The organism is Corynebacterium diphtheriae (genome assembly GCF_001457455.1).
Classification (GTDB): domain Bacteria; phylum Actinomycetota; class Actinomycetes; order Mycobacteriales; family Mycobacteriaceae; genus Corynebacterium; species Corynebacterium diphtheriae.
Genome location: NZ_LN831026.1, coordinates 113,634 through 344,319, shown reverse-complemented (window position 1 = coordinate 344,319; position 230,686 = coordinate 113,634). Strand labels below are relative to the sequence as shown.

Sequence of the window (230,686 nt, the reverse complement as noted above, 5' to 3'; positions counted from 1 at the left end):
TAAGCGTTACTTTCTTGACATAGATGCCCTTGGCGGAAGAAGGCTTGATGCGATTGACCTCATCAAGGAGAGCGCCGTAGTTCTCAGCAAGCTTTTCAGCATCGAAGGATGCTTTACCAATAATTGCGTGCAAGTTGGAAGCCTTGTCAACGCGGAAAGAGATCTTACCGCCCTTAACCTCGGCAATAGCCTTAGCAACGTCGTTGGTAACAGTACCGGTCTTAGGGTTAGGCATAAGACCACGTGGGCCCAAGACGCGAGCAACGCGGCCAACTTTAGCCATCTGATCTGGGGTAGCGATAGCAACGTCAAACTCGATGGTACCAGCGGTGATCTGCTCAATAAGCTCGGTGGTGCCAACGATGTCTGCACCTGCAGCCTGTGCCTCAGTAGCCTTTTCGCCTTCTGCGAAAACAGCAACACGAACGGACTTACCGGTGCCGTTTGGCAAGGAGACGGTTCCGCGGACCAATTGGTCAGCCTTGCGTGGGTCAACGCCCAAGCGGATAGCAACATCAACGGTTGCGTCGCAGTTCTTGGAGGAAGTCTCCTTGACCAGCTCAGCAGCCTTCAGAGGCGTGTATAGACGACCCTTGTCAATTTTCTCAGCAGCAGCTTTATAAGCCTTTGATTTATTGCCCATAATTAATCCTTAAAAGTAGTGGATGTGTGGTGTGCGGGCCGGAGCCGGCCCTGCCACAGGGAGAGATTACTTAACCTCGATACCCATGGAACGTGCGGTACCAGCGATGATGCGTGCAGCGTTCTCAATGTCGTTAGCGTTGAGGTCTTCCATCTTGGTCTGTGCGATTTCCTTGACCTGATCCATGGTCACGGAGCCGACCTTTTGGGTGTGAGGAACACCGGAACCCTTCTGCAGGCCAGCAGCCTTCAGCAGCAGCTTAGCAGCAGGTGGGGTCTTCAACTTGAAGTCGAAGGAGCGGTCTTCGTACACAGTGATCTCAACTGGGACCACGTTGCCGCGCTGGTTCTCAGTCGCAGCGTTGTAAGCCTTGCAGAACTCCATGATGTTCACGCCGTGAGCACCAAGAGCTGGGCCGACTGGAGGAGCAGGGTTTGCCTGTCCAGCCTGAATCTGCAGCTTGATAAGGCCGGTGACCTTCTTCTTCGGAGCCATCGAATTACCTCTTCCTTGTTAACAGCCCTATAAGCGATGGAGCTTATGTGACTGTCCGGATGCCGAGCCCCTAAACGTAACTCGGCCACCGGGAAATGTATGAATACGCGTGAGAAAACACGCGAGCAACAACACTACAGGATGTTAGCTGATCTTCTCAACCTGATCGAAGGCCAATTCAACTGGGGTTTCGCGGCCAAAGATCGATACCAGTGCCTGAATCTTTGCGTTCTCGTGGTCAATGCCCGAAATGGTTGCGGAAACAGAGGCAAAAGCACCGGACAAAATGGTGACAGCCTCGCCAACCTCGAAGTCCACAGCGGTCTTTGGCTTGGTGGAATCGGTTGGCATAGCGACGACCTTCTCACCCTCAGCGTTAACAGCCTCAGACTCGGTAGCCTCCTGAGGCATGAGGAACTTAGCGACGTCACGGTGCTTCACTGGGGTGGCGTTGCCCTCGTTGCCAACGAAGCTGGTCACACCTGGGGTGTCGCGAACAACGGACCATGAGCGATCGTTGATGTCCATACGAACCAAAACGTAGCCCGGCAGCAGCTTGCGCTTAACCAGCTTGCGCTTTCCGTCGCGAAGCTCGATTGCCTGCTCGATAGGAACAACGACATCGAAGATGGAATCTTCAACCTCGAGGGTCTGGGCGCGCATATCAAGGTTGGTCTTTACCTTGTTCTCGTATCCCGAATAGCACTGAATGATGTACCAAGCACCTGGGAGCTTCTTGAGCTCACGGGTGTACTTGCGCAGACGCGCCTTGTACTCAGCGTCTTCATTCTTCTCGCCGCCGGTGAGATCTGCCTCTTGGGCAGTTTCCTCCACAACTTCGAGTTCACCGTCAGCGGTGAACTCTTCAGCCTCAGCGGAAATCGTGTTCTGTACGGCCTCATCAAAGGCTTCTGCAAAGCTGTTTTCTTCGCTCATCCGTCATTCTCCTCGTTTTTCCAGAAGTCTACCCAATAAATTATCCCGCCGATCCGAGGATCTGCGGGATATAAAACCTTTTTTAGTAGCTTACCTACTTAGTAAGCACCTTCTCAACTCCGAGGCCGGCAAGGAAGTCTACTCCTGCAACCAACGCTGTAACCAAGATTAGGAAAGCAAACACGATCAACGTGTAGCTCATCATCTGCTGCGCGGTGGGCCAAATAACCTTCTTCATCTCTGAAGCTACTTCAGGGACGAAAGAAACAACCTTGTTCCCGTTACGCTCATCATCGCCACCCGTTGGGGCGACTTTCTTCGCCTCGTAGGAAGCGGTGGACGTAGTGCTAACACCAGCAAGCTGGCGCTTACCCGTTGGGCGTGGCTGTTGATCGCTCACAGCTCTCCTTGATGTTGAAAATTGGTACGACGTAGAAACTATATCAGAATAGCGATTAAGCAAAAAGCGCTGAACACGTAAGTGCTCAGCGCTTTCATTTTGCAGGGGCGACAGGACTTGAACCTGCAACCTACGGTTTTGGAGACCGTTGCTCTACCAATTGAACTACGCCCCTAGGCGCCTCTTTCATTTCTGAAAGATAGTAGCGATGGAGAGAATTGAACTCTCGACACAACGATTATGAGTCGTTTGCTCTACCACTGAGCTACACCGCCCCACTCCTTTATCCGGTAAACCCCGGATAAAAGAACAGAGCCCCCTGACAGAATCGAACTGTCGACCTTTTCCTTACCATGGAAACGCTCTGCCGACTGAGCTAAGGGGGCACAGCCTCTTTAGATTGTGTCAGTTTTTCTGACCCGCTCCGTTGAAGCCTCCAAAAGATTAACCCGAATCATTGTTTAAACACAAATCCCCAGTTCAAAACATGTTTTTGAACGTTTTTATATGCATTAATCCGTGAACCCTAGAATCAAAGAAAAACCCCGCCACTTGAAAAGTGACGGGGTTTGCACTGTGCCAGGTAGAAGATTCGAACTTCTGTAGGCAATGCCGACGGATTTACAGTCCGCTCCCTTTGGCCGCTCGGGCAACCTGGCGTGCTTGATAAAATTTAGCACAGCACCCTAGCCAAACAGCAAATCAGCAGGTTATCCGACTCGTTTCACGGTATAGTGCGCGAGACTACGAAGGGCATCCGTGGTGGAATTCTGTGGCAAGAGAGCCAATTGGCGCTCGGCTTCTTCGAGATAGCGGTGGACGTCGGCAAGCGCGCGTTCGCGACCTGTGGAACGGGCAAGGAGGTCGAGGGTGTGCGCGACGGTGGCGTCGTCGGTAAGCGGGCCGGTGAGTATGGAGCGTAGTTCTTCTCCAACGGCGGTGTCTTCGCTCAGCGCATAGAGCACAGGGAGGGTGAACACGCCCTCGCGAAGATCGGTGCCAGGGGTCTTACCAGAATCGGTGGTATCGGAGAAGATGTCGATGATGTCGTCCACGATCTGGAAAACCATGCCGATGGCTCGGCCGTAGGCACGCAATGCCTCTACATGTTCGGCTGAGGCTCCCGCATGCATAGAGCCCAAGAATCCAGCGGAAGCAATCAATACGCCAGTCTTTTCATTGATCACGTTAAGGTAGTGCTCGATGGGATCACCATCGCGGGCACCGATGGTTTCACGCATCTGACCGGTGACCAGTTCTGCGAACGTCTCCGAGAAGTGCGCCACGGTTTCTACACCAAGGTCGGCCATGAGGCGTGCCACGTGCGCGAGGAGGATGTCTCCAGCCAAGATAGCGACAGAGTTGTTCCACCTGAAGTTGGCGCTATCAACGCCACGGCGTTTGTCGGCCTCATCCATCACGTCGTCGTGATACAACGTGGCGAGGTGGGTCATTTCCACCACCACCGCAGCTTTGATAACGTTCTCGCTCATTGGCTGCGAGCCATACTGCGATGCCAGCAGCGCAAACATCGGGCGGAATCGTTTCCCGCCTGCCTCCGCTAGGTGCATGACCTTTTCTACGAGAAAATCTTCTCCTTTGGAAAGTTCTTCCCGTAAGAGATCCTCGACGCGGATCATTCCGGCCGCAATCTCCTCATTGAGGTTTTGCTCGCCGAGATCAACTCGCGTACCGTTGCCCATTCCTCAACTACCTTTGTCTCGTGTTCAGCTAACCCCCTAACCGTAGTCGAAATACTCGTACTTCTACACATACATGCCACAATGGGGCGCGTGAGTAATTCCCCTTTTTCGGTTGATGTTCTGGTGGTCGGCGGTGGCCCAGCCGGCTCGGCGGCGGCTATCCATGCAGCTAAAGCAGGTTATTCGGTATTGCTTATCGACGCCCAGCCCTTCCCCCGCGACAAGACCTGCGGAGATGGCTTAACGCCTCGCGCAGTACATCAACTAGAGGCACTTGGGGTGGATGTGACCTCTCGTTATCGCTCCTTCGGCCTGAAACTGCATGGTTTTGGCGGTTCGGTCACCGTCCCATGGCCGGAATCACACTTTGGCCAAGTAAGCTCCGCGATGCCGCGCATGGAATTCGATGCCATGTTGTGGGAAATGGCAGCACAGCACGCAACGACGTGGACGGCTACTGCCTCTGAAGTAGAGATTGATTCCGCGATTCGCAGTGTCACCATGTCCGATGGGCGCGTCGTCAAGCCGCGAAGCGTCATCGTGGCCGATGGTGTCCGTTCCACGTTTGGAAAACTGCTGGGACGCACATGGCACCGCGGCGAGGTGTACGGTATCGCGGCGCGCTCCTATTGCACCACACCACGCAGCACTGAGCCATGGATGCATTCGCACCTCGAGCTTCGCGACGACTCCACCACCTTGCCCGGCTACGGATGGATCTTCCCGCTTGGCGACGGCACCGCCAATGTGGGTTGCGGCGCGCTGTCCACCGATAAGCGACCAGCGAAAATCAATACCAAGAAACTGTTGCGTCACTACGCCAGCCAGCAGACAGACTGGGAATTTGGCACCCCCCAACGGGTGGCTTCAGCATTGTTACCCATGGGCGGCGCAGTCAGCACCATCGCAGGACCTAACTGGATGCTCATCGGCGATGCTGCCGCTTGCGTGAACCCTCTCAACGGTGAAGGCATCGACTACGGCCTCGAAACCGCAGCCTTGGCCGTAGCTCACCTTGATAACCCCTTGGAGTGGCCACACATTTTGCGAGAAACCTATGGTGAGGCATTCCTCTTGGCACGCACCGCAGCACGCCTACTCACCTACCCCCAGTTCCTTCCGCTCACCGGACCTATCGCCTTGCGCACCCCATTGATGGCTTCTGCGGCACGACTCATGGGCAACTTGGTCACCGAGGAAGACAAAGACATCGTGGCCCGCGCATGGCGAGCAGCCGGTTGGGGTGTGACAAAAATCCGTGGCGGGTCCCCATTGTGGGACTAAGCTCGACGGCATGAACAAGCTAGTAGTGATAGGCCTCGGCCATGTGGGTTCATACGTACTGAGCTACGCCATGGCATCGGGGTTGTATGCAGAAATTGCCACAATCGACACAAAACCAGGAGTAGCGCTCGGCGAGGCTGTTGACCTAGCTCAAGCCACCGGCGTTCCGGGAACCACCAACACCTACTGCCACGAGGGCACCTACGCAGACTGCGCCGATGCCGACGTTATTATCTGCGCAGCCGGCGAATCGATCGTCCCAGACCCTAACGATCCGACCCGTATGCCAGACCGCTCTGAACTCGCACAGATCAGCGGCGCAGTTATCCGCGATGTAATGACAAATATCACCGCGAATGTCGGCGAGAATCCACCGGTACTCATTTTGATTACCAATCCGCTGGACGCAATGGTTCATATCGCAGCCACCGAGTTCGGTTACCCCAAGGTCTTTGGCACGGGCACCATGCTGGACTCCGCACGCCTACGCTACATCATCGGCACTGAGCTGGGCATTGATCCCAAGTCCGTTACCGGCTACATGATGGGCGAACACGGCTCTACCTCCGTACCGATCCTCTCCCAGGTCAACGTCCAAGGCCTGCGCTGGGAGGAGCTAGAAGCTTGGCACGGAAAGCCACTACCAACTGCCCCAGAGATGCAAGAAAAGGTCGTTCGCGCGGCTTACGACGTCCTCCTATCAAAGGGCTGGACCAATGCTGGCGTAGCTCGCTCGGCCAACGAGCTAGCCAAGTGCGTACTACTCAACGAGCGCGCTGTACACCCCATCTGTACCCCACTCCACGGCGAGTACGGCCTCGAGGATGTTTCGCTCTCCGTCCCCACCGAGATCACCCACGAAGGTGCTGGACGCAAAATGCTGCCCCAGCTCAACGAATGGGAGCTAGAGCAGCTGCATAAGTCCGCAGAATTTATCCGCGAGACTGTTAGGAAGGCTTAACAGCCGAGTGAAGAGCCACGATGCCGAGGCTGAGATTTTGCCAGCCGGCATCGTGCCAGCCGTTTTCATTGATGGCCGCGGCGAGTTCTTCTCGCTCCGGCCATGCGCGGATCGATTCCGCCAAATACTCATAAGCCTCTGGGTTGGTGCCTACAACCTTGGCGATTAATGGCAGTAGCTTAGTTAGATATTCCTTGTAGATGGTTTTAAAACCAGGCAGGTTCGGGGTGGAAAACTCCGCGATAGTAATACGACCACCAGGCTTGGTTACTCGCGCCATCTCGCGCAAAGCCATACGGAAATCATGAACGTTGCGCAAACCATAAGAAATGGTGACAGCGTCAAAGGAGTTGTCAGCAAAGGGCAGCTTCATGCCGTCGCCCACAACCTTGGGAACATTGCGATCCTTACCGGCTGCCAGCATGCCTTGGGAGAAATCGCACGCAACTACCCATGCACCAGATCGGGTGAGTTCCACGGTAGACACCGCTGTTCCTGCCGCAAGGTCGAGCACGCGTTCACCCGCTTTGAGCTGGAGACGCTCACGGGTCTTTTCCCGCCACTTTTTATCGCGCCCAAAACTCAACACCGTATTGGTGATGTCGTAGTTCTTGCCCACGCCGTCGAACATTTTTGCAACGTCGAGGGGCTTCTTATCCAATGATGCCTTTGCCACGGTTGTCCAGTGTAACAACATCACGATAATGGGCGAAGAGCTGGTTGCAGACAGTCTCCCACGTCACCACTGTCGACCGCGGATCAAAGTCATGCGCAAGCACATAATCAACGGCCTGTTCTATGCCTTCGGTAATAAATATCCCGTTGGCAGGTGTTATCAAATCAATCGGCCCACCAGAGCGCGGTGCCACAACCGGCACACCGCTGGCATGGGCTTCTTGGATGGTTTGACCGAAAGTCTCGTGATCCCCAGTGTGGACGAAGACGTCGAAACGCGCGTATTCGCAGGCCAGTGCCTCTCCCCGCAACTGACCTAAAAATCGAGCATTCGGCATCGCGCGCTCTAATTGCTCTCGCAGGATGCCATCGCCCACAATGACCACCTCAAGGTCGTCGCGGTGGTTAAGCGCTGCTAGGCGGTGCACCGACTTTTCAGGTGCGAGCCGGCCCACGTAGCCCACCACTTTTTTGGGGTTATTTTTTGGACGCGGATGAAAAAGCTCAGTGTCAACGCCTCTACCCCAGAGCTGTACGTTTTTGATTCCGTGGTTTTCCAGTTGCTCTTTCGCCGGTGTTGACGGCGCCAATGTCAAGGCCGCGCGGTTATGGAACGCCCTCATCCACGACCAATGCGCGTTTTTTAACCACGTAAGGTGATAATGCTGCTGGTAGGCAGCCACATCGGTTTGATAGACGGCCACACAAGGCACCGCCATTTTCTGAGCAATAAACGCCGCCCGCGCGGCAAAAGCATAGGGCGACGCTAAGTGAATCATGTCAGGATCAAACGCCCGAAGTCGCTTTTCGACGCCCACCGGCAGGCCGATAGGCAAGGTACGAATCACATTGACGCATATGCGCGGCGCAATGACCAATACCTCATGCCCATGTGCTTTGGCGTATTCCTCGATCCGCAGCACGGAGTTAGTCACCCCATTGATATTGGGAAGATAGGACTCCGTGACAATAGCGACTTTCACAGCCGGCCCACGATCCACCACAAACCAGCAAAGATGAGGCTTGCAACAACCCAAATACTCAATGCTGGGATGATCGCCAGCGTCCAAGCGCGACCCTCCACCTTGACCAAGTCAGGATTGTCCTTGCTGTAGTTCACCCACACGCGTTGTCCGCGTCCAAGACCGGTGGGATACATTAATCCACCCTTGGGAGAGTGATACATATTGTCCTCGTCTTGGTACTCAACCGTCGTGCGGAAAGTACCCACATCCAGCACTTTTGCAAGAACTCGACCTGAATTGCGCGCAATGTGATAGTCATTGATCGCAGGACCAATAACCATGCTGGCGCATCCCAAGACGGCTGCCGCATACAAAGCTAGGACAAGTTGATGGAGGCGGCGTTTCACAGCGTGAGAGCCTTATCAATATCGCGACGCGTCGAACGCGTAGTCACAGCCTCAATAATATTGAATCCGGCACTATCCGTCGTATCAATCAACGCCTCAATCAACTCCGGCAGTGTTTCCGCACGCAGGTAGTTCACCCCATAGGCCTGCGCAATTGCCTCAATGTGCACACCATGCGGAGTACCAAAGGCCTGTTCAAAACTGGGGCGGAACTCTGGAGCCCCAATCTCAAGTGTTTCAAAAATGCCGCAGCCATCATCGTTTGCCACCACGATAGTCAGATTCTCTGGACGTGCCCCCAACAAGCCACCAACATCATGCAAGAATGTCACATCACCCATCAGCGCCACCGTGCGATCAGCACGAATTGCCGTCGCGTCACGGTGCTGCACATCCAGCGCCACGCCGACCGCCTGCGACACGGTGCCGTCGATACCCGCAGCCCCACGAGCTGCGAAAATATCTACCCCGCCCAGTGGCATTCCCACCAAGGAGGCATCGCGAACCGGATTTGACGCACCCAAAAATAGTGTGTCGCCCACAGCCATCGTGTCTGCAACCGCAGCCGCAACATGCAGGCCAGTAAAACCATGCCCCTCCAGCACTTCCTTTACCCGATCCGCACACAGCGTCGATGCATCCTCACAGATCTGCAACCAACGCTTATCTAGCTCCCCCGTCACCTTCACGCGACTGCCTACCGCTTGGGGATTGCCAGTGATTGTATCGGTCTTAGTCAGCACCGTTACCGGAACATCGGCCAACAATGACAGCACCGCACGGTGCAGCGTAGGGTGCCCCACCACCACAATATGTTCGGGTTTAATTTCCTTGTGCGCAAAGATTTGAGCCGCCAGCGGATGTACCGGATGATACGGCGCCGGAGCCGATGGTTCTGCAATCGTAGGAACATCCTCCAATCCAGGAACTTCCCACGCCTCATCGCCAGCTACCACGAGAATTCTTTGATTTAGATTGAGTACAACTTCGCCATGATCAACCTCAATCACTTCACGAACGCACTCCACTGGATCACCTACTTCAGGCAACACATCCACAAGTGGCACATCCAATGCAACATTAATATGGATTACATTGCGCGCAAAGGAAATGGAGTTAAGGTCAGCAACATCAACCACATGATCCGTGTCCACCACATTAAAAATGCCACGCTGCTCAATCGTCTGATTTGCCCCCGTACCATGCAGGCGCTCAGGACGATCCGCCGACACCATAATCAACGGAGTATGAGAATACGCCGCCTCAACCATCGCAGGAGCACAGTTAGCCACAGCGGTACCAGAGGTAGTCACCACAGCAACGTGACGCTTGCTAGAACGTGCAAGTCCGAGAGCCAAAAACGCCGCCGAGCGTTCATCGATACGCGTGTGCACACGAATATCATCGCGAGCAATTAGTTCCAAAGACAGCGGAGAATTCCGCGACCCAGGACAAATAACAACGTCAGTGACGTGGCGGGCAAGGGTCGCTGCGACTGCGCGGGCAAGCTCAGGGGATGAAGTCATGCAGACATTCTAACGCGCCCCGAACCCGCTCCAGCCACCAATCCCGGCGCGGGCCAGTGACCTCGAATTCCGCCAAGCGCGCCGGATCAGGGGCCAGCATCTCCGCCGACATCTTACCGTCCACGATCGTACGTGGCTCGGTCACATCCTCGACGAAAAGTCGCTGCGTAGCAAGCCCCGCCGGATTGGAGTCGATAGCCGCGGCCACAGCTATACCGGCATTCATCCCCACGCCAGTGTCTAGGGCGCTCGCCACAGTAAGGTTCAAGCCGCGCTGCTGATAAAACTTGGCAATATCCACAATATTGCGCGGGCCACCTAGCGGGGCAGCCTTTACCACTGCAACATCCGCCGCATGGAGCCGCGCCACCTCGTAGGGATCACTGACCCTACGAATCGACTCATCCGCAGCGATCGGCACCGAAATTCGCCGCCGCAGCTCCGCCAACTCCGCAACGCTTGCACAGGGTTGCTCCATGTATTCCAGCTCCCCCAAGCGTTTCGACGCCGCCACGGCCTGATCTACCGTCCAACCGCGATTGGCGTCCACACGGATGCGCGCATCAGGCAGCACCTCCCGCACCATAGCAACGCGTGCGGCATCATCGCCTTCCGCGACTTTCACCTTGACCGTTGTGCACCCCGGGTAACGGGCAAGAATTTCAGGGACCTGATCTGGAGAAACCGCTGGAATAGTTGCATTGACCTCCACGGTATCGCGAATCATCGGAGGTGGCCCTTGAAACGCCATCTCCAAACCGCACCGCAGCCACTGCGCCGCTTCCTGCACACCGTATTCCACAAACGGCGAGAACTCCCCCCACCCCTTGGGGCCGTCGAAAAGCACCGCCTCGCGGACCATTATGCCGCGAAACTTCACCCGCATGGGGAGAGCAACCACATGAGCACGTTCGAGAATTTCGTCCATAGGGGCGACTATAGTCACCCTTATGAATCCAGAACTTTGGAAGCCAGTCGAAGGCTTTGACAACCTCACCGACATCACGTACCACCGCCACAGCGAAGAAGGCATCGTCCGCATCGCCTTCGACCGCCCCGAAGTACGCAACGCTTTTCGCCCGCACACCGTGGACGAGCTCTACCGCGCACTCGATCACGCCCGCCAAACCTCCGACGTAGGCACCGTGCTCCTTACCGGCAACGGCCCCTCACCCAAAGACGGCGGCTGGGCATTTTGCTCCGGCGGCGACCAACGCATCCGCGGACGTGCAGGCTACCAGTACGAAGGCGACCCCGCACAAGCCGGCCGCCTCCACATTCTCGAAGTACAACGCCTGATTCGCACCATGCCCAAGGTAGTCATCGCAGTAGTCAACGGTTGGGCCGCAGGCGGCGGACACTCCCTTCACGTCGTTTGCGACATGACCATCGCGTCTCGCGAACACGCCAAATTTAAGCAGACCGACGCCGATGTCGGATCCTTCGACGCTGGATATGGCTCCGCGTACCTCGCCAAAATGGTGGGCCAGAAATTCGCCCGCGAAATTTTCTTCCTAGGCCGCACCTACGATGCCGAAACTATGCAACGGATGGGTGCCGTCAACATCGTCGTTGACCATGCCGATCTCGAAGACGAAGCCATCCAGGTCGGACGCGAAATCAACGGCAAATCCCCTACCGCGCAACGCATGCTGAAATTTGCCTTCAACCTCACCGACGACGGACTCATGGGACAGCAAGTCTTCGCAGGCGAGGCCACCCGATTGGCCTACATGACCGACGAGGCCGTAGAAGGCCGCGACTCCTTCCTTGAAAAACGCGACCCCGATTGGTCACGCTTCCCTTATTACTTCTAAAATTTTCAGCATGATCCTCGAACCCCTCATCGTCCCCGCACATCCCAATGAGATCCTCGATGAGCTCGAGGCCGCGATAGCTGGCGAACGCTGCTACCTGCCGGTACCGCCCAACGACCAGCTGCTTAGCCGCACCCTGAAAGCCGGACAGCCCATCGACGACGACATCGCTCTCGTCGTAGCCACCTCCGGCTCCACAGGCACACCCAAAGGCGCACTTCTAACCGCCGCCAACCTTGTCTCATCCGCCGACGCTACCCACCAGTACCTCGGCGGAGAAGCACAGTGGCTACTCGCTATGCCTGGCTACCACATTGCCGGAATCCAGGTACTTATTCGATCACTAATTGCTGGGTACGACCCCCTTATTCTCGATGTCTCCCACGGGTTCAACATTTCCGAATTCGCACGCATCGCCAACACTTTGGACGACACAACCTACACATCGTTGACCCCCATGCAGTTGCTCAAAGCCATGGACACCCTCGAAGGTATTGAATCGTTACGACGTTTCGCCGCGATCCTTGTGGGCGGAGCACCCTTGCGTGCCGACGACCTCCGCGCCGCGAAAGAACTCGGGATCAACGTTGTAACAACCTACGGTTCCTCCGAAACTTCCGGTGGCTGCGTATATAACGGTCGCCCCATCCCCGGTGCCAAAGTTCGCGTTGTCGGCGAACGAATCCACCTCGGCGGACCAATGGTGGCGCGCGGATACCGCAACGGTGAAGAATTCGGAGACTGGTTCATCACCTCCGACACCGGCACAATCACTGACGGCGTGCTCACTGTTACTGGACGTGTGGATACGATCATCGACTCAGGTGGACTAAAAATCCATCCCGAAATTCTCGAACAGCAAATCCTGAGCGTCCGCGGTGTTTCAGGAGTATGCGTTGTGGGCGTACCAGATCGACGCTTGGGGCAAGCCATCGTAGCCGCATACGAAGGAAGCGCCCATCCCACCGAGATCATCACCGCTCTTGATGACCTGCCGCGCTGGCAATTGCCCAAAGACATCCGCCGTGTAGACCAGTTGCCACTCATTGGGCCTGGCAAAGTAAACCGCCAAGCAGTACTCAAGATGTTCGATACTTCAATTTCGCATCGCGGCGCTTAGTCCGCGCCTCCACCCGCTGAGCAAAACTCTGCCCAAACATCACCCCCTCTGCAGCTGTTGTCACTTCCGTGCCATCAGCCATGATCCAGTCCACCGCGATTCCATTCGCGGAGACACAATCCACGGCTTTGGACGTTTTGAGGTTGTGATGGTGCCGGCATAAGCATTGGGCGTTGTTGGGAGTGGTCCTTCCTCCTGCGTCATACTCCTCGATATGGTCTATATCGCAGTGCGAAGCAGGAACCATACAACCTGGGAACCGACAATGCCCATCGCGTGCTTGGATGTAATCACGCATAGTTGCTGGGAACGCGTAGGCGTTGGTCGATGCTTGCTCCGCTTTATCAATATCGTGGTATTTCTTTTCAAGCCCCACCGCAATGGAATCGGGCACGCGAGCACCACTAAGGGTATAAACCGCGTCACTCATCTTTGGCTGGAATAACTTAATGCGGACACCGCCACCCGTAGCCAAAATGACCAGCGCAGCTTCATCATCGCAGGAATGCACCCGCTTTGTCTCCGCGATACTTTCACGAATCACCTCAGCAGAAGCATCCGAAAGCACAATATCTAATCCAGTTTTGCCCGTGCCTGCGTCATAAAACATCGCACGCACTTCTTTTTCCTCTACTACGTGGGCCTGCTCCAGCTCTACAAGGAGCTGGCGGATCACATTGACAATCCTTCTCGGACCGGGCAAATGTTGCCGATCACGAGTAGGAGTCAACATCTTGACCAATACCGCATCAATATCTGGCCAGTGTTCCTTGCGTACCCCGCCTAATGCCTGAGCAATGGCCATCAGGCGCGGCATATCAAGATGCCACAACTGAAGAAACAGCTTATGCAGCCCTTTAAGCTCTAGCAGTGTAGAGATTGCGTCGATACGCCGGAGTACAAAGTGCTCCGTTTTATCAATGCGCGCACCCAACGCTGAGCAATAAGCAGTGACATCATCGTCTGGATGAGGTTGCACACGAAGCCATCTTTGATATTCGAACTGATTGAGCAATATTTCTTCACAAGCGAACTCGTCCCCAATATCGCAACAACGATAAAAAGCCATATTTCCCCCTTAAAATCACTATATACAGGCACCATAGCACCCGGCCCTAACATCTACCCCCACTTGCGGGTTCGAACAATTGTTCGTTACTATCCAACTATAAATTAACCACACAAGAAACGCAATGGAAGAATAGACAACATGTCTCAAGCAACCTTTGCCGATTGGAAAGAAGGCGCTCGCCCACACACTTGGGCAAACGCCTTCGCGCCCGTCATCGTGGGAACCGGTGCAGCCGGGGCCGGAATCGTATGGTGGAAAGCCTTACTCGCACTCATCGTGGCCTGGGCCCTCATCATCGGGGTCAACTACGCCAACGATTACTCCGACGGCATCCGCGGCACGGATGACGACCGCACCGGTCCCCTCCGCCTCACCGGATCCGGACTTGCCGAGCCGGCAGCAGTAAAACGCGCAGCATTTATCGCCTTCGGATTCGCCGGCATCGCAGGAATTGCCCTATCCCTCACCAGCGCATGGTGGCTCATAGCAATCGGCCTCCTATGCGTCGCGGGAGCATGGTTCTACACCGGCGGAAAAAATCCATACGGATACCGCGGACTTGGCGAGGTTGCCGTCTTCATTTTCTTCGGCCTAGTCGCAATCATGGGCACACAATTCACCCAGCTTGGGCACGTCACATACACAGGATTCGCCTGCTCGGTTGCGATCGGCGCAATGTCCGCAGGAGTAAACCTAGTAAACAACCTGCGCGATATCCCCACAGACAAAGAATCCGGCAAGATCACCCTTGCCGTCCGACTCGGCGATCCCACAACCCGCATTCTGTATTACGTGCTCATCACCTTGCCGTTTCTCGCTTCCATATCGTTTTTCTCTTGGGGATCGCTAGGTTTACTCGCACTCCCCCTAGCGGTCAAAGCTGCACAGCCCGTAAAAAATGGTGCCACAGGAAAGGATCTCATCCCCGTCCTTGGCACCACCGGAAAAGCCATGCTGGCATGGTCACTACTGACCACTATCGGTTTGATAATTCTCGCTTAACCCAATCCTTTTCCGCCTTGCGCTGCTCACTCCACAAAGCCACAGCCTGAGTGGCGCGAACCCGAACACCCTTAAAAAGGAAAACAGATAGCGGCATAGCAACGATCAGTGCTAACGTAGCCGAAATCAACAGTGGCACAGGCGCCTGAATAGCCACCGCCATTAATTGAATAACCGCGGTAAGCACAACAAAGAGAATAAACCGTGCAAGACCATAAACGACTACAGCCTTTCGTGCCTCAGACTTCACGGTAGGGTCTATGACAGGCTTTTTTATTTCATCCACCCACAAGACCCTACCGGAAAAGGAAACCATGGGCCGACTCATTATTCTCCTTGTTCTTATCGCAGCAATCGTACTGCTATGGAAAGCTTTCGGGCCCAAAACCTGGAAATCCCCCGAACCGCCACAAATCAAAGGGCCTGACGATGATGAGGATTTCCTGTGGAAGCTCGAGCTCGAACAATACAAGAAAAGAAAACGAGATAAAGAGCAAGAATAGCCGTTTTACTTAGCCTAACCTTGCCTATATAGTTCATGTATGCAATCCGTTAAGGCGGCCGCCCTTTTTAAGGTGCTCTCAGATCCAACGCGCCTCCAACTGCTTTACTTGGTAGCAGAAAATCCCGAACGACTCTGCTGTGTCGATCTCTCAGAGGCACTTGCCGTCTCGGCGCCCACGGTCACACACCACATGAAAAAACTCGCCGATGCCAACCTCGTCACCCGCCACAAACGTGGCAAATGGGCATATTACGAGATAGTCAACGACGAGTTCGCCCGCGTACACGAGCTCATCCGGACGCTCTAATTCAGGCCAGCATAAGAGTGCAGGCCTGACACCACAATATTAATAAAGAACAAGTTAAACACCATGGTTAACAATGCCACGATATTGATCCATGCGGCCTTGGTGTCACGCCACCCTGCGGTAGCACGAGCATGCAGATAAGCCGCATACAAAATCCAAGTAATAAACGCGACAGTCTCCTTAGGGTCCCAACCCCAGAAACGACCCCACGCACTCTCCGCCCAAATAGCACCAAGAACAATACCCAAACCAAAAACTGGCACAGTCACAATGGCCGTACGGTAAGCAATCGCATCCAACGTCTTAGCAGAAGGCAACGGCGACGTTAAAGCCGTAAGACGCTTGTTCTTGCTCATACGCAGCAGATACAACAAGGACGCCACCCCAGAAATCAAACCAATCGACGCGCCAATGGAAACCGTCGATACGTGAATCGGGAACCAGAAGGACTGCAAAGCAGGAACCACCGGAGCGGAATCCGCATACAGCTTAGTACCGCCGTAAAACAACAAGGCCAACACTGGGGTAAGCACCCACGGCCACATAACCCGAAGCTCATGGCGCTGCAAGAAACCAGCAGCCACAGCAACGGCAAACACGCTGATCACCAAGATGTACTCATAGAGGTTTCCGAAAGGGAATCGGCTCGCCGACAAACCACGCAACACCACGGAAGCAATGTGGACAAAAACACCAAGCCACGCAATCATCTGCGTCATACCAGCGAACTTATCCGCCGATGCCGTGGAGGGCTCTAGGCCTTCACGGCGCTGATCAATGATTCCCTTAACCTTCATGTAGTACACGATGGATAACACCAACGCGATGAAGTAAATAACGAAGCTCGATGCGAAAGCCATATCTGATAGCTGCGCAAGGTTCGAGTTGACGTTCATAGCACCTCTTATCTCCCTAGCTCCGGATCAGAATACTCTGGATCCGGCAATCCGAGAATTTCACGGTGAATTCTGTCATATTCCTCGCCCCAACCTGCACGGTCGGTACGCGCCAAACCACCCGTCTCAATTTGGGTAACCGATGGGCTTACCGGACGCAAACGCACCCAAATACGACGACGCTTAATCACCAAGGAACCTGCAAGCGAGCCCAAAGTAATAATCGAGAACAAAAGAGTCCATACCTGCGTGGGATCATGACTGATCTGATAATTCGCAAACTCCTCAGCACCCTCAAATGTCACAACGGTGCCATCATCAAGTGTGACCGACTCCCCCTTTGTGAGGTTAACCCGCTCCAAACGCTGCAACTGTCCCGAATGCACAAGTGAGGTATCCAACTTGAAGAGATTCTGCCCCTTACCGGAATCAAGGCCATTGTCACCACGGTAAATGTCGATAGCAACGGCCGGATCCGTCATCGCAGGGAACCGCGACGTTAATAATTCATGGTTCTCCCCCTCCCACGAAGCAGTCGGGGCAAAAAGACCCTGAATAGCAAGCTGGTGCTGGCGACGGTCATAAACCGAGTCATACATACCCGCCGGTGGATCAAAACGCACCACGCCATCAGACAAGAAGAAAGTCGGATCCGTTGGCTGCCACTGCACAGTCTGCGTACGCTTTTCACCATTAGGCCACTGAATGCTAAACGTCGGCGCATAACCATGCCCCTGCAAATACACGCGGTCGCCAGCAATACGCAGCGGATGATTCACACGCAGCGAATAGTCATCCCACGTAGAAACATCATCGAAAATTCGATCACCCTGCGCATACGACACATTCGAGCTAAACATCTTAGCTTGACCATTCGGCAAATAATCAGCCGTAAAATCATGCGCCACAAAACAAAACGGATTCAACCCAGTGCCATCGAAAACCGGCCCGGCGCGGAAAGAATCATAGTTAGCGGTAGCCGTGTTACAGAACTCGGTGCTCTTTTCATCGCCAGTAACAATAATGACTTGCCCCTCATAGGAGAACATCTTGCCCACCGCGATGGCAGCCAGCATTCCCACCAAGCCGAGGTGAAAAGTCAGGTTGAAAAACTCACGCAGATAGCCGCGCTCAGCGGAAAACGAAACAGCGCCAGCACGGTCCTGGTCCGCGGAGTATTCCGCCACGTGCCAGCCTTTGAAGTGGCTACGGATGTCGATTTCGTCGATAGGCTTATCGACGCTCCCCACCCCGTGCATTGGCAAGCGATCCAAGTTTTTAGGTGCTCGGACCGGCTGCGTCTTCATAGCTTTGTAGTGATCCCACGAACGCGGAATGATACAGCCAATAAGCGAAAGAAACAGCAACCCGAAGATAGCGTTGAACCACGTCGAGCTGAAAACGTCGAAAAGCTGAAGCTTGTCGTAGATCTCCGCAATCTTGCCGTTGTTTTGAATGTACTCAATAACTTTTGACTCATTGAGCGACCGCTGAGGCAACAAAGCCCCAGGGATAGCGGCAACCGCCAAAATGAATAACAGGGCAAGAGCCGTACGCATACTGGTCAGCCAATTCCAAGCCTTTTTTAAATAACGCACCATGATTCCTCTTAAATCAACGTGGCACCGTACTCGACGGTCCATTGACGTACCCAGTTAACAAAATGAGCCCACTGCCCAGACACCAACGCCAGCCCCACCAAAACCAACGCACAACCACCGATGATTTGAATAATGCGGGAATACTTACGCAGACCCATCATCACGCGAGCAGAACCCAACGCAACAATAAGGAAAGGAATGCCCAAACCCACGCAATAACCAATAATGAGCAGCACACCTCGCAACGCGGTCATACCCTCAGTACCTGCGGAAACAGAAATAATTGCGGCGAGCGTAGGCCCCAAACATGGAGTCCAGCCCAAAGCGAAAACTCCCCCCAGAAGCGGGGCACCCAGAATTGTCGACCACCGACGAGGAGAAAAACGGTGCTCTTCCTGCAACATCGGAACCGCACCCATGAACACAAGTCCCATGACGATAGTGACCACACCGCCGATACGCATCAAAGTGCCAGCATTTAATGTCAGAGCACTAATCGCACCAAAAACAGTGGCCGTGGCCAAAGTAAATACCACCGTGAACCCAAGGACGAACAATAAAGCCGCACCAACAACTCGCCATCGACGAGTGCGCACCCGAGGGCCAGTCTCACTGAGCTCGACTTCTGCGCCCACAACGCCTGCAAGATAGGACATGTAACCAGGAACAAGCGGGATGACGCAAGGACTCGCGAAGGAAACAAAACCTGCCAATGCAGCGGCCAAAATACCTAAAAGGAGAGGACCAGAGGAAGCGACATCTGCGACGCTTTCCCCTAGTCCACTAGCGAGAATATTCATGAGAGAGAATCAATAACCTTGATCAGATCCTGGGCAGTTACCTCACGGAGAAACACTGCCGCTGGGCGGTGCTGTTTATCCAAAACGATGGTAGTAGGAACAACAGAAGCGGGCACGCCACCCAGCTGAGCTGCGGTTTTAAACGGTGGATCGTAAATGCTGGGATAGGTGATGCCGTTATCTTTGACAAAGTCTTGGGCAATGTTCTTGCTGTAATCGCGCACATTGATACCCACAACAGTGCCCTTGTCTCCCAGATACTCGTGTACTTCTTGGAGATCATCCGACTCGCTACGGCACGGAGCACACCACTGCCCCCACGCATTGAGCACCACAATCTTGTCCTTGTAATCGGCCAAGGATACGGGATCGGAGGTAAGACCCTCGCCACGGATCTCGCTCACAGGGGCACGCTCGCCCTCATCGTAAAAGATTTCCGTCTTGCCACCAGGCGAATGGAACTGGAATGTTCCGCCCACAGCTACCGCATCCTGACCTGCTGAACCACACGCAGAAAGCAGCATGGCAGCAGCAAGCACGCACACGAGTTTTTTCATCTAAATCTCCTGCGCTGGTTCGGTGTAGATGTAGTCGACAACATCGCGGCCACGGAACACCAACGAGCTGACGCTGGCCAAATCACACTGGCGAACTGCTGGATTATGCGCCAAAAACTTGCCCTGAACGTGGCGCTGAACGCACACGATAGGAAGCTGGTGGCTCACGATGATCGCCTCGTGGCCTTCGGCCTCCTCGCGGATGTCCCAAATCGCATCCATCATGCGCTCAGCAATGTCCTCATAGTGCTCACCCCAGCTTGGCAGCAACGGATTGACCATGAGCGGCCAGCGAACTGGATTCCACAGTTGGGAGCGAAAACCCTTAACACGCAGGCCTTCGAATTGGTTACCCGCCTCCAACAGGCGATCGTCGATACGCACGTCGAGGCCCAGAGTTTCCGCGAATGGCTGCGCCGTTTCCTGGGCGCGCTCCAAAGGAGAGGAATACAACGCCACCACGTCATGCCCAGCAAACGACGCCGCCGTGCGCGCCGCCATGCTGCGGCCACGTGAGGACAAGTGATAATCAGGGATCCGGCCGTACAAAATACGCTCAGGATTATGAACCTCTCCGTGGCGGACGAGGTGAACAATAGTAGTTGTCATTTTGCCTTTCCTGCGGCTTGAGCTGCGGGGCGAAGCGCCTTTTCGATCTTGTCAAAATCATCGTCGGTCAACGCCGCAGAGACAAACCACGTCTCAAAAACACTAGGTGACGCATAAATTCCGTTATCCAACAGCGCATGGAAAAACGCAGGGAACCGGAACGTATCCGCAGCCTTCATATCATCAAAGTTGTGGCCCTCGCCCTCAGCGAAACGAACCGACAACATCGTGGCAGCACGCTGAATATGGTGCGCAACACCCTCACGATCCAAAGCCTCATGCAACAACCCAGCCAAGCGGTCCGCATTAGCACGCACCGTGTCATACACCTCAGGCGTAGCAAGCTCCAACGACTTCATACCAGCCGCCATCGCCACCGGATTGCCCGACAACGTACCCGCCTGGTACACAGGACCCTCAGGGGCAAGGTAGCGCATAATATCCGCGCGACCACCAAAAGCAGCAGCAGGAAGACCACCGGAAATCACCTTGCCAAACGTGGTGAGGTCACCTGCAACACCATCGACGCCATACCAGCCGTTATAAGAGGTACGGAAGCCCGTCATCACCTCATCCAAAATCAGCAGCGCACCATGCTCATGCGCTACCTCTTTGAGCTTGACATTGAAGTTATCCTGCGGTGCCACCGTGCCCATGTTTCCGGCGGCGGCCTCGGCAATCACACAAGCGATCTGATCAGGATGCGCCTCAAAAGCGGCACGGACTGCCTCAATATCGTTATAAGGAACCACGATGGTATCGGCAGCCGACGCGCCCGTCACACCAGGGGAATCCGGCAACGCGAACGTCGCAACGCCCGAACCCGCCGAAGCCAACAACGCATCCACATGGCCGTGGTAGCAGCCATCAAACTTGATGATCTTCGGGCGACCAGTAAAGCCACGAGCCAACCGCACCGCCGACATCGTAGCCTCAGTGCCAGAATTGACCATGCGCACTTCCTCCACAGAAGTACGATCCACAATCATCTCCGCGATCTTGACCTCGGCCTCCGTCGGAGCACCGAAAGACAAACCGTTGGTTGCGGCCTTCTGCACAGCCTCAACAATCTCTGGGTGCGCGTTACCCAACAACATTGGGCCCCACGAACAGACCAAATCGACGTACTCGTTGCCGTCTACGTCGTAAAGCTTGGACCCCTTCGCCGAATGAATGAAACGGGCGTGGCCGCCCACTGAGCCGAAAGCGCGCACAGGGGAATTCACACCACCGGGAGTGAACTGCTGAGCGCGCGCGAAAAGTTCCTGAGATCGTTGCGTAGAAGTCATGCCGACCATCCTATCCGACATGAAGATCACAACGCTTATCGACGCCGGCCACGTCTCAGTGATCTTCCAGTAGCTTTGCCACCTTAGTTGCAGAATCAATCACCGCAGGAACACCCACGCCATCGGCCCAAGCGCCAGTGGCATAAATACCCTCTGGCAGTGCGTCCTTAATCGCAGCCACAAGATCGCTATGCCCTGGCCCGTACACCGGCAAGCCACCGAACCAGCGCTGCACATATATCTCCGACAGCCCAGCCGCACGGCCATCAAAACCCGTAACAGTCTGAAGATCATCAAGTGCGGTATCCACCAGCAGGTCTTCGTCGGCACGCGCAATGGCATCATCACCAAAACGGCCAAACGACGCACGCACCAACGCGCCACCACGCTGCCCCAAATGCGGCCACTTCTTCGAAGAAAATGTAAACGCCTTCGCAGTAACCTCTGCATCCGTCGCAACCAAAATGCCCGAATTATCCGGCAGCCCCTCCGCGGAATCGAACTTCATACCCACCACCGCAGAGCTCGCCAACTTGATGTTTTTCAGCAACGCCGACGCCTCCGGTGCCACAGACTTCAACAACATCGCCGCCGTCGGAGCTGGAACCGCCACAATCACCTTGTCAAAGGTTCCCTCAGCACCCGTCAGCGTGAACCCATCCTTCCACTGAATGCCAGTAATAAAGGCATCAATGTGGATCTTCGCACCCGACTTCTCCGCCAGCGCCTCATACAGCTCCGCATAACCACCAGGGAAAGCCGCAAACACACTCGGCTTATAACCACGGGCCTTATTACGCTTCTCACGATCAGCCATAATCGACTGCACCGCAGCGGTAATTGTGACTGGCTTGCCTTCTTCTTTCAGACGATCCAACGCACGCGCCAACTGCGGAACCGTGTCCCGCAACGAAAGATCATCAGAAGTAGAGGAATACACGCCACCCTGCAACGCCGACACCACGTGATCCACGAGGTCGTCGCCAAAGCGCTCACGCAAAACCTCCCCCAGAGTCACCTCCTGGGGCCAGTCCATGGAATCAGATTCGGCGTCGATACGCGCGGCAGTCTCCGCGCTCACCAACTTTTCCAAACCCTTCGACGAGCCTGGAATCCCCATCACCGTATTCATCGGCATCGGATGCAACTCACCATTGACATACAACAACGACGGCAACCCCGAAGGCGACACAACCTCAAGACCTAACTCCTTAAAAAAGGCCGTCGTATCCTCACGAAACGCCAAATACGCCTCCGCACCCATATCCGTAGGGCCAGACTGAAACGCAACCGTATGCAGCTTGCCACCAATACGGTCAGTCGCCTCGAAAACCGAAACATCATGGTCACGAAGACCATACGCCGCAGTCAAACCCGCAAGCCCCGCACCAATGATTGCAATACGCACGTTGAAAGTCCTTCTCTAGAAAGTATGGATTATCTCGACAGCACGAGTAATCGCATCAGGATCAGTATTCGGCAAAACGCCATGTCCAAGATTAAAAATATGGCCAGTTGCATGACCCGCAGCAATCGCACGATCCGCCTCCGCACAAATACGAGCGATCTCACGACGCATAACATCCTCACCAGCAAACAAAATAGCCGGATCCAAATTACCCTGCAGCACCTTCGGCGACACCATCCGCTGCGCAGCCACATCAAGCGGCACCCGCCAATCGACGCCCACCACTTCGCTACCAGCCTCACTCATCGCCGTCAGCAACTCCCCAGTGCCCACACCAAAGTGAATACGAGGAACATCGCCAACCTGCGCAAGGATCTCCATAGAATAGGGCAGCACAAACTCACGATAATCCCGCTCAGACAAAAAGCCAGCCCACGAATCAAACAACTGCATAGCCTGCACACCGGCATCAATCTGAGTACGCAAAAACTGCACAATAGTAGGAACCAAACGCTGCATCAGTAGATGCCACGACTCAGGGTCTTGGTGCATCAGCGACTTAGTCTTCTCATGGTTCTTACTCGGGCCACCTTCAACCAAGTAGCTCGCCAACGTAAAGGGCGCACCAGCAAAACCAATCAGCGTTTGCGCGTCGTTCAGCTCCTCGCGAATGATGCCAATGCCTTCAGCAACCTCGTGGACATCGTGGTCCAGAATGGGCAGGTTCTCAATATCTTGGCGAGTAAGCAACGGATGATCCATGACCGGGCCACGGCCAGGGACGATCTCTACACGAACACCTGCAGCTTTAAGCGGCACCACAATGTCAGAGAACAAAATCGCAGCATCCACATCGTGGCGTCGCACCGGCTGCAACGTGATTTCCGCCAGCATGTCGGGGCGGAAGCAACTGTCCAACATGCTGACCCCCTCACGAATCTCACGGTACTCGGGCAAGGAACGTCCAGCCTGGCGCATGAACCAAACAGGGCGGCGGTGCGGAGTCACACCCGCCGCGGCGTCAAGAATAGGATTGGGCATGCTCACCATCATGCCCAACTTTTGGATGATATGAAAGCAAGGCGTACCTACTTGGATGCCTTAGTATCTAACCCATGGATCAAAAACGACCCCGCATGATGGCCCCCGACGTAGCCCGCGGCCTCGCCCTCCTTGGTATCGCAATGGCGAACATCCCCTCAGCATGGATGGGAGTAGGAATTTTCGGCCAAGTAAACTCCACGCTCGATAAAATCGCAGTACTATTCTCCGCTATGTTCGTCCATAACCGCGGACTACCTATGTTCTCCACGTTGCTCGGATTCGGCGTCGGTTTGATCACCATCAGCATGATCCGCAAACACTTCAGTTTGTCCCAAGCCCGCGGTGCGCTGATCAAACGCTACCTGTTTCTCACCATGTTCGGCGTGATCCACTGCCTCCTGCTCTTCTTTGGCGACATCATGACTTTCTACGGCCTTGCTGCCGTCATCATCGCCACCATGCTGCCCCTTAAAGACGCAACCATTCGACTGATCGCCTACATTTTGTTCGGTCTTACGGGTATCTTCGCAGCACTCCTGATGGCATTCCCCACCGCAGCACAAATCTTGACCAGCGATGCAGGCATGGCATCCGATACAGCCCTAGAGTATTACGGCACAAGCATAGCTGTACTTATTTCAAGCCTCGTCATGTTCCCGCTCCAAGCAATGCTCTATCTGCCTATCATGCTCATCGGCTACAGCTGGGCTAGGCGCGGCGTACTAGCAGACGTCCACCAACACCGCACCGAGCTTTACATTTGGTCCGGCATCGCAATCGCCATCATTATCGGAATCGGCATTCCATGGGGCCTTACCCAAGCCGATACCTTCACAATCCTCAACTTCTCGATCGGACAGCTCTCCGGCCCAGGGATTCTAGCAATCTGCGCGCTGAGCGTCGACAAGATCAAACCATCATGGCTCACCCCGTTTGCGGCCCTAGGTAAGCGTTCCATGAGTGGTTACCTCATGCAGTCGATCCTGTGCTACCCACTATTTTTGGGATTCACATTGGGGATTAAGGCATCGGCAGCTGGCATTCTTGTCTACGCCTTCGGTATCTGGTTGATCACACTGCTGCTGGCCTGCCTACTAGAAAAGAAAAACCTGCGAGGGCCATTCGAATGGCTCCACCGCAGGCTGTCATACGGACCAACGCTTCAGCTTACAAATTCCTCGTCCACGTAGAACGCACCTCAATCACGATGGTCGCACCCAACATAAACAAGCTTGCGATCATCGGGTGCAACACCCCAGAAATAGCGGCAACAATCGCCGCCACGTTATATACCCACGCAAAACCCAAGTTTGAGCGAATACGACGATTGAGTCGACGCGCAAAGGTGAACAAGCGTGGGATAGGCGCAACATCATTTTTGAGCATGATGACATTAGCAACAGGGTGCTCAATAGCTGCCGAGCTCTTCGACATCGCATCAATCAAAATGCCTACATTAGCCACGCGGAAACAATCATTAATGGAATCATCTCCCACCACCGCAATCGTGGCACCGTGGTTGCGCACAGAACGAACGGTCTGCGGCTTTTGACCAGGCTGAATGCCAGCCAACACGTGAGAAACACCCACGCTATCGCCGTATCGACGCGCCACCGGATAGGTATCACGGCTCAGCATCATCGTCTCGATGCCTTGAGCTTCCAGATCATCCACCGCGTCCACGGCATCATCTTTAACCGCATTAAACAAGGTGATAACACCACGATCCTTGTTCTTCCAGCGCACCACCAACGGAGAACTACCCGACTCCGCGGCAGCAGCAAGACGACCATCAAGTGCCGATAGGCTGCGAGGACGCCACAACACTGCTTCCACAGAGCGCGCCTCATCACCAACAGGAAGTTCCACAAAACCGCGGAAACTACCTTCCTCATCGATTTCCGAATGCGTCACGTCAATCCAGCCGGGGATCGAATCATCAGTCGAAGCATCGCGAGCCTCACGAGCCGCACGCACCAACGCCCGGGATACGGGGTGATCGCTTTCCATAGCCAACGCGCCTGCAACACGCAGCACCAAATCTGGATTTTCACCGCGGTCTGCCGTGACCTTTTCTACCGACATGCCTGCCTTAGACAACGCACCCACTCGGTTGAAAATTACTGTGTCGACAGTATCGATCACACGCAACGTCTCACCACTTTGGATCAACACACCCTGACGGGCGGCGTCTTCAATGCTCTTACGCATAGCCAGAGAAGCCGAGGTAGCCAGAGCCACCGGAGAAACACACCCCAATACCGCCAGCGCGGTAGCAAAAGCTTGGTTTAGGTTATTAGTAATCAGCGCCCACAACGCAAAATCCGTAGCCGCAATAACAAAAGAGACAGGCACCAACATCGACGCCGCCCTCGTTGCCACCGCATCCGCATGGTTTTGATGCACACTTGCCTGCGACACCCACCGCGTAATGCCCGCAAACCATGTGCGGTGACCAGTTTGAAGCACACGAATCTTCAGCGTATTAGAACCATTGACACAACCAGCATAAACATGGTCGTTGACCTTGGCCTTCAATCGGCCAATTCCCAAAGCAGTGCCATCGATCGTAGAAGCGCCACCAACAACATAGCCGTCGGCAGGGATCAACGCATAAGGAGCAATGAGGATATCATCACCCACGTTGAGCTTCTGGATCGCAACTTCTTCCTTACGAACCTCACCCGTCTTACGGTTCTTTCCCACCACCGTCACTGTTGACGACGGATTCGGGCGATAACGTTTCAAATCTTCCAAAAGATCCGAACGCGCACGACGCACCAAGATACGTCCCGCCAACAAGATCACGGTCATGCCGCATGCAACATCGAAAAACAGTGCACCCGAAACAAACTTCGTGGGGTCAATCGCAATCCACTTCGGCTGCGCACGGTACGTAGGATCGCCCACCGAAGAAAACAGCATCATTACGATAGACCAACCCCACGCCATCAAAATGGCAACGGAGGAGGCACTATCCAGAGCCGACATTCCCCTGCGCGCACCACCAATCGTGGCACGGTGAAACGGCCACGCACCATAGAGCACCACAGGAAGCGACAGCGCTGCCAGTGCCCACTGCCAATAATCAAACTGCAGTTCCCGCCAAAAGCTCACCGCTAAAACAGGAATCGTGCAGGCAATAGAAGTAAAAAGGCGAGCTTTAGTCATCAACGAACGCGCAGTGAACAACACCTCCGTGGTTTCCACCACCCGGGTTGTCTCATCACGCTTATGCAAAAACCCTTCGCGACGAGCAATTTCGAAGCGACGCGATTCTTCGTCGACACGCGAACCAAAGCGTCGAGCACGCGCGCGGCGATACCGCCCCTCCTCCACATCCGTCCACGCCAATCGACGACGCAGCGAAGAATCCGTCAACGTAGCCGTCACGCCATGCTGCTGAAAAGCATCCACAATGAGCGTCGGATCCAACGTGCGACTGGCGCTAATCCACGCCATCGCCGAAGGATAAACGATCTTGGCATCCACTCCTTCGATCTGCTCGATCGCTTCTTCCAACTCCGAAACCGAAGAGGCACTACCTAACCCCTCCAATTCAAAGGCGAAAGAAGTACGCCCCTCCTTCGACTGCACAGCGGCAAAAGTTTCGGTATCAAATCCCGCCTTTTGCGCAGCGGATTTGGCCTCTTGGATGGCGTCGTCAAGCGGCGAATCAGTCACGGACCACACCCCACTCCAGCGACTCCTTCTTCTGCGCAAAGATCAAACCAATGATCGCCGCCACGCCACAAGCAATGGACAAACAACCATCAGCCAAAAACCAGCCCTGCGGAATCGACAAAGAAGTGGGCACAATCGCAAACACCGTAATCACGCTAATGCCCAAATATATTGACACAAACGTCATCGTCTTGCGACACAGCTGCGCAAACCGCCCACCCTGGCGAAACGCAGCAACAAACCACGCAAACAACCCAAGGAACCCAAGCAAAAACAGCACCGACATAACAACGCCTATCGACGCCGCCATCTCCGGAACCGCCTGCCCATTCATCCGCTTTTCCAATTCCGCCATCAACTGACCACGGTTAAAAAATGCAATAACGCCACCAATAATCTGATGAACTGCGTTAATCGCCAGCGCCGTCCACCACGATGCGGCGGCCCAACGCACGGCCTCGGGTTGAGTTGTCACTCGACGCGCTCCCTTAAAGTTTTCGTGCTGCTTCTACAGCAAAGTATGTCAGGATTTGATCCGCACCGGCACGTTTAATAGAAATCAGAGACTCCATCATCACCCGATCCAGATCCAACCAGCCGTTCGCAGCAGCCGCATGCAACATCGCATACTCGCCAGAAACCTGGTAAGCCGCCACCGGAACCGACGACGTAGACGCTACCTCAGCAAGCACATCCAAGTACGGCATAGCAGGTTTGACCATAACAAAATCCGCGCCTTCCTCAATGTCCAGATCGACTTCGAGGATCGACTCACGGAGATTAGCAGGATCTTGCTGGTAGGCACGACGATCACCCTGCAAAGAGGAGCCCACTGCGTCACGGAAAGGACCATAAAACGCCGACGCATATTTAGCGGAATACGCCATGATCGCAACATCGTGGAACCCTGCGGCGTCGAGAGCCTCACGGATAGCTAAAATCTGGCCGTCCATCATGCCCGACGGGCTCACAATATGAGCACCCGCTTCAGCCTGAGCAACCGCCATCTTCTGATACAACTCAACCGTTGGATCGTTATCCACAATGGTGGCGCCAAAGCGATCCGTGGTCAAAATGCCACAGTGCCCATGATCGGTGAACTCGTCAAGGCAGGTATCCGCCGTGATGAGCACCTGATCACCGAACTCCTGACGAAGCGCACGCACACCGCGGTTCAAAATGCCCTCGGGATCCCACGCTTGTGAACCAGTGGCATCCTTATCGGAATCCAGTGGCACACCGAAAAGATCCACGCAGCGAATACCCACCGAGATCGCCTCACGGACAGCCTCTATAAGGGATTCCATGGTGTGCTGGCACACACCTGGCATCGACTCAATCTCCCGAGGCTTATCAATGCCATCGGCAATAAACATCGGCAAAATAAGATCAGCCGGACGCAGCGTGGTTTCCGCAACGAATTCACGCATCACCGGAGTCGAACGCAACCGACGAGGACGACGAATAAGATCTAGATTCATACAGCACCTTCCTTAGATTTGCGACGGGCCCGACGCTTCTTACGCGGCGGCGGCAACTCACCCGCAGCACGCAGTTTCTCCACATGCTCCGCGAGCGCATCCACAAGAGCCGCAACGTTAGCCACCTCGGGGATGACGTCGACACGCAGCCCTTGCTTCTCTGCCTCCGCGGCGGTCATCGGCCCAATACATGCAATGATCGTGCGCGCATGCGGCTTACCCGCAATACCCACCAAATTGCGCACCGTCGACGCAGAGGTAAAACACACCGCATCAAAATCGCCGGACTTAATCATGTCGCGGACTTCCGCACTCGGCGGCGCGGCACGCACCGTACGATACGCCACTACATCATCAACTTCCCAGCCAAGGTTGACCAAACCATCAACCAGCACATCAGTGGCAATATCAGCCCGCGGCAGCAACACCCGACCTACCGGGTCCAAGCCCTCCACATAATTAGGGAAAACCGACACCATACCCGCAGCATTATGCTCCTTACGTGGCGGAATTAGCTCAGGAGTAATGCCAAACTCACGAATCGCCGCCGCAGTCTTAGCCCCCACCGCAGCGATATGCACCCCCGCGAACGCGCGAGAATCCAAACCAAACGACACGATCTTCTCACGCACCGCCTTAACAGCATTCACGCTGGTAAACACCACCCACTGGTAGCGCCCCTCCACAATGCCCTTAATCGCACGCTCCAACTGCGCCGGATTACGCGGCGGCTCCACAGAAATAGTGGGAACCTCTTGGGCAATAGCACCATAAGCGGCGATTCGGCTGCTCATCGGACCAGCTTGATCCTTCGCACGGGGAACCAACACCCGCCAGCCAAACAACGCGCGGCTTTCCCACCAAGAAAATGTACTGCGATCCGATACACCCACTGTGACCACAAGGGTGCCATCGAGCTCCTGTTTGACCAGCGACTTCATAGTTTTAAGCGTCACGTCAAAGCTGCGCTGCAAACGCGTCGTGCCATTCATCGTCACCGTCACCGGAGTGCCCGCCGGAAGTTTGCGATCCTTCAGCTCCGTAGCGATAGTCAGCAAGTCGTCTTTACTCGCCTGCAAAATCAACGGCAGCGGGGCGGTTGCCAACTGATCCCAGTTAGTATCTTCACTCACCGTAGTCTTGGTATAAGAATCGCCCAACGTAATACCCGCGAAAGCAGGAACCGCAGCCGGCAACGACATACCTGGCACAATCTGGAAATCCGCGCCCACCTGAGTAACAGCCGTGATCTCATCGAGCGTGCGAGAATCCGCCAACGGATTTCCCTGCACCAAGCGAATCACATCACCTTCGTCTAGCAACGGCAACAGCACCGCCATCACCTCATCGACGCTCGCCGCAGCGGACACCTCAATGATTTCCGCGGCGGTGGGGGCCTCGGGACGCGGAGGCTTACGACGCTTCGCAGCCGCACACATGCGCTCATACTCAGCTTCAGCTGCATCAAGCTTGGCCTGCGGCACCTCAAGATGCTCAGCAATAACTGCACGGATACCTACGCCAACAGTGGAATCCACCACCGCATTGGCTGTGGAGCCCAGCACCTCGCGGGCTCGAACCGTCAAAAGATCTGGGTTGCCGGGACCGGCGCCGACGAAGATGACACGTCCTCGCGTTGAGTGCTCGGGCTTCATGATTAATCGCATTTCTAGGCGTGCTGCCGATAGAAGGAAACTAAAACCATAACCATAATTGAAGTTACAGAATTATCCCAAGATGGTCGCAGCACCATCAGCAATCAAAGCACGTGTAAGCTCCTCCGCCAACGCGACATTCTCCGCTACTGGCGCAGATAGTTCACGACGAACCACCTTCGAACCATCCAAAGCAATCACCGCTGCGGTCAACGTCAGCGTGCCGTCGTTAAGCGTTGCATGCGCAGCCACCGGAGCCGTGCATCCCGCCTCAAGGCGATTAAGAACTACACGCTCAGTAACAGCGCACACCTGTGCTTGCTCGTCGCAGATAGAATCAATCGCCTCGCGGGCATACGCATCATCTGCTCGGCACTCCACCGCCAACGCACCCTGAGCTGGTGCCGGCAAGAAGTCCTGCGGATCAAAAACCTGCGTAGCCTCATCCCCACGCCCCACACGGGTAAGACCGGCATATGCCAACACCACAGCGTCGAGCTCACCGCTGGTTACCTTGCCCATACGGGTATCAATATTGCCGCGCAATGGCACGCACTCAACATCAGGGCGCAACGCCTTGATCTGCGAAATACGACGCGGAGCACCCGTGCCAATCAACGCACCAGCAGGAAGATCAGCCAACGACAAGCCATCACGGGCGATCAAACAATCACGGAAATCGGCACGCTTGGGAACAACCAAATGAAACCGCGGATCCAACTCAGTAGGAAGATCCTTAAACGAATGCACTGCAATATCGCAGCCACCCGTGTGCAACTCCTCGCGCAGAGCCTGGGTAAACACGCCAACACCAATGCGCTCCACCGGAGCCATGTTCACGTCACCATGAGTAGTCACGATCACCAGCTCTGCCTCATAGGGGCGCAGGTCATCGCGAACATGGCCCGACTGCGTGGTAGCCAACAGGCTTCCACGGGTGCCGATCTTCAACGTCATCGCTTGTTAATCCTTTCCGGCAGTTCATCCACATTCACAGCAACAGGTGTTGCCTCGACCGCAAGCCCAAAAAGCTCTTGAATGGCCGTGTCGTAGGACACCGTGCCTGATTGCGCCGCCAATTCTTTGACTCGAACCGTCGGCTGATGCAGCAACTTATCCACCACACGGCGAACAGTGCGCTGTACCTCTGAGAAGTCGTCTTCGTCCATACTTGGCACTCGGGTAGACAACCGCGCTAATTCCGAATCGATCAGACTAGAAGCGTGGCGTCGCAACGCCGCAACCGCAGGCGCAACATCCCGAATCCGCTGGGCAGACGTGTAGGCCTCTAGCTCCTCGGCCACAATGCGCTGCGCTGCATGGTCCTTCGCTTCCCCAGAAGAAGCCACGTCACGAAGTTTTTCAATATTGACCAAGTGCACGCCAGGAACCTCGGCAACATCATCACTAATATCACGCGGCAGAGAAAGATCAATCATCATTAAATCGCCATGAGCTGCAGGAATGTTGGCAGCCTCGATGGTAAAGGTGTTCGCGCCCGTAGCCGACACCACCACGTCGACGTCGCACAGCACGTCCATGCGACGCTCAAACTCGATAGCAGAAGCTGCAACACCAGCCTCCACGGCATGATCCGCAAGGCGTTGGGCACGCTCGAACGTGCGGTTAGCCACCGTAATGTGCTCAATGCCAAGTCGACCCAAATGCGTAGCCGCCAACGACGCCATCGCACCAGCGCCCAGCACCAGCGCACGGCAGCCTGCAAAGTTCGTGGCAGACATCTGAGCCAACGCCTCATCGCAGGCAAACGACACCATTGAAGCACCGGCGTCATCAATATCCGTTTCCGTGTGCACGCGCTTGCCCGTATGCAACGACGCCTGCACCAAACCATGCAGCGCTGGGCCGACCGTGCCAGCCTCAGTCGCACTGTGGTAGGCGGTGCGCACCTGGCCGATAATCTGTTGCTCGCCAACCACCATGGAGTCTAAACCAGAGGTGACTTCCATCATGTGCTCGGCTGCCGCATCCGCATAGCGCACATAGAGATAACCGCGCAGCTCCTCCATGTCCACACCACTCATGTCGTGGAGGACCTCCACCACATCGTTGACGCCGGTATGGAAACTCGACGTCATGGCATAGACTTCAAGCCGGTTACAGGTCGATACGATCATCGCCTCGGCCAGCGATGGGCGTGCCACCAAGTCGGAAACGGTGTTTGTCCGCACCCCATCGTCCATGCTGAGCTTTTCTAGAAGTGCAACGGGTGCCGACCTATGCGACATACCCACCACTAGAACACTCACGCGCTCACCTTTCCGCTCGCTTACCCTCACCACAATATCAACCATAAGAATGATTGATCATTAAACACTCTGGCCTATAGTGACCAATTGCACAACAAAGCCTTGGCTAACTCCCGCTATTGAGCCAGCTCCGCAGCCAATTCCTCATTATCCACTTCCCAACAGGAAAATTCCTCATCGTCGATCACCACCACCGGCACCCGATCACCAAACTCCGAGGCCAACCCCGAATCCGAATCCACATCGACGATAACAAGCTCCGCACCAGCAGCAGCCACCACCGGACGTATCTGAGCTGCTACCCGCGCACAGGAACCGCACGTGCTACGCACCATCAACTCAACCTTGTGCATATCCACCTCTTCACAGTTATCACCACTACGATGGTGAGAAGAATACCCCCTAGAAAGGCGTGAACGGCACTGTGAGTCAGTCCATCCCAGAACCCCACTGGCATCAGACCCCCCAAGAATTCTTGGCCAGCTGGTCCACTTCCCGTGGCAACCTACGCCGGTTCTTCGAGGAACACGCCCTCCCGCCTATCGACGCCCGCACGCAGCGCGAAGCCGGCGAAGCCGCCGCAGAACTCGCCGCCAGCGAACTCTTTGGCATCAAACTCGACGAATACACCTCAGGGCTCGACTCTGTGTCCGGCTCCTTCGAAGCCGCCGGCGCCCAGCATGTCACAACAGCCAACCCCGAAATCCCCCAAGACATTGGGGCAGCCGCGTTCTTTGACATCGACAACACGTTGATTCAGGGGTCGTCGCTCGTTGTTTTTGCCATGGGATTGGCCAAGAAAAAGTACTTTAAGCTCAACGAAATACTGCCCGTTGCATGGAAGCAGATTAAATTTCGGGTCACCGGCAACGAAAATGCTCACGACGTCGCCGAAGGCCGCCAGCAAGCCCTCGAGTTCATTAAAGGCCGGCGTGTCGACGAGCTCGTAGCCCTGTGCGAGGAGATCGTCGATAACAATATGAGCGAAAAGCTCTGGCCTGGCACCAAACAACTGGCTGACCAGCACATTGCCGACGGCCAACAAGTATGGCTTGTCAGTGCCACCCCCGTGCAACTTGCCCAAGCCCTTGCCAAACGGCTTGGTTTTACCGGCGCGCTCGGCACCGTCGCCGAGGTCAAAGACGGCGTGTTTACCGGCCGCCTCGTCGGCGACATCCTGCACGGGCCCGGCAAACTCCACGCCGTGGCCGCGCTCGCAACCATCGAACGCCTTGATTTAAGCCGCTGCACCGCCTACTCAGACTCCATCAACGACGTCCCCATGTTGTCGATGGTAGGAACAGCTGTGGCTATTAACCCCGATCGCCCGCTAGCAAAAGTGGCCAAGCAACACGGCTGGGCAGTTCGCGACTACCGCAGCCTGCGCAAGGCCATTCGTACGTTTGGTATCCCCGCCCTCGTTACTGCCGCCTTTAGTTTTGGTGGCTGGAAGGCGTGGAGAAGGTAGGAGACTTCTTCAGCTCCGACTCAATCACCTTGATAAATTCCTCCGTGGGCTGGGCACCAGAAATATACTGCGTGCCCACCACAAATGCTGGAGTACCGCTCACGCCCAATCCGTGGGCATAATCAGCGGCCTTGGCCAACACATCGTCGTAGGTGGAATCTTGCGCCTCCCGTGAGAAGCGCTCCATGTCTTTCACACCCGCGTTGCGAGCAAACCTCTCAAAATCCTTCAAGGTGTTATTCGGGTGACCGCTCACGTTACGAGAAGCCTCAAATAGCGCCTTGCGGAACTCGTCAAACTTGCCCTGAGCAGCAGCGGCACGTCCCGCCTTCGCCGCAGCCAGCGCATGTTCACCATTGACGGGCAGATCATTCCACTCGATACGCACCAAACCCTTGGACACATACTCTTCCATCAGCATTGGCTCGGTCTGGTTAGACCAGCGGGCACAGAAGGGGCACTCGAAGTCAGAGAATTCCGTAATCACCAGTGGCGCATCGACCGCACCCACGGCAAAGGGATCTTTGGCGTTACGACGGTGCACATTGAGGATGTCATCAGCCGACTTGAGTTCTTTAGCAGGACCAAAAATTGTCGCATCGAAGGAACCGTCGGCAAGCGGCCTAGGACCATCGAGGCCCTTCGTGCCAGGTGTTGCATTCGCCGAACCCGCCTTACCGCTAAAACCAGGTGGCAAATCAGTCGCTGTTTTTTCGGCTTGAGTGCCTGCCGACTTATTGCCGAGCATATACACACCTCCCGCCACCACAATCAACACAACAATGGCGAGAATCGCAATAAGACTGCGACGCGCTGACTTCTGCATGAAGTACATCCTTTCCTAAACGCTCTTCGCAGAATACAAAACCGCCCAAGGAAATAACATTCCTTGGGCGGAAAAAGAGCCAAGAGGCTTACTTACCGAGTTTTCTACGCTGAACACGGGTGCGGCGCAGCAACTTGCGGTGCTTCTTCTTGGACATGCGCTTGCGGCGCTTCTTGATGACAGAACCCATAACGGTTTCCCTCGCTTCATAGATTGGTGTACGTACTTCCCTGTCAGAAGCCCCACGGTCTTTCGCGCGGCCGAAGTGCACATCCGCCCGCAGGTTGGGGCTCGATTCTGACACGAATGCTAACAAGCATACCGAGCGTCCCACTACTGACCAAAATCAACACCAAAAATGTTACGGACTCAACGCCTTAACCCACGTTGTAGTAGGAGGAATCGAGGTACTCATTCACAGCCTTTTCATGCACACGGAAGCTACGTCCTACGCGCACAGCAGGCAACTCACCGGAGTGAACCAAGCGGTACACGGTCATTTTAGAAACGCGCATGATCTCCGCAACCTCAGCAACTGTGAGGAATGAGCCATTATCTTCTCTAGCCATATTTACCTAACCCTTCAACAAGTCGCGCGCTGCAGGCTTCCCCTCCCGCAGAACGATCACGCACGTGCTCAAATCAGCTTAGCGTGAATCATGTGACAGGTGCGACCCAACGAGACACTCTGGATAAAGTTAATCAACTCTAATCACATACGTCCCGTCGATATCATCTAAAAACCACAGGCCACAGGGGTTTGCTGGAAAAACAACACAATGCAACCTTCAAGTAGAGGTTAAAGAAAGAGGGGTACATGCCCCCTAGCCCAAAGAACTGTTGCGTGTCGCCGCAGCAGTCGCCGCACGATAGACCGCAGCACGCAAACCGCTTTCCTCAAACTCCCGAATAGCAGCAATCGTAGTACCGCCAGGCGAGCTCACATTTGCACGCAATACTGCTGGCTCCTCACCCGTTTGCTCCAACATCGTGGCAGCGCCAGCAAAGGAAGAAACAGCCAAGTTTTTCGCCTTATCACGTGGTAGGCCAAGGAACACGCCGGCGTCGATAAGCGCCTCAACCATCAAAAAGAGATACGCAGGAGAAGAACCCGACAACGCCACCACCGCGTCCATGCTCGATTCCTCGATGACCTCCACGCTGCCCACAGCCTCCAACAGCTGCGTTAACGACGCCACCGTGTCCTCATCGGCATAACGCCCAGGAGCCACCACGGACATGCCCTTACCCACCAACATAGGAGTATTAGGCATCACACGGATAACAGGGGAACCTGCAGCAAGGCTCTCCTCGATCATGGCGTTGGTCACGCCAGCGGCCATCGACACGATAGTGGTGCTGGTGTTGTTATCTACAACGTCTGCGATTTCTTCCACAACGGGAATGACCTGCTGCGGCTTCACACACAAAAACACCATGTCTACGTCGTCAACAGCGGCAACATTTTCTAGGAAGGTCAATACGCCATAGCGTTCCTTGAGGTCCCGAGCACGCTCAGCGTTGCGATTAGTCACATGAATATCTTTTGGACTCATGCCACTTGCCACGAGGCCCGAAATCAATGCCTCGCCAATCTTGCCGCCACCAATTACTGCGATTGAAGTCATGGCGAACACTCTGCCACGAAGCCCTCACAGTGGGCAACCAGTTTAAGAAACCAACATGGGCACAAAAGTAACGGCCACGCCAGCGCAACCAGCCAACATCATGCTGCGGCGATCGCTTTCCGTACGCAGAACATGAGCAACTGTGATCATGGCAGCAATAACCGCCAACGCCAACAGGCCTACGACCTTGCGGGAGTAGTTATCCCACAGGTAGCCAAAGCCAAGGAAGATTCCCACACCAACGATGATGCCTACCAAAGCAAGACCTACAACACTAGCGACGGAAACCGGCTCGTCGTCTTCCCAGAATTCTTCCTCATCGTCGACTTCTTCCTCGACGACCTCTTCAGGTTCTTCTTCCAGCTCAGCAGCCGGAACTTCAGTCTGAACAGCAGGGAAGCTATCGGTGGTCAACCGCACCGGATCGTCCTCATCCACCACGCTCAGCACGATGGTTTCCTCGGTGCTTGGCGTATCGATGGGCTCATTGGAGTGCTTAGGCTCAGCTGGCTTCGCCTTCACCTTGGGGATATTGCCCGTCAGCTCAGCGACCGAAACACCGCCTTCCTCAAGGTTACGGCGACGACGACGTGGAGTTTCGGAGGTTGCTTCAGCTTTGCCGGAACGTGCCAGCAGCTCCGCAACGGTGAGTTGTTTCTCGCTCATGTCTCCTACTCATCTCCTTTTGAGGTTTCTTCTGGCACAATACCCTGTTCCGTGCGTCGAAGTATGACTCCCTCGCGCAAAGCCCACGGGCAAATCTCTAACTGCTCAATGTTAAGCGCACGCATCGCCGCCTCAGCGACCAACGCGCCGGAGCGGGGGCGCCCACCTTGTGACGCATTCACCGCCACAAGATGAACCGTGTTACTGCCAACGTCCAATACACCTAATCTCACGCCCTTTAGGTTAGACGGTATAGCCTAAACACGTGAAGTATCTCGGTTTTCCTGCGATGTCCCCCGCTGCCACATCTATTCGCCGCGGCGACGAGCTTCCCCCCGATTTCCCACGTCAATGGTATGAATTTACCAATCCGGAGGATCCCCTCCACCAGTTTTCTATTGATTTGACGTGGCTGGAGTCCTCCTACCGGTGTGCGTTTGGCACGTCGGCATGCCACGGCATTGATGCCGCACAGCCGACTGTGGGGTGCTGTGTGCATGGGGCGTTTCTTTCCGATGAGGAAGACCGCGATCAGCTTTATGCCGCCGTGGAAAAGATGCCGGCACACTATTGGGAGCTGCGCCCCGCGGGTGTCGACGCCTACCTTGCCGACCCAGACCCCACGCAGATTGAGCCGTGGCTGGTGTGGGATGAACTCGATGACGAGGAGGGAAAACCCGAACCGGCGCTGAAAACCACGCTTGTCGACGGCGCCTGTATCTTTGCCAACCGCAAAAACCCTGGGTGTGCGATCCACCAGTGGGCTCTCGACGCAGGCGAAGATCTCACCGTGGTTAAACCTGAGGTGTGTTGGCAACTGCCGCTTCGTCGCCTTGAGGCTTATGAGGATCGCGCCGATGGTGTGGAGATTCTTCGCACCACTATTACCGAATACGATCGTCGTGGCTGGGGAAATGGTGGCGAGGACTTTGATTGGTATTGCACCACCGACCCCCACTGCCATACCTCTGATAAGCCCATGTGGATCACCCACGAGGCGGAGCTGCGGGCGCTGATGGGCGATGCCTCCTACGAGGTGTTGGCGCAACACTGCGCGGCGCGCCAAAAAGCAGGTATCCCGCTAGCCCCGCACCCAGCTAGTCTTCGTACTTGTAGCCCAGACCGCGCACAGTAATCACGTGGCATGGCGCGGAGGGTTCTGGTTCGATCTTGGAGCGCAGGCGTTTAATGTGCACATCCAAGGTTTTGGTATCCCCTACGTAGTCGGCACCCCACACGCGATCGATGAGCTGGCCACGGGCGAGCACGCGCCCCGAGTTGCGCATGAGGTATTCCAACAGGTCGAATTCTTTTAGCGGCATGGAGATCTCTTCGCCGTCGACGGTCACGGTGTGGCGTTCTACATCCATGTGGATTCGGCCGCTGCCGAGGATCTCATCCGATTCTTCGATTGTCTCCCCGCCGCGACGCAGCACGGCACGGATTCGGGCAATGAGCTCCCGGGAAGAATATGGTTTGGTCACATAGTCGTCGGCACCGAGTTCTAGGCCTACCACCTTGTCGATCTCCGAGTCCCGTGCCGTCACCATGATCACGGGGACTGAGGATACTGCTCGCAGGCGCTTGCACACATCCGTACCCGACATACCAGGAAGCATGAGGTCAAGCAGCACAATATCGATGGCGTTGCGATCAAACTCCACCAAGGCGCTGGGGCCATCACCGGCGATTACTACATCAAAGCCTTCCTTGCGCAACAAGAACGCGAGGGGATCGGCTAGCGACTCTTCGTCTTCAACCAACAAGATAGAGGTCATCAGTTCTAATCCTTTCGGCGACCCGTGTCAGTTTCATGATAGATCGGAAGCTCGATCGTAAACGTGGAACCGGTTCCAGGACGCGACCACAGCGTGACATCGCCACCGTGATTAGCTGCCACATGCTTGACAATCGCAAGCCCTAATCCCGTACCACCTGTAGAACGCGACCGCGCTTTATCTACACGGAAGAAGCGCTCAAACACTCGTTTTTGATTCTCCATTGAAATGCCAATGCCATTATCGATCACTCGGATAAGAACACGGCCATCCCGCGAAATCTTGGTTGCCACCGAAATGGGCATTCCCTGTGGCGAATAATTAATAGCGTTGCTAATCAGGTTGGACACCGCCGTGACCAGCAGCGTCATATCCCCCATCACCATCGCATTGCATGGTTTGCCACGGTTGAGTTCAATGCCCGCATTATCGGCGGCCAACACATTGCGTGCCAGTGCCTCGTCGATCACACGATCCACACTCACCGGCTCTAGATCCGGCAACGCCTCAGCACCTTGCAGCTTGGATAACGAGATGAGCTCATTAATCATGTCGGCAAGACGGTGGGCCTCTTTGTACAGGCGATTACCAAAATATTTCACCTGCTCTTGATCATCAGAGGCCTCCGTGATGGCCTCCGCCAGCAACGCCATGCCACCCACAGGAGTTTTCAGCTCATGGGACACGTTAGCCACAAAGTCACGACGTGCCGCTTCCATACGCTGGTTTTCCGACTCATCCGTGCTGTAAATGACCACGTAGCGGTCGTCGACAAGCGTCAGTGGCTTAACCACCGCACGCACCGACGTAATGCGATTACGCCGCTCGTCGATCACCAGCTCAATCGCATGAGTCTCTTGGTCTTTATAAGCTTCTTGCGCAAGCTCCCAAATATCCGGATTAAGCGTGCGCTCATGCACAATCCCCATCTCGTGGGAACGTACATTAGACAATAAAACGGCCCCCGTAGCGTCGATCACCGCCATACCCGTGGGCGAGCCCTGCACCGTCAAATGCAGCATCTGGCTCACAGTGGTGACCTTATTATCCCCCTTTTTCGCCGTTCGATAACTACGGCCGCGCACCCATTTCAACGCAGGTAGGGCGAGGCCCGAAAGGACCACGCCCAACACAAATGCGATAACGACGTACACGTGCCTCGCTACTACTTAGCGCCCTGAGCAGCAACTGCGGCAGCACCGGCAGCAGCAGCTTCTGGGTCAAGGTAGGTGCCACCTGGGTTGAGCACCGTGCCAGCCTCGTCGAGCTCATAAACCAGTGGAATACCGGTAGGAATGTTGAGCTCAGCGATGTCTGCATCAGAGATGTTGTCTAGGTGCTTGACCAATGCACGCAGGGAGTTACCGTGTGCAGCGATCAAAACAGTCTCACCGTTCTGCACACGTGGCAGGATCTCTTCCTTGAAGTAAGGAACGAAACGCTCAACAACGTCCTTCAAGCACTCGGTGCGAGGAACCACGTCAAGGTTGGCATAACGAGGATCGTTTGCCTGGGAGAACTCGCTGGAATCCTCAAGCTCTGGTGGTGGGGTGCCATAAGAACGACGCCATGCCATGAACTGCTCGTCGCCGTACTTTTCCTTAGTCTCAGCCTTGTTCAGGCCCTGCAGCGCACCGTAGTGGCGCTCGTTGAGGCGCCAATCGCGAACAACTGGGATCCAATGGCGATCAGCAGCGTTCAGAGCAATGTTGGCGGTGCGGATAGCACGGCGCAGCAAAGAGGTGTAAACCACGCTTGGCAGGACCCCCTGAGCCTTGAGCAGTTCGCCGCCGCGCTTAGCCTCTGCCTCGCCCTTTTCGGTGAGGTTGACGTCCACCCAGCCGGTGAATTGGTTGGAAGCGTTCCATTCGCTTTGTCCGTGACGAAGAAGAATCAGTTTTCCAGTAGTCATACTTGTCAAGTTTGCCACGAATCGCAGCAACGCGAGCAAAATGTGGGATTATTTACACTTATGCCCGATCGGAACCCGCGGCGTAGCGGTCATGGCACTGCGCAACATCCAACATCGCCGCATCGCCATACACCGACTCCAACTTCTCCGCAGCCGCAGCCCACGTAAAGTTCGCCGCATGCTCCACCGCAGCCACACCCATCTGCTGACGCGTGGGGTCGTCGTCAAGCAATTGCTCCAGCGCATCCGCCCACATTATGGGATCGTGGCCGTCGACAAGCACGCCCGTCTCACCATCCACCACCGCAATAGGCAAGCCGCCAACACGCGCAGCCACCACCGGAGTACCACTAGCCTGCGCTTCCATCGCAACCAGCCCAAACGACTCGTTATACGAGGGCACCGCCACCACATCAGCCGCCTGATACACACTCACCAGCTCCTCCGGCGGACGCGGATCCAAAAACCGCACCCGATGCGCAATACCCAAACTGCGCGTCAACTCAATGTAATGCTCCACCGTGGCAGCAGCACCCGACGGCCCACCACACATAATCACACGCATATCGCGATCCGGATCCCGCTCCAACATCTCCGCCACTGCACGCAACAACACCTCAGGGCCCTTAAACTGTTGCAACCTTCCCACAAAAGCCACCACCTTGGTGTGCAACGGAATACCCAAGCACCGCCGCGACTGTTCCGTATTGCGCTGCGTACCAGGAGTAAAAAGTTCCACATTGGCACCCGGCGCGATCACAGCCACCGAATCGGGGTTGGCGTCATAGTGGCGCACAAGGTCGTTGGTTTCCTCGGGGGTGTTCACCACGAGGATGTCAGCGTTATCTACAAGCTGTTGCTCACAAATACGCCTAGCCTCTGATTCTTCGGTATCCCCTGCGCTGCGGTGCGCATTTTTTACCGCCGCAAGGGTGTGCGCGGTGTGTACGAGTGGGATGTTCCACAGGTCGCGCAGTAGCCAGCCGACTTGGCCGGAAAGCCAGTAGTGGGAATGGATGACGTCGTAACGCATGTGGTGACACTTGGCGAACTGCACCACGCCACCTGCGAAAGCTGCGAGCTGGGTGGGGAGTTCTTCTTTGCTCAGGCCCTCATAGGGGCCGGCCACAATGTTGATCACGCGCAGCCCCGACTCCACCTCTACAACGTCGCCTTGGCTGGGGCGAGTGGCACGGGTGTAAATGTCTACGTCTACGCCGCGACGTGCAAGTTCGCGGGCGATGGAAATGATGTAGACGTTCATTCCACCTGCGTCTCCGCTGCCTGGTTGCTGCAGGGGCGAGGTGTGCATAGAGATCATGGCAATGCGCATAGTCATCATTCTAGGCGCCGTTATTACCCAACCAAGCGAAACATGAGTATATGCTCGTATTTACGTTTATTTGCGAGGATCGAAGGGAACTCATGTCGGCATACGAGACAAAAAAGTGGCTTCACTATTACCCCGATTGGACGCCGCATAGCCTAGATTATGGTGACACGACGCTTCTCGACGTCTACTCGAACAACCTCGCCCTGAACAAGGACAAACCGGCCACCTACTTCTTTGGCCGTCAAACCTCCTATGGTGACCTCGACAAACAGGTACGCACCGCTGCCGCCGGCCTGCGCGCACTAGGCGTACGCAGCGGCGACCGCGTGGCCATTGCCCTTCCCAACTGCCCACAGCACATCGTGGCTTACTGGGCGGTACTCATGCTCGGAGCCACCGTGGTCGAGCACAACCCGCTCTACACCGCACACGAGCTGGAAGCCCCCTTCCAAGACCATGGCGCACGCGTGGCTATCGTGTGGGACAAAGCGGCCGATACGCTGGAGAAACTCCGCCGTAATACACCGCTAGAAACCATCGTGTCGGTCAACATGATGACCGCCATGCCCGCCGTGCAACAGGCACTACTGCGCCTACCTATTCCGATGATTCGGAAGAAGCGCGACGCACTGACCGCATCCGCACCCAACACCATCCCATGGGAAATCCTGGTGGGGTCCGCACTCGGTGGCAATGGCGACGACATCGTCCCCTGCCCCGAGGTGACCAAGAAATCCATCGCCCTGATCCTCTACACCTCCGGTACCACCGGTACACCAAAAGGTGCACAGCTGTCGCACGGCAACCTCTTTGCCAACATCATGCAAGGTAAGGCGTGGGTGAAAGGGATTGGCGACCAAGACGAACGCCTCCTCGCAGCGCTGCCTATGTTCCACGCCTATGGTGTAACCATCGTTCTCAACCTGGCGTTCTACGTAGGCGGCGAACTGGTACTTCTGCCAGCACCACAAATTCCGCTGATCATGAAGATCATGAAGAAGCACACCCCTACATGGGTACCTGGCGTTCCCACGCTCTATCAAAAGATTGTGGAAGCCGCAGAACGCGACGGAATCTCCATCTCCGGTGTGCGCAACTCATTTTCTGGTGCGTCGAGCCTGCCTGTGGAAACCGTCGCACGCTGGGAAGCACTCACCGGTGGTTTGCTCGTCGAAGGCTACGGTTTGACCGAAACCTCCCCCATCATTGTGGGCAATCCCATGACCACCGACCGCCGCCCAGGCTATGTTGGCGTACCGTTCCCCGACACCGAAATCCGCATTGCCCACCCAGACAACCTCGACGAGACAATGCCCGACGGGCAAGAAGGCGAAGTCCTGGTGCGTGGGCCACAGGTGTTCAGCGGTTACCTGAACAACCCCGAGGCGACGGCGAAGAGCTTCCACGGACAGTGGTATCGCACCGGCGACGTGGGAATTATGGAGGAAGACGGCTTTATCCGCCTGGTGGCCCGTATCAAGGAAGTCATCATCACCGGTGGGTTTAACGTCTACCCCGCCGAGGTGGAAGAGGTTTTGCGCAATCACCCAGATATTACGGACGCTACCGTCGTAGGCCTTCCGCGTGGCGACGGCTCCGAGTCCGTGGTTGCGGCCATCACGCTTGCCGCGGGTGCCGCCCTCGACCCCGAGGGTTTGAAGGCATATTGTCGGGAAAATCTCACCCGCTACAAAGTGCCACGCACCTTCTACCACTTCGAAGAATTGCCGAAAGACCAGCTGGGCAAGGTGCGCCGTAAAGATGTACAAGAAGCTCTAGCATCAAAGAAATAACGCTCTTCCGCTACAATATCGACATCAAAACTATTTTTACCCCTAAAACGAAAGGCCAGACATGGGTGCATTCGACGACAAAGCATGGTTGCAACACTATGGCGACTGGACACCAGCATCCCTCGACTACGGCGACACCACGCTGGTAGACATCTACGACAACAACCTTGCCGTTAACGCCGACAAGCCCGCGACCTACTTCTTCGGACGCACCCAAACCTATGCAGAGCTCGATGCCCAAGTACGCGCAGCCGCAGCAGGCCTTAAAGCCTTTGGTATCCGCCCAGGCGACCGCGTCGCCATCGTATTGCCCAACTGCCCGCAGCACATCGCCGCGTTCTACGCCATCCAGCTGCTCGGCGCCACCGTCGTAGAGCACAACCCGCTCTACACCGCACACGAGCTCGAAGGCCTCTTCCAAGATCACGGCGCACGCGTCGCCATCGCATGGGACAAAGCAGCCTCCACCCTAGAGAAACTGCGCGACACCACCTCGCTTGAGACGATCATCTCCGTCAACATGACAGAGGCCATGCCACGCATCCAACAACTAGCGCTGCGCATACCGATCCCACCCATCGCCGCAAAGCGCGAACAACTCACCGCGTTTGCCGACAACACCGTCCCATGGTCCACCCTGATCGGCAATGCTATCGGCGGCAACGGTAAACGCACCGAATTCCCCAAGGTCACCAGAGACGACATCGCCCTAATCCTGTACACCTCCGGCACCACCGGAACGCCGAAGGGCGCGCTGCTCTCCCACGGCAACTTGGTGTCCAACTGCTTCATGGGCAAGGCGTGGGTACCAGGACTGGGCGACCAACCCGAGCGTTTCCTCGCAGCCCTTCCCATGTTCCACGCCTACGGCATGACCATGGTCGGTACCCTCGGTGTCTTCGTTGGCGCAGAAATGGTCCTGCTACCAGCACCGCAGATCCCACTGATCATGAAGATCATGAAAAACCACACCCCCACGTGGCTGCCAGGTGTGCCCACCCTCTACGAAAAGATCGTGGCAGAAGCCACCGCCAAGGGCGTGGAAATCAAAGGCATCCGCAACTCCTTCTCCGGTGCCTCCACCCTGCCAGTACGCACCGTCGAAGACTGGGAAAACCTCACCGGCGGCCTGCTGGTGGAAGGCTACGGCCTGACCGAAACCTCCCCAGTTCTGTGCGGTAACCCCATGAATGGCAACCGCCGCCCCGGCTACATCGGCGTACCGTTCCCCGACACCGAAATCCGCATTGCCAACCCAGACAACCTCGACGAGACAATGCCCGACGGCGAAGCCGGCGAAGTTCTCGCCCGCGGACCACAGATTTTCCAAGGCTACCTCAACAAACCAGAAGCAACCGCAGCCACCTTCCACGGTGATTGGTTCCGCACCGGCGACATGGGTGTTATGGAAGAAGACGGTTTTATCCGCCTAGTAAGCCGCATCAAGGAAATCATCATCACCGGCGGATTTAACGTCTACCCCGCCGAGGTCGAAGAAGCCCTGATCGCCCACCCAGACGTTGACGACGCAGCCGTAGTCGGCCGCCCACGCAAAGACGGCTCCGAGGACGTGGTAGCCTGCATCGTGCTCAAAGACGGTGCAGCCTTGGACCCAGAAGGCCTCAAAACTCACTGCCGCAAGCTGCTCACCCGATACAAAGTGCCACGCACCTTCTACCACTTTGAAGCACTCAACAAAGACCAACTCGGTAAGGTCCGCCGCCGCGAAGTGCAGCAGACCCTCCTCGAACGCCTCGGAGAAAAGTAAGCGGCGAATCGGCCGAGATCTCGACGTACGACGCCTCGACATGCTTCTTGCTCAGTGCATCTTGGGCTAAATAGACACCCCAACCCATACCGGTTCGGGCTCAAGTAGCACCCCGAAGGCATCCATCACGCCGCCACGGACCTCGCGCGCAAGTGCGACGAGATCATCCGTGGTGGCGTTTCCTCTATTGGTCAGTGCCAGCGTGTGCTTAGTAGACAAGCTCACCCGCCCGCCAGGGCCTTGGTGGCCTTTGGCAAATCCGGCGCGGTCAATCAACCATGCAGCAGATAGTTTGACCATGCCCTCGCCCGCAGCAAAGCATGGCATCGACTCGTCGCCGACAACGCTACGCACGTGATCCCCGACCGATTCTGGGACGATGGGGTTGGTAAAGAAGGATCCGGCCGACCACGTGTCGTGATCCGCCTCGTTGTAGACCATGCCCTTGCCAGCACGCAGGCCAAGTACAGCCTCGCGCACCTGCACTGCAGGATGTGGTCCCTCATGGCCTAGCACCCGAGCAAGCTCCCCAAAGCGCAGCGGCGCAGACATGCCATCCGTATGCAGCTGTAGCGTAATGCCCAGTACCACGCCACGGCCGGTGAATTTGAGGTTGGAATAGCGATACGCCAGCTCTAAGTCGGCCGCAGGAACTTCCATAACCTCCCCTGTTGCACGTTCCAAGAGGGTTACGCTGACCAACACATCGGAGATCTCTGCACCATAGGCGCCCACGTTTTGTACAGGGGTAGCTCCCGCCGAGCCAGGAATTCCAGAAAGGCACTCAATGCCGCCGAGACCGGCATCAACGCACAGGCGTACGACGTCGTCCCATACGGCACCTGCTTCGGCTACTACGCGTCCGGTGTCGAGGTTCACAGAAATATCGTCACAGTCGAGAATCACAGCAACGAGAGGGATTTCGCCGTCAGCGATCACGAGGTTGGAGCCACCACCTACGATGAGTAGTGGGATCTGGTGGGCATCGAGAAGCCGAACAACCTCAACCACAGACTGCTGTGACCTGCAGCGAACCGCCGCCATGGGGGTTCCGCCGAGGTGGAGGGTGGTCAATTCGGCTAAGGTGACCGCCACAAAGGCGGCGTCGTCGATCGCCTCGATCTGGGGGCGGATTCCGTCGAAAATGTGGTTCAGTGATTTTTCCAGCACCTCATTAAAGGTAGTCTGTATGCATGACAACGCGAAGTGAAAACACCGTAACTATCAATCAGCCAGTGGAAAAGGTGCACGCAGCCTTGACCAATCCGGCATATTGGGACTTCATTGTGAAAAACCTCAGCCCAGAACCAGGCGAGGTACACGAGTTCACCGAAGCTAACGGTGGCGCTGTTGCAACCCTTTTCGAGGTGCTCCCTCAAGAGCTACTTCCTGAGGCTATCCGCGCCATGATCAGCCAGGCACTCAAGGTCAAGCGCGTAGTAACCGTCGGTGGCCTTAACGGCACCAGCGCACCACTGAGCTACACCGCAGACGTAAAGGGCACCCCTGTGGACTTCAAGGGTGAGATCTCTATGAACGGCTTGGGCAACACCACTACGCTGTCCTACGCCAACGAGATCACAGTCAACATCCCACTGATGGGTGCTGCTATCGAGCCTAAGGTCGGCCAGGCATTGGCTGATTTGTTCCAGAACGAGGGCGATCTGACCTCGAAGTGGATCTCCGAGAACCTCTAATTTCGCGGGGTTTCCATGGCTGATCATGCCCATAATTTGCGCGCCACTTTTGGGCATGATCGTCCCATTGGTGTGATTACTCGGGGGACCACTGGGTTTAATCGCCTCCGGCGTTGTGACCGCTGGATGGCTCACCATCCGCTGATCCAGCAGGCGCTGCGCCGCACCAACGCCCCTATCGCTCTTGACGTGGGATACGGGGCAAGTTTTACCACCACGGTCGAGTGGGCTCGTTGGTTGCGCACCATGCGTGACGACGTCCGCGTCACCGGCTTAGAAATAGACCCAGAACGGGTCCTGCCGCCGCGCGATGGTGTGACCTTTGAACTTGGGGGGTTTGAATTAGCGGATTACCAGCCCACCTTAGTGCGCGCTTTTAACGTGCTGCGCCAATATGATGTGGACCAAGTCGTGGATGCTTGGGAGATGGTGACCTCGCGCCTACAACCTGGCGGATTTTTTGTGGAAGGCACCTGTGATGAGTTGGGGCGGCGGTCAACGTGGGTGTTGTTGGATCATGCTGGCCCGCAGTCGCTGACGCTGTGCTGGGATCCATTTGATGTAGAGCGCCCCTCCGATATTGCGGAGCGGTTGCCTAAGATTTTGATCCACCGCAATGTTGCGGGCGAAAAAATTCATGATGTGTTGCTTCGTGCCGATGAAGCGTGGGATCGCTGCGCCCCGTGGGCGTCGTATGGCCCTCGCATTCGGTGGCGGGCGGCCCGCGCGATGCTTATGGATATGGGAATTCCGATGAGCATTATTCGCCGTCCGGTGCGCGATAATCAGCTCACGGTGCCGTGGTCGATCGTCGATCCAACTTCTTAGACAGCCAAACCTAATTTAAACAGTACGCCCGTTTTATTGCTTTTCACTTCGACGAATGTCACACCGTAAAGCAATCTAATTCACATATTTCCCCTTCTACCAGCGTTTTTTATTTATTAAGATCTGAAGGTGTCCGTGTGTATCGCGGGCAAAATTCTTTACTCCTATTTCGGGCAATTTTCATATGAGATAACTCACCCTTTCCCACTTATGTGGCCTAGCCCCCTACTTACTACAGTAGTGAGTGTTCGTGGCGAGCCAGTAACGATGGATCTGCCACCAAGTGAACCGCAGGTGGCCGATACCGAGGCCGCTGATGCAGATGACTCGATAAGGAAGGGCTCATATAATATGACCACCGCCCAACAAGAGAGCACCCACTCAGCATGGGAAGGTTTCGTCGAAGGACCTTGGAAAGAGGGAATCGACGTCCGTGATTTCATCCAACGCAACTACACCCCTTACGAGGACGACGCTAGCTTCCTCGCTGGCCCAACCGAAAAGACTCTTCGCGTCTGGGACCACCTCGAGAAGAACTACCTCTCCGTCGAGCGTAAGAAGCGTGTTTTTGATGTAGACACCCACACCCCAGCTGACATTGATGCTTTCCCAGCGGGTTACATTTCCGAAGACGACGACGTAATCGTTGGCCTGCAGACCGACGTCCCACTCAAGCGCGCCATGATGCCTTTCGGCGGCTGGCGTATGGTGGAAACCGCTATCAAGGAAGCCGGCAAAGAGCCAAACGAAGATGTCAAGAACATCTTCACCAAGTACCGCAAGACCCACAACGAGGCCGTGTTTGACATCTACACCCCTCGTATCCGTGCCGCACGTTCTTCCCACATCATCACCGGTCTTCCCGATGCTTATGGCCGTGGCCGCATCATCGGCGACTACCGTCGTGTAGCCCTCTACGGTGTGGACTACCTCATCGCCGAGAAGAAACAGGCTAAAGACTCCGTCGCAGCTGAGAACTTCTCCGAGCACTGGGCACGTTTCCGCGAGGAGCACTCCGAGCAGATCAAGGCCCTGCAGAAGCTCAAGACCATGGCTTCCTTCTACGGCTTCGACATCTCGGGCCCAGCCACCACGGCAAAAGAAGCAGTCCAGTGGACCTACTTCGCATACTTGGCTTCCGTGAAGTCACAGGACGGCGCTGCAATGTCCATCGGCCGTCTATCCGCATTCCTCGACATTTACTTCGAGCGCGATCTTGCCGCTGGCATCATCACCGAGGATGAGGCTCAGGAAATCATCGACGCCCTCGTGATCAAGCTGCGTATCGTCCGCTTCCTGCGCACCATCGACTACGATCAGATCTTCTCCGGTGACCCATACTGGGCAACCTGGTCCGACGCTGGCTTCTCTGACGACGGCCGCACCATGGTCACCAAGACCTCCTTCCGTCTGCTGCAGACTCTGCGTAACCTCGGCCCAGCACCAGAGCCAAACATCACCATTTTCTGGGATCCAGCACTTCCAGAAGGCTACAAAGACTTCTGCGCTGCAATCTCCATCGAAACCTCCTCGATTCAGTACGAATCCGACGAGCAGATCCGTAACCAGTGGGGCGACGACGCCGCAATTGCCTGCTGTGTGTCCCCCATGGCCGTGGGCAAGCAGATGCAGTTCTTCGGTGCACGTGTGAACTCCGCTAAGTCCCTGCTCTACGCCATCAACGGTGGCCGCGACGAGGTTTCCGGCAAGCAGATCACCGAGCCTGGCCTGTTCGAGCCCATCAAGGGCGACGGCCCACTGGACTTCGACGAGGTCTGGGAGAAGTACGAGCACATGCTCGACTGGGTTGTTGGCACCTACGTGGAAGCACTCAACATCATCCACTTCTGCCACGACCGCTACGCCTACGAGGCAGTCGAGATGGCACTGCACGACTCCGAGATCATCCGCACCATGGGCTGCGGCATCGCAGGTCTGGCTATCGTTGCAGACTCCCTCTCGGCTATCAAGTACGCCAAGGTCACCCCAGTGCGCGATGAGACTGGTCTGATTGTGGACTACAAGACGGAAGGCGACTTCCCTCGCTACGGTAACGACGACGACCGCGCCGACGACATCGCCGCAACCATCGTCCACACCGTGATGTCCAAGATCAAGGAAATCCCAATGTACCGCGACGCAATCCCAACGCAGTCGGTGCTCACGATTACCTCGAACGTTGTCTACGGCAAGGCAACCGGTGCATTCCCATCCGGCCACAAGGCAGGTACCCCATTTAGCCCAGGTGCTAACCCAGAAAACGGTGCAGACACCCATGGTATGGTGGCCTCGATGCTGTCCGTCGGTAAGCTGGATTACCAGGACGCCCTCGACGGCATTTCCCTGACCAACACCATCACCCCATCTGGTCTGGGCCGTACCTCGGACGAGCAGATTAAGAACTTGGTCGGCATCCTCGATGCTGGCTTCATCATGGACGAAGAGTAATCCACTTTTCCTCCCCATCTATTGATCATCACAGAATTCGGAGAACACAATGTCTTCTAAGACCTTTGAAGAGCGCATGACCGAGATGAAGGCAAAGCGCGACGAGAACAACGCCAACGCTGGCCTTTACCACGCAAACATCAACGTCCTCGACCAGAAGACCCTCGAGGATGCCATGGAGAACCCTGACAAGTACCCGAACCTCACCGTTCGTGTTTCCGGCTACGCCGTCAACTTTGTCAAGCTCACCCGTGAGCAGCAGCTGGACGTTCTTTCCCGTACGTTCCACCACTCTGCGTAAGATGTAACGCCACCACCTGCCTGTACACGGGCAGGTGGTATATTTTTGCCCTAATGAAGCGAAAGGAATCCCTCTGATATGGCTGATGGTATTAACTCCACAGTGACGGTTGAACGCTCTGACGGGCCGCGCCACCGCGGAACCGCAGCCGGCATCGGAGGCCTCGACCTCGATCTGGAAGACGTCACCCACAAAGAGCTCATCGAGGCCCGCCGCACTGGCGACGTCGGCCTTGTGCACTCCTGGGAGCTTGTCACCGCTGTTGATGGTCCTGGTACCCGCATGACCATGTTCATGTCCGGATGCCCACTACGATGCCTTTACTGCCACAACCCCGACACCATGGGGATGAAAGAAGGCACAGTAGAGCGCGTCGAATCGATCGTGAAAAAGATCAAACGCTATCGCAACGTGTTTAAGGCCTCCGGCGGCGGATTGACCATCTCCGGCGGTGAGCCACTGTTCCAAATCGCCTTTACGCGCCGCGTACTCAAAGAGGTACATGATGCCGGTATCCACACCACCATCGACACCTCAGGGTATCTCGGGGCACGGCTCACGGACGAGGACCTAGAAAACATCGACCTCGTGCTTCTCGACGTCAAATCCGGCGATGAGGAAACCTACCATCGTGTTTCCGGCGGCCGCGAGCTACAACCCACCATTGACTTTGGCAATCGCCTCAATGCGATTGGCAAACCTGTGTGGATCCGCTTCGTGCTGGTACCTGGTGTGTCTGATGCACCAGAAAACATCAACAACGTGGCAGACATCGTCGCCCAGTGGAAAGACAACGTCGAACGCGTTGAGGTGCTGCCTTTCCACAACATGGGTGCCGATAAGTGGCACGAACTCGGCTTGAATTACGAGCTCGAGGACACAAAACCACCAACACCGGAATCCGTGGAGTTTGCTAAGGAGACTTTCCGCTCCCGCGGTTTGACCGTCTACTAGCTACAATGGCCGACGTGACTACAACAAAAGGTTCTCGCGTCGGAAAAGTTTCACTCATCGTCGCCCTGATCGTCGTCATCCTGCTCGCCGTAGCAGAATTCGGCCTCAGGGCGATGATGTCTCAACAACTCAAGGAGTCGACATCGCCGGAGGCGTCGATAAGCTTCGGCGCCTCGCCGCTGCTCGTGGGCATCGCCACGAAGAACCTACCGAGCGTGACCATTGATACCCCAGAGATGGGCGAATCCCCACGCTCGCACATCACAATGAAAAATCTTGATATTCACAACAGCGACGCCCCTATCGCCGAGCAACTCCAGCTAGAAACCACGCTTAGCGACGCATACCTGCTGGCCGCCATGCAAAATGGCCTCGCAGAGAACACGGCCCCTAAACCCGCCGCGGGTGAGCTCGACCTTGGCTCGCTGCTGCAATCGATTGTGAAAGTGACTGCCGTGACCACTCAGCCCGCGGAAAAAACCGTCACCATCGAGTTCACCAACGGTGCCGCATCGCTACAGCTCAAGCCTGTAGTAGACAACGGCAGCCTTGGTTTCGAGGCCGTCAACGCTAACCTCCTCGGATTCGATCTCCCCCAGTCGGTATCCGATGCGCTTACCCAGCAGCTCAGCAAGCAAGCAGGCGATAGCCTCCACAACATGACGATCAGCAACGTTGATGTTATTGATGGTGGTATGAACCTCACGCTCAACGGCAACAACGTCAACCTCGCCGAGCTAGAAAACTAGCGCACCAACAGCCCCGCATTGGCCTCATCCCACACATAGGTGGGCAAGGCTAACTGCGGGGTTTCTTTTTTCACTACCACCGCGTCAAAACCAGCTGCTTGCGCGTGCTCGGCAGTACGCGCAATAACATCAGCGGCAAACAGATCCGTATCGAGGACCAACGCCAGCGATGCAGGATGCGGCACCGCCTCACGAGTAGTAACCAGCTCCGTAATCAACGCCGTGCTGGTGCCAGCGACAACCGCTGCGGGGTCAGGAACCACGAGCACCATGCCGGCACCGCATTGCACCGCTAGACGCGCCTCTGAGGCCTTGATCAGGCTGTGGTGCTGGCCGGTGGGATAGCCCGCCCACGACACCACAGGGCCTGGCACCTGACCAAGGGCAGTTAATAATGTTGGCGGAACGCATACGCCCTCACCGCCGACAGCGAGTTCACGCGCTTTATCCACGCTCGCCTCGGGGCCACTGACTATAGGAATCACAGCGCTCTACCAGCCGTAGTTGCCGTTGAGGATGTTTGTAATCTGTGGGCGCACATCAAACCAGTACAGGCCAATGATGACGATGCCGATCCACGATAAAAATGGGAAGCCGGAAAATAGTGCCAAGGCAGAACCGCCCAGCAATGCCGTCCAAACCCACTTGTTTTGCCGATCTGCGGCTTCAAAAGCATCTGCGCGCGTCGCCGCGACGAGTACTGCTCCTACTACCCCACAGACGGCAATAAGCCAATACACAATTGTCAAGATTCCGAAGCTGATCATCCTGCGCCTTATTTATAGTCCAAACAACAGATAGGACACAGTGTAAATGGCAAGGCCAGCTAATGCACCTACCACCGTGCCATTAAGGCGAATGTACTGCAGATCCTTGCCCACCATCAGCTCAATCTTGTCGCTGGCCTCGTCAGCGTCCCAGCGCTCGATTGTCTCACCAATAATCGACGTGATCTGGTCCGCGTAGTTCTCCGCCAAAAATTCTGCGGCACCAGTAATACGGCGATCCAATTCGGTGCGGATCTGCTCATCGTTATGAATCCGTTCGCCCCAAGCCATCGCATATTCTGCGATCTTGGTGCGAATAATCGACTCCGGATCCGCCACCGCAGCAAGAATCGCAGAAGACGTGGATGCCCAAATCGACGCGGCTGCGTTGCGCACCGGCGCTGAACCCATGATGTCATGTTTGATCTCTTCGACCTTTTGGATCATCACCGGATCTTCTTGCAGATCCACCGCGAATTTCTCAAGGAAACGCCGGATCGCATGACGCGCCTCATGGTTTTTATCGCGATCCACGGCAGCGGTCCACTGCACGAGCTCACGGTAGACACGCTCGCCTACGATGTCGTTAATAAAACGCGGTGCCCACGACGGTGCCCGCTCATCCAAAATTCGGATAATCAGCGCCTCACTCGTTGTGGCTTTCTTATGCATCCAGCCGGCCAGCTGATCCACAATCGGATCGGTGAGGCCTTCGTCGATAAGCTGCTGCAACGTTTTGCCCACATGCGGCCCCCACTCCGGCTGCGCCAACTTATCCAGCAAGGCCGCATTGATCACCGTCTCAGCGTCCTGCGGATCCAAAGCACGCACCACTTTGGCAACAAAGGTGCCAGCTTCTTGGGACACCCGCTTGGCGTTATCTGGCTGCACCAACCAATCGGCCAATACGGTAGGAACCTGGGCTTGGCGAACCTTCTGCGTAATCAACGTCGGATTAAGGAAGTTCTCGCTCACAAAAGAGCTGAGGCTCTCGCCTACCTGATCCTTTTTATTGCGAACCAACGCTGTGTGCGGAATCTTGAGCCCCAACGGGTACCGGAATAGCGCTGTGACAGCGAACCAGTCGGCAAGGCCACCGACCATGCCGGCCTCCGCAGCAGCACGCACAAACCCCACCCATACGGGTGTGGGATCGGTGTGCGCCGTGTACCACTGACAGCTTAAAAAGATCACTGCAGCGACTAATAACAACCCCGTGGCAAATGCCTTGTGGTTTCGCAGTGTTCGTCGGCGGTCTAGCTCTGCACTATGTGTACCCATGCCGACTATTATCCCACGCTAGATCAGCGCCAGCCCCATGGCGATGTAGCGGATACCAATTATTACCGCGATCACGGTAATAAGAACCCACGCAATTTTGTTCCAGTTACTCATATTTTTCTACCCTACAGATGCAAAATCGGCGGAGCCACCACTTGTGTGATGACTCCACCGATTACGCGGAGGTGCCTGACGTGATTAGTTCACGCGACCAGTTTCTGCACGGTACTGACGGTAAGCAGCGCGCCCCATGTGGATCAAGCCAAACCCACCGATCAGTAATACTGCTGCGATGACTCCGCCGATCAGAGCGTAGGTAGACCAAGCTTCCTGGCTTCCCACAGTGCTGGATGCCAAACCGAAGATCAAGGTACCCAAGCCTGCCAATGCGGCAAGAATTGCGCCCATACCTACCCACGTGCTCGTACGCTGGAGGGAGGAGTGCGGTGCCCACAGGCTCGATGGATCATAACCGTCGATGTAGTGCATACGACCCTCGAAGACCGGGTAGTTACCCGACTCTTGCGTCGCATCTAGGGAATGGGACATTGTGCTTGCCTTTCTATGTACCCGAGTAGAAGAACGTCTGTTTACTAGAGTATTACCTTACGGTAATCAGTGGTAATTAGTCGTCCTTGCCACGGAAGAACGCACGAGCACGTTCCTTGTTGATTGCAGCAACTGCGGACAGTGGGATACCTGCAGGGCAAACATCCGCGCACTCACCGTAGAGGGAGCAGTGCCCGAAGTTTGTCTCCAGCTCGTCGACCATCTTGCGTGCACGCTTGCCGCGCTCTTCCTTGCCCAAAGGCATCAGGGAGAGGTGGATCAGCTTTGCACCGGTGAACAAGTGAGCTGCGCCGTTAGGGCAAGCAGCCACACAAGCACCACAGCCGATGCAGGCTGCGTGGTCGAGAGCCAACTCGGCAGACTCGTGGTTCTGGTGCAGGGTGTCTGCATCAGGAGCGGTGCCGGCGTTGATGGAAACGAAGCCGCCCTTTTCCAAGACGCGGTCCAGTGCGGAGCGGTCTACCAAGAGGTCCTTGACCACTGGGTAAGCTGCGGAGCGCAGTGGCTCGATCTTCAGGGTCGATCCGTCTGGGACGTGGTCGAGGCGCTGCTGGCAAGAAGGCTTGTTCTTGTCCAGTCCATGTGGGCGACCGTTGACCAAAAGGCCACAGGTACCACAGATGCCTTCGCGGCAGTCGGAGGCGAATACGAAAGGCTCTTTGCCTTCCTCAATCAGGCCAGTGTTGACGTGGTCGAGAAGCTCGAGGACCGACATTTGAGGAACGGCGTCGTTGACGTCGATGGGCTCGAAGTGACCTTCGCTGTTTGGACCGGCCTGACGCCAGATTTCAAGATGGAGTTTCATTACTTGTAATTCCTTGTCATCAGCGGGATCGCTTCGAATGTGAGTGGTTCAGCGTGGCGAATGAACTCGCCCTCGACTGCACCTGGCTCCCATGCGGAAACGAAGCACCAGTTGTCGTCGTCACGCTCTGCCTCGCCCTCTTCGGAGAGGTGATCGTCACGGAAGTGGGCACCACAGGACTCATCGCGGTCAAGTGCGTCGACGCACATGAGCTCGCCCAAGTCGATGTAGTCAGCAACGCGGGATGCGTACTCAAGAACCTGGTTCATCTCATCGGCAGCGCCGGTGATACGCAGGTTTGCCCAGAATTCCTTGCGCAGAGCGCGGATCTTCTGAATACCGGTCTTGAGATCCTCAACGTTGCGGGCAACGCCACAAGAGAAGTAGAGGATCTCGCCCAGCTGGCGGTGGAAGAACTCAGGGCCGTGAGGATCATTGCCCTTGATGTTCATCAGCTTGTCAATGCGTGCTTTGGCGCGGTTAACAGCTTCCTGTGCCTCTGCAGAATCCTCAGCCAAACGTGGCTCACCGAGGTGGTTTGCCAAGTAGTTAGGGATGGTGAACGGCAGGGTGAACCAGCCGTCAACAGAAGCAGACAGGAGGGAGTTTGCACCCAGGCGGTTAGCACCGTGGTAGGTCCATGAGCACTCACCTGCTGCGAACAGGCCGTCAATGGAGGTCATCTCATTGAAGTCGGTCCACAGGCCACCCATAGTGAAGTGGCAGGTAGGAGCAATACGCATTGGTGCCTTGTATGGGTTCTCACCAGTGGCCTCTTCGTACATCTGGAAGAGGTTGGAGTAACGCTCACGGATGGTATCTTCACCGAGGCGGCCGATGGCATCGCGGAAGTCCAGGTAAGCGGAGTTGTGCAGAGGTCCAACGCCGAGGCCCTTGTTGATCTGCTGAGAGATTGCACGAGATGCAACGTCGCGAGGAACCAAGTTACCGAATGCTGGGTAACGACGCTCCAGGAAGTAGTCGCGCTCTTCCTCAGGGATGGTGTTCGGGTCGCGGTCGTCCTTTGGTTCCAGTGGCGACCAGATGCGGCCGTCGTTACGCAAAGACTCGGACATCAAGATGGTCTTGGACTGCCACTCGGAGTTCACAGGAAGACCGGTTGGGTGGAACTGAATGAACGATGGCGATGCGAGATATGCACCGTGATCGTATGCACGCATCATTGCGGATGCGTTGGAGTTCTTAGCCAAGGTGGACATGTGGAATACGTTGCCGTAGCCACCGGTTGCCAAGATCACTGCGTGGCCGGTGTGAGCGGTGAGCTCGCCGGTGATGAGGTTACGCATAACCACACCTTCACAGCGCTTCTTGCCGTCCTTCTCGGTGAGAACCAAGTCTGCTAGGTCATTGTGGGTGAAGATCTCCACGGTGCCCAAGCCGATCTGGCGCTGCAGAGCAGCAGCACCAGCCAGCTGCAGCTGCTGACCTGTTTGACCACGGGTGTAGTAGGTGCGGGAAACCTGCACGCCACCGAAGGAACGGGTTGCCAGGGTTCCGCCGTATTCGCGAGCGAATGGTGCACCGATGGCGTTCATGTGGTCGATCACGCGGACGGACTCGTATGCCAAGCGCCAGCAGTCGGACTCACGGCAGCGGTAGTCGCCGCCCTTAACGGTGTCTTTGACGTGGCGGTATGCACCGTCGTTGTCCACCTTCTTGCCGCGAGCAGCGTTGACGCCACCCTGTGCAGCGACGGAGTGTGCACGACGTGGTGCGTCGTGGTAGGTGAACACCTTGACGTCGTAGCCGAGCTCGCCGAGAGCAGCCGCAGCGCCGCCACCGGACAGGCCGGTGCCGACCACGAGGACGCGGAACTTACGACGGTTCAAAGGCGACACGAGGTTCATGTGGTTCTTTTGGTACTCCCACATGTCCTTGGTGGGAACGCCCTTAGGCTCATGAGACTCGAGGATGCTGCCGAGCTTCACACCATCAACGATGGATGCTGGTTGGGTGAAGTCGGTGCTAACAGTGGTGTCAGAGTTAATGCTCATTGTTATTTACCTTCTCCCCTAGCCGACCAAGCCAAGTGCGATGGACAGCGGAATAGCGATGTTGCCGATCATGACAATTGCTGGGACGAGGTATGCCAAGAACAGCATGACCGCACGCCAGCGCTTGCCAGTAATACCAAGGTCGCTGGTAGCAAGCCAGATACCATGCGACAGGTGCATGAACAAGGTCACCATGGCAATCACGTAGAAGATGGTGACTGGCCAACGGCTAAAGCCTGCGACCATGTTCGCATAGATAGCACCGTGCTCGAAGGCATCAGAAGCTGCAGGAGCAGCACCTACGGTGAGATCCAAGATGTGGAAGATGATGAACGCTAGCAGCACGATGCCGGTGACCAGCATGGTGCGGGTGGTGAAGGAGTTCATGCCACCCATCAGGTTGGTGCGACGGAACTTGCCGCGGGACTGATGGGAGCGCGCGGTCAGTGCGAATGCGCCGTAGATGTGGATCACGATGCAAGCAAGTAGGACCAAGCGGAAGATCCACAGGAATACACCGTGTGGAAGCAGCGGGTAGAGCAGGTTGCGCAGCCACTCGCCGTAGATGTCGATTGGATGCGTGCCGTCTTCGTAGAACGGCAGGAAGATCTTCAGGTTTCCAACCATGTGGAATACGACGAAGAAGGCAAAGATTAGGCCAGTAACGGCCATGCCGAGCTTCAGAGCCCAGGTTGGGAACTGTGGCCGCTCACGCAGCGGCTTTTCAGTGATTTTGCCGTGAGCGATTGCGTCACGGTCGATGTTATTTACAGTCATGGCACCTCCAGTGTCGCTATAACTTTACGACCCGAACTCGCCTATAAACCACTTACAAACACCCATTGTGAATTAGGTCACCCAGTAAAAAACATCATTCTACCTGCAGTTTAGGGTACCCTGACCTAAAAGCGGCTTCTGGAGTGACTGAAAATTGCTACATCTACCGGCACTTTTTCAAAAGCGTGAGGCGACAGGGAGCGGTCATCCAACTTTTTAGTGATTTTGTACACTATCCTTCCTCCCCACCCTTTCGGCGTCATACGAATGGGTGATCTTTAGACAAGCCTCTTAGGGTGATTCAGAGAAAACCACAAGGCCAGCGACATATTTGCTCTTTTCTCTTATTTTTCCCACACCACAGTAGAAGTGACAGTTGTGTACTGCGCACCACAGTCGATTTTTGAATAATCATCCACCATGGCGCAGCTCACGTAGTGTAGAAACCCATGGGTATGACTTATGTGGGTTCACGCCTGCGCCAGCTGCGCAAAGAACGCGACCTCACCCAAGCCGCGCTTGCCGAGCTTCTCGGGATCTCAGCCAGCTATATCAACCAGATCGAACACGACGTCCGACCACTTACCCCACAAGTGCTGCGGAAAATAACAGCCTCATTCGGGGTGGACGCCACCTTCTTTTCGCGCGACGATTCCTCACGCCTCATCGCCGAGCTTCACGACGTCATGTTCGACAAGGAAGTCTGCCCGCAGCCTATCGACGTCACCGAGCTGTCCACCCTCGTAGACCACCACCCCGAAGCTGCTCGCGCCATGGTGGAGATGCATCGTCGCTATCGACGCCTTCGCGACAACCTTGATGCGGTTACCGACAAACGTCGTCTCAGCGGATTAGATACTCCCAATCCACTGGCGGTGTTATCCATGCCTCACGATGAGGTGCGCGACTTCTTTTACTCTCACCACAATTACCTCGACGAACTAGATCGGATCGCCGAACGCATTGCCACAGAGCTAGGCATTACTACTTTTAATATTCGAGCCAACGAAGCAGCACTGACCCAACGCCTGCAAGAAGACCATGATGTAAAGATCATCCCCGGGGTTGACCTCGGCGCCACGTTGCATAAGTTTGACAATGTTTCTCGCCAACTTACGCTGTCGACTCGCCTTATTGCTGGCCAGCGCGCATTTAGGCTTGCCGCAGAGCTGGGGTATCTCGAAGCTGGCGAACAGATGCATGCACTTGTTGCCGATGGACATTTCCAATCAGAGGAGGCGCGTCGATTAGCGCTTCGTGGCATCGCCTCCTACTTTGCTGCGGCGGTGATGTTGCCTTATGGCATGTTCCACCAGCAGGCGGAAAAATGCGGTTACGACATCGAATACCTCTGCCAAGTGTTTGGGCTGGGGTATGAGACGGTCTGCCATCGGCTTTCAACCTTGCAGCGCCCTCAACTCAAAGGCATCCCGTTTACGTTTGTCCGCGTGGATCGGGCCGGTAATATCTCCAAGCGGCAATCGGCCACTGGTTTTCATTTCACACATTCGGGAGGCACGTGCCCCTTGTGGAATGTGTATGAGGCGTTTAGCAGCCCAGGCACGATCATGCGGCAGCTTTCTGAGATGCCTGATGGCCGTAGTTATCTTTGGATTGCACGCACGGTTCGCCACCATCAAGGGCGGTTTAGCGAGCCAGGAAAGATCTTTTCTATTGGTCTTGGCTGCGAATCCCGTCACGCGCATCGTACCGTTTATACTGCTGGGCTAGATTTCGACGGCTTTAGCAATGCGGTCCCCATCGGCGCTGGTTGCCGCGTATGTTCGCGAACAAATTGCCCTCAGCGAGCTTTCCCCGCGGTGAATACTTTGCTCAGCATTGATCCCCATGCTTCCCAAGTCGCGCCTTATTAATCATCTCGACCATCAGCTGTTTAAGCTCTGGGTCTTCGCGCACCAATTGAACTAATTGGCAGTCGTTTGGCCCCGAGGTTCCAGGTTGGCATGCCGTGCAGGGTTCCCCATACCGCACGGGGCACTTAGGGGTATGAGCCATAGGCCCCATAATACGCCGGCGCTCCCCGCTGCCAGATGCGGCAACGAGGAGCATCCTCATGGTTTTTTAGAGGTTGATCATGTGACCCATGATTCCTTCTGCGGCTTCCTTCATTGCCTCAGACAGGGTTGGGTGCGTATGAACGTTGCGTCCGATTTCTTCACAGGTGAGGTCGAAACGCTGTGCCAAGGTGAGTTCTGGCAGCAGTTCGGAAACGTTTGCGCCAACCATGTGCGCACCGACGATCTCGCCAAATTCTGCGTCTGCAACAATCTTGACAAAGCCTGCAGTTTCAGCGAGGCCGGCTGCCTTGCCGTTGGCAGAGAATGGGAAGGTGGCGGTCTTGATCTCGCGGCCTTCGAATTTTGCCTTCGCCTGCTCTTCGGTGTAGCCGAAGGAGGCAACCTGTGGGTTACAGAAGGTAGCGCGTGGCATCATCATGTAGTCGCCCAGCTCTTGGGTTTCAGCACCGGCGATAACCTCGGCGGCAACAACGCCCTGTGCTTCTGCAACGTGTGCCAGCTGCAATTTCGCGGTGACGTCGCCAATTGCGTAAATGTGGTCGACGTTGGTGCGCATGAAGTCATCGATTTCGATAGCGCCGCGCTCGGTGAGCTTCACACCGGTGTTTTCGAGGCCGTAGCCTTCAACACGTGGTGCGAATCCGATGGACACCATGCAGCGCTCAACGGTGAGGCTGTCTTTCTTGGAGCCGTCCTTGGACTCCACCTCGACGGTGACGTTGTCGCCGTTATCGGTGATGGCGGTGGTCTTGTAACCGGTCAGCAGTTTCACGCCGAGCTTCTTGTACTGCTTTGCGATCTCCTTGGATACGTCTGCATCCTCGTTAGGCAGTACGCGGTCCATGAATTCCACGATGGTGATGTCTACGCCGTAGTTAGCGAGAACGTAAGCAAACTCCATACCGATAGCGCCGGCGCCCACGATCACCATGGACTTTGGTGCTTCTTCCTTGAGGATCTGCTCTTCGAAGGAAACGATGTTACCGCCGATGGTCACACCAGGCAGGGAACGCACGACGGAACCGGTGGCGATAATGCAGTCATCGAAAGTAACTACCTTGCCGGCGTCGTTACCCTCGGTGATCTCGATGGTCTTGGCGTCTTTAAAGGAGCCGAGGCCGTCGATTTCGGTGATCTTGTTCTTCTTCATCAAGTAGTGGACACCCTTGACGATTCCGGAAGATACCTGGCGGGAGCGCTTATGAGCAGCACCGAAGTCAAAGGACACGTCGCCACTAATGCCGAAGGTCTTTGCCTCATGGTTAAAGATGTGTGCTACCTCAGCGTTTTTCAGAAGCGCCTTGGAAGGGATACAACCGACGTTGAGGCAGACACCTCCCCAGTACTGCTTTTCAACGACTGCAACCTTCTTGCCAAGCTGGGCTGCGCGGATGGCGGCGACATAGCCACCAGGGCCTGCACCGAGTACTACTACGTCATAATGTTCAGTCACAGTTTCCTAGGATACGTGCATCACATCAAATTGTCGTGCCCTCTGCTCAAATTAAACAAAAAGATGGCCTACCCCGAAGCGTGGCTTTCGGGGTAGGCCATTGGTGTTCTGATCTATCAGAAGAATCCCAAAAAGTGGAAAACAAAGCTCAGTCCGGAAGATCCAGAGTTGCTAAGAGCACCGAAAACGCTGGAGATTGCGAGGATAATCTGATCCATGGGAAGGGGACTCCTTATTTAACTTAGGTAAATACATTCCACTGCGATGTTACACAATCAAACCACAGTTTAATCCCGTGACTTTACGCTAACTGAGCATCTCGTCACAGAGCAGGGCACATGCCTTACTCCTTCTATCTTCTTTTCTACCAAGCTGTTAACATTTTCTTCTTAGAAAGCGATGACTCTACTAAGTGCTCGTCGCACAGATCGCCCCTTTAATCACACAGGAAGTCTTAAAAGTTTCAATGAAGTTCCGTCGTTCTCTCGCGGTGCTTTCCATTGCTGCTACATCCGTAGTCGGCGCAATGGTAGCCCCCGCACAAGCAGCTAACCTCAACCCAGACACTGTTCGTGGTCAGGTTGCTCCTGCCACTGTCCATGAAGGTGCAACCCCAGGCCTGAATCCTGCTTGGCGCGAGAAGGCCACCGGCGACCGTGTCGTGGAAATGTGGGCTCACTCCCCTTCCATGAACCGCGATGTGCCCTTGGTTGTTTTGAAGGCAGCTAACCCAGGCCGTCCTACCATCTACCTGCTCAACGGTGGCGATGGTGGCGAGGGTAAGGCTAACTGGGTCATGCAGACCAAGGCTTTGGACTTCTACCGCGATAAAAACGTCAACGTTGTTATCCCTATGGCCGGTAAGTTCTCCTACTACACCGACTGGGTGTCTGAGGCGCCTTCACTCGGCGGCAAGCAGAACTGGGAAACCTTCTTAACCAAGGAGCTCCCAGGACCAATCGAGCGCCACCTCGGTGCTTCCAACAAGCGCGCTATTGCCGGCTTGTCCATGTCTGCTACCAGCGCTTTGGTGCTGGCTGAGCACGCACAGGGCTTCTACGACGCTACTGGTTCCTTCTCCGGTTGTGCTGCAACCTCCAGCCCGCTGACCTACCACTTCCTGCGCCTGACCTTGGAGCGCGGTGGCGCTACCCCTGAGCAGATGTGGGGCCCACAGGGCAGCGAGGTCAACCGTTACAACGATGCTCTGATCAACGCTGAGCGTCTGCGCGGCACTGAGGTGTATGTGTCCAACAACTCGGGCACCGTCGGCAAGTACGATCTGCCTTCTAGCCCTCGTCTTGCTGGCAACAACCCTGCTACCATCTTTGCTACCAACCTGATTACCGCTACTGAGGGCGGCATCATCGAGGCTGGCACCAACCTGTGTACCCACGACCTCAAGGTGAAGATGGATTCGCTGAACATCCCAGCTACCTTCAATTTCCGTAACACTGGCACCCACTCGTGGGGCTACTGGGAAGAGGACATGGTTGCTTCGTGGGAGCTGTTCAACATGGCTTTTAACAAGTAAATCTCTTCGCTTTACTTCCTCGCTGATACGCTTTGAGTGCGTTATCAGCGAGGTTTTTTATTACCCCAAGGAAAGGACACGCCGGCGATGCACCACCCCCCTGTTGAGGAGCTAGAGCTGATCGATTCCCCCGCCGCTCTTGAGTGGGCGCGCGAGTGGTCGCAGGCTACGCAGGAGAGGTGGAGCAACGATGCACTCCAGCGCAGTATTCATGAGGCGTTGGATACGGACGCGCGTATTCCTTATGTGACGAGGCGGGGCGAATATCTGTATAACTTTTGGCGGGATCGCGACCACCCCCGTGGGGTGTGGCGACGTACTACGTTGGAGAGTTTTACCAGCGATTCCCCGCAATGGCAGGTGCTTATCGACGTCGACCGCCTTGCTGCTTCTGAGGAAGAAAGTTGGGTATGGAAGGGCGCTCATGTTCGTCCGCATCATTTTGATCGTGCGTTGATTAGGTTGAGCCGTGGTGGCGCCGACGCGGTGGAAATCCGCGAGTTTGATCTTGATAGTGGCAGTTTTGTTGGAGATCACGCGTTTACGGTTCCGGAGGCCAAGACTCAGGTGTGCTGGGTGGATCGCGATACTGTGCTGGTAGGAACGGATATGGGGGCCGGCAGTTTGACGGAGTCGGGCTATCCGGCGCGGGTTCATGTGTGGCGGCGTGGCACGAATCTTGCTGAGGCTGAGGAGTTTTTCTGCGGTCTTAGCTCGGATTTGGTGGTGTCTGCGTGGGCGGAGACTGTCCCTGGTTTTGAGCGGTTGTTTGTGCGTCGGGCGTTGGATTTTTATCGTTCGCGGACGTTTATTCAGCATGATGGTCATCTGCAGATTATTGAGGTGCCGGAGGATTGCACGGTGGTAGTCCATCGTGAGTGGATGTATGTACTGCCACGTGAGGAGTACGCCGGTATTGCTTCTGGTGGTGTGGGCGCTATTTTGTTTGAGGATTTCTTGGCGGGTCGCAGGGATTTCTTCACGGTGTTTAGTCCTACGCCGCAATCAAGTGTGCAGGATCTTACGTTGACGGCCTCCTATGTGGTGCTCACGATTTTGGAGGATGTGACCAGCCGGATTGAGGTTGTTGATCGCGGGGCTCCGAGGTCGGAGTCGCGACGCATCAATGTCGGCGATATGGTTACCGCGCGTGTGGTGGCGGCGGATTCGGAATCTGATGAGCTGTGGTTGGGGGCATCGTCGTTTACGCAACCCGATACGTTGTATCGCGTTGAGCTTGGCCAACACACTACTCCTGAGGTGGTCAAGCAGGCACCTGCGCTATTTGATGCTTCTCGTATGGAGACGAGGCAGCATTGGGCAACGTCGGCAGATGGCACCAAGATTCCGTATTTTATCGTGGGAGATTTTTCTCAAGGCCCGCGTCCTACGTTGGTGGGCGGCTATGGCGGCTTTGAGGTTTCGCTGGTGCCTGGGTATTCGTCGATACGCGGTCGGGCGTGGCTGAGCAAGGGAAACTATTTTGTACAACCTAATTTGCGCGGTGGTGGCGAGTTCGGTCCGCACTGGCATGAAAGTGTGATTCGGCGTCATCGCGTGAAGGTTTATGAGGACCATCAAGCGGTTTTAGAGGATCTGCGGCAGCGCGGGTATGCCTCGCAGATTGCGGTGCGCGGCGGTTCCAATGGTGGGTTGCTCACGTCGGTGGCGTTAACGCGTTATCCGGAGGCGATTGATGCTGCGGTGATTCAGGTGCCGCTGACGGACATGTTGCGGTATCACACGTGGTCGGCGGGTGCGTCGTGGATGGCGGAGTATGGGGATCCAGATGATCCGGCGGAGCGGGCGGTATTGGAAAGTTATTCGCCGTTGCACCATGTGGCAGCTCGTGCGCAGGTGGTGTATCCGCCGGCGTTGGTGACTACGTCGACACGCGATGATCGTGTCCACCCCGCTCATGCACGTTTGTTTGCCCGTGCTTTGGAGGTTGCTGGGCAGGCTGTGGACTATTGGGAGAATTCGGAGGGCGGCCATGCCGGCGCTGCGGATAATGCGCAGGTGGCGGCGTCGGAGGCCATGATTTATATGTGGCTGCTTGACGCATTGGGAGGCGTACGGTGAACCGGCTTCGCTCTACACCCATTCCTGGTACGCGGGACTCCTATACGCAGGTGGACTTCAACTTAGGGTTTCACGTGCGGCATTACGACGTCTCCTTGGACTATGTGGTTGCGCCGAATCGTTTGAAGGCTGTGGTCACGCTCTCGATGGATAATTATCAGCCACTACGCAGCCTTACGCTGGATCTTTCCGACGCGTTGACGGTGAAGTCGGTGACAGCACAGGGTACGTCGGCGGTGGCTGTGAAGGTGCAGAAGTTCCGACACAGCAACCATAAGCTGCGGATTTCTTTTAGCGAAGAGATCCCCGTGGACCAGGAATTTAAGATCACCGTGACCTATTCTGGTAATCCGCGCCCGATTCGGAGCACTTGGGGGTTGATCGGCTGGGAGGAGCTGAGCAACGGTTCCTTGGTGGCCAGCCAGCCTAATGGTGCGCGTTCGTGGTTGCCGTGTGATGACACTCCCGATGAAAAGGCGCTGTACACCATGAGCATTACGTGCGATTCGCCGTACACGGTGGTGGCTAATGGCGAGTTGTTGGGCACCACGAGGCATGGTTCGCGCACACAGTGGCGCTATCAAACGCAGCATCCGATGGCGAGCTATTTGGCAACAGTGCAGGTTGGGCAATATGAGCGCTATGAGCTTGGTGCCGCAGGTGAGGTTCCCGTAATCGCGTATGCTCCGCCGGCGTTAGCGGCTGGGGTGCGCCATGATTTTTCCGACCAGGCTGCGATGCTAGAGCTGTTTTCTCAGTTGTTTGGCCCCTACCCTTTTGACCAGTATTCGGTGGTTGTAACCGAGGATGATCTTGAGATTCCGTTAGAGGCTCAGGGGTTGTCTATTTTTGGTGCAAATCATGCTGGGGGTACCAAGCAGTGGGAACGGCTGATTGCCCATGAGTTGGCGCATCAGTGGTTTGGTAATTCTTTGGGTCTTGCGCAGTGGGATGATATTTGGCTGAATGAGGGCTTTGCGTGTTATGCGGAGTGGTTGTGGTTTGAGCATTCGGCGGGGATTCCGGCGGCGGTGACGGCGTCCCAGCATTATGAACGTTTAGCGCAGCTTCCTGCAGATATTGTGGTGGCAGCCCCTGGTGCGCGCGATATGTTTGATGATCGTGTGTATAAGCGTGGTGCGTTGACGTTGCATGCGCTTCGCACGCTGCTTGGCAGCGCAGCTTTCTTCCGCGCCATTGCACGTTATGTTGCGGCGGGTCGGCATTGCGTTGTGGAGCCGGTGGATTTGCGTCGTGAGTTGCTCAAGGAAGTGGATTCTTCGGCGCAGCTGGATGCGTTGTGGCATGCGTGGTTGTATGAGACTGCGTTGCCGGAGTGCCCACGGTAACATCGATGGCTGTGAAACGTATGCTGGTCACCGGCGGCGCCGGTTTTATTGGTTCGAATTTTGTCAGGCGTGTTCTTGCTACCCGTCCGGAGTATCGGGTCACGGTACTAGATAAGCTGACGTATGCCGGCAACGCCGCAAATTTGGATGGCTGTGATGCCACTTTGGTTGTGGGCGATATTTGTGATGCAGCGTTGGTGGATCGCTTGGTGGCTGACTCGGATGTGGTGGTGCACTTTGCCGCGGAGTCGCATAACGATAATTCTTTGGTGGATCCGTCGCCGTTTGTTCAGACCAATGTGGTGGGTACGTTTACGTTGTTGGAGGCTGCGCGTCGCCATGATGTGCGCTTCCATCATGTGTCTACGGATGAGGTTTTTGGTGACTTGGAGTTGGATGATCCGAATCGTTTTACCGAGCACACGCCGTATAATCCGTCGTCGCCGTATTCGGCAACGAAGGCCGGGTCGGATCATCTGGTACGCGCGTGGGTTCGTTCATTTGGATTGCGTGCAACTATTTCTCATTGTTCCAATAATTATGGTCCTTACCAGCACATTGAGAAGTTTATTCCACGCCAGATCACCAACATTTTAAGTGGGCTCACGCCTAAGTTGTACGGTACAGGCGAGCAGGTGCGCGACTGGATCCATGTGGATGACCACAATGATGCCGTGATCCGGATTCTAGAAAGCGGTCGCATCGGCCAGACCTATATCATCGGTGCAGACAATGATCATGTGAACAACAAAACCGTTATCACACTGATCTGTGAACTCATGGGTGCGGACGGTTTTGAACACGTTGCAGACCGCCCTGGCCACGATATGCGCTATGCCATGGATTCTTCCACCTTGCGTGCAGAGCTCGGCTGGCAGCCACGTTTTACCGATACCGATACCGGCATGCGTGAGGGCTTACTGCAGACTATCGAGTGGTATCGCATGCACCGCGACTGGTGGGAGCCCCAAAAGGCCGCGGTAGAGCAGCGTTATCTAGCCCAAGGGCATTAAAGTTGTGCGCAGATAGCGTTTGATTGAAGGGATAGATTATGCAGGTTCGCCCCACTGCCATTGCCGGTGTTGTTATTGTCGACCTCGACGTTCATGGCGATAACCGTGGATGGTTCAAGGAGAACTGGCAGCGGGAAAAGATGGTGGCGGCGGGCTTGCCGGATTTCCAGCCGGTGCAAAACAACATTTCTTTTAACGCTGAGCGGGGCGTAACGCGTGGTTTGCACGCCGAGCCATGGGATAAGTTCGTGTCGGTGGCTCATGGTGAGGTGTTTGGTGCGTGGTGCGACCTGCGCGAGGGTTCTGACACCTTCGGCGAGGTAGTCACCTGCACCATTACCCCTCATACTGCGGTGTTTGTGCCGCGTGGGGTGGCCAATGGCTTTCAAGCACTAGTAGACAACACAAGTTACACCTATTTGGTCAACGACCATTGGTCGCCGGACGCTACGTATACGGCGGTGAATCTGGACATGATTGATTGGCCGCTTCCTCCCACGGAGATTTCAGATAAGGATCGTTGTCACCCCCAGCTTGCCGAGGCCACCCCGATGCCACCGCGTCGCATTCTCATCACCGGCGCCCATGGCCAGTTGGGGCGTGCGCTAGCCGAGTTGTTGCCGGATGCCGAGTTGTGTTCGCATGCGGATTTCGATGTGGTTAACCCACCGCAGCGCCCGTGGCGCCAGTATGAGGCGATTATTAACTGCGCGGCCTATAACAATGTGGATGCGGCAGAAGATGATCGTGCTCGCGCATGGGAGGTCAATGCTGTTGCCCCAGCAAGGCTGGCCCAGATTGCTACGGAGAATAATCTGACGTTGGTGCATGTGTCGACGGATTTCATTTTCGACGGCACCACGTCCGTGCATGAGGAGACGGAAGCGCCGTCGCCGCTGTCGGTGTATGGGGCCTCGAAGGCTGCGGGTGATATTACGGCCGCTGTGACACCGAAACACTATGTGGTGCGTACGTCGTGGGTCTTTGGCCAAGGTGGCAACTTTGTGGAAACCATGCGTTCGTTGGCGCAGCGCGGGATTCGCCCCAATGTGATTAGCGACCAGCGTGGTCGGCCTACCCATGCTGCGGATTTGGCGGCGGGTATTGTGCATTTGCTGCGCAGCGGCGCAGATTATGGTGTGTACAACCTTTCTAATTCTGGCGATGTGGTCGGCCGCGATGATCTTGCCCGCGCAGTATTTGAACACTGTGGGGTATCCGGTGAGGCGGTCACATCTGTTACCACAGCCGAGTACGAGGCCCACACAGGCCCGTTGGCCAAGCGCCCCACGGAGTCGACGTTCAACTTGGACAAGATTGTGGCCACGGGTTTTCAACCGCGCCCATGGCGGGATGCTGTGCGGGATTACTTGGGCACCAAGTAGGCTTAGGATCCATGAAGGGCATCATTCTCGCCGGCGGTTCTGGCACTCGTTTGCATCCCATTACGTTGGGGATTTCTAAGCAGCTTATGCCGATCTACGACAAGCCAATGATCTACTACCCGCTGACCACGTTGATCCAAGCGGGTATTCGCGAGATCTTGATCATCACCACCCCTGAGGACCAAGCGGCGTTTCAACGCCTGCTTGGCGACGGCTCCTCCTGGGGCATCGAGCTTTCCTACGCAGTGCAACCCCGCCCTGATGGCCTAGCGCAGGCATTTATTATCGGCCGCGATTTCATTGGCAATGACAGCGTTGCTCTAGCCCTAGGCGACAACATCTTTGACGGCCCCGCCCTTGGTCAAGCACTCAAGGGGTGCCATAGTCCTGACGGCGGCACCGTGTTCGCCTATGAGGTATCCGACCCCAGTCGCTATGGTGTGGTCACCTTTGATGCCACAGGAACCGCATTGTCCATCGAAGAAAAACCCCAGCACCCACGCTCCAACTACGCGGTGGTGGGACTGTACTTCTACGACAACAACGTCGTCCGCATCGCGGAAACAATCACACCCAGCGCACGCGGCGAGCTAGAAATCACCGCCATTAACGATGCATACCTGCAGCAAGGCAAGCTCCATGTGCGCAAACTCGAACGTGGCGACGTATGGCTCGACACCGGAACCATCGACTCCATGAGCGAAGCCGCCTCCTACGTAGAAGTACTGCAAAAACGCACCGGCGTTATCATCGGATCCCCAGAAGTAGCCGCATGGAAAGCAGGCCTTATCACCGACACCCAGCTAGAAGCACTCGCCCAGCCACTCAAAAAATCCGGCTACGGGGACTACCTCATACGCACAATAAAATCCGCAATGGCCTGATGCCCGCGCTCATTCACATGAGCAGGCAGATGCGTAGGCGCACCCGCAACATCCACCACACTGGAAATGTAACGCTGCTCATCGGGTGCGCACATGGAATGATCCGCAGTCGCGGAGCGGACGTCGATAAGCTCACTGCCAGTAGCCGCAGCCACCTCGCGCTGAATAAATAAGGCCTGATCCTCCCACGCGGCGATCACCGCCGCAGCAATCGGCCACGCAGGCTGACCTGGCAGCCGCACCAAACAAAGCTGGCCCTGATGGGTGATCTGCGGATACCCCACAATCTGAATACGGGCATTCGGGGCATACGCGCGGATCCGGCCGATCGCCTCATTCATAGTGGCAACCACCTGCGCCGCGGGGTGCCCACTCCAGGCATCGTTAAACCCCTGGGTGATCCAGACGCGCCGGGTGTGGGTATCAAGGGCTCCGGTGGCGATGGCGGTGTCGATCTGGGCGATAAACGAGGTTTTTAAAAATGGTCCGCCCATGTGAACTTGGGCACCGGCGCAGGAGAAGTTGCGGGACTCAAGGCCTAGGCGTTTCGCCGCGATTTCGGCGTAGCTGATCGGTGAATGTGGGCAGTGTGGTTGGCTGCTCAGGCGGCCGGCGATTACTTCTGATACCAGCGGGTCAGCGACGATGGAGTCGCCGAAGATAACGGCGTTATCGTGTGCGATACCTGCGTGTGTGGGTGGTGCCGCAAGGAGTCCGAGGAGCGTGGCACAGAAGGCTGTTAGTAATCGCATAAGAAAGTTTTCTACTTGAAAGTTGTTACCAAAGTTAAAGATGTTATCAAATGGAGCGTAACATCGGGGTCACTTCTGCATATAAACCGCTATGTCATACAAATTGTCTTTTATAGGAGTTTTCCTTACATGCCCCAGATTGCGCCACTGCTGACAACGCTGACGTCGATGGCACGCCACATGCCCACGATCGCCGCATCAGGGCTCCTCAGCACCGAGGGCAACCCCCTCGCAGCGCTGAGCACTCCAGCCACCATGGCACGATATCGCTTCACCACCGCACGTGAAGTAGAACAAGCAGCCCGCGTGTGCCCCAACCGCATCGCACTTATCGACGACGACGGCCGCCTCACCTACCAAGAACTACGCGACAACTCCCGCGCCCTAGCCCGCTACTTTTACCAGCTCAATAGCAAGGACCTCCGCATCGGCGTGATGGCCCGCAACGGCCGCGGCAGCATCTACCCGCTCACCGCCAAAGGCTACGCAGGCGCCTCCATCTACCTGCTCAACATCGGATCCTCCCGCGAACAACTCGACGGCTGCATCCGCCGCGACGGCATCAACCTGCTCGTCATCGACGAAGAATTCCTGCCACGCCTCCCCGAAGACATCCAGATCCCCGTGATCGTGGCCCACCGCGAAGCCGAACCGCACCCCCGCGCTGCGGAATGCCTCGACCTAGAGGAGATCGTCGCAACGCACACCAGCGGAAAACTACCCGTTTTCCCTCAACACGGCGCCATTGTGCTCATGTCCTCCGGCACCACCGGCATCCCCAAGGGCGTCATGCGCAACGAGCCTAAAGCCCCCACAATCCTGGGCGCTGTACTCAGCGAGATTCCGTTCCGCACCAACATGAACGTCCAGCTCACCGCATCGGTGTTCCACACTTGGGGTTGGGGAATCTTGAACCTGAGCTTCGCGATGCGCTGCACCGTGGTCACCCGCCGAATCTTCGACCCCGAACGCACGCTTCGCGACGTCGAACGCTTCAAAATCCATGCGATGATCTCCTCCCCGATCTTCCTCAAACGCTTCTTCGAAGTCGAAGGCCAAGAAGACATCGACTGCTCCAGCCTCGAATTCATCTTCTCCTCCGGCCACGCCCTATCCCCATGGCTCGTCGATGCCGTCCACAACCGCTTTGGCAAAATCCTGTGCAACCTCTACGGCAGCACCGAGATCTCCGCAGCAGCCATCGCCAACATGGAAGAAGTAGCCAAAAACCCCACCGTTGCCGGCAAGATCTGCGAAGGCACCACCGTGCGCATTCTCGACGACAACGACCAGCCCGTTCCCGCCGGAACCGTCGGCCGAATCTTCTGCTACAACAACACCACCCTTAACGGCTACACCGACCCCCGCATCCCCATTAAGCGCGTCGGCGAACTCGTCCAGATCGGCGACCGCGGCTACCTCGACGAACGCGGCCTACTGTACGTGCTCGGCCGCACTGACGACATGATCATCGTCGGCGGCGAAAACGTCTTCCCACGGTCCGTAGAAGAAGTCCTCGAACCCATGCCAGGTATCCAAGACCTCTACGCCAGTGGTGTGGACGACGATGAAACCTTCGCCCGAATCGCCGTGTGGATCGTCAAAAGCCCCACCGCCGCAGGCGAGGCGCTGACCGAAGACGCCGTCCGCGACTGGGTACGCAACAAGCTTGCCGACCACTCCATCCCCCGCGATGTGCACTTCATCGACGAGCTCCCCCGCAACGCCACCGGCAAAGTAATGCCGCGCATGCTGCCAGGGTTTTCCCAACCCACCGCATAAGAAAAAGCCGAGGCCCTAGATCCTCGGCTTTATTGGTTAGCGGCAATTCTTAAACGGCTCTTCTGGTTTTAGAGTGCATTGATTAGTTCGCTGGGGTTCGGGCGTGGCTGGCTTGGCTGGGATTGGCTGGCGTTGGTGGGCGTTGGTGGGCGCGCCACCCCCGCTCACCCCCGAAAAGACGGCACTTCACACCAAATCTGCTCAAACGGCCGGTTTGGAAGCGATTTGGTGTGAAGTGCCGAGAAAAATCCTTCGAAATACCCCCGTTTAGTGGTGCTTCCGGTTTTAGAATGCATTGATTGTGTGTCGGATGTAGGCGAGGATGTCCTTACGGCGCTTGTTCATGGGCTTGCCTAGCTACGCGATCTTAGCGATCCTGGGTGTCTTTCATGCCAACAAGCGGGTCAATAAGCGTGCTCATGGCTTTGTTGGCTGCTTGCTTGTTGGTAGTAGTACTAGGTCTGTTGTAATGGTGCGTAGTCGTTGTCGAAGTCAAACAGTTTTTCAAGCCTCCCACGGGGCTTGTCACCGGCTAGGCGTACAACGTGGAACGGGGTCTATGACTTGGGTATTGAAGTGCCCCAGGTTTTGTTCCGTTTGAGTAGATGGGAAAATCTTCGAACATGCCAAGGAAAATTTGACCAAGATGCCAAAGACCGTGTAGTGCGCCTCGTGGCACACGGCGAGGCAATGGGCGCAAGCCCGCTCGACGTGAAGGACGTTTTACTGAACGGTTGCCTGAGGACCTTGTGGCAGAGGCGCCAAGCTGCGTCGAGAAAACCATCAGCTTCGCGACACCAACGAGTTGTTGAAAGCCGCCTCAGCTTTTTTCGCCTCACGACCAGGCCTAAAACGTTAAGAAATGATTCCGATTCATCGATGAGTATTGGAATCGTTTCTCTGCCTTGCTCATCTGCCAGACGTTAAACATCCACCGTGAAGGCGGTTTTCTTAGCTTGCGTGGGTACCGCCAATCCAAGGCTCGGGACTTAAGTGCCCGTAGTCTTCGCGACGCCGCCCTTGTAGGGCATATTCGTGATGTGCATTTCCGAAAATTACGGTGTGTACGGCATCCGCAAGATGTGGCACGCCCTTCGCCGCGAGGGAATCGACATTGGACGTGAGCACACAGCCCGCCTCATGCGCCTTGCAGGAGTTACTGGCAAAGGCAAAGGCGGAGCGCCAATCACAACGCGCAAACCCAAGGACCCAGATCTTCGCCCTGACTTGGTCAATCGTGAGTTTAAGGCCCTGGCCCCCAATCGGTTGTGGGTGGCCGACATTACTTATGTGCGCACCAAGACAAGGGTTCGTGTACACCGCGTTCGTAACCGATGTGTACTCTTGGAGGATCATCGGGTGGGTGCTGTCTGATTCGATGCGCACTTCAAGCCTTGCTACTGCAAGCACTAAACCAGGCCATTGTGTGCGCCAAGGAAACAACGGGCTTGATTCACCACTCAGACCACGGCTGACAGGGTGGATTCAATTGGTTGTCGCAACACCCTGAGCATGGAGGTGTGAGAAGGTGGCTACCAAGGACTGGAGTAAGAAGACCAGTGATATGCCGGTGGGGGTGCGGCGTCAGTGGCGTGCGGATCGGGCGTTGCGGCCTGCGATGCGTTCCCCGGGTAGGCCGGTTCCGTCACGGGCGGTGCAACGCCAGTTCTGGGGTCTGATCGCGACGGGAATCACCACTGCGCAGGCCGCCCTTCAGGTGGGGGTGTCCGTACCGGTGGGAACGAGGTGGTTCCGTCATGCTGGTGGAATGAGACCGTTAGCTTTGGACGAGCCCTCGGGGCGGTATCTATCGTTTGCTGAACGAGAGGAAATCGCGATCCTGTGGGAGAAACAGACGGGTGTGCGTGAGATCGCTCGACGGATTGGCCGCAATCCGGCGACGATTTCTCGTGAGCTACGGCGTAATGCTGCCACCCGTGGTGGCAAGCAGATTTATCGGGTAGGGGTGGCCCAGTGGAAAGCTCAGGAAGCCGCTAAGCGTCCCAAACAAGCAAAACTCGTGGATAATCCGCGCCTGCAAGACTATGTTCAGGAGCGTCTTGCTGGGACGGTCCGAGATGAAAACGGGGTCGTCATGGCGGGGCCTGATACGCCTGCGTGGAAGGGCCGGAGCAAACCTCACAGGGCAGACCGACGGTGGTTGACCGCGTGGAGCCCGGAGCAGATATCGCAGCGGTTAAGGATCGACTTCCCTGATGATGAGAGTATGAGAATCTCCCATGAAGCGATCTACCAGGCGCTCTATATTGAGGGGCGCGGGGCGCTGAAGCGTGAACTCGTGGCCGCACTGCGGACTGGGCGGGCCCTGCGTAAACCCCGCGCCCGGTCCAAGAGCAAGCCTAAAGGTCATGTCACCGCCGATGTTGTCATCTCTAACCGGCCCCCGGAAGCCTCGGATCGGGCGGTGCCCGGGCATTGGGAAGGAGACTTGATCATCGGTACCGGCAGGTCAGCGATCGGGACCGTGGTCGAACGCTACAGCCGGTCGATCCTGCTGGTGCACCTGCCCCGGTTGGACGGCTGGGGTGAACAACCAAGGACGAAGAACGGACCTGCCTTGGGTGGGTACGGTGCTGAAGCGATGAACACCGCCCTACAAACCGTGATGAAAGATCTACCGTTACAACTGCGTCAAACGTTGACCTGGGACCGCGGAACCGAGCTCGCTGACCATGCCGCTTTCACTCTAGCCACGGGCACGAAAGTGTTCTTCGCGGACCCACACTCGCCATGGCAACGTCCCACGAATGAGAACAGCAACGGACTCCTACGCCAGTACTTTCCCAAGGGTACCGACCTGTCTCGATGGACAGCCCAAGACCTCGCCGCCATCGCCTACACGCTCAACAACAGACCAAGAAAAGTCCTTGGATTTCGAACCCCAGCCGAAGTCTTCAATGAACAACTACAATCAATTCAAAACAACAGTGTTGCAACCACCGATTGAATCCAAGCAGTATGTGAGCATCGTCTACAACGAGCGCTTGGCTGAGCACGGGATTGCCGCTTCTACTGGGACAGTAGGCGACTGCTATGACAATGCTCTGGCTGAAAACGTTAACGGCCCCTCACAAGAACGAGCTGATCCACACTCGCAGGTGGGATGACGTTGTCGAGGTAGAAATCGCGACGCTCGAGTGGATGTCATGGTGGAACCAGACGAGGCTTCACCAAAGCTTGGGGTACCGCACCCCAGTTGAAGTGGAAACCGAATTTTGGAAGCAGAACCCGCAACAGGGAATAATAAAAATCAAGGCAAATGCCTAGGAACAAAACTCGGGGCACTTCAGTGCGTGGCCACGGCCAGGGGGTCACGGAGGGCAAAGAGGGGAAGAAAAAGATCAATCCGGCACCGAGACGGAGAAGCGGGGCACCGACGGCAGCACGGGGCGAGACGCGCACCGAGGACGCGGAGAACAGGCACTAACGGCACCGAAGATCGACTAGCGCGCCGGTACAGCTGTACGTTCATACGGTGGTACGCCACTCACGACGTAAATACAGACATATCTAAGAAGTCACGTGTCACTTAAAAAGGCATAGAGTGTTAACTAAACATTAAGAATAGGTATATAAAAGGTTACTTTGAAATGAATATCAGGTTAACTATCTTAGCGTTTTTCTGAAGCGGTCACATAAAATCATCTACCTGTCGCGAGGCTTAGACTCAGCCAGTACTCTTATGATTGGCCAATGGAAATGGCCACCAATAAACGGTAGATCACTTTATGAAATGAGAGATCATGAAGAAATTCGGGCTTCTCTCTATTCCGCTCAGCATGGCGTTGATTCTATCTGCAGTTGAATCTCCCGCAAATGCCCAGTCATCTATGTCATCAGTGCCTCAGACCTTAGGGGCAACTTCAAGTCTCGGGATTCCCGATGATGAAGTTGAACAGCTGCTAACTGCAATTGACTCCATTCCAGACGAAGTACTTGCTGAAGGTGACGAAGCCACAGCCGAATGGGTTCAAGAAAATCTAGCTTCCAAAGAGATTGTGCCCTATATCGCTACTGAAGTAGCATGTGCAGGGGCCATTTTGTGGGCAATTGGATCGACCTTGCTGCCCGTCGCAAAGATCATCAAAATTAAGAAAGCCATCAAAGCTTTAGGTGGTGTAAAAGCTGCTGTTTCTCAGCTAGCACAAAAGGGATTCAACTGGCCCAGCATTCAACAGACCGGAGGAGCGCTTCGTGACTTAGGTGCTGAACTAATCGGCGTGGCCGGGGTTTCTGAATACTGTTTCAACTAAGATACAGTAAAAGCGGAGGCGTGAATGGATGTAAATATAAGATACAGTAAAAGCGGAGGCGTGAATGGATGTAAATAAACTATACCTCATATCTTCAGTGATTATGGCAATTGCGGGAATCGTCGTGCTTTTTAGCCGAAATTTTCTTGCAGCCAGCGCTATGCTTATCGCCTCAGGGTTAGCCGCTGACATTTACCGCTTGAGGAATAATATGAGTGGAAATCAACGGTAATTTCAGAAGACTTGCCTACACCTTTAGCTAGCGACCACCATTGGTGGTCGCTAGCTTTTTGATGGCTTAAGGGACATTTGGGCATCCGTGTATCGCACATTAGTCATACAGGAAATCCTCCAAGATTTCGTCCGCATGCCCGACCAGACACTACAGCACCCACATAGCTTCTCGATTGTCTTGCGGAGCGGGAGTAGGTAGCTCACGTGCTACCGCACGGGGAACCGTATATTGCTTATGGTGTGCCCATTACCCACCGTTGGTGCTATGATCCGAACGGAAAAAGTCAGTCGTATTAGTGAATCACCGTTCCGCCGCGCGAGAACGCAGGGCTCCAACAAGCGTGTGGTTCCACAAGATTGCAAGGATGTGTAATGCGGAAAATTGTTACTCTTGCTGCAGCAAGCTTGCTGGGTATTGCGGGTACCAGCGGTGTTCTTGGTGCGGCAACAGCCACCGCACTGACAAATGGCACGCCCGTCTCCCCTGAGGACGATACCGCTGCCGAAGGCGTGGTTCAAGTGGCTAGTTGTACTGGCACCGTGGTTGCTTCTCAGTGGGTGCTGACCGCCCAGCATTGCGTCGAGGTGCCCAATTTGCAGCGGCCGGTCTATGTTGGCACCACCCGCGAGCAGCAACAACGGGAAGAAAATACGTTCACCTCGGATTACGCAGTGTGGGCACCGCACGGCGATGTGGCGTTGGTGCATGTCACCGATGCGCTGCCGCAGCGTCTGGTCCGCGCGGTTCGCCGCGCACCGGTGAGCTTTGGTGAGCAGGGACGCGTGTACGGCTGGGGTGCTGGCACCGGCGAGACGCTGCAGTATGCCCGCGCTGCGGTTGGTAAAACTTCTTCCGGAGTTCGGCCGCAGGGCAACCAGCATGGTGCATTCATCGTGCAGTATTTGGACGAGGCTAAAGCCGGGCGTGGCGATTCCGGCGGGCCGCTTTTTGTCAACGGTGAGGTTGCTGGGGTGACCTCGTTTAAGGCTCCTCAAGGTGGTGGGCGTTTCTCGCTGTTTGCTTCGCTGCATGGGCTAGGCGATTGGATTGCGCAGACCACCGCCGCCAAGCCCGAGAACCCGAATTCCAAGAATCAACAGTCCCAGCAACCACGTAGACCGTAGCGGTGCTGGTGGCGGTGGCTCCAGCCTGGGTCTGTCGTCTTCTTAGCAAGTCTGCATTCACGGTTCCCTAGGCAATCTTTGAGCAAATCCCTGTTTAACGCCCCTGTACGTTCGGCGCCGCAGAAACCTGCCGGATCGTGATGTTAATCCTGCCTTGTTCCAGCCCGCAGCCGTCGGGAAGCGTGGCATCATTCACGCGCACCACCCCGTGATAAGCAAAACGCTTCGGCCCACCGAAAACCACCAAGTCGCCGGAGCACAGAGTCACATCGTCCCAGGGTTGGGTGCGTGATTCGGTGTGTCCCATCCGAAACAGTGCTTCGTCGCCAATCGATACTGAAATGACCGGCGCCCGCGATTCCTCAAATTCATCGACGTGCATGCCCATCCCGGAACCCGGCGGATAGTAGTTGACCAGCACCATCTCTGTCACGAAGGCCTCTACCCACGGGGCTAGTTCTTCGGCAACCTCCGCTGCTGCGCGCAACGCTGCCGGCGCCAACGCAGCTAGGCTGTCTGGCACTGGCGGGACGGTGGTATCCGCAATCTTGTCGACGTACCGGTAACTCGGATAATGCCAGTACCTGCCTAAATGCAGCTGATACACGCTCATTTGCCCGCCGGATTTTAGCGTCGGGCGCAGCATCGCCATCGGAGTATCCGCGTATGTGCGGGCGATCTCGCGGATCTCGCGCACTAGCTCCGCTTGCTTGTCGACGCCCAACCAGCCCGGCAGGTGCGCTACGCCCGGCGCGATGCGCTCACTCGGGCGCGGCAGAGAATCAAACAACATGCTCTCACCGTATCGGCTGCTGTGGGCTGTGTCGACGGGTGGCAACCCACAGCGGGCAGCAACTGCTCAGCGGTCGGCTCCCCGGCGACGAGCGCGCCCCCGATATGTTTACGCAATCGACATTAGAGATGTTTAATGTCGATTTTTCGCCCAAAAATCGACATTACTCACCAATATGTTTATTCTTTCGACATGAGCAGCACCACGTTCGACCCCAACCGTCCTTTCAACGAGCTTCCACCTCTGCCCCCTGCCCAAGTCGTCGAAACCGTTCCGGTGCTCAAAGCGATTATTGCTGCAAAAGAAAAGCTTGCTGAGCTACGCACCGCTTGCCAGCTTATTCCCAATCCGGAGATTCTTACTTCCACGATTCCGTTGCGCGAAGCACGCGCGTCTACAGAAATCGAAAACATCGTAACCACAAACGATGAGCTTTTCCGCGCTGCCTGGAACGTTGACGCAGAGCCGACCCCGGCAACTAAAGAAGCTCTGCGTTATAACGCCGCCTTGCATGCGGGCTTGGAATCGATCGGTCAACGGCCACTATCTGCCAAGACCACGCAAATAGTCTGCGGAACTTTGCAAAGCGATGAACCGCACATTGCGCCGTTTCGCTCTTACCCTGGAACATTCATCGGTAACCCGCATACGCAACAGCGCATCTACACTCCACCTGAAGGGCGAGAAGTGATTGAGCAGCACTTATCGCGTTGGGAGCGCTATATCTATAGCGAGCATGACGTTGATTCTTTGGTAAAGATGGCTCTGTTGCATTATCAGTTCGAAGCCATCCACCCGTTTACCGACGGTAACGGACGCACAGGGCGTATCCTCAATGTGCTGTATCTGCTGCAAGAAGCCCTGCTTCCGTTCCCTGTGCTTTATTTATCCGGCTATATCGTGGAGAACAAGGCGCAATATTATCGTTGCTTGAACCGAGTGACAACGGAATCTGCTTGGGAAGATTGGCTTTTGTTTATGATCCGCGGCGTGGAGATTGCAGCCACCGACGCCGCTACTATGATCGCGGACTTACGTCAGGTACAAGATGAGATCACGGCTGTTATCCGCGATGCGGGCATTATTAGTCCGGCTAAAGAAATGTCTGAAATCACGATGGTGCGCCCGTACCTACGCATTCAGGATGTGGAAGACAGCGGACTAGTGAAAAGACAAACGGCCACAACGTGGCTTAATCATCTGGTTGATATTGGGGTGTTGAGTGAAACTAAGCGAGGCCGTCAGCGCATTTTCATTAACGATGCCGCATTGCGCGTACTCACGCGGGAGTAAGGTCCACGACGACTTTAAGTCTGTCTATGCTTGCCGACGCCACCGCCAATCAACCCGGTGATCAGCGCAAATACTCACACGCTGCCGAGACCAACGCCCTGGTGCCGGTTTCTAGAGTCGGCTGCAGAACCGGCGCGAATTTCGGGCTGTGGTTCGGGATGCTCACACCTTCTGGCGCCCCACCCAGTAGCCAGAAGCAGTACAGTGTGCCGAAGGCGTCGGCAAGCACGGAGAAATCTTCCGAGGCCGTCAGTGGTTCGATGCGGCGCACATTCTTCTCGCCGGCGGGTTCTAGGGGTGGTTGCAACGGTTGATGGTTTTAGGCAAGCAGCTTGAGGATCCGCTCGCTGGGTTTATCGTATTCTAACGTCTTGCGTGGTCGATCGTTTAACTCTTCTGCGACTGCGTCAAGATAGTCTTCTGGGTACTGGGATAAATCGGTAGCTTTTGGGAAGTACTGTCGTAGTAAACCATTGGTGTTCTCGTTTGTGCCTCGTTGCCAAGGACAATGAGGATCGCAGAAGAAAACATCCATATCTAAGGAGTAGAGATGTTCTTGTGCAGCGCCATTTCAGACCCCTGATCCTAGGTAAGGGAGTTACGTAGTAGTTTTGGAAGTCCTTGCATCTTTTTCACGATCGCTTCTTGAACGCTGCCGGCATCATGGTGATTAGGAAGATGTAGCAAAATTGTGAACTGGGTTGTACGCTCTACCAACGTGCCAATCGCGGACTTATTGCCGGCACCGCATATCAAATCCCCTTCCCAGTGTCCTGGAATGATCCGTTCATCGACCTGTGCCGGGCGGCAAGCAATCATTGCCATGGGGTCTTTAAAACGGGGTGTGCGCTGCTGGGGTTGTTTATGCGGTTTACGCCTGCTACGCCCTGTACGCAGCATCTTTTTAACCTCTAGCTTTAACTGTCCACGGGCATGAACATACATCGCTTGGTAAATGGTTTCTACACACATATTCATTGCCGGGTTATCAGGATAGTTTTTCTTCAGCCACCCGCTAATTTGCTCCGGGCTCCAGTGTTTCTTTAACCCGTCCTCCACCAGTTGAAACAATAGCGCACTGCGGTTAATCTTGGCTGGCTTAGGTCTTTTCCTGGCTTGTATTACTTGCTGGTCAGCGTGATATGGCTGATAGTCCCCTGTTATTGGGCTACGATGTTTATTTACCTCGCGGCTGATTGTTGACGGTGCCCTGCTTAACTCTCCGGCAATCGCGCGAATACTTTTACCTGCATGAAGCCTATCAGCGATAATGATTCGTTCTTGCAGGCCTAGATAGTACGGTCCAGCATTTTCAGGGATCTCCATTTTTGCACAGTACCAGGCAACGCTAGCCTTTTCGTTACGCCCGCTCGAGCAGTCACGTCCATTACGCCATACTTTCCCGGTACGTTTGGAAACGCCCACTACTTTGGCTGCTTGCGTAAAATTCAGTCCCTGACGCAAAAGCTCTACATAATGCTCACGCCGAGCAGCACACATTTTTGAACGGGGCGGGTAAACAACACCCGCATACTCATACAGCACCGTTGAAACATCCTTTCAATCTCGGTGTTGCAACCACCACTAGAACCCAAGCCTCCAGTTACAATTCCATCCTCGACGGCATCGATGCTGAGATCGAAAAACCGCAGAGCAAAAGCCGCCGATCCATTAGAAGAGAACTACATCTAGGAGATCAAATGAATCCTGTGGAAGCAGCACTTGAATCACTCTCCAACAAAATGGGGATCACAATGATCGAGCGGCGGGCTAATGAATGAATTGCGCCTGCGATAGCTGCTGAGCTTGGTGTTCCCCCACAAATGTTGAGTATGCGGATGGATCTTTATACACGAGGGCGAATTACGGCTCAATCGTGTTTGCTTACTGAACCAGAGACAAGGCCTTTCCCAGCACACGCAAGTGACGGCAATGTTTACTGATGCAAACGGTTTATTAATGATCATGGGCGGGAATCAACGATCAATGAGGTCGTTGCTAGTGAGATTGGCAAACGCATCGGTGCGCGTGTTCGTCAATGGGCAGTAATCCATGTTCCAGAAACGTTTGTTGGATACCGTGTCGGAGATGCTACTCGCAGGTATTCTCTAGATGGCACGCCATTGTTCGGTTCCCTTAATCTCGAAGGTGCGGTCCTTGAGACTGATCCGGCTGCTATTCATCATGTTCTCGATGACAGCAATCACAATGAGATTCCTAAGCTCATCGCACTGTGGGCACTGTGCAATGTTCAGGAGGATCTTCAGTTTCTCTACGATACTAATAATGATTACGAGATCTGGTCTATCGATCATGGCTTTTGGTTCGATTCGCTTCCATTTCCTTGGCAGCTAAGTCCTGTAGAGCAAATAGCTGGTCGTATTCAGGTTCCACGACTTACAGCGCGTATACCAGCAGAATCTTGGAACAAGGCCATCGCAGCAATCAGTAAACTGGATAGTTCTCTTATGAGTAGAAAAGAAAATGACCCCTACCTGCATATATACCTATATTGTTCGCTGTCTGTTCGCTTTTAAGCATTGAACACCCCTGAGCCTCTTTTCTTGTCAGCTCCTTCGGCGAAATTGCGCACTTAGTCGACCGTCTCTTCTGCTACACAGAAGACAAGCTTTTCGGCGCACCAAAACAAGTAAATACCGACCCACAAATATCCAGCAATGCAAAACCCCAACCCACATATACTGTGGACTGGGGCTTAATCGCACAACCGGAGGACTCCAAACCCCCAGCCTCAGTTTGCTATAGATAATCAGCAACAAATAATACAACCGCCCCAGCAATAATGAGTCCTAATCCAAACGCTGGTAAATCAATCATATGTGCCAGATTAAGAACATGCACTACAGAACCAACTGCAATGATCCCAATCGCTGATTCACTCTCCTTATTTTTCGTTTTTCCAAGACGACGCGCCAGCACTACCGCTACAACAATAAAAACCACTGCATCAAATGCAAAAAACCCATGGCAAAAGATAGTGTAGACAGAAGAAAAAAACACAAGGATAACGCAGACTACCGGCGCCAGCCTGGAATTCCTCATCGAGAGTGAATCAATCTTTTTCATTTTGAATTATGCACACTTTTCTTGCGGAGCACGCTTCCAGCCAATGTTTATAAATTGGCTTAAATCGTAACAGGTTTGATCAGAAAGAATTGCATGTCTAGAGGCTATTTTATTCCAAGCCGCCGAAGCAACAGCAGAACACGCTGCCCCCGCCTTCCATCCTGCAAAACGTGAACAAACTGCACCAGCAAACCCTGAAGAACCGAGAGACCAAAACTCAGCACCGGTAATATAAATACGTGGACCCCAATTCCATTCAAAATTGATATATGGAGTTACCGTGGTTAAATCATCATTCCAAGCAACCACATCGTACTCAACGGTAACTCCATTACTGGTGTTACGATATGTTTCTATAGTATATCCAGGAAATTCTTGTTCAGCTTCTTTTAAAAATCCTTCATTCAGTAATTGATCACGCCGTTCATTAGGTTCACGAGACAATTCCAACGACGACACCCGCCGTTGATCAACAGTCCCATTCGTCACCACCTCATTAGGCACTTGTTCAGAAGTTACAGCATGAGCCATTCCAGATGCCCCTGCCAAGACTAAAAATGATGCAGCGCCAGCAATAAACTTCCGCATGACACATCACCCCCTCCACTAAATGAAATTCATGATCATCACGACGATTTAAACATAACATCTTTTTGAACAATGTTTAACAAATTTTCTTAAAAGTAATTTTCATGTCACCCAATTTTCCCATGGAGAACTGGACCAAACCAAATGTAAAAAACTTTTACAACAGCAAGGTCAGGATCGTTCTATCAATCACTACAACATAAATATGATCCTCGCGGTTGGGTACCAAGTCCGAGGCGTGCGCGGGACGCAATTCCGCAAATGGGCTACAGAAGTCCTTAGCGAATACCTCACCAAAGGTTTCGCGCTAGATGATCAGCGTCCGAAGAATGATGGAGTAGATACGCACTTTGACGAGTTGTTTGAGCGGATCCGTGAGATCACGGATTTCCGAGCGTCAATTCTTCCGCAAAATCTGCGACGTCATTGCTGCTACCAGTGCCGACTATGAAGAAATCAAATCCTATAAAGAGGTCAAAAATTTCTTCGCAGGAATCCAAAACCGGCTTCACTTCGCAACCCATGGAAATACCGCTGCGGAACTTATCTGTCTGCGTGCAGACCACACAAAGCCGAACGCGGGCTTAACCAACTGGACTGGTGAACAGCCGCACAAGGGCGATATGAGTATAGCCAAGAACTTCCTCAACTACGCCGAAGATCAAGCAGAGAGGAAAAAGACTCTCCTGTTAGATGACTGGATGAAGAAGACAGACGCATGGCTTGTCTTTAATGAGCGCCATGTCCTCCATGGTTTTGGGAAGCGAAGCCATAAGCAGGCAATCGCAAAGGCGCAGGCAGAGTGAGACGCTTACCAGCTACGCTTCGATGCAGAGGTAAACACGATGGATATGAAAGCAGTTGAAGCAGAAGTCAAAGCACTCAATCGAGGTGACCACTCGATTGACTAGCCAACACAACAACACCGCAATGTATATCCTCATCTCAACCTAGCGGGGTTGGTCGGAATTTCCGATAACTAAGAAACTCCCTTTCACACTCAACTTGGCAGAAGATGTGAAAGGGAGCTGAGCAGGGATTGAACTATTCGGAAATTCTAAACAGTTTATCCCCGACAAGGAAGAAGTCCACCCCATGGCATTCGTGCGCGACCTCTGGACAAAACCCAACCCCAACGCAACATCGAGAACCAAAAGAATACGCTCTGCTCGATGGGGAAAAGGCAAACGCTGGCAAGCTGTCTGGGTAAAAAACGGCAAACACGTCACCACCTCATGCCACACCAAAGACGAAGCTGAACTTCACATCGCACGCGCATCCGTTGGCCAAGCCGATGGCACCTAGATTACTAAAGACAAACTCGATGTCACACTCCAAGACATGTGGGATGTATGGATCGCGTCAAAACAAGGACGCACAGAAAGCACCAAAGCTGGTTACATTGCTGCGTGGAAACACATCCAACCCGTCTTCGGAAACACCGCATGTTGGAAAATTGAATGAGCAAAAATAGCAGCCTAGATCCCTACCGTCACCACCACCAAAAGCAGCAAGCATAACCAACCCCGTGTGATCGGCTCCGGCTCGCAACGCAAAATCGGAATCGTCATCAAAGCACTCCTCGACCAAGCCGAAGAACTCGACATCATTAACAAAAACAAAATCCGTTGCACCGATATCCCCCGCCAAGGAAAAGCAGAACGCCGCTACCTCACCATCCGAGGAATCGACCGCCTTTTAGCAGCTGCAATACCCATGAACGAAGTAGCACTCATGCGCAACGTTTTGTTATTCACCGGTCTTCGCCCAAGGGAAGCAAAAGGATTGAAAGTCAAAGACCTCGACCCCATGCGCGGTAGGCTGTCCATCCGTCGTGACGTCGACGATCTCGGAAACCCCGATGAAACAAAAACCAGAAACCACCGCGGCGTCCCCATCGGTGGTGACCTCCTTTTCGATCTCGACGACCAAGCAGAAGGAAAACAACCACATGACTGGCTCCTCACCGATGAAACCGGCCATGTGTGGACATCCACAAAATGGCGCAGGCAGTGGGCAACCATCTGCACTCATGCACACATATCAGGCCTGACAACCTACGAGCTACGACACACAGCAGCATCATTGGCGATTGCAGCCGGTGCTGACGTGAAAACCGTTCAACTTATGCTTGGACACGCAAGTGCTGCCACGACCCTTGACACCTACGCACACTTGTGGGAAACCGGACTAGATTCCGTTCCCGGCGCGATGAGTGCTCATTTGCAGCGTGAGCGTGAGAGGTTAGCGTTGCGTGAGCGTAGGCGTGTTGAGTGTGAGTTACAGGTTATTTAGTTTTTAGATGATTGTTTTGCATGCGATGAGGGTGGCGATTATTCCCATTAGGGTGAGGATGGAACACATCATGATTAGATCGTTCCAATAGCAAACCTTATATAGAGATAGGTGTTGTTCAATGCAGTTTTTGAAGCGTTTGTCTGGGCTCCATTCTGCAGGAAAGTTATTGCCGCTTAGGAATTGGAAGTACGCGATTCTTGGGTGCCACCGGGTCAGTGACGTATAAAACGCGGGTGATTGGAATTTGCTATCTATGTCTTTTCGGCTTGGAGTGGCACTGGGGTGTTCGGGTTTTTCAATTGCCCTTTTTGTGGCGGGGTCGATATCTTTATTTTCTTTAGCGGCTTTTGCTGGGGGCTTGTCGAAATTGCTTTCTTCCGCTGAATCCTGGGGTTTTACATCTGGCACGTTGTATCTGGGTTCTTTTTGAGGCGTTCTGCGCGTTTTTTACTGCTGGTTGCGAGACTCCGAAGTGGATTGCGGTAGCAAATTCGCCTTTTTATCTAGAATTTTTGAGAATTCGCGTGCTGGCATTAGCAATGATCCGGCGAATTCATCAGCATAAAATTCGTGCAGGTCACATTTACCGTTGTTTCGGTAATCAATGAATGAGTATTCGACGTCTTTTCCCAGGTGTTCGCGTTCGACTAGATGGCCTATTTCGTGGGCGAGTGTGAAGCGTTGTCGAACTTCTGGCTCATTTGAGTTGATGTATATTTTTGGGTTTTGTTCATCTTCTTTGACAACGACTCCGGAAATGGTGGGATCGAGGGGCGGAATTCGACTGAGGCTCCAAGGGTTGCAGCTAGCTGTACTAGTCCGGAGACTCCTGAGTTTCCGATTGGGAGTGATCTGAGAATTTCAACTGCGCGCATTCGTGTATCTTCATATAGCAGCATCTCGATCACTCCTCTCTGTCTGTCAATATGATAACCCGTTCATGCATGAATTAAATAGATGTTTTGGGATTGTTCCTCCATGGTTCTTATGTCATTTTTTGCAAAATCTGTTCGCTATTTGTTCGCTTTCTGTTCGCTACGGGACGCAATCACCTGCGACAACATGCAACATGCAGCAGTTGTGAAGCAAAAGGAAAACCCAGCTAGAAACCATATTCTAGCTGGGGTTTTGTGGAGCCGCCTGCGAGAATCGAACTCGCGACCTTTTCATTACGAGTGAAGCGCTCTACCGACTGAGCTAAGGCGGCACGGATAAAACGTATGGGTGTGTTATCCGGCGACAACTATACCGTATGGGTTGCCAAAATATGAAAACCGCAGAGCATGAGCGGGGTGCTGCGCCGGTTAGGTGGCTCCGCAGGCGATTCGGATGCGTCCGAGCATGGCGTCGAAGGCGGCTTCGGGGCGCACGTTGTTCGGGATTTGTTCGCGGCAGATGGTGATGGCGTCGAGGCAGGCAACGAGTCCGGCTAGGGGGACGCGTTGGGCGAGTTCGGCGGATAGGCCGCTGAGGTCGGGGTGGATCAGTCCGACTGTGGCGTGGGTGTGGGTCATGATGGCGTCGCGGTAGATTCCGGAGAGGTCGACGAGTGCCATGTCGAGGTGGTCGCGGACGAAGCGGGTTTTGCGTTTCTTTTGTAGTGCTTCGAGGTCGCGGATGGCGGAGTCGGCTCCGCGGAGGGCTTTGTGTACTCCTTTGCCGCGGGATCCCATGCCGAGGGCGTTGCGGAGTTTGTCGATTTCTTCTTCGTTTTCTTCTTTGAGCTGGGCTTCTGCTTGTTTTGTTATTTGTTTCACTAGGCTGCCGCCGGCGCGGAAGGCTTGGTCGCCGTGGAAGACGAGTTCTGCGATGTTGAGCACTGCGGAGCGTCGCATTTGGGCGTCTTTGTTGGTGGCTAGCCAGCGTGCGCGTCCGATGTGTCCACCGGTTGTGGCTGCTGCTAGGCGTGCTGCGGGTTCGGGGATGGCTCCGTCGCGGGTGAGTACTGCTACGGCTTCGTCGATGGAGGGTTGGGGGACGTAGAGGTGGCGGCTGCGGGAGCGGAGTGTGGGGATGATGTCGGTGGGGTCGGTGGAGGGTGCGCAGAGGATGATGACGGTGTGTGCTGGGGGCTCTTCGACGGTTTTGAGCAGGGCGTTGGCGGATTCGGGGGTGAGGCGGTCGGCGTTGTCGAGGATGACTACTCGCCATTGTCCGACGGTGGGTCGTTTTGCGGCGGGTTCGACGACGTCGTCACGCATCATTTCGACGGGGATGGAAAGTTCTCGTGGGACGATGTGGAGGACGTCGCCGTGGGCGTCGTGAAGCACGGCGCGGCATTGTTCGCAGCGCCCGCAACCGACCATGGTGGGGTCTGTGCATTCGAGGGCGGCGGCGAATGCGACGGCCGCGACGGAGCGCCCTGACCCGGGTGGGCCGGTAAATAGCCATGCGTGTGTCATGGCGCTGCCGATGTCGTGGTTGCGTGCGGCGCGCGCGGCGGTTCGCAATATGGGGGCGATGTGTTCGCTCACGCCCATCTGCGCAAAGATGTCCGACCCAGTTATTTCCGTGCTCATTACTTCAATAGAGTATCGCTTGTAGTAGCCGACCGTTAAAGTAGTGGGCATGACCAAACTATGGCGCGCCTTCAAGTGGCTGTTTAAGACTTCGTGGCCGTTATACGCAACCACGGTATTGGGCTCCAATGTGTTGGGCGCGGTGGGGGTCATGTTGTTCCTGAAGTACTTGGTGCCGCTGCCAGAGTTTGACCAGTTCACCGATGAAGCCAGCTACCTACCTGATCTGGGCATTGGTTATTTGATCCTGGCGGTTATTTTTGGTGGCGCGGTCACCTTTTTGTTGTTTCGTCCGGTGTTGGACTGGCAGCGCCATCCGGATACGCATGATCCAAACATGGTTCGTAATTTGGTGATGCGTATCCCGATCTACCAGGCGGCGTTGTGCAGCGTGGTGTGGGCGCTGGGCATTGTGGTGTTGGCGATTGCCGCTGGGCAGACTTCGCCACGCTTGGCATTGGCCATTGCGGTGGCTTCGACGCTTAGTGGTGCTGTGATCGTGGTGCTCACCTACTTGGAGGCGCAGCGGTTGGTGCGGCCGGTGGCAGCAACGGCGCTGGCTCGTCGTTTTGAGGATTCCACGTTGGAGCCGCCGATTACTTCGCGTCTGCGGCTCACGTGGGCGTTGACTAGCGCGGTGCCGATCATTGGCATTTTGTTGATGGTGATGGGCCACCACTTAGGCATGTTTACAGATAATGTCAGCGACATTATGCCTGCGGTCATTGCGTTGGCTATGTCCGCGCTAATTACCGGATTTTTGGGTACTACCCTTTCGATCATGAGTGTGGTGGATCCGATTTTGGAGCTGCAGGGGGCGATCAATCGGGTGCGTCGCGGGGATTCGGGTGTCCAGGTGGACATTTACGACGGCTCCGAGATCGGTGTGCTTCAGGCCGGCTTCAATGAGATGATGCGTGGTTTGAAGGAGCGCCAGCGTGTGCGCGATATTTTCGGCCGCTATGTGGGTGTAGAGGTTGCCCGGCGCGCTTTAGAGGAGCGCCCGCAACTAGGCGGCGAGGATCGTGAGGTTGCCGTTGTGTTCGTTGACGTGATTGGTTCGACCACGTTCGCCGTCAACCATGATCCAGAAGAGGTTGTGGAGGAGCTCAATCGTTTCTTTGAGCATGTGGTGGAGGTTGTGCACCGCAACAAGGGCATTATTAATAAGTTCCAAGGCGATGCTGCGCTGGCTGTTTTTGGTGCGCCAGTCACGCTTTCCGACGCCACCGGCCACGCCCTCACCGCCGCCCGCGAGCTGCGTCAGGAGCTCATGGGCTTACGCCTTGAGGCCGGTATTGGTGTTGCCTCTGGTCACGTAGTGGCCGGTCACATCGGTGGTCATGATCGCTTTGAGTACACGGTGATCGGTGACGCTGTGAATACTGCGGCGCGTCTGACGGAGATCGCCAAGAACACCCCTGGTCGCGTGCTCACCAACTCTGCTACGTTGCAGCGCGCCAACGAGGCGGAGCAGGCACGGTGGACGATGATGAAGTCCGTGGAGTTGCGTGGTCGTTCTTTGATGACACAGCTTGCACGGCCTATTCGCCCAACGTTGGCGGATCGTTCCTAATTAGTTAGCGGAGGTGTCGCGTGATGTGGCCGAGCATGGTTACTCGTGTTGCCACGTCGGCTTCCGCGGCGGCTTGGATCTTGGCACCGTGGTATTTCTGTGCCCCGCCTGCGGCGCTGAGGCATTCTGCGATGCGGTCATCGTCCATGAGTGATGCTGGCTCGTCGACGTGGTGTGGCAGATGTAGGTCGGCCCATGCAGCGCCGAAGGTGTTTTCTTTGTCGCCGGCACCGGAGAACATCACGCCTTCGAATACGCCCTCAGCGACGAGTGCTTGGATGTGCCGTGCTGGCAGTTGGGTATCGTAGGCTTCCATTGCGGAACGCCCCCAGTTCACGGTGATGCCGATGCCGGTTTCTTTGGCGATGGCGATTTCTTGCTCGATGCTAAGGAAGCGCTTTTCGCCGGTCACGGCCTCGTTGTAGCGGTCGCAGTGCTCGATGATCAGGCGGGGGTCGTCGTTGTCCATGCCCTCGAGTAGTTCGCTAAGTGAGCGGAGGAACTGGTCGCGGTTGGCGGTCACGCTTGGTGCGGAATGGATGTGGATTCCTGCGATTACGCGGTGGCCGGCTGCGTCGTCAAGCGCGCGGGCGCTGTCGATGATGCTGCGGGTGAAGGCGATGGCGGCGTTGCGTCCGTCGTCATCTGGGGAGGCGAGGCCGAAGGTGCCGCCGTCCCAGACGCGCATCATGGTGCCGGGGATCGCGGTGATGATGGAGTCGGTGAATCGTCCTGCGAGTTGGCTGGCGAGCCACGCGGGGTCGTCGTGAATGCTGTCGCGGAATGGAAGTTCAAGGCCGGTGGCTTCAAGATCGGCGTGGAGGCGATCGTAGAAAGTTTCTTGGTCGGCGCGCGTGGCGGGTAGTGCTGCGTAGGCACCGATGACTAGTGGTGTGGTGTTCATGGTTTTCCCCTTGCAAAAGTGCGGTGGCATCGTAACAATTATGAGCGTACTCCAGACGTCAGACGTCTGATCCCAAAGAGTGACCAACACCCTTGAAAGTAACCCCATGACCACCACAACCGGCGCACTCACCATCACTTTCGCCACCACCTGCGACGGGCCACTCGCCCACATCCCCCACCACCTCGACCTCAACATCATCCACGGACGCATCCAAGGCACCACCGCCCACCGCCGCATCGACGCCGAAGACCCCGACGGGCTTGACGACGGCCTCCCGCACCACCTATGCCTCAGCGTGGACACCACCGGAACCCACCTCTTTATCGACGGCTACGAGGCATTTTCCACCACCCAAACCGAATGGTTCGACACCTCAGAACTCACTCTCAACCCCCACGGCGACCTCACCATCATCGATCACCAAATCCTCAACCACGCCCCCACCCCACGGCAAGCGCGCAACCTCGCACCGGCAGCCGAACCCCTCGTCTGGTTCGCCGGCAGCCACCTCAGCACCCGCGACACCCAGCGCATATCGCACCTCACCCACGGCTCCCTGCGGCTACTTATGAAAACCCGCGGCACCGGCCAAGGTGGCGTGGCATTCCAAGCGCACACCATCAATGGCGACCTCACTCTCGAAATCATTGACGGCACCCTCATATTCAGCGTGCGATGCCACGACGAAGACTACGTGCGCATCACCGCGCCGGGGCGCTGGGATGACGGTCAGATTTACGACGTCGTCATCGTATGTGGGCGCGGCGCCACCGACATCTACGTCGACGGCCAGCAACTCATCCACAGCCCAGGGGCCGCCTTCTTTAATGACCTGTCAGGCGAGCTCTCCGTCCATATTGGTACTGCCGCCAGCGGTGTGCGCCTTTTCGGCGAGGTGCAATCGGGCATGATCTACCCCCACGTGTTCAACCATCACCAAGTCCAGCGCCTCGCCACTGTCGAACCGATAGCCACCCAAGCGCTATTCGACTGCCTCCTCGACGGGGCACAAAGCTACCGCATTCCCTCGCTGATAACCACGGATTCCGGTGTCATTATCGCCGGCGCCGACAAGCGCGTAAGTATTGCTAACGACGCCCCCAACGACATCGACTTCGTACTACGCCGAAGCGTGGATGGCGGCCGCACATGGCAACCGCCACGCACAATCCTGCAGCTCCCCGACACCGCCTGCGTTACCGACTCCGTCCTGCTCCAAGACCACACTACCGGCCGTATTTTCGCCTTTCTTGACCAATTCCCCGCAGGGATCGGCCAACCCAACGCCGCCTTCGGCACCGGCTTCGACGCAGACGGCAACCGCATTGGACACTTTGCCGACGGCAGCACCTGCACCATGCCACGTGAGGTGGATCAGCTGGAGGCGTCGTTTTTCAGCGATCCCCACACCGCACCCCCAGGCATCGTTTTCCAACACCCCAGCTGCCACTTATGGATGCTCACCAGCGACGACGACGGCCTCACTTGGAGCACCCCACGCGATCTGACCCCAGATGTCAAAGAAGAATGGATGCGCTTTTGTGGCACCTCGCCAGGAAACGGCATCCAGCTACAACGCGACACCCATGCGGGTCGACTCCTTATCCCGATGTACTACACCAAAGGCGACCAGTTCTTCGCCGCCGCACTCTACAGCGACGACCACGGCGACACTTGGCATCGCGGCGAATCCCCCGACCTCGAGATGTATGAATCCACGCTGGTAGAGGCAAGCGACGGCAGCGTGCTGCTCTGGGCACGCAACCAGCACCCCTCCGGTGCGGTGGCTCATGCACGCAGCACCGACGGCGGCCACTCGTGGTCACAGGTCACGTTCAACCCGAACGTTCCAGAGATCTTCTCCCAGCCCAACGCACTGCGCGTGACCAACCCCGATGGCATCATCTTTGCCAACGCCTCCCAATTGTTGCCGTTTCGTGGGCGCGGTGTGCTCCGCATGTCTACTAACGACGGCGCCTCTTGGCAGCACAATCGCGTGTTTAATCCTCGACACTACGTGTATCAGTGCATGACCCAGCTTCCCGACGGTTCCATCGGTCTATTGTGGGAACGCGAAATGCAGGGACTGTTTTTCAGCATCATTCCCATGACATGGATCATGCAAGGCTATGCCCTTTAAAAAGGTCACAATTTTCTTTTCAAATATTCTGCACATACGCTAATAAAGTTCATTGCTTTTCCTCGTTCCGAGAGAGGATCCTCGTCGTGTCTCAACCCGACATTCACAAACCTAAGGTGAGCTCGCCTGTGCGCGAACTCACCTTGCGTGCCATCATCATCGGTGGCCTGATCACACTGGTCTTCACCGCAGCAAACGTGTACTTGGGCCTCAAAGTAGGTATCACCTTTGCCACGTCTATCCCTGCTGCCGTGATCTCCATGGCAATCCTGCGTAAATTCGCTGGTCACACGATTCAAGAAAACAACATCGTGCAGACCATCGCCTCTGCCGCAGGAACGCTGTCCGCGATTATCTTCGTCCTACCGGGTCTTATCATGGTCGGCTGGTGGACCGGCTTCCCATACTGGACCACCGCATTCGTCTGCGCCCTCGGCGGCATCCTCGGCGTGATGTACTCCATCCCGCTGCGCCGCGCCCTTGTCACCGGCTCCGACCTGCCTTACCCCGAAGGCGTGGCCGCAGCTGAGGTGCTCAAGGTGGGCGACGACGCCTCCCAGGTCACTGACCACGAAGAAAACAAGCGCGGCCTCGCCGTGATCATTGTGGGTGCTCTTACCTCTGCCGGATACTCCCTCCTAGCCGCCATGAAGGCTGTCACCGCGGAAATCATCGGCACCTTCAAACTCGGTGCTGGTGGCACAATCTTCGGCTCCAGCCTGTCGCTAGCACTGATCGGTGTGGGCCACCTCGTTGGCCCTACCGTTGCGATCTCCATGATCGTTGGTCTGATCATTTCCTACGGCGTGTTGCTTCCTTACTTCTCTGCAGCTGACATCGCAGCCGGCGGCGAACTCGCTGAAGTCGTGAGCACCACCTTCGTCCAAGAGGTTCGCTTCGTGGGCGCTGGCACCATGGCCGTTGCCGCTATCTGGACCTTGATCAAGATCATCGCCCCGATTGCAAAGGGCATCAAGGATTCCCTCGCATCCTCGCGTGCCCGTGCCGCAGGTAACAACGTTGACATCACCGAACGCGACATCCCATTCACCGTCGTGTTGGGAACGATCTTGGCTTCCATGCTGCCTATCGGCGCACTGCTCTACCTGTTCGTTCACGCCACCGAGATCTCTCACCACACCAGCACGCTGATCATCTTGAGCATCGTGTTCGTCCTCGCCATCGGCCTGATCATCGCCGCAGTGTGCGGCTACATGGCCGGCCTGATTGGTGCATCCAACTCCCCAATTTCAGGCGTGGGCATCATCGTGGTGCTGGCCTCCGCACTGCTAATCAAGTTCGTCACCGGCAACGAGTCGCAGTCCAACGCCCCAGCACTAGTGGCCTACACCCTGTTCACCTCCGCTGTGGTCTTCGGTATTGCCACCATTTCTAACGACAACCTCCAGGACCTCAAGACCGGCCAGTTGGTTTCCGCAACCCCATGGAAACAGCAGGTCGCTTTGATCATCGGTGTGCTGTTCGGCTCGATCATCATCCCTCCTGTACTGCAGCTCATGCTGAACGGCTTCGGCTTTGTCGGTGCCCCAGGCGCTGGCGAAAACGCACTGGCTGCCCCACAGGCCGCACTGCTGTCCTCTGTTGCCAACGGCATCTTTGGCAACTCCCTCGACTGGAGCCGCATCGGCTTGGGCGCCATCATCGGTGTCTGCGTGATCATCTTGGATGAGGTCCTGCGCCGCACCAAGGGCTGGTCACTGCCACCACTGTCCGTGGGCATGGGCATCTACCTGCCAATCGCACTGACGCTGATCATCCCCATCGGCGCATTCATCGGCCTGTTCTACGACAAGTGGGCAGCACGCCAAGCTAACCCAGAGGCCTCCAAGCGCATGGGTATCCTGCTTGCTACCGGTGCCATTGTTGGTGAATCCCTCTTCGGTGTCTTTAACGCCGCTATCGTTGGCGGATCCGGCAAGGACGAACCACTAGCACTGTTCGATTTCGGTGCTGCCACCCAGTGGATCGGCCTCGTTGTCTTCGCGATCATGGTCACTGTTTTGTACAAGTGGCTGCGCACGAAGTCCACTGAAGCTGCCTAAGCAGCCCAGCTAGTACAAGGGAGATCGGCCTCGTTGATTTGAGGCGGATCTCCCTTAGATGTCTTGGACCCATATTAAAGATAGAGGTGGGCTTTACACCCTGGGGAATGTATGGCGCTGTCGTCGTCGCCGGCGATCACCAGCGAGGTGCGAGCGTCGGCATGCTCCGGACGCGCAAGCTCGCCCAAGTGGCGGAAATTAATGTTGCTAAAAGCCTTCACTACCTTCGCCTCTGGCACCCGATCCTGCAGAATCGGCGAGGTCGTGATTTCCCTACTATCGAGCTGCTTCTTCTGCGGTGGCGGCCCGCGCGTTCGGCACCTCCTCTGTCACCTCCTCGAACTCAAGACTTCGAAAACCCATGGTCGCCAAAATCCCGTCGCACCGCTCTTCCTTGGTTTTTTGTGTTCTTGAGTTCGAGGTCGCGGGATCGCGGGATCGTGGCCCCAAAAATCCAACTAGAGCACAATGGGTTCCCATGAACCGATTGACTGCAGCTTGTGGCTTAGCGTTTGTCCTTATCCTCGGCGTGGTGGGGAGTGGTTTTACTTACGACGCCCACATCACCGCAGCTTTCAATGCTCACAAGGAAGGTGCGGTGGGCTCGGTGGTGGGGTTCCTCTATGCGGGGCTCCAGCCGCGTTTTTCGTTGTTCACCACTGTGTTTATTGCCGCGTTGGTTGCTGCAGTGCGCCGCAAAGTGTGGCTGGGTGTGTGTTATGCGCTAACAGTGGCGCTTACTTGGGCGCCGGTGGTTGTGATGAAGGTGGTGTTCCAGCGTCCGCGGCCGGATCATGCGTTGTTGCGTTTCCCGCCGGAGGTTACGCCTGCTGATTGGTCGTATCCCAGTGGTCATACGGCGTTTGTGACTGCCTCGGTGATCACGTTGTATCTGATTGCGAAAACGGCGCAACACCAGCTGTGGCGTAGTGTTGCCGCTGCTGGTGTTGTCTTTGGGATTGTTGCCGTTGCAGCCGTGGTGATGACCCAGGGCGTGCATTACCCCACTGATGTTCTGGGTTCAGTGGTGTGGGCGGGGTGCGTAGCCCCTGCTATTTCGCTATTTCTTCTTGCGAGCACCCGCTTTGGCCACGCGCTTGGTGGTCTTTTTCGAGGCTTTTTTCGTCGCTTTCTTCGATGAGCCACCGTCGGCAGCTTCTTTGGCGCGACGCTCGGAGAGGAGCTCATTGGCGCGCGCTTCGGTGAGCTGCGTGGGGTCGTCGCCACGGCGTAGCGACGCATTGGTGGTGCCGTCGGTGACGTAGGGGCCGAAGCGGCCGTCGCGAACCGACATGGGCTTGCCGGAGACGTCGTTGTCACCGAGTTGCTTGATTACCGATTGTGAGGTGGCTCCGCGACCGCGACGCTTGGGCTCCGCGTAGATGCGGCGTGCTTCGTCGAGGGTGATGCTGAAGATCTGGTCCTCGCTCGCAAGGGTACGCGAGTCGCTGCCCTTCTTCAGGTATGGGCCGTAGCGCCCATTCTGGGCGGTGATCACTTCGTTGTCGCTGGGGTCAACGCCAACTTCGCGTGGTAGGGCCAGCAGCTGGAGTGCTTCGTCGAGGGTGACGGAAGAGGGCTCCATTGTCTTGAACAACGAGGCGGTACCTGGTTTGAGGGTTTCCTCGATGATCTGAGCGATGCGCTTTTCTTTTTGCGCTGCTGCGGTCTTGGTGCCCCAGTTCTTTGCGCGCTTGCCCTCGGCGGCACGCTGGAGGTCTTCTGCCTCACGTTCAGCGGCGACGATCTCTTCGGCTTTGGCTTCTACCTCTGTGCGCTCGTCGTCATTGACTAGCTCGGTGACGTAGGGCCCAAAGCGGCCTTCCTTAGCCACGATCATGCGGTTGTTCTTGGGGTTACGGCCCAGCTCACGGCCGGACTGTGGGGTGGCAAAGAGCTTTTCTGCCAGTTCGAGGGTGAGCTCGTCTGGGGTGGTCGAATCCGAGAGGTTAGCGCGCTGGTACTCTGGCTCGCCATCTTCGCTCACGCCGACCTGTCGTTCGAGGTATGGACCGTAGCGGCCAACACGTACGTTGACGTCGCGGCCTTCTTGGTCTTTAAACAGTGGCAGCGAGTTGACGAGGCGGGCGTCGATTTGTTCGAGGTTATCGCCGACCAAGGCTTTGAGTCCACCGTGGCGGGCAATTGACTCTGCTTTGGCGTCGGAGGCTTCAGCATCACCGAAGTAGAAGCCGGTAAGCCAGTGGGCACCGTTTTCGTGGCCGGCTGCGATCTCGTCGAGTTCGTCTTCCATGGAGGAGGTGAAGTCGTAGTCGACGAGGGCTGCGAAGCTCTTTTCCAGCAGTCCGATCACGGCGAATGCTACCCAGCTTGGTACCAGGGCGTTGCCTCGGGAGTACACGTAGCCGCGGTCTTGGATGGTCTTGATGATCGACGCATACGTTGATGGGCGACCAATGCCGAGGTCTTCCATCTTCTTGACCAGGCTGGCTTCGGTGTAGCGCGCTGGTGGGTTGGTGGAGTGTCCGTCGGCTTCGAGGTTCTTGGTTTCTACGCCGTCGCCTTCAGCTAGGCGCGGCAGGTGGCTCTCGGCGTTGTCGGCGACGTTGCGGCCGTCGGCAAGCGTGCTGACTTCCACGTAGGCGCGCAAGAAACCGGGGAAGGTGATGGTGCGGCCGGTTGCGGAGAATTCGGCGTTGTTGCCGGTGATGGTCACCTTCATGGAGGTGCCCTTAGCGTCCGCCATCTGGGAGGCCACGGTGCGCTGCCAGATCAGCTCGTAGAGTTTGAATTCCTCCGCGTCGAGTTGGCCGTGGAGGTCGCCTGGGGTGGCAAATCGCTCACCTGCGGGACGGATCGCCTCGTGGGCTTCTTGGGAGTTTTTCACTTTGCGGTCGTAGCGCCGTGGTGCGTCTGCCACGTAGTCGGCACCGTACAGGGAAATTGCCTGTTCACGGGCGGCTTTGAGGCCTTGTTCCGACAAGGTGGTGGAGTCGGTACGCATGTAGGTGATGTGGCCGTTTTCGTACAGGCGCTGCGCGATACGCATGGTGCGTTCGGAGGTGTAGTGCAGCTTGCGGCCGGCCTCTTGTTGCAGGGTTGAGGTCATAAAGGGCGCGTAGGGGCGGCGTGTATAAGGCTTTTCTTCTACCTTGGTCACGCTCATTGCAACGCCGGTTAGCTCTTCGACGAGGGCCTCAGCGCGTTGCTTGTCGACGACCACCGCGTCGCCTTTGAGCTCGCCACGGTCGTTGAAGTCACGGCCGGTAGCCACGCGCTTGCCGTCTAAAGCCGTCAAACGGCCGGTAAAGGAGGTTGGGTTGCTATCTTGTGCAGGCTTGCCGGTATCGAATTCCGCCTCCACATCCCAGTAATCAGCGGAGATAAACGCCATGCGCTCGCGCTCGCGCTCTACGATCACGCGGGTGGCCACGGACTGCACGCGTCCGGCGGACAGCCGTGGCATGACCTTCTTCCACAGCACTGGGGATACCTCGTAGCCGTAGAGGCGGTCGAGGATACGGCGTGTTTCTTGGGCATCTACGAGGTTATCGTCGAGCTCGCGGGTGTTTTGCGCAGCGGCAAGAATCGCAGGCTTAGTAATCTCGTTAAACACCATGCGCTTGACCGGCACCTTGGGCTTGAGTACTTCAAGCAGATGCCAAGCGATGGCTTCACCCTCGCGGTCGGGGTCTGTGGCTAGGAAGAGCTCGTCGACAAGCTTGAGCTTGGCTTTAAGATCGGCCACCTTCTTCTTTTTATCTGGGCTGACCACGTACAACGGCTCAAAGCCTTTGTCGGTGTTCACGCCTAAGCGCGCCCATGGCTCCTTTTTGTACTTAGCGGGAACGTCCGCAGCACCCCGCGGCAGGTCACGGATATGACCGACCGATGCCTCGACGATGTAGTCATCGCCAAGATACGGTGCGATCTTTTTGGCCTTCGTCGCAGACTCGACGATGACCAGACGCTTGTTCCCAGTCTTAGCAGCCATAAAAGAAGAAACCCTCAATTCACTAAAAACGCATAAGGCAGTTGGCTCCTTATAGTACGGGTCTACTACGCACATTTGTCCAACTCGGGTACTCAAGTGGGGGAAGCATGCCATGTTTTAGTACGTACACTGTCCAATTATGAACTCCACCATCACCCCAACGTTGAATCTGAAAGCCCAGCATGCCGAACGACGCGTCGTAGTCACGGGAGCATCAGGCTATGTCGGTGCTCGGTTAGTAGTCGAATTACTCAGTGCTGGCTTTCATGTGCGTGCTACTTCACGCAGTCTCTCAAGCTTGAAGCGCTTTCCTTGGTATGACCAAGTAGAAGCCGTTGAAGCAGACTTAAGCATATCTGAAGACGTCAATCGGCTCTTTGAGGACGTAGATACTGTTTTCTATCTCGTCCATTCCATGAGCGGTACTCAAAACTTTGAGGAATTGGAATCAAAGATCGCATCCAAAGTAGCCCAAGCTGCTCACAGCAACGGGGTACGTCAAATTATCTACCTTTCTGGCCTACATCCTCGAACAGAGCTCGACAAATTATCCCCACACATGCGTTCACGGGAAAACGTTGCTCGCATCTTGGGCTCCACTGCTGTACCTGCAATCACGTTCCGTGCCGCTACATTGATTGGCTCAGGTTCTGCTTCATTTGAAATGATCCGCCACCTCACCGAACGCCTCCCCATCATGGTGGCACCACAATGGATCAACAATAAAATTGAGCCTATTAGTATCCGCGACACCCTCTATTACCTCGTCAAAGCTGCTGATCTACCTAAACCAATCAATGAAGAATTCGATATCGGAGGCGGGCATACTTACACGTTTGCGGACCTTCTGCGACTATATGGGAAGATCCGCGGCTTACGCCGCACCATTGTGTCCCTACCAATCTCCCTCCCCTTCGACACCCTTTCCGGACTCTGGATTGCAGCTATAACTCCAGCTCCGTTGAGCCTTGCACAACCGCTTGCACAATCCATGCAGGAAGATGCCATATGCACCAACCGTTCAATCCGCGACTATATCCCTGATCCACCGAGTGGGCTCACCGACTACCCCACTTCAGTGCGCCGCGCACTCCAACAAGAAAGCATGGGGGTGCTGTCTAGTTGGGACAGCAGCTGGAAAAATCTTTCTTCCACAGATCATCTTCCTTCTGATCCGGAATGGACAGGGCGTACCGTTTATAGCGACGTTCAGGAACAGAGTTTTCGTTCAGAACCAGCTAAAGTGTGGCGAGTAATTGAGGGCATCGGCGGACACCATGGTTGGTATTCCACACCGCTGCTCTGGTTTGTACGTGGTGTTATTGATAAAGCTATCGGCGGACCCGGCTTAGGAGGGCGCCGCGACCCCAACCGACTACGAGTTGGCGACCGCGTAGATTTTTGGCGAGTCGAGGAAGTCATCCCTGAAAAACAACTCACTCTCCGTGCAGAAATGAGAGCATCTGGGCAAGCTTGGCTACAGTTCACCATAAACGGCAATAAACTTCGACAGCGGGCGGTTTATTTCCCCAAAGGACTGCTTGGCAGAGTGTACTGGCTAGCGCTTATTCCTTTCCATGCCGTGATATTTCCCACCATGTTGCGCAACATTATTCAGGCTGGTGATAACTAGACGCTTGTCGACGCCCCACGCTGTCCGTAGCCACCGCAGCCACAACCCCTAGGGCCACCAAGCACAACATCGGACCAATGGCCATCCACGGGGCACGTTCAAGGTAGTGAGTGGATTCTTCCAAGATCACTCCCCAATCGGGGCTGCCAACGCTTGCTCCGACACCGAGGTAGCCCAACGCGGCTAGGGAGATCGCGTTGTGGGCAATGCGCACCACAGCGTGCCGGATAACGGCGGGGGTGGTCCATGGCAGCACATGGTGGCGCAGCAGGTGCCACCGGCTTGCACCCATGGTTGCTGCGTAGCGGTAGTGTCCACTAGCGCGGGCTTCTTGAACAACCGCTGCGCAGTGGGAGGCCAGCGGGATCCACCCCACCATCAAAACGGCGATCGCAGCTGTGGTGGTAGAAGGACCTAGGGCACCGGCAAGAATGAGGCCGAGGAGGACCGCTGGGAAAGCATTGAGGGCGTCGCCGATGTGGAGCACCCAGCTGCCTAAATGTCCTGCGATCAGGCCGATGAGGGCACAAAGCGCGGTTACGAGGACAGCCACGCCGATGGAGTACGTGAAGCCGTCGGCAAGCCGTGCCCAGATGTCACGGCCTAGCTGGTCGGCACCCAAGGGGTGCGCTGCCGAATAGCTGGCAAAGCGGTCATCGGTGTTGATCGCTGCGCTGCGGATCATGCCTGCGGCAACAGCAACCAGTGGGATCGCCGCAATAATGAGGCTCACGCGGTCAAACACCACGCTGGTGGCCGTCGTGCCGGTGCTCAGCGACACGCCCGCCACATCGCCTTCGAGGCGACGCAGAATGATTCGGCGCAGCGTATTTGCCACAATTCCGCTTAACGCGCCCACCACAAGCACCACAAATACTGCCGCCTGCAGCACTGGCAGATCCGCATTCAAGGCAGAATTGACAACAGTGCGCCCGAATCCTGGGATGTTAAAGGTCACTTCTACTGCCGCAGTGCTGGCAAGGGTGCCAGCAAAAAAGAGTGTGAGCAGTGGAATCGTGGGGACAAAACTACGCCACAGCAGTGCGCGGGTGATCCGACTGTGCGCAACGCCATTGATACGCCATGCCTCTACCCACGGTTTTTGGGAGGCAGAATCTGCGGTGATGAGCAGCACTCTGCCGTACACGCCACCGGCGCATACTCCCAATGCTAGGGAGGGCAGCACCATGTGTGCGGGCGAGGACCACCCGCCCACTGGCAGGATGTGCAGCACTAGGGCACACAGCCACAACAAGATCACGGCCACCACAAAGTCAGGAAGCGCTGCTAGGGCTGCTAAAAGCTGGGGGGCTGCTACTCCCCCACGTCGTCCGCGGGCAGCGGCTGCGATTCGGGGCATCACGATGAGCAACGCCACGATCAGACACAAAACAGTGGAGACAAAGGTCAGCGTGGCGGTGATCCCTAAGCCGTGTGTGGCTTGGGACCATGCACCTTGTGCGGGGTTGACCCAGGAGGTGCCAAAGTCACCGCGGGCGACTCCCGCAAACCAGCGGGATACTGATTCCCACGGGGTGTGTGGGAGATCAAATTGCTCACGGATGGCCTGAAGAAGTTCAGGAGTCGCCTCGCGTTCGCGCTCACGGGCTCGAAGAACAGCGAAAGCGGGTTCGCGGCCGGTAAACCAAGGCAATAGTGCGGTGGCTACCAAAGCGAGCGCATAGGTTGCCACAGCGATAACAACCGTGGCGAGGGTGCGAGGCGATCTCATAGTCATTTACTTCTTAGCGGTCTTCTTGGTCTTTTCGGTGATCAGGGAGCGTTCCATTGGGTCGGCAGCAATGCCTTCCACGTCCTTGGACACCACAAGCAGCTGCTCGTGTGCGAGTGGCACTACGGAGCCGGTGGCTACCACGTCTGCGCCAATTGCTGCGGCATCCTTGTGCCGCGTATCGAGGTCCTTCTCGCTCTTGGCTGCGGCAATCTTCTTGTCGATCTCTGGGTCGCACAGGCGCGACAGGTTGTAGCTGCCGTCACAGGTGAAGTCGGTATCTAGGAAGGCAACGGGGTCGCCAGCACCGATCATGTAGCTGCGGGAACCGATCACGGCGTCGAAGGAGCCGTCGAGAAGCCGGTTTTCTAGGGAGGCGTAATCGGCGACCGTGATGTCGACGTTAAAGCCCAAGGCGCGCAGCTGGTCAGCGATGAGGTTCGCGGTTTCCGGCAGCTCAGCGCGGGAGTCCCAGGTGGCAAGGCGAACGGTCTTGCCCTTGCCGATGGTGGCGTCAGCAGGTGCGCCGGCCAGCGGTTTTGCCTTCTGAGCCCACTGCGCATCAAGGTTAAACAGGGAGCCCTCGGTCTTGTTGGCCTTGCCCTCGTAGATCTTGTCCACGATCGCATCTGTCTTGATAGCCCCAGCAACTGCGGTACGCAGCTTGGCATCCGCGAACACGCCCTTTTCGGCGTTGAGGTGCAGCAATGTCGCGCGTGGCAGGTGAACATCGGTGACGTGGGCGTCGGAAAGCTCAGGTAGCGCAACCACTGGCACGCCCTTGATCACGTCGAAGTCCCCGGCGCGGAAGGCGTTGGCGCGGGCGGCGCCGTCTTCGATGAAGGACACCTTCAGTGCGCTGGTTTCTGGGGTGCCGTTCCAGTAGTCGGCAAATGCCTCGGCGCTAACAGAACCATCGGATTCCTTCTTCACTAGCTTGAAGGGGCCGGTGCCGTGGTTAAACGGGTCTGGGTTTTCACCAGCGTAGGCGTCCTTGGACAAGATGGCGGCACCTGGGTCGGTGAAGCGCTGCACGAGGATCGGGTCGGCTTCTGGTGCGGTGATGGTCACCTCGGACTCGCCGGTGGCTTCGACCTTCAGGTCGGCTTTGCCCAAGCCTTTGGGGCGAGTTGCGGCAGAAAGCGCATGGTCGAGGGCGTTTTTTACTACCTCGCCGGTGAGTTTGGAGCCGTCGTGGAAGCTAACGTCCTTGCGCAGGGTCAGTACTGCGGTGCGGTCGTCTTTCATTTCCCATTTCTCGGCAAGAACGGGTTTGGGTTTGCCATCCTCGTCTAGGGTGACAAGGGTTTCCACGGCCCCCATGCGCAGGTTGAGCACTGCGTCGTCGGAGTATGGCGAGAAGTCTGCGACGGGCTTGAACTGTAGTGCCACGCGCAGGGCGTCGTCGTTAGCCTGCCCAGCGTCGGTGAAGCAGCCGCTCAAGGTGGTAGCAACGGCGAGGGTTGCTACTGCGAGGCCGAGTTTTTTCTTCATTGTGTGATGTCTACTTTCTGTTTTTCTTTCAGTTGTGCCAGTCCCACTGCGGAGACGGCGAGTACTGCAACCATGATGAGCCACGGGATGGCGGCCATCGGTTGTGTGGTTTCGGCGTGGTCGAGTGTTGCTCCTACGGTGAGTGATCCGAGTAGCACCGCCAGCCCGCCGAAGCTGTTGAGGAATCCGTAATAGGACCCAAGATTGTTGTTTCCTGCGAGGTCGCCGACGAGGTCGCGTGCGATCGGCACGGCGATCATGATGCCTGTATGCAGCAAAATCATCATGGCGGCTGCCGGCACATAGGCGATCCACCCCTCCAACTCGAGGCTTATCGACGCCACCGCGACCACCGCAAAGCTCAAAGCCATAAGGCCGAACCCACCCCCAAGAGCCACCGTCGCTGCTTGGCGTTCCGCCCAGCGCGTCACCCGAGATTGCAAGGCGATCACGAACACTGCCGAGACGGCAAAGAACCATCCCAGTGCCTCGTCGGAACCAGTCGCCCTTCGCAGTTCCACCGGAAGTGAGAGGTATTGCTGGTTGTAGGCCAGCAAATAGGTGGAATACAGCAGTGCGAAGACGACGAACTTCTTGTTGCGGATCACCTCACCCCATACCGCCACCATGCTGGGGGCGTGTGTGCGTTGTTGTTGCGCTGAGGCCGTCCATGTGCGGCGCAGCGCGAGATGTATGACAAAGATGCTGCCAAAGATGGCTGCGCCTGCGATAGAAACGGTGGCAAATCCTAGGGGGATAAGCACTGCGCCGATCACGGGACCGGTCAGTGTTCCTATGCGGGAGTAGGCTGCGTCGAGGGCAAAAAGGCGTGCGCGGGTTATCACACCGAGTTTTTCTAGGCGGTGGCCTTCGGCGGCAAAGATGGATTCCACGGCCGGCGAGAACAGTGCTGCGGCAAAACCGATGAGAACCACGCCGAGAGTCATCAATGTGACGGTTTCGGCCATGCCGACGGTAAGAAACCCGATCACTCGGATGGCTACGCCGATCAGCAGGATGGGGCCTGCGCCAAATTTGTCTGCTAACCCACCACCGAAGAAGAACAGTCCCTGTTGGCTAAAGGTGCGAATTCCTAGCACTAGTCCCACTATGGCGCCCGAGGCACCTAGGTTTTCGGATAGTTGCACGGCCAAGAATGGCACGACGAGGTAAAACCCAATGCTAAATAGCATTTGGGTGACCAGCAGTAACGTGATGTGGAGGGGTAGTTTGGCACGCGTCACTGGGCGAGCTCCTTTGCTGCCGCCAAAAATGCGGCCACTTCGGGGTCAGTGGTGTCTACGTTGTCGGCTGGGCCGTGGTAGCGCACGGTGCCGTCCATCATGATGAGAAGGTCATCGCAGGTGGCCCGCAGTGCGGTGACGTTGTGCGAGACGAAAATTACTGTCGACGACGACCCCAACAGCAGATCCTGCAATAGGCGTGCGGTGTCGTGGTCGAGGGCCGAGAATGCCTCGTCTGCGATCACGAGTTCGGGCTCTCCTAGCAAAGCCCGTGCGATAGCCACCCGCTGCCGCTGCCCACCAGAAAGCTGCCGAGGTGTGCGCTGCGCGATTTCTGGTTCTAGCCCCAGCGCAGTGAGTATGACGGGAATACTTTCTTGTAACCGCTGCAGCTCACGGGCCTTATCGGCGTGGCCACGCAACCGGATCACTTGGGGTTCGATAATGCATTCGGCCACCGTCATGCGCGGGCACAGTGATGAGCCTGGGTCTTGTGGAATGTAGCCGACTACGTTGGCGTGGATATCCACTGATCCGGAATCTGGGCTGAGCATGCCCGTGATAAGGGAAATCAGGGTGGTTTTACCAGCCCCAGAAGGGCCGATCACACCGAGTTTGTCACCCGTGCGCACACTAAAACTCAGGTTTGTCACGCGTCCTGCCACACTGGCACCGTGAAACTCGACGAGTGCAGATGTGCTCATAGTTGGGTCACCTTCCCCTCGGCAACGTGGAAGCGTCGGCTGCCTAGGCGGCGCGCCACCCCCATCGAGTGTGTTGAGATCGCCACGGCACCACCTGTGGCACTCTGAAAAGCTCGTAGTGCGTCAACCACCGCCAGCGTTGCTACGGGATCCAGTGCGGAGGTGGGTTCGTCGGCAAGCAAAAGCTTAGGGTTAGAGGCAATCGCCCCTGCAATAGCCACGCGCTGCCGCTGCCCACCCGAAAGCTCCAGTGGATAACGACGTGCCAGTTCAGGGGTGATTCCGCAGTCCGCTAGCGCTTGCCGAGCCGCGTGTGGATCCCCTGCCATCAATCGCACCTGTTTTTCACAACGCACCAGCGGATTAAGCGACCCCAAGGAATCCTGCATAATCAACGCTGCTCGCTGCGCACGCTGAATGCTTCCGCGCACAGTAATGCCCGCTGTGTGCGCACCGCATAACGCTCGTAGCAGCATGGTTTTTCCAGAGCCGCTACGGCCGGTGATCGCAATGGTGTCGCCACGAAAGATGTCGAGCTCGTCGACGTGGACAAGACGGACGCCGCCATCCGTTTCGATGGTCACGTCCCGCATACTCACTATCGGGGCTTCCATGGTGTTCTCCTAGGGGGGCGCTCTTTTCTATTGAATATGATTCGTTTTTCAACAGGCAGTGAAGGATAAGCTTAGCGCACACTATGTTCTTTCCCCTAGATATGACAAAAAGGTCTTAACCTCCAATCAATGTTGGACGTTAAGACCTCTTGTAGCTAGCGGGAACGAGCTAATTAGATAGCGCGAACCTGCTGTGCCTGAGGACCCTTGGCACCCTCGCCGACCTCGAACTCAACCTTCTGGTTCTCTTCGAGGGTACGGAAGCCGTTGCCCTGGATCTCGGAGTAGTGGACGAAGACGTCAGCGGAGCCGTCCTCCGGAGCGATGAAGCCGAAACCTTTTTCAGCGTTGAACCACTTCACAGTTCCCTGTGCCATAACAAAAACCTAACTTCTAGAACTATCGGTGAATACCGAATTGCAGTGGGAGCCGTTCATCCTCACACTTCGGAAACACGACGAGGCTTCTTAATAGCAAAAAGACCCGCAGATCACCTTCGTAAAAATGCCTCTTAGCGCTGGGGTTCGCCCCGTTGCCAAGATCGGCGACCAGACCCAAGTGTGTCACGTTTTCCCAAACAAAAACAGGGATTTTTCTCAACTGGTAGATTGTTGCAGGTCAGCATGGACGAGGCAAAGGTCACACATGAGCAGTAGTAGCCCCTTTATGGGGTATCAATTGGGCGAAGAACTCGCCGAATCCGTGGCACAGCGTTACCCCAATTCCACGTGCACGCACATCGAAAACATCCCGCCGCGTAGCGCCCGCTACCTGCCATGGCCTGCATGGACAGCACCTGAGCTACAACAGGAGTTGGAACGTCGCGGCATCGCGCAGCTGTACTCCCACCAAGCCCAAGCAGCCGATCTAGCGTGGACTGGCACCAATGTTGTCGTTGCCACTGGTACATCGTCGGGAAAATCATTGAGCTACCTGCTGCCGATCCTCTCGGCCATGAGCCAAGATCCGCAGGCCTGCGCGCTGTATCTCACCCCCACCAAAGCGTTAGGTTCTGACCAGCTTGCCCACGTGATGTCGCTTGTGGGAAGCACGGATACCCTCGCAGGGGTTCACCCCGCGCCTTACGACGGCGACACTCCCGCCGATGCCCGCGCCGGCATCCGCGAACAATCCCGTTTCGTATTTTCCAACCCCGACATGTTGCACGCTGGCATTTTGCCGAATCATCAGCGATGGGCCAGATTCTTCCGACACCTTCGCTTCATCGTGATCGATGAGTGTCACTCTTACCGTGGCGTTTTCGGCGCTGGTGTAGCTCTGGTCATCCGCCGACTTCTGCGCCTCGCCGCGCGCTACGGCAGTACTCCCACAGTCATGCTGGCATCAGCGACCAGCAACGATCCCGCGGCCCATGCCAGCACGCTCATTGGTCAACCCGTCGTTGCCGTCACCGAGGACGGTGCCCCCACGGGGGCGCGCACTGTCATGCTGTGGGAGCCGGGGTTTGTCGATGGTGCAGAGGGAGAAAACGGCGCTCCGATTCGTCGTGCCGCGTCCACGGAGTCGGCGGGCATCATGGCCACGCTCATCGCTGCAGGTGCGCGCACGTTGACCTTCGTGCGCTCGCGCAGGCAGGCTGAGGTGGTGGCACTGCGCTGCGCCGAAGAGCTTGCCTATCATGGCCGCCACGACTTTGCTTCGCGAGTCGCAGCGTATCGCGCAGGCTACCTCGCCGAGGATCGTAGGGCTCTTGAACGCAAGCTTGACGACGGCACCCTGCTGGGCGTGGCCAGTACTAATGCTCTGGAGCTTGGCATTGACATTGGTGGCCTCGACGCCGTGGTGACCGCCGGCTACCCAGGCACTGTGGCTAGTTTTTGGCAGCAGGCAGGTCGCGCCGGCAGACGTGGCCAAGGCTCGCTGGTCACCTTGGTTGCCCGCGATGACCCCATGGACACTTATCTTGTTCACCACCCCGAGGCTTTGTTGGGTCGACCGATGGAAAAGATCGTGTTCGACCCCCACAATCCGCATATTTTAAGTGGTCATCTGTATTGCGCTGCGGCAGAATCCCCGCTCACAGAAGCCGAGATCGACGCATTAAACGCCCGTGAGGTAGCCCAGCAGTTAGCCAACGACGGCTATCTGCGCCACCGCCCCACCGGATGGTTTGCGGTAGAACAACCAGGCCAGCCCCCTGCACATTCCTTGGTTAGCCTGCGCGGCAGCGGCCACCATGTTGCCATCGTGGATCGTAGCGATGGCCGCCTCCTGGGCACCATTGACAGTGCACGTGCGGCCTCCCAAGTCCATCCCGGCGCGGTATATCTGCATCAAGGCGAGACTTTTGTTATCGAAGAGCTTGATGACCAGGTGGCGTTGGCGGTTCCAGATCAGCCGGATTATCAGACGTTTGCGCGTTCCACCACTGATATTCGCATCGTGGGTGAGGTGGATAAGGTGTGTAATCCAGCCCCTGGCCTGTGGGTATCCAACTTGGTGGTGGAGGTTACCGACCGCGTGGTGGGTTACACCATGAAGGCATCCGATGGGTCCGTGCTGGCAATGGTGCCGCTGCAGATGCCACCGCAGACATTGGTTACTCGTGCGGTGGCATACACCGTTGATCCTCTCGTGTTGGACTCGTTGGGCATTACCGACGTTCCCGGCGCGCTGCATGCCGCTGAACATGCGGCGATCGGTTTGTTGCCGCTTATTGCCACGTGTGACCGATGGGATATTGGCGGGGTTTCAACCGCGGAGCATCCCGATACTGGCCTGCCCACAGTGTTCGTCTACGACGGCCACCCAGGGGGTGCAGGGTTTGCCGACTGCGGTTACGAGCGCTTCCCTGAGTGGATTGCCACCACGTTTGAGGCTATCCGTTCCTGCCAGTGCGAGTCGGGGTGCCCGTCGTGTGTGCAATCACCTAAGTGTGGCAATGGCAATGATCCGTTGAGCAAGGAGGGTACCATTGCGTTACTGGGGGCTATGTGCACAATGTTGGGTGTTACTCCCTGAGGGGCCCAGCACGTGCAGTTGCGCGCTGCTCTCGCACGGACGTGGTGAGTTCCACATCCTCGCCATCGATTGTGCACTCGGCTAGTTCTGCGTGATGAGCTGTAGCTACGACTCGCGCTTGCGCACATGCGTCGTGGCCTTGGGCATGCGACCATGCTGCGGCCACGGCTGTCATGTCTGCTGCCAGCTGGGCTTGGTGCGTGTCTACTGTACGGGTTGCAAGCGCAACGATTGCAAAGAATATTGCGCTCAGAAACAGTGCTGCGCCCGCTCCCACGACGGTTGCGTTGCCATGGTCGTTGTCGAGCAGGTTCATGGCATCATCTCTTTGGGGAAACTCGCCTCGGCGCTACGTATTCCCAGCGGGGAGCCCACATGGGCGTGCACGGTGACTATGTCGCCGGTGGCGTCGATGTCTATGTGGCCTCGCGAGGGTGTGTACGCTACCCCGATGGCATGGGCGCGGGCAGCGGCGTTTGCTTGGTCGATAACAGAGATCTGGGCTGCTATTGTGACGATGCCTGCACCCATGAGGGCGGTGAGAACAATAACGCTAGCCCCTGCGATGGCGGCTTCTAGGGTGGTCATTTACCCGGCGCGTTGTTGAGTGCGTTGGTAATAATGCCTTCTAGTGCATCGGCAACTGCCCCGCTGGAAGCGACGAGGTATAGTGCGCCGGCAAGGGCGGTAGCCGCCACTGCCCCTAATGCATATTCGATGGTAGTCATGCCGCTATCGTCACTGGCGAGAAGGCGAAAACGGGTCACAATGGTGGTCAACATGATGGGGTTCCTTTCGGTGTTTTTTAGAGGATGTCCATGCCTAGGCTGATCGTTACTGGGGCAAGCCCTAGAAGGAAGAATGCGGGCAGAAAGCACAGCGTGAGTGGTAGAGCGATGAGCACTCCGGTGCGTTCTGCTTGGGCGGTGTAGGTGTCGACTGCATGGTCGCGCAGGGACCGAGCAATTCGATCGCAGCCGGCAGCGATCGATGCTCCCGACGCATCTGCTGCTCGCATGACCGCGACGACTGCTACGAGCCCCTCGGTGTTTGCTAATGGTGTACATGCCCGCGACATGGGCACTCCTAAGGAGGCCATGGCTGCTACCTGTCGCCATGGTTCTGCGTCTACCGCAGAGCTTGTGGTTGCTGCCACTGCTGCGCATGCTTGGGCAAGGGATAATCCTGCTCGCGATGTGGCAACGAAGATATCGAGTTGTTCTGCAGCAGCGTGATAGTCACAACGGGTGCGTAGTCGCTGGTTGTAGGCCATAAGTGCCGATAGCCACGATGGCAGTGCCAGCTTGGTGCCGGTACTCATTCGCGGTGGTGGGTTGGTGAGGAAAATTGCTGCTGCGAGGATGAATGCGCTAAGCGATAGCATTATCCCACCGCCTTGATTAAGGCTTGCGACCAGAGCAGTCCCGCACATTGCAGTGCTGTTCCTAGGATGAGCAGGGTTTGGCCTATGGCGTTGTTAAGCAAGAATGCTAGGACAGGTGCGCCTAGGCCGATGCCCATTCCTAGCCCAAAAAGCGGCAGGAGACTCAGCACAATTGCGGTTGCTTGTGCTCCTTGAAGTGCGGCTTTGGTGCGATCTCGGTGCCGCAGGCGGTCATCAATTTCATTGTGGAGCTGTTCTACGAGAGGCACCACGCTAATACCGTGGGTTTCTGATAGCTTCCATACCCTAGCAACCCGCTGGAGGCCTGCAATGCTGTGAGAATAGTCGGCTAGAACGTCAGCGGCTGATCCGCCAGCGCGTGCACGTCGAGCAGCGGCAGCGCACGCGGTTGCAAGAGGTGCATGCGTTGTGGGTTCTTGGGCTACCCGCGCTAGCGCATCCCAGGTGCCGAGCCCGCAGCGCAGATCACCGGCGATGATGCCAAGTGCGCTGCTCAGTGCTTCTTGGGTGGTACGAGCTGCCCGGTTGCGTCGAATTCCCATTACGGTGCGTATCACCGTTGCAGTGATAAGAACTGCTGCGATCATAACCGGCTCCCAGATCACCAGCATGATGGGCAGTAACACGAGAGCCGCAAGGCTCACTATTTTATTGCACACAATGGGTTTCCAGCGCACGCTAGGAACAACGCAGGCCAACGCGCATAAGAAGAAAGACATGCTCATGCTTCCTCCCAGATCACATGTGGCGTTATTGGGGTACCGCTTAGTTCACCGATTTGATGCAACCGTCGCCCCTGCGGTGTCGACCGCATGACGATCACCACGGGACGTGCCGCGGCAAGTTGAGAATGCAGTGCGTTTCTATCCAATCCACCCACGGCGGCAAGGGCTTCCAAACGCGCGGGAACTTCCCGCAAGGAGTTGGCATGCAAGGTGCCCGCACAACCATCATGGCCCGTGTTGAGTGCCGCCAGCAGGTCTACAACTTCTGCGCCGCGAATCTCGCCGACAACAATGCGGTCTGGACGCATGCGCAGCGCTTGGCGCAGCAGGTCAGTCATGGTGATGTGGCCACGGCCTTCGGTGTTGCTCGACCTTGAGATCAGCTTGACCACGTGCGGATGCACCGGCTGTAACTCTGGGGTGTCTTCGATGCAGATAATGCGCTGGTCGTGGTCCACGGTGGCTAGCAGCGCGCTGAGCAATGTGGTTTTCCCACTGCCGGTTCCACCCACGATCAGCAACGGGCGTCGTTCGCGCACTAGGTTTTCTAGAATCTGTGCCACCTTCGCTGTAAAAGTATTGTGCGCTATAAGATCCGTCATGCTCACATCTGCTTGGCGTAGCACGCGAATAGAAATCAGTGGCCCCGATTCTGATGGCGGCGAAAGGACGGCATGGACGCGAAGACTGCTGCCGTCGTCACGTGTAATGCGGCCATCGGAATAACATTGTGCGCTATCTAATCGGTTCCCAGATGCCACAAGTAGCCGCGTCGCCAGTCGCATTACTTCCCCCTCATCATCAAAACATGGTGCCGCTTGTTCCAAACCACGGCCGCGATCGAACCACACACCGTGAACCCCGTTGACCACAATGTCGGTTACCCCTGGAATCGCTAGTATGTGTTCCAGCGGGCCAACGCCGACAGAGTCGTGGCGGATTTGACGCAAGATCTCTAGGACCTCCACGTCACCGATCACACCACCGGCATAACGCCGCACCACCTGCGCCAACGAGGTTCCCGCTGCCACATCGGGATGCTCTGCCACATAGCGTTGTACTTCTTCTGCAATGCGTTGCCGCTGGTCACCCATCGATGTGACTCCTCAGTTGTGCGAGGGGGCGTCGTAACGCCCGCGGTATTGTGGCCATTCCGCCAAGCTCCACCTCGCGCGGCAACCCCTTGATGGTCGGGACCGTCGCCACGATGTCTGCGCCGGTAACACGGGCTACTTCCTCGCGGTCCACGCTCGCCCACGCCCGTTCACGCAGCACGCCCACCACGTCTACTTTGCGACGTCGCAACCATGGCACCAATTGCGCCGCAGCGGCCACGGAGCGGATTTCAGCCGGTACGAGCAACACCACAAGATCTGCCAGATCGACACACGATTCGAGCAACACATGGTGGCGCTGCACGTCGATAATGATCGGGCATGTTCCGCGCACGCTTTCCACAACACCGCGCAACTGCTGCTCCGCTACGCGTGTCACGCTATCGCGCGTAGCGGCAAGGATTCGTACATTCGGCTCCACGCAGGGCAACGAGGCTAGCAATTCCGAGGCGGGTACTTTCTCGCCGCTATCGGGCACGTCGTCCCAACGAATACCTAGATCATCTTCTTTACCCAGCAGCAGATCAATACCACCCGAAAAATGCTCGGTATCAATCAGCAGGGCCTCGCGGTAGTCCGCGGCTAGCGCTGCGCACAGTGTCGACGTCCCCGCACCTCCCGCCGCCCCAATCACGGCGATCACGGGATATTTCCCGGCACGCGGCGCAACATCCCGCCTGCCTAATGCTTTTAAGAGTTCTGGGGATTGAGCTGGCACGATAACAGCTAGCTCAGCGCCGCTTTTCATGGCCTTTTCATAATCAATAGGGCCAGGTTCCGGCTCAAGGTACATGACCCGCGTATTCGGGGGAAGGCTTGCCATATGTGGCGCAGTGGTGGCGTCGACAAGCATCGCTGCGACGCGGTGAGCATGGCGGCTAATCTCGCGTGGATCTGTGGTGTCAATACATTCGCGCCCTGTAGCGGCCACGATGTGGAGCGCTTCTGGGTGAATGGTGAGGTTGGCTACTGCGACGAGGACAGGCGCACTGGGGTGTGGTGTGTTCATGCTCCGCAGTGTGCCGGTTTCTCACACCAGCGCGCAGAACGTCTCCAGAAAGCCTGTGGATAACCCACCACCAAAAGGTGAGTTAGATCACAAAATGAGTGTTCCTGTGGATAACTTCCGCCTATCGGCCAAAGCCACCAGAAAGTACAGGATACTTTGGGGGAAAACACTCCATAAAACAATTAAGGGCGGTTCGCGCTCGGGGGGGGTGTGCGCGAACCGCCACCCGGCCACAGGGGGGCGGGCCGGGGCAGGCCACACTGTATATCGGGGCCTTGCACTCACATTATGGCATAGACCACCAAAATGAGCAATTCGCGATTTTTCACCTCCTCATGGGTGGGTCTAAGACACCCCCGCACAGCCTCTTAGGCCAAGCAACGAAACCCCACCTACCGCCCTGACACAACAGCGCATACACTGGTGGCCACAAACACTGGACACAGCAACCCCAAGGAGGCCCTGACCTTTATGAATGCACCCCAGCTGGATACCCACCAGCCCCGCATCGCGGCCTTCTTCGATCTTGATAAAACCATCATTGCCACATCCTCCGCGTTGGCCTACGGGCGGGAGTTCATGCACTCGGGGCTCATCACCCCCGCCGAGGCCCTCCAGATGTCCATGGCCAAAGCAACCTACATGTTTTCTGGCTACTCCAGCGAACAAATGGATCACACCAAAAACCAGCTCGCCCATCTCATTACCGGCTGGAGCGAAGAACAAGTACGTGAGATCGCCAGCGACACTCTCCAGAGTGTTGTCGCCCCCGCCATCTATGCCGAAGCTCGCGACCTCATTCACATGCATCAAGAAACCGGCCACGACGTAGTAATCATCTCCGCATCCGCTCGGATCCTCGTAGAAGCAATCGCCGCAGAGCTCGGCGTCGACCAAGTAGTGGCAACAGAACTGACCGTTGTAGACGGCAAATTCACCGGCGAGGTTCCGTTCTATTGCAAAGGTGCAGCTAAAGCACAAGCCATCCTTGAGCTCACCGACAAGCGCGGCTATCAACTGGACCGCAGCTTCGCCTACTCCGATTCCATCACCGACCTCCCTATGCTTGAGGCCGTGGGCAACCCGCGAGCCGTCAATCCCGACCGCGCCCTCAAAAAAGTCGCTCTTGATCGCGATTGGGAAATCCATACGTTTAAAAATCCGGTGGCCCTTTTTAGCAAACCCACTAAACGTGATCTCCAAATATCCACCGGCGTAGCAGCTGGTGTAGCAGCCGTGGTTGGCTCTGTGATGTGGTGGAAGTCTCTAAACGGCCGCAGCGATAGACTCCGCCTCAGCTGCACCCGCGATCCAGGCACGCAGATGTAAAGCGACAAAGTCTGCGGCTGCATCGGCACTGTCAGCCCAGTGGTCAGCACACCTGTGATAGTCCTCGTGGTGTCTACGTAGGTAAGGTTCGGGAACGCAGAGCCCACGCGGATCAAAACCCAGACCGTAGGCAAGGACTCGGGAAGCCACGCGTGCGACGATCGCAGAGCGTGGGCCAAAAGGGGCACGGGCAAGGATCTCACCATGAACCACGGCTGTACCAAGTCCCGAATGTGGTCGTGCTGAAATAAAGCCTGCTAAGGATTGCAATGCAGCACTTCCCTGTTCTGGTCTTCCGGTGCCACCGCTGAGGACGTCGATACGCGCGAGCAGTTGGAGGGGTGCACGCACAAAAGTCGTGGAGCTGCGCGCAATATGGTCGGGGGCCAGCACGCTGTAGGCGCTGATATGGTGTTGCTCACTGATCTGTGGCGTCAACTGAGCGCTGCTGCGCGCACCTCTGAACACGCCTTCAGCACTGGTGAGGTCACTTCGGCGCAAACTTACTGGTCGACGGTGTACAGCAGCGATTGTCGACTCGGCTTCGGCGAGCAGGGTACGGATGTCTTCTCGGTCGAGCAAACCATTCATAGCTGCCCATGATCCTCGCTAAGACTACGAAACGGCAACAATTGGCCCACAAAATTCACCCTCGGCGCAAATTCGTGGCAACATTGGGGATAACTGTTTTAAATCAATGATCTGGAGGGACCGACCCGTGAGCAACGACAAGGGCTTTTTCACCGAGGGCAATGACGCGTTCGAGGCGAAGGTCAACGCAATTCCGCTGACCGATGTAGATGCCACCAACAAGGGATCCATTGGTTCCTTGGTGAGCGATGCCACCGCCCAAATGTCCTCCTTGTTCCGCGCGGAGGTCGAGCTCGCTAAGACTGAGCTTGCCGTTGAAGCTAAAAAAGGTGTGATTGGCGGCGGCATGTTCGGCGTTGCCGGCACCATCGCTTTGTACAGCTCTTTCTTCTTTTTCTTCTTCCTTGCCGAGCTGCTCAACTTGTGGATCGACCGCTGGGCTGCCTTCTTGATCGTGTTCCTGTTCATGCTGGTTCTCGCCGGCGTGCTTGCGCTGGTTGGTTTTAAGAAGGTCAAGAAGATCAGCAAGCCAAAGGAGACGATCAACTCCGTTAACGAGCTGAAAAAGCTTGTCCCAGGTAAGGCTCAGGCAAAGCTCGAGGCAAGCAATCGCGGCCTCTACAGCTAGTGCACAGTTAAAGCCCCACGCTCATTGATCTAACAACGCCTCCGTTTTCGGGGCGTTGTTATGTTATTTAGAAGGAGCTACCCCGATATGGCGGCGTTTTTTAGGCGCAGCAACCCCTCCCCTAAGGTTCCACCGGTGCCGATCTCGCCACACGTTGTGGAACTCGACGGGCCATTTAGCCATATCATGCTCCATACCCGTGGCGTACGCCTGCATGCGGCAACTGCTGGCAACCCCACTAATCCCCTGATAGTGCTACTCCACGATTCTTTCGGCGGCTGGTTCGATTTCAAAGAATGCCTCGCCCCCCTTGCGGCGGCGGGTTTTCATGTTGCCGCCATTGATTTCCGTGGCTACGGCCTCTCCGACAAGCCGCCTACGGGCTACGATCACTACCTCGCAACCGGCGACATCGCCGGCTCGATCCGTACTTTGGGCCACGAGTCCGCGCATGTGATCGCCTGCGGTTCCGGTGCCGCGATTGCGTGGCTGCTTGCTGCGAACTACCCGCGCCACGTCGCCTCGTTGACCACCGTGGGCGCGATTCACCCCCTTGATATGCGCCGCGCCATCATCGGCAGACCGTGGCTTTTTACCTATCCGGTCAGTATGACCACAATGTTTCGACTCCCCCGAGTCCTCAGTAAGCGCCTGTGGCGTCTGAAGGGTATGTGGGTTGAGCGCGACCTACGGCGGTGGACGTCGTTAAGCTTCCAAGCAAGCCCTAAATTCGCGGACACACTAGCGCTGCGTCGCCTCGCCATGTCCATTGACTCCACTTTCCCCGCGGTAGCCAAAACCTCACGCTATGTGGTCAATGTGCCGCCGCTGAAGTGGGCATCGCAGCATGTTACGGCCCCAACACACGTGCTTGTCGACGCCACCCCCTACGCCCGCTACCTCGCCCGACGTGCCGCATCACGCTGCACTGGGGACTTTGACACGTTCAGTATCCCCAGCACGCGAATGCGTCCGCATCTAGAAGACCCAGCAGCTTTTGTTGCCCAGGTGCTCAAACTTCTTTAGTTCACCACGCACTGCTGCGTGGCCACGGGGGTGTGCAGCGCACTGGTATCGCCTACCATATTGAGCACTTCTTTGGCGGTGAGGGCATAGCCAATATCTGTGGCATCAACGGAGGCGCCGAAAACCACACCGATGACGTTGCCCTCAGCATCCACCATGGGGCCGCCAGAGTTGCCTTGGCGGATACTTCCACGTGCGGTGTAGGATTCGCGCTCTACGCGGCCGTTAGCGTAGATGTCGGGGCCTGCGATGATAATGCGGTCGCTGATACGTGCCGGCGCTGCCTCAAAGGGGCCGGATTCTGGGAAGCCCATCACGATAGCGTCTGCACCAGTTTCTGCAGGTTCGGGCGCCCACTGTAGTGCCGGCAGGTTAAGCCCCTCCGCTTCGAGTACAGCGATGTCGAGCTGTGGGTTGTAATAAACCACGGTGGCGTCGACCATGCCCACCACGGTGTCGAGGCTAACGCGCTCGGTTCCAGCTACCACGTGGGCGTTGGTTATCACGTGGGTGGCGTCGACAACAAAGCCAGATCCCATCAGGCGTCGGCTGCATTCTTCCGACTCGCCCAGCACGTGGATCACCGAGGGCCGCAGGCGTTCTACCAGCGCAGTGTCCGCCACCTTGATAGCGGGCGCTTCCACTTGGCTGGAGTGCTGCTTTTCCATAAATGGCGACACCAGCGGCGGCAGGCCGCTCTCATTGAGCATCGCCGAGATTTTCGACGGCAGCGCAGACAACTGCGAAGGTGCACCGTGGTCCACAAACCCTAAGATCTCAGAGTTTTTAATCCCCTGCGATATGCCACCACTTAGCCCTGTGGCCAGCGGAATTGATACCAGCCACGCCACCAACAGCGTAGCTAGGGCCTGGAACACGGAACCGATCGCGGAATCTATCCACATGGTTTTCTTCCACAAGAAATGATCCCGAAGTTGGGCTCCTAAAATTCCGCCGACGAGGTTGCCCACGCCAACCAACAAAATCACGGTTCCTAGGGCTAGCAAAAACCGCAGGGCTACATGCTCGGTCAGTCCCATCACAAAGGGAGCTGCTGCTGCGCCACAGATAAGCCCTGCTACAACGCCAAGGGTTGAAAGCACGGAGGATACTGCGCCTTGCCGCCAGCCGGTAAAAATTGCGATCACTAACGCGATCACGATGGCAGCGTCGACTGTCATTCCGGGTGTCACTGTCGTGTCGTGCCTTCCTGCATTACGTCAAACGCTCGTTGTTCCGGGAACGAGCAAGGGTGTCGTATAGATCGTAGTGCTTGTGCGAATCCCACGGCTGTTCCCATCCCGCTTGATAAAGCATTGCATCTAAGAGTCCACCGGTAAAACCCCAAATAATAAAGTCGTTGATCCGAAACGCGGGACCAGACCAACGGTCAAATTCCACGGTGAGCCGGTTGCTGGGATCAGCTAATTCCGCAATGGGGATTGCGGCAACAGAGTCGGCTTCGTTGGGGCTTACCACCCCAACGCGACTCGGCCTGTGCCAATAGCCCAGCACGGGATGCACGGGGTATCCGGTAGCACGGATGTGCAGCATGGGAAAGGTAACAAGGGGCGTCACGCTCATGCGGTCCACACCGGTTTCTTCCCACGCTTCCCGCAGTGCGCAATCGACCACATTATGGTCGGTGGGGTCCATCCGGCCACCGGGAAAGGCAATTTGGCCGGAGTGCGATCGCATCGTTGGTGAACGGTGCGTGAGAAGCACGGTGGCGTCATTAGGCACGGTGTGTGCGAGGGGATCTCCTGCGAGCAGCATGAGCACGGCTGCTTGTTTGGTAGTTTCCGTGCGTTGCGGTGGGGCGAGAACACGGCGTAGTCGATCGCAGATAACGCCGTTGGCCACATCGCTTACGAGGGGTGAGAGCCACCGCGGGGCGAATTCTGGCCGCAGGTCGATGTTGTGCCCTGGGGCATCTGGTTGCGGAAAATCCACGGTCATCCTTTGTACACCTTGGCCATCACTGCGGTTTCTAGTTCTTCATAGGTGCTAAACGCGCGCGGCACAACTGCTTCTTTGCTGCCATCCGCGTTCACGATAACGGTGATGGGTACCACGTTGGGGAGCCCTAAGGTACCGGCGAATGCATTGTGATTATCTTGCAGCGAGGGCAGAGAAACGCCGAGGTCGTTGAGCAGTGCGGCGCCGTTGGCGGCATTGGTGTCGGCATGCACACCGATCACGCGTAGTTCGGGGTGACGTTGCGCCAACGTATCAAAAAGGGGTAGCTCGGCTCGGCATGGCTCGCACCACCATGCCCACACATTGACCACAGTTATTTTTGGATTCCCGTCGGGCATATGGGCTTTACCGCCGAGGCAGTCGAGCTGTACGCCAGCAACAGTGCTGACCTCGCAGTCTGGGCGCGATGCTACGTTTTGGGTTTCCTCTTGGAGGTTATCGGGCATGGGTTCGTTGTTATTTCCCACGATCATGCTGATGAGGGCGGCAAAGACTGCGACGAAGACGAGGGCAGACACCACGATTGTTTTACGCATTTCCAATACCTGCCATCTGAAGTAGGTGTTCGCGGTTGTCTCCGGTGACAAGAGTTTCTGCGCGCAGTGGATCTGTGGGTCCTACTTCCCCGTAGCTTGGGCAGCGCGGCGCAAGGAAGCACGCTCCACATGCAGCGGTGCGGGAATGGCATACGCGACGTCCGTGGAAGATGATCCGATGTGAGAACATGGTCCATTCTTTTTTTTCGATCAGATCGGCTATCTCGTGTTCGACTTTCACAGGGTTTGTCTGGGTAGTAAGCCCTAGGCGTCGCACGAGTCGTCCGAAGTGCGTATCGACGGTCAACCCTGGGATGTCAAAGGCGTTACCGCGCACTACATGGGCGGTTTTTCTTCCTACTCCTGGCAGGCTGACAAGGTGTTCTAGATCGCGTGGGATCTCACCGCCGAAGTCTGTGACCAGTTTTTGTCCCATGCCGATAAGATGTGCGGCCTTTGCTTTATAAAAACCGGTGGGGCGGATCATTTCTTGCAGTTCGGCTTCGTTGGCGCTCGCGTAGGCCTCTGCGGTGGGGTATTTGGCAAATAGTGCTGGGGTGACTTGATTGACGCGTACGTCGGTACATTGGGCGCTGAGCACCGTGGCGACGGTGAGTTCGAGTGGATTGTTAAAGTCCAGCTCACAGTGGGCGTCGGGATACGCTTTGGCCAGTTCCCGATTGATAGCGCGTGCGCGACGCTTGACCGCCAGTGCGGTGGGCTGCTGGGCGAGGTCAGGTCTACTCATATCCTCTACCTTAACGTGTGTTGGTAGTGCGCTAGGCTATGCCTATGATTCTTGCGCTCGTTATTGTGGCCCCGCTTGCGTTGGGAGCTTTTTTGTTGTGGATGGATCGTTTGGAAAAGGCGATCATGTCGCCACAGGAGCCGACTCCCCAGAAGTAGATGTGTTAACCATCGCATTGTGCGAAAAAAGCAATATAGGACACATCATAGAAACGGCACGTTCGGGGGTAACCATAGCCACGCAAAAACTATGCACATCAAACTTTCGCATAGTTCACGGCTTTTGATTCACCCCCACACTACCCCCAGTTCACACCCAGTGTGATAATTCAACTTGGGAGGTGCAAAAGTGACTCAACACATAGTATGGTGATCTAGGAAACAACCGGATGAGTCACAACCCACAAATCTCTCCGTTTCTACCCAAAGGTTGAGGCTCAACTAGGCGCCGCGTTAGCAACCAGACCGGAGAGGCTGCTAGGCGGCTTATCAGAGGAGTATTGACGTGGAAGGTGTACAGGACATCCTGTCCCGCGCTGGCATTTTTCAAGGCGTAGATCCTATTGCCGTAAACAATCTGATCGAAGATCTGGAAAGCGTCCGCTTCCCACGCGGTGCAACGATCTTCGAAGAAGGCGAGCCCGGTGACCGCCTGTACATCATCACATCCGGCAAAGTTAAGCTGGCCCGCCACTCCATGGACGGCCGCGAAAACCTACTCACTGTGATGGGCCCATCCGACATGTTCGGCGAGCTGTCCATCTTCGACCCAGGCCCACGTACCTCCTCGGCCGTCTGTGTGACCGAAGTACACGCAGCAACAATGAACTCTGAGATGCTGCGCCAGTGGATCGCCGAGCACCCAGAGATCTCCGAGCAGCTGCTGCGCGTGTTGGCGCGTCGCCTGCGCCGCACCAACAACTCCCTTGCAGACCTCATCTTCACCGACGTTCCTGGTCGTGTAGCTAAAACTCTTCTGCAGCTGGCTAACCGCTTTGGCACCCAAGAAGGCGGTGCCCTACGCGTGAACCACGACCTCACCCAGGAAGAAATCGCCCAGCTGGTTGGCGCTAGCCGCGAAACTGTCAACAAAGCTCTGGCTACCTTCGCACACCGCAACTGGATTCGCCTTGAAGGCAAGTCCGTGTTGATTGTAGATACCGAGCACCTAGCAAAGCGCGCTCGCTAAGCCACACGACAGCAAAAACAAAGGCAGGGGCATTGCCCCTGCCTTTCGTGTTGTGCGATTTTATTGCTGTTGTGCAAGGTAGCGCAGCGCTACTCGGGTGGACTGCTCAGCGGCACCGCGCAAAACGGGGTCCACGTCGTCATAGACTGCGTCGATAAGCTCTTTGATAGGCACATCTGCACCGCGCTGCGCAATCGCTTCCTTGATCTGATCAAGGCGCTGCATACGTCGCTCGATATACCAGTGCGCAAAGCTTGCCACATCGTCACCATCAGGGCCATGTCCAGGCAATAGCGCAATCCCTTTACCGCGTTTTTCCAACAGGGCCAGCGTGTTCAAATACTGGCCGAGGTCACCATCGGTCTCAGAGATCATGGTGGTGTGGCGACCAGCAATGGTGTCACCAGTAATAATCCCCTCAAGGGTAGATTCGTGTGGAACCCCACTCCACACGAAGAAACACACCGAGTCACTGGTATGCCCTGGGGTAAATACGACTTCTAGCTGCGGGGTTACCCCGTCGATAGCAATGATTTCGCCGTCGCGCAGCACCTCTCCCCCATGGCAATACGGTGCCTGCTGCGCTCGAATAGCAGCTCCCGTGAGTTGTCGGAAGCGTTCGGCACCGTCAGCATGGTCGTGATGACGGTGCGTCAAAAGAATAAGTCCCACGATTTCGGCTTTACCGTGAAGGACATTGAGGTGCCCTTCATCAGCAGGACCAGGATCGATGACAATACTGTACCGATCCCCCTCCGCTCGAACGACCCACGAGTTGGTGCCTTCAAGCGAGCTGTAACCAGGGTTTGGGCAAAGGACAACTCCTGCGGACGGGGTAACCGGCCGCAGCTGACTGTAAGCAGGATGCTCCATAGCTTTTAGCATAGCTACTCCAGCCGGCACACACGACCGAAACCCCAACCAAATCGAAGGTTAGTTGGCTACCTCGACGATAATTTCCAGCTCAACGGGGGCATCAAGTGGCAGCTCCGCAACGCCGACCGCGCTACGAGCATGCGCACCGGCCTCGCCAAAGATCTCACCAATGAGGTTGGATGCGCCGTTCACGACTGCTGGCTGGCCGCCAAAATCAGTAGCAGAGGCGACAAAGCCAGTGACTTTGAGAACGCGCGTGACATTATCAATGCCCACGAGTGCATCAACAGCAGCCAGCGCGTTCAATGCCGCGGTGCGCGCATAGGATGCCGCCTGCTCAGCGGTAACGGTCGCGCCCACTTTTCCGGTTGCGGGCAGCTGGCCATCAATAAAGGGCAGCTGGCCGGAGGTCCATACTTGGTTCCCCACCTTGACCGCAGGCACATAAGCCGCAACGGGCGCTGCAACGGAAGGAAGCATGATGTTAAGTTCTGCGAGTTTTTCGCTTATCGACGCCCCCATGTTATTCCACCGGGCGCTTCATGTAGGCGACAACGTTTTCAGGGTTTGGGCCTGGTACAACGCTGACGAGCTCCCAGCCGTCTTCACCCCAGGTATCCAGAATCTGCTTGGTTGCGTGCGTTAACAGTGGCACGGTCGAGTATTCCCATTTAGTCATGCATGCCACTGTACCGAAATCTTGTGAGCGCACACACGCCCTACATACCGAGAAGTTCGCCACCTTGGGCGAAGAACTGCTCCCAGCTATCTACATGAGGATTCTTGCGCAAAATGGCACGACGCTGACGTTCGGTGAGGCCGCCCCACACACCAAATTCGACCTTATTATCTAGGGCATCGGCACGGCACTGAATCATCACGGGGCATTGGCGGCAAATTGCTGCTGCACGACGCTGCTCCGCACCACGCACAAAGAGGGCATCAGGATCGCCGTTGCGACAGCTTGCTTGCATTACCCAGTCGTTTCGATCTCCGTTCCCATACTCCCCCTGCTGAGTATCTCGAAAGGGGTTTTTCTTGCCTGTGTTCATCAACGAAGCTGTCATGATGAACTCCTCCTGACATTAATCGGGAACCAAATGAGAGCCACATCAGCGTGGCTTTCTGCATCGTCTTACAACGTGCACAATAACTACAGCTGTTAGTGTATTCACAGTAAACCTTCTAAGTCGAATGAGTCACACTTTGAGGGGAGTTTTCCACTTCCCCCACGGGCAGTCCTTAGCTAGGGTAAGGGAGTGTCAATGTGGAATTCCCTGAAAGATATCGTCCTAGCAACGGTCGCCGGCGGCGTGGTATGTGCACTCGCACTCACCCCTGTGGCCGCTATTGCTGGCGTGGCCGTCGACCGTACAAACGACACAATGCAGTCCAACCTCCAAGACCTCACGGATGGTTCTGCACCTGGCGTTTCTACGATTTTGGACAACCGCAACAACCCCATCGCATGGGTGTATAAGCAGCGCAGGTTCGAAATCCCATCCGAAGCCATCCCGCAGTCCATGAAAGACGCCATCGTCTCCATCGAGGACCGCCGCTTCTACGAACACAAAGGTGTGGATATTCAGGGCAACCTCCGCGCCATTGTGACCAATATCTTCGCCGGTGGTGTCGCACAAGGAGCCTCCACCATCGACCAGCAGTACGTGAAGAACTTCCTCCTCTTGGTCAAGTCCGACAATCCCGAGGAGCAGGCAGCCGCAACGGAGACATCGATTCCCCGCAAGCTGCGCGAAATGCGCATGGCTAGCACTATCGATTCCACATTAAGCAAAGACGACATCCTCACCCGCTACCTCAACCTCGTCCACCTCGGCAACGGTGCCTTCGGCGTCGAGGCCGCAGCCCGCACCTACTTTGGCAAAGGTGCACCAGAGCTCAGCCTCGCACAGTCGGCCATGTTCGCAGGTATTGTCCAGTCCTCGTCCTACTTGGATCCCTACACCAACCCCGACGCGGTGATGGATCGACGCAACGTAGTGCTCGATACTATGGCGGCCAACGGCTACGCCACCCCCGAGGACGTGGCAGCGGCCAAAGCTGAACCCCTCGGCGTGCTCGAGCAACCACAGGGACTACCCAATGGCTGCATCACCGCTGGCGACAACGGATTCTTCTGCGACTACGTGCTGAAATACCTCAGCGAAAAAGGCTTAAGCACCGACCAGCTCACCCAAGGGTCCTACACCATCAACACCACGTTGGACCCCGACGTACAGCAGGCCGCGCACGCCGCCGCAGCAGGTCAGGTCAATTCGCACACCTTCGGTGTTGCCAATGTGATGAACATTGTCGAGCCTGGAAAAGACAGTCGTAAGATCCTCGCGATGACGTCGTCACGCGACTACGGCCTCGACCTCGACGCCGGCCAAACCGTCCTTCCGCAACCCACCTCCCTGGTAGGCAACGGTGCCGGCTCAGTGTTCAAGATCTTTACCGCCGCGGTCGCCCTCCAGCAGGGCTACGGTCTGGACACCCAACTCCAAGTTCCACCACGCTACGAGGCCAAAGGCATGGGCGACGGCGGTGCCGAGGGCTGCGGCGCCGGCACCTACTGTGTAGAAAACTCCGGCAGCTACGCACCACAAATGTCGCTACGCGACGCCCTCGCGTTCTCCCCGAACACACCATTCGTGCAAATGATTGAGAAAGTCGGCGTTAAAGACGTAGTAGACACCTCCGTCAAACTCGGACTACGTAGCTACGCCAACCCCGGCACCTTCAACGAAGACAACTCGATCGCCGACTACGTCAAAGAGCACAACCTCGGCTCTTACACCCTCGGCCCCACCGCCGTAAACCCCCTCGAACTGTCCAACGTTGCAGCCTCTCTCGCCTCCGACGGCATGTGGTGCGAACCAAGCCCCATCACCACCGTTACCGACGCCAAAGGCAACGAGGTATTCCTCGACCGCCCGGCCTGCGAACAAGCCATCGACCCAGAAATCGCCCAAGCACTCGGCGCAGGGCTAAGCCAAGACACCATCAAAGGAACCGGCGCACAAGCTGCCAAATCCCTAGGATTTAGCGCCCCAACAGCAGCGAAAACCGGCACCACCGAATCGCACTCCTCTGCTGCCTTCCTCGGATTTAACTCCAACTTCGCTGCAGCGTCCTACATCTACAACGACGGCACCACCGTCACCCCACTGTGCACCTCCCCTGTCGTACAGTGCGGCGAGGGCACCCTCTTCGGTGGTGACGAGCCCGCACGCACTTGGTTCACCGCAGCACAAAGCTCCGGCCTCGCTGCCAGCGGAAACCTGCCAAGCTACGACCCCAAGTTCAATCGAGGCGTCTCGGGATCCTTCGGCACCTCCTATGTCGGCCGCGAGGGCGAATCAGTGCGCAAAGAACTCAGCGCCAAAGGCTATAAAGTCACCATGACCTCCGCCCCAGGAGACGGCATCCCCAAAGGCTCCGTGGTCAACGTGATCGCCCCCGTCCCCCTCAAACCAGGCGGCACGATCGAACTTTTCATTTCCGACGGCACCCGCCCACGTATCACGCCCCCCTCAACAACTCGACGTCCCAACCCCACCGAGGAGGTCGTCCCAGGAACCGGGGTGAGCCAGAACGACCTTGACGATCTAGCTCACCAGCTCCAACAGCTCCTGCCTGGTTTCTAGCAGATTAGGCAAGCGCCGCACGAACAGCCGTGGATAGGCGCTTGCCATCGGCACGACCTGCAGCCTGCGCAGTGGCCAGCTTCATAACCTGGCCCATCTGCTTCATGGAAACATCCTCACCGAGCTCTGCCTTTACCTGAGCAACGGCCTCGGCAACCAGCGCCGCCAACTCGTCGTCGTCAAGCTGCTGTGGCTGGTACTCAGCCAAAATGTTCGCCTCGTTCGTCTCAGCGTCCGCCAACTCCGAACGCCCAGCCTCCGCATACACCTCCGCAGACTCACGACGCTTCTTAATCTCGCGAGCAATAACCTTGAGCACATCCTCATCAGTCAGCTCATGCTTAGAACCAGACGTCTCCTCCGTCTGAATCGCAGCCAACAACATACGCAACGTACCCGTGCGCTCCTTCTCACGAGCCTTCATGGCCGTGGTCAGATCCGCCCTAATTTTGTTTTTCAATTCGCTCATGGTTGCCCAGCCTACTCGGAAGGTAGAGTGATATGGGTGCGACTTTTAAAAACACTGCTAGGACTCACCGCAGCTACCGCCGCCACCGGAGCAGCAACGCTTGCGTGGGGCTACCGCGAATGCTCCAACTTTGAACTCAAAACCATCGACCTGCCCATCTTGGAACCAGGAATCCTGCGCGGCAACCCCCACTTCAGCATCCTGCACATCTCTGACCTGCACATGGTGCCCAACCAAACAACCAAGCAACGCTGGGTCGCACAACTCGACAAACTCAACCCCGACCTAGTGGTCAACACCGGCGACAACCTTAGCGACGCCAAAGCCGTCCCCGCCGTCATGCAAGCACTCTCACCACTGCTCAAGCGGCCAGGAGTGTTCGTCTTTGGCACCAACGACTACTTTGCACCCCGTATGGTCAACCCATTCGTCTACCTCCTCGGTAAAAAACGCACCCCCAGTCGCGTAGAACTCCCATGGAAAGGCATGCGCGCAGCGTTCATCGAACACGGCTGGCGCGACGCTAACCAACAGCGCCACGAATTCAAAGTGGACTTCCTACGCCTAGCCATCACGGGTGTCGACGACCCCCACCACGACCTCGACAACTACGACGACATCGCCGGTGCACCCAACCCCGACGCAGATCTCAGCATCGCGCTCACCCACTCCCCTGAACCACGCGTGTTAAAAAAGTTTGAGCAAGACGGATACATGCTCTCGCTATCTGGGCACACCCACGGCGGCCAAATCTGCCTACCTGGTTCACGAGCCCTCGTGACCAACTGTGGTATCGACCGCCCGCGTGTCCAAGGGCTCCACCGTTTTGGTTCCATGTGGATGCACGTTTCCAATGGGCTGGGAACCTCCAAGTTTGCGCCAGTGCGGATTTTCTGCAAGCCATCAGCCACCCTGATCCGTGTGACAGAAAGAACTCTATAACCCCTGTTCACTAGGGCTTTTGAACTTGCTGTGCCAAAGGACTACAGTTGGTCAAAGACACGCCAAGTGTCCTCGGGATATGGCGCAGCTTGGTAGCGCGCCTCGTTCGGGACGAGGAGGTCGCAGGTTCAAATCCTGTTATCCCGACCAACTCAAATTAACCGGTGTTCTCAGCTGAGAGCTCCGGTTAATTTGTCTTTCTGTATCCCGCAAACCGCCTCCTCGAGTTCAAGAACACAAAAACCGCAAGACGGCTAGTCCGCCCCGTCGACACCCGCCTTGGGTTTTCGAACTCTTGAGTTCGAGGTCACGAATTTGTGGTGGCAAAAACACTAGTCTGCCATTAGCGTGTAGGTATGAACGTCTGGGGGGACAAAATTCGAGTAATTGATACGCTGCGTATGTCTCATACCGAGTACGCACAATGGATCACGAATCAACAACATAAACATTTCAATATTCATGCTGAACTTTGGGCAGATTCGGAAGAATGGGAAGCACTCAATCCGTGGACTCGCGATTGGGCACGAATTCTGGCCGTCGGCAAGCGAGCACGTACTGGCGTGATTTGCGGCCGGTCTGCAGTCCGCCTGTGGAGACTAGGAATTCTAGGATATGAAGAACCAGTGGTCGTGGTGCTACCAGGTACAAAAACTGCTCCACGCAACACAAAGAGGTGGATTCATTACCGCTCTGCGCGAATCCCGTCAAACAAAATCACGGAGCATAAGGGGATTCGCTTCACCACAATGGAACGCTCTATTGGAGATCTCTGCCGATGGGGAACGTTCGCAGAGGGGCTTGTCGCTGTGGAATCCTATTTGCGTCAAGAGGATGCTCAGCCGTTTTTGTTGGAACAGGAATTGGAAGAGTTTGGACGAATTCCAGGGGTGCGTAAATTCCGTCGGGTATTGCAAGTGGCTGATTCCAAGTCGGAAAGTGTCGCCGAGTCGTGGGCAAAAGCGAAGCTCATCGAAGCGAATATTGCATTCGAGCAGCAAGTGCAGATCAATAATCGTCGTGCCGACTTTCTCGTCGGAAGCGTTGTCGTAGAAATCGATGGAGACATCAAGTTCCATGACGACGAACCGAGGGCAGTGCTCAAGGAGCGGAAACGCGACCGTGAGCTTCAAAATGCCGGCTATGTGGTGGCGCATTTTGACTGGGAGTCACTGAACTCGGGGACTTTCATCCCCTCGCTTCTCCGCCTCCTCGAATCCACGAACACAAAAACCCAAGGACGCTGATCTCACCCACGTCAGCTCTTCCTTGGGTTTTCGAACTCTTGAGTTCGAGGTCGCGAAAAGTTACAAAGTTACTCCGCCGTTGGCAGCGTTTGCTCCTCTTTTTTGCGCAGAATCATCACGCCGGCCGCCGCACACACTGCGCAGGCTGCGGTCACGCCCACGCCGAGTGCTGTGGTCGTGGTATCGCCAGCGTTACCGATGGAGCTGAGCGCCAAGGTGGGATAGTGCAGCGGCATGAAGTTGACCAGTGCTTTTGCGGCGCTGCTCAGGGCGGAGTTGGCGGCGGAGTTCCATACGAAACCAACGACTGCGACTTGGGCAATGGTCACAAGGGCGCTGAGGCCACGGCCGGTGCGCTCCCCGAAGATGCTGGTCAAAAGGGTGCCGAGCAGTGCTGCTCCGGCAACGGCGAGGGCGCTGACACCGGCGGCTGCGGCAGCCACTCCTGCGGTGATTTCGGTTCCTAGTAGGTAGACCAGTCCGCCGCCGAGAAGTGTGAGGGTGATAAAGGCGATGGTTCCCCAGATGCGGTCGCGAAGGTAGGCGGTGGCTGCGAGCATGAGTCCTGCTGCGATTAGGAATGCGTAGAGTGGTGCAAGTGTGCGGGTGACGCCTTGTTCTTGTGCTTCGGGGGTGCCGGCTTTGGTGATGGGGAGTGCGCGTTGGATGTTGCCTACGCGGGTTTGGTTTTCTTTGGCCATGGCGTCGATTTTTTTGGCGCCGTTGTCGAGGTCGCGGACACCGGTCAGTGCTTGGTCTACGCCGCCGGAGAGGTCGTTGAGTCCTGCTGAGAGGTCTTTTGAGCCTTTGGTGGCGGAGTAGATTCCGTCGTGGAAGCCGTAGCCTGGTACTGCTAGTTGGTTGGCGAGTTCGCGGGAGCCGTCGCGAAGCTTGTTCATTTGGCTGGTGATGTTGTCGTCGACTTTGAAGGTTTCTACTTGGCGTTTGAAGTCTTCGAGGTCGGGTTTGACGTCGGCGAGTTTGGGGTCGCTCATGGCGAGGTTGATGGCGGTGAGTAGTTGTCCGCGGATGACTTCGACGTTTTGGAATTGTCCGACTGCTTGGTCGATTCCGTTGGCGATTTCGGTGGCGCCGTTGCCCATTTGTCCGGTGGCTGCTTGGAGTTTGACCATGCCGTCGGCGAGTTGGGCTGCGCCGTTTTGGGCGGCTTTGGTGCCGTCGACAAGCTGGGTGGTGCCGTTTTTCAGGAGGCTGGCTTGGGAGCCTGCTTCGCCGGTTGCGCGCCGGATATCGACGAGTGAGGGGTCCTCTTGGACTGCGGGGGCTCCTTGTTGGGTTTCTTGTGCTGCGGACCAGGTGGCCGCGGGGTCTACGTTTTGTGTTGTGGCGTAGACGGTGCCGGCAATGAGCGGCACGAAAAACAGGGCTCCTGCGAGGGCTCGTCGGACAATTTTTCGGCTCATAGTTGTCCAACTTAATTAATAGGAATAGGTCTGTGGTTTTTGACTCACCGAAAAGCCGGTTAAAGTTTTTCGACCATTAAGTTCACGCTCAACACTGGTAACGTTGGTAACGTTGACTATCTTTAGTCAGAACTGTATGTTTCCCCGAATCCTTGGGTGTGAGTAATCTGTGACCCTGATAATTGTTCTCGTGCTGGCGGCCTGTGCGGTTGCGCTTGCGCCTGTTACAGTTCGGATTTGCGACCGAAAGGCGGGGTGGCCTCTGGCGGCCTTGTTTGTGGTCGCCGCCGTTCTGCTGTGTAAAGAGCTGCCTGGCATCATCGCCGGAACTCCTTTGACGTTGGAATATACGTGGGTTCCGGATTTTGTGGGCGATGGCGTTGATGTGTCGTTCGCATTGCGTGCCGACGCCCTCAGCTCGTTCTTTGCACTGTTGGCTCTGGGCATCGGCTCTGTCGTTTTTGCCTATTCCGCTTCTTATCTGCACAACAATGCGGGCAATACGAGCTTTTACACGATTATGACGGCGTTTATGGCGTCGATTCTGTTGCTCGTTTTTGCTAATGATGCTGTGCTGTTGTTTATCGCGTGGGAGCTGGTGTCTCTTGCGTCGTTTATGTTGATCGCTCGTTCGGGTGGCAAGGGCGGTGAGCTGGGTTCGCAGCGCACGTTGATCTTGACGTTTATTGGTGGCCTGACGTTGCTGGTTGCTATGGCGATTGCGTCGAATCAGGCTGGCAGCACCAATATTGATGCGATTATCCATGCTGGTTTCTGGGCGGAAAAGCCTGCGTTGACTGGTGTGGTTGCTGTGTTGGTGGCGGTGTCTGCGTTTACTAAGTCAGCGCAGTTCCCGTTCCATTTCTGGCTTCCGGAGGCAATGGCTGCTGCTACCCCGGTGTCGGCGTTCTTGCACGCGGCTGCTGTGGTGAAGGCTGGCATTTATGTGCTGTTGCGTTTCAGCGCGGTGTTTAGCGATGTTGCGGTGTGGAACTGGTTGCTCATTGTGGTGGGTATGTTCACTGCTGTGATGGCGTCGTTCTTTGCTATTCAGAAAACGGATATGAAGAAGCTCACGGCGTATTCGACGGTGTCGCATTTGGGTTGGATTGTGGCCACTATTGGTGTGGGCACTCCGTTCGCGTTGGCGGCTGCTGTGGTGCATACGTTGGCGCATGCGTTGTTTAAGTCGTCGTTGTTCATGCTGGTTGGCGTGGTGGATCATCAGGCTGGTACGCGTGATTTGACTCGTTTGGGTTCGTCGTGGCGCCAGTTGCCGTTTACGTTTAGTGCGATGGCGATTGCTGCGGCTTCTATGGCTGCGGTTCCTCCGTTGTTTGGTTTTGTTTCGAAGGAGGGCATGCTGGAGGCGTTCTTGCATGCTCCGATTGGTAACGCTGGCGTTGTGGTCTTGATGGTCGCTGCGGGTGTGGGCGCGTTGTTTACGTTTACGTATTCGGTGCGTTTGGTGATCGATGGCTTTATCGACGGTTCCCGTGAGATGTCGGATTGCAAGGAGGCTCCGGTGTCGTTGTGGCTGCCGGCTGCGCTTCCTGGTGTGTTGTCTATTCCGGCTGCGTTGTTTGTGAGCCGGTTGGATGCTCCAGTTTCTGCTGCGGTGAGTGAGGTTGCGGATGATCCGCATACTCATTTGGCGATTTGGCATGGGGTGACCATTCCGTTTGTTATCTCGATGTTGGTGTTGGTTTTTGGCGTGCTTGGCGTGGTCAAGCGTCAGTGGATTTGGGATTCATTGGCGGATCGTAAGCTTGCACCGCGTAGTGGTAATGAGTTGTTGAACTTGTCGGTTCGTGGCATTGCTGCGTTTGGTCGTTGTGTGGGTTCGATGGCGGATTCGCTGAGCCCGACGCGTCACTTGGCGTACGTGTTTATGTTGCTGGTGGTTTTGGGCGGCACGGTGACGGTTAAGGGTCTTGTTTCTGGCGGTATTGATGGGGTGCCGTTGGCACCGCGTATCGACGGAGCCGATCGTTGGGCGGATGCGTTGCCGTTGGCGATTATTGTTTTGGCTGCGGCGTTGTTGCTGCGTACGAAGCGTCGTTTGACTGCGGTGATCATGATTGGTGTGGTCGGCGTTGGTGTGACTGTTCAGATGTTGATGTTGGGTTCGCCTGATGTGGCTTTGACGCAGTTCATGGTGGAGGCGTTGACGGTGGTCATCATGATGATGGTGATTCGTCAGCAGCCGGATAATTTCCACCCTGGCAAGGGGCGTCGTAGAGCTTTTGCTGCGGTGATGGCTGTGGCTGTCGGCGTTGTGACGTTCTTGATGTGCTGGTTCGTTTTGGGTCGCCGTGAGCGCCCTGAGCTGGCGATCTGGTATCTCAACAATGGCCCGGAGATCACTGGCGGCGATAACGTTGTGAACACCATTCTGGTGGAGTTCCGTGCTTTCGATACCATGGGCGAGCTGTCGGTGCTGGGTATGGCCGCTGTGGTGATTGCTGCGGTGGTGACGTCGATGCCGCGTTACCCGTTTGCGCATGGCACCCACCCTGCTCCGTTTGGTTTGTCGCATGTGAACTCAATTCCGTTGCGTCAGCTGCTGCGCGTACTCATTCCGATTTTGGGTATTTTGAGCTTTGCTATTTTCATGCGTGGTCACAATGCTCCTGGTGGCGGCTTTATTGCGGCGCTGGTGGCCGGTGGCGCGTTGATGCTCAGCTACCTGTCTCATGCTCGCGACCAGCACATTTTCACTTTTAAGACGCCGATTTATCTGACGTCGATTGGTATTATTTTGGCGCTGATTTCTGGTTTCTTGGGCCTTACCCATGGTTCGTTCCTTTATGCTTTGCATGGCCATTGGGCTGGGGAGCACTGGACCACCGCGATGATCTTCGACTTGGGCGTGTACTTGGCGGTGCTGGGTATGCTGTCGATGGCGATTAATGCGCTGGGCAGCTATTTGCGCCCTGGTATGGACTACGAGCGTTTGAACTTTACTCGCGACGAGTCCCCGCTTGTCTCCCCTGCGAAGGTGGAGGCTCAGGCTGACGACGATCTCGACTGGCCTGAAACTAAATCCTCAGCACAAGCCTCGCAGCCGAAGGAGGCCTAAGCCATGATTCTTTCTCTTTCTATTGCCGTTCTTGCCGCTGCCGGCACTTATATGGTGTTGCAGCGCGGTATGTTGCGCATTGTGATTGGTATGACGCTGATTAGCCATGCCGTGAACTTGATCATTTTGAACGCTGGTGTTCCTAAGTGGCGTGGCGAGGCATTCCCCTCCCTTACCGACATCAGCGAATCTTCGGACCCCGTGCCGCAGGCATTCGTGTTGACGGCCATCGTGATCGCTATGGCAACGACCACGTATATGCTCACGCTTTCGGGCTTGGGGCGTTCCGACGACACCCTCGCGGAGGAAGTCGCCGACGAAACCTCGCCATTGCAGACCCTCGGCCGCTCGACCACCAATGCGGAAGCCGTGGAGGATCTGGAGCACGCCGCTAAGCGTGCTGCAACCCGCCAGGAGGAGACTCACTAATGGATTTTGTACTTCCACTTTTTGTGGGCCTCCCACTGCTCACGGTGGCGCTCACTGTCATGGCACCGTGGCGTGTTGTACGTGACGGCTTCGCCGTTGTGGTGCCGGTGCTAACGGGTCTAGCTGGTGCGTGGCTGTTTGCTTATACCGCAACGCATGGCACGATTGCGCACTCGATTGGTTTGTACGTCGGTGGCGTGGCTATCCCCTTTGTAGCGGATCAGTTCAGTGCCATCATGATTGTTACTACTTCGATCGTGGCGTTTGCGTCTAACTGGTTTGCGGTGGCTGTGGGTGAGACTCGTGCTCGCTTCTATGCTCCGCTGTCACTGATGTTGTTGACCGGTGTGATGGGCGCATTGCTCACCGCTGACCTGTTTAACTTCTTCGTGTTCATTGAGGTCATGCTGTTGCCTTCTTATGGTTTGATGGCTATGACGGGCACGTGGGCACGTTTGTCGGCTGGGCGGACGTTCGTACTGGTCAACTTGGCTACGTCGACAATTCTGGTCATGGCGGTGTCGGTGCTCTACGGCACTGTGGGTGCTGTCAACATTGCGGCGCTCGCGGGGGCAGCTCGCGGCAATGGTCCGGTGTCTGTGGTGATGGGCATTGTGGTCATCGCGCTGATTGTCAAAGCTGGCGTGTTCCCTGTTCACACATGGTTGCCGCGTTCCTACCCGGCGACGTCGGCAAGCGTGATGGGCTTGTTCTCCGGCCTGCACACCAAGGTTGCCGTGTACATGCTGTTCCGCATCTACGTGGTGATTTTCGACCTCGAGCAGCGCTGGATCTGGCTAATCACCGTGATCTGTATTCTGTCCATGCTGGTCGGCGCTTTTGCCGGTTTGGCTGAAAACTCGATGCGTCGCGTTCTGGCCTACCAGATGGTCAACGGCATGCCATTCATCTTGGTCATGCTGGCGTTTACCTCCGGCAACGAACAGGCTGCTTTGGCTGCGGGTATCTTCTACGCCCTGCACCACATGATCACTGTTGGTTCGTTGATTTTGAGTGCCGGCGCTATTGAAGAAACCTACGGCACTGACCTGCTCTCCAAACTCACCGGCATTGCCCGGCGCGACCCGTGGGTTGCTGCTGTGTTCGTGATCGGCGCGTTCTCCGTGGTTGGTTTCCCACCATTTTCTGGCCTGTGGGGCAAGGTGTTCATCGTGGTCGGTGTGGCTCATCAGGCTACGTGGCAGGCCTGGTTGGTAATCGCCGTGATTGTGATTGCAAGCTTTGGTGCGTTCTTGTCCATGCTGCGGTTGTGGCGTGAGGTGTTCTGGGGTGCGGTGATGAACCGTGAGCGTGTCCCGGAGTCGATGCGGGTGCCGTGGCATCGCTTGGCCCCTGCGGCGGTGTTGGCGGTTACGTCGTTAGCTATGTTCGTGTTCGCGGGTCCTTTGGTGGGCGCTACGCGTGCGGCTGCTGGCGACTTATTGGATGTGCCGGCTTACACCCAAGCGGTCTTGGGGGATAACCCCATTGGCCTTGCCACTGATCTTCAGGGAGGCAAATAATTATGCATGCTCCGTTGTATGTTGTGTGGCTGATCGGGCAGATCTTTGTAGCCACGGGTGTGCTGATTAAAGACATGTTCCATGGGTATAAGAGCATGGAACCGTGTGTGGTGTATTACCCGCTGCGGGTGACTAAGGAGTGGCAGATCACGGCGCTGGCGGCGTCGATTACGATTACGCCTGGCACTATGTCGATTGGTTTGCGTGAAGACGGCACCTTGTTAGTGCACGCCGTGTATGGCCATAATCCTGCGGATGTGTTGGCGGATATTGCCACGATGGAGGAGCATTTGGCGCCTTCGGTCAAGGATATTCCTCATAAGGTGGCCAATGTTCGTATTGAGCACCCTGCACATCTTGCTATTCGGAAGGAGCAGTAATGCTTGAGATTTCGATTTATATCGGCTTGGCGCTTACTGCTGCGTCGCTGTTATCTGCCATTGTGCTGATGCTCAAGACCAAAGATGAGCTCACTCGCGCTGTTATTTCCGATATGTGCTTTTATGGCATGATTGCGTTCTACTTGATTTGGTCGCTGCGTAACCCTACTTCCATTGCGTACGAGGTTGTGTTGCTTGCTGGTCTTGTGGGCGGCGCATTGCCGACGATGTCCGTTGCGCGCATTATTTCGAAAGGACGCCGCTAATGTTGTACGACTCCATTGCTTCTGTCCTGATTATCATCGCGGGACTGCTGTTCGTGGTCAGTGCTACCGCCCTGTGGCACGCCCCCGATGCATTGACGAGGGCTAATCTGCTTGGCCCAGCCACGAGCGTGGCTCTTCCTTTGATCGTGATTGCTACTTTGGTGCACGATATTGGTGCTGGCAGCTTTGAGATCAACCATTTGGTGCGTGCGATCGTGGCGATCGTGGCGTTGTGGGTGGTGTTGGCGGTTGCCAGCTTTGTGATGGGCCGTGCTTTGCATGAGGTTTCCCAGGAGCCGTAGGTAGCGGGCCGGCAGTGGCCCCCGTCGTGAGCAATTTTTGTACCCTAAGCCTGCAAAACCGCAGGATGGCCTTTCAAAAATCGGCCTTAGGGTACAAAAATTGCTCATTTCCTTTAACCAAAACATTTCGGGTGGGCCACGGTAGTGTTATCTAGTATGTTTGCTGCTCTGGTTCTCACTGCGTGTGGGTCTGCGTGTGCTACGTCGTTGGTTACGGCTGCGGTGGTGCTCCGGCGCGGCTGCGATCAGGGGGCGACGATAACGGATGAGCAGATTTTGGCTCATGAGATTCGCACGCCGTTGTCGTTGATTAAGGGGGCTGCGGAGTTGCTGAGCCAGGAGTCGGATCCGCACAAGTGTGAGCGGCTCGTGGCTACTATTGGGGCGAATTCGACGCGTGCGATTGAGGTGGCGGAGTCGTTTTTGTTGCAGGCAAAGCTCAATAGTGGCTCGGTGAAGTTGCAGGTGTCGCAGTGCGATGTGCGGGGGCTGGTGCGTAGTACTGCGCAGGAGCTGCGGGCCATGAGCGAGGTACCGATTGTGGTGGATGATCCTGGTGATCCGTTGATGATTGATGGGGATGCGCAGTTATTGCGGCATGCGTTGTGGAATGTGTTGAATAATGCTGCGCGTTATGCGGGCTCGGATAGCGATATTGTGGTGGGGGTTGAGGAGAGCGCTACTGGGGTGATTGTGACGGTGGCGGATTATGGGCCAGGGATGACGTCGCGTCAGCGTCGGGATATGTTTGTGCCCTTTGCCCAGTTCGGCCAGGCCCATACACAGGCCCAGAGCACAGCTGCGGTTCCGTCTGGTGCGGGGTTGGGGATGGCGATTACGCAGAAGATTGTGCAGTTGCATCGTGGTTCGGTGTTGGTGGATTCTATTGCGGATCATGGAACGTCGGTGTTGATTACTCTTCCTAGGACTTACTATGCATAGGCTTCGTGTTCTTGTTGTTGATGATGAGCCTCAGATGGTTCAGATTATTTCTTATGCTTTGGAGTTGGAGGGCTGGGAGGTGTTGTCGGCTTCCTCGGCGCAAAAGGGGTGGCAGTTGCTTGGCGAGTATCGGTGTGATCTGGTGATTTTGGATGTGATGCTTCCTGACGCTTCGGGGTATGCGTTGTGTGAGCGGATTCGTGCTGCTGGACATGTTGCTGCGACTCCGGTGATTATGTTGACTGCGCTTGGTGATACGGATAATCGGGTGGAGGGGCTTGAGGCGGGCGCGGATGATTATGTGGCTAAGCCGTTTTCGCCGAAGGAGTTGGTGTTGCGGGCTCAGGCGGTGGTGCGTCGTTGTGGTGGTGTGGTGCAGTCGGAGTTGCGGGAGATTGTTGCGGGTGAGGTGTCGGTGAATCCGGCGACGCATGCGGTGGTGATTGGTGGTCGTAGGGTGGATACGACTGCTACGGAGGGGAAGCTGTTGCAGGCGTTGGTTTCACACCCGAATGAGGTGGTTAGTGTGAAGCGTTTGTTGAATGAGGTGTGGGATACGACGGCGACTCAGGGTGGCCGAAATATGGTGAAGTCGACGGCGTATCGCTTGCGCAAAAAGTTAGAAAATGCAGGTTTGCCTGCGGATTCTATCCTTGCGGTCCGGGGTCAGGGGTACGTCTTTCAGTACGAGTGATTCCCCTCGGTTGTGATTGGTAACAGCACTGTTACCAACTGTTACCGCTATGGTCACTATGGTTACCGAGCGCGGAGCACAATCGCAATTAGTTGATAAAAGTGATTGCGCACAAAGGAGTGCCTCTTATGTTTGCTTGGTTGCAAGCCCCCGGCCCTGCTGCCCCGCTGCCGGCGGAGCAGGTGGATCGCATCTACCCACGGATGCGTCTGCAGGTGTTCATGGGTATTTTCTTGGGCTATGCGGGTTTTTATTTGATCCGTAATAATATTTCGGCGATTGCCCCGTTGCTTATTGATGAAAGTGGCGCGATTGATAAGCCGGCGATCGGCATTATTGGTAATGCTGTGTTGGTCAGCTATGGTCTGTCTAAGTTCTTTAGTGCCATGGTGTCGGATCGTTCTAATGCTCGCTATTTCTTGCCGTTGGGCTTGGCGCTGTCGGCGCTGATGAACTTGGTAGTTGCGTTTGTGCCGTGGGTTTCGGCCAGCGTGGGCGTGTTTGCTACGGTGATGTTCCTTAATGGTTGGTTCCAGGGCATGGGTTACCCTCCTTGTGGCCGTATTGTGGTGCAGTGGTTCTCTACTAGTGAGCGCGGTTGGAAGGGTTCGTTGTGGAACACTTCTCACAACTTGGGTGCTTTTGGTTTGCCAGTGTTGGTTGGTATTGGTTTGAGCATGACGGGCGAGAACTGGCGTGCTGCTTACTGGCTTCCTGCGTTGGTTGCTTTGGTTGTCGCGTTGGTTGCGTTCTTGCTTATTCGTGATAATCCTCAGTCTGTTGGCTTGCCGCCTATCGACGACTACCGCAACGATCCTGCGAAGGTTGCGGAGGATACGGGCGAGAAGATTTCGACGAAGGATTTGGTGTTCAAGCATATTTTGCACAGCCGCATCATTATGCTCTTGGCCATTGCGAATGTGTTTGTTTATGCCTTGCGTTATGGTGTTTTGCACTGGATTACCACGTACTTGTCTGAGCAGCACCACATGAGCGTTAAAGGCGGTCTGGCTGGTTTCGCTGCTTTCGAGTTGGCTGGTTTTATTGGCACGATTCTGTGCGGTTGGCTGTCGGACAATGTGTTTAAGGGCAATCGTTCTGCTGCTATTTCGTTGTTCACCTTGGGCGCTGGTTTGTCTATCGCTGCATACTGGTTGGCTCCTGTGGGTACGCCGTTCTGGTTGATGGTTATCTTCGTTGCCTTTATTGGTGGCTTTATCTACGGTCCTGTTGGCTTGATCGGTTTGCAGGCATTGGATCTTTCACCTCGTAACGTGGCTGGTACCGCTGCTGGCTTCACGGGCTTGTTCGGTTACCTGCTGGGTGCAACCTTGGCTTCGACTGGTGTGGGCTTCTTGGTTAAGTTCGCTGGTTGGAATGTCACGTTCATTGTGTTCTTGGTCTTTACGGTTTTGATTCTGGTTATTTTCCAGGTGATCTGGCGCGAGGAGAAGAAGTTGATGCAGGAGCGTGCTGTGAAGCTCGAGCAGGGTGTTTAGTTCCTGACTAGGAGAAGCGCTGGGGAGGAATTCCCCAGCGCTTTTGTTATCGTTGAGCGTGGACGCGAAGGAGAACCATAGTGTTATCAAAATGGTTACGGTTACTTGCTGTCTGTGTTGTGGCGATGGTGTCGGTGGCTACGGTGTATCGGACGCTGTTTCCAGCGAAGACTGCTGTGACTATCATGTGTTCGAATGATGTGACGGTGTGTGAGCAGTGGAAGCGTGATATTGCTCGTGAGTTGGGGTTGAATGTTCGTTATGTAAGCTTGCCTACGCAGGAGGCGTTGAAGCGGCTGCGTACGGGTTCGCATGAGTTTGATGTGTGGGTTGGGGGGCCTTCGGAGAATTATCGGCTGGCTGCACGATTGGGGTTGTTGCAGGCGGTGGATTTGCCGGCGGCGGATGCGATTCAGGGGCCGTTTAAGGATCCACAGAATCGGTGGTTTGGGGTGTATGCGTCGGTGTTGAGTGTGTGTAGTGATCGTGATGCGTTGGCGGAGTTGGGGGTGCCGGTTCCGCGTACGTGGTCGGATTTGATGCGTCCTGAGTTGCGGGGTTGGGTGTCGGCTCCGTCGCCGGTGTCGTCTGGTACGGGGTATGCAATGTTGTTGAGTATGCAGGCCGCGGGGTTGTCGCAGGATGAGATTGCGGCGATTGTGGGAAATGTGGATCGGTTTACGCGTTCAGGTAATGCGCCGAGTGATGTGGTGGCGCATGGTGAGGCTGCGGTGGCGATTTCTTATGAGCCGTATTGTCAGAATAAGATGACGCGTTCTGGTCGTGATGTGGAGATTTCTTATCCTGGGGAGGGCACGTCGTTTGAGATTGCTTCTGGCGGTGTGGTGGCGCAGGGGCATAATAAGTCGGCGGCGTATGAGGTGATGAATTGGTTGTTGTCGCCGTCGGGGCAGACGTCGGCGCGGCGGGTGGGATTACCGCAGATCCCCACAAGCGATTTGGTTGTGGGCAATATTTCTACGCGTTTGAAGGATTCGCATGGCATTGTTGCGGTGGATCCGGCGGTTGCCGATTCTGAGCGTGATCGGTGGATGAGTTGGTTTTCGGAGCAGCGGGCATGAGAACTGGGTTGTGGATTTTTTCGGTGGTGGCGATCGCCGCGGTGGCGGTGGGCATTCCTTATGCCATGTTATTGAAAGCGGCAGGGACGGGCACTGCGGCGGTCGCACCGATCATCCTCAGCAGCACAATTGCATTGTGTGCAACTTTGTTGGCGGTGGGTATTGGCACGGTGGGTGCGTTGGCGGCAGCGCAGTTTTCTCGTACAGTAGTATTGCTTCTCGACGTCATCCTGCTGTTCCAGCTCACCATCCCGCATTTTGTTATCGGTGCTGGTTGGAAGACGATCATGGGACGCACGGGTATTCACCTGTGCTCGCAGTGTAATTTTTCGGGCCTTGGGCCGTTGTTGTTCACGTTCACGGTGGCGTTTACCCCGTTGGCATATTTTGTGCAGCGCACGGCGTTGCGCTCGGTGTCGTCGCGTGAGGTGGATGCGGCTCGGGTGGCGGGCCTTCATGGGTGGGCGTTGTTTCGCGCGGTGTATCAGCCGCGGTTGGTGTTGTTTGCCCCTGCGCTTGCAGTGTTTATTTTTAGTGCGGCGTTGTCGGATCCGGTAACGCCGAATGTGATGGCTCCGCGGGCGTCGTTGGCGGCAACACGGGTGTGGTTCCAAGGCGATCAGGCGGGGACTGCGCTGGCGCTTACGTTGCCGGTGGCTGGTGCGGTGGTCGTTGCGGGGCTGGTGTATGCACGGCTGTTGCGTAGTAATCCGGCGTTGGTGGAGTTGCTTCATTTTGCTGGCGATTCTTCCGGCCAGCCACATCGTGCGGTGGGTGCGCAGGTGCGTGCCCCGCAGGCGGTGTTGTGTTTCCTAGGTGCAGTTGCGGGATTATTTGTGCTGGTGGCGGCCTATCGTGGTTTTGTGCATGGTTCTGAGACGCCGATGGGCAATGCGGTGGTCAATACGGTGGGGTTGGCGTTTTTGGTGTTGTTGTGTTCGTTGTTGTTGTCGGCGGTTGCATTGGGGGCGCGGCGTTCGTGTGGCCTGCGGTGGGGTTGGTTGGGCCGGCGTGGTGTTGATGCTGTGTTTGCGTTGTTGGCGTTGTTGCCGGGGGCTGCGATTGGTTGTGGTTTGCAGATTGCGTTGAATCATCCGGGAGTGTACGGGCCGTGGGCGTCGTTAAGCTTGGTGTTGTTGGCGTGTCTGCCGAGTTCGCTGGCTATGACGTATTTTTTGATGGTTTATATCGGTCCGTTGATGTCACGTTCGGAGTATATGGTGTCGTTGTTGCAGGGTGTTGGTCCGCTGCGGGCGGTGGCGTCGATTGTGTTGCAGCGTTCGACGAATGTGGTGATTTTGGGCTTTTTGATGGTGTTTTCTAATGCGTCGGTACTAGCGGTGCCGTTGTTGTGGGTGAGTTCGCCGGATACTCCCCTTCTGATGTTGCGGCTTTTCACGCTTCTCGACGCCGCCAATTACCCGGCGGCGCTGTACATCAGCATGACTGTGTCTCTTTTTATCGTGTCCCTTGCTGGGGCGATCGTTGTGAGTATTAATGGCGTGGGCTTGGCTGCCTTCGCTAGGAAACAGGTGGCACCATGGCGTTAATACATATTCAGGGTCTTAGTGTGACCAGCCGCGGGGCGCGCCTTTTGGATGATGTCTCTTTGGAGGCGGATCCTGGTGAGCTCATTGTGGTTCTTGGGCGTTCTGGGGCCGGTAAGTCGACGTTGTTGCGGGCGTTGGCTGGTTTGATCCCTGCGCAAGGTGTTGTGGAGGTCGATGGTGAGTCGTTGGCGGGCCGTCCGCCGCATCAGCGTCCGATTGCGATGATGATGGATCAGCCGTCGTTGTTTCCGCATATGACGGTGGAAGATAATATCCGGTTTGCGGGGGATGCTGGTGCGCATGTTGCGATGTTGAGCCTTGGTATTGACCATTTGGCGTTGCGTTATCCGCACCAGTTGTCGACTGGCCAGCAGCAGAAGGTTGCTCTTGCTCGCGCGCTGATTAAGCAGCCAACGTTGATGTTTTTCGATGAGCCGCTGGCGCACGTGGATACGTATTCTTCTGAGCAGCTAAAGAGTCAGATTTTGCGGACGCATCGCCGGCTGGGGTGTACCACGTTTTATGTCACCCATGACATTAACGAGGCGTTTTCTATTGCCGATCGGATTATTTTTCTTTCCCATGGGCGGATTGTTCAGGACGCTTCGCCTCAGGATATGCGGGAGCAACCTGCGTGTTTGGATATTGCGCGTCACCTTGGGGCTTCGATTTTTGTGCCTACGACGGGCACTGTGTCTCACTCCTCTTTCGGCACCGCAACGGCAGCGATCACAGCTTTGGGCACGAGTATGGAGGTCGAGGCACACCCAGATCTTCGTTCTGGTGACGCGATGGTGATGGTGGGTTATCCCACGAGCGCCACAGCCACCCCGACTGGCCAGCAGGCCCGCCATTTGATGGGGGCTACGGGGCAGGTGATCCGCAACATTTATATGGGGGATCATCACGAGGTGGCTATCGAGACGACTCGGGGTCGCATTGTGTTGCATTGTTCACCGGAGGACGAGCTTGCCTTCGCCGCGCTTGGCGACGAAGTCCTCATCCACTGCGACCCCGAGAAAATGTGGGTGCTGCCTGCTACTTCTTAGCGGCGAATGCCTCACGGATTTTCGCACCGAGGTTTTCGTCTACTTGGGTCCAGTACCAGTAGACGCGCTCCTCGGTTTCTGGGGATACCCCTGCCATGGCATTGGTCACGTTGTCCACGAAGCGTTCCTTGGCTGCGTCGTCAAAGACCTCGCGGTAGAGGATTCCGGCTTGCATGAAGTCGTCATCGTCTGCGTGCTTGACGTAGGCTGCGCGAGTCAGGTCGGTGCCGTGTGGATCTGGGTTGACGTAGAGATCCTGTGCTTGGCCGTAGGTCACACCGGAGGACGAGGTTTGGCCGTCGTCGAGGTAGCCGGCACCCTTGCCAAAACGGTTTGGTGTGTAGACCGGCGCGTCAGCTGGGTTGAAGTGGTAGGCCATGGGGCCTTCGTGCTGGTAGGTGTTCACCGGTACCACTGGCTGGTTGATGGGCAGCTGCTGGTAGTTCGGGCCAATGCGGTAGCGTTGTGCGTCTGCGTAGGCAAAGGCACGGGCCATGAGCATGCGGTCTGGGGAGAGTCCAACACCTGGGACGAGGTTGGCTGGGTCGAGGGCCAGCTGCTCGATCTGGGCGAAGAAGTTCTGTGGGTTGCGGTTGAGCACGAAGTAGCCGACGTTAATAAGCGGGTAGTCCTTCTGGGACCAGGTCTTGGTCAGGTCGAAGGGGTTCCAGCGGTAGGTTTCGGCCTCGTCGAATGGCATGATCTGGACTTTGACGTCCCAGATGGGGAAGTCGCCGCGCTCGATGGCGTTGTAGAGGTCTTCGCGCTGGTAGTCAGCGTTCTTGCCGGCCATTTCTTGGGCTTCTGCGTCGGTGAAGGTTTCCCAGCCCTGGCGGGTCTTAAAGTGGTACTTCACCCACACTGGCTGGCCGTCTTCGTTGATCCACTGGTAGGTGTGGGAGCCGAATCCGTCTTGGTGGCGGCTGGTTTTTGGCGTGCCGCGGTCGCCCATGAGATAGGTGACTTGGTGTGCGGATTCTGGGGTGCGGGTCCAGAAGTCCCATTGCATGTCAGCATCGCGCAGGCCGCTGGAGCCGAGGCGCTTCTGGGAGTGGATGAAGTCGGGGAACTTCATGGCGTCGCGTAGGAAGAAGGTTGGGGTGTTGTTTCCTACGATGTCGTAGTTGCCGTCTTGGGTGTAAAAGCGCAGTGCGAAGCCGTGGACGTCGCGCCAGGTGTCTGGGGAGCCTTTTTCACCGGCGACGGTAGAAAAGCGCACGGCCATGGGAGTGACGGTGCCTTTTTGGAAGAGCTTGGCCTTGGTGTACTGGGATACGTCTTCGGTGATGTGGAGTTCGCCGAATGCGCCGTGACCTTTGGCGTGTGGATTGCGCTCTGGGACGCGCTCGCGGTTAAAGTGTGCGAGCTTTTCGATCAGGTGCAGGTCGTTGAGTACGTTGGCGCCTTGTGGGCCTGCGGTGATGGAAATGTTTTCGCTAGCGACGGGCTGTCCGCCGGCGCGGGTGGTGTGAGGAGCTGCTTCGATGCGCTCGCCCTTGTTCAGGATTGGATCGACTGGGCTGGTCACGATGTCCCTCCTTAAGGGTTTCCTATCAAATGTGAATCGATTAATAGCTTACATTAAAAAGCAAACCCTAGCAATGAACTTTTTTTGTTAGGTATTACCTACAACTAAAGGTGGAGTGCTAGAGTTCATGAACATGAAACCCTCCGAGCGTGATGATGATTACGTCACAGCCCTAGCCCTCAAGGCTGGCTGTGGCGATCGCGCCGCTTTGACCGCCTTCATACGCGCCACCCAAACCGACGTATGGAGGCTGTTGGCCCACCTCGGAGGCACCGACATCGCCGACGATCTCACCCAAGAGACCTACCTACGCGTCATGAGCGCACTCCCCCGCTTTGCGGCCCGCTCCTCCGCGCGCACATGGCTGCTCTCCCTCGCCCGACGCGTGTGGGTAGATAACATCCGCCACGACATGGCCCGCCCCCGCAAATCCGCCGCCGAGGTGGAACAATGCGACGGCACCACGTCTAGCCTGTGGGCGGAGTGGGTCGACGTTCGCATGCTTATCGACGCCCTCCCCGCGGAGCGTCGAGAAGCCCTGATCCTCACCCAAGTCTTGGGCTTCTCCTACGAGGAGGCCGCCAAAATTGCCGACGTTCGCATCGGCACCATTCGTTCCCGCGTGGCCCGCGCCCGCGCTGACATCGTCGCAGCCGCAGCCACAGAAACCGACACCAACGAGGCAGCGGGCTAACCGCCTACTTACGACGACGCACGAGCAGCACGCCCACGGCGATCAGCAAGGCTGCCACAGCGACGATCCCCAACACGCTCGCACCGGTGCTGGCCAGCCACGAACGCGGACCCGGCTTGTTGGTGTTAACCTGCGGGTGCTTCGGCGGCACCTGGGTATCAATACGCGGAATCTCTACGTTGCCACTGGGCTGATCTTTAGGCCGGACCACGACTTCGCAGTTCAGTCCGTCTTTTTCCTTCATTGGCACGGTGACAATGAAGTCGCGGGTCTTCTCAGAGCGCAGCAGGTAGGCGCCCACTGGCAGATCGTTAAACCGCACGAATCCCCACTGGTTGGTTTCTGCGCTTACCCCTGGCTCGATGAGGTTTTTGGCGGCCCGTGCGGTGCTCAGGTTTTTAGCGTCTTTCCAACCTTGATCGGCGGTCAGGTCGATGCCATCGATACGGTATGCGGTGAACTTTTGTCCCGCTTCTTTGGTGTGCGCTCCGACCTCGATGCTGCCGGCTGTGCACGGCAGTTCGACGGCACTGGCAGGGAGCACGAAAGCTGAGGCCAATAGCGCACTACTGAGTGCGACACTCACTACACGCGAGTAACCAATCATTTATTTCTTTCCTTTATACAGTGCCCACAAGAGCAACGAGATAATAACGACCACGAACAGCCCAGCGAGACCAAGAGCTAGGAACATCCACCACTGCCAAGCGGAGTTGCTGGTGCCAAAGGGTTGTTCGCTGGGGCCCATGGGTGCACGCTCTGCGGTGACTAACAGGCGGTGGGTGTTGGCACCGTAGGGCGTGCAAGTAACTAGGGTGATCAGGTCACGGTCGGCGACGGAACGAAGCGCAGCAACGTCTTCGGGCAGTACCACTTCGGTGCCGGTGACCACGTATTTGAGGTCTTCTCCAATTGTGCGCACATAGAGCGCATCGCCGACGTTCAGGTCTGGGAGGTTGTCAAAAAACGTGGCGTGCTGCATGCCGGTGTGCGCAGTGATGACCGCGCGGGTGCCCACCCCGCCGACGGGCAGGTGCGTACCAAACAGGTGACCAGCACCTTTAAACAGCACATCGTCGGTGGTGCCGTGGTACACCGGCAGGTTCACGTTGATCGCGGGGATACTCAGCTGAGCCATCGCAGGGTACTGATTCAGCTGCTCACGGTAGTGCTGGTATTCCGGCGATGCTGTCACATCGGAGCCCACCCAAGGATCCTCCAATGTGCCGGTGCCAATATGGGCGTTATATTCGTGGGCCATCGCCATCGCAGCCTCTGCCACTGCAACATCAGCGTGCTGCATTTGGTCGGAGATGGACTGCGCGAGGCGGGATTGCTCCCAGTTGTTTACCTGCGTGGATACCACAGGGTAGAGCACGATACCCAAGCCCGCGATAGCACAGACGACCATGGCGACCAGTGCGGCTAGCGTCCCACGATTATTCCGCATCCATGTCCTCCTCATGGTCTTCGGCGCGGGTGTGACGACCGCGTGGTTGCGCGGTGCCCATGTATCCGGAGCGCCAGAAGAACAGTGCGAGGACGGCAATGCCGAGGCCAAGGATGACTGCCCACCAGGGGAATCCCACGTGTGCCGCGGCGCGTGCTGCGTCGATGTCGGATTGTGGGGTTGGGGTCACGCGCTCAGCGGTGACCAGAATGCGGTGAGTGTTCACACCCAGTGGCGTGCAGGTAACTAGTGTGACGAGGTCGCGGCCGTCTTGCACACCGAGGGATTCGGTGTCTTCGGGGCTTACCACCTTTGTTTCTCGCACCTCATAGGTGAGCACTTCGTCGAACACTTCGATGGTGAAGCGGTCACCGTCTTTCACCTTATCCAGGTTGGTGAACATGGCTGCGCTGGCAAGACCACGGTGCGCGGTGATCACCGAGTGTGTGTTCAGCCCGCCGGCGGGTAGCGACGTACCCGCCAAGTGCCCTGCCCCTTGGAGCAGGGTTTCATCGGAGGTGCCGTGGTAGATAGGTAGGTCCACGTCGATGGTGGGGATCCGCAGTCGAGCCATCACCTCGCTGCCGTCGACACGCAGCTGGTCCCAGTACGACAGGCCTTCTTCGGACTCCGCGCCGGTGCCGCGTGGCACATGCGAGTATGCGTCGATCGATGCACCCGAGGTCAGACGCTCGTTGTAGCGATGCGCCAACTGGATCAGCTCGTGTGCGCTAATCGGCGTGGCGTTATCGATACGCGCATCGTAGCGGTCAATCAGTTTGGCCTGGTCGCGTGCCGACATCCAGCTCGCCGCCGACGGGTACAACCCCACCAGCAGCCCAGCTAGGGCGGTCAGGCACACAAACAACGCCAACCCCGAAAACGCCCAACGCTTGCGTTGCTGCGCCTCCTCCTGCGGATCCCTCACCATCTTCAACTACCTAACTACTGCCCACTCACTACTACTGACGACGCATCCGACGCACGAACACAACAGCCGCACCCATAGACACAACCAACAGCAAACCACCAGCGATCATCATCGCAGCGACACCCTTACCACCGGTCAGCGGTAGGTTCGGAGCGTCACGCTTGACGTTTTCGATCTTGAACTCATGGTCCACTTTCGACGAACCTGGGTAGACGGCAATCGGGGTCAAAGCCTTATCACCCTTAGGCTTGATAAAGCCTGCAGGCGCCTCAGTCTCTTCAAGCACATAGCAGCGGAAATCCTTTACCGGCTGACCACTCTTCCAATCGGCAACGAAGAGGCCATCAATGACGGCTTTGCCTTCTTCACCGGTGGTCACAGTGTATTCTTGACCGTCCTTTTTAACTTCCTCGCCCTTCTCCGCAACGCACTTTCCGTCAGTTGGGTAAGGATCTTTCGCCGCATAAACCTTGAACTTGGCATCCTTGAGGCCGGTCTGACCATCAGCAGCGTCCTTCTTCAAGATGGTCACTTGACCCCACTTGGTGATTACGCGAGGCGAGTTCAAAGGCTTAAGTGTTACGTCACCTTCAGGGTCTTCAGGAGTAGCTACTGGAGGAACTGTTGGAGGCTCATTTGGGTCATCATTAGGAGTGAATGCGATGTATGCCTCAGCACCATTATCAATCGAGCCATAACTAACGCTGGTCAATTTACCTTTGAAGGTTACATGGACATACTCTTTTTGATGCTGGCCAGCTTTTGTCAGGCCAGCCTTTGTCAGAGCAACATGAACGGTGTTTCCGACCTTTGTTACTTTATAATCAGTCTCTTCTGTAAGAGGGACTGATCCATCCGCACCGATCTGAACGGTGTCCACACCCAAGCTATTAGCATCAAAGTGTTCGCTCATCTTGTCAGTGATGATGAAGTACTTGAGTTTATCGCCAGTTGGGAATGTAGGAATTTGTGCGGTGACTGGGTAACGCACCTCAGAGCCCAATAGCAAACCATGCTTTGCTTGATCTTCCACGTCTTTAGTCATACGAGAAACGGAGTTCTTTGGAAAGACGTTGACATTGTAGAGCCATTTACCGTTCGGTTTTTTGCCTTGTCGTTCTTCATGGTTATTGGGATACGGGATAGTCACGACGAACGGCGCAGCTTGATCGATCACAGAAACGTCTTCGCCATCAACCGAAACCTGAGCACCTGAGGAGTCGCGCTCCACCACAAGGTAAGCGCCTAGCTCTAGGTTTTCGAAAGTTGCTTTACCGCCATTTTTAGTGACTTGAGTTGACGTAGGGTTTTTCCCTTTGACGGTATCTTTGTCGATTTTCAACTTTTCAAGCTCATCCCAGCCTTGTTGGGTGGTCAGATTATAATCGAGCTTGTAGATGTCGAATGTAACCCCATCGACTCCTGCGCTTGGTACGCCGTTGAATGATCCGGTTTCTGGATCTGCATACTGCGGGTACTCAGCATTCTGGTTCTGGTGCTTGTGCACAATGATGCTGCCTTTTGCAGTGGCGTCGATGTTTCCGTATTCAGCTGGTTTAGGAGCAGCTACGTCTACTGCAAAAGCGGGGGTAACTGCAGCAGTTGAGGTCAAGATCAAAGCGGTAGCGCCAAGGCTGCACACCAATTTGCGTCCGAGGGATTGAGTAGTCATGAGGGAATTTCCTTTTAAAAGAGAGATGTAGTTTTTACGTTTGAGGTCTTATGCACGACGACGAATCACGTACCAAGCACCAGCAATCAAAGCGATCATTCCGAGCACACCACCTGCCATTCGGAAAATGTCTGAGCCCATACCACCTGTTAGTGGGAGCTTGATGCCGTTCTTCGGCTCGTTTTCGATCGGCAGAATTTTTTCTGTTCGACTTTCCGAATCCATCACTTTCCTACCGACAGAAACAACTTCACCATTTGACCTGATTTCGAACTCAAATGGAGTGGTATTCAATTTGAACTGGATAGGAGCTTTGCTTTCAACGAGACGATATTTTCCTGCTGTTAGTCCGTCAACGCGGAATTTTCCTTTTTCTTTAGAAACATCAACTAGAGAAGGATCGTCTGGCTTCGCACAGTTACTACCATCAGACGAACAATCCTTGATAGTTACTGAATACTTTTGCTTAGAATCCTCTACGCCCTCTACTCGACCGTCAATCTTTTCAAGGCTCCACTCAGATCCATCTAATAGCGCAGTTGGGGCACCAGCATGTGCTTTTTCCCATGTGACCGAACCTTGAATAACTTGGTTCGAGATAGTACCTAAATCAAGGCCCTTATGAACATGCTCTTTGCTCAATACTAGTTCTTTAGATACTGGATCTCCTAAGGCGTAGCCTTCCGGTGCATTCGTTTCTATCAAGGTATAAGTTCCCAACCCAATATTTTCAATCTTAAATGCACCAGGGTTAGGATCTTTATCTAATAATTCTTTGCAATCACCGGACACGCAGTCCTCGATTTCAATGTCCGCCTTACCCTCCGAAACTAGTTTCCACTTAGACCCACCTAATAGGCGCATTTGATCTCTGGAATCAACTTTTTTCCATGCCACAGAACCGGTATGCCTTTTATTCAGAATTGGTTTCAGAGAAACTGGATTCGAGTTGGAGTTAATTCCTTTAGATATCGTAAATTCAATACCGGAATCTAGAATCTTATAATCGTCACCAGTTTTAGTTTCACGGAGTTCATAAGTTCCAAAGGGAAGATTTCTGACTAGGAACTTTCCTAGCTGATTATTGCCGTCAACAACATCGTCATCGTTACGAAGACCACAACTGGGTTGCTCAGTTACACAATCACTAATTTTCCAAGACTTAACATCATCAGGCTGACCATCCCTACGGATAATTTCCCATTCCGTATCACCTAAGGGAAAATTAACACCATTAGGATCGGCTGCTTCACCTAATTTTTCCCATTCAACAGCCCCGCCTCTAACAGAATTTTCAAAAGTACAACTAATAGCCAAATGATTTACAGAAGATGCTATTTCTGGGATTTTTAGAGAATATTCATACTCATTATTCTTATGTAGCGCGATATCACTACCATCCTCTTCGTTGACACACGTCAATGAAGCCGAATAATCACGGATATCAGTTTCTTTTCCATGAGAATTACTCCTAGGCTTGCCTTCACGCAGAATATAAGTTCGGCCAGATCGAACAGGCAAAGGACCCACTTTATCCGATTGCTCCCCCACCTGATCACCTTTTGTATCTACTTCACCCGTAACTACGTTCCCATCATCGCTTACACGAGTTATTGATAGATTAAATTGATCAGAGGGTTTTGCACGATTGTTTACTTTTTTTCTTTAATTCAAGCGTTGGCGGATTTTGACAAGAAGCCAAATCACCACTAAGGAATTCCGATAGCTCCCCACGCGCAACAATTTCTTCAACATTAGGGTCAATTTGATAAAGGCTATCAGCAGAAGCTACCAACAAAGTACCATCACTATTTAAAGCAAAACCGTTCAAAGTTTTCCCTGAAACGGTAGAAAGAATCCCACCATTCTGCGCCTTCAGCTCTGTGTGCTCGTTAGTGTGAAAATCTTCGCTATCCGTGCCGACTCGATTTTCAGCCCTAGCTAGATCTTCCGCAGAAACGGTAAAAACTTGTGATTCTTTTCCGTCATTCAAGAGGAGATACATATCGCCGTTATCATTAAAGGCCAAGTCTCCGTTTGCGCTTATTGCACGGTCGGAAGCTTTTCCGGTTTTGATATAGCCAAGATACTGAGTCGATTGTGACTTTTCCGTATACTTCCACAGATTAAAATATTTTTTCTTTACGCCCTCATCCAAGTCGTTCGAATAGCCACCAAAATAAAAATCTCTATTTCCAAGTTCCAATTTGGCAGCACCAGCCACTAAATTGGCCACACCAAAACCAGTCGTTCTTACAGAACCCAAACGTATTTTTTTAACCTCGCTAAAACCGTTTTGAGGCGTCCAAATCCTTAAGTCAACATAGGGATCGGAGCCGGAAGATCGTTTATCATATGCATATGCAAAGGTCCCGTGATACCCGATAGCTAAGCCATTTGTCTGCTGTACCCATTGTTCGGAGAATTTACCAGGCACGCTTTGGGTAGTTATTTCCTTACCGGAAATCGTTGCTTTATATAACTTTCCCGTATCTGTAGTTAGGCCATAAAATTCACCAGGCTTACAACTCAACGCGCCTTCAACCGGCGATGCTGCCGGCTGAACGATAGACACACCGTCTTCCGGCTTTACAGGCGTTCCATCTCCACTTTCCGACCCCAGCACACCATTAGCCCCATTATCTGCAGCACCCTCATTAAAATGAGTGTTTGGACTCGTATCTAAGTGGCTTCCATCCCACGGTTGCGGAGTGCCGAGCCGATCTTCGCCTTCCACAGTCAAACTATTCAAAAGATCTTGTGCGGAAACTGTTGACGGAAGCGTGAGGCCGAATATGAGGCCTATGGTCGCAAGTTTTCGTGCGAGCGAGCGCATGGGTGCCCTTTCCAATTTCAAGAGTGTTGTTTCCTGCGTTGAGGGAGCTTTTTCATAGGAATAGCAGGTAGCATTTAATCTATTTAGCCTAATCGAGATTTATATTTCGATCAAATACTAAGCGTGTTCACATAGCCACATTTTCACGTTCATATAAGCGTGACAGACTGTCTCTCAGTTAGGGCCAAGCCAAAAACATGCGTTGACCTTTACATTTAACAAACAAACTACGCACATTTGCAAACCATGCACTTTAGATATGTATTTCATACCTCTTTTTGCGGAGTACTTTTATAAATAAACGGGGGTAGGCCTGCAACTTTAAGAATTGACGCATATTTGCAATGCGAACGTTTGCATAGTGTTGCGTGGCACACAATTGAATTCACAATACCTCAAGGCATAATAAAACAGCCCTCCACAGGGATGAACTGGCCCCCGAAAGTTGGACTGGCCAGCGTTGAACTGGTCGACGATTTCCTTTTTCACCTTGAAGGAATACTGCTGCTTGGTTGGTTTCTCCACAAGACATAGCCTGCCATGAAGCTTGAATCGATGCTCAAGCCTTCTTACCGGATAAGGGCCAACTCCTAACCGATGGGCTGCGGCCTTGTACCCTAAATCCTGGTCAAACAATGCAACGAGCTGTTCTCGCTGCAACTGGCTCAGAGAACTTTGTACTCTCAAAAGAAATACTCCCCACTAGTCGGAAACTGATTTCTCAGTCCAAATAATGAGGAGCAGTTCAGGAAGCGGAGGGCGGTGTGAAAACTGTGACCGTTTACAAGCTTTAGACCAAAAGCTCAGCAATCTGGATGGCGTTGAGTGCAGCGCCCTTGCGTAGATTGTCGCCGGAGACAACAAAGACGAGGCCCTTGTTGTCGTCTACGGTCTGATCCTGGCGGATACGGCCCACGAGGGAGTTGTCTACGCCTGCAGCAGCGAGTGGCGTTGGAACGTCCACAACGTCAACACCGGCAGCGTTTCCGAGCACTTCGCGTGCCTGGTCTGGGGTGATGGCGTTGTTGAACTCAGCGTGCACCACCATGGTGTGGCCGGTAAAGACTGGCACGCGAACACAAGTACCGGCAACCTTCAGGTCTGGCAGGCCGAGGATCTTGCGGGACTCGTTGCGTAGCTTCTGTTCTTCGTCGGTTTCCTCAGTGCCGTCTTCCACAAGGTTGCCAGCGAATGGCAGGGCGTTGAACGCGATGGGTGCCACGTAGGGGCCTAGGTCTTCCGGTGCGAGCAGGGAGCCGTCGTGAACGAGCTCTACGGCGCGGTCGCCGATCTCAGCAACCTGCTTGATCAGGGTTTCTACACCGGCGAGTCCGGAGCCGGATACCGCCTGGTAGGAGGAGACATGCAGTTTGGTCGCGCCGGCGGCGTCGTGAAGCGCCTTGACTACAGGCATGATTGCCATGGTGGTGCAGTTGGGGTTCGCAATAATGCCCTTGACCACGTCGCTCTTTGCGTCTGGGTTGACCTCAGAAACGATGAGTGGCACTTCGTCGTCTTTACGCCACGCAGAGGAGTTGTCCACCACGGTTGCGCCAGCTGCGGCGAACAGGGGTGCGTACTGCTTGGAGGTACTACCGCCTGCGGAGAACAACGCGATGTCGATACCCGCGAGGCTTTCTTCGGTTTGCAGAGCTAGGTCTTCAACCTCAACCTCTTGACCCTTGTAGGGCAAGGTGGTTCCGGCGGAACGCGCAGAGGCGAAGAATCGGATGGTGTCCAGTGGGAAGTCACGCTCTTCCAAGATCGAACGCATTACGCGGCCGACTTGGCCGGTGGCCCCGACAACTGCAACAGTGGTCATGGTATCCCCTTCGGATTATCAGTAGATAAGTGTGTAGCTTAAATGTATCTAGCGTCCGGTACCAGCGTAGACAATTGCTTCGGTTTCGCCACCGAGCTCGAACTTCTCGTGGATGGCACGGGCTGCCACATCGACGTCCGATTCGCGGATCAGTACTGAGATGCGGATTTCGGAGGTGGAGATCAGTTCGATGTTCACACCGGCGTCGCGCAGCGCTTCGCAGAACTCTGCGGTGACTCCTGGGTGGGATTTCATACCGGCGCCGACGAGGGAAACCTTGCCGATCTGATCGTCGTAAAGCACGTTCTGCCAGTCGTTCTTTGTCTGCAGGTTGCGGAGCAGTTCCATGGCGTGGGGGCCGTCGGCACGCGGGCAGGTGAAGGTAATGTCGGTGCGGTTGTCCTCGAGGGAGGAGATGTTTTGCAGCACCGTGTCGATGTTGATTTCGGCGTCGGCAAGCGCGCGGAACACTGCCGATGCGCTGCCTGGGGAATCTGGGATACCCAGAACCGTGATCTTAGCTTCAGAGTTGTCGGTCGCTACACCAGTTAGTACTGCTTCTTCCACAGGGATATCCTCCATCGAGCCGGCGACCAATGTGCCGGGATCATTGCTATAAGACGAACGAACACGCAGCGGCACGCCAAACGCGCGGGCGTACTCAACACTGCGCAATACCAAAATCTTGGAACCGCTTGCGGCAAGCTCCAGCATTTCCTCGAAACACAGCTTTTCCAGTTTCTGTGCGTTAGGAACAATGCGGGGGTCCGCTGTGTACACGCCATCTACGTCCGAGTAGATCTCGCACACATCAGCGTTAAGCGCTGCTGCCAACGCCACTGCGGTGGTATCGGAACCGCCACGACCCAGCGTGGTCACGTCCTTTGATTCGCGGTTCACACCTTGGAATCCGGCGACAAGACAGATCTTGCCCTCGTCCAAGGCTTCACGTACACGCCCTGGGGTGACGTCCACGATGCGCGCGTTTCCGTGGCGCTCCGTGGTGATCACACCAGCTTGTGAACCTGTAAACGACTGCGCTTTCGCCCCGAAGGACTCAATGGCCATGGCCACCAACGCATTCGAGATACGCTCGCCAGCCGTCAACAACATATCCATCTCGCGTGCTGGCGGAACTGGATTCACCTGTGCTGCAAGGTCGAGCAGCTCATCGGTGGTATCCCCCATGGCAGAACACACGACGACTACGTCGTGCCTCTGCTTCTTAGTGGCCACGATCCGTTCAGCGACACGTCGGATCCGTTCCGCGCTTTCTAGCGAAGAACCTCCATATTTCTGTACTACAAGTGCCACGGGGCTACGCCCTTCCCGGAACGCCACAACGCCGCGTTAACCAGCGTGTGCGTCCCTCGTTCAAGACCATGAAATTACGAATTTCTATACTACAGTCAATTTTGAACACTGCATATAATTCGGGGGTGAATAGTGCAGAGGGAGCGTCGTAAAGCAATGATGCTGCGCAAACCGTATAGGCTAAACCCCGATGTACAGCAATTTCCTCGCCATGGCGTTCGCCCTCGCCTCGGCCCTCACCATCGCATGGGGCACCGTGGTCCGGCACCGCATAGCCGAGGAAACCGACGGCTCTCCCCTCCTCGAAGCGGTCACTCGTTTCCGCTGGTGGGTCGGTAGCCTCACTGCCCTGCTCGGCTACGCGCTCCAGGTGGTGGCTCTCGGTTTTGGCACCCTTTTGGTAGTTCAACCAATCCTTGTGCTGTCGCTTATGTTCACGCTTCCGCTGTCCGCGCGTTACGACGGCCGCCGCCCCAGCCGCGACGAGATGGGCTGGGCGGGCGCGCTCACGGTGGCCGTCGCTATCCTCGTTGTGCTGGGCAAACCGGCCGCTGGTGACCCCCAGCCCCCTATGGATCGTTGGCTTCTCGCCCTCGGAATCGGCGCTGTTATTCTGCTAGCGCTGTGGTTTATTTCCGGCAGCCTCGCTCTTAATACTCGCGCCCTAGTCCTAGGGGCTATCACTGGCGGCGTGTATGGCTACGTAGCTGTTCTTTCCAAGGCCACGGTGGACATCATGACTCATGGCGGTATCACCACTCTTGTGTTTTCTTGGCAGGGCTATTCCCTGCTGTTTGGTGCGATTTTGGGCACTGTGATTCAGCAGTACGCTTTTAATGCTGGGCCGCTAAAAAATTCCCTGCCGGCGATGACCATTGTGGAGCCGATTGTGGCTTTTGCTTTGGGCTATGCGGTGTTGGGTGAGCAGTTCCAAGTGTATGGCTTGAACTGGGCGTTTATGGCGGCCGCGTTGATCACCATGGTGGTGTCTACTTTTGCATTGTCGTGGCGTGGTGTTGGGAGCTAATTTAGATCGCCCAGGGGAATACCACGATCATGTAGGCCGAGATGGCAAGTCCTCCTAGCGACCACAGAATTACCGCAGGCCAGGTGCGGATAAATGGCAGAGCGAGCAGGACCATGGGTAGCAGGAGCCGCGGGCGGGAGTGCATGATTCCGCCGCTGAGCAGCACGTTGAGGCCAATAAATAGCGAGAAGAGCCAGGGTGCGAGTGGGAGACGCGGATAAGCAACCACTAGAGCAATGATGGCGATGATCATGCTGGCGGAGCTGATTATGTAGCCGAGGCGGATGGGTTCGTGGAGGCTGTGGATGATCCAGTTGATGGTGCTGATTCCGCCGTCGAAACCCGAGCCCCAGCCTTTTTCTTGGATGCCGAAGTAGCCGCCGGCGTCGCGGGTGACCCAGGAGGCCCAGGCGAGGTAGCTGGCGGTGGGCAGGGCTGCGATTACGGCGAGGGGCAGGTGGCGTTTGGAGGCCAGCAGCAAGACGATGGCGAAGGTGGCTACGAGGTCGATTCCGGTGAGGCGTACGAGCCCTGCAAGCGCGACGAGGAGGGTTGCTTGCCGCCAGCGTTCTTGCATCATGGCGACGATTGCCCAGAGGCTTAGCGCCATGAAGGGGGCCTCGGTGTAGACCATAGTGAAGGTGCCGGACATGGGCGCTAAAAGCACCACAAGCGTTGCGACGATACGTCCGCTCGGCGTGGCGATTCCCATAAGTTCGGCGAGCCGCATGACCGCTAGGGCGAGAGCAACCGTGGCGATCGTAACAATGATCAGCCCCGATGCTTCTAGCGGCAGGTGGGTAATCGCACTGAGCAGGCGCATGGCCATGGACAGCCCTGGGAAGAATGCGACGCTGGTTTCGGGGTTGGCGAGGTAGCCGTCGCGGGCGATGGTGAGGTATTGGTCGGCGTCCCATTCCAGCGCTGCGGTGGTGATGGCGTTGGGGATTCCGGCGGTTGCTCCTGCTATGGCAAAAGCCCCGAGGCGCAACGCGGTGGTTGCGGCTACGAGGGCTAGTGCTGTGAGTACCTTATTCATACTTGTCACTAATGTAGCAAGGCTGAACGCGGAGGTTGTTTCTCTCCTACATTCCGAGGTGGGTGCGCAGTGCGGTGGCGATAGTGTCGAGGCGTTGGGTTGCTTCAGCGCGTGGGATGGTGTCACCGGTGACAGGCATGACCACTTCGAGGTAGCACTTGAGTTTTGGCTCGGTGCCGGATGGGCGGCAGATGATGCGGTCGTTGTGGTCGGTGATGAACATCATGCCGTCGGTTGCGCCCCATGGCAGGGTTGGGTCGTTGAGGTCGGTGACCTCGGTGACGGTTGCTCCTGCGAGTTCCGTTGGCGGTTGTGCGCGCAGGGTGCTCATGGCGCGGGCGATGATGGAGAGATCGTCGACGCGGAAGGTTAGCGGAGCGGTCTGGTAGAGGCCGTGCTCGCGGGCCAGGTCGTCGAGGGCGTCGTCCAAGGTACGGCCTTCGGCTTTGAGGGCACTGACGAGGCTCGCTACGACCACGGAGGCGGAAACGCCGTCTTTGTCGGCGACTGCTTCTGGGTCGCAGCAGAATCCGATGGCTTCCTCGTAGCCGAATACGAGTTCAGGGGTGCGTGCGATCCATTTGAATCCGGTGAGCGTGGTGGCGTGGGTACGCCCTGCGGCTTCGGCGATCTTGGAGAGCAGGCGGCCGGAGACGATGGAGTTGGCCATGGAGCCTGGCTTTGCGACGCTCGCACGGTATGCACCTAGCACCGCACCTGTCTCGTCGCCGCTGAGCTGGCGCCATCCGCCTTCGGCGTTAGCGTCTGGGGTGGCGACGGCACAGCGGTCCGCGTCAGGGTCGTAGGCGATGATGACATCTGCACCGATGGTGTTGGCGTGTGCTTTCGCCAGGTCGAGGGCACCTTTTTCCTCTGGGTTCGGGAAGGACACCGTGGGGAAATCTGGGTCTGGCTCGGCTTGTTCTGGTACGAGGGAGACGTTGAATCCGGCAGCGGTGAGCACCTTTTCACCCAAGGCTGCGCCGACACCATGCATGGCAGTCAGGGCGATGAGGATGTCGCTCTTCTTGTCTGCGAGGGTCAGTGCGCGGGTGAGGTAGTCCTCGCGTGGGTCAACATGTTCGATGTTGTCGGTGGTGCGTGGGATCTCGTCTGCGTACGGTGCTGCTGCGATTGCCTCGGAGATTTCTTTGTCAGCTGGGCTGATCAGCTGCACGCCTTCGGCTGGGCCTTGGGCGATGTGTCCACCGAGGTAGACCTTGTAGCCGTTGTCGGCTGGCGGGTTGTGCGAGGCGGTGACCATGATGCCGGCATCGGCACCAAACTTCTTCACACTAAAGGCGGTCAGTGGGGTGGGGTTTTTAGCTGGTAGCAGCAGGGCGCGTCCGCCGGCTGCGGAGACTACCTCCGCTGCGGCTTGGTGGAACTCTAGGGATCCGTGGCGGGCGTCGCAGCCGATCACGATCGTAGGGGTGGCATCTGCGCCGAGCTGGGTTTTTACCCAGTTGACTAGGCCGTAGGTGGTGCGCAGGATGACTGCCAGGCTGAGCTGGGATTCACCTGCGCCCACTCGTGCTCGCAGGCCGGCGGTGCCAAAAGTCAGCGGTCCGTTGAATGCCTGCTGGAGGGATTCTTCGTCGTGAGTTTTAAGCCAGCCCTCGATGGTTTCTTTGGTGCGAGGGTCGGGATCGTGGTCCGCCCACTCGCGGGCTGTGCGCTCTAGCTCTGCGTAGCTCATGATTGTTCTACTCTCCTAGTTCTTCAAGAATGGCTGCGGAGGCAGACAGACCCAAGCGGGTAGCGCCTGCTTCGATCATGGCAAGGGCATCCTTGGCAGTGCGGATGCCGCCGGAGGCTTTAATTCCGAGGCGGCCGCCCACGGTTGCGTGCATGATTTCCACTGCGTGAACGCTTGCGCCACCTGCTGGGTGGAAGCCGGTGGAGGTCTTGACAAAGTCTGCGCCAGCGTTTTCGGAGGCCTTGCATGCTGCGACGATTTCGTCGTCAGTCAGTGCTGCGGTTTCGAGGATGACCTTGAGGATTCCTGGTGCTGGGACGGCGTCGCGAACAGCCTTGATCTCGGCCTCGAGCTCGTCGAACTTGCCTTCCTTGGCGAGGGCGATGTTGATCACCATGTCGACTTCTTCTGCACCATCGGCAACAGTGCGGGCAGCTTCAGCAGCCTTGATCTCTGGCTTGACGGCGCCGGACGGGAAGCCCACAACAGTTGCTACGTGGAGGTTTTCTGGAACCTCAACTGGGAGTGCGGATGGGGATACGCATACCGAGTAGGTGCCGAGGCGGGCGGCGTCGGCGATGAGTGCCTTGAAGTCGTCGGTGGTTGCCTCTGGCTTGAGCAGGGTGTGGTCGATCATCTGGGCTACGTCGTTGCGGGTAGTCATTTTGTTGAGTCTCCTTGAGAAGTGGGTGGATGTTTTAGTGGTTTGCTACGGAATCGATGCCTGCGGCCTTTTCGCGGCTAAATAGCGCGCGGTCAGCGATGAAGTACATCACGGCTCCGACGACAGCGATCGCGGCAAGAATCCAGATCACGGCGTTGGTTCCGATGTTGAGGTTCATCAGCTTGAAGGTGTAGGCGATACCGAGTGGGACACCAATGTTGATGGTCAGGTTGTAGAAGCCAATGGCCACACCGGATTTCTCCGGCAGGATGTTGGCGAGCGCAGTGTTCACCAGTGGTGCGTAGAGCAGCGCAAATCCGGATGCGAACAGGATGATCGAGGCGATTGCCACGGCAACGTGAACCTGGATGGCGAGCGCGCCGACCACGAGGGCGACGATGATCATGCCCAGTGCGGTGAAGATCGTGCGTCGCGACGTCATCAGCTTGCCGATCTTTCCGGAGAAAATGCCGATCAGGACTGCACAGATATAGCCTGGGATCATCAGATAGGATGCCTGAGCTTGGTCTAGCCCGTGGAACTCTTTAGCTGCGAATGGCAGCAGCACGATGTATCCGAGCTGGGTGGAGTAAATGATCAGCACGAGCAGTATTGCCCATACGTAGCGACCATTTTTGAAGAACTCTGGGTTGACCACTGGGTTCTTGGCGTTGCGTACGTACCAGACAAAAATCACGATGCTGACCAGCATGAATGCCAACCAGAAAAGCTTGAAGGCCTGCATGTACTGGATAACCGAGGTAGCAAAGATAGCGATCAGGAATAGACCAACAACATCGAGGTGCGACGAGGAGGCTTCTTCTTCTGGGACGGTCTTGAGGATAAATGGCACTGCCACGATCAGGATCAGTGGGACCAAGAACATCACGCGCCAGCCGATGTAGGTAGAGATAGCACCAGAGGTCAGTGCGCCTACCAGCAAGCCGGACTGGAATGCGGCGGTAGAAAAGCCGAGGTAGGTCTTTTGGTCTTCCGCTGCGAGGTGCTTGGTCACGTAGATCACGTACAGCGTTTCCGCTGCAGCGAGGCCACCGGTCTGAATGAGGCGACCTGCAAGAACAAGTGGCCACGAGCCGGAGAACACGAATCCGGTGACGGATCCTACAACCACTAGGCCGATGCCGATGAGCATGAGTTTGCGGATCGAGATGGCGTCAGCGAGTGCAGCATAAACAACCGCACCAATGCCGATGATCACACCTGCAAGCGAGGCCTGCAGCGAGGCTGTGTTGGGGTCAATGCCCAAGCCCTCTGCCATCGGGCCGGTCATAGTCTTAAAACCATTGTCCACAATCAAACAGAAAACGAAGCTGAACAGCAGGACCGGCACTGCTGCCTTCGGATCAGTAGGCTTCAAGGTTGCGTTGTGCGTTGTCATGCGCGTGCCAATGGTAGTGCGAGTTCCATCATGTCGGTGAAGGCGCTTTCGCGCTCTTCAGCCGTGGTGCGTGCTCCGGTGAACAGGTTGTCCGACACGGTAAATACGCCCAGAGCATTTGCGCCAGCGTATGCGGCGATGGAGTACAGTGCTGCCGATTCCATCTCTACACCGAGCACACCCATGCGAGCCCAACGCTCATTCACGGTATTATCAGCGTTGTAGAAAACATCGGAGGACAAAATGTTGCCGACGTGAACCTTCTTACCCTTGCGGTCTGCCTCATCCATGAACGCCCTCAGCAGGGTCCACGATGCAGTTGGGGCGTAGGTGCCAGGCAGGTTGTACTGCTCAAGGAAGTTGGAGTCGGTGGATGCAGATGCTGCAACGATGATCTCGTAGAGGTCAATATCTTTCTGCATAGCGCCGATGGAGCCCACACGAATGACGTTGCGGGCATCAAAGAAGTTAATGAGCTCGTAGGAGTAGATGCCGATGGAAGGCATACCCATACCGGAGCCCATCACAGAAACTGGGGTTCCTTGGTAGGTACCGGTGAAGCCGAGCATGTTGCGCACCGAATTGAACTGCACAACGTCTTCTAGGTAGGTGTCTGCGATAAACTTTGCACGCAGTGGGTCGCCAGGCAGCAGAACAGTTTCTGCGATATCGACGCCCTTGGGATTGATGTGTGGGGTTGACTTTTCAGCCATGACGTACATCTCCTCGCTCGTGAATTATCTGATACTTTGAGGTTAAGCCCGAGTGGTTACAAATGTCAACGACCACTTTTACATTTGTTCTATGGTCTATATCATAGTGGCTCTTCCGGTTTTAGAGTGCATTGATTAGCTCGCCGGGGGTTCGGGCGTGGCACTACGCGGAGTGGGACGTTTTCCATAACCATGGATTGGCTGGGGTTGGCTGGCGTTGGTGGGCGTTGGTGGGCGCGCCACCCCCGCTCACCCCCGAAAAAGACGGCACTTCACACCAAATTCAGTCAAACGGCCGGTTTTCTTGCGATTTGGTGTGAAGTTCGGAGAAAAATCCTTCGAAATACCCCCGTTTAGCGGTGCTTCCAGTTTTAGAGTGCATTGATTAGCTCGCCGAGGGGTCAGGCGTGGCACAAGATACTAGGGCCTTAGCTTTGTAGGAAAAGGGTATCTAAACCATCCACCCCAAAACCAAGGACCTACCGTGCAGCCCAACCCAAATGCCATCGTCATCGAAGCCGAGCCCATCAATGAATGCCCCACATGCAGGCAGCCTAGAGTATTGCGCGACCACGTCATCCGCAGCCTAGTCGATCTACCCATCATCGACCACCCAACACGCCTTCATGTGCGCCTTCCACGCTACCGGTGCACTAACAAGCGCTGCTTGCAGAAGACCTTCCACACGGGCCTTGCCTGCGCACCCGACAATCCAAAAACCACTAACAAGGTGACCCACTGGATCCTGCAACACCTTGACCTTAGCCGCTGTCCGCGACGTGATCTACAACGACAAGCACTACCTCAACGGGGGTCACGGTCATCGGTGTTGATGAGCATCACTGGTCGCACAACCGACACACATGACGCGACGGAAACGTCATCCGCCCCGCCCGGCTTTTTGACGTTGTCCCAGAAAGAAGCGCTAACGCGTTTGCGAACATGGCTGAATAATCACAGCGAAGTTCCATAATCAGGTCACCATCATCAACATGGACGGCTTCCAAGGCTATGCCACCGCCGCTGGCGAAGTCATTTTCAACGCTACCTAAGTCATAGACCCGTTCCACGTTGTACGCCTAGCCGGTGACAAGCTCCGTGGGCGGCTTGAAAAACTGTTTGACTTCGACGACGACTACGCGCCGCTACAACAGACCTAGACCTACTACCAACAAGCAAGCAGCCAAGAAAGCCATGAACAAGCGCCGCAAGGACACCCCTCGCCTACTTCGACCACAAAGTATCCCACGGGCCCGTCGAAGCTATCAACGGCCTGCCTAGAATTCCTACGCGGCATCGCCCTAGGCTTCTGTAACCTCGACCACTACATTTTGTGGTGCCTGATCCACGCCGCCAACATCCGACACAAAATCAATGCACTCCAAAACCAGAAGAGCCGTCATAGTCCACTGGGCGGTTACTAAATTTAGGCATGCGGAATCCACGCGCGAGCAACCCCGCGCGCGCATCCCTCATCCCCTATGCCGCTTTTTTGATTTTCTTTTCTCTGCGTTGCCTAAACGTTTGCCCCGCTAGCACCCCTTCCGGTGTGGTAACCACCCTACGATCACCGATCTGCCACGTCACCACACCACCGGCACCAATCTCACAATCGACCCGACGAGACGTTTTCACATTGTGATGATGCCGACATAAACACTGAGCGTTAACCGCACCGGTAACCCCACCGAGATCATATTCTTCAACATGGTCAATATCGCACCACTGTGCTGGCACCCCACAACCAGGGAAACGGCACACCCCATCACGTCCTTGAATAAACCTGCGCATTGCTTCTGTAAATCGATAACCAGTCGACACAGCCACATCAGCGTCACCGAGCACACGAATAACAGGATGCTCAGGCACCTGAGGCAGAGCTGTTCCCTGCGGGGTGTAGGTAATCCCCGTGCCGGTGTCATAGAGGTTGATCACCACACTGGTTTTATCTTCCAACAGTAGTTGCAGGGCTGTGGAGTCATCACAGCTATGAGTCTTTTTGATATTGCGCAAGGTGGTCTCGAGTAGTTCTGCGACACCGGCGTGGATGAGGGCGTCGATGCCTGCGAGTCCGTGTCCGGCGTCGTAGATGTAGACGTATTGTTCTGGTTTTCGGGTGTTGTCGAGGTGGTAGCCGAGGTGGGTGATGGTTTTGCGTAGGAATCGGGTAATGGCCCTGGTACTGGGGATGGTTTGTGCTGGTTGGGTGGGTGTGAGCCAGCGTGTCAGGTGGGTGTCGATGGCGTCATAGTAGGTGGTAGGTAGTGCGGAGATGATTCTGGTGATGGTGATAAGTCGGGTGTCGTCGAGGTGCCAGAGTTGTTGGTAGAGGGTGTGGAGTTGTGGGAGTTGGGTGAGGTAGTAGATGGCGTCGAGGTGGTCGCAGACGTAGCGTTGGGTTTTGCCGATGCGGGTGGCGATGTCTGCGGTGTAGGTGTCAACGTCGTCGTTGTCATCGGGTTGTAGGCTGTGCCAGCGGTAGTAGTCGAATTGGATGCGTAGTCGTTCGGCGCGGCAAAGTGGGTCGTTCATGTCGCAGTGACTGTAGAACGGTTGTGTGGTTTCTCCTGTGGTGTTCATGATGTGTAGCCCCCTGGTTGTTCATGGTGGTTGCGAGTGTATCGCAGGGGCTTGACATCCGAAAGAGCATTCGAACAAAAAGGGGTAGCAGTAGGGGCTAGCGCATGTTATAGCACTATGACTACACTCAAAATCAGCCAATCAAACACAGGGGGAAATAAAAATGGCACTAGTATTCGACCGCATTAACAGCGCCACATCTTCACTACGCCATCTCTACCACGCGCTGCGCCGTAGCATGATCAATCACCACATGGGTCGCCACACCGGTACGCAAGGCAGCTTCAATCGCCGGCGCCTTCTCCAAACCGCCCGCTACCAGCACCCGTACAGGCCGCTTCTTCAAATCTGCCAGCGATATTCCCACTGTGCGAGCATCAATATCAGGGTCCGCAACCTCGCCTTGAGCATCATAAAAGCGCGAGCACACATCACCCACCGCATGCTCCATCAAGCGAGCCTGCTCGCCAGGCGACAAATACCCCAAGTTAAGCAGCAAACTTTCCGGCTTTACCGCGCCGACTGTAAACACAGCAACGTCACAATGCGCCCCCAAGTTCAGCATGGACGCAATATGTCGATCTTTTACTACCAGCTCTTTAGCTTCTTTGCTATCAAGAATGACAGGCAGCGGCAACATCATCATTTCCGCATTCAGAGCTCGCGAGAAGCGCGTCAGCGTCACCATGTCGTTAGTGTTGCGTGCAGTATGCGAGTGCCCGCCTTTAAGTTGCACCACCTTTACATCCACCAAGGGCAAGGTACGCAGATGCTCAGAAACGGCCAGCATCGTGTCACCCCACGACACACCCACCGTCATACCGTCCTTTACAACCTCTTCCAGCAGCGCTGCACCGGCATTACCCAGCTCGCCAGTCAGCCCCCGCCCCATTGCAGGGGATTGTACGACGCGGACATCGGCAAGCCCATAGCGAGCACAAAGCTTTTCGACGTACCCACCTGCAACCTCGCGAGGGTCATTCAGGGAGATGGTGACAAATCCTTTATCACGAGCATGCGATAGCAGCTTGGATACTGTAGGACGAGAAATCCCCAGCTCCTTAGCGACCTGTGCCTGACCCAAACCTGTTACGTAATAAAGTTTGGCAGCATCAAGTGCTAGGCAATCGCGGGCGTCAATCATATGTACATTTTTACCCCACTCCACCCCCAACCACGACACACCCCACAACATGTTCCACATAGTGGGATACCTAGCGCATGAGACGGGATTCATGTATGCTACTTCACATGAATCGCGCGAATCTTCTCCTTCTTCGCCGCGGCGGGTCACAGGCTTAACGTCCCTTACACACAGCCGGCTCCCCGTCGCGGAGTTCTAGTGTAGCCGGCTGCAACAAGAACCCACGTGAAGGAAACTACCAATGACCTCCCCAGATACTTTCATCTCCGCCCCTGCAGCCATTGTCACCCCACGTGGTGATAAAGCACCAGGTCAGGCTCCATGGAACACTCAGCGCAATTCCTCCATGGCAGTAAATCGATACCAGCCGTTTCACGTCGAAGTAGAAAACATCGATCTCCCCGACCGCACTTGGCCGCAAAAACGCATCACTAAGGCGCCACAGTGGTGCGCAGTAGACCTTCGTGATGGCAACCAAGCACTCATCGACCCAATGAGCCCTGAGCGCAAGCGCCGCATGTTTAACCTGCTGGTCAACATGGGTTACAAGGAAATCGAAGTCGGCTTCCCATCCGCCTCGCAAACCGACTTCGACTTTGTTCGCGAAATCATTGAGAACAATATGATTCCGAACGATGTCACCATCCAGGTCCTCGTACAAGCACGTGAACACCTGATCCGTCGCACATTCGAAGCATGCGAGGGCGCGAAAAACGTGATCGTGCACTTCTACAACTCCACATCGATCCTGCAGCGAGACGTAGTATTCCGCAAAGACAAAGCAGCAATTAAAAAGTTGGCTACCGATGCTGCCGAGCTGATCAAATCGATCGCAGTGGACTACCCCGATACCAATTGGCGCTGGGAGTACTCCCCCGAGTCCTACACCGGAACCGAATTGACATACGCCAAGGAAGTCGTCGATGCCGTCGTCGCGGTCATGGACCCAACCCCAGAAAACCCTATCATCATCAACCTGCCTTCAACAGTTGAGATGATCACCCCAAACGTTTACGCCGATGGCATTGAATGGATGCACCGCAACCTCAACCGACGCGACAGCATCATCTTGTCTCTGCACCCCCACAACGATCGCGGCACCGGTGTCGCAGCAGCAGAACTGGGCTACCTCGCTGGCGCGGACCGAATCGAGGGCTGCCTGTTCGGCAATGGCGAACGCACCGGCAACGTCTGCTTGGTCACCCTTGGCCTGAACATGTTCACCCAAGGCGTGGACCCACAAATTGATTTCTCGGACATCGATCAAATCCGTCGCACCGTTGAATACTGCAACCAGCTGCGCGTCCCAGAACGCCACCCCTATGGTGGCGACCTAGTATTCACAGCATTCTCTGGCTCCCACCAAGATGCCGTTAACAAGGGCCTGGATGCCATGGCATCCCGAGTACACCCCGGCGCGACCCACACCGAAGTCTCCTGGGACGAGCTGCGTGGAGAAACTTGGGAGGTTCCATACCTGCCGATCGACCCGAAGGATGTGGGCCGCAACTACGAGGCAGTGATCCGTGTGAACTCGCAGTCCGGCAAGGGTGGTGTTGCTTACATTATGAAGACCGATCACGGTTTGGCGCTGCCTCGTCCTATGCAGGTCGAGTTTTCTTCGATCGTGCAGGAAGTCACCGATGCCGAGGGCGGCGAGGTGAATTCCAAGAACATGTGGGACATTTTCGCCCGCGAATACTTGGATAGCACCAGCCCTGTGGAGCAAGTCTCTATGAGCGTTGATGCTGCAGAAACTGAAAACGATGAGGCTCGCATTCACGCCCGCCTGATCGTTAATGGTTCTGAGACGACTATCGAAGGCCACGGTAACGGCCCAATCGCCGCATATGCCAACGCGCTGGAGTCCTTGGGCATTGATGTTGAGGTGCAGGAATATGAGCAGCATGCCCGTACCGCAGGTGACGATGCCGAAGCTGCCGCCTACGTTTTGGCGGAGGTTAACGGCAAGAAGTTCTGGGGTGTGGGCATCGCAGGTTCCATCACCTACGCTTCCCTGAAAGCAATTACTTCTGCGGTCAACCGTGCGCTGAGTTAAATAACTACTTACACTTGGCGGACATGAAAGCAGGCACTAAAGCAGGCATGAAGGCAAGTATGAACGAGACGATTCGCACCCAGCTTAACCACCGCACTATCCGTGAGTTCACCACCGAGCAAGTATCGGAGGAGATCATGGAGCAGCTGTTTGCGGTGGCGGGGCGGACTGCCACCTCGTTGGGAATGCAAAGCACCAGCATTATCCGTGTAACTGACCCCCAGTTGCGGGTACGCTTAGCCGAAATCGGCGCCCAGGAATATGTTGGCCGTGCCCCCATCTACCTGCTGTTTATTGTCGATTGCCATCGCAACGCAGGTATCCTCCAAGAGCTAGGCGCGGACCCTGCCGGTGCTGCGACAGCCCGCAACTTTGTCCAGGGGTTCACCGATGCCTGCCTCACGGCACAAAACGTGTGCATCGCTGCGGAATCGATGGGCTTAGGCGTGAACTTCCTCGGCAACGTCCATAACGATGCTGCGGCTGTGATCAAACTGCTGCAACTACCTGAGCTCACTTTCCCAGTTGTGGGCATGACACTGGGCTGGCCTAATCAAAAGCCGCAGCTTAAACCACGTATGGCCACCCCATTGCGCACAATGGAAAATGGTTACCATGCGCCCGACTCGTGGCTGGAAGCGCTTAGTGACTACGACCAAGAGATGACCACCTACTACGATCTTCGGGATGCCAACCGGCGCGTAGATAGTTTCACCCGTCAGGTGCTCGCAAAAAATCCTGCTACAGGAGACGACTCCGATAAACGCAATCACACCTTCGCGATCGCCCGCGACCAAGGATTTAACCTCTAGGATTTGAATGTTTCCATGCCCACAAGACCGCCAGCTAGACTATTACCCATGACTAATAAGGACCAAGAAGAGCGCGATAAGGCGCGGGCACAGCGCGCCGCCGAGCAGGCAGCGGCTCGAAAAGCAGAGATCGAAAAGGCTCCTTATGTGGCATTATCGGTACAGGCTTCCGGTATTCACCCATCGACGAGCCGCCTCGTTACCATTGATGCCGTTACTTTCACAGAGCAGGGCGAGGAAGTCGACCACTTCTTCGCAGTGCTCAACCCAGAATCAAACCCTGGCCCCTTCCACCTGCACGGCCTTTCGCCTGAGCAGATTAAAGAGGGTAAGCGCTATTCGCAGATTCTTAAGGCTCTTGACAGGCTTATCGATGGCCGCACCTTGCTGGTACACAATGCAGAGCTGGTGTGGGGGTTCATTGTTTCTGAGTCGAAACGCGCAATGAGCAATGCTGCCCGCGCTAACCGCAGTCGCAGTCGGCAACGCAATCGGCGCAGGCAGCGGGTGGGGCATATTCCCAAGCCACTCACGATTGTGGATACGCTCGCTACTGCACGCCGCCTAGGATTAACGTTTGCAGACATCCGCATTAGGAACGTCGCAACGCAACTGGGCCTAGAAGCACCTGATGCTCGTGCGAGTGTGGCGCGCGCGCAGGCGGACACCACACAGCTCACACGGGAAGACACACTGTTGGTGGCGCGGATGTTCTTTGTGGAACACGCCCAGGGGGTTGTGGCGTCGACAAGCCCGGCGGACCTGCGCGCGGACCGCTTTGGTCTGCAACGATCCAACGTCCGCGTGGATGCCATGGAGGTGCCGCGCGTGTGGGAAAACCCTGGCGTCTACACCAAGGAGCGCGGGCTGGTGCAGGGCATGGAAGTTGTGGTGGCACCTGAGATCACCATGGATCCCGACCGGATCATTCAGGCGATCGTGCGCACAGAGCTGGCCTACAATGAGAAAATTACCCGCGCCTCCAGTTTGATTGTGTGCAATAAACGTGAAGATCTTACCGGCAAGGCAATGCACGGCGATCGCAAAGGGATTCCGCTGATGACGGACGAAGAATTTCTGCGCGCGGTTGAACACGTCAAGCCGGGCAAGCCAGCAGAGGCCTAAGTGGACTAGACTTAGTCGCCATGAGTTTTAATTTGCGCACTCGCCTTGCAATCGGCGCGGCCGCTGTGGCCACTACGGCTTCGCGGGCGACCGGCCGTGGCTCCGGCGGCATGATTGGTGGTCTGATTGCAGAAAAAATCGACCCGAATATCATGCAGTCGTTGGCTAAAACGCGTCCGACCGCGCTCGTAACAGGCACGAATGGCAAGTCCACCACCACGCGCATGCTGGCCAGCGCCGTCAGCGCCCAGCACACCGTGGCCACCAACGAAGGTGGCGACAACATGGACGCCGGCATTATCTCCGCTCTGATGGCGGGGCAATCGGCAAGCCACGTGGTTCTTGAGGTCGATGAGCTGCATGTTCCCTCGGCAGCCGACCGCCTCCACCCGCAGTGCCTGATCCTGCTCAACCTCACCCGCGACCAGCTTGACCGCGTTGGAGAGATCAACAAGATCGAACGTGCCCTGCGCGACTGCGTAACCGCACACCCCGACATGACCGTGATCGCCAACTGCGACGACGTGCTAGTCACCTCCGTTGCTTACGACGCCCCCAACGTAGTCTGGGTATCAGCTGGTGCCGGGTGGACCGGCGACTCCGTGTCCTGCCCACGCACCGGCAGCCACATCGTCCGCCAAGACGACCACTGGTACGCCACCAAGCCACTCCCGAACGGCGAAACCTTCCAACGCCCCACCCCCGCGTGGACCATCACCCCTGACGGCATTCTCACCCCAGGGCATGCCGAACCCGTCCCGCTATCCCTAGCACTGCCGGGCAACGCCAACCGTGGCAACGCTACCCAAGCCATCGCTGCGGCCGTGACCTGCTTCAATGTGCCGCTGGATGATGCTGTGCGTGCCGTCGAAACGGTGGACGATGTGGCGGGCCGCTACTCCACCATCACCCTTGGCGAGCACCAAATTCACCTGCTGTTGGCCAAGAACCCAGCCGGCTGGCAAGAAGCGCTCTCCATGGTGGATCGCACCGCCGAGGGCCTTGTGATCGCCGTGAACGGCCAAGTCGCTGATGGCGAGGACCTCTCCTGGCTTTGGGACGTCAAATTCGAGGAGCTCGAAGAGCTTTCCGTCAAGGCTGCCGGCGAGCGCGGTACGGACCTCTCCGTGCGCCTGACTTACGCCTCCGTGGACCACGAGCTCGTGCGCGACCCCCTCGCCGCCATCAAGGCCTGCCCGGCGGGGCGCGTCGAAGTCCTAGCCAACTACACCGCATTCCGCGATCTCAAGCGCGCCATCACCGCCGCAACCAAGGAGGCTTAACATGAGCGAATTAACCATCGGTTTAATCCTGCCGGACGTGTTGGGCACCTACGGTGACGACGGCAACGCCCTCGTCCTGCGCCAGCGCGCCCGCCTGCGTGGTATCTCCGCGGAGATCCACACGGTTCGCCTCGGCGAAGCCGTTCCCGAGGGTCTCGACCTGTACTGCCTCGGCGGCGGCGAAGACACCGCCCAGATCTTGGCAGCAGAACACCTCAACAATGACCGGGGTCTGCGCCATGCCGCTGATCTCGGCCGCCCAATTTTGGGCATTTGCGCAGGTCTACAGGTGTTGGGGCGTTCCTTCCGCGCCTCCGGGAAGATCGTCGAGGGCGTAGGGCTTATCGACGCCACCACTGCGTCCCTAGCCAAACGCACCATCGGGGAACTTCAGTCCACTCCTACCGCAGTGGGCTTTACTGCAGAGCTCACCGAACCGCTGACTGGTTTTGAAAACCACATGGGTGCCACCATCTTAGGCCCTGATGCCCAGCCGCTGGGTGCTGTAACTCGAGGTGTGGGCAACACTGATCTGCACGGTATTACTACCGCCTCTGTATCTGATGAGCAGGTGTCTTATGAAGGCGCTGTGCAGGGCAATGTGGTGTGCACCTATATGCATGGCCCAGCTTTGGCCCGCAACCCGCAGCTTGCGGACCTGCTGCTGGCCAAAGCGATGGGCGTTGCCCTTGCTGATCTTGCCCCCTTAGATCTGCCGGTCGTCGACCAGCTGCGCAAGGAGCGCCTAGCGTAGGTTTCCTACAGCGTCAGCCTGCCGCTCAAGGCGCGCGACAGTGTAAGTTCGTCAACGAACTCCAGGTCGCCGCCGAGTGGCATGCCAGAGGCAAGGCGTGACACCACAAGGTCTGGGAAGTCGCGCAGCAGCCGCGCTAGGTAGGAGGCTGTGGCTTCGCCTTCGGTGTTGGGGTCGGTGGCGAGGATAACCTCGCGCACTTCTGGGGAGGCGTCGTAAAGCGGTGTCTCGGGGGTGGAGTCCGCAAGTTCGCGGTCTGGCAACACGCCGCCGATACGCTGCAACAATTGCGAAATGTTGAGCTCACGGGGGCCAATGTTGGCAAGGGGGTCAAGCGAGCCGCCGAGCACATGGTAGCGACCTGTGTACTCGCCGGTTCGTTCAATAACCTGAATGTCTTTGGGTTCTTCCACCACACAGATGGTGCTGCGGTCGCGTGAAGAGTCCGCACAAATGCGGCAGACCTCTTCGCGAGAGATATTGCAGCAAATGCGGCAGAAAGTAACACCGTCACGAATAGCACCCAGCGCATCTTGCAGACGCGTAATGTCTGCTGGTTCCACATGGAGCAGGTGGAAAGCAATGCGCTGAGCCGACTTCGGCCCCACACCAGGGAGCCGAGAAAACTCGTCGATCAGGTCTTGGAGAGGTCCTTCGAACAACTCTTAGAACATCCCACCAAGGCCGTCGAAGCCCTGAGACAATGGGCCCATCTTCTGCTCTGCAAGGGTGCCGAGCTTCTCATGAGCCTCTGCGAATGCACCAACAAGCAGGTCCTGGAGGGTTTCTACATCGTCAGCGTCAACAACCTTAGGGTCGATGGTGACGGAAGAAACCATGCCGTTACCCTGCATGTCAATGCTCACAAGACCATTGCCAGCGGTGCCGGTCACGGTGGTAGCAAGGATCTCACGCTGAGCTTCCTGCAGCTTAGCCTGCATCTGCTGTGCCTGTGCAAGGATCTGGGACATATCCGGCTGAGTCATTCAACTGCCTTTCGCATTTTTTAGTATCCGCCACACCTGCTGTGCGACGGCGGTCATTCGAATAGTGTACCTAAAGCTGTCGAGCACCTAACTCTTCGGAGAGAATGTCCACGGCAACGGTCATAGCATCGCGATGGTCACGATTACCCGCGCCCTGTGCCGCTTCCCTAACCATCTCCTCTTCCTCATCATGGTCCACTACATAGTTAGACGTAGCCTGAGGGGTCTGAGGTTCCGGCATCCCCTCATCTGCGGGGTAGCCGTAGGGGTCCGGCGGCACATCCGGCTCTTCTGGCTCGGGCGGCAGCGGCACCCCATCGGAGAACGACGGTCGCTTGGCGCGCTCCTCCATCTTGCGCATGCCACGTTCAGCGGCCTGCTGCCAGCGGGGTTTCGGAGCTTCTTGCGCAGGTTGCGGCGCAGCTGGAGGTTGTGGTGCGGTCACCTTGGCAGGACTAAAGCGCTCTACCGGCGGTGGCGGAGGCGTAGCTGGTTGTCCACCACCGAGCGGCGCAGGCGCACCCCAGACATTATCGCTGGCAGGGGCAGGTTCCGGTTTCGGTTCAGGCTTGGGCTCGGGCTTGGGCTCCGGCTTAGGCTCCGGGTTCCACACCTTTTTGTTTTCTGGTTCACTAAAACCAGCAGCTTTGGGGTCCGTACCTACTACGCACTCAATGGTCACATCGAGGTCAATTTCCTGCTTAATTGCAGTAACGATGGAACCTGCATGCTGTGGGTCGTTGATCCGATGCGCCAGTGCACCGGTGTTATGGCCGATCACAAGGGTGGAATCGTCACGCAAGCCCAGCAAGGTGGCTTGGCTAAGCAAAATGCCTGCCACGGAGTTGGCTTTGAAGATCACATCGCTGATCGTTGCCCACTTCTCTTGAATAGTGGCAAACCCATCACGAGGCTCGGGTTTCGGTTCCGGAGCAGGAGCAGGCTCGGGTGCAGGTGCTTCGGCGTTCTTGCGTGCGGCTGCTTCCCTAGCCAAGCGGACGGAACGGCGCTCGTATTTCGCAGGGATCTCAGTGGGCGCTGGCCCCGGCGCAGCAGCAGGTGTAGTGGCAGCAGATGCAGTGGCAGTTGCGGCGGGTGGTGCGCTGGGCAGGAGCATTTTTGCGCAGAGGATTTCGAGGAGCAGGCGTGGCGAGGTTGCTCCTTTAAGTCCGCGGAGGCCATCATTGACCAGTGCCGCTAGTCGGGCGGCTTCGCCTGCCGATAGGTGTGTGGCTTGGTCGCGGAGGATGTCGCCGCGGTCGGTGGGGGCGTCGACAAGCCCGAGGGTCAGGGCGTCGGGGACCGATTGGAGGACCATGAGGTCGCGGAAGCGGTCGAGAAGGTCGGTGGCGAAGCGGCGGGGGTCGAGGCCGGCTTCGATGGCATCGTCGACGACTTGGAACAGGGCGGCGTTGTCGTTGCCGGCGAGGGCGTCGATGGTGGTGTCGATGAGGGTGTCATCGGTGGCGCCGAGCAGCATGCGGGCGAGGTTGTAGTCGAGGCCGTCGGGGCCTGCGCCGGCGATGAGCTGGTCGAGTATGGAGAGGGTGTCGCGCGGGGAGCCGCCGCCGGCGCGGATCACGAGTGGGTAGACGGAGTCTTCCACGGCGACGTGTTCGCTAGCTACGGTGCGTTCCAGCAGGCCACGCATGGATTGCGGGGTCAGCAGGCGGAAGGGATAGTGGTGGGTACGCGAGCGGATTGTGGGAAGGATTTTCTCCGGCTCGGTGGTGGCAAAGATAAAGATGAGGTGCGCCGGTGGCTCTTCGACGATTTTGAGTAGGGCGTTGGCGCCGTCGCGAGTAATCATGTGCGCCTCGTCGATGATGAAAATGCGGTAGCGCGATTCGGCGGGGGCATACATGGCGCGGTCACGGAGCTCGCGCATGTCATCTACGCTGCGGTTACTTGCGGCGTCGAGCTCGGTAACGTCGAGGTTGCCGGGCCCGTTGGGGGCAAGCGAAATACACGAGTTGCATTTGCCACAAGGAGTGGAGGTGGGGCCTTCGACGCAGTTCAGGGAGCGCGCCATAATGCGTGCCGACGACGTCTTTCCGCAGCCACGTGGACCCGAGAAAAGGTAGGCGTGGTTGATTCGGCCACTGTCCAATGCCACCGATAGTGGTTGAGTTACCTGTTCTTGCCCCACGACCTCTGCGAACGACGCTGGTCGATACTTCCGATATAAAGCCACGTGCCCTAGCCTACCGACTCCAATCCAGTAGATCGATTCCCGCTCGCGCAATCTCCGACTGGAGTTCCGGAATGCCATAGGTGACCGCGTAATCGAATTCTTCTTGGGTGAGCATCACCAGCTGGAGCATCACCGTCAGCCGATCCGGTTCATCACATTGGGGCACTTCCCCACCCCACACATAAGGAACCACAAAAAGACCATGCCGCACGGTGATGTCGGTGTCATCGAAGGGTTCGATCCCCACGGCAGGGACTAACTGGCCAGGTTGTGCGGGCAGCGAGCCGGAGGCGTCGTAAAGCAAGGTGCCAAGCGCACGCAACAACTCCACGAACTTGTCAGTGCCCACCCCCGCGTGTGCAACCGTGAATATCTCACTGCGCACGTCGCGGCCACCCGTCTCCAAGCCGGTGTCCACGCGCGCAAAGTCGAGAGTGGTGGCGAGCATATCGTCGCCGAGATCAACCGTGCCTACTCGAAAACTCTCCGCGGGTGCAGAATGAATCGTGAGCTCACCAGGGAATACGCCATCGAGCCACACGGCCGTCTCGTCAAAATTCATGCACTACACCTCAAGGGCTGCCATGAGAACACAGGTAGCAAAACCATCCATAGCCACCTCAAGCTCTGTCACAGGTGGCAACGACGGCGCCAAGCGGATGTTCTCATTATTAGGGTCATTGTGCAGTGGGAAGGAAGAACCAGCACCAGTCAACGCAATACCAGCCTCCTTGGCCAGCTCCACCACGCGCGACGCCGTACCAGGAACCACGTCCACAGAAATGAAGTAGCCGCCAGTAGGGCTCGTCCACTTAGCCACACCGTACTCACTGAGACGCGAGTCGAGAATCTCGAGCACACGCTCAAACTTCGGAGCCAACGACGCAGCATGCTTGAGCATGTGCGCCTTAAGACCCGCCACATCACCAAAGAACTGAGCATGCGCCAGCTGGTTGAGCTTGTTCGGGCCGATACCGCGCACATTAGCGTGGCTGGCATACCACTCAATGTTCTCCTTGGAGGAAGCAAAGAAGGACACACCGGAACCAGCGTGGGTAATCTTGGAGGTAGAGCTCATGAACCAGAAGCGGTTCGGATTGCCCGCAGCCTGCGCAAATTCAATAACATTGTGCACAATTGGAAATTCGTCGCTAAGCGTGTGCAACGCATAAGCATTATCCCAAACAATACGGAAATCAGGGGCCGCGGTAGACATCTCCGCAAGCTCACGACACGTCCGCTCAGAGAACGTCACACCCGTGGGATTAGCAAACACCGGCACCGCCCACATGCCCTTCACCTGCGGATCCTTCACCAACTCACGGACCACCCCCATATCCGGGCCCTCATCCGTCATCGGAACATTGATCATCTCAAAACCAAAATGCTCCGTGATAGTGAAATGACGATCATAACCCGGCACAGGGCACAACCACTTGACCTTCTCCTCCGCCGACCACGGGCGTGACGAATCATTATTACCCCACGCGTACGACCAAGAAATCAGATCAAACATGATGTTCAAGCTGGAACCATCCTGCGCCACCACCAGATCAGCAGGCAAACCCAACGCCTCAGCCCACAGCTCACGAATATCCGCAATCCCCAGCAGGCCACCATAGTTACGGCAATCCACACCATCTTTCGTACGGAAATCCCCACCCGGCAACGACAGCAAATCATTGGACAAATCCAGCTGCTCCGCGGAAGGCTTACCGCGAGTGAGATCCAAGGACAGATTCTTAGCCTTCAACTCCGCATACTTCGCGGCGACTTCCTCACGCACCTGCGCGAGACGAGCGGCATCATAATCCTTCAAAGACATAAGCATCCTTACGGTCCGTGGTCCCGTGGGCACCGCTTAACGACGCCCACCTCATACCCCAACGACTTTAGACAAGGGACCGCTCAATGAGTACCCCCAAACCACCCCGACACCCCCAAAAATATAAAGGGGACTCCGCACACCCGCTAGAGCCCACTGACCCTTGCTGCATTCCTGCCCTGGGGGAGTTCATGGGATACGCGCCATGCGAAGTCCTGCTCCTAGCCTAACGGAACCCCCCACCGCGGAGCAATTCCACCACCATCCACTCCCCATCTTCCTGCGGATTTGCTTGATCCACGGAAGCGTGTGTATTGTTTGCGGAGTAACACGGCATGCTCGTGCATACGCTGGAGGATTCGACTAGCGGCCTATGTCACACGCCTGGAACGCGTGCGGGTTTCACGACCCTCGTGGGTTCAAATCCCACATCCTCCGCAAGCACCAACCGGTGTTCTCTACTGAGAACGCCGGTTGTTTTTGTTTTCTGAGGTTCGGATGCGCTGCGGTTGCTCGGTTGCTGTGGTTTCCGCGCACATTTTCGCACATGTTTTCCGCCTCCTCGAACTCACGAATACGAAAACCGCAGGACGCGATTTTCGCGCCGAAATGCCGTCCTTGGGTTTTCGTATTCGTGAGTTCGAGGAGGCGGATACAAGCAGGCAAGTCCGAACAAATCTCACACCGCAGCGCTCCCCCACCACACATATACTTTAGAAATGACTAATTTTGGTGTGGTGGATAAGTTAGCGCTGGTCACGGGTTCGACACGCGGCCTTGGCCGAGTACTGGCACAGGGCCTGATTGAGGCTGGTGCCAGGGTTGTGGTTCATGGTTCGGATGCACAGCGTGCGGAGGCTGCGGCGGCGGAGTTGGGCGCTTGTGGTTTCATGGCGTGCGATGTTCGTGATGCTGCTGCGACGGAGGCGGCGGTGTCGGAGGTGATTGAGCGCTTTGGTGCCCCTGATATTTTGGTGAATAATGCGGGGATTCAGCGTCGGAATCCGATTGAGGTGTTTGAGGATCAGGATTGGGATGACATTGTTGGTGTGAATTTGTCGGGGGTGTTTCATGTGACGCGGCCGGTGGCGTCGGCAATGAAGGCTGCTGGTCGGGGAAAGATTGTGATGGTGGGGTCGGTGCAGTCGCGGTTGGGGCGTGCGACGATTGCTCCGTATTGTGCAACTAAGGGTGGTGTGGCGATGTTTGCGCAGGGGCTGGCTGCGGAGTTGTCGCCGTTTAATGTGCAGGTGAATACGTTGTCGCCTGGGTATTTTGATACGGATATGAATGCTGCGTTGGTGGCGGATGAGGAGTTTTCGGGGTGGGTGTGTAAGCGCACTCCGGCGGGCCGGTGGGGTGATCCTCGTGAGCTGGTGGGGCCGTTGTTGTTCTTGGCGAGTGAGGCGTCGTCGTTTGTGACGGGGCAGAATTTGGCTGTCGACGGCGGAATGACGGCGGTGGTGTAGGCATGCGCGCTGCTGTGATTTCGGGTAAGGGTTTGTTGGCTACTGCGGATCTTCCGACTCCTGCTGTGGGTCCGGATGAGGTGTTGATTCGGGTGGCGTATGTGGGTATTTGTGGCTCTGATCTGCATTATTACCAGGATGGTGCGGTGGGTGCTTTTGAGGTGCGTGAGCCGTTGGTGCCGGGCCATGAGATGTCGGGGACGTTGGCGGATGGTACTGCGGCGACGGTGCATCCGGCGACGTTTGGGCAGTGTTGTGCGGGTTTGGAGGAGCATCCGCATTTGTGGCCTGGTGGCGCGTACTTGGGTAGCGCATCGACGTGGCCGCATACGCAGGGCGCTATGCAGGAGTTTTTGTTGGTGCGTAAGGATCAGGTTCGTGTGTTGCCGGATGGTGTGCCGTTGCGTCGTGCCGCGCTGGCGGAGCCATTAAGTGTTGGATTGCACGCAATTAATGTTGCGGGCGGTGTGGCTGGCAAGAATGTTTTGGTGTCGGGTGCTGGTCCGATTGGTCAGTTGGCTGCGTTGGCGGCGCTTCGTGAGGGGGCTGCGTCGGTGACGTTGTCGGATGTGGTGGATGGCCCACTGGAGCGTGCGTATGCGGGTTTGACGCGTGTGAATACGCGTGCGGTTCGTTTGGGTGATGAGTCGTTTGATGTGGTGTTGGAGTGCGCAGGCGTTGCGGTGGCGACGAGTGATGCGCTTCGTGTGGTGCGTCGTCGTGGTGTTGTGGTGCAGGTGGGTATGTTGCCGAATGTGGAGGTGGGGGTGAATGTGGCTCCGTTGGTGGCTAAGGAGGTTCAGTTGCGGGGTACGTTCCGGTTCCGTGATGAGGTGGATCGTGCGGTGGAGATGTTGCGTGATCCGATTTTTGATACGGTGATCACTCACGAGTTTGCTGTGGATGATGTGGTTGAGGCGTTTGATACGGCTGCTGATTCTCAGGTTTCTGGAAAGGTGGTCGTTGCGCTGTGAGCACGGCTGTGAAGGTTGTTGTGATGGGTGTGTCTGGGTCGGGTAAGACGACGGTGGGCACGTTGTTGGCCGAGCGGTTGGGGGTGGAGTATCGCGATGGTGATGATCTTCATTCGCAGGCCAATATTGAGAAGATGGCGAGTGGTATTCCGCTTAACGACGACGACCGCTGGCCGTGGTTGGCGCAGGTGGGCGAATGGTTGGCGGCTCAGCCGGCTGGGGGTGTGATTGGTTGTAGTGCGTTGAAGCGTAGCTACCGTGATGTGTTGCGTCGGGAATGCCCTGAGGTGGTGTTTGTGCATGTGCATGGGGCCCGCGAGGTGTTGTTGGAGCGTATGAATCATCGCGAGGGGCATTTTATGCCGGCGTCGTTGTTGGATTCGCAGTTTGCTACGTTGCAGCCTTTGGAAAATGACGAAGTCGGCCACGTTTTTGATGTGACCGACTCCCCTGCTCAGATTGCTGATGCCGCAGCTAGGTGGCTCAGCGAGCGTAGTTAGAATACAAAGCTGACTCCGTAGAGGACGAGAACGAATACAAAGCCCACGGCTCCGACGAGCGCCTGGTTGAGTGTCCAGGTGCGCAGGGTCGTGGCAACGTCCATGCCCATGAGGCGGCCGACGAGCCAGAAGCCAGAGTCGTTGACGTGGCCTGCGAATACGGAGCCGGCTGCGGAGGCCAGCACCATGAGTGCGATTTGGAATTCGCTGTAGCCGCCGGCGGCGACGGCGGGTGCCATCAGTGCTGCGGCGGTGGTCAGTGCCACGGTGGCCGAGCCTTGGGCGAGGCGCAGGATGGCGGCGACGAGCCAACAGCCGAGGACGACGGGGACACCGAGGTCGGACATGGAGTCGGCTAGGGCGTCACCGATGCCGGAGGTGCGCAGTACGCCACCGAACATGCCGCCGGCACCGGTGATCAATACGACGGAGCAGATGGGTCCGAGGGCACCGTCGAGAAGCTTTTCTAGGTCAGCTTTGGGCTGGCCACGACGAATGCCGAGGAAGTACAGCGCCACGAGGGTTGAGATCAGCAAGGCAATGGGGGTGTTGCCCACGAATTGTAGGGCGCGCACGAGGCTCGAGCTCTTATCTACCCAGCCTGCGGAGGTGGCAAGGCCCATGCCAGTGTTGCCGAAGATGAGCAACATAGGAAGCAGCAAGAGGGAGACGATAAGCCCTGGTGTGGCGGGGTTTTTCACGTCGGTTGCCTGGGGGCCACCGGCTAGGATGTCGGGAACTGGCAGTGGATAGCGGCGGCCGAGAGTTTTACCGAGCCAGAGGCCGGAGATCAGCCAGGTAGGGATCGCGATGATTAGGCCAAGGAGCATGACGAGGCCGATGTCTGCGCTGTAGAATTCTGCAGCTGAGATTGGGCCTGGGTGCGGTGGCAGGTAGATGTGCATGACGGAGAACGCGCCGGCGGCGGGGATGCCGTAGGCCAGGACGGGGCCGTTGAGTCGGCGTGCCACGGCGAAGATGACGGGCAGCATGACGATCAGGCCGGCGTCGAAGAAGATGGGGAAACCCATCAGCAGGGAGGCTACGCCGAGGGCGAAGGGGGCGCGTTGTTCACCGAAGCGGGCGACGAGGGTTTCGGCGAGGCTTTTTGCACCGCCGGAGGTTTCGACAAGCCGGCCGAGCATTGCTCCGAGGCCGACGAGGAGGGCAACTGAGGCGAGTGTACTTCCGAAGCCTTTGGTCATGGTGGGCACGATGCCCTCCAGTGGGATGCCGGCGGCGAGGCCGGTAGCTGCGGAAACGATGATCAGTGTGAGGAAAGCGTGGAGCTTGAACACAATGACGAGGACCAAAATGAGTGCAATCGCAGCGGCGGCGATCCCCAATAAGGGGCCAGCACTAAGGGTGGGAACCCAATCTTCCATCGGATTTTCTCCTTGGTTACAAAATAAAAGACCCCTCTAATGTATGTGTAGGTATGCATATTCCACACTTATATGAGACTTATACCTCCTTATGGAATGCAAAAATCCACGGTTGTTGCGAGAGCCTATCGGGATCGAATTCTTCGAGCATGCCAGGCAGAGTGTGGGCGCTTAGCCCCAAAGACTCAGCCACGCGCGGCAGAATGTCGGGCATCTCGCGCATGGTCACGGCACCATCGCGCTTGGCTAGGCGCTGCCCCGCCGCGTTGAGCACCAGCGGCACATGCACATAGGTCGGAGCCGGCACGCCGAGTAGGTGCGCAAGGTAGGCCTGACGCGGCGCAGAAGTCAGCAGGTCGTTGCCGCGAACCACTTGGTCGATACCGTCGGCGGCATCGTCGACCACAACGGCAAGGTTGTACGCCCAGTCAGGCTGCTGGCCGCCGCGGCGCAGAATCATGTCGTCCACGTCGCCCAGCACGTCCCCCGCATAGTAGTCGCGGACGTGCCACGTGGGAACGTCGGCACGCAAGCGCAGTGCTGGTACCCTCCCCTGCTTGGCCAATGCTTGACGACGCTCCTCCCGCTGCACCTCAGTTAAATTTCGGCACGTGCCGGGGTACTGGCCCGGGATGGTGTGTGGCGCGCGGGAGGCCTCTTGAATGTCCTTGCGGGAGCAGTAGCACTCATAATGTGGAAGGCTGCGTAACGCCTGCTCATAGCGGTCAAAGTTGTTGTGCTGGTAGGTGGGGGCGGCGTCCCAATCCATACCCAGCGCATGCAGGTCCTCCAGCTGACGGGCGGCAGATTCCATGGACGAACGCTGCGTGTCCACGTCTTCTACACGAATAAGGAAGCGACGACCAGTGTGGCGGGCAAACAGCCATGCCAACACAGCGGTGCGCACGTTGCCAAAGTGAAGATCCCCGCTTGGACTTGGCGCATAGCGCCCTGCTCCCTGAAAAGTACCCATGCTTATGCGTTAAACTCCGTAGATCATCCCTCCGGAGCGCCCAGCTGCTGCTGGGCCTCCTTTGCTTGCGTAGTAGCGGCCGAGGAATTCATCGCGGTAGGCCTCAAAGTCGCCGTTGTTGATAGCGCTGCGAATGTTGTCTACCAGCTGGATCATAAAGGCCACGTTATGCATTGTGCACAATGTTCCACCAAGGAATTCCTTGGCCTTGAACAGGTGGTGAATGTAGGCGCGGGAGTACTCGGCGATAGGGCCGCCGAACTCCTCGTCTACTTGGCGGAAGTCACGCTTGAAGCGGGCTGCGGTGAGGTTCACGCGCCCGTCGAGAGTGTACACGCCGCCGCGGCGGCCGAGGCGCGTCGGTGCAACACAGTCGAAGGTGTCGGCACCTGCTTCGATGGCGGTGAAGAGGTCGTCTGGTTCGCTGATTCCCAGTAGGTGGCGTGGTTTATGCTGCGGGATTTCGTCGCATACCCAGCCTACGATGGTTCCTAGGTTTTCCTTTTCTAATGCGCCACCGATGCCGAAGCCACCGAAGCCGCGTCGTCCGTTATCTTCTGCCTCTTTGTCTAAGTCAAGCAGGCCACGAATTGCTTGTCTGCGCAGATCCTCGTACTGGGCGCCTTGGACAACACCCCACAGGGATTGCAGTGGTTTTCCTTCGCGCTCGCGAGTGAGGCGGTCGTGTTCGATGAGGCAGCGGCGTGCCCAGCGGTGGGTGCGTTCGACGGAGCTTTCTTGGTACTGACGGGTATCCACGAGAGTGGTCAGTTCGTCGAAAGCGAAGATGATGTCGGCGCCAAGCTGATGCTGGATCTGCATGCTGACTTCTGGGGTGAAGCGGTGGCGGGAGCCGTCGATAACGCTGCGGAAGTCCACGCCGTCTTCATCGACCTGCGCGTAGCGGTCTTTTTTAGGTGCGCGGATGTCGCCTTCTACAAGCCCCGCGGTATCCATAGCAAGAACTTTTCTAAAACCAACACCAAGGCTCATCACCTGGAATCCACCAGAGTCGGTGTAGGTGGGGCCATGCCAGTTTTCGAATGAGGACACGCCGCCGGCTTCGTCGACAATGTCGGGGCCTGGCTGCAGGTAAAGGTGATAGGCGTTGGAGAGGATCGCCTGGGCGCCGGTGTCACGAATTTGCTGCGGGGTGAGGGTTTTCACCGTTGCCTTGGTGGCCACAGGGATGAACGCCGGCGTGTTGATGTCTCCATGAGGGGTATGGATTACACCAGTACGGCCGTGGCGGCCTGGCGCGTCGTCCAGCTCAGTGCGAAGCTCAAAAGTCGTGTCAGTCATAGAGAGAAATTCTAGCTTGTTGCCCGTGGACAGACACTTTGGGCGAACAAACAGTAGTTGGCGCTTGCGCTCCGTTTCATAGCCACAGAGCTCTTGTGATCTTCCGACGCACAATCAATGCACTCTACAACCGGAAGCACCACCAAACGGGGGTATTTCGAAGGATTTCTCTCCGAACTTCACACCAAATCGCTTCCAAACCGGCCGTTTGAGCAGATTTGGTGTGAAGTGCCGTCTTTTTCGGGGGTGAGCGGGGGGGTGGCGCGCCCACCGATAACATCACAGCTCCAGCGATGTACCCTCCACATCGAGACGTGGCAGCACTTTATCCAGCCAACGTGGCATGTACCATGTTTGCCGTCCAAGAAGGAACATTGCTGCCGGAACGAACGCCATACGGATGAAGAAAGCGTCGAAAAGCACTCCGGCACCAAGGGCAAAACCGAAGATTTTAATAAACGGAATCGGCTGCCCAATGAAGGCCACAAACACCGCAATCATGATCAGCGCGGCAGCTGTGACCACACGGACGCTTGAGGCGAAGCCCTCCACGATCGATTCTTCGATGGCGTTGTAGCGGCTGGTGGCGTCGATACGCCCATGCACGAAACGCTCCCGCATCGCCGACACCAAAAACACCTGATAGTCCATAGCAAGGCCAAAGCACACGCCAATAAGGAAGATCGGCATAAACGCAATGATCGGGCTGGGAGTATCCACAAGCCCCCACAGGCCCTCTTGCCAAAACAGCACAGTCACGCCGAACGCCGCGCCCACAGAGAGCAAGAAGCCCACGCCGGCGACCACCGGCACCCAGATGCTACGGAACACGATCATCAGCAACAACACCGCAAGGCCCACCACAATGCCAAGGTACAGCGGCATCACGCCCGCCAGACGGTTGGTCACATCCTGCTGCACAGGGATCAGGCCCGTAATACCGGAACGAATACCGGTCGCGTTGTTCACCTCGTCCTGTTTGATCAGGAGGGCGTCGATAAGCTGCTTGGTCACATCATCTTCTGGCGACGACTCCGGCGTGAGCAACAACTGCGCCGCCAAGCCGTCCTCCGACAATCCCACGATCTGCACATGCTTCACATCCGGAGTAACCGAATACTTCTGAATAATGTACTGATACGCCGCATTTGCCGCCGCCTGCTTGCGCTCCCCCGGCGCCGGATTCTGCGCGCGGATCAGCGGCTCCAAAATCTCCGCGTTCTCATCCACCGAATGCGCATCCGCCACCACCAAAAACGGCGAATTAATACCAGGGCCAAACCCCTCCGCCATGATCTCAGCCTGTTTGCGCTGCGTAGAACTATAACTCGCCTGCGTATCGGAGGGTAACGACAAGTGCAATTGCAGCGCAGGCAGCGTCAATGCACCCAGCGTTACGACGCTCACCGCAATCACCACACCCGGCGCGCGGTGGACCAACTCCACCCACTTGCGCCCCAACGTACGGGCTGGCGACGTCCGCCGCTTCCGGCGCAACCGCACCGCAAAGGCCTTATCCTCCAACGCCCCCAACAGCGCCGGCACCATCGTCAACGCAATTAGCACCGCAATGAACACCGTAAATGCTGCGGCAAGGCCCATGTAAGTGAGGAACGGAATATTAGCCACCGCCAAAGCAACCAGTGCGATGATCACCGTAAGGCCCGCGAACACCACCGCAGATCCCGCAGTGCCCACCGCCATGCCGGCGGCTTGTTCCTTACCCATGTGCAGCAGCTCGCGGCGATATCGGAACATGATAAACAGTGAGTAGTCGATACCCACCGCCAAGCCCAACATCACTGCAAGCACTGGGGTGACGTTATTCAGCGATACCCAAGCAGTAGCCAGTGTGATCGACAGCGAACCAATACCTACACCGATCACTGCGATCAGCAGTGGGAGTCCAGCGGCCACCAAGGAACCAAACGTGAAGATCAAAATGATCGCCGCGATGGCCACACCGATGATCTCTGAAGTTTCTTCGATCACGATCGGATCACCAAAGCCAGCACCACCGGCCTCAACTGTCAGGCCCTTCTCGCGGCCTAAGTTCATGGCATCGGTGATCGCCTGGCGTTGCTCATCGCTCACGTCCGCAGGCATAGGCACATCAATATCGAAGGTGGTGTACCCGATCGTCTCATCGGGGGTAAGCAGGCTCAAGTTGGCTGCGTCGGCACGCGCGTTTTCCTCCGGCACACCACGCTGCGTCATCAAATCGATAACACCCTGCTGCAACTTCGGATTCAAATCCACAGGATTACCAAAACGCTGCGTATTAGTCAGGCCCTCAAGATTATCTTGGATCGCCTGCACCACACTATCCACGGCAGCCTTGTTCTCCGGCTCAGCCAGCGTATGCCCCTCCGGTGCCTTAAACACCACATTCACACCCGTACTCTTCAACGGATTGCGCTGCTCAGGGAAGTTTTCCAGATAAATCTCCGTCGCCGTCTTCGCCGGAGTGTTATTGATCGTAAATAGATCATTGAAGCCCGCTTGAAACGCAGCGGCAGCACCGCCCACAGCCGCAAGCACAATAAGCCACGTGACAATCACAAACCACTTGGCCCGAAACGACCACGCGCCAACACGATACAAAAAGGCGGCCACGACGATGATCTCCTTAAACCACAAGGGAACGAGAAATAGTCTTCCAGTGTAGACCTTGATTAGGATTTGCTGGTTTTGGGGGCTCCGCGGGGGCGCGGGGTTCCGCGGGGTTCCGCGGGCGGAATGAGTAGTTCGTGCCAAATTAAACCGTTTCTAATATCTCCGACCTGCGGAAACGCTGCGGAAGCCAAAAAGTTTTGGCACGAACTACTCACATGGCCTCTAGGATGAGGCCAAGACCGCGACGGTCATCCTAGTTGCGGCAGCCATTATTTTGGCACTTCAGGTTAAAAAGAATCCCCACAAAAAGTGGAAGGAGACGCCTCACCCGTCTTATAGAGAGCAGATTAGAGCACTGCGCGCAGCAACTCAGCAGCTTCGATAGCTTTATATCGTTCTTCTAATATTTCGATGCTCCATAGGGGTTTGAAAAAGCGGTGGGCAGCCAATGTCAAGATTATGTCAGGCTGTAACGATGGCCAGAGCACACACGTATCTAGAACTGCGGCGAACATTAGCCGATACGGCTTTCCCTGCGCCTATTCGCAAGCATTTTTCTTACTGAAACATACTCAGATTCGGTCAAGGCTGGTGCATCACTTGTAGTGTTCGCAAGAAAATCGAACTGCTCAATTGTTTGGCGCTCTTGATACCGGAGCACATCTTCTAATTTAATTCGGCGATGACGCGTAACTTTGGTGGCCTCTAGTTTTCCGTCCTCGATGAGTTTCACAACTGTTGGACGCGATACCCCTAACAACTCAGCCGCTTGTTGAGTAGTGACCAGTGGATCGTTGGGGTGGATAGTCACTGCTTTTCCGCTAGCGAGAGCTTCAACGGTTCGCACAAGAATCTCGTAGAGTTCCTTGGGGAGAGGAATTTGCTCCCCTTCGTTTGAACCAGACAAGAAAAACTGAGGCCGAGCCTCTGTACCATGACGGTCTTTGTAAACAGCAAGAAAGCTCTCAACCTTTGAGAGTTCTCCTTCCTCTGCGGGAGGAAAATAGGTGCGCTCCGAAAGAGACATATTTCTTACCGCCCTTCAACTTTCGTTTCTTTCGTTTTGAAGGTTCTGGGCAGCATTTCTCGGCCTAATGAGTAGTTCGTGCCAAATTAAACCGTTTCTAATATCTCCGACCTGCGGAAACGCCGCGGAGACCAAAAAGTTTTGGCACGAACTACTCACTTGGCCCGTAGCCCAACCCAGCCCACCCGCTAAGCAACAACAAAACCCCAGCTCAATCAAGAACTGGGGCTTTGTACTTGGCGGTAGCGGCGGGATTTGAACCCGCGGTTGGGGGTTACCCAACATTCGCTTTCGAGGCGAACACCTTCGGCCGCTCGGACACGCTACCGCGAACCAGAATAGCGAATAGCGCGGCAGCAACGCAAACCAACCACTCACAAATCAGAACGCAAGTCCTCAAAGAAGTTTGTCATAAGTTCGGCGCATTCGGTTTCGAGGATGCCGCCGCGGACTTGCACGGTGTGGAGGACGGCGGGGTCGCGGACTACGTCGAAGGCGGAGCCGCAGGCGCCGGTTTTGGGTTCGTAGGCTCCGAAGATGATGTGTCCGATTCGGGAGCCGACGAGGGCGCCGGCGCACATGGTGCAGGGTTCGAGGGTGACTGCGAGGGTGCAGTCGGTGAGGCGCCAGCCGTCGCCACGCTGGGTACAGGCTTGGGTGATGGCGATGATTTCGGCGTGGCCGAGGGGGTTGTGGTCGGTTTCGCGGCGGTTGGTGCCGCGGCCGAGGATGGTGCCGTCGGGGCCGTAGATGATGGCTCCGACGGGGATGTCGGCAGGTGGTGTGGTGCGTGCGAGGGTGATGGCTTCGCGCATCATGGCTTCGGCTCGTACCACGCTGTGCTGCGGGGGCAGTGTCATAGGGCTTGTTCGAGTTCGTCGTCGAATCCGAGTTCTTCGGCGATGCGTTGGAGTTGTTCGGAGGCCCACCAGTCGGTTTCGTCGGTGATGATGCTCATGACTTGTTCGCTGAGGCCGAGGTCGGCGAGGATGTCGAAGTCTCCCTCCGCATAGGGGGTGTCTTCGGGGTCGGGTTGGTCGGCGTCGAGTTCGTCGAGGATGCCGGCGGCGAAGTCGTCTTCGGTGGCGGCGGTGGCGTCGGAGATGAGGAGTTTTACGCCTTGGGGTGTGGGGCGGACGAGCACGAAGTAGTCGTCTTCTATGCTGAGCATGGCAAATGCTGCGCCTTCGGCTCTGAGTGTTCGTACGGCGTCAATGGAGCGCTTCAGCGAGGAGTAATCGTCGTTGAAGGCGCGTACTTGCCATGTGGCGTTGACGCGGGCTACGGTCACAGCAAAATTAGACTTCATACCGCATAACCGTAGTCGGGTATGTAAGACTTGTCAGGTGACTATCAATGAGGTTTCTCGTCCTGTCTGTGTCCTTGGCCTTGGTTTGATCGGGGGTTCGCTGCTGCGCGCGTTGCGGCACAAAGGTGCTCCGGCGTTTGGTTTTAATCGTTCGCCTTCTGCTGCCCGTATCGCAACAAAGGAGGGGTTTGATGTGAGTTCTAGTCTTATCCGGACTCTCGAGCGTGCTGAGGCGGATAATGCGTTGATTGTGTTGGCTACGCCGATGCCTGCGATTGCGTCGTTGTTGGATGCGTTGCAGGAGCACGCGCCGAGTTGTGGGTTTACGGATGTGGTGAGTGTGAAGGGCGCGGTGTATGACCTTGTGAAGTCCCGTGGTTTGCAGTCGCGTTATGTGGGTGGTCATCCGATGGCTGGGACGGCGAATAGTGGTTGGGAGGCTTCATACCCTGAGTTGTTTGTGCGTGCCCCGTGGGTGGTTACGTATGATTTTGCCCCGGAGGCGGATGCCCAGTGGGTGGGTTTGTGGACTGATGTGGTGAATATGGCGGGCACGGTGGGTGCGGAGGTGATCCCTGCGCGTGTGGAGGCCCATGATGCGGCGGTGGCCCGTATTTCGCATTTGCCGCATGTGTTTGCGGAGGCGTTGGCGATTGTGGGCGATAATGGGGGCGCGTTGGCGCTTTCGTTGGCGGCGGGTAGTTTCCGCGATTCGACGCGGGTGGCGGGTTCTGCCCCGTCGCTGGTGCGGGCTATGTGTGAGACGAACGCTCAGGCGTTGCTCGGGGCTCTTGATGAGGCTCTTACGTTGCTTAACGACGCCCGCGCGCACCTCACGGAGGTACACCCCAACCTTGAGGAGCTTATCGACGCCGGCTATCGCTCCCGCGTGCGCTTCGAAGCACGTTCTGGGGGTAATGCTTCCGAGTCTGTTGGCCCTACCAAGATTTCCAATCGACCCGTTTTTCGTTTCCACCCAGGGGCTGATGGTTGGATTGCCCAGCTCAAGCAGGCTGAAGGGTTGGGGGCGCGGATCGAAATATTCTAAATTTATGTGATCTTCATTACTAAATGTCACATGCTCTTGCATTTTTACTTTTCCCCGTAAAAGAATCTATTTGCCAGTAGATATTCAATAAAATATCTACTGGCAAAAGTGCAGGTTACTATTCATATGGATATATGAGAATGAAGGTTACATACAACTACAACATCCAGTGCTGCCTTACTGCCGCAGCGAAAGCATTTGCCCTTTTCGGGTTTGCCATCCCACCCGCGAGCGCACAACCTAGTGGTATTACATCGATAATCCGCGGGTCTGTGGGCACCAGCGATAATTTCCGCTCAGCTACGCAGTACCGCAATAGTGCGTGGGCGATCCAACAGTGCCCAGCAACACCTCGGGTATCTTTTGTGATGCGCAGATCAGATATGTATGTTCTTGGTTTCATCATTGATGGAACAACCTATTTGGTGTCTGATGCAGATGCATCACCATTGAGCAACGTGCATCAGTTGGGTTTTAGTTCGGAATATGCCACGTTGCTCCAGCGAGGAAATGTGGAGTCACTTTCTAGATTGCCACTAAGCCTAGCAAGCTGGAATGTTGCCATCGATCATGCCATATCACAGGAGCGACCATATAACTGGGGCACCCCTCAGCGCCTGGAGGCGGCGCATAAGCCAAGCCCCAACCGCGGTACGATTCCATAACCCTGGACACATTGCTTGGACCGATAGCCGAGGACGTACCGCGGTACGAGATCTGCACACATTTAATGATCTTCTCGCACTGGTAGGGATTTTGGCCGCGATAAAAGAAGGAGCCACCCCATGAAAAAGGTAGTTCTAACGTTTCTTGTTGCCCCCTGTTGTTCCAAGATCACTGGCGGCAGAAAACACACGTGCTCAATCCTGCGCAATTGCCACATCTAATGTGGCGTGCAAAAAGTACATCAAGGCGCATAACTCCATGTGCATCTCCTACGAAGATGATGACGTTGTTGTAGAGGTAACATTTTTTAAGATTTCCTACTGGTACTTCAGCGGTTGATACCCTAACACCTACCCCAGCGACCTTAATAGTCAAATCACGCTGTTGAAAGATGGTGTTCCGGTAGGAAAGTACACCGCAATTCTAGAGGGAAATCTGCATACTACGAAGTGGTGGCGAGAAACCCTTGAACTCTCCGGAAAAATGGATAATCCTCTTCTTATCGATCCGAGCCATCACAAACATGCTTAGCCCCCAAGCAAGGGGCTGGTAGTCTGCTGTTTTTATTCAAGAAAGGAAAACTAAAATGGTAAGGACATATTCACCAGAATTCAAAGAAACAGCAGTTCGGATGATGATGATAAAGCATCAAAAAGAACACCATTGTTCGCGTTGGGCTTCTACTGTTGCCGTAAGTAAAGAGGTTGGCGTTTCGCCTAATTCGATTTGGAATTGGTTTAAGAAGGGAGCCTTGGAAGCAGAAGAGGTGCATGAATTTGATGTGGCGTATTACAAGGAGCAGATCGAGCGTTTAGAGGCAAAGGTGAAGCGCTTGGAAAAGACGATCAGCTTTTTAAGAACGACTATTGCGATCTTTTCTAGTGATGTCTAATCAGAAAAGTTTGAGCATAAACTTCAGGTTAACTATACGTAGCGCATCCGCGCTTTACGGCTTTGGCTTCTGCCTGCAATCGACTGTGGCTAACTCTTGCGATCGCAAAAGGTTAGCTCCCTACAGAATCCGATGATTTTGACTTAGCCGTACTATAAGGAACGGATTGAGCGCTTAGAAGCAGAAATGCAACGCTTGCAAAAGACCATTAAGTTTTTGAGAACCACTATCATTATCCTTTCTAACGGTCTCCATTTTGGGTAAGCATCTCGGAAACAGTTTTAGTGAAATTGGCTCCAAAAGGGGGTTTGCCCACTTAGTAATGCGCTAAGTGGGCAAACCCCCTTTCATTAGGCTTACATGAGTCTTATACGCGTCGTCGCATAGAGAAGAAGCCGGCCGCAATCAGTGCAAGTCCTGCGACAAGTGGTAGGCCAACGCCGTTCCCGCCAGTTTTTGGCAGGGTTCCAGTACGAGTGTCTGCAACCGTTAGAACCATCACAGAAGTACCATCAGTTGTTTTTTCCTCACTGAGGATTAAATATCCTGATCCAGCTGAAGCTGAAGTTACTTTGAATCCACCTTTGTCGTACTCAACTTTAAACAGAATAGGTTGAGGCAACAGGTTGAGACCTTGTGGAGATTTCTTTTCCACAAGAGCATAATTACCGGACTTAATATCAAACGCTTCAGTCGAAGTAATGGAATCCCTTACAGGATGGTCATAGTCGATAGATCCTTGATCACCTGCCGGGTAGATTGCAAACTCAGCACCGCCTAACTTCTCAAGAAGAGTAGGTGACTGTGGGTTGGTTGGATTATACTCTGCTTTTTGCAGACGGAGCTTTCCCGATATGTTTTCATATGTTAAACAGGTTGGATCACTACCGCCCGCTTGGCTAGGGTCATCAGTTTTCACTTCCGAACCTGCAACCGTCACACTAGCTTGATTACACACCTTACCATCAGTACCAACGATCCCCGTTTTCAAAACTTTGACAGTCAGCTCGATCTTTGTGGTATCTCCGGGGAGCAAAACACCGGGGTTTCTCGTTCTGTTTGGATTAGATACATTAGGGTAGGTATGCAGCAAAGTAGGCTCTTGGTAAGGTTTTTTCGGATCTACAGGTATCGTTACGCCGTCTTCCGTTGCACTGACCAACTCATATAGCTTCGGATCTAAAACATCTTGGAAGGTCACTCCAGAAAGCGCAAGAGTACCACGGTTTGCAATGTTGATTGTGTAAGTAATTTGATCATCTGCACCTTCGGTTTTCTTCACAGCAGTTTTTTCAGCCGTTAGCCGTGGGCGAGGAAAAGCACACGAGCTCAAATCCTGCACACCAGTTAGATAGGGGCTATCAAACAAGTGCGTAGCTACACCAGTTTTGAGATCCAACTTATACATTGAGCCATCAACGCTCTTGGAATTGCTCAAATTATTTGAATTTTTTTCTCCTCCATCATAAGAAGCGTACATTGTACCGTCTTGTCCAAAGGCTAGACCATAGAACCCCTTTTTATCTTCATAGGCACCCTTTTTATAAATTTTCGATGCCAACTTCGCACTTGGCGATTGTCCTTTAATAAGAGCCTTAGTATCCAGAGAGAATAAGAAAGAATCCTCTGTTGCCCCATTAATTACATCATCATTAATAGTGACAGAAGCACTTGAACCTAGAATCCACATCGTGCCAGTACCATCGAATGCAATATCACCCAATGTTAGATCATTTAGCTTCTTTCCATTTAGACTGGAAAATGAAGTATCATCAATAAAAATTTCACCGTGATCTATCCAGTCGATGGTGGGGTCTAAAAGACCATTCCTATTGAGTTGAAGAGAATAAAGATGACCATTAACAGCGAGCGACCATAAAGTTCCTTCGTTATCAAACGCTAACCTATTAGTATTAGTCGCAATATCATAATACTGTCCCTTAGAATCTTCTCTCCCCGCAATTACTTGTTCATACGCTCCTGTACTTTTATTAATTCGATAAATTCCAGTTGCTTTATCACCAAATTTACCAGCTAGACCAACCACAATAGGATTGAAATAAACCCAATCTGGATGCTGTGACGATGTCGCAGAGGCAGTTGTAGCTCGTGCTAAACGATCAGGCTCTAGGGGATTTGAAGCAGCACCCGTACTAGGGAACTTATTACTCACTACTGGTTTAGCACCAGGATACATTGATCCCAAAGAACCAGCGGTTTCCTTATAATTTCCTACAGTTGTGAAATCAATTACCTCACATGTTGAGATTCCATAACCGTTACCCTGCGCAGCACTAGGGTAATTAACACCAACAAACGTAGAAGTACCGGCAAAACTCACAATATCATTGTTGTTCTGAAATGCTGCTTGCACGATACCTGTTGTTGGAGAATCCACGAATGTTTTACATTCCCAAGTAGCAGTAGTCTTTGGCTCTATAAAATCGCCATCTGTAGCTTGTTTAACACCAGATTTCACATTAATAGGAGAACAGGAATCGTCTTCCATGGCTCGGAAGCGAAGGTTCCCATTCGTATTATTTTTTACTTTGTACGTGTAGGTAACTTCTTCACCACCGGCCTTAACATAATCTTTGTCTGCAATTTTCTCTAAAGTCCACGATGCCGGAGTGTCGTTTGAATTTACTGGTCCCACAGTATTGGTCGGCGATGAAGTTGGACTATTAGCAATTAGTACATCGAAATTCGTGTTCGTACCTTCTGGCAAATTTGAAAGAGAAAGTGTCCCCGGTTTTGTTGCGTTGGAAGTCCCTGAAGTTGAAACGACAGTTACGATCGAGGGCATAACCCCTCCGGCTTGCCCAAAATCAGCTTTTTTAGAATTGCGATCCCACAGCGTTCCAGCTTGGACAGTGATCACGTTTGATTTTTCGCCAAGACTATCAAAACTAGTCGTACAGGTAATCGATGCGCTTTGTCCTCGTAAGATGCCTACCTGATTCGCAGAAGACTGAAAAGATCCTGGCTCATACATAGCATTTGTGCACAGTGGATCGGAAAGTACTGTTGAAGGTGTCTTATGCGTCGTGTCCCGCCACCAAAAGTCTAAATTTGTGGTGTTAGTCAACGTATAAGTAAAAGTAACGTTCTGTCCGATGACAGGACGGCTATTATCAACTGCAACTTTGATTTGCAAGCCTCGGTCAGCGTCTCCAATAAAGGAGCTTGGCATTGGGGTGTCATTTACCGTTTTAGATTGAGTTAATGAAGGGAGCACTGTGTCCGGAGATACGCTCATTATCGGTGCCCCATCAGTGTCTTCCGCAACCAAAGCAGTCATCGGAACTTCTGCTCCAGAGTTTGAATCCGTCAATTCTAGCTCTGGGCTATCTAGAGTTGGTTCTTCAGCAAACGCTACGCCTTGAACGAGATAGGCAATTAGCATAATAAGAGCTGTAAGCACTGCGCTGATTCGATTTATGGTGTATTTTATTCGCATTTTCGTTTGATCCATTCTTAATTCACATAATTTTAAAATCTAATGCTGCGCATATTCCAATAAATCGTTCAGCCTTTGTCCTTTTCACCTCGTTCATGCTTCTGTTTTCTTGTCGCGCTGTTTCTTGCGATTAGCTACTAGTACTGCGAATCCTGCGCTGATCAGGATTGCTGCTATTCCTACGATTCCTATTACTTGGGCACCTGTGACTGGGAGTGGTTCCCGCTGCTTAGCCTTTGGCGGGTTTTCCGTCCCCGATCCAGGAGGCGGTGGTGTCACGGTGGTCGTCACCGTTGGTGGCGGGGTCACTGGTGGTACTTCCGGTTCGACTTCGAACTTTGCTACTGCGGTGAAGTTGTAATCCCAATGGCCGTTTTGATCAATAATCGGAACGATGATTACATCAGCTTGGGGTTTGCGTCCGCCGCTTTCTGGCGGCTCAGCAGTAAACAAGTAGGCACCGGGTTTGAGGCCGATGAACTCATACTTGCCTTCGCTATCGGTAACACCAGTATGGCTTTCCAACTTCTTCAGTTTGCGGGCCTCGGCAACACTTAACGCCGCAGCCTTGGTATAACCCTCATTGGTATTAATCGGCGCGGTTTCTAGTCGGGTGATGGTCACCTTGTACCCTGGTACACCTTTATCGGTATTGCCGGATGCGCTAGGGATTTTAATAACCATGGTGACCTCGCGATTAAGGTCGATAGTGTCCGCCGGTGGAGCGGGTTTATAAAAGCCCGTCACAGCCGCTTGTGCCTGGGGCAGTGTGGTTTCTGCACCCATAAGCCCCAGCGTTGCCATCAGCGTAACTGCAAGCGCAGCACTGGCAGTGGGTATGGCGATTCGCCAGCCCCGTGGAGATGTTGTCAATTGCTTATTCATTACAGTTCGCCTTCGTTGTTGTGGCGGGTTTCTGGATTAAGTTGTTGGTTCTTGGCACGTCGTGCTTGGCGGGCAAGCCACCATCCGAACAAGATCAGGCCGATGATAAAGACGGCGCTGAGGGCATACATCCACCATTGCCATACCACGCCTTGGGTTTCATCCAGCATGGTTTTTTCTTCTTCGGTGATGGGTACTTGGTGGCCGCGCACGAGAAGACGGTGGGTGTTGATGCCGTATGGGGTGCAGGTGACCAAAGTGATCAGGTCTTTACCAGGCTCGGAGCGGAGAGATTCCACCTCGTCTGGGAGCACTACTCTGATTTGATCTACTTGGTATTTCAATTTGTGGCCGGCTACCTGGATGAAGAAGGAGTCATTTTCTTTTACATCCTTGAGGTTGTCAAACAGTGTGGCGTTTGGCAGGCCGGTGTGCCCTGTCAGGACGGAATGTGTTCCTTCTCCGCCAACGGGTAAGTCGGAGCCGAAGAGATGCCCGACACCACGTTGCAGAGTGTCTTCCTGGGTGCCGTGATAAATAGGCAGGTCCGTTTTCGCGCTCGGAATAATCAGACGGCCCATCGCATCGGTAGAGTTCAGGACTGCTAGATAGTCTTGGTAGGCTTGATTATCTGGGACGAAGCGGTCAATCCACGGATCCAAGATGGGACCGTCGGAACGCTCGTCGTTGTAGCGGTGTGCGTCTTCCCATTCTTTGTCGCTGACTTCGGCGGGGATACTTGTTTGAAGTTTTGCGTATTCCGCGGCTGCGCGGTTTTGCTGCCAGTTGTTCCACTGGGTGGACACAACGGGGTAAATGATCACGATGAGTCCGACAATGACCAAAAGCGCCGGCAAAAGATTACTCTTTTTTGCCCGCTTGCGGTGTTGTGGCTTTTCGACGACCTCCGTCGACGTTGGTGTCACTTTGTCTCCCATAAGGCCAAGGCCTGGCGTGCAGAACCTTTATGCGGAATGCGTACTGATAAAAGAGGAATGACCGCGAGGTGAAGGAAGCCCGAAAAACGAGCTTCCTTCACGCTTTCTCGCGGTGAGTTAGCCACCGAGGCGACTAACTAGGGGTGCTGAATTAAGATTCAGCGGAGTTACGACGTGCGAACCATGCACCAGCGCCGATGATTGCTGCACCGATCGCTGCGAGGATTCCAACACCCGCGCCACCGGTCATTGGAAGGTTAGGGGTTTTATCCTCAACGTTTTTAACTGTTGCGGTTGCCTCATAAACGTCAATAGTCTTAGTGGCTTGAACATCAACTGCTTTATCTGTGGTGGATGCGCTAAATGTCGAAGCATTAGTCTTTTTTAGCTCCAACTGAATTGGCTTTGACAACAACTCGTATCCCTGAGGAGCTTGCTTTTCCACTAGGCAGTAAGCCCTGTACTGGTCATCGCTAACTGGCGAATTGTCGTCCCAATCGTTCACGTGTAGGCCATTAATGATCGCTACACCTTCGCCATTAGTTTCCCAAGTGTCTTGGGTTTTTTGGACTTTTTCTCCTCCGCTACCGGTAGAAATCTTGTTTCTTTCGACAAGATCATCCTTTGAACAAACGGCGTCTTTAGAGCCGTATAGCGCGAAAATAGCTCCCTGAAGTGTTTTTTCTCCAGTGCCATCTTTCTTAACAATCTTTACGGTTGCCCAATACGAGACAGTTTCGTTTGTTTTCGTCTCGGTGTCTCCCTGACCATTACCGTTATTCGTAATAACGGTAGCTTCGTTCTTGAGTTCACCTGCTTGGATAACACTCGCTGCGAACGATAGCTTCAATTTCTTCGCAGTCTCTTTGTACGTAGTGTTGATCTCTCGCAAACCATCTTCATTTAAGCGAACATTCAGCTTTTCAGTACCGGTCACGTGCTCTAGCTCATACTTTTCAGGGCCAAAAGTAGTAAGCACTTGGCCGTCACCCCCCAGAACTTCAATGTACGCTTTATTCTGGTGACCCGCACCTAGCTTCTCAGAGTTCTCCTTGAACGTAACCTTTTGCTCATTTAGATCATCTACAAATTCAAACTTCGTAAGTCCCTTCTCGCCTAGAACTTTAGGAATGTCACCTACGATTGAGAATACGATATCTTGACCAACCTGTTGATTTGTATCTTCAACTTCTTTTTTGGCCTCGTTCTTATAGTTCTTAGGGTATGCATGGACATCGTAATTCCATTCAGTACCTTTGCCAAGATCTCCAGCTTCACCGTCTTGAACCGCATTACCTTTTGTCATAGGGACAAACGCAACGAAAGGCGCAGATTTTTCGTAACTTGGAGGGGCATCAGTCTCCACAACTAGATACGCACCGATAGGCAACTTATCCCAAACGGCAGTACCTTCACCAGTGGTCTTTTTCGCAGCTTCATCACTGGTGATTTTCTTAGCGGAGTATCCACCTTCTGTAGTGTAAGTCTCCTGTCCATCTGAAGTCGACCACCCCTTTTTGACCAGCGATGAAGCTTCCAAGATACTCTCGTTGGTTTTTAGGTCAATTTTACGTCCATTTTTAGTAATTTCATAAAGCGTGAACGTAGCGTCTTTTAGAGGGATACCTGGCGCATCAGGAACAACTTCGCCAGTGGGCTTCTTCTCATTGCTTGGATCTTGATTTGCACGCTTGTGAACGGTAAACGTACCCGTTTCTTGGGTAATAGTGGACTGCCCCTTAGTAGCCCTATTTGCAATTTCACCTGCAGTCTCAGCAAATGCACCAGGGGCAGAAACACCAAGAGACAAACCGACAATCGCGGCAAAAGTAACGGAGCGAGCCGTACGAGAGAACTTGTTCATGCGAACTTTCCTTAGATAAGTAAGTTGGACATAGCTACGCCACGCACAACTTAGCGTCAATTTTGCATGATCCGGTTTTCTTTCACTTCCGTTTAAGTAAAAGATCCTCAGTACCCCCGTGATTAAAGGAGTCTTTTTAGTGGAGGAGATTCCGGACTACGACTGGAATTATAAGCAGTTCCGTTCACAAGATCCTAAGCACATACTCAGCTTTAGTGCTGTTTTCCACGACAAAAGCATTTTTTATAAGGATTTTTCCCATAAAGCTTTTTACATCAATACTGGTCTAAATGTTTTTCACGCCACCCATGCCAGAGGATGGGGTCAGAGACTAGCCGTTCAATATAAGATTTCGCATACGTCAAAGTTGTTTTAAATTACCCTATTTTAGGGTCAATCTTCTTCAAGTGCCACGACCAACTGCTAGCTACAACAACCCTATAAGAGCTGTAAACAAGATAATTTTCTTATTTTCCACTCTTTAAAGTTCGATCTGACCTATCACTATTCTCAAGAAAAACAAACAGGTCCAAAAACTTTCTTCAAACACAGGGTAGACTTACTAAAAAATCGGAAATCACAAGGTTTGCACTACCTACTTCTAACAAACTACAGTGAAGAACCCAGCGTATTTCATACTTTTCTTTCATCTCTTGGAAAGTTCTTCACCTTATGGCCCGTAAGCAAGCAAAAAGCATTACAACGCCACACGCAGCTACTAGTATCCGAGCAGCAACTGTTAGATCCCACAAAAAGAAGAGCAACCCCCTAATCGCCGTACTCATCATCTTGGTAGGCGTGGGCGTACTGCTCTACCCCGTGGTGGCCACGCAATGGAATAACTTTGGCCAGCAGCGCGCTGCGGACGAGTACGCCAAGCTAGAGAAGTCCGCACCCCCAGAGGTACTCGACACCGCATGGGAAGACGCACACCGCTATAACGAATCGCGTCCCGTCAGCGCACAGGTGATGGATGCGTGGAACGATCACGCCGACGAGTCCTCACCGGAATACCAGCAGTATCTGCAGTATTTGTCGCAACTGGCAGAAACCGACGCCATGGGCCAGATCACGATTCCGTCGATTAAGTCCAAGCTGCCGATCTACCACGGCACCGGCCCCTCAGCTCTCGACCGCGGCGTGGGCCACCTCTACGGCACCGACCTGCCCGTCGGCGGCGAAAACCGCCACGCAGTACTCTCCGCACACACCGGTATCCAAACCGCCACCCTGTGGGACAACCTAGTCAAAGTAAAAGAAGGTGACGCCTTCTACGTGGCAGTCTCTGGCCACAAACTCAAATACGAAGTAGATCAGATCAAAGTGGTCACCCCAGACCACACCGATGACCTTGGCCGCGAACCCGGCAAAGACTACATCACGCTTATTACCTGCACCCCCTACGGCATTAACACCCACCGCCTACTGGTGCGCGGACACCAAGTACCGATGGACCCCTCCGAAGAAAAGGTCTTCGAGGAGTCCACAGTGGTATGGCAATGGTGGATGTGGGCCATCGTCGCCGCAGCCGCGTTCGTGCTGATCCTGCTCGCGTGGTGGCTACGCAAAGGCACACTTCTTAACAAGAGACGCGATCAGTCAACGCAATAGCATAACTTGAATATGTTCAACGCCATCGGCATATTCCATAGTTTTTGCCCATCTTTGCACGTGTCTAAATGACCTATCAGCCCTATCCAATATCTCACGTGCCCCAATTTAAGCCCACTATATTCTCACCACAGCAGCAAAACCTTGGTTGCGTAAAATAAGGTCGCACCGTAAGTCTAGTCATGATCGATCCTTTTTGCCCAAAAATTCCCCGAAAAAATAGCTCTGAGCAGTGACTTCACAGGAAGCTGTGATTATCTTGTTCGATAAATGATTATCGATAATTTAATCACACTTTAGTTAAGTTAGACGGAGATCTGATCCCTTTCTGTTAAAATAAGTTGATTTTTGTTTCTCAGTCCGCTGTTATATTTACCTTAATTATTTTTTAGGTAAATATACTCAATAGAAATGATGCAATCATGCTCGAATATCGTCGCCGCTGGGAGGCCGGTCGCAACGTGATCGCCCCCCAAGTCGCGCACATTAATTATTGTTGCGTTACTAGCGATAGTGGCGCTTTTACTCTCTCTTATGAATCCTTATATTCCGACCAGCGCTGCACAGAGTGCAACTTGTGTGGGCGGTTGGAATAATATCCATTGGAATAACGGCAAAGGGGTACAAGGCAACTCTTATATCAACCCTAACGAAAATGCAGAAGCAGAGTTTTCTTGGTCTGTACCTGATTCCGCCAAAGAGGGCGACTCCTTCACCTTCGTTCTTCCAAGACAACTTCAACTAGCCCCAGGAGCACCCCGTGAGTTCCCTCTATTAGATGGGAACAGCAAAGTCGCCAATGCCGTATGGGATGGCCAAACGCTCACGGTTACTCTGACTAACTACGCGAACACCAACTATAACGTGCACGGAAGTGTCAAAGTATCTTTACGCTGGGACCAATCAGTAATCTCAGAGAATGGTTATGACAGTAGCGCAGATGGGCTGTTACAGTTCTCAGGCTGCGGCCAAGGGGGACTCGATGGAGTTTATCCCAAAGCTGGTCCAGGCGGCTTCACTCATGAAACAGGCAAGCGCGGCTACCTCAACGATCTATATGAGACAAAAGTCAACGGCAAAACCAATTACGTAGTGCACTGGGTAGTGGCTATTAATGGTAATACCAAGCGTTCAGATGGCGCAAATTATTTTGAGGTTACAGATACACCCCCAGAAGGACTCCAATTCGTATGTACTGATACGACTTTGCCTCCTGTTTCTGGCGTGAATATCTATACCTACCATGCAGGTTCTACCGAGCCTCTTATGGGGAAAATCCTCGATGCCTCCGGCGTTGAACGGGGAATTAATGATGGGTATCGCATCGATTGCTCTCCCAATCAACTCACCGTCACTTTCCCTTACGCGGTATATGCTGACTCTGCCCCCAGCTTGGCTTTCTACACTTATACCGATCAACGTCCGCTTCCAGGGGAGACGATTAAAAATACCGTTGATATTGCTGGTAAGCAGTACACAGGCAGCGTAACCATTCCAAATAATTCTGGAAATGGAACCGGCGAAAAGGGCGGTTTCACAATAAAGAAAATTTTGGAAGGAAATCCTCCCGCTGATCATGCTAAAGCGTTTACTTTTAAATACCGTTGTGTCGGCACTACTGGGACCGTCAAAGAAGGAAACGTCGAAGTCTCTCCCGATGGCACCTACAAGCATGTAGTAGCAGACATCGAAAAAAATATGAAATGTGAGGTTAGTGAGGTTCTCTCTGGAGCTGACGCCGCCGCGTCCCCTCATTTGTCATGGAAAATTAATGGAAAAAATGCAGAGGGAAAAATCGTATCATTCAAAACGATGGATCAAGGGCAATATGCCATCGATCTCATCGCCACTAATACCTACGATGCCCCGCCACCAGAGGTTCCGTCTCCTAAACAAGCCCCTTTTCGCATTGAAAAGCAAATCACCGGAGAAGCTCCCCTTATTAGTAGTCTGAAAGACAAAAAATTTGCCTTTACCTACGCCTGCGGAAACGATAAAGCAGAAACTGCATTCGCGTCCATTAACGAACCTTTCATTTCACCAAAGCAGTATCCGATCGGCACTAACTGCACAATCACAGAAGAGGCTGATTCGGCACAGGTAAATGGCTACACATGGTCGCATACTTTGACTCCAGCCGACGGAACGATCACAATTGCTGAACAAAAAAACGAAACAGATACTGTAAAAGTAATCGCTTCGAATCACTACACTGCTAAAACTGGTAGTTTCTCGATCACTAAGACAGTTAATGGTGCTGCGAAAGATGACGTAAAAATCAAAAACGCTGAGTACACATTCAACTACGTTTGTGGTGCTAATGGAGAACGCTCAGGTGAATTAAAAGTCAAAGGTGGTGAAACTGTACAAGGACCAGAAGATTTGCCCGTAGGATCGGAATGTACTGTAAGCGAAACCGAGGTCAACGTGCCCAATGGCATCGAGTGGACCGGTGGAGTTACACCATCCGGAAAATTCGTCATTGCTGAAAACAAAAACTTTGAAGTCAAAGCTAATAACAGCTTCAACTATGTCAATGGCGGCTTTGCAATCTTAAAAACCGTCGCAGGTACAACTGCAAACATCGCTGAGTTGGAAGCTAAACCGTACGAATTCAGTTACGTTTGCACTCCACCAAACGGAGTAAAAATAGAAAAAAGCCTTAGCATCACCCCTGGCGACACCACGCACGTTACCGATATTCCAGTCGGTTCAGAGTGCACGGTCACTGAGGTTGAACAGAGCATGGCTAACACTCACTGGTCGGTGGATTTTTCAGGTGAAAGCATCAAAACCACCAAGAATTCGGCTATTTTTACCATCCCAAGAGTATCTGATCCTGCTATCGTCATCAGTGCAAAAAATACCTTCACACAACATGTAGGTGGATTCTCCATTGAAAAGACTGTGAAGGCTGAAAACGGCATTACCACGCCTCAATCCTTTAACTTTTCTTGGACTTGTGGTGCCCACTCAGGCACAACTACCGTTCCGGTATCCAAGGGCATCGGCGCCGTAGAAGTAGCACAAGACATTCCGGTTGGCACTGAATGTTCCGTGACCGAACTCAATGCTGAAGTACCTGGCACGACATTGGTTAAGCAGTGGGAAAACCAGAATTTCAAAATTTCTCAGCAATCTGAAACAGTAAAAGTCGCTGTTACAAACTCTTATCAGAAGACCTTTGGCGGTTTTGAAATTGTTAAAAAACTAAAAGGAACGGAAAGAGACAAAGCTGCAGATAAAAAATTCGAGTTCAGCTATGTATGTTCCAAACCAGACGATGAATCTGCGCCTTCGGTGAAAGGTATTCTTCATGTGATTGGTGAAGGAAAAACTGAGCAAGTTACCACCATCCCTACGGGCTACGAATGCACTATCGAAGAAAAAGAAGCATCAATCGTCGGCACGCGATGGACGCACTCCATCGAGAAGAATGGAAAGCTCACGATCACTGAAAACGGAGCCTTTCACGTGGTTCGAGCAGTGAATACGTATGAAAAGCCACATATAACACCACCTATACCGTGGCTTCCGTTCGTTCCACTCATCCCATTCATTCCGCTAATTCCATTAATTCCCATGGTGGTAAACCCACCACACCCTGCACCGCCTTCTTCTGTCCCTCCGGCGCCTGCAGACCCGCAAAAGCCTCAGGATCAAAAACCAACCAAACGCCAGCTGGCTAACACTGGTTTGAACCTAGGCGGAATTGCTCTGGCCGTAATCATACTTTCCGGCTTAGGTCTATTCCTGATCCGTCGATCAACTAGGAAAAGCTAAAGTACTGGCCTAACTCCAGAAAAGCAATAAAAGGATGTCCTCGCGAACAATCAACCGCGAGGACATCCTTTCTTTTAATTCACAGAGAATCCAACCACGCCTGATGTAACCGAACCTCACCAGCAGATTCTGGGTGGAACGCATAGGCGTGGATCTTGCCCTGGCGCACGCCCACCACATGGTCGCCAACGCGCGCAGTCACCGTCACGCCCGCCCCGCAGGAAATAACCTCGGGGGCGCGGATAAAGGCCACGTTTGCGTCGATTCCTTCCACCTCAACTACGGCGTCAAAAGAATCCACCTGGCGGCCAAAAGCATTACGGCGTACCACAACATCCAAGCAGCCTAACGTCTGCTGGCCCTTCGCCGGATTTTCCACCGTGCCCAAGTAAATCAACCCAGCACAGGTAGCAAACACCGGCAGACCATTGTTGATCGCCGCACGCAGGGGCTCCGCAAGGTCGAAAGCACGCGCCAGCTTATCCATCACAGTGGACTCGCCACCTGGGATAATCAGGCCGTCGAGACCCAACAGGTCATTGGGCACGCGCACCCGACGGTGCTCCACACCCAAGGACTCTAGGATCGCAATGTGTTCTGCAAACCCACCCTGGAGGGTCAGTACTCCGATTACCATCCGCGCTCAGCCAAGCGGTGAGGTGCAGGAACATCGGCAACGTTAATGCCGACCATTGCCTCGCCTAGGCCGCGAGACACCTCTGCGATAGCAGCAGGATCGTCATACATAGTGGTGGCTTTCACGATCGCAGCAGCACGCGCAGCAGGGTTACCGGACTTGAAAATGCCCGAGCCCACGAACACGCCCTCGGCCCCCATCTGCATCACCAAGGCGGCGTCGGCAGGCGTGGCCACGCCACCAGCAACAAAGAGGGTGACAGGAAGCTTGCCGGTTGCGGCAACCTCGCGGACAAGATCATAAGGAGCCTGAATCTCCTTAGCAGCAACATAGAGCTGGTCCTCATCCATGCTGCGCAAACGGTTGATCTCACTACGGATGGTGCGCAGGTGCTTCACAGCCTCGGAAACATCACCCGTGCCGGCCTCACCCTTAGAACGGATCATGGCTGCGCCCTCGGTGATGCGTCGCAACGCCTCGCCCAAGTTGGTAGCACCGCACACGAAAGGCACATCGAAGTTCCACTTATCAATGTGGTTCACATAATCCGCAGGCGACAGCACCTCGGACTCGTCGATAAAGTCCACACCCAAAGACTCCAAAATCTGAGCCTCCACAAAGTGGCCAATACGAGCCTTAGCCATCACCGGGATCGACACAGCATTAACAATGCCCTCGATCAAATCAGGATCCGACATACGAGCCACACCACCTTGCGCACGAATATCCGCAGGTACGCGCTCCAACGCCATCACAGCAGAAGCACCGGCATCCTCAGCAATGCGAGCCTGTTCTGGTGTGACCACGTCCATGATCACACCGCCCTTGAGCATGTCGGCCAGGCCGCGCTTCACACGTGTAGTTGCAGTAAAAGTTTCTTGAGTCATAGTGAACATCCAAGCCTATAAAAGTGGACTAACACTAGATCCAAATTAAGTATGTTGCAATAGACCACTTTTGCACATCACAATACTTCTATGCGCCCCGACCTCGTGACCAACCTCCCCATAACTCTCAACCACGCCAGCACCGACCCCATCCCCACCCAAATAGCCGACCACATCCGCACCCTCGTAGGCCGTGGCCTGCTCAAACCAGGCGACCACGTCCCCAGCACCCGAGCACTGAGCACCCAACTAGGCATATCCCGCGGCAGCGCAGTCACCGCCTATGAACAACTCCTCGCCGAAGGCTTCCTCATCGCCGCGCGCGGCTCCGGCACCTGCATTAACCCCGATCTCACCCCCACACCACCCCCTGCACACTCCCCTACGCCACCCCCAGAACCGCCAGCTATCGACCTCACCCCAGGGCTTCCAGACACCACCACCCTAGCCAACTCTTCTTGGCGTGCCGCATGGCGCACCGCCTGCACCCAACCACCCGCGCACACCCCACCCCAAGGGTTACTTCACCTGCGCGAACAAGTAGCAGACCACCTCCGCCGCATGCGCGCCGTAGTAGCAAGCCCCGACCACATCATCATCACCGCCGGCGCCCGCGAAGGCTTCTCCCTGATCCTCCACGCGCTCGGACCGGACTTACGCGTCGGAGTGGAGTCACCGGGTTACCCCAGCTTAAGGCGAGCGCCGGAAGCACTCGGCTCCACCACCGTCCCCCTTCCCACAGACAACAACGGCCTAATCACCAACGATCTCCCTGATCTCGACGCAATCTTGGTCACCCCCAGCCACCAATACCCCCACGGCGGCTCACTGCCCGCTTATCGACGCACCCAACTGACCACCTGGGCCACCCGCACCGCAGGACTGATCATCGAAGACGACTTTGATTCCGAACTGCGCCACATAGGCCAACCACTACCCGCCCTTTTTGCCCTTGCCCCACAACGCACTGCACTTCTCGGCACATTTTCTTCGGTTATCTCCCCACAAGTCTCCTGCGGATACATAGTGGCACCCCCTAGCTTAGTGCCACGTTTAATTGAATTGCGCACAATATTTGGCAATACCGCGAGTGGCATCACCCAAGAAGCGCTCGCCCAATACCTCAGCACCGGTGCTTTACGGCGCCGCACCCAAAACCTCCGGCACATCTACCGCCGCCGCCGCGACACCGTCATCTCCATCCTCGGATCCATACCCGGAACCACACTCTCCCCCATCGTCGGAGGCCTCCACGCCGTACTCACCTGCACCCGTCCCGAAACAGACATCCTCCAGCGCTGCCGCCAACGCGGAATCATCGTCGAGGGGCTCTCCAACTACTGGAGCCAACACCCCGACTCCGACCAGAGCAACGGGATCGTCATAGGATTTGGATCCCACGACGATACCACCCTGACAGAAGCCCTCCATCACTTAGCATGGGCCGTCAGCTAACGACCGTAATACACCTCTCCAGGAGTGAGCTGACCCAACAACTGCGACACCGTCACCAGCGTGTAACCCTGCTCCTTTAAGCGGTCAATAATCCCCGGCAACGCCTCAGCCGTCGACGGATGAATATCATGCATCAACACAATCGACCCCGGGCGCACCTGAGCCATGATGTTATTCGTAGTCACCTGCGCATCCCGATTTTTCCAATCCTCAGAATCCACATTCCACAAAATCAACGAATAACCCAAACGCCTCGTATCCTGATTCCACGCACCATACGGCGGGCGCATCATCACCGGCCGCGGCGCACCCGCCTCCACCAACCGATCACTAGCACCATCCGCCTCTTGCTGCTGCTCTGCCAACGACAACAACGGCAACTGACGATGCGTCACCGTATGACTACCAACCTCCATGCCCGAGGCCACCTGCCGACGCACAATCTCAGGGAACCGCGGAATCGCCGTCGCAATCTCAAAAAACGTCGCCTTTACCCCATGCGAATCCAACGTATCCAAAATCTGCGACGTATAAGGCCCAGGACCATCATCAAACGTCAACGCCACACACTTCGCCACAGCACAATCCACCGGCGACACCGCCCCCGGCCGCACCTGCGGCAACGGCCCCACAGGTGCCGGAACCTGCGACGCCGGCAACAACCGACGACCATCCTCCGACAACAACCCCGCCGACGGAATATCAACCTCCACAATCCCCTCCGACGACGCCAACACACTCGCCTGCGGCAACCGCACATGCACCACATCCCCCTCAACCAACACATCCCCAAACAAATTCGGAATCCCCGCAACCTCATCCGCCGACACACCAGACGCCACCCGGTCACCCAGCTGATCAAGAACCGCGCGGGCGGCGTCGACACGCCTATCCTGCGCAATCACATCAGGACCCTGCCAAACCCGATCCCCCGAACTAAAAAACGTCCGACTCACCGACACCGCATTCGCCCCACCAAACTCCTCAAGAGTCAACCGCATCGCAACCACATCACCATCACGCACCTGCTCCCCCGAACCATTCAACTCCGAAGGATTCACCTCACGCGGCCCATACTCCCCAATAAACTCGCGAGCCTCCCCCTCAGCCCACACCGCAATTGCCTCCGAGAGCTTCCCATGCTCCTCCAACACCGGCCACTGCACATGAATAGGCAACTGCGGACTATTCGTAGACACCATTCCCGACGCAGCATCCACCGTCAGCTCAACATCTTGGGAGCTCTGCGAACTAGAAGTGCTGGAGTCGCTTTCCGAGACCGGAGTGTTCGGCGTGCTGATGGTGCATCCTGTGGTGCATCCTGTGGTGAGTAGGCACACAGCAAGAAAAATACTGATACGGCGAGTGCGGCTTGTGTGGCGGCGGAAGTGAACGCTGTTCATAAGGAAAACTTAGCGCATCCACACCAGTTGAGCGAGGAATTCTTTCGGGTGAGACGCTTTTGAGGGCAAGTGAGTAGTTCGTGCCAAATTAAACCATTCCTTATATCTCCGACCTGCGGAAATGCCGAAGCGGCCAAAAAGTTTTGGCACAAACTACTCACTTTGGGTCTTATCTTCAGTTCTCCCACCGATAGTGCTGTCAGCGGGGCGCCGCATCCCGTACCCGATTAGCCTCCAAAATCCGCGAACTCGAACTCAAGAACACGAAAACCCAAGGGCGGCACTTCGGCGAAAAAATCGCGTCCTGCGGTTTTCGTGTTCTTGAGTTCGAGGAGGCGTGAAAAAAGGGGCGGGGCGGGCGGAAAAGGGGCGCCAGCGCTCAGCAAACACAAGAAACCCCAGCCCACACATTCTGTGAGCTGGGGTTTTAGCTGTGCGCCCGGAGGGATTCGAACCCCCAACCTTCTGATCCGTAGTCAGATGCTCTATCCGTTGAGCTACGGGCGCAGCTTGTTGTTGCGGTGCAACGTGTTAGAACAGTACACTGCCACAACAAGAACTGGCAAATCGGCAGGTCAGCACCCTAGAGGACGATGTTGAATACTGGGATGGCAAGGAAGTATGTCGCAAGGGTTACGAGCACCACGCCGATCAGGTTGAGCCACACGCCACCCTTGACCATGTCGCCAATGCGCACGTGGCCGGAGCCGTAAGCGATCGCATTCGGAGGCGTCGCAACCGGCAGCATGAACGCACAGGTAGCCGACAGCGCCACTGGGATGGTCAGCAACAAAATGTTCTGGTCACCATTAGCGTTCAGACCGATACCCACAGCCACACCGGCCATGATCGGCAGGAACGTCGCAGCCGTCGCAGTATTCGACGTGAACTCCGTCAACAGCAAAACCAGCGCCGCAATCGCAGCGGTCAGCAGAATCAGCGGCAGCGAGCCCAGGCCCTTGGCGATCTCACCAATCCACAAGGACAAGCCAGAATCAGAGAACATCTTAGACAATGCCAAACCGCCGCCGAACAGCAACAACACATCCCACGGCAACTCATTCGCCGTCTTCCAATCCATCAAACGCACACCAGTCTTACGATCCGCAGGGATCATAAACAGCAACATCGAAGCAATCAGACCAATAGCCGCATCCGCAATCTCAATCTTCCACTGGAAAACGTCGATAAGCAGCGGAACAAACACCCACGACAACGCCGCACCCGTAAAAATCACCGCAGTAGCAGCCTCACCGAACTTCATCGACCCCATCTTGGCCAACTCCGACTTAATCATCTCGCGGCCACCAGGAATCGAATCCACCTCAGGCTTAAACACAGACACCAGCACCAACCAAGCAATCGCCATATAAACAATCGCCAACGGCACACCAACCAGCATCCACGTACCAAAACCAATATGGATGTCATGATTCTCCGCCATATAGGCCACCATCAACGCATTCGGAGGCGTACCAATAATCGTGCCCAAAGAACCAATCGACGCCGAATACGCAATCGCCAACATCAACGCAGTCGCAAACTTCTTCTGCGCCTTCATGCCACCCACCGACTCAGCAGTCAACTGCAACACCGAAACACCAATCGGAAGCATCACAACAGCCGTCGCAGTATTAGACACCCACATCGACAAAAAGCCCGTAGCCAGCATAAACCCAGCAATCAACTGCTTAGGCTTCGTACCAACCAACAACACCACACTCAACGCCAACCGACGATGCAAATTCCAACGCTGCATACCCAACGCCAAAATAAAACCACCCATAAAAAGGAAAATCGTCGGCGACGCATACGGCGCAGAAATCTTCGCAAACGGAATCACCTGAAGAACAGGAAACGCCACCAACGGCACCAACGCCGTCGCAGCCAACGGAATAGCCTCCGTCATCCACCACGCACCCATCAACACCGCAATAGCAGCAGTAATACGCAACGCGTTATAGCTATACTCCCCATCCGGATCCACACCCTGAACCATGTCCACAGACGACTCAGGGAACACCAAATAAATCAAAACGGCAAGAATCAAACCAGCGAACAAACCCGTAAACTGCCGGCGGTTCTCATTCTTCCCATGGACCTCTGCATCCTCAGCAAGAGCATGAGACGAAGACTCATGTGTAATCGGTGTACTCACAAAAGAAATCCTTCAATAGAAAATAAGAGGGGCGCGCAAACTTCTAAAGTTCGCCTACACGAACAAAATACAACCATCACCCCCGAAACGTGCGATCATTGCCGATGACTACCCCTTTATGAATGCGACCACCATCACCAAAAGGCGATCACTAGGCACTTTGCGCGCAAAGATTCGCCCACGGATACCCCCATAAACGGGAAGGATCGGTGACATAAGCCGACGTTTACCCACCCGCAATGTTGGAGTGCGGGGTGGGGCGTGCACCAGCTCGAATCCAAGAACACGAATCCGAGAATACGAAAACCCAAGGTCGGCATTTCGGCGAAAAAATCGCGTCCTGCGGTTTTTGTGTTCTTGAGTTCGAGGAGGCGGGAAAAGGGGCGCCAGCGCACCGCAAGCACGAAGAAACCCCAGCCCACACATTCTGTGAGCTGGGGTTTAACTTGTGCGCCCGGAGGGATTCGAACCCCCAACCTTCTGATCCGTAGTCAGATGCTCTATCCGTTGAGCTACGGGCGCAAGTTCCACCAGGCCCGGTGAAACGCTCCCACCGAAGTGGAAGTGAGCGGAGACGAGAGGATTTGAACCTCCGGACCTGCGCAAACAAGTCAACTCCTTAGCAGGGAGCCCCATTCGGCCGCTCTGGCACGTCTCCAGCGATCCTAAAAAAGAATCGTCGTTCATCTTATCCAACATCATCGGCTGGCACAAAACACGAGGCAGTGCCCCCTATCTACGGCACGCGGGGCTACAATTGCCGGCATGATCCGCAAAGACCTTTCCCAGATCCCGACGTACGTTCCCGGCAAGCGCAACGACCACGCCCTCAAGTTATCCAGTAACGAGGTCACTCATCGCCCCCTGCTGTCCGCAGCCCAGGCGATGGCGGAAGCCGCCGCCGGCGCGAATCGCTACCCAGACATGGGTGTTACTGAATTACGCGGTGCACTTTCGGAGCATCTCGGCGTCCCAGTAGAGCAGATCGCCGTGGGCTGCGGCTCCTCGGCGTTGTGTCAGCAGTTAGTGCAGATCACCTGCACCCCAGGAGATGAGGTGGTGTTCCCGTGGCGCAGCTTCGAGGCATACCCCATATTCGTGCAGGTAGTGGGCGCAACACCGGTGGCAGTGCCGCTGACCAGTGACGGATTTAATGATCTCGATGCGATGGCGGCAGCAATTACCCCAAAAACGAAGCTGGTGTTCGTGTGCAATCCGAATAACCCTTCGGGCACAGTGGTGCGTCGAGAAGCGTTTTTGGAGTTCATGGCGAAGGTGCCAGCGGATGTCGTCGTAGCGCTTGACGAGGCCTACACCGAATACGTCCGCGACGAAGACACCATCTTCGCCACCGAAATCCTCAGCGAATTCCCCAACCTCGTGGGCCTGCGCACCTTCTCCAAAGCATTCGGACTCGCCGGCGTCCGCGTGGGCTACGCCTTCGGACCACACGAGCTTATCGACGCCCTCAACAAAGTCGCCCTCCCCTTCGGAGTCAATGCCGTCGGCCAAGCCGGCGCACTCGCATCACTGAACAACCTCGACGAACTCATGGAACACACCGAAGAAGTAGTAGCCGTACGCGACCGCGTCGCCGACCACATCGGCGCCGCACACTCGCAAGCAAACTTCGTGTGGATCCCCGCCGAATCCCGCAGCGAAACCCCCTTCGAAATCGCCGAAAAACTCGCAGCTCACGACGTCCTCGTGCGCGCTTTCCCCGAAGGGGTCCGCATCACCGTGACCAACGAAGAAGAAAGCGATCGTCTGCTAGCCGCATGGTACGCGAGCTTCGCCTAGGTAGTTGTAGTGCTTGCGCTAGCACGAATCCGAGAACTCGAATTCAAGACCACGAAAACCCAAGGACGGCATTTTGGCGAGAAAATCGCGTCCTGCGGTTTTCGTGGTCTTGAGTTCGAGGAGGCGCAAAAAGGGCACCAGCGCAGCAGAAAACCCCTAGCCACAAGAGCTAGGGGTTTAAATTGCGGAGACGCAGGGATTTGAACCCTGGGATGGTTTCCCATCGCTGGTTTTCAAGACCAGTGCATTCGGCCGCTCTGCCACATCTCCAGTTGTGAGAACCCAAAAAACAAAGTTTCGGATCCAACGCGAAAAACTATACCCGAAGTTGCCGAAATTATTTAAAGTGGGGGCGTATGAGGGCAATTTACGTTCAAGACGACGCCACCTTGGCAGTCCACGATGCACCAACACCCACCCTGCAACCAGGCGAAGTACTCGTCCAGGTCAAAGCCGCCGGCGTTAACCGTGCGGACCTGTTGCAGGCCGCAGGCCACTATCCGCCTCCCCCTGGGGAATCGGAGATCATCGGGCTTGAGTGCGCCGGTGTGATCGCCGACGCAGGCAGCACTAATCGCAACGTCGGTGACAAGGTCGCTTGTCTGCTGGCGGGCGGCGGGTACGCCGAGTATGTGGCGGTGCCAGAGGGCCAGCTCATGCCGATTCCTGAGGGCTACAGCTTCGCTGAGGCGGCGGCCGTGGTGGAGGTTGCGGCCACGGTGTGGTCGAATATCGGGATGCTCACCGGCTTGGAGCCCGAGCACATGTTTTTGATTCATGGTGGCGCGGGCGGGATCGGCACCTTTGCCATCCAGTTGGCTAAGCATGTGGGTGCCACGGTGGCGGTGACGGCGGGTTCGAAGGAGAAGCTGGAAACGTGCCGTGAGCTGGGTGCGGACATTCTGATTAATTATCGGGAGGAGGATTTTGCGGAGGTCCTGAAGAATAAGTGCGATCGCATTTTGGACATTATGGGTGCGAAGTATCTGGACCAAAACGTGCGCGCACTGGCAATGGACGGCCACCAGGTGACCATCGGAATGCAAGGTGGTGTGAAGGGTGAGCTGAACATTGGGCGGCTGCTGAGCAAGCGCGGCACGATCTCTGCGACGGCGTTGCGCGCCCGCGACCGCGAGGACAAGGCACGCATTGTGGCGTCGACAGTCGAGAACGTGTGGCCACTGCTTGCCGACGGCACCATCCGGCACCACATCCACGCCACGCTCCCCCTAGAGCAGGCCCAGCGGGCCCATGAGATGCTCAAAAATGGGGAGGTAACCGGAAAGCTCGTCCTCGAGGTTTAGGCGAAGCTCGCGACCACTCGCATCAGCTGGTCAACGTCGTGAGTGGTGTTAAACGGTGCCAGCGCCAAACTGATGGTGCCGTGGGTGTCCTCGGCACCCATGGCGTCTAGTAGCGGAGAGGAGGCGGACAATGCCCCCACGATGCGGTTGCTCAGTAAGCGGTGATAGATCAGGTCTGCCGGCACGCCATCGATGCAAAAGGTCACATGAGGGATGCGGTCGGCGTCTGAACCCGCGGCGGCCTCGCCAGTCACACCAAACACGTGCGTCTTAGGCAACGAGTCCAAAGAATCCGCCAAATAGGTACCCAACCGGCCCAAATAGAGGCCAGAGGACTCAATGCTATCTATAAGACGGTTACGACGCGTACCACGCACCGACTCATCCAAATCCGCAATGTGATCCACCGCAGCCGACACACCAGCAGCAAGACCCGGCGCAACACTGCTGTTGAGCAGGTCGGCGTCGAGACGCGGGAACATCGTGGCATCGCGGAAAGCCAGCGCAGCAACCTGGGGGCCGCCGAAGGCAGAGCAATCGAGAGCCACGATGTCCGCACCCAATGCCTCCATTGTGATGGGACGATGACCGGCCAAGGAGGAGGCGTCGACAAGCAGCCATGCGCGAGAAGCCCCATGAACGTACTCAGAGATCTCTCGGATGGGGTTAATCGTGCCCACTTGGGGATCCGCAGCGCGAAGGGCCACGAGGCGCGTGGAGCCGTCGACAAGCGAACCGAACTGCCACGCCGGAATCTCCCCCGTACCCAAATCCGGCTGCGCCCACCGCGTCTTTGCGCCCACCGTCATCGCCGGCGAACAACCATGCGCCATCACCACCGACGAACCACGCCGCACCAACGGCCACACCGCCGCCGCAAACTGAGAAAACAGCACCTCCAACTTAGGGCCAAGGATCACCGCATCAGCCGAAGTGCCCGTCAAATCCGCAATAGCCACCCGCGCCGAACGCTCATACCCATCAGAAGCAAAAAGCCCAGCATGTCGCTCCCGCGCATGAGAACCAAAAGCCGGCTCCACATCCTCCACAATCGGCGAATTACGAAAGCCACGCGCCACAGCAGCAGCCACCCGCTCAGGGATCTGAGCCTGCTGCTGAGCATTCATATACGTCCACCCACCGGTAATAGAGGTGTACGCACCACGGACGCGCGCCACATCAAACGCCATCACTCAAACTCCCTCTACTTTTGATAATTGAACCTAGTTAGTATGCCTGTCAGATTCAATCCCCGCACAAAGCCAGCTAGGCTTAACATTTGTGCAGGAACAAGCTGAACGTCATAACAACGAGACACTCGAAGAGATGGTAGCCCGTATTACCAACACGGACACCACCGCCGACGAGCCGTCGCAATCCAAGACACTCGCAGCCGCCTGGGCAGACCTCGTTCGGGGCTTCTCCCAGCGGGAACTCTGGCTCCAACTAGGTTGGCAGGACATCAAGCAGCGCTACCGTCGCTCCGTGCTCGGCCCCCTATGGATCACCATCGCCACCGGTGTGATGGCACTCGCCCTCGGCCTGCTGTACTCCGTGCTCTTCAAGATCCCCGTCGCCCAATTCCTCCCCCACGTCACTGTGGGATTAATCATGTGGAACTTCATCGCGGGATGCATTAAAGAAGGCTCCGAAGTCTTCATCGCTAACGAAGGCCTGATCAAACAGCTGCCCTCCGCGCTCTCCGTCCACGTCTACCGCCTAGTCTGGAAACAAACCCTCTTCCTCATGCACAACATGGTGATCTGGGTCATCCTCATGGCAATCTTCCCACGGCCGCTCGGCTGGGACATCCTCCTCGGAATCCCCGCCCTCGCGCTACTGATCGCCAACGGCGTATGGGTCACCATGTTCTTCGGCATCGTAGCCACCCGCTACCGCGACTTCTCGCCGCTGCTCGAAGCACTCACCCAGCTCCTGTTCTACGTCACCCCCATCGTGTGGACCACCGAAACGCTCTACTCCCAAGGCGGTGCCGTCTCCGAACGCGCCAAACTGGCCATGATCAACCCCCTGTACCACTACATGGAAGTCATCCGCGCCCCCTTGATCGGCGCCCCCATCCACCCCCTGAACTGGATCGTGGTGGGCTGCTGCACCGTCATCGGGCTTTTCATCGCCATGCTTGCCATGCGCCAATGGCGATTCCGCGTCAGCTACTGGGTTTAAGAAGGAGAAGAACTCACCATGGTATCCATCGACACCTATAACGCCTGCGTTGACTTCCCCATCTTCGACGCCAAATCCCGCTCCATGAAAAAAGCATTCCTCGGAGCAGCGGGCGGCGCCATCGGACGCAACAAAGACAACACCGTCGTCGTCGAAGCGCTTCGCGACGTCAACCTGCACCTGCGCGAAGGCGACCGCATCGGACTCGTCGGCCACAACGGTGCCGGCAAATCCACACTCCTTCGACTCCTCTCCGGAATCTACGAACCCACCCGCGGATCCGCACACGTCCGCGGCCGTGTCGCCCCCGTGTTCGACCTCGGCGTAGGCATGGACCCCGAAATCTCTGGATACGAAAACATCGTCATCCGCGGGCTCTTCCTCGGCCAAACCCGCAAACAAATGAAACAAAAAATGGACGAGATCGCCGATTTTACCGAACTCGGCGACTACCTCTCCATGCCACTACGCACCTACTCCACCGGCATGCGCATCCGCCTCGCTCTTGGAGTAGTCACCTCCATCGAACCTGAAATCCTGCTTCTCGACGAAGGCATCGGAGCCGTCGACGCCGCCTTCATGGCAAAAGCACGCGAACGCCTCTCCGACCTCGTCAAACGCTCCGGCATCCTCGTGTTCGCCTCCCACTCCAACGACTTCCTCGTCCAACTATGCGACTCCGCACTCTGGGTCGACCACGGCACCATCCGCCAAGCCGGACCAGTAGCCGACATCGTAGAAGCCTACGAAGGAAAAGAAGCAGCCGAGCACGTACGCAGACTGCAAGCCAGAATGTAGTACTTGCTGGCGCTAGAAAACAGAAAAAACGGTCCGGTGGGCTGGGATCTCTTCGTGAGATGTCCCAGCCCACCGGACCGATTTTTTAGCGACCTCGCGGTGCGACCTAGCGGGTCGAGGAGAAAGCCTCCGCGATGGTATCCGCGTTGTACTTCAGGGCACCGATGTAGGTATCAGCAGGGGCGTCGGCACCAAGGGAGTCACTATAGAGCTCCTTATCCACAACCTTGACCTTGCCGCCCTTCTTAGCCACGTTCTCCTCTAGGGACTTCACAGCCTGTGGGTTAGCAGAAGCGTCCTGGAAGATCACTGGGACGTGGTGCTCCACGATGAAGGTAGCCAAATCCTCAAGCTCGCTTGCAGAACGCTCAGCGTCAGAGGTGACAAAGTCGGTGGCTTTTACCTCTAGGCCGAACTGCTTGCCAAAGTAACGGAAAGCGTCGTGACCCGAAACGAGGGTGCGCTGATCCTGCGGAATCGTGTCAATCTTGGCCTGAACATAAGCGTTGGCCTCGTCGATCTGCTTGTTGTACTTCTCACCATTGGTCTTGTAGGTGTCAGCGTTAGCGGAATCAGCAGCAGAGAGCTTCTTGACGATCTGATCAACAACGAGCTTCCAGTTGTCGGTGGAGTTCCATATGTGAGGATCCCACTGCGACTCATGGTGGTGGCCGTGGGCATCTTCACCCTCGTGCCCGTGCTCATGAGCGTCGCCGTGATCGTCATCGTGCTCGTCTTCCTCAACCCATGGCAACAGCTGGGACTCAGGAAGCTGCTCGGCTACGGCGATTTGTTTGTCGCCAAGCCCGCGAAGCTGGTCAATCATGTTGGCTTCCATGCCAAGGCCTGACCAGATAACGGCATCCGCGTTTTGCATTGCCTCAAGGTCAGCGGTGGATGGCTGGTAGGTGTGTGGATCGCCACCAGGGCCCACCATGACGGTAAGGTCTGCATCAGGGGCGATGTTCTTTACTGCGTCGCCGATGTAGCTGGTGGTAGCAAAGATCTTAAGAGTGTCGCTCTTGGCGGCGCTCGAAGTTCCAGAAGCGCTGGTGCCGGAGTCGGTGGTGGAGCAGCCGGCTGCTGCCACAAGACCTGTGGCAGCCACAGCTGCGATTGCGGTACGGATTAGTCGATGTGCCATGACCGCCACTATAGGCAACGATTGTCATGTGCACTAGGAAGCACACACTTAGATACCCATCAACAGTTAGCAGAACTGCAGTTTTCAACGCCGCAGCCGGCGACGCGCACGAATAATACCCCACACCGCGAGGAAGATGAGGCCGTCGACAAACGCCATCGTCGGCGAGGTCGCCGCGTCGAGACGATACGCCACCCAGAACCCCGCCTGAGAACTCACCGCAGCAACAACCAACGTGACCAACAACATGGCACCTTCCGAAGAAGCGATCATCAATGCGGTCGCAGCAGGCACAATCATCAACGCAACAGCCAACACCGCGCCAGCAGCATCGAAGACCACCACGATGGTCAGCGACACCATCGTCATCACCAGATAGTTAATCAAGCGCGTGCGAATACCCACCGTGCGCGCAAAAACGGGATCGAAAGTCGAAATCGCCAGCGGCCGCTTAGCCACCAACAACAGGACCAACGTGAGCAAGCCTACCGCGCCAATAATCCACGCACTCTTCGGGCCAAAATCAATGGTTCCCACCACCAGATGCTGCATGGCAGAAATGTTGAGATCACCCACGAGCACCGTGTGCTCAGAAATCGACGAGCGATTAAACTTCGTGGAAATCAGAATCACACCGATAGCGAAAAACGCGGGGAAAATCAGGCCCGTAGCACTATCCTCAGTCACCCGCTTGCGGCCACGCACCCACTCCGTGAGCGCCATGACCAGCACACCACTCAACGTCGCACCGATCAACAAAATAGGCGAATTCGGATTAGTAGTCCACAACGCGCCCACCGCAATGCCCGGCAAAACGGCGTGGGAGAGGGCGTCGGAAAGCATCGCTTGTCGACGCAACACCAACACCACCCCAGGAATCGCAGCGGTAAGCGCCACCACCAGCGCCAACAACGAAACAGACACCGCAAACGTCATGCCGACACCCCACTCCTACGCGGCGACAACACCATAGACACCAGCACAGTCGCAGCCAGCACCAACACAATCACCGGGCCCGTGGGCACCTTACCCACCGAAATCGAAATATAGGTGCCCAACACCGCCGACGCCCCACCAATCAGAGCCGACGCAACCACCATCTGCAACGCCGTACGCGACCACTGACGCGCAGCAGCCGGCGGGAACACAGCAAACGCAATCATCAAGATCAGGCCCACCGCCTTCACACCAATCACCATGCCCAGCGTGATAATCACAAACAACACACCATTAATCCACCGCGGCATCCCCGACATCCGCGCCAACACCGGATCAAACACCAACAGCGTAAACGGCCGCCACAACGCCACAATCACACCCAAAATCACCACAGACACCACAGCCAACGTGCGCACATCCAAATTAGTAAGCGTGGCAGCATTACCAAACATCAACTCATCAATGCCGCCCTTGCCCTTATAACGCCCACGCTGAATGATCTGCAGCAAAATCAGGCCGCCGCCCAAAAACAGCGACAACATCACCGCCATAGTGGCATCAATACCAATGCGCGTCGTCGCAGCCACCTTGTCCGCCAACAACGCCGACGCCAACCCCGTAATCAACGCCCCCACCGTAATCACCGGCATCGAACGCGCATCAATCCCCCACTGCGCCAGCAACTGCGACCCCGCCAACACCGGAACCGTAGAAAACAACAAAAACGAACCCATCACACCAGGAGTCGCAGAGTGCCCAATCACATCACTCATCATCGACTGCCTGCGCAAATACAAAAACGTTCCCATGGCACCCGAACACAAACCAATCAACATGGTTCCCAGCACCACACGACGGAAAGAAAACTCCGACAAAAACTCAATCAGGCTCATAGCAGCCCCAAACCAAACGCCTTGTTCACCGTCTCACGAGTAAACACCTCAGACACCGGACCAGAAGCCAACACCCCACGATTAATAATCGTCACGTGGTCACACAGCTCCTCAACAGTAGACAAATCATGGTGCACAATCACCACCGACTTGCCCGCATCCCGCAGCTCATGCAACACACCACGAATCACCTTCTCACTGGCAGCATCCACACCAGCAAACGGCTCATCCAACAAATAAATATCCGGCTGCTGGGCAAGAATACGCGCCACAAACACACGACGACGCTGCCCACCCGACAGCTCAGAAATATGACGCTTAGCCAAATCCGCGATACCAACACGCGCCAGGGAAGCGTCGACAAGCTCCTTATGCTCCCCCGACAACCGCTTAAACCACCCCACCCGTGGAAACAGCCCCATCTGCACCACCTGGCGAACCGTGATCGGATAATCCCAATCCACATCCGCACTCTGCGGCATATAGCCCACCCTGTTACGACACGCAGCCAAACTCTCGCCGAAAAACTCCACCTCGCCATCGCGATCAATCAAATCAATCGCAGCCTTAATCAACGAGGACTTACCCGCACCATTAGGGCCAATAAAACCCATCACCGTGCCAGCAGGAACCACAACACTAGCGCGTTCCACAGCAACAGTAGAACCATAACGCGCAGACACATTGCGCATCACCAAAGCCGGTGGCAGCGCGTGCAAAGGGACAGACATAACGCCTCTTAAAAAATAGTCAGATGTGCGACAAGAACCGCGCTACACCGAAAACATGCACATTAACGTGTTGTAGCGCGGTCGAGAAAATTTGCTAATTACTTAGCCAAAGCCTCGCGGATAGCATCAGCGTTGTACTTCAAAACACCAAGGTAAGTATCCGTCGGTGCAGACTCACCCAAGGAATCAGCGTAAAGCTCCTTATCGGAAATCTCCACGTTCCACCCCTTAGCCTTCACAGTCTCCTTCAAAGAGTTAATAGCCTGCGGATTAGCCAAATTGTCCTGGAAAATCGTAGGGATCTTCTTCTCAGCAATAAACTTGCCCAACTCAGCAAGCTCCGCTGGCGACATCTCCGACTCGGAGGTCACAAAGTCCGTAGCGTGAATCTCCACACCAAACTGCTTGCCAAAGTAGCTAAACGCATCATGACCAGTGATCAAAATACGCTTCTGCTCCGGAATCTGATCGATCTGCTCCTTCACATACGCAGCAGTCTCGTCGATCTCCTTCTTGTACTTCTCAGCATTGTCCTTATAGGTAGCGGCATTATCCTTATCTACCTCAGACAGCTTCTTCGCAATCGCATCCACCACGTACTTCCAGTTCTCCGTGGAATTCCACACGTGGGGGTCATACAACTTCTCGCCATTATCGCCCGGCTCTGGCCAATCCAAACGCTTGTCCTCAGGGATCGCCTCAGCAACAGCCGCCTGACGATCCCCCTGCGCCTTCAGCTGATCCAACATCTTGGCCTCCATGTGCAGACCAGACCATAGCACCACATCAGAGGACTCAATCTTAGAAATGTCCTGTGTAGTGGGCTGATAGGTGTGCGGATCGCCGCCAGGACCCACCATGATGGTTACGTCGGCATCAGGGGCGATGTTCTTTACTGCGTCGCCAATGTAGCCAGTGGTAGCAAACACCGTCAGTGCTTTGTTAGCTGCACTGGTGGTAGCGGAGGTGCTAGCTGAGTCCGTCGAACATGCAACGAGGCTGCCAGAAAGTGCCAATGCGGCCACGGAAGCGGCAGCAGTGCGAATGAAGCCGCGTCGTGACATGCGAGAAGTTTCCTTAGTCATGAAACTGAATCTTATTGCGATAAGAAGCAAATTAGCTAGGGCTAAGCTAAAACAACACACAAATGGGGTAAGCCTGCACTATCCTCACTTATCCTGACCTCACTGTTTGTGTCGTTGTAGGGCAAACCTCACAATGTGCCACAATAAGGACCATGCCGCTTTCCACTTCAGATAACATCGCCGCAGTCATCGTGACCCACAAGCGCGTCGAGCTCCTCCGCGCCTCCCTCGAGGTGGTAGCCGCGCAAACACACCCAGTGAAGTGGATCATCGTGGTCGACAACGGCTGCGAAGACGCAGTACGCGACCTCCTCCACAGCGTCGCCGGCGACCGAGGCATCTACCTGCCATCGCACACCAACCTCGGTGGCGCCGGCGGATTCGCCTACGGATTCCTCACCGCCCTCGCCCTCGGAGCCGACGCCATCTGGTGTGCCGACGATGACGGCCGCCCCGAAGGGCCCCAAGTACTCGCCACGCTTATCGACGCAGCCGTCACCCACCAACTCGACGAAGTCTCCCCCGTGGTCTGCAACATGGACGACCCCAACCGACTCGCATTCCCCCTACGCCGCGGACTCGAATGGCGACGCTACCGCAGCGAACTCATCGACCCCAACAACCCCAGCGACACCCTCCTACCCGGCATCGCATCCCTCTTCAACGGCGCACTCATCTCCGCCGCCGCCATGGAACGCATCGGTGTTCCTGACCTGCGACTATTCATCCGCGGCGACGAAGTCGAATACCACCGCCGCCTCGTACGCTCCGGACTCAACTTTGGCACCTGCCTCACCACCGCATACCTCCACCCCGACGGCTCTGACGAATTCAAACCCATCCTCGGCGGACGCATGCACACCCAATACCCCGCCAGCGACGCCAAACGCTACTTCACCTACCGCAACCGCGGCTACCTCATGAACCAACCCGGCATGCGACGCCTCCTCCCACAGGAATACGCCCGCTTCGCCTGGTTCTTCCTCATCCAGCGACGCGACCCCCGCGGATTCCTCGAATGGTTCAAACTCCACCAACTCGGGCGCTCCGAGAAATTCGAACGCCCCTAGTTCTAGGGCGCTTGGCTCTGGTGTGAGTAGTTCGTGCCAAATTAAATCGTTTCTTATATCTCCGACCTGCGGAAACGCTGCGGAGGCGAAAAAGTTTTGGCACGAACTACTCACGGTGACGTATCAACAGTGGTTAGAGCCACGCCAATCCAGGCATCCACTTCCACGCTCCGCGATGCCAACACCTCGCCTCATCAACATCACGAAGCTGCTTCGGCGCACACTGCACCGCCTGAACAACCTGATCAACAATCACATCCACAGACTCCCGCACGCAGACAGCCGAATACCGCAGAACCAAATAACCACGCAGGGTGGCGTCGTTAGCCTTCCAGCGATCTAAACGAAAAGTCTCACGATTTTCGGCATTGTGATACGCATAGCCATCCACCTCAATAAGCACCGCACTGCCACAAATACGAATATCCCAACGATAATCCCCCACCCGCACATTGCTCTCACACTCCACACCAGCAGATCGCAACGCACGCACCAGATCACGCTCAGGCGGACTATCAGCACCAATAACCGAAGCCTGCACAATCTCCCGAACCCGCACAGGAACTGCACCCTGCGCATGGCGCTCCAACCGCGCACGCCCCTCACGCCCAGCATAAGCAATCTCCGCCAGCCGAATCGCCTGCCTTCTACCAAGCCACCGCATCGCATAAACCGGCAGCTCAATCAGCACATCTGCCACACGCGCATACTTGCGCACAGAACTGCGATGTATCACCACATACTCAGTAGATTTCACCCTGCGATTAGCAACAACATGCAACGGCAGCGTGAGCGGCTGCCGAGCCAAAAGCTCCAGTTCTGTGACACCCGTAAGCACAAACCCCGCCGGCACAGGGCTGCCGCCAGCTCATCTACGTTGACGTCCCCCTGCCAGTACAGTCCGTGAGTCACACGGATAATTTCCCCGCTCTCTAGCTTTCGGGTGAGAGTAGCGTGCGGTATTTTCTGTGTTATTTCCCCCATACTCCGTGGGAGAGTAGCCGAGTGAGTAGTTCGTGCCAAATTAAATTATTTTTTATATCTTCGACCTGCGGAAACGCTGCGAAGGCGAAAAAGTTTTGGCACGAACTACTCACTGAGGCCCAACAGGGCAGCACAGGCTACTTGAAAATGAACCAGCGCTGCACGAAGAAGTTGATCACCGTGGCAACACCTTGAGAAATCACAAAGGCGATCACCAAAGCCACGCGTTCCCCCAGACCAGGTGAGGTGAACAAGCCAAACAGCAAAGCGTGGCCGCCCACGTTCACAAAGTAGGTGATCGTGTACAGCACAGCCACCTGGATGAAACGCTTGGTGGAGGCCTCCGCTTGGAAAGTCCAACGGCGGTTAATCAAATAGGCGGTCAGCGTGCCAAAGATGAAGCCAATCGTGCGGCCACCTGCGGCGGAGAAGCCGAAGAGGATCTGGCAGATGTAGGTAAGGCCCAAGTCCACGACTGCGGAGATACCACCGGAGATGATGAACTTAATGCCTTGGGATGTCACGCTTTGTGGTGCGGCCGAGTTGGTTGTAGTCACGGGCGGGAATCTTACCGTGTAGGTAGCAAATGCAACGGAAGCGACCGCGCCGAAGATCCCAGCGCGTCTTTGAGGTAGGCGCGGCTGCGGCGCTGTTGTTCAATATCAAGCCATGTTTGCATCCATGCTGCGACCGCGCTGGCAGCAGACCATGCGGTTTCTGCTTGGGGTTCGCCGTGGTAGGCGGCACGGAAGTCATCGGGGCTGATTGTGGGCAGGGCGTTAAAGCGCGGGGCGACGAGCTTGGGGTTGTCTTGTTTTGCCGAGGCGATCACTGATTTGATCTCGCCTAGCCCTGCTTCTACCGCTGCGCGCACATCGTCGAGGGAAATCACGGGGATCCCAGCGGGCACTAGCGCTGCGGCCGCCGGAGTCAGCGGCAACGCCCATGTGTTAGTAAGCAGAGAGCCGAGGCTATCAACCCCATGACTTTCCGCTGGTCCGAGCACCCACGCACCGGACATGAGGCTTGTGGGATAGTCGGGCGAGGTGTGCACGTGCCACATGACGACGGTGGGGTTATCAGCTGGGCCTGACAACACATCGATAACGCTGATCATGACTTTGATACTTCCGCATAGGTCAGTGCCGCAGCAAGAACACCGAGCACAGTGTGTGGGGCGCGCACGCCGCGACGACGCAACCAGCCGGTGACCACGGCGGTGAGTTTGGCGTCGATACGCTGCACGAACAGCAGCACCACAACGGCGAGGAACAGCCCCCAAGTGGCTGCGGGTCCGAACTGGGAGTCGTCGATAAGCTCGCGGGCAACAACGTCAAGGTCGTTCGTGGGGTCCTCGTCCTGCTTGTTCACATACGCCACCACACCAACACCAGCGCCCGCAATCAGCGAGTTAAGCAGCCAGCGAACAGCCTTGTTGGCAACATAATCCGGCAACGCGGTAATCAGGCCGACAGACAACGCGGCGGAAAGACGGCAAATACGTGCTTGGTTCGTCATAGGACACACACTAGCGAACCCCCATGACATGCACCCCCATTCACAGTAAAGTGGCAGCATGTTCGGTTTTTTGCGCAAGTCCCAACCCGCACCACAGCCCAAAGAGGTCACAAGCGACACCATCGCAACACAACACACCTCAGCGCCATTAAGCAACGACATGATGCTGCTCATGGCAGAAGAAATCCCCATGCTCGACAGCAACTCGCGAGTACGCGTTTACGAAATCCTCGAGCAGTACGACGGCCCCACCATCTGCTCTCAAGAGGAACTACCACGCGAAATCCGCGAAATGATGGATCTATAAGGTAGCGTTCGTCCCCGAAAATGTTTGTTCCCACATCAGAACGTGAGAAAAACCACCCGCTCGGACACGCCCAGTCATAGTCACATGTCACGTGAAGCGGGTACCGTTGTAAAACGATGACGACCGACAAGGGCACGTCCAGCACCGCAGCTTCGAACGGTGCCTCCGGAGCCCTATACACAGAAGCCAAGAAACTCACAGGTTGGGGCCGTACCGCACCAACCACCGCCGAGGTTCTGTCCACCCCAGATCTCGACGTAATCGTTGATGCAGTCCGCCAGGTGGCCGAGCAGAATGATTCCAAGCCAGCGCACCTCAAGCGCGGCGTGATCGCTCGTGGCATGGGCCGCTCCTACGGTGACCCCGCCCAGAACTCCGGTGGCCTCGTCGTAGACATGCAAGCCCTGAACAAGATCCACTCCATCGACCCAGAATCGGCGATTGTCGACGTCGACGGTGGCGTGACCTTGGACCAGCTCATGAAAGCCGCACTGCCTTATGGCCTGTGGGTTCCCGTTCTACCAGGTACCCGCCAAGTAACCATCGGCGGCGCAATTGGCCCTGACATCCACGGCAAGAACCACCACTCCGCAGGTTCCTTCGGCGACCACGTTGCCTCCATGGAACTGCTCGTTGCCGACGGCCGTATCCTGCACCTTGAGCCAGAAGGCTCCGCAGACGACCCCACCGGCGAACTGTTCTGGGCAACCGTCGGCGGCATGGGCCTGACCGGCATTATCGTACGCGCACGCATCCGCATGACCAAGACGGAAACCGCGTACTTCATTGCCGACGGCGACCTAACCGCCAACCTCGACGAAACCATCGAGTTCCACTCCGATGGCTCCGAGCACAACTACACCTACTCGTCTGCATGGTTCGACGCCATCTCCCCTGAGCCAAAGCTCGGCCGTGCCGCCATCTCCCGCGGTTCGCTGGCCACCTTGGCACAGCTGGAGGAGATCGCACCGAAGCTGGCTAAGGATCCACTGAAGTTCAATGCTCCGCAGCTGGTCACTGTGCCGGATATCTTCCCAAGCTTCACCATGAACAAGCTCTCCATGATCGCCATCGGCGAGCTGTGGTGGCTCAAGTCCGGAACCTACAAGAACAAGGTGCAAAACCTCACGCAGTTCTACCAGCCACTAGACCTCATCGGTGAGTGGAACCGCGGCTACGGCTCCAAGGGCTTCTTGCAGTACCAGTTCGTGGTGCCACGCGAGGCAGTCGAGCCATTCAAGGACATTGTCAAGGACATTCAGAAGTCCGGCCACTACTCTGCACTGAACGTGTTCAAGCTGTTCGGTGAGGGTAACAAGGCACCATTGTCCTACCCAATGCCTGGTTGGAACGTCTGCGTTGACTTCCCCATCAAGCCTGGTCTTGGCGCTTTCTTGGATGATCTGGATAAGCGCGTGATGGAATTCGGTGGCCGCCTGTACTTGGCTAAGGAGTCCCGTACCTCTGCGGAGAACTTCCACAAGATGTACCCAGGTATGGAAGGCTGGTTGAAGACCCGCAACGCTATCGACCCCACGGGTGTCTTTGCGTCCGATATGTCCCGCCGCCTCGAGCTGCACTAAAAGAAAGGACTACTTCCTCATGCTGAATGCAGTAGGCCAAGCACAAAATATTCTTCTGTTGGGCGGCACGTCCGAAATCGGTCTTTCCATCGTCGCCGAGTTTTTGGCCAAAGGCCCAGCTCATGTCACGTTGGCAGCGCGTCAGGACTCCCCGCGTATCGACGCAGCCGTCGCCCAGATGAAAGCTGCGGGCGCTTCGGAGGTCGACGTGATCGACTTCGATGCCACCGACTTTGACAAGCACGCCGAGGTTATCGACCTCGCATGGGCTCAAGGCGATGTGGATCTCGCAATCGTGGCCTTTGGCACCCTGGGCGATCAAGAGCAGCTCTGGCAGGACCAGAAGGCTGCTGTCACCTCGGCACAGACCAACTACACCGCACCAGTGTCCGTCGGTGTGCTCCTAGGCGAGAAGTTCAAGGAGCAGGGCCACGGCACCATCGTGGCGCTGTCCTCCGTTGCTGGCCAGCGTGTGCGTCGCTCGAACTTTGTCTATGGTGCGTCCAAGGCCGGCATGGACGGCTTCTACGTCAACCTCGGTGAGGCTCTGCGCCCATCCGGTGCCAACGTTGTGGTTGTGCGCCCAGGCCAGGTGCGCACCAAGATGTCCGCCGACGCTGGCGAGGCACCATTGACGGTGAATAAAGAGGATGTGGCTAAGGCTACGTTCGACGCTGTGCTCAACCGCAAGAGCGCCATCTTTGTTCACCCACTGTTCGAGTACGTTTCCTTGGCGTTCAAGTTCATCCCGCAGGCAATCTTCCGCAAGCTGCCCTTCTAGTTTGTAGGTTGTCGCACATCACTTTGTAGTGCCCCTTGTGACCGGAAAAGTACTCCGATCTGGTCATAAGGGGCACCATTTTTTGCGTTTCCAGGTCGGCGCTGCTTGCCATGTCAAGACCATGTGCCAAACTGTTATCTATGACTGAATCTGCCCCGAGTAAACATGCCTCCCCTTCAGGGGGTTCTTCGCAGGTGCGTGCGCAAAGGAATACCACCCAGGGAGAGGCTTCAGACTCAGAGCTCACATCCGTGGTGATGTACGCCCCGGATCAGCTCTCTGCAAAAGCTACTCTGATTGCCATTGTGGCCACGATCTTTGGTAGCTCCATCTGTACTTTGGGCTTGTGGTATCTCCTCAAGGTGGTCAAACTGCCACCGTTTGGTGGTTCGCAGGTCACCAAGGCGGGCGCTACCGTGGGTATCTTCCTTACCCTGCTAGTAACCTGCATTTTTGTACTGTGGTGGATGGCAGATGACAAGAGGGGCACCACGCGGCCGCGCTGGCGCACGTGGATCACCTATGCGGTGACCCATATGGCACCGGCTGGTTTGGTCATGTCAGCCATTGGTGTGCCGCTCTCTCCTAGCCGCCTGTACTTGGAAGGCATTACGGTTGACCAGGGCTTCCGCACCCAGTTCCTTACCCGTCTGACGGCTACGCAGGGGCTACCGGATATGAACTATGCCGATCTTCCGGCGTATTACCCAGGTGCGTGGTTCTGGTTAGGTGCGCGGTTTGCGCAGCTTATTGGGTACCCGGGGTGGGCGATCTATCAGCCGTGGGCATTGTTGAGCATTGCGGTCACTGGCTGTGTGTTGGTGCCTGTGTGGCAGCGATTGGTGGGCAGCTTGCCTGTTGCTACGGCAATTGCGCTGGTTACTACCGCTATTGCTCTAACACTATGCGCTTTTGAGCCTTATGCCTGTGTGATTGCTATGGGCATTCCTGCAGCACTGGTGATGGGTCGTCGTGCGCTATCAGGCCAGAAGCTGGCCACCGTGGGTGTTGTGGTGTACTTGGGCGCTTCCGCTTCCACATACACCTTGTACACTGCGGTGATTGCGCTGAGCTTGGTCACGGTTTCGGGCCTGTTCTTCGCATTCGTGCTTCGTTCGTGGCGGCCGATTCGTCAGATCATCGTTATCGGCGTGTCCTCGATGGCTATCGCCTCGATTGTGTGGGGACCATACTTGTGGCTGCGGTTTACCGGCCATTACGAGGGCACTGCAGCGGCCTCTCACTTCCTCCCATCTGAGGGCACCGTGGTGCCACTGCCAATGTTTGCCACCAGCTTTGTTGGCGTGCTGTGCCTTATCGGCTTGATCTACCTGATCATGCGTGTGATGGATCCCGATGTGTGCGCTATGGGCGTCGGCTTGGCCGTAATGTACCTCTGGGTTATCGCCTCGATGTCTGTTGCGCTGAGCGGAACCACACTGCTGGGATTCCGTCTGGATTCGGTTATCACCATCATTCTGGGGACCGCAGGTGTGCTCGGTCTTGCCGAGTTGCGCCTTGTGGCGGTGCACCGCTTCTATCCTGTGCAGTTTTCTACAAGCTTGTCCACGCGTATCAATGTGATCTGCGTGGTGGTCTTGGCGTTGGCGGGTATTCAGTATGCGCAGGCAATTCCAGATCGTAACGCGCACGCCATTGAGCTCGCGTACACCAACACCGATGGCGACGGTCACCGTGCTGACTTCTTGCCACCGGATGCTACACAGTACTACGCGGAAATAGATCGTGTGATCCAAGAAAAGACCGGCAAGCCGGCGGCAGACACCGTGGTGCTCACCGACGAGTTCAACTTCCTCACCTACTACCCATACCTCGGTTTCCAGGCGTTTACCTCGCACTATGCCAACCCGTTGGGCGAGTTTGAAAAGCGCAATGCAGTTATCGAGAATTGGGCGTCGCAAAGCTGGGATTCCTTGAAGGACCCCCAAGACTTTGATCGTGCCGTATCGAACGTTCCATGGCGTAGCCCCGATGCATTCGTGCTGCGCGCCGATTCCACAGGCTCCTCGGATTCAAAGGACGGCTGGAACTTCAACCTTGCTATCGACATCTTCCCAAG

216 protein-coding genes, 12 tRNA genes, 1 other RNA gene and 6 pseudogenes (2 of these 235 only partly in view) are annotated in these 230,686 nt (G+C 55.8%); 92 read left to right on the top strand and 143 right to left on the bottom strand.

Annotated elements, in window-relative coordinates:
• The 9 genes from rplA to AT687_RS01700 all read right to left on the bottom strand — a co-directional run.
• A protein-coding gene (gene rplA / locus AT687_RS01740; protein ID WP_004566660.1) for a 50S ribosomal protein L1 crosses the window boundary here: on the bottom strand, window positions 1-643 show its 5' portion. The gene continues 65 nt to the left of window position 1, outside the view; 643 of the gene's 708 nt are visible here — the first part of the coding sequence; the start codon lies at window positions 641-643; its stop codon lies beyond the left edge, outside the window.
• Between the two features lie 66 nt (window positions 644-709).
• Entirely contained in the window at window positions 710-1,138 is a 429-nt protein-coding gene (gene rplK / locus AT687_RS01735; RefSeq protein ID WP_004566658.1) for a 50S ribosomal protein L11, read from the bottom strand.
• A gap of 144 nt (window positions 1,139-1,282) precedes the next feature.
• Window positions 1,283-2,074, bottom strand: a complete 792-nt coding sequence (gene nusG / locus AT687_RS01730) for a transcription termination/antitermination protein NusG (RefSeq protein WP_004566657.1) — start codon at window positions 2,072-2,074, stop codon at window positions 1,283-1,285.
• Window positions 2,075-2,168: 94 nt separating this feature from the next.
• Window positions 2,169-2,474: a preprotein translocase subunit SecE gene (gene secE / locus AT687_RS01725; protein ID WP_004566656.1), complete on the bottom strand. Its 306-nt coding sequence runs from the start codon at window positions 2,472-2,474 to the stop codon at window positions 2,169-2,171.
• A gap of 102 nt (window positions 2,475-2,576) precedes the next feature.
• Window positions 2,577-2,649 (bottom strand) — tRNA-Trp (locus AT687_RS01720).
• 28 nt (window positions 2,650-2,677) lie between these two features.
• Window positions 2,678-2,749: transfer RNA gene (locus AT687_RS01715), tRNA-Met, on the bottom strand.
• Between the two features lie 38 nt (window positions 2,750-2,787).
• Window positions 2,788-2,860, bottom strand: a tRNA-Thr gene (locus AT687_RS01710).
• 191 nt (window positions 2,861-3,051) lie between these two features.
• A tRNA-Tyr gene (locus tag AT687_RS01705) sits at window positions 3,052-3,133 on the bottom strand.
• Window positions 3,134-3,184: 51 nt separating this feature from the next.
• Window positions 3,185-4,177 (bottom strand): polyprenyl synthetase family protein, encoded by a 993-nt coding sequence (locus AT687_RS01700; protein WP_004566654.1) that lies wholly within the window; start codon window positions 4,175-4,177, stop codon window positions 3,185-3,187.
• A gap of 81 nt (window positions 4,178-4,258) precedes the next feature.
• Between AT687_RS01700 and AT687_RS01695 the strand changes: the two genes are divergently transcribed.
• Both AT687_RS01695 and AT687_RS01690 read left to right on the top strand, forming a co-directional pair.
• Window positions 4,259-5,461: a geranylgeranyl reductase family protein gene (locus AT687_RS01695; RefSeq protein ID WP_014301384.1), complete on the top strand. Its 1,203-nt coding sequence runs from the start codon at window positions 4,259-4,261 to the stop codon at window positions 5,459-5,461.
• 10 nt (window positions 5,462-5,471) lie between these two features.
• Window positions 5,472-6,422 carry an L-lactate dehydrogenase gene (locus AT687_RS01690; protein ID WP_004566651.1) on the top strand — a complete coding sequence of 317 codons (951 nt, stop codon included), beginning with the start codon at window positions 5,472-5,474 and terminating at the stop codon, window positions 6,420-6,422.
• Here AT687_RS01690 and AT687_RS01685 read toward each other — a convergent pair.
• Genes AT687_RS01685 through AT687_RS01665 form a run of 5 tightly spaced genes read right to left on the bottom strand, consistent with a single transcriptional unit; the run spans window position 6,409 to window position 10,941 of the window.
• Window positions 6,409-7,098 carry a demethylmenaquinone methyltransferase gene (locus tag AT687_RS01685; RefSeq protein WP_004566650.1) on the bottom strand — a complete coding sequence of 230 codons (690 nt, stop codon included), beginning with the start codon at window positions 7,096-7,098 and terminating at the stop codon, window positions 6,409-6,411. The genes AT687_RS01690 and AT687_RS01685 overlap by 14 nt on opposite strands.
• On the bottom strand, window positions 7,076-8,080 hold the full coding sequence (locus AT687_RS01680) for a glycosyltransferase family 4 protein (RefSeq protein WP_021334851.1): 1,005 nt from the start codon (window positions 8,078-8,080) through the stop codon (window positions 7,076-7,078). Before AT687_RS01680 ends, AT687_RS01685 begins: the two co-directional genes overlap by 23 nt.
• Complete coding sequence (locus tag AT687_RS01675; RefSeq protein ID WP_004566647.1) at window positions 8,077-8,469, bottom strand: DUF3592 domain-containing protein; 393 nt, start codon at window positions 8,467-8,469, stop codon at window positions 8,077-8,079. The genes AT687_RS01680 and AT687_RS01675 overlap by 4 nt, the downstream gene beginning before the upstream one ends.
• Window positions 8,466-9,995 (bottom strand): 2-succinyl-5-enolpyruvyl-6-hydroxy-3-cyclohexene-1-carboxylic-acid synthase, encoded by a 1,530-nt coding sequence (gene menD, locus AT687_RS01670; protein ID WP_014318630.1) that lies wholly within the window; start codon window positions 9,993-9,995, stop codon window positions 8,466-8,468. The genes AT687_RS01675 and menD overlap by 4 nt, the downstream gene beginning before the upstream one ends.
• Complete coding sequence (locus AT687_RS01665; RefSeq protein ID WP_014318629.1) at window positions 9,979-10,941, bottom strand: o-succinylbenzoate synthase; 963 nt, start codon at window positions 10,939-10,941, stop codon at window positions 9,979-9,981. Before AT687_RS01665 ends, menD begins: the two co-directional genes overlap by 17 nt.
• A gap of 4 nt (window positions 10,942-10,945) precedes the next feature.
• Between AT687_RS01665 and AT687_RS01660 the strand changes: the two genes are divergently transcribed.
• A complete protein-coding gene (locus AT687_RS01660; protein WP_014318628.1) occupies window positions 10,946-11,812 on the top strand; it encodes a 1,4-dihydroxy-2-naphthoyl-CoA synthase in 867 nt (288 codons plus the stop codon).
• Window positions 11,813-11,822: 10 nt separating this feature from the next.
• Window positions 11,823-12,932 (top strand): o-succinylbenzoate--CoA ligase, encoded by a 1,110-nt coding sequence (gene menE / locus AT687_RS01655; RefSeq protein WP_004566641.1) that lies wholly within the window; start codon window positions 11,823-11,825, stop codon window positions 12,930-12,932.
• Here the strand turns inward: menE and AT687_RS01650 are convergent.
• Complete coding sequence (locus tag AT687_RS01650) at window positions 12,892-14,001, bottom strand: HNH endonuclease signature motif containing protein (protein ID WP_014318627.1); 1,110 nt, start codon at window positions 13,999-14,001, stop codon at window positions 12,892-12,894. The two genes, menE and AT687_RS01650, sit on opposite strands and share 41 nt — an antisense overlap.
• A 141-nt stretch (window positions 14,002-14,142) precedes the next feature.
• Here AT687_RS01650 and AT687_RS01645 point away from each other — a divergent pair, with 141 nt between their 5' ends.
• Window positions 14,143-15,006: a 1,4-dihydroxy-2-naphthoate polyprenyltransferase gene (locus AT687_RS01645; RefSeq protein WP_014318626.1), complete on the top strand. Its 864-nt coding sequence runs from the start codon at window positions 14,143-14,145 to the stop codon at window positions 15,004-15,006.
• Here AT687_RS01645 and AT687_RS01640 read toward each other — a convergent pair.
• Complete coding sequence (locus tag AT687_RS01640; RefSeq protein WP_014316345.1) at window positions 14,981-15,322, bottom strand: DUF4229 domain-containing protein; 342 nt, start codon at window positions 15,320-15,322, stop codon at window positions 14,981-14,983. The two genes, AT687_RS01645 and AT687_RS01640, sit on opposite strands and share 26 nt — an antisense overlap.
• On the opposite strand from AT687_RS01640, the gene AT687_RS01635 reads away from it, so the two are divergent.
• Both AT687_RS01635 and AT687_RS01630 read left to right on the top strand, forming a co-directional pair.
• Window positions 15,321-15,509, top strand: coding sequence for a hypothetical protein (locus tag AT687_RS01635; RefSeq protein ID WP_010934285.1), 189 nt, complete (start codon window positions 15,321-15,323; stop codon window positions 15,507-15,509). The genes AT687_RS01640 and AT687_RS01635 overlap by 2 nt on opposite strands.
• Window positions 15,510-15,548: 39 nt before the next feature.
• The gene (locus AT687_RS01630) at window positions 15,549-15,818 is read left to right on the top strand and encodes an ArsR/SmtB family transcription factor (RefSeq protein WP_014301373.1); all 270 of its coding nucleotides are present in this window, start codon (window positions 15,549-15,551) and stop codon (window positions 15,816-15,818) included.
• Here AT687_RS01630 and ccsB read toward each other — a convergent pair.
• Genes ccsB through hemE form a run of 8 tightly spaced genes read right to left on the bottom strand, consistent with a single transcriptional unit; the run spans window position 15,815 to window position 24,031 of the window.
• A complete protein-coding gene (gene ccsB, locus AT687_RS01625; protein WP_014318624.1) occupies window positions 15,815-16,714 on the bottom strand; it encodes a c-type cytochrome biogenesis protein CcsB in 900 nt (299 codons plus the stop codon). The genes AT687_RS01630 and ccsB overlap by 4 nt on opposite strands.
• 8 nt (window positions 16,715-16,722) lie before the next feature.
• Window positions 16,723-18,315, bottom strand: a complete 1,593-nt coding sequence (gene resB / locus AT687_RS01620; protein ID WP_014319767.1) for a cytochrome c biogenesis protein ResB — start codon at window positions 18,313-18,315, stop codon at window positions 16,723-16,725.
• A gap of 8 nt (window positions 18,316-18,323) precedes the next feature.
• A complete protein-coding gene (locus AT687_RS01615; RefSeq protein WP_014318622.1) occupies window positions 18,324-19,115 on the bottom strand; it encodes a cytochrome c biogenesis CcdA family protein in 792 nt (263 codons plus the stop codon).
• Window positions 19,112-19,672 carry a TlpA disulfide reductase family protein gene (locus tag AT687_RS01610; protein WP_014318621.1) on the bottom strand — a complete coding sequence of 187 codons (561 nt, stop codon included), beginning with the start codon at window positions 19,670-19,672 and terminating at the stop codon, window positions 19,112-19,114. Before AT687_RS01610 ends, AT687_RS01615 begins: the two co-directional genes overlap by 4 nt.
• The gene (locus AT687_RS01605) at window positions 19,673-20,281 is read right to left on the bottom strand and encodes a histidine phosphatase family protein (protein ID WP_004566627.1); all 609 of its coding nucleotides are present in this window, start codon (window positions 20,279-20,281) and stop codon (window positions 19,673-19,675) included. It abuts the gene before it with no gap.
• Complete coding sequence (hemL, locus tag AT687_RS01600) at window positions 20,278-21,570, bottom strand: glutamate-1-semialdehyde 2,1-aminomutase (protein ID WP_014318620.1); 1,293 nt, start codon at window positions 21,568-21,570, stop codon at window positions 20,278-20,280. The genes AT687_RS01605 and hemL overlap by 4 nt, the downstream gene beginning before the upstream one ends.
• A 55-nt stretch (window positions 21,571-21,625) precedes the next feature.
• Window positions 21,626-22,978, bottom strand: a complete 1,353-nt coding sequence (locus AT687_RS01595) for a protoporphyrinogen oxidase (RefSeq protein ID WP_014318619.1) — start codon at window positions 22,976-22,978, stop codon at window positions 21,626-21,628.
• Window positions 22,979-22,993: 15 nt separating this feature from the next.
• Window positions 22,994-24,031 (bottom strand): uroporphyrinogen decarboxylase, encoded by a 1,038-nt coding sequence (hemE, locus tag AT687_RS01590; protein ID WP_014301366.1) that lies wholly within the window; start codon window positions 24,029-24,031, stop codon window positions 22,994-22,996.
• 62 nt (window positions 24,032-24,093) lie between these two features.
• On the opposite strand from hemE, the gene AT687_RS01585 reads away from it, so the two are divergent.
• On the top strand, window positions 24,094-25,212 hold the full coding sequence (locus AT687_RS01585) for a DUF418 domain-containing protein (RefSeq protein WP_014318618.1): 1,119 nt from the start codon (window positions 24,094-24,096) through the stop codon (window positions 25,210-25,212).
• Here AT687_RS01585 and AT687_RS01580 read toward each other — a convergent pair.
• The 7 genes from AT687_RS01580 to AT687_RS01550 all read right to left on the bottom strand — a co-directional run bounded on the left by AT687_RS01580 (window position 25,190) and on the right by AT687_RS01550 (window position 33,465).
• Entirely contained in the window at window positions 25,190-27,706 is a 2,517-nt protein-coding gene (locus AT687_RS01580; RefSeq protein WP_014318617.1) for a heavy metal translocating P-type ATPase, read from the bottom strand. The two genes, AT687_RS01585 and AT687_RS01580, sit on opposite strands and share 23 nt — an antisense overlap.
• On the bottom strand, window positions 27,699-28,181 hold the full coding sequence (locus AT687_RS01575; protein ID WP_014301363.1) for a hypothetical protein: 483 nt from the start codon (window positions 28,179-28,181) through the stop codon (window positions 27,699-27,701). The genes AT687_RS01580 and AT687_RS01575 overlap by 8 nt, the downstream gene beginning before the upstream one ends.
• A gap of 13 nt (window positions 28,182-28,194) precedes the next feature.
• Window positions 28,195-29,187 (bottom strand): porphobilinogen synthase, encoded by a 993-nt coding sequence (hemB, locus tag AT687_RS01570; protein WP_014318616.1) that lies wholly within the window; start codon window positions 29,185-29,187, stop codon window positions 28,195-28,197.
• On the bottom strand, window positions 29,184-30,854 hold the full coding sequence (locus tag AT687_RS01565; RefSeq protein WP_014318615.1) for a bifunctional uroporphyrinogen-III C-methyltransferase/uroporphyrinogen-III synthase: 1,671 nt from the start codon (window positions 30,852-30,854) through the stop codon (window positions 29,184-29,186). Before AT687_RS01565 ends, hemB begins: the two co-directional genes overlap by 4 nt.
• A gap of 60 nt (window positions 30,855-30,914) precedes the next feature.
• Entirely contained in the window at window positions 30,915-31,799 is an 885-nt protein-coding gene (gene hemC / locus AT687_RS01560; protein ID WP_010934272.1) for a hydroxymethylbilane synthase, read from the bottom strand.
• Window positions 31,796-33,112, bottom strand: coding sequence for a glutamyl-tRNA reductase (locus tag AT687_RS01555; protein WP_010934271.1), 1,317 nt, complete (start codon window positions 33,110-33,112; stop codon window positions 31,796-31,798). Before AT687_RS01555 ends, hemC begins: the two co-directional genes overlap by 4 nt.
• Before the next feature lie 116 nt (window positions 33,113-33,228).
• Window positions 33,229-33,465, bottom strand: a complete 237-nt coding sequence (locus tag AT687_RS01550; RefSeq protein ID WP_014301360.1) for a glutaredoxin family protein — start codon at window positions 33,463-33,465, stop codon at window positions 33,229-33,231.
• A 71-nt stretch (window positions 33,466-33,536) separates the two neighbouring features.
• On the opposite strand from AT687_RS01550, the gene AT687_RS01545 reads away from it, so the two are divergent.
• The gene (locus tag AT687_RS01545) at window positions 33,537-34,580 is read left to right on the top strand and encodes an HAD-IB family hydrolase (RefSeq protein WP_010934269.1); all 1,044 of its coding nucleotides are present in this window, start codon (window positions 33,537-33,539) and stop codon (window positions 34,578-34,580) included.
• On the opposite strand, the gene AT687_RS01540 is transcribed toward AT687_RS01545, so the two are convergent.
• The 6 genes and pseudogenes from AT687_RS01540 to AT687_RS13475 form a co-directional block, all read right to left on the bottom strand.
• Window positions 34,546-35,415, bottom strand: a complete 870-nt coding sequence (locus AT687_RS01540; protein ID WP_014318614.1) for a DsbA family protein — start codon at window positions 35,413-35,415, stop codon at window positions 34,546-34,548. The two genes, AT687_RS01545 and AT687_RS01540, sit on opposite strands and share 35 nt — an antisense overlap.
• A 79-nt stretch (window positions 35,416-35,494) precedes the next feature.
• The gene (locus AT687_RS11735) at window positions 35,495-35,596 is read right to left on the bottom strand and encodes a 30S ribosomal protein bS22 (RefSeq protein WP_003402602.1); all 102 of its coding nucleotides are present in this window, start codon (window positions 35,594-35,596) and stop codon (window positions 35,495-35,497) included.
• Window positions 35,597-35,783: 187 nt separating this feature from the next.
• Entirely contained in the window at window positions 35,784-35,975 is a 192-nt protein-coding gene (locus AT687_RS01535) for a helix-turn-helix domain-containing protein (RefSeq protein WP_004566485.1), read from the bottom strand.
• 255 nt (window positions 35,976-36,230) lie between these two features.
• Window positions 36,231-37,034 carry a pyrroline-5-carboxylate reductase gene (gene proC / locus AT687_RS01530; protein WP_041740425.1) on the bottom strand — a complete coding sequence of 268 codons (804 nt, stop codon included), beginning with the start codon at window positions 37,032-37,034 and terminating at the stop codon, window positions 36,231-36,233.
• A gap of 42 nt (window positions 37,035-37,076) precedes the next feature.
• Window positions 37,077-37,700 carry a hypothetical protein gene (locus AT687_RS01525; RefSeq protein WP_004566481.1) on the bottom strand — a complete coding sequence of 208 codons (624 nt, stop codon included), beginning with the start codon at window positions 37,698-37,700 and terminating at the stop codon, window positions 37,077-37,079.
• Window positions 37,701-37,705: 5 nt separating this feature from the next.
• Window positions 37,706-37,852, bottom strand: a pseudogene (locus AT687_RS13475) (Ppx/GppA phosphatase family protein); the annotation flags it as partial.
• 113 nt (window positions 37,853-37,965) lie between these two features.
• Between AT687_RS13475 and AT687_RS01515 the strand changes: the two are divergent.
• Window positions 37,966-38,835 (top strand): DUF3109 family protein, encoded by an 870-nt coding sequence (locus AT687_RS01515; protein ID WP_041740423.1) that lies wholly within the window; start codon window positions 37,966-37,968, stop codon window positions 38,833-38,835.
• Here the strand turns inward: AT687_RS01515 and AT687_RS01510 are convergent.
• Genes AT687_RS01510 through mshA form a run of 4 tightly spaced genes read right to left on the bottom strand, consistent with a single transcriptional unit; the run spans window position 38,798 to window position 42,723 of the window.
• Window positions 38,798-39,478, bottom strand: a complete 681-nt coding sequence (locus AT687_RS01510) for a response regulator transcription factor (RefSeq protein ID WP_014318610.1) — start codon at window positions 39,476-39,478, stop codon at window positions 38,798-38,800. The two genes, AT687_RS01515 and AT687_RS01510, sit on opposite strands and share 38 nt — an antisense overlap.
• Before the next feature lie 5 nt (window positions 39,479-39,483).
• Window positions 39,484-40,632, bottom strand: a complete 1,149-nt coding sequence (locus AT687_RS01505) for a sensor histidine kinase (RefSeq protein WP_014318609.1) — start codon at window positions 40,630-40,632, stop codon at window positions 39,484-39,486.
• Between the two features lie 11 nt (window positions 40,633-40,643).
• Window positions 40,644-41,390 (bottom strand): phosphoglyceromutase, encoded by a 747-nt coding sequence (locus tag AT687_RS01500; RefSeq protein ID WP_004566477.1) that lies wholly within the window; start codon window positions 41,388-41,390, stop codon window positions 40,644-40,646.
• A gap of 58 nt (window positions 41,391-41,448) precedes the next feature.
• Window positions 41,449-42,723: a D-inositol-3-phosphate glycosyltransferase gene (mshA, locus tag AT687_RS01495; RefSeq protein WP_174510710.1), complete on the bottom strand. Its 1,275-nt coding sequence runs from the start codon at window positions 42,721-42,723 to the stop codon at window positions 41,449-41,451.
• A 92-nt stretch (window positions 42,724-42,815) separates the two neighbouring features.
• On the opposite strand from mshA, the gene AT687_RS01490 reads away from it, so the two are divergent.
• Window positions 42,816-44,516, top strand: a complete 1,701-nt coding sequence (locus AT687_RS01490; RefSeq protein WP_014318608.1) for a long-chain-fatty-acid--CoA ligase — start codon at window positions 42,816-42,818, stop codon at window positions 44,514-44,516.
• A gap of 61 nt (window positions 44,517-44,577) precedes the next feature.
• Window positions 44,578-46,284, top strand: a complete 1,707-nt coding sequence (locus AT687_RS01485) for a long-chain-fatty-acid--CoA ligase (RefSeq protein WP_014302867.1) — start codon at window positions 44,578-44,580, stop codon at window positions 46,282-46,284.
• A gap of 66 nt (window positions 46,285-46,350) precedes the next feature.
• On the opposite strand, the gene AT687_RS01480 is transcribed toward AT687_RS01485, so the two are convergent.
• Window positions 46,351-47,454 carry a UDP-N-acetylmuramate dehydrogenase gene (locus AT687_RS01480; RefSeq protein ID WP_014318607.1) on the bottom strand — a complete coding sequence of 368 codons (1,104 nt, stop codon included), beginning with the start codon at window positions 47,452-47,454 and terminating at the stop codon, window positions 46,351-46,353.
• 23 nt (window positions 47,455-47,477) lie between these two features.
• On the opposite strand from AT687_RS01480, the gene AT687_RS01475 reads away from it, so the two are divergent.
• The 6 genes from AT687_RS01475 to AT687_RS01450 all read left to right on the top strand — a co-directional run bounded on the left by AT687_RS01475 (window position 47,478) and on the right by AT687_RS01450 (window position 53,261).
• On the top strand, window positions 47,478-47,981 hold the full coding sequence (locus AT687_RS01475; RefSeq protein ID WP_014301350.1) for a DUF2505 domain-containing protein: 504 nt from the start codon (window positions 47,478-47,480) through the stop codon (window positions 47,979-47,981).
• A gap of 15 nt (window positions 47,982-47,996) precedes the next feature.
• Window positions 47,997-48,809 (top strand): class I SAM-dependent methyltransferase, encoded by an 813-nt coding sequence (locus AT687_RS01470; RefSeq protein ID WP_014318606.1) that lies wholly within the window; start codon window positions 47,997-47,999, stop codon window positions 48,807-48,809.
• A gap of 351 nt (window positions 48,810-49,160) precedes the next feature.
• A complete protein-coding gene (gene pflB / locus AT687_RS01465; RefSeq protein ID WP_021334840.1) occupies window positions 49,161-51,257 on the top strand; it encodes a formate C-acetyltransferase in 2,097 nt (698 codons plus the stop codon).
• 49 nt (window positions 51,258-51,306) lie between these two features.
• Window positions 51,307-51,558: an autonomous glycyl radical cofactor GrcA2 gene (grcA2, locus tag AT687_RS01460; RefSeq protein WP_004566465.1), complete on the top strand. Its 252-nt coding sequence runs from the start codon at window positions 51,307-51,309 to the stop codon at window positions 51,556-51,558.
• Between the two features lie 78 nt (window positions 51,559-51,636).
• Window positions 51,637-52,512, top strand: coding sequence for a pyruvate formate-lyase-activating protein (gene pflA, locus AT687_RS01455; RefSeq protein ID WP_014301348.1), 876 nt, complete (start codon window positions 51,637-51,639; stop codon window positions 52,510-52,512).
• Window positions 52,513-52,517: 5 nt separating this feature from the next.
• A complete protein-coding gene (locus AT687_RS01450) occupies window positions 52,518-53,261 on the top strand; it encodes an LmeA family phospholipid-binding protein (RefSeq protein WP_014309946.1) in 744 nt (247 codons plus the stop codon).
• On the opposite strand, the gene AT687_RS01445 is transcribed toward AT687_RS01450, so the two are convergent.
• The 7 genes from AT687_RS01445 to AT687_RS01415 form a co-directional block, all read right to left on the bottom strand.
• Entirely contained in the window at window positions 53,258-53,713 is a 456-nt protein-coding gene (locus tag AT687_RS01445; protein ID WP_014301346.1) for a beta/alpha barrel domain-containing protein, read from the bottom strand. The genes AT687_RS01450 and AT687_RS01445 overlap by 4 nt on opposite strands.
• Window positions 53,714-53,752: 39 nt before the next feature.
• Complete coding sequence (locus tag AT687_RS01440; RefSeq protein ID WP_014302862.1) at window positions 53,753-54,028, bottom strand: DUF2516 family protein; 276 nt, start codon at window positions 54,026-54,028, stop codon at window positions 53,753-53,755.
• Between the two features lie 12 nt (window positions 54,029-54,040).
• Entirely contained in the window at window positions 54,041-55,309 is a 1,269-nt protein-coding gene (locus AT687_RS01435; RefSeq protein ID WP_014302861.1) for a DUF445 domain-containing protein, read from the bottom strand.
• A gap of 198 nt (window positions 55,310-55,507) precedes the next feature.
• Window positions 55,508-55,858, bottom strand: a complete 351-nt coding sequence (locus AT687_RS01430; protein ID WP_014309943.1) for a hypothetical protein — start codon at window positions 55,856-55,858, stop codon at window positions 55,508-55,510.
• 76 nt (window positions 55,859-55,934) lie between these two features.
• Entirely contained in the window at window positions 55,935-56,684 is a 750-nt protein-coding gene (locus AT687_RS01425) for a succinate dehydrogenase/fumarate reductase iron-sulfur subunit (RefSeq protein ID WP_004566454.1), read from the bottom strand.
• Window positions 56,684-58,699 (bottom strand): fumarate reductase/succinate dehydrogenase flavoprotein subunit, encoded by a 2,016-nt coding sequence (locus tag AT687_RS01420; RefSeq protein ID WP_014318604.1) that lies wholly within the window; start codon window positions 58,697-58,699, stop codon window positions 56,684-56,686. Before AT687_RS01420 ends, AT687_RS01425 begins: the two co-directional genes overlap by 1 nt.
• Window positions 58,700-58,717: 18 nt before the next feature.
• Complete coding sequence (locus tag AT687_RS01415; protein ID WP_004566451.1) at window positions 58,718-59,476, bottom strand: succinate dehydrogenase cytochrome b subunit; 759 nt, start codon at window positions 59,474-59,476, stop codon at window positions 58,718-58,720.
• Window positions 59,477-59,925: 449 nt separating this feature from the next.
• Between AT687_RS01415 and ramB the strand changes: the two genes are divergently transcribed.
• The gene (ramB, locus tag AT687_RS01410) at window positions 59,926-61,350 is read left to right on the top strand and encodes an acetate metabolism transcriptional regulator RamB (protein ID WP_004566448.1); all 1,425 of its coding nucleotides are present in this window, start codon (window positions 59,926-59,928) and stop codon (window positions 61,348-61,350) included.
• Here ramB and AT687_RS13470 read toward each other — a convergent pair.
• Both AT687_RS13470 and lpdA read right to left on the bottom strand, forming a co-directional pair.
• Entirely contained in the window at window positions 61,310-61,492 is a 183-nt protein-coding gene (locus AT687_RS13470) for a DUF6767 domain-containing protein (protein WP_071570483.1), read from the bottom strand. The two genes, ramB and AT687_RS13470, sit on opposite strands and share 41 nt — an antisense overlap.
• Before the next feature lie 66 nt (window positions 61,493-61,558).
• Window positions 61,559-62,968 carry a dihydrolipoyl dehydrogenase gene (gene lpdA / locus AT687_RS01405; protein ID WP_004566447.1) on the bottom strand — a complete coding sequence of 470 codons (1,410 nt, stop codon included), beginning with the start codon at window positions 62,966-62,968 and terminating at the stop codon, window positions 61,559-61,561.
• A 466-nt stretch (window positions 62,969-63,434) separates the two neighbouring features.
• Here lpdA and AT687_RS01400 point away from each other — a divergent pair, with 466 nt between their 5' ends.
• The 6 genes from AT687_RS01400 to rfbA all read left to right on the top strand — a co-directional run bounded on the left by AT687_RS01400 (window position 63,435) and on the right by rfbA (window position 71,215).
• Window positions 63,435-64,502 carry an alpha/beta hydrolase gene (locus AT687_RS01400; RefSeq protein ID WP_014318603.1) on the top strand — a complete coding sequence of 356 codons (1,068 nt, stop codon included), beginning with the start codon at window positions 63,435-63,437 and terminating at the stop codon, window positions 64,500-64,502.
• Between the two features lie 87 nt (window positions 64,503-64,589).
• On the top strand, window positions 64,590-66,584 hold the full coding sequence (locus AT687_RS01395; RefSeq protein ID WP_014318602.1) for a prolyl oligopeptidase family serine peptidase: 1,995 nt from the start codon (window positions 64,590-64,592) through the stop codon (window positions 66,582-66,584).
• Entirely contained in the window at window positions 66,581-67,933 is a 1,353-nt protein-coding gene (locus AT687_RS01390; RefSeq protein ID WP_014318601.1) for a M1 family metallopeptidase, read from the top strand. Before AT687_RS01395 ends, AT687_RS01390 begins: the two co-directional genes overlap by 4 nt.
• A gap of 20 nt (window positions 67,934-67,953) precedes the next feature.
• Window positions 67,954-68,946 carry a dTDP-glucose 4,6-dehydratase gene (gene rfbB, locus AT687_RS01385; RefSeq protein WP_014318600.1) on the top strand — a complete coding sequence of 331 codons (993 nt, stop codon included), beginning with the start codon at window positions 67,954-67,956 and terminating at the stop codon, window positions 68,944-68,946.
• Between the two features lie 38 nt (window positions 68,947-68,984).
• The gene (gene rfbD / locus AT687_RS01380) at window positions 68,985-70,331 is read left to right on the top strand and encodes a dTDP-4-dehydrorhamnose reductase (protein WP_014318599.1); all 1,347 of its coding nucleotides are present in this window, start codon (window positions 68,985-68,987) and stop codon (window positions 70,329-70,331) included.
• Between the two features lie 11 nt (window positions 70,332-70,342).
• Window positions 70,343-71,215: a glucose-1-phosphate thymidylyltransferase RfbA gene (gene rfbA / locus AT687_RS01375; protein ID WP_021334833.1), complete on the top strand. Its 873-nt coding sequence runs from the start codon at window positions 70,343-70,345 to the stop codon at window positions 71,213-71,215.
• Here the strand turns inward: rfbA and AT687_RS01370 are convergent.
• On the bottom strand, window positions 71,179-71,967 hold the full coding sequence (locus tag AT687_RS01370; protein ID WP_014318597.1) for an SGNH/GDSL hydrolase family protein: 789 nt from the start codon (window positions 71,965-71,967) through the stop codon (window positions 71,179-71,181). The two genes, rfbA and AT687_RS01370, sit on opposite strands and share 37 nt — an antisense overlap.
• Window positions 71,968-72,096: 129 nt before the next feature.
• On the opposite strand from AT687_RS01370, the gene AT687_RS01365 reads away from it, so the two are divergent.
• Entirely contained in the window at window positions 72,097-73,749 is a 1,653-nt protein-coding gene (locus tag AT687_RS01365; protein ID WP_014306416.1) for an acyl-CoA synthetase, read from the top strand.
• Between the two features lie 367 nt (window positions 73,750-74,116).
• Here the strand turns inward: AT687_RS01365 and AT687_RS13265 are convergent, their stop codons facing one another.
• Window positions 74,117-74,245 (bottom strand): hypothetical protein, encoded by a 129-nt coding sequence (locus tag AT687_RS13265; protein WP_256270423.1) that lies wholly within the window; start codon window positions 74,243-74,245, stop codon window positions 74,117-74,119.
• Between the two features lie 542 nt (window positions 74,246-74,787).
• On the opposite strand from AT687_RS13265, the gene AT687_RS12335 reads away from it, so the two are divergent.
• From AT687_RS12335 to AT687_RS01340, 6 genes and pseudogenes are all read left to right on the top strand, one after another.
• The gene (locus AT687_RS12335) at window positions 74,788-75,123 is read left to right on the top strand and encodes an IS3 family transposase (protein WP_014318596.1); all 336 of its coding nucleotides are present in this window, start codon (window positions 74,788-74,790) and stop codon (window positions 75,121-75,123) included.
• Between the two features lie 190 nt (window positions 75,124-75,313).
• Complete coding sequence (locus AT687_RS01355) at window positions 75,314-76,717, top strand: IS30 family transposase (RefSeq protein ID WP_047928725.1); 1,404 nt, start codon at window positions 75,314-75,316, stop codon at window positions 76,715-76,717.
• 13 nt (window positions 76,718-76,730) lie between these two features.
• Entirely contained in the window at window positions 76,731-76,877 is a 147-nt protein-coding gene (locus tag AT687_RS13465; RefSeq protein WP_014303484.1) for a transposase, read from the top strand.
• The gene (locus tag AT687_RS13460) at window positions 76,810-77,037 is read left to right on the top strand and encodes an integrase core domain-containing protein (protein WP_353430559.1); all 228 of its coding nucleotides are present in this window, start codon (window positions 76,810-76,812) and stop codon (window positions 77,035-77,037) included. Before AT687_RS13465 ends, AT687_RS13460 begins: the two co-directional genes overlap by 68 nt.
• 476 nt (window positions 77,038-77,513) lie before the next feature.
• Window positions 77,514-78,023 carry a hypothetical protein gene (locus tag AT687_RS01345; RefSeq protein ID WP_014302843.1) on the top strand — a complete coding sequence of 170 codons (510 nt, stop codon included), beginning with the start codon at window positions 77,514-77,516 and terminating at the stop codon, window positions 78,021-78,023.
• Between the two features lie 606 nt (window positions 78,024-78,629).
• Window positions 78,630-79,428, top strand: a pseudogene (locus AT687_RS01340) (S1 family peptidase).
• A gap of 48 nt (window positions 79,429-79,476) precedes the next feature.
• Here AT687_RS01340 and AT687_RS01335 read toward each other — a convergent pair.
• Window positions 79,477-80,175 carry an alpha-ketoglutarate-dependent dioxygenase AlkB family protein gene (locus tag AT687_RS01335; protein WP_014318591.1) on the bottom strand — a complete coding sequence of 233 codons (699 nt, stop codon included), beginning with the start codon at window positions 80,173-80,175 and terminating at the stop codon, window positions 79,477-79,479.
• 135 nt (window positions 80,176-80,310) lie between these two features.
• Here AT687_RS01335 and AT687_RS01330 point away from each other — a divergent pair, with 135 nt between their 5' ends.
• Window positions 80,311-81,468, top strand: a complete 1,158-nt coding sequence (locus AT687_RS01330; RefSeq protein ID WP_014318590.1) for a Fic family protein — start codon at window positions 80,311-80,313, stop codon at window positions 81,466-81,468.
• 61 nt (window positions 81,469-81,529) lie between these two features.
• Here the strand turns inward: AT687_RS01330 and AT687_RS11715 are convergent, their stop codons facing one another.
• From AT687_RS11715 to AT687_RS01300, 5 genes and pseudogenes are all read right to left on the bottom strand, one after another.
• Window positions 81,530-81,775, bottom strand: a complete 246-nt coding sequence (locus AT687_RS11715; protein ID WP_014318589.1) for a hypothetical protein — start codon at window positions 81,773-81,775, stop codon at window positions 81,530-81,532.
• A 12-nt stretch (window positions 81,776-81,787) separates the two neighbouring features.
• Window positions 81,788-82,968, bottom strand: a pseudogene (locus tag AT687_RS11710) (IS30 family transposase).
• Between the two features lie 608 nt (window positions 82,969-83,576).
• Complete coding sequence (locus AT687_RS12330; protein WP_021334824.1) at window positions 83,577-83,783, bottom strand: hypothetical protein; 207 nt, start codon at window positions 83,781-83,783, stop codon at window positions 83,577-83,579.
• A 445-nt stretch (window positions 83,784-84,228) separates the two neighbouring features.
• Window positions 84,229-84,555: a hypothetical protein gene (locus tag AT687_RS01305; protein WP_014318586.1), complete on the bottom strand. Its 327-nt coding sequence runs from the start codon at window positions 84,553-84,555 to the stop codon at window positions 84,229-84,231.
• A gap of 6 nt (window positions 84,556-84,561) precedes the next feature.
• On the bottom strand, window positions 84,562-85,086 hold the full coding sequence (locus AT687_RS01300; RefSeq protein WP_014316306.1) for a hypothetical protein: 525 nt from the start codon (window positions 85,084-85,086) through the stop codon (window positions 84,562-84,564).
• A gap of 262 nt (window positions 85,087-85,348) precedes the next feature.
• Between AT687_RS01300 and rhuM (AT687_RS13260) the strand changes: the two genes are divergently transcribed.
• The 4 genes from rhuM (AT687_RS13260) (at window position 85,349) to AT687_RS01285 (ending at window position 87,438) form a co-directional block, all read left to right on the top strand.
• Window positions 85,349-85,594, top strand: a complete 246-nt coding sequence (gene rhuM, locus AT687_RS13260) for a RhuM family protein (RefSeq protein ID WP_014302837.1) — start codon at window positions 85,349-85,351, stop codon at window positions 85,592-85,594.
• Window positions 85,518-85,949 (top strand): RhuM family protein, encoded by a 432-nt coding sequence (gene rhuM, locus AT687_RS01295; protein WP_021334822.1) that lies wholly within the window; start codon window positions 85,518-85,520, stop codon window positions 85,947-85,949. Before rhuM (AT687_RS13260) ends, rhuM (AT687_RS01295) begins: the two co-directional genes overlap by 77 nt.
• A 289-nt stretch (window positions 85,950-86,238) precedes the next feature.
• The gene (locus tag AT687_RS01290) at window positions 86,239-86,448 is read left to right on the top strand and encodes a hypothetical protein (protein WP_014306402.1); all 210 of its coding nucleotides are present in this window, start codon (window positions 86,239-86,241) and stop codon (window positions 86,446-86,448) included.
• A 225-nt stretch (window positions 86,449-86,673) separates the two neighbouring features.
• Window positions 86,674-87,438, top strand: coding sequence for a tyrosine-type recombinase/integrase (locus AT687_RS01285; RefSeq protein WP_014302834.1), 765 nt, complete (start codon window positions 86,674-86,676; stop codon window positions 87,436-87,438).
• Between the two features lie 3 nt (window positions 87,439-87,441).
• On the opposite strand, the gene AT687_RS01280 is transcribed toward AT687_RS01285, so the two are convergent.
• The 4 genes from AT687_RS01280 to AT687_RS01270 form a co-directional block, all read right to left on the bottom strand.
• Window positions 87,442-87,849, bottom strand: coding sequence for a hypothetical protein (locus tag AT687_RS01280; protein WP_021334821.1), 408 nt, complete (start codon window positions 87,847-87,849; stop codon window positions 87,442-87,444).
• Between the two features lie 39 nt (window positions 87,850-87,888).
• Window positions 87,889-88,152 carry an ImmA/IrrE family metallo-endopeptidase gene (locus AT687_RS13455; RefSeq protein ID WP_353959558.1) on the bottom strand — a complete coding sequence of 88 codons (264 nt, stop codon included), beginning with the start codon at window positions 88,150-88,152 and terminating at the stop codon, window positions 87,889-87,891.
• Window positions 88,153-88,572: 420 nt separating this feature from the next.
• A tRNA-Thr gene (locus AT687_RS01275) sits at window positions 88,573-88,648 on the bottom strand.
• A 97-nt stretch (window positions 88,649-88,745) separates the two neighbouring features.
• On the bottom strand, window positions 88,746-90,011 hold the full coding sequence (locus tag AT687_RS01270; protein ID WP_014318584.1) for a DNA polymerase III subunit delta': 1,266 nt from the start codon (window positions 90,009-90,011) through the stop codon (window positions 88,746-88,748).
• On the opposite strand from AT687_RS01270, the gene AT687_RS01265 reads away from it, so the two are divergent.
• Complete coding sequence (locus tag AT687_RS01265; RefSeq protein WP_014318583.1) at window positions 90,010-91,536, top strand: adenylate/guanylate cyclase domain-containing protein; 1,527 nt, start codon at window positions 90,010-90,012, stop codon at window positions 91,534-91,536. The genes AT687_RS01270 and AT687_RS01265 overlap by 2 nt on opposite strands.
• 4 nt (window positions 91,537-91,540) lie before the next feature.
• Here AT687_RS01265 and AT687_RS01260 read toward each other — a convergent pair whose 3' ends face one another.
• Window positions 91,541-92,440: a DUF4862 family protein gene (locus tag AT687_RS01260; protein WP_021334819.1), complete on the bottom strand. Its 900-nt coding sequence runs from the start codon at window positions 92,438-92,440 to the stop codon at window positions 91,541-91,543.
• Window positions 92,441-92,546: 106 nt separating this feature from the next.
• Here AT687_RS01260 and AT687_RS01255 point away from each other — a divergent pair, with 106 nt between their 5' ends.
• Both AT687_RS01255 and AT687_RS01250 read left to right on the top strand, forming a co-directional pair.
• Window positions 92,547-94,583 (top strand): sialidase family protein, encoded by a 2,037-nt coding sequence (locus tag AT687_RS01255; protein WP_014318581.1) that lies wholly within the window; start codon window positions 92,547-92,549, stop codon window positions 94,581-94,583.
• A gap of 86 nt (window positions 94,584-94,669) precedes the next feature.
• Window positions 94,670-96,646, top strand: a complete 1,977-nt coding sequence (locus AT687_RS01250) for an OPT family oligopeptide transporter (RefSeq protein WP_021335438.1) — start codon at window positions 94,670-94,672, stop codon at window positions 96,644-96,646.
• A 74-nt stretch (window positions 96,647-96,720) separates the two neighbouring features.
• On the opposite strand, the gene AT687_RS12550 is transcribed toward AT687_RS01250, so the two are convergent.
• Window positions 96,721-96,867 carry a hypothetical protein gene (locus AT687_RS12550; RefSeq protein WP_162139728.1) on the bottom strand — a complete coding sequence of 49 codons (147 nt, stop codon included), beginning with the start codon at window positions 96,865-96,867 and terminating at the stop codon, window positions 96,721-96,723.
• Window positions 96,868-97,124: 257 nt separating this feature from the next.
• Between AT687_RS12550 and AT687_RS01240 the strand changes: the two genes are divergently transcribed.
• On the top strand, window positions 97,125-97,787 hold the full coding sequence (locus tag AT687_RS01240; protein WP_021334814.1) for a phosphatase PAP2 family protein: 663 nt from the start codon (window positions 97,125-97,127) through the stop codon (window positions 97,785-97,787).
• Here AT687_RS01240 and topA read toward each other — a convergent pair.
• The gene (gene topA, locus AT687_RS01235; protein ID WP_014318578.1) at window positions 97,707-100,601 is read right to left on the bottom strand and encodes a type I DNA topoisomerase; all 2,895 of its coding nucleotides are present in this window, start codon (window positions 100,599-100,601) and stop codon (window positions 97,707-97,709) included. The two genes, AT687_RS01240 and topA, sit on opposite strands and share 81 nt — an antisense overlap.
• A 139-nt stretch (window positions 100,602-100,740) precedes the next feature.
• Between topA and AT687_RS01230 the strand changes: the two genes are divergently transcribed.
• On the top strand, window positions 100,741-102,234 hold the full coding sequence (locus AT687_RS01230; protein ID WP_014318577.1) for an SDR family oxidoreductase: 1,494 nt from the start codon (window positions 100,741-100,743) through the stop codon (window positions 102,232-102,234).
• Here AT687_RS01230 and AT687_RS01225 read toward each other — a convergent pair.
• From AT687_RS01225 to cspE, 6 genes are all read right to left on the bottom strand, one after another.
• Window positions 102,212-103,972, bottom strand: coding sequence for an ABC transporter permease subunit (locus tag AT687_RS01225; RefSeq protein ID WP_014318576.1), 1,761 nt, complete (start codon window positions 103,970-103,972; stop codon window positions 102,212-102,214). The two genes, AT687_RS01230 and AT687_RS01225, sit on opposite strands and share 23 nt — an antisense overlap.
• The gene (locus AT687_RS01220) at window positions 103,973-105,460 is read right to left on the bottom strand and encodes an ABC transporter substrate-binding protein (protein ID WP_014307886.1); all 1,488 of its coding nucleotides are present in this window, start codon (window positions 105,458-105,460) and stop codon (window positions 103,973-103,975) included.
• Complete coding sequence (locus AT687_RS01215; protein WP_014318575.1) at window positions 105,457-106,704, bottom strand: MFS transporter; 1,248 nt, start codon at window positions 106,702-106,704, stop codon at window positions 105,457-105,459. The genes AT687_RS01220 and AT687_RS01215 overlap by 4 nt, the downstream gene beginning before the upstream one ends.
• Window positions 106,701-107,408 carry an ABC transporter ATP-binding protein gene (locus AT687_RS01210; protein ID WP_014318574.1) on the bottom strand — a complete coding sequence of 236 codons (708 nt, stop codon included), beginning with the start codon at window positions 107,406-107,408 and terminating at the stop codon, window positions 106,701-106,703. The genes AT687_RS01215 and AT687_RS01210 overlap by 4 nt, the downstream gene beginning before the upstream one ends.
• Window positions 107,405-108,022 carry an ATP-binding cassette domain-containing protein gene (locus AT687_RS01205; RefSeq protein ID WP_003850456.1) on the bottom strand — a complete coding sequence of 206 codons (618 nt, stop codon included), beginning with the start codon at window positions 108,020-108,022 and terminating at the stop codon, window positions 107,405-107,407. Before AT687_RS01205 ends, AT687_RS01210 begins: the two co-directional genes overlap by 4 nt.
• Before the next feature lie 173 nt (window positions 108,023-108,195).
• Complete coding sequence (gene cspE, locus AT687_RS01200) at window positions 108,196-108,399, bottom strand: transcription antiterminator/RNA stability regulator CspE (protein WP_003850453.1); 204 nt, start codon at window positions 108,397-108,399, stop codon at window positions 108,196-108,198.
• 268 nt (window positions 108,400-108,667) lie between these two features.
• On the opposite strand from cspE, the gene AT687_RS01195 reads away from it, so the two are divergent.
• Entirely contained in the window at window positions 108,668-111,004 is a 2,337-nt protein-coding gene (locus AT687_RS01195) for a DEAD/DEAH box helicase (RefSeq protein ID WP_014318573.1), read from the top strand.
• Here AT687_RS01195 and AT687_RS01190 read toward each other — a convergent pair.
• Genes AT687_RS01190 through ssd form a run of 7 tightly spaced genes read right to left on the bottom strand, consistent with a single transcriptional unit; the run spans window position 110,994 to window position 115,258 of the window.
• On the bottom strand, window positions 110,994-111,320 hold the full coding sequence (locus AT687_RS01190; RefSeq protein ID WP_014309917.1) for an Rv3654c family TadE-like protein: 327 nt from the start codon (window positions 111,318-111,320) through the stop codon (window positions 110,994-110,996). The genes AT687_RS01195 and AT687_RS01190 overlap by 11 nt on opposite strands.
• On the bottom strand, window positions 111,317-111,592 hold the full coding sequence (locus AT687_RS01185) for a hypothetical protein (RefSeq protein ID WP_014318572.1): 276 nt from the start codon (window positions 111,590-111,592) through the stop codon (window positions 111,317-111,319). Before AT687_RS01185 ends, AT687_RS01190 begins: the two co-directional genes overlap by 4 nt.
• Entirely contained in the window at window positions 111,589-111,786 is a 198-nt protein-coding gene (locus AT687_RS01180) for a DUF4244 domain-containing protein (RefSeq protein ID WP_016830094.1), read from the bottom strand. Before AT687_RS01180 ends, AT687_RS01185 begins: the two co-directional genes overlap by 4 nt.
• Before the next feature lie 23 nt (window positions 111,787-111,809).
• Window positions 111,810-112,388, bottom strand: a complete 579-nt coding sequence (locus tag AT687_RS01175) for a type II secretion system F family protein (protein WP_021334807.1) — start codon at window positions 112,386-112,388, stop codon at window positions 111,810-111,812.
• The gene (locus tag AT687_RS01170; protein ID WP_014318570.1) at window positions 112,388-113,134 is read right to left on the bottom strand and encodes a type II secretion system F family protein; all 747 of its coding nucleotides are present in this window, start codon (window positions 113,132-113,134) and stop codon (window positions 112,388-112,390) included. The genes AT687_RS01175 and AT687_RS01170 overlap by 1 nt, the downstream gene beginning before the upstream one ends.
• Window positions 113,131-114,228, bottom strand: a complete 1,098-nt coding sequence (locus AT687_RS01165; protein WP_014318569.1) for a TadA family conjugal transfer-associated ATPase — start codon at window positions 114,226-114,228, stop codon at window positions 113,131-113,133. The genes AT687_RS01170 and AT687_RS01165 overlap by 4 nt, the downstream gene beginning before the upstream one ends.
• Entirely contained in the window at window positions 114,221-115,258 is a 1,038-nt protein-coding gene (gene ssd, locus AT687_RS01160) for a septum site-determining protein Ssd (RefSeq protein WP_014318568.1), read from the bottom strand. Before ssd ends, AT687_RS01165 begins: the two co-directional genes overlap by 8 nt.
• Before the next feature lie 471 nt (window positions 115,259-115,729).
• Here ssd and AT687_RS01155 point away from each other — a divergent pair, with 471 nt between their 5' ends.
• Window positions 115,730-116,587, top strand: a complete 858-nt coding sequence (locus AT687_RS01155; RefSeq protein WP_014318567.1) for an HAD family hydrolase — start codon at window positions 115,730-115,732, stop codon at window positions 116,585-116,587.
• Here AT687_RS01155 and AT687_RS01150 read toward each other — a convergent pair.
• On the bottom strand, window positions 116,525-117,178 hold the full coding sequence (locus tag AT687_RS01150; protein ID WP_014318566.1) for a hypothetical protein: 654 nt from the start codon (window positions 117,176-117,178) through the stop codon (window positions 116,525-116,527). The two genes, AT687_RS01155 and AT687_RS01150, sit on opposite strands and share 63 nt — an antisense overlap.
• A gap of 127 nt (window positions 117,179-117,305) precedes the next feature.
• Between AT687_RS01150 and AT687_RS01145 the strand changes: the two genes are divergently transcribed.
• Window positions 117,306-117,806 (top strand): phage holin family protein, encoded by a 501-nt coding sequence (locus AT687_RS01145; protein WP_003850430.1) that lies wholly within the window; start codon window positions 117,306-117,308, stop codon window positions 117,804-117,806.
• 87 nt (window positions 117,807-117,893) lie between these two features.
• On the top strand, window positions 117,894-118,832 hold the full coding sequence (locus AT687_RS01140; protein ID WP_014318565.1) for an alpha/beta fold hydrolase: 939 nt from the start codon (window positions 117,894-117,896) through the stop codon (window positions 118,830-118,832).
• On the opposite strand, the gene AT687_RS01135 is transcribed toward AT687_RS01140, so the two are convergent.
• The 4 genes from AT687_RS01135 to nth are packed head-to-tail and all read right to left on the bottom strand — an operon-like array spanning window position 118,829 to window position 122,096.
• On the bottom strand, window positions 118,829-120,013 hold the full coding sequence (locus AT687_RS01135; RefSeq protein WP_014318564.1) for a MarP family serine protease: 1,185 nt from the start codon (window positions 120,011-120,013) through the stop codon (window positions 118,829-118,831). The two genes, AT687_RS01140 and AT687_RS01135, sit on opposite strands and share 4 nt — an antisense overlap.
• A gap of 34 nt (window positions 120,014-120,047) precedes the next feature.
• A complete protein-coding gene (locus AT687_RS01130) occupies window positions 120,048-120,791 on the bottom strand; it encodes an NUDIX hydrolase (RefSeq protein ID WP_014318563.1) in 744 nt (247 codons plus the stop codon).
• The gene (locus AT687_RS01125; RefSeq protein ID WP_014318562.1) at window positions 120,788-121,348 is read right to left on the bottom strand and encodes a TlpA family protein disulfide reductase; all 561 of its coding nucleotides are present in this window, start codon (window positions 121,346-121,348) and stop codon (window positions 120,788-120,790) included. The genes AT687_RS01130 and AT687_RS01125 overlap by 4 nt, the downstream gene beginning before the upstream one ends.
• Entirely contained in the window at window positions 121,341-122,096 is a 756-nt protein-coding gene (gene nth, locus AT687_RS01120) for an endonuclease III (RefSeq protein WP_014318561.1), read from the bottom strand. Before nth ends, AT687_RS01125 begins: the two co-directional genes overlap by 8 nt.
• 504 nt (window positions 122,097-122,600) lie before the next feature.
• On the opposite strand from nth, the gene glxR reads away from it, so the two are divergent.
• On the top strand, window positions 122,601-123,284 hold the full coding sequence (gene glxR, locus AT687_RS01115; protein ID WP_010934193.1) for a CRP-like cAMP-activated global transcriptional regulator GlxR: 684 nt from the start codon (window positions 122,601-122,603) through the stop codon (window positions 123,282-123,284).
• 60 nt (window positions 123,285-123,344) lie between these two features.
• Here glxR and AT687_RS01110 read toward each other — a convergent pair whose 3' ends face one another.
• Genes AT687_RS01110 through AT687_RS01095 form a run of 4 tightly spaced genes read right to left on the bottom strand, consistent with a single transcriptional unit; the run spans window position 123,345 to window position 125,227 of the window.
• A complete protein-coding gene (locus AT687_RS01110) occupies window positions 123,345-124,169 on the bottom strand; it encodes an MBL fold metallo-hydrolase (RefSeq protein ID WP_014302814.1) in 825 nt (274 codons plus the stop codon).
• A 48-nt stretch (window positions 124,170-124,217) separates the two neighbouring features.
• The gene (locus AT687_RS01105; RefSeq protein ID WP_014318560.1) at window positions 124,218-124,682 is read right to left on the bottom strand and encodes a RidA family protein; all 465 of its coding nucleotides are present in this window, start codon (window positions 124,680-124,682) and stop codon (window positions 124,218-124,220) included.
• Window position 124,683: 1 nt separating this feature from the next.
• Window positions 124,684-124,839: a Sp36 family protein gene (locus tag AT687_RS01100; RefSeq protein ID WP_003850415.1), complete on the bottom strand. Its 156-nt coding sequence runs from the start codon at window positions 124,837-124,839 to the stop codon at window positions 124,684-124,686.
• Between the two features lie 40 nt (window positions 124,840-124,879).
• Entirely contained in the window at window positions 124,880-125,227 is a 348-nt protein-coding gene (locus AT687_RS01095) for a WhiB family transcriptional regulator (protein ID WP_010934190.1), read from the bottom strand.
• 198 nt (window positions 125,228-125,425) lie between these two features.
• Here AT687_RS01095 and AT687_RS01090 point away from each other — a divergent pair, with 198 nt between their 5' ends.
• The gene (locus tag AT687_RS01090) at window positions 125,426-127,810 is read left to right on the top strand and encodes a transglycosylase domain-containing protein (RefSeq protein ID WP_014318559.1); all 2,385 of its coding nucleotides are present in this window, start codon (window positions 125,426-125,428) and stop codon (window positions 127,808-127,810) included.
• Between the two features lie 4 nt (window positions 127,811-127,814).
• On the opposite strand, the gene AT687_RS01085 is transcribed toward AT687_RS01090, so the two are convergent.
• Window positions 127,815-128,279: a GatB/YqeY domain-containing protein gene (locus AT687_RS01085; protein ID WP_003850409.1), complete on the bottom strand. Its 465-nt coding sequence runs from the start codon at window positions 128,277-128,279 to the stop codon at window positions 127,815-127,817.
• Window positions 128,280-128,315: 36 nt separating this feature from the next.
• On the opposite strand from AT687_RS01085, the gene AT687_RS01080 reads away from it, so the two are divergent.
• The 3 genes from AT687_RS01080 to AT687_RS01070 all read left to right on the top strand — a co-directional run bounded on the left by AT687_RS01080 (window position 128,316) and on the right by AT687_RS01070 (window position 130,468).
• A complete protein-coding gene (locus tag AT687_RS01080; protein ID WP_014318558.1) occupies window positions 128,316-129,221 on the top strand; it encodes a metallophosphoesterase in 906 nt (301 codons plus the stop codon).
• Window positions 129,222-129,294: 73 nt separating this feature from the next.
• Window positions 129,295-129,371 (top strand) — tRNA-Pro (locus AT687_RS01075).
• Window positions 129,372-129,577: 206 nt separating this feature from the next.
• Window positions 129,578-130,468, top strand: coding sequence for a PDDEXK family nuclease (locus AT687_RS01070; protein WP_014307870.1), 891 nt, complete (start codon window positions 129,578-129,580; stop codon window positions 130,466-130,468).
• Between the two features lie 68 nt (window positions 130,469-130,536).
• Here AT687_RS01070 and AT687_RS01065 read toward each other — a convergent pair whose 3' ends face one another.
• The gene (locus tag AT687_RS01065) at window positions 130,537-131,892 is read right to left on the bottom strand and encodes a membrane protein (RefSeq protein WP_014318557.1); all 1,356 of its coding nucleotides are present in this window, start codon (window positions 131,890-131,892) and stop codon (window positions 130,537-130,539) included.
• 169 nt (window positions 131,893-132,061) lie between these two features.
• On the opposite strand from AT687_RS01065, the gene AT687_RS01060 reads away from it, so the two are divergent.
• From AT687_RS01060 to AT687_RS01005, 12 genes are all read left to right on the top strand, one after another.
• Window positions 132,062-134,974, top strand: coding sequence for a DUF4040 family protein (locus tag AT687_RS01060; RefSeq protein ID WP_014318556.1), 2,913 nt, complete (start codon window positions 132,062-132,064; stop codon window positions 134,972-134,974).
• A gap of 3 nt (window positions 134,975-134,977) precedes the next feature.
• Window positions 134,978-135,403 (top strand): cation:proton antiporter subunit C, encoded by a 426-nt coding sequence (locus AT687_RS01055; RefSeq protein ID WP_003850403.1) that lies wholly within the window; start codon window positions 134,978-134,980, stop codon window positions 135,401-135,403.
• The gene (locus AT687_RS01050) at window positions 135,403-136,926 is read left to right on the top strand and encodes a monovalent cation/H+ antiporter subunit D family protein (protein ID WP_014318555.1); all 1,524 of its coding nucleotides are present in this window, start codon (window positions 135,403-135,405) and stop codon (window positions 136,924-136,926) included. The genes AT687_RS01055 and AT687_RS01050 overlap by 1 nt, the downstream gene beginning before the upstream one ends.
• Window positions 136,927-136,928: 2 nt before the next feature.
• Window positions 136,929-137,306: a monovalent cation/H+ antiporter subunit E gene (locus tag AT687_RS01045; RefSeq protein ID WP_010934181.1), complete on the top strand. Its 378-nt coding sequence runs from the start codon at window positions 136,929-136,931 to the stop codon at window positions 137,304-137,306.
• Complete coding sequence (locus tag AT687_RS01040; RefSeq protein ID WP_003850400.1) at window positions 137,306-137,572, top strand: hypothetical protein; 267 nt, start codon at window positions 137,306-137,308, stop codon at window positions 137,570-137,572. Before AT687_RS01045 ends, AT687_RS01040 begins: the two co-directional genes overlap by 1 nt.
• Window positions 137,572-137,874, top strand: coding sequence for a Na+/H+ antiporter subunit G (locus AT687_RS01035; protein WP_003850399.1), 303 nt, complete (start codon window positions 137,572-137,574; stop codon window positions 137,872-137,874). Before AT687_RS01040 ends, AT687_RS01035 begins: the two co-directional genes overlap by 1 nt.
• 156 nt (window positions 137,875-138,030) lie before the next feature.
• Window positions 138,031-138,816, top strand: a complete 786-nt coding sequence (locus AT687_RS01030) for a sensor histidine kinase (RefSeq protein WP_021334796.1) — start codon at window positions 138,031-138,033, stop codon at window positions 138,814-138,816.
• The gene (locus AT687_RS01025) at window positions 138,809-139,510 is read left to right on the top strand and encodes a response regulator transcription factor (protein ID WP_014318553.1); all 702 of its coding nucleotides are present in this window, start codon (window positions 138,809-138,811) and stop codon (window positions 139,508-139,510) included. Before AT687_RS01030 ends, AT687_RS01025 begins: the two co-directional genes overlap by 8 nt.
• 128 nt (window positions 139,511-139,638) lie before the next feature.
• Window positions 139,639-141,009, top strand: a complete 1,371-nt coding sequence (locus AT687_RS01020; protein ID WP_014318552.1) for an MFS transporter — start codon at window positions 139,639-139,641, stop codon at window positions 141,007-141,009.
• 80 nt (window positions 141,010-141,089) lie between these two features.
• Window positions 141,090-142,091, top strand: a complete 1,002-nt coding sequence (locus tag AT687_RS01015; protein WP_014318551.1) for an ABC transporter substrate-binding protein — start codon at window positions 141,090-141,092, stop codon at window positions 142,089-142,091.
• Complete coding sequence (locus AT687_RS01010; RefSeq protein WP_014318550.1) at window positions 142,088-143,641, top strand: ABC transporter permease subunit; 1,554 nt, start codon at window positions 142,088-142,090, stop codon at window positions 143,639-143,641. Before AT687_RS01015 ends, AT687_RS01010 begins: the two co-directional genes overlap by 4 nt.
• The gene (locus AT687_RS01005) at window positions 143,632-144,690 is read left to right on the top strand and encodes an ABC transporter ATP-binding protein (protein ID WP_014318549.1); all 1,059 of its coding nucleotides are present in this window, start codon (window positions 143,632-143,634) and stop codon (window positions 144,688-144,690) included. Before AT687_RS01010 ends, AT687_RS01005 begins: the two co-directional genes overlap by 10 nt.
• Here the strand turns inward: AT687_RS01005 and AT687_RS01000 are convergent.
• Entirely contained in the window at window positions 144,680-146,218 is a 1,539-nt protein-coding gene (locus AT687_RS01000; RefSeq protein WP_014318548.1) for a catalase, read from the bottom strand. The two genes, AT687_RS01005 and AT687_RS01000, sit on opposite strands and share 11 nt — an antisense overlap.
• A gap of 133 nt (window positions 146,219-146,351) precedes the next feature.
• Between AT687_RS01000 and AT687_RS00995 the strand changes: the two genes are divergently transcribed.
• Window positions 146,352-146,912: an RNA polymerase sigma factor gene (locus tag AT687_RS00995; protein ID WP_041740603.1), complete on the top strand. Its 561-nt coding sequence runs from the start codon at window positions 146,352-146,354 to the stop codon at window positions 146,910-146,912.
• Between the two features lie 4 nt (window positions 146,913-146,916).
• Here AT687_RS00995 and AT687_RS00990 read toward each other — a convergent pair whose 3' ends face one another.
• The 8 genes from AT687_RS00990 to AT687_RS00960 form a co-directional block, all read right to left on the bottom strand.
• A complete protein-coding gene (locus AT687_RS00990) occupies window positions 146,917-147,519 on the bottom strand; it encodes an LPXTG cell wall anchor domain-containing protein (RefSeq protein WP_014318546.1) in 603 nt (200 codons plus the stop codon).
• A complete protein-coding gene (locus AT687_RS00985) occupies window positions 147,520-148,362 on the bottom strand; it encodes a class C sortase (RefSeq protein WP_014318545.1) in 843 nt (280 codons plus the stop codon).
• Window positions 148,352-149,293, bottom strand: coding sequence for a class C sortase (locus AT687_RS00980; RefSeq protein WP_014318544.1), 942 nt, complete (start codon window positions 149,291-149,293; stop codon window positions 148,352-148,354). The genes AT687_RS00985 and AT687_RS00980 overlap by 11 nt, the downstream gene beginning before the upstream one ends.
• A gap of 31 nt (window positions 149,294-149,324) precedes the next feature.
• Window positions 149,325-150,965, bottom strand: a complete 1,641-nt coding sequence (locus tag AT687_RS00975) for a SpaH/EbpB family LPXTG-anchored major pilin (protein ID WP_014318543.1) — start codon at window positions 150,963-150,965, stop codon at window positions 149,325-149,327.
• 48 nt (window positions 150,966-151,013) lie between these two features.
• Entirely contained in the window at window positions 151,014-152,579 is a 1,566-nt protein-coding gene (locus AT687_RS12880) for an MSCRAMM family protein (RefSeq protein WP_330934816.1), read from the bottom strand.
• Window positions 152,580-152,595: 16 nt separating this feature from the next.
• Entirely contained in the window at window positions 152,596-153,801 is a 1,206-nt protein-coding gene (locus AT687_RS12875; RefSeq protein WP_227889260.1) for a hypothetical protein, read from the bottom strand.
• Between the two features lie 790 nt (window positions 153,802-154,591).
• Window positions 154,592-155,623, bottom strand: a complete 1,032-nt coding sequence (locus tag AT687_RS00965) for an aspartate-semialdehyde dehydrogenase (RefSeq protein WP_014318541.1) — start codon at window positions 155,621-155,623, stop codon at window positions 154,592-154,594.
• A 48-nt stretch (window positions 155,624-155,671) separates the two neighbouring features.
• Complete coding sequence (locus tag AT687_RS00960; RefSeq protein ID WP_014318540.1) at window positions 155,672-156,937, bottom strand: aspartate kinase; 1,266 nt, start codon at window positions 156,935-156,937, stop codon at window positions 155,672-155,674.
• Window positions 156,938-157,127: 190 nt separating this feature from the next.
• Here AT687_RS00960 and AT687_RS00955 point away from each other — a divergent pair, with 190 nt between their 5' ends.
• Window positions 157,128-157,964 (top strand): DMT family transporter, encoded by an 837-nt coding sequence (locus AT687_RS00955; protein ID WP_014318539.1) that lies wholly within the window; start codon window positions 157,128-157,130, stop codon window positions 157,962-157,964.
• A gap of 1 nt (window position 157,965) precedes the next feature.
• On the opposite strand, the gene AT687_RS00950 is transcribed toward AT687_RS00955, so the two are convergent.
• Genes AT687_RS00950 through deoD form a run of 5 tightly spaced genes read right to left on the bottom strand, consistent with a single transcriptional unit; the run spans window position 157,966 to window position 163,478 of the window.
• Window positions 157,966-159,012, bottom strand: coding sequence for a mannosyltransferase family protein (locus AT687_RS00950; protein ID WP_227889259.1), 1,047 nt, complete (start codon window positions 159,010-159,012; stop codon window positions 157,966-157,968).
• A gap of 37 nt (window positions 159,013-159,049) precedes the next feature.
• The gene (locus AT687_RS00945) at window positions 159,050-160,702 is read right to left on the bottom strand and encodes a phospho-sugar mutase (RefSeq protein ID WP_014318537.1); all 1,653 of its coding nucleotides are present in this window, start codon (window positions 160,700-160,702) and stop codon (window positions 159,050-159,052) included.
• Window positions 160,703-160,709: 7 nt separating this feature from the next.
• On the bottom strand, window positions 160,710-161,366 hold the full coding sequence (gene deoC, locus AT687_RS00940) for a deoxyribose-phosphate aldolase (protein WP_014302786.1): 657 nt from the start codon (window positions 161,364-161,366) through the stop codon (window positions 160,710-160,712).
• Between the two features lie 34 nt (window positions 161,367-161,400).
• On the bottom strand, window positions 161,401-162,765 hold the full coding sequence (locus AT687_RS00935; protein ID WP_014318536.1) for an MFS transporter: 1,365 nt from the start codon (window positions 162,763-162,765) through the stop codon (window positions 161,401-161,403).
• A complete protein-coding gene (deoD, locus tag AT687_RS00930; RefSeq protein ID WP_010934164.1) occupies window positions 162,762-163,478 on the bottom strand; it encodes a purine-nucleoside phosphorylase in 717 nt (238 codons plus the stop codon). The genes AT687_RS00935 and deoD overlap by 4 nt, the downstream gene beginning before the upstream one ends.
• 484 nt (window positions 163,479-163,962) lie before the next feature.
• On the opposite strand from deoD, the pseudogene AT687_RS13450 reads away from it, so the two are divergent.
• Together AT687_RS13450 and AT687_RS13445 are read left to right on the top strand one after the other, a co-directional pair.
• A pseudogene (locus AT687_RS13450) lies at window positions 163,963-164,079 on the top strand (hypothetical protein); the annotation flags it as partial.
• 154 nt (window positions 164,080-164,233) lie between these two features.
• A pseudogene (locus tag AT687_RS13445) lies at window positions 164,234-164,902 on the top strand (transposase); the annotation flags it as partial.
• Window positions 164,903-164,957: 55 nt separating this feature from the next.
• Here the strand turns inward: AT687_RS13445 and AT687_RS00925 are convergent.
• Both AT687_RS00925 and AT687_RS00920 read right to left on the bottom strand, forming a co-directional pair.
• Window positions 164,958-166,058 carry an HNH endonuclease signature motif containing protein gene (locus tag AT687_RS00925; RefSeq protein ID WP_014318534.1) on the bottom strand — a complete coding sequence of 367 codons (1,101 nt, stop codon included), beginning with the start codon at window positions 166,056-166,058 and terminating at the stop codon, window positions 164,958-164,960.
• 205 nt (window positions 166,059-166,263) lie between these two features.
• A complete protein-coding gene (locus AT687_RS00920) occupies window positions 166,264-167,202 on the bottom strand; it encodes a sugar-binding transcriptional regulator (RefSeq protein WP_035119116.1) in 939 nt (312 codons plus the stop codon).
• 241 nt (window positions 167,203-167,443) lie between these two features.
• On the opposite strand from AT687_RS00920, the gene leuA reads away from it, so the two are divergent.
• Genes leuA through AT687_RS00895 form a run of 5 tightly spaced genes read left to right on the top strand, consistent with a single transcriptional unit; the run spans window position 167,444 to window position 173,235 of the window.
• Complete coding sequence (gene leuA, locus AT687_RS00915; protein ID WP_014318533.1) at window positions 167,444-169,261, top strand: 2-isopropylmalate synthase; 1,818 nt, start codon at window positions 167,444-167,446, stop codon at window positions 169,259-169,261.
• Between the two features lie 23 nt (window positions 169,262-169,284).
• Window positions 169,285-170,073 (top strand): NADPH-dependent oxidoreductase, encoded by a 789-nt coding sequence (locus AT687_RS00910; RefSeq protein ID WP_014318532.1) that lies wholly within the window; start codon window positions 169,285-169,287, stop codon window positions 170,071-170,073.
• Between the two features lie 3 nt (window positions 170,074-170,076).
• Window positions 170,077-171,198: a DNA polymerase III subunit epsilon gene (locus AT687_RS00905; protein WP_041740415.1), complete on the top strand. Its 1,122-nt coding sequence runs from the start codon at window positions 170,077-170,079 to the stop codon at window positions 171,196-171,198.
• A 20-nt stretch (window positions 171,199-171,218) separates the two neighbouring features.
• Window positions 171,219-172,481, top strand: coding sequence for a Mur ligase family protein (locus AT687_RS00900; RefSeq protein WP_014318530.1), 1,263 nt, complete (start codon window positions 171,219-171,221; stop codon window positions 172,479-172,481).
• A 1-nt stretch (window position 172,482) separates the two neighbouring features.
• The gene (locus AT687_RS00895) at window positions 172,483-173,235 is read left to right on the top strand and encodes a type 1 glutamine amidotransferase (protein ID WP_014318529.1); all 753 of its coding nucleotides are present in this window, start codon (window positions 172,483-172,485) and stop codon (window positions 173,233-173,235) included.
• A 5-nt stretch (window positions 173,236-173,240) separates the two neighbouring features.
• Here AT687_RS00895 and recR read toward each other — a convergent pair whose 3' ends face one another.
• The 6 genes from recR to ffs all read right to left on the bottom strand — a co-directional run bounded on the left by recR (window position 173,241) and on the right by ffs (window position 178,460).
• The gene (gene recR / locus AT687_RS00890) at window positions 173,241-173,897 is read right to left on the bottom strand and encodes a recombination mediator RecR (RefSeq protein ID WP_010934156.1); all 657 of its coding nucleotides are present in this window, start codon (window positions 173,895-173,897) and stop codon (window positions 173,241-173,243) included.
• Window positions 173,898-173,900: 3 nt separating this feature from the next.
• Window positions 173,901-174,221, bottom strand: coding sequence for a YbaB/EbfC family nucleoid-associated protein (locus AT687_RS00885; protein WP_003850338.1), 321 nt, complete (start codon window positions 174,219-174,221; stop codon window positions 173,901-173,903).
• A 70-nt stretch (window positions 174,222-174,291) separates the two neighbouring features.
• Window positions 174,292-176,415: a DNA polymerase III subunit gamma and tau gene (locus AT687_RS00880; RefSeq protein WP_041740413.1), complete on the bottom strand. Its 2,124-nt coding sequence runs from the start codon at window positions 176,413-176,415 to the stop codon at window positions 174,292-174,294.
• A 10-nt stretch (window positions 176,416-176,425) separates the two neighbouring features.
• Complete coding sequence (locus tag AT687_RS00875; protein ID WP_014318527.1) at window positions 176,426-176,977, bottom strand: suppressor of fused domain protein; 552 nt, start codon at window positions 176,975-176,977, stop codon at window positions 176,426-176,428.
• Window positions 176,978-176,980: 3 nt separating this feature from the next.
• A complete protein-coding gene (locus tag AT687_RS00870) occupies window positions 176,981-178,240 on the bottom strand; it encodes an aspartate aminotransferase type Ic (protein ID WP_014318526.1) in 1,260 nt (419 codons plus the stop codon).
• 123 nt (window positions 178,241-178,363) lie between these two features.
• Window positions 178,364-178,460: signal recognition particle sRNA small type (ffs, locus tag AT687_RS00865), an RNA gene on the bottom strand.
• 132 nt (window positions 178,461-178,592) lie between these two features.
• Here ffs and AT687_RS00860 point away from each other — a divergent pair.
• From AT687_RS00860 to AT687_RS00845, 4 genes are all read left to right on the top strand, one after another.
• Window positions 178,593-178,678: transfer RNA gene (locus tag AT687_RS00860), tRNA-Ser, on the top strand.
• Window positions 178,679-178,959: 281 nt separating this feature from the next.
• On the top strand, window positions 178,960-179,709 hold the full coding sequence (locus tag AT687_RS00855; protein ID WP_003850328.1) for an SDR family oxidoreductase: 750 nt from the start codon (window positions 178,960-178,962) through the stop codon (window positions 179,707-179,709).
• Between the two features lie 2 nt (window positions 179,710-179,711).
• Complete coding sequence (locus AT687_RS00850) at window positions 179,712-180,683, top strand: alcohol dehydrogenase catalytic domain-containing protein (RefSeq protein WP_014318524.1); 972 nt, start codon at window positions 179,712-179,714, stop codon at window positions 180,681-180,683.
• The gene (locus AT687_RS00845) at window positions 180,680-181,183 is read left to right on the top strand and encodes a gluconokinase (RefSeq protein ID WP_014316235.1); all 504 of its coding nucleotides are present in this window, start codon (window positions 180,680-180,682) and stop codon (window positions 181,181-181,183) included. Before AT687_RS00850 ends, AT687_RS00845 begins: the two co-directional genes overlap by 4 nt.
• Here the strand turns inward: AT687_RS00845 and AT687_RS00840 are convergent.
• From AT687_RS00840 to AT687_RS00805, 9 genes are all read right to left on the bottom strand, one after another.
• Complete coding sequence (locus tag AT687_RS00840; RefSeq protein ID WP_014318523.1) at window positions 181,180-182,568, bottom strand: GntP family permease; 1,389 nt, start codon at window positions 182,566-182,568, stop codon at window positions 181,180-181,182. The two genes, AT687_RS00845 and AT687_RS00840, sit on opposite strands and share 4 nt — an antisense overlap.
• A gap of 79 nt (window positions 182,569-182,647) precedes the next feature.
• Window positions 182,648-183,541 carry a tRNA glutamyl-Q(34) synthetase GluQRS gene (gluQRS, locus tag AT687_RS00835; protein WP_014318522.1) on the bottom strand — a complete coding sequence of 298 codons (894 nt, stop codon included), beginning with the start codon at window positions 183,539-183,541 and terminating at the stop codon, window positions 182,648-182,650.
• 9 nt (window positions 183,542-183,550) lie between these two features.
• Complete coding sequence (gene tgt / locus AT687_RS00830; RefSeq protein ID WP_014318521.1) at window positions 183,551-184,843, bottom strand: tRNA guanosine(34) transglycosylase Tgt; 1,293 nt, start codon at window positions 184,841-184,843, stop codon at window positions 183,551-183,553.
• A gap of 279 nt (window positions 184,844-185,122) precedes the next feature.
• Entirely contained in the window at window positions 185,123-187,459 is a 2,337-nt protein-coding gene (locus tag AT687_RS00825) for an MMPL family transporter (RefSeq protein WP_014318520.1), read from the bottom strand.
• A gap of 347 nt (window positions 187,460-187,806) precedes the next feature.
• Entirely contained in the window at window positions 187,807-187,974 is a 168-nt protein-coding gene (locus tag AT687_RS12545; RefSeq protein ID WP_014318519.1) for a hypothetical protein, read from the bottom strand.
• The gene (locus AT687_RS00820; RefSeq protein ID WP_014318518.1) at window positions 187,974-188,486 is read right to left on the bottom strand and encodes a helix-turn-helix domain-containing protein; all 513 of its coding nucleotides are present in this window, start codon (window positions 188,484-188,486) and stop codon (window positions 187,974-187,976) included. The genes AT687_RS12545 and AT687_RS00820 overlap by 1 nt, the downstream gene beginning before the upstream one ends.
• Window positions 188,487-188,723: 237 nt before the next feature.
• Window positions 188,724-188,814: transfer RNA gene (locus AT687_RS00815), tRNA-Ser, on the bottom strand.
• A gap of 46 nt (window positions 188,815-188,860) precedes the next feature.
• Entirely contained in the window at window positions 188,861-189,346 is a 486-nt protein-coding gene (locus AT687_RS00810; protein WP_014318517.1) for a nucleoside deaminase, read from the bottom strand.
• Window positions 189,343-189,795 carry a tRNA adenosine deaminase-associated protein gene (locus AT687_RS00805; protein WP_021334777.1) on the bottom strand — a complete coding sequence of 151 codons (453 nt, stop codon included), beginning with the start codon at window positions 189,793-189,795 and terminating at the stop codon, window positions 189,343-189,345. Before AT687_RS00805 ends, AT687_RS00810 begins: the two co-directional genes overlap by 4 nt.
• Window positions 189,796-189,832: 37 nt before the next feature.
• Here AT687_RS00805 and AT687_RS00800 point away from each other — a divergent pair, with 37 nt between their 5' ends.
• From AT687_RS00800 to AT687_RS00785, 4 genes are all read left to right on the top strand, one after another.
• A complete protein-coding gene (locus AT687_RS00800) occupies window positions 189,833-190,843 on the top strand; it encodes a prephenate dehydrogenase (RefSeq protein ID WP_014318516.1) in 1,011 nt (336 codons plus the stop codon).
• Between the two features lie 134 nt (window positions 190,844-190,977).
• On the top strand, window positions 190,978-191,508 hold the full coding sequence (locus AT687_RS00795; RefSeq protein ID WP_014318515.1) for a ribosome-inactivating family protein: 531 nt from the start codon (window positions 190,978-190,980) through the stop codon (window positions 191,506-191,508).
• A 145-nt stretch (window positions 191,509-191,653) separates the two neighbouring features.
• Window positions 191,654-191,848: a hypothetical protein gene (locus AT687_RS13370; protein ID WP_014309867.1), complete on the top strand. Its 195-nt coding sequence runs from the start codon at window positions 191,654-191,656 to the stop codon at window positions 191,846-191,848.
• A 247-nt stretch (window positions 191,849-192,095) separates the two neighbouring features.
• Window positions 192,096-192,401: a transposase gene (locus tag AT687_RS00785; RefSeq protein WP_014318513.1), complete on the top strand. Its 306-nt coding sequence runs from the start codon at window positions 192,096-192,098 to the stop codon at window positions 192,399-192,401.
• 367 nt (window positions 192,402-192,768) lie between these two features.
• Here AT687_RS00785 and AT687_RS00780 read toward each other — a convergent pair whose 3' ends face one another.
• The 4 genes from AT687_RS00780 to AT687_RS00765 all read right to left on the bottom strand — a co-directional run bounded on the left by AT687_RS00780 (window position 192,769) and on the right by AT687_RS00765 (window position 199,548).
• Window positions 192,769-195,876: a SpaA isopeptide-forming pilin-related protein gene (locus AT687_RS00780; protein ID WP_014318512.1), complete on the bottom strand. Its 3,108-nt coding sequence runs from the start codon at window positions 195,874-195,876 to the stop codon at window positions 192,769-192,771.
• 78 nt (window positions 195,877-195,954) lie between these two features.
• Entirely contained in the window at window positions 195,955-196,746 is a 792-nt protein-coding gene (locus AT687_RS00775) for an isopeptide-forming domain-containing protein (protein ID WP_014318511.1), read from the bottom strand.
• Complete coding sequence (locus AT687_RS00770) at window positions 196,746-197,684, bottom strand: class C sortase (protein WP_047928480.1); 939 nt, start codon at window positions 197,682-197,684, stop codon at window positions 196,746-196,748. Before AT687_RS00770 ends, AT687_RS00775 begins: the two co-directional genes overlap by 1 nt.
• Before the next feature lie 151 nt (window positions 197,685-197,835).
• Window positions 197,836-199,548 carry a SpaH/EbpB family LPXTG-anchored major pilin gene (locus AT687_RS00765; protein ID WP_014318509.1) on the bottom strand — a complete coding sequence of 571 codons (1,713 nt, stop codon included), beginning with the start codon at window positions 199,546-199,548 and terminating at the stop codon, window positions 197,836-197,838.
• Between the two features lie 672 nt (window positions 199,549-200,220).
• Between AT687_RS00765 and AT687_RS00755 the strand changes: the two genes are divergently transcribed.
• Together AT687_RS00755 and AT687_RS00750 are read left to right on the top strand one after the other, a co-directional pair.
• Window positions 200,221-201,159, top strand: coding sequence for a class C sortase (locus tag AT687_RS00755; protein WP_014318508.1), 939 nt, complete (start codon window positions 200,221-200,223; stop codon window positions 201,157-201,159).
• Between the two features lie 534 nt (window positions 201,160-201,693).
• A complete protein-coding gene (locus AT687_RS00750) occupies window positions 201,694-204,942 on the top strand; it encodes a DUF5979 domain-containing protein (protein ID WP_014318507.1) in 3,249 nt (1,082 codons plus the stop codon).
• A gap of 79 nt (window positions 204,943-205,021) precedes the next feature.
• On the opposite strand, the gene pdxT is transcribed toward AT687_RS00750, so the two are convergent.
• The gene (gene pdxT / locus AT687_RS00745) at window positions 205,022-205,579 is read right to left on the bottom strand and encodes a pyridoxal 5'-phosphate synthase glutaminase subunit PdxT (protein ID WP_014318506.1); all 558 of its coding nucleotides are present in this window, start codon (window positions 205,577-205,579) and stop codon (window positions 205,022-205,024) included.
• Window positions 205,573-206,466 carry a pyridoxal 5'-phosphate synthase lyase subunit PdxS gene (gene pdxS, locus AT687_RS00740; protein ID WP_021334768.1) on the bottom strand — a complete coding sequence of 298 codons (894 nt, stop codon included), beginning with the start codon at window positions 206,464-206,466 and terminating at the stop codon, window positions 205,573-205,575. Before pdxS ends, pdxT begins: the two co-directional genes overlap by 7 nt.
• A gap of 90 nt (window positions 206,467-206,556) precedes the next feature.
• On the opposite strand from pdxS, the gene pdxR reads away from it, so the two are divergent.
• The gene (gene pdxR, locus AT687_RS00735; RefSeq protein WP_014318504.1) at window positions 206,557-207,921 is read left to right on the top strand and encodes a MocR-like pyridoxine biosynthesis transcription factor PdxR; all 1,365 of its coding nucleotides are present in this window, start codon (window positions 206,557-206,559) and stop codon (window positions 207,919-207,921) included.
• On the opposite strand, the gene AT687_RS00730 is transcribed toward pdxR, so the two are convergent.
• The 5 genes from AT687_RS00730 to AT687_RS00700 all read right to left on the bottom strand — a co-directional run bounded on the left by AT687_RS00730 (window position 207,918) and on the right by AT687_RS00700 (window position 212,140).
• On the bottom strand, window positions 207,918-209,324 hold the full coding sequence (locus AT687_RS00730) for a polysaccharide deacetylase family protein (protein WP_014318503.1): 1,407 nt from the start codon (window positions 209,322-209,324) through the stop codon (window positions 207,918-207,920). The genes pdxR and AT687_RS00730 overlap by 4 nt on opposite strands.
• Before the next feature lie 434 nt (window positions 209,325-209,758).
• Window positions 209,759-209,831: transfer RNA gene (locus AT687_RS00720), tRNA-Arg, on the bottom strand.
• Window positions 209,832-209,907: 76 nt separating this feature from the next.
• Window positions 209,908-211,482, bottom strand: a complete 1,575-nt coding sequence (locus AT687_RS00715; RefSeq protein WP_014318488.1) for an SLC13 family permease — start codon at window positions 211,480-211,482, stop codon at window positions 209,908-209,910.
• Window positions 211,483-211,931: 449 nt separating this feature from the next.
• A tRNA-Arg gene (locus AT687_RS00705) sits at window positions 211,932-212,004 on the bottom strand.
• A gap of 47 nt (window positions 212,005-212,051) precedes the next feature.
• Window positions 212,052-212,140: transfer RNA gene (locus AT687_RS00700), tRNA-Ser, on the bottom strand.
• A 107-nt stretch (window positions 212,141-212,247) separates the two neighbouring features.
• On the opposite strand from AT687_RS00700, the gene AT687_RS00695 reads away from it, so the two are divergent.
• On the top strand, window positions 212,248-213,282 hold the full coding sequence (locus tag AT687_RS00695; protein ID WP_014318486.1) for a pyridoxal phosphate-dependent aminotransferase: 1,035 nt from the start codon (window positions 212,248-212,250) through the stop codon (window positions 213,280-213,282).
• Between the two features lie 185 nt (window positions 213,283-213,467).
• Here AT687_RS00695 and AT687_RS00690 read toward each other — a convergent pair.
• A tRNA-Ser gene (locus AT687_RS00690) sits at window positions 213,468-213,552 on the bottom strand.
• A gap of 86 nt (window positions 213,553-213,638) precedes the next feature.
• Between AT687_RS00690 and AT687_RS00685 the strand changes: the two genes are divergently transcribed.
• Window positions 213,639-214,586 carry an NAD(P)H-quinone oxidoreductase gene (locus tag AT687_RS00685; protein ID WP_014318485.1) on the top strand — a complete coding sequence of 316 codons (948 nt, stop codon included), beginning with the start codon at window positions 213,639-213,641 and terminating at the stop codon, window positions 214,584-214,586.
• Here the strand turns inward: AT687_RS00685 and AT687_RS00680 are convergent.
• A complete protein-coding gene (locus AT687_RS00680; protein WP_014318484.1) occupies window positions 214,583-215,776 on the bottom strand; it encodes an aminotransferase class V-fold PLP-dependent enzyme in 1,194 nt (397 codons plus the stop codon). The genes AT687_RS00685 and AT687_RS00680 overlap by 4 nt on opposite strands.
• A 91-nt stretch (window positions 215,777-215,867) precedes the next feature.
• Here AT687_RS00680 and wzm point away from each other — a divergent pair, with 91 nt between their 5' ends.
• The gene (gene wzm, locus AT687_RS00675) at window positions 215,868-216,773 is read left to right on the top strand and encodes a galactan export ABC transporter permease subunit Wzm/RfbD (RefSeq protein ID WP_003850170.1); all 906 of its coding nucleotides are present in this window, start codon (window positions 215,868-215,870) and stop codon (window positions 216,771-216,773) included.
• An 18-nt stretch (window positions 216,774-216,791) separates the two neighbouring features.
• Window positions 216,792-217,571, top strand: coding sequence for a galactan export ABC transporter ATP-binding subunit Wzt/RfbE (gene wzt, locus AT687_RS00670; RefSeq protein ID WP_014302745.1), 780 nt, complete (start codon window positions 216,792-216,794; stop codon window positions 217,569-217,571).
• Window positions 217,572-217,677: 106 nt separating this feature from the next.
• Here the strand turns inward: wzt and AT687_RS00665 are convergent, their stop codons facing one another.
• The 5 genes from AT687_RS00665 to AT687_RS00645 form a co-directional block, all read right to left on the bottom strand.
• Window positions 217,678-218,715 carry a metal ABC transporter substrate-binding protein gene (locus AT687_RS00665; protein ID WP_014318483.1) on the bottom strand — a complete coding sequence of 346 codons (1,038 nt, stop codon included), beginning with the start codon at window positions 218,713-218,715 and terminating at the stop codon, window positions 217,678-217,680.
• An 84-nt stretch (window positions 218,716-218,799) separates the two neighbouring features.
• Window positions 218,800-219,651: a metal ABC transporter permease gene (locus AT687_RS00660; protein ID WP_003850165.1), complete on the bottom strand. Its 852-nt coding sequence runs from the start codon at window positions 219,649-219,651 to the stop codon at window positions 218,800-218,802.
• Window positions 219,648-220,547: a metal ABC transporter permease gene (locus AT687_RS00655; protein ID WP_014318482.1), complete on the bottom strand. Its 900-nt coding sequence runs from the start codon at window positions 220,545-220,547 to the stop codon at window positions 219,648-219,650. The genes AT687_RS00660 and AT687_RS00655 overlap by 4 nt, the downstream gene beginning before the upstream one ends.
• Window positions 220,544-221,278: a metal ABC transporter ATP-binding protein gene (locus AT687_RS00650; RefSeq protein ID WP_014301219.1), complete on the bottom strand. Its 735-nt coding sequence runs from the start codon at window positions 221,276-221,278 to the stop codon at window positions 220,544-220,546. The genes AT687_RS00655 and AT687_RS00650 overlap by 4 nt, the downstream gene beginning before the upstream one ends.
• A gap of 98 nt (window positions 221,279-221,376) precedes the next feature.
• A complete protein-coding gene (locus AT687_RS00645; protein ID WP_003850159.1) occupies window positions 221,377-222,342 on the bottom strand; it encodes a metal ABC transporter substrate-binding protein in 966 nt (321 codons plus the stop codon).
• Window positions 222,343-222,515: 173 nt separating this feature from the next.
• On the opposite strand from AT687_RS00645, the gene glfT1 reads away from it, so the two are divergent.
• Window positions 222,516-223,433 carry a galactofuranosyltransferase GlfT1 gene (gene glfT1, locus AT687_RS00640; protein WP_003850156.1) on the top strand — a complete coding sequence of 306 codons (918 nt, stop codon included), beginning with the start codon at window positions 222,516-222,518 and terminating at the stop codon, window positions 223,431-223,433.
• A 133-nt stretch (window positions 223,434-223,566) separates the two neighbouring features.
• Here glfT1 and AT687_RS00635 read toward each other — a convergent pair.
• From AT687_RS00635 to AT687_RS00620, 4 genes and pseudogenes are all read right to left on the bottom strand, one after another.
• A pseudogene (locus tag AT687_RS00635) lies at window positions 223,567-224,345 on the bottom strand (DUF559 domain-containing protein).
• Between the two features lie 209 nt (window positions 224,346-224,554).
• Window positions 224,555-224,974 (bottom strand): GtrA family protein, encoded by a 420-nt coding sequence (locus AT687_RS00630; RefSeq protein WP_014318480.1) that lies wholly within the window; start codon window positions 224,972-224,974, stop codon window positions 224,555-224,557.
• Between the two features lie 11 nt (window positions 224,975-224,985).
• Window positions 224,986-225,534, bottom strand: coding sequence for a hypothetical protein (locus tag AT687_RS00625; protein ID WP_014317444.1), 549 nt, complete (start codon window positions 225,532-225,534; stop codon window positions 224,986-224,988).
• Entirely contained in the window at window positions 225,531-225,965 is a 435-nt protein-coding gene (locus tag AT687_RS00620; protein WP_010934070.1) for a hypothetical protein, read from the bottom strand. Before AT687_RS00620 ends, AT687_RS00625 begins: the two co-directional genes overlap by 4 nt.
• A gap of 28 nt (window positions 225,966-225,993) precedes the next feature.
• Here AT687_RS00620 and AT687_RS00615 point away from each other — a divergent pair, with 28 nt between their 5' ends.
• The 4 genes from AT687_RS00615 to AT687_RS00600 all read left to right on the top strand — a co-directional run.
• Window positions 225,994-226,242 (top strand): hypothetical protein, encoded by a 249-nt coding sequence (locus AT687_RS00615; RefSeq protein ID WP_021334761.1) that lies wholly within the window; start codon window positions 225,994-225,996, stop codon window positions 226,240-226,242.
• 116 nt (window positions 226,243-226,358) lie between these two features.
• A complete protein-coding gene (locus AT687_RS00610; protein ID WP_003850144.1) occupies window positions 226,359-227,825 on the top strand; it encodes a decaprenylphosphoryl-beta-D-ribose oxidase in 1,467 nt (488 codons plus the stop codon).
• A gap of 19 nt (window positions 227,826-227,844) precedes the next feature.
• Window positions 227,845-228,606, top strand: a complete 762-nt coding sequence (locus AT687_RS00605) for a decaprenylphospho-beta-D-erythro-pentofuranosid-2-ulose 2-reductase (protein WP_010934068.1) — start codon at window positions 227,845-227,847, stop codon at window positions 228,604-228,606.
• Between the two features lie 194 nt (window positions 228,607-228,800).
• Window positions 228,801-230,686: the 5' portion of a galactan 5-O-arabinofuranosyltransferase gene (locus AT687_RS00600; RefSeq protein WP_014318479.1), read on the top strand. It continues 115 nt past the right edge of the window; 1,886 of the gene's 2,001 nt are visible here — the first part of the coding sequence; it begins with the start codon at window positions 228,801-228,803; the stop codon falls past the right edge of the window.

What these genes read in the sequence shown, in the direction of transcription:
- AT687_RS00935 (WP_014318536.1), bottom strand. Translation starts at nt 162,765, where the DNA reads ATGACAACGCACAACGCAACCTTGAAGCCTACTGATCCGAAGGCAGCA.
- AT687_RS00900 (WP_014318530.1), top strand. Translation starts at nt 171,219, where the DNA reads ATGAGTTTTAATTTGCGCACTCGCCTTGCAATCGGCGCGGCCGCTGTG.
- AT687_RS00855 (WP_003850328.1), top strand. Translation starts at nt 178,960, where the DNA reads ATGACTAATTTTGGTGTGGTGGATAAGTTAGCGCTGGTCACGGGTTCG.
- AT687_RS00775 (WP_014318511.1), bottom strand. Translation starts at nt 196,746, where the DNA reads ATGAATAAGCAATTGACAACATCTCCACGGGGCTGGCGAATCGCCATA.
- AT687_RS00610 (WP_003850144.1), top strand. Translation starts at nt 226,359, where the DNA reads ATGACGACCGACAAGGGCACGTCCAGCACCGCAGCTTCGAACGGTGCC.
- AT687_RS00650 (WP_014301219.1), bottom strand. Translation starts at nt 221,278, where the DNA reads ATGTCTGTCCCTTTGCACGCGCTGCCACCGGCTTTGGTGATGCGCAAT.
- AT687_RS01025 (WP_014318553.1), top strand. Translation starts at nt 138,809, where the DNA reads ATGCATAGGCTTCGTGTTCTTGTTGTTGATGATGAGCCTCAGATGGTT.
- AT687_RS01420 (WP_014318604.1), bottom strand. Translation starts at nt 58,699, where the DNA reads ATGAGCATTAACTCTGACACCACTGTTAGCACCGACTTCACCCAACCA.
- AT687_RS13460 (WP_353430559.1), top strand. Translation starts at nt 76,810, where the DNA reads ATGCTCTGGCTGAAAACGTTAACGGCCCCTCACAAGAACGAGCTGATC.
- AT687_RS12330 (WP_021334824.1), bottom strand. Translation starts at nt 83,783, where the DNA reads ATGATCGATAGACCAGATCTCGTAATCATTATTAGTATCGTAGAGAAA.
- AT687_RS01640 (WP_014316345.1), bottom strand. Translation starts at nt 15,322, where the DNA reads ATGGTTTCCTTTTCCGGTAGGGTCTTGTGGGTGGATGAAATAAAAAAG.
- AT687_RS00875 (WP_014318527.1), bottom strand. Translation starts at nt 176,977, where the DNA reads ATGAATTTTGACGAGACGGCCGTGTGGCTCGATGGCGTATTCCCTGGT.
- AT687_RS01610 (WP_014318621.1), bottom strand. Translation starts at nt 19,672, where the DNA reads ATGAAAAAACTCGTGTGCGTGCTTGCTGCTGCCATGCTGCTTTCTGCG.
- AT687_RS01300 (WP_014316306.1), bottom strand. Translation starts at nt 85,086, where the DNA reads ATGGCTCATGCTGTAACTTCTGAACAAGTGCCTAATGAGGTGGTGACG.
- AT687_RS01030 (WP_021334796.1), top strand. Translation starts at nt 138,031, where the DNA reads ATGTTTGCTGCTCTGGTTCTCACTGCGTGTGGGTCTGCGTGTGCTACG.
- AT687_RS00810 (WP_014318517.1), bottom strand. Translation starts at nt 189,346, where the DNA reads ATGACACTGCCCCCGCAGCACAGCGTGGTACGAGCCGAAGCCATGATG.
- AT687_RS01110 (WP_014302814.1), bottom strand. Translation starts at nt 124,169, where the DNA reads ATGCTAAAAGCTATGGAGCATCCTGCTTACAGTCAGCTGCGGCCGGTT.
- AT687_RS00660 (WP_003850165.1), bottom strand. Translation starts at nt 219,651, where the DNA reads ATGACGTTTGCGGTGTCTGTTTCGTTGTTGGCGCTGGTGGTGGCGCTT.
- AT687_RS11735 (WP_003402602.1), bottom strand. Translation starts at nt 35,596, where the DNA reads ATGGGTTCTGTCATCAAGAAGCGCCGCAAGCGCATGTCCAAGAAGAAG.
- AT687_RS00870 (WP_014318526.1), bottom strand. Translation starts at nt 178,240, where the DNA reads ATGTCTTTGAAGGATTATGATGCCGCTCGTCTCGCGCAGGTGCGTGAG.
- gluQRS (WP_014318522.1), bottom strand. Translation starts at nt 183,541, where the DNA reads ATGGGTACTTTTCAGGGAGCAGGGCGCTATGCGCCAAGTCCAAGCGGG.
- AT687_RS01045 (WP_010934181.1), top strand. Translation starts at nt 136,929, where the DNA reads ATGCATGCTCCGTTGTATGTTGTGTGGCTGATCGGGCAGATCTTTGTA.
- resB (WP_014319767.1), bottom strand. Translation starts at nt 18,315, where the DNA reads ATGGTGCGTTATTTAAAAAAGGCTTGGAATTGGCTGACCAGTATGCGT.
- AT687_RS01535 (WP_004566485.1), bottom strand. Translation starts at nt 35,975, where the DNA reads ATGGCTAGAGAAGATAATGGCTCATTCCTCACAGTTGCTGAGGTTGCG.
- AT687_RS01395 (WP_014318602.1), top strand. Translation starts at nt 64,590, where the DNA reads ATGCACCACCCCCCTGTTGAGGAGCTAGAGCTGATCGATTCCCCCGCC.
- AT687_RS00780 (WP_014318512.1), bottom strand. Translation starts at nt 195,876, where the DNA reads ATGGATCAAACGAAAATGCGAATAAAATACACCATAAATCGAATCAGC.
- AT687_RS01335 (WP_014318591.1), bottom strand. Translation starts at nt 80,175, where the DNA reads ATGTTGTTTGATTCTCTGCCGCGCCCGAGTGAGCGCATCGCGCCGGGC.
- AT687_RS00955 (WP_014318539.1), top strand. Translation starts at nt 157,128, where the DNA reads ATGTACAGCAATTTCCTCGCCATGGCGTTCGCCCTCGCCTCGGCCCTC.
- AT687_RS01290 (WP_014306402.1), top strand. Translation starts at nt 86,239, where the DNA reads ATGGCATTCGTGCGCGACCTCTGGACAAAACCCAACCCCAACGCAACA.
- AT687_RS00990 (WP_014318546.1), bottom strand. Translation starts at nt 147,519, where the DNA reads ATGATTGGTTACTCGCGTGTAGTGAGTGTCGCACTCAGTAGTGCGCTA.
- nth (WP_014318561.1), bottom strand. Translation starts at nt 122,096, where the DNA reads ATGAGTAGACCTGACCTCGCCCAGCAGCCCACCGCACTGGCGGTCAAG.
- rfbB (WP_014318600.1), top strand. Translation starts at nt 67,954, where the DNA reads ATGCTGGTCACCGGCGGCGCCGGTTTTATTGGTTCGAATTTTGTCAGG.
- AT687_RS01650 (WP_014318627.1), bottom strand. Translation starts at nt 14,001, where the DNA reads ATGGCTTTTTATCGTTGTTGCGATATTGGGGACGAGTTCGCTTGTGAA.
- ccsB (WP_014318624.1), bottom strand. Translation starts at nt 16,714, where the DNA reads ATGAACGTCAACTCGAACCTTGCGCAGCTATCAGATATGGCTTTCGCA.
- topA (WP_014318578.1), bottom strand. Translation starts at nt 100,601, where the DNA reads ATGGCTGCTAAGACTGGGAACAAGCGTCTGGTCATCGTCGAGTCTGCG.
- AT687_RS01225 (WP_014318576.1), bottom strand. Translation starts at nt 103,972, where the DNA reads ATGACTATGAGATCGCCTCGCACCCTCGCCACGGTTGTTATCGCTGTG.
- AT687_RS00980 (WP_014318544.1), bottom strand. Translation starts at nt 149,293, where the DNA reads ATGGTGAGGGATCCGCAGGAGGAGGCGCAGCAACGCAAGCGTTGGGCG.
- AT687_RS00755 (WP_014318508.1), top strand. Translation starts at nt 200,221, where the DNA reads ATGGCCCGTAAGCAAGCAAAAAGCATTACAACGCCACACGCAGCTACT.
- AT687_RS01270 (WP_014318584.1), bottom strand. Translation starts at nt 90,011, where the DNA reads ATGCCCACTACTTTAACGGTCGGCTACTACAAGCGATACTCTATTGAA.
- AT687_RS00910 (WP_014318532.1), top strand. Translation starts at nt 169,285, where the DNA reads ATGAAAGCAGGCACTAAAGCAGGCATGAAGGCAAGTATGAACGAGACG.
- AT687_RS00885 (WP_003850338.1), bottom strand. Translation starts at nt 174,221, where the DNA reads ATGACTCAGCCGGATATGTCCCAGATCCTTGCACAGGCACAGCAGATG.
- AT687_RS01185 (WP_014318572.1), bottom strand. Translation starts at nt 111,592, where the DNA reads ATGACCACCCTAGAAGCCGCCATCGCAGGGGCTAGCGTTATTGTTCTC.
- rfbD (WP_014318599.1), top strand. Translation starts at nt 68,985, where the DNA reads ATGCAGGTTCGCCCCACTGCCATTGCCGGTGTTGTTATTGTCGACCTC.
- AT687_RS01470 (WP_014318606.1), top strand. Translation starts at nt 47,997, where the DNA reads ATGGCTGATCATGCCCATAATTTGCGCGCCACTTTTGGGCATGATCGT.
- AT687_RS01645 (WP_014318626.1), top strand. Translation starts at nt 14,143, where the DNA reads ATGTCTCAAGCAACCTTTGCCGATTGGAAAGAAGGCGCTCGCCCACAC.
- AT687_RS01500 (WP_004566477.1), bottom strand. Translation starts at nt 41,390, where the DNA reads ATGACTACTGGAAAACTGATTCTTCTTCGTCACGGACAAAGCGAATGG.
- AT687_RS01400 (WP_014318603.1), top strand. Translation starts at nt 63,435, where the DNA reads ATGAAGTTCCGTCGTTCTCTCGCGGTGCTTTCCATTGCTGCTACATCC.
- AT687_RS00645 (WP_003850159.1), bottom strand. Translation starts at nt 222,342, where the DNA reads ATGTCACGACGCGGCTTCATTCGCACTGCTGCCGCTTCCGTGGCCGCA.
- AT687_RS01490 (WP_014318608.1), top strand. Translation starts at nt 42,816, where the DNA reads ATGTCGGCATACGAGACAAAAAAGTGGCTTCACTATTACCCCGATTGG.
- AT687_RS00965 (WP_014318541.1), bottom strand. Translation starts at nt 155,623, where the DNA reads ATGACCACTGTTGCAGTTGTCGGGGCCACCGGCCAAGTCGGCCGCGTA.
- AT687_RS00985 (WP_014318545.1), bottom strand. Translation starts at nt 148,362, where the DNA reads ATGCGGAATAATCGTGGGACGCTAGCCGCACTGGTCGCCATGGTCGTC.
- AT687_RS01440 (WP_014302862.1), bottom strand. Translation starts at nt 54,028, where the DNA reads ATGATCAGCTTCGGAATCTTGACAATTGTGTATTGGCTTATTGCCGTC.
- AT687_RS00975 (WP_014318543.1), bottom strand. Translation starts at nt 150,965, where the DNA reads ATGACTACTCAATCCCTCGGACGCAAATTGGTGTGCAGCCTTGGCGCT.
- AT687_RS01155 (WP_014318567.1), top strand. Translation starts at nt 115,730, where the DNA reads ATGAATGCACCCCAGCTGGATACCCACCAGCCCCGCATCGCGGCCTTC.
- AT687_RS00680 (WP_014318484.1), bottom strand. Translation starts at nt 215,776, where the DNA reads ATGGCGTTTGATGTGGCGCGCGTCCGTGGTGCGTACACCTCTATTACC.
- deoD (WP_010934164.1), bottom strand. Translation starts at nt 163,478, where the DNA reads ATGGCTGAAAAGTCAACCCCACACATCAATCCCAAGGGCGTCGATATC.
- AT687_RS00895 (WP_014318529.1), top strand. Translation starts at nt 172,483, where the DNA reads ATGAGCGAATTAACCATCGGTTTAATCCTGCCGGACGTGTTGGGCACC.
- AT687_RS01305 (WP_014318586.1), bottom strand. Translation starts at nt 84,555, where the DNA reads ATGAAAAAGATTGATTCACTCTCGATGAGGAATTCCAGGCTGGCGCCG.
- AT687_RS01090 (WP_014318559.1), top strand. Translation starts at nt 125,426, where the DNA reads ATGTGGAATTCCCTGAAAGATATCGTCCTAGCAACGGTCGCCGGCGGC.
- AT687_RS01430 (WP_014309943.1), bottom strand. Translation starts at nt 55,858, where the DNA reads ATGTCCCATTCCCTAGATGCGACGCAAGAGTCGGGTAACTACCCGGTC.
- AT687_RS01540 (WP_014318614.1), bottom strand. Translation starts at nt 35,415, where the DNA reads ATGTACTTCATGCAGAAGTCAGCGCGTCGCAGTCTTATTGCGATTCTC.
- AT687_RS01700 (WP_004566654.1), bottom strand. Translation starts at nt 4,177, where the DNA reads ATGGGCAACGGTACGCGAGTTGATCTCGGCGAGCAAAACCTCAATGAG.
- AT687_RS01265 (WP_014318583.1), top strand. Translation starts at nt 90,010, where the DNA reads ATGACCAAACTATGGCGCGCCTTCAAGTGGCTGTTTAAGACTTCGTGG.
- AT687_RS01100 (WP_003850415.1), bottom strand. Translation starts at nt 124,839, where the DNA reads ATGACTAAATGGGAATACTCGACCGTGCCACTGTTAACGCACGCAACC.
- ssd (WP_014318568.1), bottom strand. Translation starts at nt 115,258, where the DNA reads ATGAACACACCACACCCCAGTGCGCCTGTCCTCGTCGCAGTAGCCAAC.
- AT687_RS01035 (WP_003850399.1), top strand. Translation starts at nt 137,572, where the DNA reads ATGTTGTACGACTCCATTGCTTCTGTCCTGATTATCATCGCGGGACTG.
- menE (WP_004566641.1), top strand. Translation starts at nt 11,823, where the DNA reads ATGATCCTCGAACCCCTCATCGTCCCCGCACATCCCAATGAGATCCTC.
- AT687_RS00820 (WP_014318518.1), bottom strand. Translation starts at nt 188,486, where the DNA reads ATGTCTCTTTCGGAGCGCACCTATTTTCCTCCCGCAGAGGAAGGAGAA.
- nusG (WP_004566657.1), bottom strand. Translation starts at nt 2,074, where the DNA reads ATGAGCGAAGAAAACAGCTTTGCAGAAGCCTTTGATGAGGCCGTACAG.
- AT687_RS01210 (WP_014318574.1), bottom strand. Translation starts at nt 107,408, where the DNA reads ATGAGCACATCTGCACTCGTCGAGTTTCACGGTGCCAGTGTGGCAGGA.
- proC (WP_041740425.1), bottom strand. Translation starts at nt 37,034, where the DNA reads ATGACTTCAATCGCAGTAATTGGTGGCGGCAAGATTGGCGAGGCATTG.
- AT687_RS01550 (WP_014301360.1), bottom strand. Translation starts at nt 33,465, where the DNA reads ATGCACAAGGTTGAGTTGATGGTGCGTAGCACGTGCGGTTCCTGTGCG.
- AT687_RS01065 (WP_014318557.1), bottom strand. Translation starts at nt 131,892, where the DNA reads ATGAGCCGAAAAATTGTCCGACGAGCCCTCGCAGGAGCCCTGTTTTTC.
- AT687_RS00795 (WP_014318515.1), top strand. Translation starts at nt 190,978, where the DNA reads ATGAGAATGAAGGTTACATACAACTACAACATCCAGTGCTGCCTTACT.
- AT687_RS01690 (WP_004566651.1), top strand. Translation starts at nt 5,472, where the DNA reads ATGAACAAGCTAGTAGTGATAGGCCTCGGCCATGTGGGTTCATACGTA.
- AT687_RS00785 (WP_014318513.1), top strand. Translation starts at nt 192,096, where the DNA reads ATGGTAAGGACATATTCACCAGAATTCAAAGAAACAGCAGTTCGGATG.
- AT687_RS01190 (WP_014309917.1), bottom strand. Translation starts at nt 111,320, where the DNA reads ATGAACCTGCTCGACAACGACCATGGCAACGCAACCGTCGTGGGAGCG.
- AT687_RS00925 (WP_014318534.1), bottom strand. Translation starts at nt 166,058, where the DNA reads ATGAACACCACAGGAGAAACCACACAACCGTTCTACAGTCACTGCGAC.
- hemE (WP_014301366.1), bottom strand. Translation starts at nt 24,031, where the DNA reads ATGATGGTGAGCATGCCCAATCCTATTCTTGACGCCGCGGCGGGTGTG.
- AT687_RS13470 (WP_071570483.1), bottom strand. Translation starts at nt 61,492, where the DNA reads ATGGCTCATACCCCTAAGTGCCCCGTGCGGTATGGGGAACCCTGCACG.
- AT687_RS01355 (WP_047928725.1), top strand. Translation starts at nt 75,314, where the DNA reads ATGCCGGTGGGGGTGCGGCGTCAGTGGCGTGCGGATCGGGCGTTGCGG.
- AT687_RS01150 (WP_014318566.1), bottom strand. Translation starts at nt 117,178, where the DNA reads ATGAATGGTTTGCTCGACCGAGAAGACATCCGTACCCTGCTCGCCGAA.
- AT687_RS01165 (WP_014318569.1), bottom strand. Translation starts at nt 114,228, where the DNA reads ATGGGTGACCAGCGGCAACGCATTGCAGAAGAAGTACAACGCTATGTG.
- AT687_RS01230 (WP_014318577.1), top strand. Translation starts at nt 100,741, where the DNA reads ATGAACTCCACCATCACCCCAACGTTGAATCTGAAAGCCCAGCATGCC.
- AT687_RS01585 (WP_014318618.1), top strand. Translation starts at nt 24,094, where the DNA reads ATGGATCAAAAACGACCCCGCATGATGGCCCCCGACGTAGCCCGCGGC.
- AT687_RS01660 (WP_014318628.1), top strand. Translation starts at nt 10,946, where the DNA reads ATGAATCCAGAACTTTGGAAGCCAGTCGAAGGCTTTGACAACCTCACC.
- AT687_RS00620 (WP_010934070.1), bottom strand. Translation starts at nt 225,965, where the DNA reads ATGTCATGGGGGTTCGCTAGTGTGTGTCCTATGACGAACCAAGCACGT.
- AT687_RS01695 (WP_014301384.1), top strand. Translation starts at nt 4,259, where the DNA reads ATGGGGCGCGTGAGTAATTCCCCTTTTTCGGTTGATGTTCTGGTGGTC.
- AT687_RS01605 (WP_004566627.1), bottom strand. Translation starts at nt 20,281, where the DNA reads ATGACAACTACTATTGTTCACCTCGTCCGCCACGGAGAGGTTCATAAT.
- mshA (WP_174510710.1), bottom strand. Translation starts at nt 42,723, where the DNA reads ATGCGCATTGCCATGATCTCTATGCACACCTCGCCCCTGCAGCAACCA.
- AT687_RS00945 (WP_014318537.1), bottom strand. Translation starts at nt 160,702, where the DNA reads ATGAGCTACGCAGAGCTAGAGCGCACAGCCCGCGAGTGGGCGGACCAC.
- AT687_RS01425 (WP_004566454.1), bottom strand. Translation starts at nt 56,684, where the DNA reads ATGAAACTCCATCTTGAAATCTGGCGTCAGGCCGGTCCAAACAGCGAA.
- AT687_RS00805 (WP_021334777.1), bottom strand. Translation starts at nt 189,795, where the DNA reads ATGAAGTCTAATTTTGCTGTGACCGTAGCCCGCGTCAACGCCACATGG.
- AT687_RS00655 (WP_014318482.1), bottom strand. Translation starts at nt 220,547, where the DNA reads ATGAGCCTGATTGAGTTTTTGTCGGAGTTTTCTTTCCGTCGTGTGGTG.
- menD (WP_014318630.1), bottom strand. Translation starts at nt 9,995, where the DNA reads ATGACTTCATCCCCTGAGCTTGCCCGCGCAGTCGCAGCGACCCTTGCC.
- AT687_RS01330 (WP_014318590.1), top strand. Translation starts at nt 80,311, where the DNA reads ATGTCGATTTTTCGCCCAAAAATCGACATTACTCACCAATATGTTTAT.
- ramB (WP_004566448.1), top strand. Translation starts at nt 59,926, where the DNA reads ATGGGTATGACTTATGTGGGTTCACGCCTGCGCCAGCTGCGCAAAGAA.
- AT687_RS01475 (WP_014301350.1), top strand. Translation starts at nt 47,478, where the DNA reads ATGACAACGCGAAGTGAAAACACCGTAACTATCAATCAGCCAGTGGAA.
- AT687_RS00995 (WP_041740603.1), top strand. Translation starts at nt 146,352, where the DNA reads ATGAAACCCTCCGAGCGTGATGATGATTACGTCACAGCCCTAGCCCTC.
- AT687_RS00765 (WP_014318509.1), bottom strand. Translation starts at nt 199,548, where the DNA reads ATGAACAAGTTCTCTCGTACGGCTCGCTCCGTTACTTTTGCCGCGATT.
- AT687_RS01040 (WP_003850400.1), top strand. Translation starts at nt 137,306, where the DNA reads ATGCTTGAGATTTCGATTTATATCGGCTTGGCGCTTACTGCTGCGTCG.
- AT687_RS12545 (WP_014318519.1), bottom strand. Translation starts at nt 187,974, where the DNA reads ATGTTCGCCGCAGTTCTAGATACGTGTGTGCTCTGGCCATCGTTACAG.
- rfbA (WP_021334833.1), top strand. Translation starts at nt 70,343, where the DNA reads ATGAAGGGCATCATTCTCGCCGGCGGTTCTGGCACTCGTTTGCATCCC.
- AT687_RS00685 (WP_014318485.1), top strand. Translation starts at nt 213,639, where the DNA reads ATGAGGGCAATTTACGTTCAAGACGACGCCACCTTGGCAGTCCACGAT.
- AT687_RS01050 (WP_014318555.1), top strand. Translation starts at nt 135,403, where the DNA reads ATGGATTTTGTACTTCCACTTTTTGTGGGCCTCCCACTGCTCACGGTG.
- AT687_RS01220 (WP_014307886.1), bottom strand. Translation starts at nt 105,460, where the DNA reads ATGAAGAAAAAACTCGGCCTCGCAGTAGCAACCCTCGCCGTTGCTACC.
- AT687_RS01130 (WP_014318563.1), bottom strand. Translation starts at nt 120,791, where the DNA reads ATGACCGTGGATTTTCCGCAACCAGATGCCCCAGGGCACAACATCGAC.
- AT687_RS01370 (WP_014318597.1), bottom strand. Translation starts at nt 71,967, where the DNA reads ATGCGATTACTAACAGCCTTCTGTGCCACGCTCCTCGGACTCCTTGCG.
- AT687_RS01635 (WP_010934285.1), top strand. Translation starts at nt 15,321, where the DNA reads ATGGGCCGACTCATTATTCTCCTTGTTCTTATCGCAGCAATCGTACTG.
- AT687_RS01095 (WP_010934190.1), bottom strand. Translation starts at nt 125,227, where the DNA reads ATGACAGCTTCGTTGATGAACACAGGCAAGAAAAACCCCTTTCGAGAT.
- AT687_RS01450 (WP_014309946.1), top strand. Translation starts at nt 52,518, where the DNA reads ATGGCCGACGTGACTACAACAAAAGGTTCTCGCGTCGGAAAAGTTTCA.
- AT687_RS01255 (WP_014318581.1), top strand. Translation starts at nt 92,547, where the DNA reads ATGACCACCACAACCGGCGCACTCACCATCACTTTCGCCACCACCTGC.
- AT687_RS00730 (WP_014318503.1), bottom strand. Translation starts at nt 209,324, where the DNA reads ATGAACAGCGTTCACTTCCGCCGCCACACAAGCCGCACTCGCCGTATC.
- hemC (WP_010934272.1), bottom strand. Translation starts at nt 31,799, where the DNA reads ATGACGTTGAAGATCGGCACCCGTGGAAGCCTGTTGGCTACCACGCAG.
- AT687_RS01565 (WP_014318615.1), bottom strand. Translation starts at nt 30,854, where the DNA reads ATGCGATTAATCATGAAGCCCGAGCACTCAACGCGAGGACGTGTCATC.
- grcA2 (WP_004566465.1), top strand. Translation starts at nt 51,307, where the DNA reads ATGTCTTCTAAGACCTTTGAAGAGCGCATGACCGAGATGAAGGCAAAG.
- AT687_RS01135 (WP_014318564.1), bottom strand. Translation starts at nt 120,013, where the DNA reads ATGACAGTCGACGCTGCCATCGTGATCGCGTTAGTGATCGCAATTTTT.
- AT687_RS01055 (WP_003850403.1), top strand. Translation starts at nt 134,978, where the DNA reads ATGATTCTTTCTCTTTCTATTGCCGTTCTTGCCGCTGCCGGCACTTAT.
- AT687_RS01365 (WP_014306416.1), top strand. Translation starts at nt 72,097, where the DNA reads ATGCCCCAGATTGCGCCACTGCTGACAACGCTGACGTCGATGGCACGC.
- AT687_RS01170 (WP_014318570.1), bottom strand. Translation starts at nt 113,134, where the DNA reads ATGAGCATGTCTTTCTTCTTATGCGCGTTGGCCTGCGTTGTTCCTAGC.
- AT687_RS00840 (WP_014318523.1), bottom strand. Translation starts at nt 182,568, where the DNA reads ATGGAAGATTGGGTTCCCACCCTTAGTGCTGGCCCCTTATTGGGGATC.
- AT687_RS01240 (WP_021334814.1), top strand. Translation starts at nt 97,125, where the DNA reads ATGAACCGATTGACTGCAGCTTGTGGCTTAGCGTTTGTCCTTATCCTC.
- AT687_RS00605 (WP_010934068.1), top strand. Translation starts at nt 227,845, where the DNA reads ATGCTGAATGCAGTAGGCCAAGCACAAAATATTCTTCTGTTGGGCGGC.
- AT687_RS01140 (WP_014318565.1), top strand. Translation starts at nt 117,894, where the DNA reads ATGGCGGCGTTTTTTAGGCGCAGCAACCCCTCCCCTAAGGTTCCACCG.
- AT687_RS00695 (WP_014318486.1), top strand. Translation starts at nt 212,248, where the DNA reads ATGATCCGCAAAGACCTTTCCCAGATCCCGACGTACGTTCCCGGCAAG.
- AT687_RS01345 (WP_014302843.1), top strand. Translation starts at nt 77,514, where the DNA reads ATGAAGAAATTCGGGCTTCTCTCTATTCCGCTCAGCATGGCGTTGATT.
- cspE (WP_003850453.1), bottom strand. Translation starts at nt 108,399, where the DNA reads ATGGCACAGGGAACTGTGAAGTGGTTCAACGCTGAAAAAGGTTTCGGC.
- AT687_RS01070 (WP_014307870.1), top strand. Translation starts at nt 129,578, where the DNA reads ATGAACGTCTGGGGGGACAAAATTCGAGTAATTGATACGCTGCGTATG.
- AT687_RS01105 (WP_014318560.1), bottom strand. Translation starts at nt 124,682, where the DNA reads ATGGGGGCGTCGATAAGCGAAAAACTCGCAGAACTTAACATCATGCTT.
- AT687_RS00665 (WP_014318483.1), bottom strand. Translation starts at nt 218,715, where the DNA reads ATGGCACATCGACTAATCCGTACCGCAATCGCAGCTGTGGCTGCCACA.
- rhuM (WP_014302837.1), top strand. Translation starts at nt 85,349, where the DNA reads ATGATCCTCGCGGTTGGGTACCAAGTCCGAGGCGTGCGCGGGACGCAA.
- deoC (WP_014302786.1), bottom strand. Translation starts at nt 161,366, where the DNA reads ATGACTACCCGCAACGACGTAGCCCAGATGATCGACCACACCCTGCTC.
- AT687_RS12875 (WP_227889260.1), bottom strand. Translation starts at nt 153,801, where the DNA reads ATGCGCTCGCTCGCACGAAAACTTGCGACCATAGGCCTCATATTCGGC.
- tgt (WP_014318521.1), bottom strand. Translation starts at nt 184,843, where the DNA reads ATGACTGACACGACTTTTGAGCTTCGCACTGAGCTGGACGACGCGCCA.
- AT687_RS00615 (WP_021334761.1), top strand. Translation starts at nt 225,994, where the DNA reads ATGTTCGGTTTTTTGCGCAAGTCCCAACCCGCACCACAGCCCAAAGAG.
- AT687_RS01175 (WP_021334807.1), bottom strand. Translation starts at nt 112,388, where the DNA reads ATGCTATCGCTTAGCGCATTCATCCTCGCAGCAGCAATTTTCCTCACC.
- pdxS (WP_021334768.1), bottom strand. Translation starts at nt 206,466, where the DNA reads ATGACTCAAGAAACTTTTACTGCAACTACACGTGTGAAGCGCGGCCTG.
- rplK (WP_004566658.1), bottom strand. Translation starts at nt 1,138, where the DNA reads ATGGCTCCGAAGAAGAAGGTCACCGGCCTTATCAAGCTGCAGATTCAG.
- AT687_RS01415 (WP_004566451.1), bottom strand. Translation starts at nt 59,476, where the DNA reads ATGACTGTAAATAACATCGACCGTGACGCAATCGCTCACGGCAAAATC.
- AT687_RS01435 (WP_014302861.1), bottom strand. Translation starts at nt 55,309, where the DNA reads ATGGGTACACATAGTGCAGAGCTAGACCGCCGACGAACACTGCGAAAC.
- AT687_RS00625 (WP_014317444.1), bottom strand. Translation starts at nt 225,534, where the DNA reads ATGATCAGCGTTATCGATGTGTTGTCAGGCCCAGCTGATAACCCCACC.
- AT687_RS01195 (WP_014318573.1), top strand. Translation starts at nt 108,668, where the DNA reads ATGAGCAGTAGTAGCCCCTTTATGGGGTATCAATTGGGCGAAGAACTC.
- AT687_RS01525 (WP_004566481.1), bottom strand. Translation starts at nt 37,700, where the DNA reads ATGAGCGAGAAACAACTCACCGTTGCGGAGCTGCTGGCACGTTCCGGC.
- AT687_RS01615 (WP_014318622.1), bottom strand. Translation starts at nt 19,115, where the DNA reads ATGAATATTCTCGCTAGTGGACTAGGGGAAAGCGTCGCAGATGTCGCT.
- AT687_RS01085 (WP_003850409.1), bottom strand. Translation starts at nt 128,279, where the DNA reads ATGAGCGAATTGAAAAACAAAATTAGGGCGGATCTGACCACGGCCATG.
- AT687_RS00750 (WP_014318507.1), top strand. Translation starts at nt 201,694, where the DNA reads ATGAATCCTTATATTCCGACCAGCGCTGCACAGAGTGCAACTTGTGTG.
- glfT1 (WP_003850156.1), top strand. Translation starts at nt 222,516, where the DNA reads ATGCCGCTTTCCACTTCAGATAACATCGCCGCAGTCATCGTGACCCAC.
- pflA (WP_014301348.1), top strand. Translation starts at nt 51,637, where the DNA reads ATGGCTGATGGTATTAACTCCACAGTGACGGTTGAACGCTCTGACGGG.
- AT687_RS00850 (WP_014318524.1), top strand. Translation starts at nt 179,712, where the DNA reads ATGCGCGCTGCTGTGATTTCGGGTAAGGGTTTGTTGGCTACTGCGGAT.
- AT687_RS01180 (WP_016830094.1), bottom strand. Translation starts at nt 111,786, where the DNA reads ATGTTGACCACCATTGTGACCCGTTTTCGCCTTCTCGCCAGTGACGAT.
- AT687_RS01020 (WP_014318552.1), top strand. Translation starts at nt 139,639, where the DNA reads ATGTTTGCTTGGTTGCAAGCCCCCGGCCCTGCTGCCCCGCTGCCGGCG.
- AT687_RS01510 (WP_014318610.1), bottom strand. Translation starts at nt 39,478, where the DNA reads ATGACCTCTATCTTGTTGGTTGAAGACGAAGAGTCGCTAGCCGATCCC.
- pdxT (WP_014318506.1), bottom strand. Translation starts at nt 205,579, where the DNA reads ATGGTAATCGGAGTACTGACCCTCCAGGGTGGGTTTGCAGAACACATT.
- AT687_RS00920 (WP_035119116.1), bottom strand. Translation starts at nt 167,202, where the DNA reads ATGATTGACGCCCGCGATTGCCTAGCACTTGATGCTGCCAAACTTTAT.
- AT687_RS01205 (WP_003850456.1), bottom strand. Translation starts at nt 108,022, where the DNA reads ATGGAAGCCCCGATAGTGAGTATGCGGGACGTGACCATCGAAACGGAT.
- pflB (WP_021334840.1), top strand. Translation starts at nt 49,161, where the DNA reads ATGACCACCGCCCAACAAGAGAGCACCCACTCAGCATGGGAAGGTTTC.
- AT687_RS12335 (WP_014318596.1), top strand. Translation starts at nt 74,788, where the DNA reads ATGTGCATTTCCGAAAATTACGGTGTGTACGGCATCCGCAAGATGTGG.
- wzt (WP_014302745.1), top strand. Translation starts at nt 216,792, where the DNA reads ATGGTATCCATCGACACCTATAACGCCTGCGTTGACTTCCCCATCTTC.
- AT687_RS01630 (WP_014301373.1), top strand. Translation starts at nt 15,549, where the DNA reads ATGCAATCCGTTAAGGCGGCCGCCCTTTTTAAGGTGCTCTCAGATCCA.
- AT687_RS01005 (WP_014318549.1), top strand. Translation starts at nt 143,632, where the DNA reads ATGGCGTTAATACATATTCAGGGTCTTAGTGTGACCAGCCGCGGGGCG.
- AT687_RS01260 (WP_021334819.1), bottom strand. Translation starts at nt 92,440, where the DNA reads ATGAACACCACACCACTAGTCATCGGTGCCTACGCAGCACTACCCGCC.
- hemL (WP_014318620.1), bottom strand. Translation starts at nt 21,570, where the DNA reads ATGACTTCTACGCAACGATCTCAGGAACTTTTCGCGCGCGCTCAGCAG.
- pdxR (WP_014318504.1), top strand. Translation starts at nt 206,557, where the DNA reads ATGCGCCCCGACCTCGTGACCAACCTCCCCATAACTCTCAACCACGCC.
- AT687_RS01010 (WP_014318550.1), top strand. Translation starts at nt 142,088, where the DNA reads ATGAGAACTGGGTTGTGGATTTTTTCGGTGGTGGCGATCGCCGCGGTG.
- AT687_RS00770 (WP_047928480.1), bottom strand. Translation starts at nt 197,684, where the DNA reads ATGGGAGACAAAGTGACACCAACGTCGACGGAGGTCGTCGAAAAGCCA.
- AT687_RS01125 (WP_014318562.1), bottom strand. Translation starts at nt 121,348, where the DNA reads ATGCGTAAAACAATCGTGGTGTCTGCCCTCGTCTTCGTCGCAGTCTTT.
- AT687_RS01485 (WP_014302867.1), top strand. Translation starts at nt 44,578, where the DNA reads ATGGGTGCATTCGACGACAAAGCATGGTTGCAACACTATGGCGACTGG.
- hemB (WP_014318616.1), bottom strand. Translation starts at nt 29,187, where the DNA reads ATGAATCTAGATCTTATTCGTCGTCCTCGTCGGTTGCGTTCGACTCCG.
- leuA (WP_014318533.1), top strand. Translation starts at nt 167,444, where the DNA reads ATGACCTCCCCAGATACTTTCATCTCCGCCCCTGCAGCCATTGTCACC.